Origin of the sequence: Haloarcula salina (assembly GCF_049603855.1) — an archaeon.
GTDB classification, from domain to species: domain Archaea; phylum Halobacteriota; class Halobacteria; order Halobacteriales; family Haloarculaceae; genus Haloarcula; species Haloarcula salina_A.
Genome location: NZ_CP187146.1, coordinates 1642731 through 1871731 on the forward strand (window position 1 = coordinate 1642731; position 229001 = coordinate 1871731).

The window sequence follows — 229001 nt, forward strand, 5'->3', positions numbered from 1 at the left end:
GCGCAGTTCGACGGGGAACGTGTTCATCGACGGACTGCCGACGAAGTCGGCGACGAACTGGTTCGCCGGTTCGCCGTAGATCTCCTCCGGCGTTCCGATCTGCTGGATCTCCCCCTCGTTCAGGACGATGATCCGGTCGCTCATCGTCATCGCCTCCTCCTGATCGTGTGTGACGTAGATCGCCGTCGTGCCGAGTTCGTCCTGTAGCTGCTGGAGTTCGGTCCGCATGTGGAGTCGGAGTTTGGCGTCGAGATTCGACAGCGGTTCGTCGAACAGGAACACCTCGGGATCGCGGACGATAGCGCGTCCCGTCGCCACGCGCTGTTGCTGGCCGCCAGAGAGGCTCCCGGGCTTCTTGTCCAGTTGCTTCTCGATCCCCATCATCTCCGCGGCCTCCTCGACCTTGGCGTCGATCTCGTCTTGCGGGAGGTCCGTCGTCAGTTTCAGCCCGTAGGACATGTTCTTTCGGGCGGTCATGTGCGGATACAGCGCGTAGTTCTGGAAGACCATCGCGACCCCGCGGTCCTGTGGCTGGACGCCGTTGACGGCCTCGCCGCCGATCTCGACCGTGCCGTCGGTGATGTCTTCCAGCCCGGCGATCATCCGGAGGAGCGTCGACTTCCCGGATCCCGACGGGCCGACGATCGTGACGAACTCCCCGTCGCGTATCTCTGCGCTCACCTCGTCGACCGCGACGATATCTCCGTCGTAGACTTTGCTGACGGCGTTAACGCTAACACGTCCCATGAGACGACGTACACATTTCATCATGAAAATACCTTCGGTTGAGGGGGTTCGACGAACGCCGTCCGCGGGGACCGGACGACGCCAGGCGATCACTCCGCGACGGTGGGCGCGAGCACGTCGAGGTGGAGCGAGAACGCGATGCCGGCGAACACGAGAACGAACGCGACCGTGAGCGCGCCGGCGAGGACGAACAGCATCAGGGTCGCCATCGCCATTGCGATCGCGCCGACCGCGTTGGCAGACGTCCAGCGGATCCCCGATCTGATCGACTGTTCGAGGGGCGCTCCGTTCGCCAGTTCGACGAAGGTCGGGATCAGGACCAGCGCGGCGTACGCCGCGGCGTAGAGGGTGACGACGGCGAGCACCAGCGCGACGGTCGATTCGGTGGCGAAGTATCGTCTGACGTACAGCGCGCCCGTAGCGGCGAGCAGGACCGGCAGGCCGGTGAGGAGCACCGACGAGAGCCCGTGCCGACCCAACAGCGTTCGAATCCGATCGTAGTCGAACGCCTGTTCTTCTCGGAGCGAGAGGATCGCACCGTAGGCACCGAGCGTCGACGGGCCGATGGTCACGACCGGAAGCGAGCAGAGGAACCAGACGACGCTCAGGCCGACCATTCGAGGCCCGTTCTCGTAGAAGAATCTGACCGCCGCGAACAGCGACCGGTACACTGTGAAGGAAGTAGCGTTCTGCATTGCTGTGAAGTGACGTGGTGCGGGGATAAGAAATTACGTGACGCCCTGCATCTCCACGGCCGAGATGAGCTGATCCTGTACGAGCAAGAACAGCACGAACAGCGGGCCAGAGGCGACGAGCGCGCCGGCCATCGTCAGTGCCGGTTGGAAGGAGAAGGTGTCCTGGATGATGACGACGCCGATCGGGAGCGTGTACTTGGCCTCCTCCTGGAGCACGATCAGCGGCCAGAGGAACTGGTTCCAGCTCCAGACGAAGATGAACAGGCCCAGCGCCGTCAGGATGGATCGCGAGAGCGGGAGGACGATGTGCGTGTAGATGCGGAACGCGGAGAAGCCGTCGAGGCGCGCGGCTTCCTGAATCTCGTCGGGGATGTTGTCGAAGAACTGGACGAGCATAAACACCCCGAGCGGTCCGGCGACGAACGGGAAGATGACCGCGAGGTAGTTGTTGAGGAGACCCAGATTACTGATGAACGTGTACAGCGGGATGATGTTCACGAATCCCGGGACCATGAAGCTCGCGATGACGACGCCGAGGATGAGCCGCTGTCCCGGCCAGTCCAGCCGCGTCAGCGAGAACGCGATCATCGAGTCGAACAGCAACACGAGGAACGTCGTGACCGTCGCGATGATGATCGTGTTTATCGTCCAGGCCACGACCTGCGATTCAGACAGCAGTCGCACGTACGCGTCGACCGTGACCGGCGACGGGAGCCAGTTCATCCCCGGCTGGATGGCCGCTTGTTTCGTCGACAGCGACGTCGACACCATGTAGACGTAGGGGAGCAGGAAGATCACGCCCGCCCCGTACATCGCCGCGTGCACGAGGACGCTTCGGATCGACACGGCCGTGAGCGCGGCCACCTCGAACCGGGACGACGCGGTGGCGTCACTCATTCGCACCACCGCCGATGAAGTAGTAGTTGCCGATGGACACGAGGACGAGAATCCCCGTCAGCACGTAGCCGACGGCGGATGCGTACCCGAAGCTCCGCTGATTGAACGCCGCCTGATAGAGGTACATCACGAGCGTCTCGGTGGCCTGTCCCGGGCCGCCGCTCGTCATCACGTAGGGCTGTCCGAACACCTGGAAGGTCCAGATGAGGTTCACGACGACGACGAAAAAGAGGGCGTATCGCATCTGGGGAATCGTCACGTCCCGGAACATGCGCCACGAGCTCGCGCCGTCTAGCTTCGCCGCCTCGTACAGGTACGCTGGAATGCCCTGGCGTGCCGCGAGCAGGACGACGAAACTGAAGCCCACGAGCCACCAGACGGTCGTGATCGAGATGGCCGGCATCGCAAAGAGCTGTGACTGGAGCCACTTCGGGGGGTTCGAGACGACCGCTCCGAGGTAGTGGTTGATGACGCCGTACTGCGTGGAGTAGAAGTCGACCCAGATGGTCGCCGCGACCGTCACCGTCAGAATGTACGGGCTGAAGAAGATCGCGCGCAGGACGCCCCGGCCCCGGATGTCCCGGTTCACGCCCAGCGCGAGGCCGAGCGAGACGAGGACGATCGCCGGGACGGTCAACACGGCGAAGTAGACCGTGTTCCACAGCGCGTTCCAGAAGTCGGGGTCGCCGAGCAGTCGCGCGTAGTTCCCGAGGCCGACGAACGTGGACTCGGCCGGGTTGAACACGTTCCACTCGAAGAGGCTCATGTACCCGCCCTTCAACAGCGGGTACAGGAGAAACGAGACGAACACCACCAGATAGGGGAGCGCGAACAGCAGTCCCTCGACTAACTGCCGCGACGTTCGCCGCTCGAGGTTCGTGAGGTTCGCGAACCGCCCTGACACGTGGTCTACGATTGACATCGTTCTCCACCTCTCACAGGTTCGAGTTCCACGTCTCGACGCCCTTGCTCACGGCCTCCTCCGGCCCGAGCTGGTGGCCGTACAGCTGGCGTATCCAGTTCCAGTTCGAGGCGTCGTAGAAGTCCGCGTTCGCGAGCTGGGGGAAGTAGGCCAGTTGCCCGTTCTGGGCCATGTCGGTGTAGTACTTGAGCGTCTGATCCCAGAGGTCCGAGCTCTGGAGCTGGTCGCCTTCGAGGATCGGATTCCACGCGGGGACGTGACCGGCTTTCGTCCCCCACTCGGGGTTCTTCTGCGTGATCCACTGGGCGGCCTCGACGGCCTTCTGATACCGCTCATCGGTGCCGTCGGGCTGGGTGGGGACGACGAGCGTGTGACTGTCCGTGGCCGCTCGGAGCCGGTCGGCGTTCGGGGTGATCCGCGGCGGCGCGAAGTTCCAGTTGAACTCCACGTCGGCCATGTCGGCCACGCCCCAGGTTCCGTTGACCATCATGGCGACCGAGCCGTTGAGGAAGCTCTGCAGGACGCGTTCTTCGGACGTGTCGGCGCGGTCCCAGTTTCGCTCGCCGGAGACGCTGTGGTAATACTTCGCGGCGTCGAGGCCCGCCCCCTGGTCGAAGACAGCCTCGGAGTTGTCTTCGGTGAACATACTGCCGCCCATCGAGGAGACCGAGGTGTACCACTCACGGACGCTGAGCCCGTCGACCGGGCTCGGTCCGAACGGCAGGGCGTCGGTCTCGTCTCGGATCGCGTTACACGTCGCTTCGAACTCCGCGAAGTCCTCGAAGGGCGGTTCGGCATCGACCTGATCGAGGATGTCCTGATTGATGTACAGCCCGACTGGGTGGGTGTCCATCGGGAGCGCGTAGAGCCCGCCGTCGAGCTGACACGCGCTGAAGATCTTCTCGACGTAGCCGTCGGTGGTCGTCGTGTAGTCCGAGATGTCCACCAGTGTGTCCTGGAACCGCGGAATGTACGTCGCGTGCGAGATCGCGAGGTCCGGCGCGTTTCCGCCGGCCATCGAGGTGAACAGCTGATTGTAGTACTCCTCCCACGGCGACCGCTGTCTGCTGATGGTCACGTCGCCGACCGGCTGTGTCTCGTTGAACTCCTCGACGATCGACTTCATCACCGATCCGTCACCGCCGACGAACAGCGTGTGATAGCTCAGTTCCATGCCGCTGCCGCCGCCCGCATCGCCGGCGGCCTCGCCGTCGCCGCCACTGCCGCTCGTCCCGCCGCAACCGGCCAGGCCGACCGCGCCGGCCACGCCGACTGCTTCGATGAATCTACGCCGTGTCGACTGGTGGGTACGCTTCCCGTGTGGCATATTGCCGCGTTGACGCCCATAGTATATAATAGTTGGTGATGGACCCAAAACGACTATATAGTGCAATGTGGCCGAACCGACGTTCCGAGACGGCCCGTTACACCGACAGCGACAGGCCGACGACGGAACTGGGCGGCGCCTCGACGAGCACCGAGCGGTCCCCGGACCGCTCGACGGGGATTTCAGACGGTTGGAAGGCCTCGGTGTTCCCGCCGTCCGAGTAGGTGTCCACGGACAGGCCGTCGAAGAGGACGGACGCCGACTCGACGCCGATGGCGTCGCTGTCGAGGGACACGACGATCTCCCGGGCGTCGTTCTTGTCGACGTTCGAGACCGTCACGTACACCTGTCCGTCACGCTCGGAGGCCGACGCGCTCACCAGCGGCACCTCGTGGACGTCCCCCTCGCCGAACTCGTCGCCCTTGCGTTCGACGGTCTCGGTATCGGCGTCGACGACGGTGTCGAGGGCGGTCGCGCCCATGTGCGGTTTGTAGAGGTCGTAGACGTGGTACGTGGGGGTGGGCCAAGCGTCCGTCTCGTCGGTCTGGACCAGACACTGCAACACGTTCACCGTCTGGGCGATGTTCGCCATCGACACCACGTCCGCCCGCGCGTTCAGGTCGTCCAGAACGACTGCTGCCGACAGTGCGTCTCGCACAGTGTGTTCCTGTTCCAGTCCGTTCCCGAAGACGGCCTCTGGATGCCAGACCCCCCACTCGTCGACGATGACGCCGATGTCCGTCCCCGGCGCGAGCAGTTCCAGCGCTTCGGCCGCGCGGTCGACGTCGGTGGCGATCTGAGCGGTCCGGGCGAACAGGCGATAGTACTGGTCCTCGGTGAAGTCGGTGTCACCGCCGGCGTAGTAGTACCGATGGACAGAGAGGTGATCCATGAGGTCGTAGACGGTGTTCTCGCCGAAGTCGACGCACTCGGCGAGGTAGTCGAGGAACCGTCGGTTCCAGTCGTCAGCGATGTGGCCGCAGGCGACCAGTTCCATCGAACCGTCGCCCATCACCCGGTCGAACGTGTTGAGGTAGTTCGCGTAGTGACGGAACTGTTCGGCGTAGGCCTCGGGACTGAACCGCCCGCCACAGCCCCAGTTCTCGTTGCCCACACCCCAGTAGGTCACGCCGTGGGGCTGTTCGCTCCCGCTCTCGGCACGGAGCCGCGTCATCTCGGTTTCGCCGTCGTAGTTGCAGTACTCCGCCCAGTCCACGGCCTCTCGGGGGTCACCGGACCCGACGTTCACCGCGAGATACGGCTCAGTGTCGATTTTCTCACAGAGGGCGAGGAACTCCTCCGTCCCGAAGGCGTTGGACTCTTCGGGGACGCGCCCGCGGCCCTGCGGCCACCACATATTTCGGCGACGCGGGCGCTCCTCGCGCGGACCGACGCCGTCTTTCCAGTGGTAGTCGTCGGCGAAACAGCCGCCGGGCCAGCGCAGGACCGGCGCGTCCAGGTCGGCGAGCAGCGCCGTGGTGTCCTCTCGGATACCCTCGTCGGTCGAGACCTGATCGTCCTCACCCACCCAGAGACCGCCGTAGACGCACCGCCCGAGGTGTTCCGCGAAGTGGCCGTAGATGTCCGGCGCGATGCGGTCGATCGGGTTGTGCTGGCAGACGAAGACTTCTGTGTCCATGTCCCGGAGTAGTCCCATGCCGCATAAAAAGGTACGCGTTCCCGCGACAACGGCGCTATACGACTCGAAATCGGCGTCAGAGCGATATCGACCGTGGGTGGATCAGCCGCGACTCGGTATGGCCTCTCATTCCGGCGGCGACGTCGCGGGCGGCGATGGGTCGACCCCGCCCTCACCGACGGCATCCGTGGGTCCGCGGACCCGACTCCGAAGTGGTGTTGAAGCCGCTCTTGAACGCCTCCTGGACGCGTTCGACGTCCTGCCCGTTCGAGTCGTGTTTCGTCCACGAGACGCTGGCCTCGTGCATGAGTTCGCGGACGTAGCTCACGGTGTACTCCACGTCGAACGTCTCCTCGATGTAGACCCGCGCCAGTTTCGGATGCCACTCTTCGGCGTCGAATCCCACCTCACGCGGTGACTCGGTGAGCACCTCGGTCAGTTGCCGTTGCTGACAGTCGTCCAGTTTCGGTGGCCGCCCCGGCCGCTTCTCGTCGTAGATGACCGCTTCCGGCGGTTCGTCTTCGAGTCGTTCGAGTCGGTTGAGCCAGTTGTGGATCGTCGTCCGCGAGACGTCGTACCAGTCCGCAAGCTCCGTCTGTGAGACCCCTTCCTTGTGGTTGATCCCGACCGTGATCCGCTGGGTCGCCGTCTTGCCCTCCACCTCGCGGAGATACGACCGGAGCTCCTCGACGGAGACGGTTTCGGGCCGTCTCGTCGTGGCCTCCTCCGCGTCCGACGCTCGGTCGGTCGCGGACTCCATCGGGGGTTCTGCTTGTGCCATACGTCACCGTGTGGTCGGGTATGTAATTATTTTTTTGGCATCACGCCGATAGCGGTCAACCGTCAGCAGTGTCCAGTGTCTGCGGTTTCCAAGCGACTCACCGTCGGAACCGCAATCTGAATCGTGTCACGCGGCAGAATTAACGGCTTGAGCGCTCTGTTTACTGCATCCGTGCCCGCGGCCGTGCGACGGAACCACCCCGACTCCGGTCGTGTTCAACCGCTTCTCTGCGCGTAGAGGTGGCCACTCGCCATTCGGGTCTGTCGTGGATTGAATGTCCGAGAGAGCGATCTCAGTGGGTGTTCAATTACTAATTTCTGCCAGACGTGGCTCCACGTGTACGACATGCCACGGCACGGGACCTACCATCATAACAGCAGTACAGACGTTATTGCATGGACTATGAGACTGGGGCCATCCACTCACAGACGGCAGACCGAAAACCATCGGCCCGGTTGCCACCAGTTCGTTTGAAGGGACAGAAAGCCGAATCTGGGTATCCTCGAGCCAGTTTCGGGTACGTACACGGCGATTCCCAGTCCCCGCTCTCTGCTGGTGGTTCGGACTGACGTACCGGGACGGCTGAAACCACCCCGTGCTTTCCCGGCCTCGGGAATAAGTAATTGAACACCGGTGTCCACCCTGTGTAGATGGGTACCGAACGGAGTGAGACGCTCTTTCGCACCGAAACACGGGCCTCCATAACAACCTGGCCGAAGACGAGAACGGGTAGTAGATCTTATCAGTGAGAACTCAGATCCAGAAGTATTGAATGGGATTGATCACTCAAATACAGTCTGTATGGATACCGTATGGTCAAATTTGCTGGTATGGTGGTCGTATAAACCTTCAAAATTCTGGAAGTGGGTATATATGGCGGCATATCCACAACGCTGGAAGCAAAAATGCGAATTGCGGCGACATATCGAATACCTGGTGGCGATTCGACAGTCGGCCACTCAGTACGATTTCTCGACGACGGTCTCGCCATCCTCGTCCAGCACGTAGACCGTGTCTCCGTTGTTATTCCAGATGGCCGCATCTGACCCCCAGTACAGTTCTGAGTCGGTGTCCGCGCCGCTGCCGGTGTACAGCGTCACTTTCGAGCCAGGATCGAGTTCGAAGCCAGCCGGGAAGCGGTAAGTGTGCTCGGCTTCGTCTTCAACGGTCCACCCAGACAGGTCCAGTGTCGTCTCACCCGTGTTCTCGAAGACGACGTATTCGTCATTCTCGTTCTCGTGGTCGTTCCCAGACGCGTCCTCGTGGATTTTCGCGACGATCAGTCCGTCCCCGGTCTGCTCGGGCGTCGACGTTGGCTCTGGCGTCGGTTCCGGTGTCCGGGATTCGTAATTCCAGACGCCGATCTCGCCGGCCTGTGCATTCGATTCAGTCGAGGCAAATTGGGCGCGCTTACTGAACGCTGTGTCGTACAGCCGTGCATAGCCCCGGTCGATCAGTTCGTGATTGAATAGGGTGCCGTCATCGTAGACATACACCAGTAGTCGTCCGTAGCTTCCCCGTCTGTCGGCCTCCTCGTCGACGACGATCCGTATCTCTTCTCCTCGTTCGAGTTCTGTCCTGGCGAACTCGCTCGCCTTGTGGCCCCAGTCTCGAAGGTGCTCACTTCCACGATCCGTGTTCGGTATCCCTTCCCACTCGTCTGGATCTGTCGACGTGTGTACCTCTGGCGTGTCGACACCCAGGAGCCGTACTCGCTCTTTGTCACCGTTCCCGTATCGGACATCGATGGTGTCACCGTCGACGATCTCGACCACAGTGACTCGGAACTCGGTCCGCTCTTCTCGGTCCAGCGTTGGGGCTGGCTCCGGAGTCGGCGTCGGTGTCGGCGATCGCTCGGGCGTGGGCGTCGGCGTGTTAGTGGCAACGGGGGTCAGTGTCGGATCTTGCGGCGGTGGCGTCGTGGACGCTGGCGTGACTGTCCCGGCAGCAGGACTACTGAAATTCTCAACGGTGCCATTCCAGCTCGCAATCTCGTCGTGAAAGACGATATCGAGATCGACGAGTTCGACACGCAGATTCAGTTGCCCTGACTCGAATTGTGAGAGGGTTGTGGTGTCGAGGTGGACCGTTGTCGTGTAGCTCGCAGTCCGGCTAACATTCTCGCTTCTGGCCACCGGCATATCGTTGACCCTGACGGTGAGAGTCGGTTCACCGGGATCGCCTTCTCCATCGGCATCGGGAAGACGCGTATCGGCACAGATCCGAAGCGAAAACGCGACTACGTCACCGCTGTCGTTTTCAGAGGTGTTGACGACCCAGACGTCGAGTTCTGTATTTGGATCAGCACTTACAGTCGTGTCAACTGTGGCCGTCTCCGTTTCGGTGAGTGTCGCTGTCTCTGTATTGGCTGTATCCGTAGTCCCTGCACAGCCAGCGAGGATCGACAGGAGCACGATCCACACCACCACGAAAGTGCGCCCCGATGCCATGCCAAATCAAGCATCCCCAGCACGGAAAGGATAGCAGATCGTTTTCCGTAGAAAGAGCGCGCTACCGCACGAGTAACTGTGGCTTTTCCCGTGAGTGCGGGGTGTTGCCCTCGTTTCCCATCACGTGGCCGTGACTGGGTGTGCCGGGGGCAAGTGATCCGTCTGCCAGTGAGGTGGACTACAAGCTACGTGCTACTGGGGTCCGTCACTCACCGATCGACAATTTCGCCGTCGCCGACTGCCAGTTCGGATTCCAGTTCTGCCAGCAGTTCCGTCCCCTCGTCGTGGAGTTCGTTCGCGCGTTCGAGCGAGACGTCTCCCGCTTCGAGTTGCTCGATGATCGTTTCGAGTCGGTCCGTCTTCTTGGCGATCGTGTCGTCTTTCATACGTTGATCAGGATGAAAAGCACCAGCGCGACGACGAACAGTGCCAGAACGAGCAACACCACGATGTATCGCCGCCGTTGCCGGCGGTACCGTTCGGCGTCCTGTTCGCGTCTGCGCTGCTGTGCGTACTGTGTCCGGGCGCGATCCAGTCGATTGTCGAGATCCGTCAGTTCGTCGCGGACGTGCGTTTCGTACGAGCGGTCCAGGTCAGTTTCGAACGTCCGCAACGTAGCGTCCACCGCTTGGGCGTACCCGCGGGTCAGCCGATCACGCGTTTCGCCGAGGGTCGTCCCCACGGTGTCGGCGTAGGCACTGTCAAGTCTGTCGCCGAGCGTGTCCAGTTCGTCTTCCAGCGTCGTTTTCTCCGGGACGATGAATCCGACCTCCGTCGGCGTCATCACTCGCCGGTCGGCGACCTCTCCGGCCAGCGTCTGGTCGTTCTCGTGGCCGACGCCGACCACGATTGGCGTCTCGGTCCTGTGGATGACGCGACAGAGCGGCGTCTCGTTGAACACGCGGAGGTGTTTGTCTGCCCCGCCGCCGCGGGTGAGGACGATGACGTCGACCAGCGGGTCGTCGTCGAGTTCGCTGATCGCACCCATGATCGAGAGCATCGCGTCGTCCCCCTGGACGGTGGCGTTCTGGACGACGACGTCCACGTCGGGATAGCGGTCGTGGATGCTCGTGATCGCGTCCGTTCTGGCGTCGCTCGTCGCACTCGTGGCGATGCCGATCCGTTCGGGCAGTTCCGGGAGCGACTGTTTGGCCTCAGGATCGAGCAATCCGTCGGTTTCGAGCAGATGGCGGTTCTGTTCGTAGATCCGCTGGTACGTTCCGTCACCGACCTCGACCACGTCGTCGACGATGATCGAGACGGTGCCACCGTCCTCGTAGTACGAGAGCGACCCCTTGACAGCGACTTGCGTTCCGTCCTCGATATCGAGGTCGAGCTGCTCGCGACGGTAGCTGAAGACCACACAGTGAATCGTCGACCCCTCGTGAACCAGGTCGAAGTGGACGTGCTCGTTCGAGGACACCCCGGCGTCAGAAACGTCACCGACGGCGTAATCGAATTCGAGTTCCGGTGCGTCCTCGAGGAGCGAGCCGATATCGGCGTTCAGCGCGTCGACGTAGGTGACCCGCTCGGCTTCGAGAGCCTCCTGTAACGTCTCGATCGGCACGTATTCGCTCCTCTCCGGCTCCGACTCCATTCGACCGTCTGTTACGCGGACGCGTACTTAATCTGTGGTGGTGCTGCCGAGATGTCCTCCACGCAAACCGCTACCGGCCCCGTCGACACTCTCGGTCCGCCACGTAAGCGTCTAAGCGTCCGTGGTGCTCGGGTGTCTTGGCAGTCGGAATCAACTCCCAGCGACGACTGACTTTCGCGACAGGGCGCTCACTTGACAAACGCGAGCGCCTCCAGAGCATGGCGTCTGTCATGCCATGCATTTGGTTCACAACTCTGCTGTGGTGACCCATCTATAATGCTTCACCTTCGCTCTCGTGGTCGTCGATCCATGGCCCACCAGCGGGTTCGAACCATCCGAATTCGAAGACAAACGACTGGTTCGGAGCCGCTCGTGAATCCGAACTGAGGCGGGGTCGAAGTGATTCGATAGTAATTCAGCGTCAGGCTCTGGGGACCTCGGCTGTCGAAACGATGGACACAGCTACCGACATCAAATTATGTCCAGAACAATATACTATCACTGAATGTATAGAAATAATATAAGTAACAGTCCCGGGAGAACAGTTGCCGCTGATCGTCGAAGCCTTTCCCATCAGCACTGGTTGAACGGATCGGTGACGTTCCACTTCAGGGCCGGTCCGGGCCACACGAAGTAGACTGTGAATTGGAAACTATGACGCAAGGAACGCATGTTATATCAGGTTCTATAGGTTATCTGACTGTCTCCACCTGAATCGTGAGCAGGGTTGATTGCCACACGGATCCGTCTGTTGTTCTGTGGGGCCAATCTGCGACTGCTTTTCACTTGAGCAAGAATAATGGCTTCTGAGGAGCTATTCCGTCGAAATCTCGTAGTGAGTACGACAACGGCGAAGCGGCAGTGTCCCTTCGATCACTGTGGTTGATCAGTCGGTCGTCCGCGAGAAGAATCTCACAGTTCAGGGTTTCGTCGCTCGATATTTCTCAGATTTGATTATTTCATCCGAACGTTTATTCCTGCCACCACCACACGCTCATCTATGCCAACGAACCGGTCCTCGGTGACTGTTGAGCAGCGAGCCCGCTGTGGACGCGAACGAACTTCGGTCGCCTCGGCTATCGCTGCCAACACTCGAACTACTATCAGAAAATAATAATTGATATAAATATGAAGATGCCGCACAATGGCTCCGACACAGAGCACCCTCCAGCAGTGGTCCTCCTGGCTCTGTTTATCGGTGCGTCGATGATACTGAACCCGCTCGCAGCGGTCGGCGTGGCCACCGCGGACCAGGGCGACCGTCCGCAACTGTCGACCGCGGAACCGGGCGATCAGGCGACACGACAGGGGACGCAGTCTGTCACCGCGTCACAGAACGCGACGCCGACAGGGACCGCGACGCCACCGACGCGCACACAGACCCCCTCGCCTACACAAACCGAGACACCTGCTTGGACCGAGACACCGACGCCCACGGTGACGCCCACTCCGTCTGAAACGCCGACACCGACGCCGACGGCCGCCCCCACACAGACGATGACGCCACAGTCCACTCGGACGGTTCGGAGCACTGACGGTGGGACCGAGTCTCGACTCGACGCGCCACCTGGAATAGCGGTCACGAACATTTCGGCTCCCGAACGCATCCGCCCGGGACAGACGTATACCGTGGACACGACGGTACGAAACCCCTCCAATGAAACCCGTTCGGAGCGACTCGAGTACCGATTCAACGGTTCGACGGTCAGCAATCGGACGGTGGTGTTATCGCCCGGCGAGTCCCGGCAACTCCGTTTCGTGTTGACCGCCAACGGTGGCTTGCGTGGAACGGAATCGCTCGCTACCGGGACGTACGTTCACGGTGTCCGCAACGAATCCGGTGAGGGGGTTCCGCGTTACCTGCGTGTGACGCCCGATATCGACCTCTCGATCGGGGAATTCCAGGCCCCAGCTACGGCCCCGAACGACCGGCAGTTCGTCGTACTGGCGACCGTCTCGAACCCCACCGAAACCACGGTCACGCGGGAGGTAACGTATCGCTTCGCGAGAACCGCTGTCGCAGAGAAGACAGTCACAGTCGGGGGCGGTGAGCGAACGCAGGTCGCATTCGCCGTCACCGCGGACCAGATCGAGGCGACAGCCACAGCCGTTCAGCGAGGGCGCACGTACGACCACAGCATCGTCACCTCCGGTGGGGCCAGCGTCGGGGACGCGGTCCAGTTGCGGAGCGGGTCCAGTGCGAGCGCGGACTCGCTGGCGGCACAGGAATCGACGTTCCCGACAGACTTCCGCGAAGGTGAGCGGTACACGGTCACCGTCCCCGTCAGGAACGTCGATACGGCCGCATTCGACGGTCAGTTCGTCTATCGAATCGGCGGGACCACCGTCGAGACCCGAAGTATCGAGATTCCCGCAGGACAGCGGCGGACCGTCGAATTCGAAGTGGGCTATGGCGACGTGGAACGAGCGGCCTTCCCGCTCACCTCGCAAATCGTGACGCAGTCTATCGCCGTGGGGAACACGTCGCTCGCCAGCGGCGATGTTACGGTCCACGGAAGCGCCACGGAGACGGCGACGGAGACACCACACGCGACGCCTGCGTTCGTCGACGGATCCGACGAGACCACGACCACCGTCGAGGAGGCGTGTGAACGGGGCTTCTTCGCCCGATGCGGGCAGACCACGTTCGATCAGATGACACTGACGATCATCGGGACGGCCAGCTCCGTTCTCGCAATCCTCTACGAACTGTTTACGGGGGCCTGACAGATGGGGCGAGGACTCCCCGCAGTCTGGGGCGCGATCTTCGGCGTCCCGCTGGTCGCCGCCGGTGTCTACCTCTACGGGTTCGCGGCCGCGTACCCGCTGGTCGTGTCACAGCCCGAAACGCCCCCCTCAGTCGGGCTACTTACCGCGGCGTTCGGGCTGTTCGTCACCGGAATGGGGGCGTACGTCCACTACGTCGCCGCGCCCGAGTCTCTGCAGTTACGCGACGGCGAACTGGTCGTCGAAGAGAGAACGCCCGCTCAGCGAAACGCGCTCGCGGAGGCTGTGGTCGCCGTCCCCCTTCTCGGCCTCGGCGGCTACCTGCTGTACTTCACGCAACGGCCGCTGTACCAGCCGACGCTCGTGCTCGCGGTCGGACTCGTTCTGTTCTCCAGGGGGCTCTATCGCTACTGGCAGAACACGCTCACGCGATACGTTCTCACGAACCAGCGGGTCGTCGAAGAGTACCGATTCATCTCGCTGCTTCGCAACGAGGTCCCGCTGCAGAAGGTCCGCGGCGTCGAGGAGCATCGATCGGTCTGGGACTCCCTGTTCGGACTGGGGAACGTCACCGTCCGATCCGGTGCCAGTGGCGGGCTGTCGGTCTCCGTCGATCAGGTGTACGAACCAGCCGAATTCGCCGATCTGGTTCGCCGTGAGCTAACTCCCGACCAGAACGACGATGCAGCGTCCCGCGCGAGCGCGACAGTCGAGACGACTGACGGTGATTCTGGCTCACCGGCCACTGATGCCGCCGCCGACCCGCCGATTGCCGACGAGACCACGGATACGGGGACGGACGTCTCTGGTCAGTCCGACAGCGGAGCGAGTCCACAATAGCCACTCATCTCCGTCAGATACTGACTCGTGCCGGGTCGAGGCCGAACCCGGTGGTGGCCTGGGCCAAACCATCCCAGACTGTTGAAGAGTATCTGATTTGCCATGACTGTCACGTGGTCACGACGGCGCTTACAGTGAACCGTGGATACGAAAATCCCTTGGTCGTGTATGCTATCTGATGTAGCTATCGAATATCTGGCCCGTGATATAAGACAGAACTCGAGATCGAGGAACAATAGTCTCTCAGTACCACATTCCGTCAAGATGAGTAAGAAATCCTCATAATCGGCCTCAACGGCCGCAAGAAACAGTCTACCCTTAGTCTCACTTTGAACTAGGACGGGCCCTGCCGAATCGCGTACTCCCGAGAAACCCATCGAAAGAAGCCCTGAAAGTCACGAATCATATCTTCCGAGAGGCAGGCGACCAGGCAAGATCGGCCGTTGTACGCCCCCATCGAGCGAGTCATAATCGGGTTCCGTCTGGCGATTATCGGGTGTGAGCGACACGTCGATACCCACCACACGCCGTGAACACGAATCGACAGGGAGACGTCCGCTCTAAGCAGATTGGGATTTCACCGGGAGACAGCAGACTGTCTTTCCCACGGGAAATTCGTCCTAGTTCACCCCCTCGCTCGTAGCTGGGAGTCTTCTTGCGGCCGTCAGCACCGAGTATGAGAATCACCCAACCGACGAGCGGGCGAGGAAGGAGACAAAAAACACTACGAGAAGGCCGTTGCGTACGGTTAAGGCGGGATTCAGTGAACAGGAATGCGGTGAGTGTGAGCGAATGAATAGCCGGCGGACCTAGCTGCGAGTAAGAGCGTCGAACGCGCCCGATCACGCGATAGGCGCCATTGAGACATTATTTATCAGGCAACTTTCCCTGCAGCCAGGAGACCGGATAGATAGCTGTACAACCGGGTGCGTCGAGGCGGAACTGCTGTGGTGGGGTTGTTTCGGCATAGGACTTTTCGACACGGGTCTCGCCGTCGGCGGGGGAACGAAGGACATCGAGAAGGTCGTGCCCGTCGGACTGCGACATGACGATCCAGATCGCCTCCTCGACGCCGCAAGCGGCCATCTTGTCGAAGTCGGCGGGGGCGGCGCGATGCACGTCGTTGTTGATCCGCTCGGCTTCGACGGCGACGACAATGGATCCGTCGGCGTCGAGACCGGCGACGTCCAGGCGGCGTTGCTCGGATTCGGTGACCGCATCGGCGATATCATCGGAATCACTCCCCATCGCGGCGGCTGCGGGGACAGTCGCGGTATCGGTGTCGGACGGCTCGTAGTACGGGACGACATCGACGACTGGCGACTCGTCGTTGTCGAGATACTCGGCCTCGAGATAGCGTCGGCCGACCTCGACGGCGAGGACGTGCTCGCTCGACTCTTCGAGGTCACCCTTGCCGTGGCCGTACTCCACGCCACGTCGGTAGTGCTCGCCGATCTCGGTCCGACCAGCTGGCGTGACGGTGTAGAGTCGGTGGGGATGATCCGTATCGTGGGATAGAACGCCGGCGTCAAGCAGATCCTGGATGGCCTCGCTCTCGATACCGACGTACTCCTGGAGGCGGAGCATCGAATCGGACAGCAAGTCGTATTCGAGCGGGTCGAACCGGAGCTGCTGGGCATTGTAGACCGCCTGCAAGAACAGGAGCTGGGTGTCAGACCACTCGGACGCCTCGCGTTCCTCCGGGGTGAGCTTGAGCTGGATCGAACAGATCGGGATGTCGTCGCGGTCGACGGCATCGAGCGACGAACAGCAAGAAATCGCGCGCTTCATCCCCTCGATACCCGTATCGTAGCGGTTGTCACAGCCCGTACAGCACAGCGCGTGGACCGAACCGACGTACCGAACCGTCGGCGGGAGTCGGTTGGTCATCGGCAAGACGCTGTCGAGTCGGTCGAGCGTCGGCGTCGACGCCGCATCATCCTCATCATCGGGCGTGCTGGGCGTCCCGAGCGTCAGTCCAGCGTGCTCGCGCGTCCGTTCCGCGACGGAGCGTTCCAGGTCGTCGACGGTTTCGCTCGTGACGACCTCGCCGGGGCCCTCGGGATGGCCCGGAGGGAGGGGCAAGGACTCCACTCGAAACGGACGTGGTTCGGCCTCACCGAAGGCGGCCGGAAGCCGGGCGAGCCACTCACCGCGACGGATGGCACGCAGGACCGCACCGATCTCGTCGGCTGACAGGTCCGCCGTCGCGAGGCGTTCGGCCAGCCGACGGTCGATGGGTACGTTCCCGATCAGGTACGTCGAGACGTTGTTCAACAACTCCCGGTAGGCGTTCTCGTCAGCGGCCCGGAGTTGCTCGGGAAACTGCATCGCGAGGGTGATCGAACAGCCGAAACTGCGAGACTGTGCGAGCAACTCTTGTAATATCTCTGACGTTGCGACGGTCGCCGCCTCTTCGAGGAACACATTGACAAGATTATACGACTCTGCGTCCGGGGCTCGCTTCGCCCGTCGCCGAAGCGCGGTCCAAAGATTCGACAAAATGACACGAGTCATCGCCTGGCGAGCCTCGCGTCGCAACCCGCTCGTATCGAAGATGATGACGACGTCCTCGTCGAGATAGTCGTCGAGGTCGAAGTGTGGCTCATCGCCCTGCGGAACGTGATTGAACACTCGAGCGAGGCGGCGATCCATTGGAATCTTCTCGATGCGGTTGGCGACGCCCTGCATGATTTCGTCGAACGAGCGGGCGCTGTTGGCGACGACGCCGGCGAGCATCCGTTCGAGATCGTCATCAGAGACAGCGGGGGCAGACTGGCGTTCGTGCATCTGCCGGACTGCCGTGTGGAGGTCGCGATGGGAGAACGCGTCGTCGCCGTTGACTGGGTCGAACAAGGCCTTCACCAGATAGCGGATGATGTCGGGCGAGCGAACCGCTTGTGCGAAGCGGTCGGGGCCCATGATCCCGGCGAGGATTTCCAGGTAGTGATCGGCTGTCTCCTCGACGGCCGTGGTTCGGGCGACGCCCGCGTCGAGTTCGTCGCGGATGTCGAAAAACGAGAAGGCCGGTACGACCTTCGAACAGTCGAAGTACAGAACGTTCTCGAGGGTCCCGTAGGTCGCGTAGTGGGCGCGCATGTACTCGCGGGCCATCCCGTCGCCTTTCGGCTCGACGATGATGCTTGCCCCGTCAGTCGCTGCGTGATTCCAACACATTCCGTTGACTGAACAGGTCGACTTCCCAGAGCCAGTCTTGCCGATCAATCCGATGTGGAGCGGCTGGAGCGACGGTGGAAGCGATATCGGCTCGGGATGGGCCGTCCCGTCCTGTGAGATCGGGTTGCCCAGCGGGAATCCATCACACCGATACGTCCGGAGTTGTGCTGGTGGCGGCAGCGGAAGCGCCCGTCGTTCCCCGGGGGTGGTCGCGAGTCGTCGCCGGGCTTCGGCCGGAAGCGCACTGCCGTCGAGCAGACAGAAACTCCCGAGTTCGCTCGCATCGGCGACGATGCCTGGGCTGGATGGGTTCGTGAGTGGGATGTAGCTATCGAGGGATTCGTACGCAGCGGGGTCGAAGCGTCTGGTGCAGACCTTGTCCTTGAGCGCTTGTGCGTCTGCGTCTCTGCAGACCGTGCCTTCGAGTTCGTAACAGGAGTGACTCACCTCGGCGAAGGCAGTCGCGAGATCGTCGGCGACGTATCTGTCGCGCTCGTCGAACAGAAGCGCGCGGATGTTGATCTCGAAGGAGCGTCTGGGGTTTCGCTCGTCGAGTTCCTCAAGACGGGAGCGGTCGGCGACTGGAATCTGTCTGTCCCCGTGGTCCAGATCGGACGGGCCAAGTAGTGCGCTGATTATTTGTCCGACCCAGGTCTCTTTGCCTTCTTCGAGGACCTGCTGGTGCATATCTCGCTCGACCGTCCAGTCGGCTTTGGGACGGACGAGTATCTGGAGGAGCGCCGTCCCGTCAGTGGCAGCCAGTGCCTCGACGACGCTCGCAAGCGGCGTACGGACGTGATCGCTGTCCTGGTGGAACGTTTCGAGTGGGGTGAGTCGTGTCTGCCAGTCTTTTCGCGTGTCCGGTCGACCTTCGAACCGGACGGCTGTCGGTGGATGGTCGGGAACGAGGGTCGGGGCCCACTGGACCGTACGGAACTCGTAGGTGTCCGGAAAGAGCGTGCGGAGGGTCCGTTCCAGTGGCTCGTGCAGGTCGGGGGTGTCGACGCCGAAATAGTACTGGATACTTTTGGTGTCCTCCTGTGGGGCGACGAGGTACACTTCGACCGTCGGCGGAGGTTCCTGGAGTAGTCCCCAGAGCCTGGTCTCGATTTCCTGGGATTCGAGTTGATGGAGGCGTTCGAACTGGGCTTCGACGGTGTGTGGATCGAGCGGCGAGTCTGTCGGCGTGATCCGGATGTACTGTCGGGTTTCGCCGACCGGGACCGGTAAATTGTCTTCTGTTGTCATTGAAATTTACGTTACTGTATTCTCGTATAAATCTATGGAAAGAAGAGGGAACAGCGGACACGGTGGTAGGGGCGGAGATATTCAACCAGAAAGCCCCGGCTGGCTGCACTCGGGGGACTCGCTGCGGTCCTCACTCCGCTGCGGTCCTTACGACGTCCGCCTTCGTGCAGCCAGCCGCCCCTTTCAGTCCCGCCCTGCGAGGGTTGTGGTGACTGCTGGTTCGGCGGCTGTTCAGATGATCTCTCTTGGCACGCCGCGCGCGCCGCGTGCCGCCCTCCGCGTGCTCACGGTTCGCTTCGCTCACCGTTCGCATCGCTCGCGACCGACCATTCCGGGCATGCGGCGAGCAAGCTCGCCGTTCCGGGCTGAAATGAATCTGGTCTCGACGCCAGCGGGTTAGCCGGTCGGTTGCGCCCCTGGCGGGCTGTCGCGTTCCAGTGCTTGGTGCCGACTGCGCCCTCGCGCGCCACGTTGCGGCGCGCGTGCTCGTCGACAGTCGCACTGCACGCGGTCCCGCAGTCCGGGCCGGACACGAACAGGCTAACTCCGCTGGCCGCTCGCTCCGGGCGGGTCAGCGCACGCGGCTGGTTCTGTGGTCGCACTGTGGCGCTCTCGCTCGCGCCCACAGGGGCGCTCGCGAAGGCGCGAGCGAGAGCGCAGGCGTGACTGGTCGGTCGGTGTCCGTGGAAAACCGCGATGCTGGAACATCGCGGTGTCGGGCGCGTGAGCGCCTTCGGAATCAGGAGAGATTCCAATGTCAGGTAAGAACGTAATTCGTAATAAGCGTACGGTAGAGCAGTGGCAAGAAGACAAACGGCGCGGCTGGGTGGTCGACGAGACGCCCGAGTTGCGGCGGTCAGTCGAACAGGAGATCCAGGGGAAGGTGGATACGAACCACCCGGACAGTTGCCGGGCGAGCATGACCCTGGCACAGGAAGAGAAAGCGATCGCGCGGGACATCGAGATCGCGCGAACCCGAGCGAGGGTCGGTGAGGAGATATCGGAGCGAGAGCGACAGACGCGACTGACGGTGGAAGCGTCGGGACGGCAGACTCGACGGCGGTTCCAGAAGCGCGCGGCGAGCGTGGACGGCTGGCAGGACCCAGACCGGGCGGACCCTCGGACGATGCTCTCACGGGAGGAGGTCGCGGCAGTCAACGAGCAGGCGGAACGCCTGGCCCGGAAACTTGAGGGCTGGACGCGAGCGGCAGTGAGTCGGCGGCTGGCCGAGCGGCTGGTGGACGGCCGTGGGATGACCGACGCGGTCGTCGACGTGTACGACGAACTCGAAACGGCGGCTGGGACGGTGGTTCCCATCGCGAAGGTCGGCGAGGTCAATCGCAGCGAGGTGTGTATTTCCGGGCGTGTCCAGACGTGGTGGACTCCCTCGCATCCGAGTATCTCTCAGGTGGGGCTCATCGGCGACGACAGCGGCCGGACGCGACTGACCGTCTGGGAGGCGTCGAATGCACCCTGGATCGAGGAAGGCGAACAGGTGCGTATCCACGGCGCGGCAGTGAGCTGGTACGAGGGACGCGCCTCGCTGGCTGTCACTGGGTGGTCGGCCGTTCACTTCCCCGAGCGCGGTCGGTGGTGGGAGTAGCGGGCTGACGCGGTCTTCTTTTTTCGTGTTTGCCAGACCGGCCCAGACCCCTCCTCCCCACCCACCGCTCCGTGCTCGCTGCCGCTGCGCGCGCAGCCACGACCTGAATAACTGGGAGATGCGCCACTCTGAACAGCCCGTTTGTTCTACTCCCTTCAAGTTTGGTAGATAGAGAACCAGATTGTCGGAGACGACTTCTTGGACCGCGATTCAGACAAATAAACTCCCCATCTTTCTGCTAACGCATAGAAAGCACTTCCTATTTACTCTCGTTTCCTCCCTGCTGCGCACTCTGTCGCATCGCTTCCTAAAGAAGGCGGCCTATGCCAAACTTGATAAAAACCGAAGTTCCACCCCGTTTCCGCCTAATCCCCGTCAAAATTGTCGGTCAGCGAGGCCTGCTCGGAGCCATGCAGGTAATCCTGTACAGTCTCCGAGAGCACCTGTTGCTCAACCGCTAATACGGCGTCCATGTGGTCACGGGTGAACCGATACGTGTGATTCTCGACTGCTCACAGGCTCCAAATTCGGCAAGAAATTCAAATATCAATTCCAACTCGGTGAGACCAACCTCACTCTGAGAGGTAATCTTCTCTAATCTGGTCAATTCGTGCCTGATCAGCTTCCCCGGCTTCCTCAAATTTTTCAAGCAGAATTTCCGCGTTTTCCAAGACGTTATTATGGTTTGACTTCTTCAAAACACTCTCTACGCGATTGAGTATTTGAGACTCCTTTCCGAAGTATTCGTCAAACTCCGAAATTTGTTCCAGTACTCTGCCTTTTTGACCATCGTTCATATTGTTCTGCGTGAGCTGTTTGCTGAAACGGTCCATGAAATCTCCCCCTTTTTCTTCCCCGAGAGAACCTGCGATCGAACTGAGTGTAGCTTCAGACTTAGACTCGCTAGCTTAAGCTCTCTAAGCACGTATCTATAGGAATGGGACGAAAGCAGCACGTTGTTGATCTCTCTGATGAGGAACGGAGAACCCTCGAATAGTTCATCTCGACTGGTGAGCACAAAGCCGAAGACATCACGCGGGCACGTATTCTCCTGAAGGCTGACGACGGGCTCACAGATGCGGCAATCTGTGAGCACGTCGGCTGTTCAATCGGAACACCGTACAACGCACGCAAAAACTACTGTGAGCGAGGGCTCGCGGCGATTCATCGCCGCAAGCCCGACCGCGAATATGAGCGCAAACTCGACGGCGATGCTGAAGCGCGACTGATCAAACTCGCTTGCAGCGATCCACCAGAAGGACACTCTCGCTGGACGCTCCATCTCCTCGCTGATGAACTCGTTATGCTTGACGAGATCGACTTCGAGTCGATCTCTCACGAGACCGTCCGACAGCGGCTAAAAAAACACCCTGAAACCACATCTCTCCAGCTACTGGGAAATACCGCCTGAACAGGACGCTGACTTTGTCTACTACATGGAAGATGTGCTCGCTCTCTACCACGAACCGTATGACGAAACCCGTCCAGTCATTTGTTTCGACGAGTCCAGCAAAGCACTTCGTGGGCATGAACGCGACCCGCTCCCGGGCGAACCGGGAGCGGTCGCTCGGGTCGATCACCGGTACAAACGCAACGGAAAACAGCGACTCCATATCACCACCGAACCGTTGACTGGCTGGGTAGCCGTCGAAGTAACAGAGCGACGGCGAACAACCGAATGGATTGACCGAATGATCGAACTGGCGGATGTTCACTACCCGGATGCGATCCGCATCCGGGTTGTGATGGATCAGCTCAATACGCACAAACCGGCTGCCTTCTACGATTTCTTCCCACCAGCGCAGGCGAAATCGTATCTTGATCGATTCGAGTTCCACTTCACGCCGAAGCGAGGAAGTTGGCTGAACATGGCCGAAATCAAGATTGGTGTGCTCAAACGGCAGTGTCTTGACCGGCGTATCTATGACGCAGCGACCCTCCGTTCGGAGGTCGCTGCGTGGGAAAGCCGACACAATGCGGTTGATCGGCCTATCGACTGGCAATTTACCACCGGTGACGCTCGTATCAAACTACGGCAGCTGTATCCGGTTGAGCCGAGGAACTAGTGAGACAACATTTGAAGCTACACTAAGCCCCAGATCTCTACGAGCCTGCCCTGGACAGATCGCCGACGAGTACGGCGTCGACATCGACGCCTCGTACCACGGAGCAGCGAGTGCGGACGGGTCGGTGCGATAGAATGAGCCTACCAGAGCACCAGTTCGAACTCGTCGAGACCCACCGCGCCGTACAGGACGACGGGTTACCGTACGTTCTGGTCGGTGGGTGGGCCGTCTCCGCGTTCCAGACACGGTTCACGACCGACATCGACACCGTGGTTCCGGACACGTCCCTCGCTGACTACGATTCGCGGGTATCACAAGCAGTTCGAAACGGATGTCTCGAATGAGTACGAGAGTCGGATGAGCCAGTACAGGAAACCGGTGAGAGATAACGCAGTCACGTTCGAGGCCCTCGTCGACGAATAGCACGCTCAACGAATCGAAGAAGACGTGATTTCGGAAGTAAACCCATCTTATCTCCCAGTAATTACTCGTCATGTTTCCCAGCAAGGGTTTCAATAAGGCCGTGAAGACAGGAACGGCGATGTGTTACTACTCACACATCAGACGTACTCTTCAGCGTGATATCTCGTGCTTCAAAGTCTTCTAAGAAGGCTCTGTAGCCGCCGACAGTAAACGTGTCTGTGGCTGTTTCAATAACGAACGACTCCTGTGTGGGGAAATCATTTGAAAAAGGGCGTACAAGGCTTTGCTTTACGTTAGTAATCGTTCCGGTTATCGTCTCGAATGTGTCCTCGCTTTGCGTCGGCCTGATCTCAATCTCAGTGGTGACCTGCTGTCCATCCATTAAGTACAGTGTCGCTTCGAACACCGCATGGCGAAAGCTGGTGAATGTTCTCGGCAACGGCCCTGCCTCTGCAACGTAGCTCTGTTCACCCATGGGCCAGTAATTTGCGATGAACGAGTCAAACAGTGAGGAGACAATGTGTTCCTCCGCATGATATATTGCGTATTCGTCTGAGTTAGAGTTTAATACGGCCTCGGCTGATGAGACGATACCATCTGAGCGGTCAATGGTGAGGGTAACTGGCGCAGGTGCATTCCACGTCTGTACAACGTTTGCTATCGAATCCGCAATCTGAACCTCACCCTCATACTCCGTTACTAATAGCATACAGAACACACCACGGTCCTGTGCTGCCTGGAGCGAATCTTCGACCCGATGGAGTGTTGAAGCCGGAAGCGCGAGAATAATCTCTTCGGTTGCAGCGTCAATCAAATCAACAAGTTGAGTGAGTATCGTGCGCCGTGATTTGATGATACTGAATTTCTGTTGTTCGTAGGTTTTCGAGTCGAACAGGTCATCTAGTTGTGTCTCTATAGTGTCTAACTGCGAGACAAGATTGTTGATCCCCTCTGAGGGAGGAATCGCCCGAAGCTGTGTCGGTTGAACGTGATCATCGATCTCGATAAGCTCACGCTCCTCTAGCTTTCCGACGATATCGTACGCATAACTCTTCGAGATGTCTGTTTCTTCAGAGACCACACGAATCGTTGTCGAGCCATTCTGGAGGACTGTTATATAGGCGAGCGCTTCCTTCTCCGAGAGACCGAAGCGAGTGAGATTCTCAACGATGTCGTCCTCCACCATGCTTAATTGTTGAGCAGATACCGAAGATAAAGCTTAGTATCAACACGGGTGCTGTTCATAGTGAATCGTCAGCGTTCACTCGACGTGTGCTCCAATACGGATTCTGCGCTCCGAGTATCCCGAGCCGCGTACGTTGCAAGTCGGATGGCATGTGACCAGCCAAGTGGAGTGGCACTGTCTGGCGTGCCGGAATCGAAGAACTGTTCTGGTAAATATCCAGAGGGAAGGCAGAGTGTACCTGAAAAATCGATTTCTGCGAACAGACGATCAGACCACATCACCGGGTCGAACTGGTTGGACGGTGCCGAAAATAGTCGAACCGCTTTCTCGGCCGCGTAGGCACCCCATCCCGTCGAGACAGTCCAGACCTTCTCTCTTGTTTGATCACGTTGGCGCCATGTGTCTTCCTCGAATCGTGCCAAGCCCCGGATGTTGTCTGTCTCTCTCCAAAGGGTTTCAAACGCTGTTCCGAGGTGAGTTGCCAGTCGATATCGACGATCTTCGCCGACACTGTTTACGTCGTCGTAGGCTAGATGTGCGTCGGTTAGCGCGAACGTAGTGCTATCGACACGCTCATCTAGTTTTCCATCAATTAAGCGAATCCCATAGATACCCTCGTCAGGCGACCACATCATCTCAAGTGCGTCGTAAATCTGTCGTGCCCGCATCGCTGCGTGGTCTCGGATATCCTCACTCAGTGGGGCAGTCGCAATGGCACTGTATGCGTGTAGGAATTTCGCAGCGGAGTGCGTGAAGCGGCCGTTCATGTTTTCCCACGCGTTCTCACACACAGTCGGTAATCCATCCGTTTCTAGTGAAATATCCATCCCTTCTACTCCCGACTTCAGAGCATTCTCGATATCTTGGACTATGCCTTCGGAGAGCGAATCACAGTACATAGAGAGGTATTCCGCGAGAAAGACGAGAACGCTCGCAGTCTGATCGGCTTGATACTGCGTTTCGGATCCCTCAATGTGCCCGTTTGCCCATCCGGGGGCAAGCCGGCCGTTCATCGGCCACACGCGATGGGGCCACCGACCGTCGTTCAGTTGTGTTTGTAAATAAAACTGAGCACTCTTACGGTGTCTCTCTTCTATGCCGAGATCAAGTCTCTCGTCAGCCTCCAAGAGGAACGTCGAGATCTCGCCGTCGTCCCGAAACCAGGTGTATCCGTAGCCGCCAGAGTACTGATAGTGAGGATCAAAATCGGGACCAGCTATCCGAGCACCCGTCGGAGCAGATAACAGATCAAGAACATGGAGGTCCGTCTCAACGATCTGGTCTGCGCCATCCGGGGTTGTCCCCGATTGTTGCGTGGCAGTGAGAATCTGTGATGGCTCGCGGTAGCGCTGTGTCAGGTCAGTAAGGCGATCAAGACTGGCAACTTGTGATTGGTTCTCGACATCTGACAGTGTAGTCACGATGGTTGTCCTTCCATTTTTGAGTTCGGTGCGGAAGCTCACTCCTCCGGTGAGGCGACTCCCCTCGTAAGTCTCTGACTCCCCTTTTCGCGGAAATGACCGAGGCTCCTCAGCGAGAATTTCGTCAAACTTCTCCATCACTTGCGGTGTAATTTCCAGTTCTGTCGACGCTCCCAGATAATCGTGCTCCTGGTTATGATATAGTTCGACGATTTCATCTTTGTGGATCAACTGTCCGATTCGTCCTTCCTGCCCTTCTGGATTGAATTCGACGAACCCTACAATTTCGAGACAGTCTGGTGCCTCTCCTCGCAGTTCGAACGCAGTCACATGTGAGAGTTCCTCAGTAAAATCACGCTGTACAATGTCGAACGTCTCAAAGCTGTGGATAGTCTCGACGAATGTATCTCCCTCATGCAATGTCTGTGACGAGCTATCACGAGTGTCAAACCACTTGTTTGTTCCGTCAACTCGAACTCCAAACCGGGAAGAGGTGATTCCGTAGAGGCCGGACAGTGGATACGAATAGTCTTGAATGGAACCGACTGAGTCAACGTGTATTAGTCGTTGCGTCGAACCGGTGAACTGACCCCGTTGAGTACGTCGTTCGCCCGGAAATACGTCTTTCGTCTCTTTGTTTCGCTTGTAATCGTCTAGTGACCGTCGGAGTCCCATGCCAGCATAGTAGCGAATTGCAGATAAAGTTCTTGTGATATCTCAACTCAATTCCCTAATCTATAAGTGGACGGATTTTCATTGACAAATTGAACGATGTCAGAGAACTCAGAGACGGACGGAAAACAGAGTACCATATCACGTCGACGATTCGTTGCAGGAGCAGGCGCGTCGGGTGTAGCAGCCGGCTTTTCAGGCTGTGCAAGCATGTTCAGCAGTGGCGAGGGCGATGGGAATGCCGGAGGCACACAGACTGGTAGTGCCGGGAGTGAAGAGATGACAACCGTGTCATGGGGATTCGATGCGACAGTAGTGCAAGATCATGCTGACCAAGTTCGAGATGCACTCCATGACGTAGGTGGGCTTTCAGATAATATCCAAATTGAGTTCGAGCAGGGGCAACCCGACAGTGGTAAGCGTCGAGCTACCTACAATCGACTCCTGAGTTCACGGGAAACCGAACCGGATATGTTCATGATGGACAACGGGTGGGTGAATATCTTTATCCAGCGAGGACAACTCGCCAATCTCTCGGAGATTCTCACGGACGACACGCTCTCAACTATCCAAGAGGAGTACTTTAGTGGCTTCACTGAGACAGCAATTGACCCATCAAGCGGCGATCTCTTCGGTGTCCCACTCTACCCAGACTATCCGACGATGCTGTACCGGAAGGACCTCGTGGAACAAGCCGGATATAATCCAGAGTCCGAGAACTGGGCCACCGAACCGATGACCTGGAAGAAATGGTCGAATGTGGCGGCCGATACGGTGGATGCGACTGACATCAAGTACGGCTTCACGACACAGTGGGACATCTACGAGGGGACCGCCTGCTGTACCTTCAACGAGGTCATGTCCTCGTGGGGCGGTGCGTACTTCGGCGGCCGCGAGAACCTCTTCGGGCCAGTCGGTGATCGGCCGGTCACTGTCGATTCCGAACCGGTCATCAACTCGCTGAACATGATGCGAAAGTTCGTCCATGACGAGAGCTTCGACAACCTTCAGGGATACGGTGGTGGCTTCACACCCACGAACATCCTCGGCTGGATAGAAGACGGGTCACTCGCACCGTTCCTCGATGGAAACGTCCTCTTCCACCGCAACTGGCCCTACGCTATTAATCAGGCCGCCTCGGAATTCGGCGACAACCTCGGGACCATGCCGATTCCTTACGCCGTTTCGGAAAACAACGCCGAGTTCCAAGGTACCGGTGGCACGACATCGGCACTGGGTGGCTGGCACATCACCGTCAATCCCAACAGCGAACGTCTCGACGCAGTCAGTGAAGTTATCCAGGCCACGATGGAACCGGAGTTCCAACTGTTCTTACTGGAGGTTGAGGGATGGCTTCCACCACGAGGTAGTCTGTTCAACTCCAGCAAAGCGTCGAACATCGACCCAATGGGCGACTATATGGACACGCTTCGTGTGGCTGGTGAGAACACGATGGCGCGTCCGGTGACAGCGGTCTGGAGCGAGCAGTCCAGCAAAATCGCCCAACAGGCAAACCGGGCGGTCAATCAAGATGTCTCTTCCGCGGAAGCGATGGCTACTCTTCAGTCTGGACTGGAGCAAACCGAGAGCAGTAACTGACATCGCGAACCGATTCTCTAACCAACGAGACACTATCCATGCAAACTACATCACGGGGGGGTCACGCTTGAGTCCAAAGACAGAGGTCCACCAATCGCGAGAGTCTCGACGGTCGGGCGCGCTCGTCGACGTCATGCGCTGGATGGAGAACTTGAGCGACACGCAGTACGCGTATTTCCTGTTGCTCCCGGTGTTCGTTCTCCTGGGCGTCGTGGCGCTGTATCCGCTGTTGCGGACGTTCGAGCTGTCGCTGTTCGCCACGTCCCTCGACTTCTCGAGTCGGAACTTCGTCGGCCTCGGCAACTACGTCGGACTGTTCACCGGCGAGAAGAACCAGTTCCTGCCCGGCGGGACCACGTTCCTGCCGAGCGATCTCAGCCTGCAGGCGCTGCTCAACAGCGCGCTGGTGGTGACGATCATCTTCGCTGTGGTGAGCGTGCTGTTCGAGACGCTCATCGGTCTGGGGCAGGCGCTCATCCTCGACCAGGACTTCTACGGGCGGCGCTGGGTCCGCGCGGCCATCATCATCCCGTGGGCGGTCCCCATCGTCATCCAGGGGATGATCTTCTTCCTGATGTTCAACTCGAACGTCGGGTTCCTGACGCCGCCGCTGGCCGACCTCGGACTGTTGGCCCCCACGAACACGCTCAACGACACGCCGAGCGCGACGTTCATCATCATCGTCGCCGACATCTGGAAGACCTCGGCGTTCATGGCGCTGTTGATTCTGGCCGGCCTCCAGAGCATCGACCGCGGCCTCTACGACGTGGCGAAGGTCGCGGGGGCAACCAAGTGGCAGCAGTTCAAGCTCATCACGTTCCCGCTCATCCTGCCGACCATCGGGGTCGCGGTCCTGTTCCGCTCCGTGCAGGCGATGCGGGTGTTCGGCATCATCGACACGGTCTCCAGTTGTACCGTCGTGCCGTCGCTGTCGTGCATGGTCGTCGCGACGTTCACCACCCGCGAGGGAACGTCGGCGGCCATCGCGTTCGTGACGGCCGCGATCATCGGCTCCGTCGTCATGGGACTCATCCTGTGGCAGGGGGAGGACGCGATCTGACATGGCAACCACGACCGAAGACCAATCGAGCGACGGCCCGCTGCAGCGCTGGACCCAGAGCGCGATCCGGAATCCGGAGAAGGTGTATCGGGCGCTGTTCTACGCGGCGATGATCTTCTTCCTCGTGACGACGCTGTTCCCGTTCTACTGGCTCGTCGTCCTGGCGGTGACGCCCGAGGGGAACCTGCTGGCTGGGAGTTTCCTCCCGACGGTGAATCTCTTCGGCGTCAGCGGGACGTTCCCGCTGCCGGTGCCGAAGGGGTTCAATCCGGCGGCGTTCATCACCGTCTTCGAGCAGGTGCCGTTCCACCTCTACATGCTGAACAGTTTCGCGCTGGCGATCACGACGACGGTCATCGTCCTGTTCGTCGCGAGCCTCGCGGGCTACGTGTTCGGCCGGCTCCGGTTCCCGGGCCGCGCGCTGTTGATGCTCGCGATCCTGGCGATCAGCTACTTCCCGCCGGCCGCGTTCGTCATCCCGCTGTTCCAGGCGTTCGCCGGCAACGCCCCGATCACGGTACCGTTCACGAACATCCCGCTGTTCACGCCGCCGCGGCTCCTGAACACGCCGGGGTCGATGGTGCTGCCGTTCAGCGCGCTGTTCATGCCGCTGTCGATATTCATCCTGACGACGTTCTACGGCCAGATTCCGGACGGCTTAGAGGACGCCGCCAGAGTGGAGGGGACGACGCGACTGGGCGCGCTGTTCCGGGTCATCATGCCGCTGTCGGCACCGGGGGTGGCGACCGCCTCCGTGCTGACGTTCATCGCGGTGTACAACGAGTACTTCTTCAGTTCGATCATGGCGACTTCGCCGGAGGCGACGAAGTGGTCGCCGATCGTCGGCGGGATCCTCAGCTACCAGACCCAGTACACGACCCAGTACAACCTCATGGCGGCCGCGAGCATCGTCGGGGTCCTCCCCGTCGTCATCCTCGTGGTCGTCGCACAGGAACGCATCGTCAGCGGACTGACCTCAGGAGCACTCAAGGAGTAACACAATGGCACGAGTACGACTCGAACACGTGACGAAACGCTACGACGACCAGGGTGACGTGGTCACCGCGGTCGACGACATGAACCTGGACATCGCCCACGGGGAGTTCATCTGCTTCGTCGGGCCGTCGGGCTGTGGGAAGTCGACGACGATGGAGACCATCGCGGGGCTGACGATTCCGACGGAGGGCGAGATCTACATCGGCGACCGCGAGGTGACGAACCTCCCGCCGAAAGATCGGGGCATCGCGATGGTGTTCCAGAACATCGCGCTGTTCCCGCACATGGACGTCTACGACAACATCAGTTTCGGGCTGCGTCTGCGGGACTACCCCCAGGACGAGATCGACCGCCGGGTCGAGCGGGCCGCGGACATCGTCCAGTTAGAGGGGATGCTCGAACGGATGCCCGAGGAGATGTCCGGCGGCCAGCGCCAGCGCGTCGCCATCGCCCGCGCCATCGTGCGCGAGCCGGACGTGTTCCTGATGGACGAGCCGCTGGCGAACTTGGACGCCAAGCTCAAGGTCCACATGCGGACCGAACTTCAGCGTCTCCACAAGGAACTGGACACGACGATCATCTACGTCACGCACGACCAGGAGGAGGCGATGACGCTCTCGGACCGCATCGCCGTCCTCGACAGCGGGGCACTCCAACAGATCGACCCACCGCTGACGTGCTACAACGAGCCGGACAACCTCTTCGTGGCCGGCTTCATCGGGTCGCCGTCGATGAACTTTATCGAAGGGTCGGTCACCGAGGACACCCTGGAGACGCCGAACTTCTCGTTGACGTTCGACCCGTCGTCGATCGAGGGCGTGAGCGTCGGCGACGACGTCACGCTCGGGATCCGACCCGAGGACATCTATCCCGCCGACCTCCGCGACGAGGTCGCGGACCCGTCGGGGATTATCCGAGCGCGGACGGACATCTTGGAACCGATGGGCGACGAGATATTCGCGTACCTGCTGCTCGGCGACGGCGAGACGTCGATGTCACAGGAGATGGCCACCAACGACCAGCTGCTCATGAGTATCGACCCGGACTCCGACATCGAGGAGGAAGACGAGGTCGGGGTCGTCATCGACCGACGGAACGTCCACCTGTTCGACTCGGCGAGCGGCGAGGCCATCGCCCACGATCTGCGCCCGGTGGAGACGGACAGTGCAACGTCCGGCGGCGAAGTGGAGACCGACGACTGACGATGAGTAGCCACCTGGCGACGCTGTACTGGAGCGGGATGCTCGTGCTGTTTTTCTTCTGGGCGTACGGGATCGGCTCGTTCGTCCTGGACCTGAAGAACAAGATCATCCCCGGGATCATTCAGTATCGGCGTGGCAAACGTGCCGAAAAGGCCGAGAAGCAACGCGAAGAGCGCGAGCAGCAACTGTACTAAAACAGTACGGTTCCCCTACTGCGTTCGTGTTTTGTTTGCCCCAGAGGGGTGCGGGGCCACGTCGGCCTCGCGCGATTCGAGATGGCTTCTGACACGAACTCGCGAGTGACCTTCGAGACGACGGACACTCGCAACGATGAGATGCACAGTACGATCGAACAGTGGGCCGAGGAGCTGGTGGAGAACGTCGAAGCGGCGAAAGCCAGCGATCAGTTCCAGCAATGGCTGGACGTCCAGAGCCGATTTCACGACTATTCGCATCAGAACACGCTCCTGATTGCGCGGCAGTGTCCCGATGCGACGAGGGTCGCGGGCTATCGGACGTGGCAAGAGGAGTTCGACAGGCAGGTCGACGAAGGCGAGCAGGCGATCTGGATCTGGGCTCCGATCATCGCCAGACAGTGTCCCGACTGTGGAAACTCGCCGAACTACCACGAGAACACCGATTGCGAATACGACGAGACGCCACCTGAGGAGTGGGCGAAGGGAGCAGTCTCGTTCCGGCCAGTACCTGTGTTCGATATCTCCCAGACGGAGGGCGAACCACTCCCAGAACTACAGACGGAAGCACACGGGGACGCCGCTGACCTGTTGCCAGCAGTCAGCGAAGCTGCGGACACACTGGGGGTGCGTGTGACTTTCGTCGACTCGGGAGAGTGGGAGCACGGGAGAGCAAACGGCATCTGCCAACCGACGGACGACGCGGATGAGTACGACGCTACCGTCGCGATCAAAGCCGGTGGGAGTCCTGCAGCGACGGCTGCAGTCCTCATCCACGAGTACGCTCACGCGTTGCTTCACAGCGGCGTCTCCGACAAGCCCGAACGCGAGAAGCGCGAAGTAGAGGCCGAGTCGGTCGCCTACGTCGTCGGTCGGCACTTCGGGCTGGATATGAGTGGGTCGGCGCTGTATCTCGCGGCCTGGCAGTCCGAGGAACCGGAGACGATTCTCGAGCGACTGGGCCGGATCAGTCGGACGACGACCGAGGTGATCGACGCGATAGAAGAGTGTGAAGCGGAGTAAATATCTCGAATACAATAGGATTTCAACAGAGTCAATGTACGACTAATTCAACGAACCGGAATGAAGTCCATTCTGACATGATATCACTCTAAGTTCATCACTTGAGTTCCCGATGATGTTTTATCACGAACTTAATAGAGGTACAGTGTGCACATTGCCTTGCTCCGATAATGCTACATCCATATTATAAAATATAATATAATCAGGGAAAAATAAATATTCAAACACATAAAACTACTGTTACCTTTGGGTGGCTACCGGTAACCAATGTGTCAAGTAATCTCTCTCCGGAAATCCTATCGCAATGTCCCTGAAATTTCCCCGCCGAAGCTTCCTCACCACTGTTGGTGCTACATTCCTAATAAGTGGAACTGCATCTGCGAGTAAAAGAACAGAAATCAACCCAGTGACACTGAAAGGAGATATAGAGGAGCCAGTTCAACCGAAACACGTCAAGGAAGAAAGGCGCCGGCTTGTTCAACAGTACAACCTAGATGATGGAACCAATTTCCCACTTTACTCGTTTGAAAACGACTCCACAAAAATAGTTGTAGGATATGGGTTCTCAATTGATAATGGAGTCCCTGTCGAGACTGTGTATAAAATTCCAAATATTGAGGGTAACAGCTCGACCGGTGCAAATAGGACTCAAAGCCGATTAGAAACGCAAAAGAGTCCTCCAGAAAACGATCAAGTTGATGAAACAATCGAAAATTTCCACTCTGAGATCGACCAATTTGAACAGGGTAGCCGGAATTCAATTATAAATGACGATCAAGTTTCAACGAACCAAGTCGGAAATCCAGAACCGGGTTGGGACAAGCAGGGAGAATTAAACGTAGCAACAGCAGTACATAGGACTTATTATGATGGTAGTAGTCGGCAAATAGGTCGTATTGATCTTGACTCGGAAGTTTGGAAATCAATGGATGAAAACCGCGACTCAGAGGATAAATATGCCTGTGCACTTCGCGGCGAAATGTGGCCATCGAAAACAATTGACCATATCGGAGAACCGTATTACAGAAATGATTACTCTCATCTTATTCAGGATTGGGATGCCACGATGATGGGAAGTCCGACAATAACGGAATCAGATCCAGATAATGACGAGAGCGAGTCTATTGATATGACATTATCTATCACAACTAGCAAAAGTGCAGGGCTTACTATAGACTGGCAAACTCCTTATATTTCCCGCTCCGAAACTTCACAACCGGATGAGACAGTCGGCTGGGAGTTCACTTATCCTTGGAGAGCAGGTTCTGATGCTAGGCACGACCATATCCAACTCTATTGCTTAGGAGAGTCTTGGCTTGATTCATCTCACCGAGAGTACGATATGATCTTGGATACGAAATTTGAAGGTAGATTTAAAAAGGATAATCCAGAGGCAGAAGGGGATGATACGCTTCACTCCCCAGTACGGTGGAATAAGCTGTAACCCCATACCGTACTTCACTCTTTCACTTTGGTATCAATAGTTTCATGAGTTAAGTAATTCAAATGATAGTATGTCCGTAGACAAACTTCGAAACGATATTCAGATCCAATTAGTGGGGATACAAATCACTCTTGTTGCAGGAATGATTCTATTGGGACTTCCATTTCCAGCACATATCCAGTTATTCATAGTTTGGCCGATTGTGGCAATAGGAACTATTATGACAATATTTGGATTGATTAGATGACCAGATTTGTTGAAATTTCTATTCCCAGACATAGCACACAGTGAAACAGCCGCTCGCAGAACGAACTGTGAAGAGATAGAATAGTTCCAGAATACGGGCCACATCAAGATAGCTAGTTGTTCTCACCGCAGCGGGTTTTGTCGCCCCCTGAGGGGTGCGGGGCCAGGCAGATTCGGCCTCGTACAGACAGATGGCTTCCAGAGAGATCTACGATACGGGATTCGACGAATCGAGCGGTCGAACGATTGCGGCGGACACCTGCCCAGAGTGCAGTGGTCGCCTCGAAACGGAGTGCGGTGAAATCGCCTGTCAAGACTGCGGCGTCGTCGTCGAGAGTTGCCGACTCGACCGGCGTAGGCCTCGGCTGTTCGCAGATGACGAAACGTCAAAAGCACGAACCGGAGCGCCGCTGACGGAAGCGAGACACGACAGAGGCCTCTCGACCGAGATCGGCTACAAGCGGGATGCAAACGGTAACACGCTCTCATCGAAGAAACAGCGACAACTCGGTCGCCTCCGTCGGGAACATGGACGGGCGCGCTGGCGGTCGAAAGCCGAACGGAACCTCGCGACCGGACTGGTCGAGATCGGACGGCTCAGCGGCGACCTGGAGCTGGCACAGTCACTGCGCGAGCAGGCGAGTTCGCTCTTCCGAACTGCACAGGACAATGACCTGCTCGTGGGTCGATCGATCGAGTCAATCGCGGCGGCGAGCGTGTACGCGACCTGCCGGCTGAACGGGACGACGCGAACGCTGGCGGAGGTTGCAGCCGTCGCATCGGTCAACGTGGACCGCGTGGAGAACGGGTACCGAACGCTCAACGCCGAACTCGAACTCCCCGTGCCTCCGCAGTCTCCTGTCGCATTCCTGCCATCGCTTGCGGCCGAGTTCGAGCTACCCGCCCGAGTGGAACAGCGAGCCCGCGAGTTCGCTGTTCGCGCCCACGACGAAGGCCTGAGCAGTGGGACCCATCCCGCAGGCTTCGCAGCTGCCTGTCTCGCGGTTGCCGCCTCGTCGATGGCGGACCCACCGTCGCAACTGGCGTTGGCTGATGCGGCAGACGTATCGACGGCGACGATTCGCAACCACCGCGATCGACTCACGGCATTCCTGGCGGCGGACGAATGATCAGCGACTGGCTTCGTCTGCTGTTCGAGCGTGAGGAGAGTGTGTACCGGGAGTGTCGCAGTTGCGGCACGACAATCGCGAAAGAGGCCGAGACTGACGCCTGTCCGCAGTGTGGGCACACTGGGATTGCCGTCTACAAACTTCCCTGAGCGATCGGGGCTCTTCTATCGTCAGTGTAGAGCAATCGGATAGAACACACGAGGGTACCTTTGCAGTTCGAGTGTTCTGCAGAGTTTTTGTGCGCCCTTCGGGGTGCGGGCGCACTGACGTGTGGCCCAGAATCGATCATGCACCCACTCGAAGCACTGACGTTTTCGACCCGAGTCGCAAAGCGCGCACAGTACGAACGGTTCGTAATCGAGCCCATCAAGTCGGGCTTTCGGGTTCGCAACGAGAGCCACGCCAACCCCGAAGAACACGAGTATCTGGTTCAAATGGACGGAGTCGTCCCGATAGCGTGTAGCTGTCCGGCCGACGAGCGATTCGACGGTGCGTGCAAACACCGGGTCGCGATTGCGATCCGCCGTCCGAGTTGGAGCCCCGAACAGGCCCCCTCCAGAGAGACGACTCGCATTCGTGGCGATGGCGGCCCTTCGGTCAATCCCAACACTGCTGACGTAACTCCATCAGACGAGCGACACTCTGCGGAGGAATCTGCTCCCGACGATTGTGAGGACTGTCTGCCAGCTCTTCCCTGCTGGGAGTGCTATCGACAGGAGCGACGAGGTCCTGTCGATCAGTAAAATATACTTTTCACACTAAACTTAGATAGTTAAATTTATATCTGAAACACAATTTTCTACAGATTTCTCACTGAGGAAATGGGGTTTCCGGGGGGAAACTCACCGACTTAGTGACGACTATGGAAGAATGACGGGGGTCACATCGAACGCCGAGAATTCGGCGACAACACAGAGTCGCATCGCACTGCTGAAACAGTACAGCCTACAGGCATCCGTTGGGGTGGTGGCACTGGCACTGCTGTGTGTCGAGCCGGCCGCTGCACAGGATATCGGCGACGAATTTTGCCAGACGGAGATGGCGATAACGATCAAGAACATCTTCACGCTGATCCAGTTCGGTGGGCCACTGGTCGGCGGCACGCTTGCACTCGGTGCAGCGGTCGCGACACCGATGGTCCGACAGTCCGACACGAAACTGGAGCTCAAGCAGATCCGAACACAGGGACTGGTATGGGGGGTCATCGTTGCGCCGCTAGCGACGACGATCATCCAGTTCCTGCTGACGTCGGTCGTCTCGGGTGGGACGAGCTGTAACTTCTGAGCAGATGGCTCGCACGCTCCTGCTCGGACTCGTCTGCCTCTGTGCCGTCTTCGGCACAGCCCTTCCAGTTGCGGGTCATCCACCGAAGGAACCCGACCACGGCGTGAACGAGTCGTCGTTCTGGGACCTCTGGAGCGGCGACGACGAGCGACAGATAGCGGCCAGCGACACCGTATCGGCCCAGGAGGCACTCAGGATCACGAGTGACGTCCCACTCGACGCGCCACCGAAAGCGGCCGAGACGTGGAATCGACGCGATATTGCCGAGATACCGACGACGAATCGTTCGACGGCGGTCTATCCAACTGGTGCAGCGCGTACCGACGGCACGTATCTCAAAGACGTGAGCGTCACAATCGCCGGTGTCACACCGTCGACGAGAGTGCTGCTGTCGGACCGACGCCAGCCACTGTACGTCGCCCCGAACGGAACAGTTCTCGGAACGGTCGACTATCGAGTGGCTGTCCCGAACGAAACGGACTCGCCGACCCGTCGAACAGAATGGAACGTCACTTCACACGACATTGAATCCGTGACGCTCCTGATGGACGGCGAGCCAGTCGCGAACACCACGACAGATACCGTCGTCCGTCTCGACTATCGGGATCAGTCGAAAAATGTCACGGGGAGCCAGCCGCTGACGCTTCGAGCAACGGCGACCGTCGAGGTGACAAAGACGATCCACAGGGAGAAAACGGTCTGTGCTCCGGTCGGTGAGAACAGATCCTGTCGGGACTACTGGACGCGACAGATAGAGACCCACAATGAGACAGTCACCGTCGAACAGACGCGGGAGGTGAGCGTCTACGAGCCAGCACTGTCGGGCTACCGGACGACGTATCCCAACGGCGACATGGGCGTCGTGGTGTTCCGAAGTCAGCCCTGGTATGGACTCCAACTACCAGCCGGAGAGATTCGAGGGATCTGGCGGTTCTACGTCGCGCGCGACCAGCAGTGGGACAGACTGGTCGAGACAGACGGAGAGACGACGACAGCGCGACACTCGCCAGTGCATCCGGTCCAGGTGTACGCCTATCCCATTCGGACTGGGACGACACAGGACGCCCACCGTGACATCACGGTCCTGGATTCGTACGGGCGGATACTCCCCGCACCCGACCTCGATTCCTCGGTCGCACTGGATGCAGTGAGTGGCACCTACGTCGGAAGCTTCGGAGTCGCTGCCCGAGCGCCAGCGGGAGATGGGAACCAGTCGGTTCGAGCCAGGGGGCTCGTTCGGGGGACAGAGACGCGGCTGTCACCAGACTCGACGACGAATCTCTCGGTGAACCGGAGCGAGATCGACCTCGTCGTACAGAATACGACACCGAACACCGTGACCGTCGAGGTGACGCTCACAGATGCAAACACGGGTGCGCCAATCGACACGGCGTCGCGAGGCGGCTACATCCTCGTAGACGGCCAGCGGGTCAACACGACGGCAAACGGGACTCTCCAGGCGGTGGTCCCTCGACAGGGTGACGCCATCACCGCGACGTACACTCCCGACGACTGGTGGCGGACCGTCCCCGGCTACGTGGGCGATTCGGCAACCGTCCACGTGGAGGGGACCGTTCTCCGGTACGTCGACCTGTTGTTCACGCTCGTGGTCCAGATTGGCGCGCTCCTGGTGGCTGGCTTTCTGATCGACCGAATCACCGGGTGGGGCTTCTGGCCGCCCTGGAGGGGACTGTGATGGAGCGAGTTGCGTCGTCAAAGCCAGTAGTCAGGGCCTTGGACGACACGAGTTCGGCGATCATCGCAATTCCGGAGAAATATTGATGCAGACGCTGGGAGACGTCTTCGTCGACTCGTTCGAGCGGTTTCTCGAAAAGTTGGCCGACTCTGTATTCGGGTTCGTCGGGGACAACGTCGAAGCGCTGGTGGACCTCATCGTAACGACGCCGCGCCCGGATGCGATATTCAGTGCGCCGACGAACGGTGGGTGGCCGTCGCTGTATACGTACCACTGGGAGACGATGGTGCCGCTGTCGCTCTTGCTGTGGACGCTGTCGCTGGGCGTGGTCATCTTCCTGGAATCGACGAGTCATCTGTTTAGCGGCTACCACCGAACGAAGCTGAAAAAGCGGGCGTTCGCGGGGCTGCTCGGCATCCTGTCGTGGTGGTGGCTGGCCGCGATTTCGTTGCGGTTCGTCGACGGCCTGGTCGAGTTTCTCGTCCCGAACCTGGATAGTATCGGGCTGTTCGAGACGGTGTCGTTCGGTGCGATGGGCGTTGCGGGGATGACACTCGCCGCGTCACTCGACGTGGCGGTCTTCCTGGTGCTCGCGCTCATCTATCTGGTTCGCCAGATGGTGCTGTACCTGTACGTGCTGTTGGTGCCGCTGGTGCTCGTCTTCTGGGTTCCGGGGGTCGGGCCGTTCGCCCCGGTGGCACGGTTGATGTCGCGACTCGCGGGGTTCTACGTCCCGTTCCTGTTCATGCCGGTGCCGGTCGCGGTGCTGTTCCGGCTGGGTGAGTTGCTGGGTGAGTCGGTGACGCTGTCGATCGGTGGATTCGGACAGTGGCTCCTGGCGATCGTCACGCCGCTGATCGCGATCATCGTCCCGTTCGTGCTGTTCTGGCAGGCCGGAGCGCTGTTTTTCATGGTCGACCGGGCGTCCCAGCACAGTTCACGCCGTCGCGTCCGCGACCGGAAAGAACGGGTCGAGACCACTGGCGAACAGGGCGTCCTTGGCGTGAAGAACCTCCGTCGTGGACTCGCCGGCCAGTCCGCAATCAAGGCGAGTGGGCAGAGCGTGCTTGGCTCTGGGTCCTCCAGGGCCCACGCTGTCGGCCAGAAAGCATCGCAGGCGAAGCGAAGGCTTGGATCCAGACGAGAGAGGTCGGCAACCGATAGCTCCCAAACGAACGAGCGGAATCGCCCGGGTTCTTCTGAGAACTCGAGCGACGACACGAGTCGAGGTGAGGACGAGAGGACAGCGAATCACGACGAGGGCGACTCGGAGCCGTCGGACGAGCGTGGTTCCGAGTCTGAATCGACTGACACAGATGAGTCGGAGACCGACTCAGACGACGATCCACCACGGTACATCTACTGACAATGGTTGAGAGAACTCCTGCGAAACGAATCCCGAAGTCGCTCGGCACGGAAACGAAACTGCTGGGTTCCTATACCCTCGGTGACGCTGGCGTGGCGCTGTTGCCGGCCGTCGCCGTCGTCTTGCTCGGACAGTTACTTGTCCCGGCGTCGACGCGGGTTGGCGGCTACGCAATCCAGACGCTACTGCTTCCGATTGCCGCAGTCGCGGTGGGTGTGGGGGCGGTGTTCGTGTACGTGACGCCAGCGTACACGTCGAGTCTCGATTGGCTACTGATGATGGTTCGATTCCACACGACTGCGACCGAAGAAACGCATGCGGAGACGGTAGCTCATCATCAACTCGAGCGTGTGTATCCGATGCAGGACGTGATCGAGCGCCGTGACGGCGCGGTCATCGGACTCGTTCGGGTGTCGCCGCCGTCGATGGCGCTGGCGACGACAGACGAGTGGGCATCGACGGCGGATGGCTTTCAGGACTTTCTGAACACGTCGGTGACGTTCCCGATACAGATTTACTCGACGACACAGCCCTTCCCCGTCGAGAGGTACCTCGATCACTATCGTGACCGCCTGGACGATTCCGACGTGAAGGCGAACCAACGGCTGCAGACGCTGATCGAGCGCTATATCGAGTGGTACGAGCGGGACCTTGCTGCTCGCCAGATGACGATCCGTGACCACTACGTCGTCGTTACCGTCTCACCGGAGGAGGTCCAGTTCGAACAGGAGAGCGTGCTGGCGGCGCTGGGAGACGTGCCCGTACTCGGCGTGTTCGTCCGCGCAGTGACGGCCCCACCACCCGAAGCACAGCGACAGGCGCTGTTCGAGACGCTTGACGAACGCCTCTCTCGTGTGCAGTCCGGGCTTCGTGACCTCGAAGGGTGTGAAGCGATGGTCGTGGACGCGAGCGAGGGAGCGAAAGTCATCAGCGAGTTCTGGGCCGGCCAGACGCTAGCCTACGGTGACTTCGAGCAGACGCTCCGGACGCGCCCGCTCGTGGGAGAGCGTCGATGACCTGGGACTGGCTTCCTTTTGGTGGTGAGCAGGAGAAAGACGAGACACTACCGGACGAGGAGCCATCGTTCGAGGTCATCGAACGGAAGAGTGACCGGGAGCTAGATACACCCGCAGAGATTCATCAATCTCTCGTCGCGCCGTCGGAACTCGAACGAACACCGACGACGGTCCGCACTGGTGAGCGGTGGACGCGAACACACTGGGTGGGGCAGTTTCCAGACGCACCGCGAGATGGCCTCTTCGAGAATCTATACTCGACGGCCGAAACACGGACGACGGATATCTCGCTGCACATCACACCCCGGGACACGGAGGCGACGCTGGATTCTCTGGAGAACCAGATCGAGGACCTAGAGGCCGAGATGGAGTACCTCGCGGAGAAACGCCGAGCCGGCGCCCGCGGTGTCAGCAAGGACCTGCAGGACTATCAGGAACTGTACGACGTGCTGCGGAACACATCGATGGAAGCGTTCGACGTCTCGATGTATCTCACCGAGCGGGGTGAGACGCGCAAGGACGTGACGGGCGATGCAGTGGCGAACGCAGCCAGACGAGCGCCGGCGAACCTCACCCCAGTAACACCGCGCTGGTCGCAACTGGACGCGTTGATCTCGGCGAGTCCAGCGGGTGTGGACAAACTGAATCTGGAACAGGAGACGCAGACGCCGATGCTGGGCGGTGCGCTGGGAGCGATGTTTCCGTTCGTGGCGGGGGCGCTGGCCGAACACGGCATCGAGTACGGGACGTACGCACTCAACGAGAGTCCGCTGTTGCTCGATCGGTTTGCCAGGCAAACGGGCTACTGCATGATGGTGATCGGGAAGCTCGGCGCGGGCAAGTCGTTCTCGACGAAACTGCAACTCCTCCGCCGGGCGATGCACGACCAGGACACGGTGTTGGTGATGCTGGATCCGCTCGAGGGGTTCGCGACGCTCAACGAGGCGCTGGGTGGTGAGCGTGTGACCGTCGGTGGGTCACGGGCATTCAACCCGCTGGAGATCCAGCCAACGCCTTCTTCGGTGGTCGATTCGGTTCCGGACCTGGATCCCTGGGCGGAGCAGGTCGCGTGGGTGCTCACGTTCTTCGAGACGTTCTTCGAACACGTGGCGGGGAATCCACTGGGTGATCGGAAACAGACGCTTCGGCGGTGCGTGCAGGAAGCGTACGAACAGCAGGGCATCACGCGAGACCCGACGACACACGACCAGCCGTCGCCGACCGTTCGCGGCGTGATAGACGTGCTCGAACAACTACTGGCTGAACCTGGTAGGTTCGGGTACGTCACTGACGGCGAGCAAGAGAACGTCCGATCTGATGCGGAGTCGTTGTTGATCGACCTGAGGCCGTCTTTCCGTGAGGGTGGCGACCTCTCGAACCTGGCCGAACCGACTGAGTTCGATATCTCGAACGACGTGGTGTATCTCAACCTTCACCAGGAGGAAGGAACGCGCGGGCGGTCAGAGACCAGTCTGATGATGCAGGTGCTGTTCAACGCAGTATACGAACGCGCCAAGCAGACTGACAAGCGAGTGGTATTCGCCATCGACGAGGCACACTATCTGATGAACGACGCCACGTCGCTGGACTTCCTCGAGACAGCGGTGCGTCACAGTCGCCACTACGACATCTCTCTGCAGTTCATCACCCAGACCGGGGGTGAGTTCGCGCTGACGCCCGAGGCCAGGACGATTGCGAACCTCTGTTCGATGACCGTCATTCATCGCGTCGACGAGGCAGCTGAACAGTTAGCTGACTGGTTCGGCCTCAGTGATCGGGAAGTGGATTGGGTTCGCTCGGCGAAGGCTGGAAACGGGAATGATGGCTATTCCGAAGCACTGCTTGGTGTCGACGAAGAGGGCTGGTTCCCGATCCGGGTGCGGGCGAGTGAGTACGAAATAGCTGTTATCGGAGAGTGACCGATAATGGTGCGCTTGTATACGTTTTCCAAATATTCCGCTAAGTTTCGAACTCCCCAGACAAATTGAGACCGTCTTAGAGAAAAAGAGAGTGGAATTGCGGTTGATTATATCAAATATAAATATTTAGTTTTGATAGGCCGAATTCCCTCGCTAGTATTGGTTAATTAGAAATGTCCATACTCCATAAGGACTGTTTTAGGAGTTTTGAAATCTTAAGTAATGGGTTGGCAAAAATATATGGATATTTCTTCCCTAAATTACAAGACCTATAGCTATATTCGGGTTTTAGTTATCATATGGCCATATTTTAACTCTATTTTCCCATATATTGCGTCAGATATGAATAGTTGAGATCACCACCTCTCCTAAGAACATATTGCAATATTATTTATTAAAATTACTGTGCCTTTCATATCATGTTTGATATAACAAGCGTACAGATGTCATTTGGAATTTTGGAAGATTCCACAGATTGGATCATAGGACGGCGCTGATCAAGCCTCGCGAGAGGCATCCTGCACTCTGCAAAGAGTTGGGGTTGAGAGTGTCCCCGACCAATCGACACTGTGGCGCACATGTTACAAACGGTTACTACAGAACGTCGGGACCGAGATCCAGCGGTGGTACGTAATCAAACAGACATGTTCGAGTCCAAATATCCTCAATGCCGAGATCATGCCGATATCTGTATACTGTTTAGTCTCCGAGCGTATATGGAGCGAATAATTCTTGCTTCGTGTATTGTGGAGCCGTGAGGCAATAAAGGATCTATTCAAGCAGTAGTTCCCAATTGACCAGTTGTTAGCCGTAGTTGGTGGTGGAAAGCTAATGGCGATCAATAAGCTACATCTTTGATCGCGGCCATCGCTCTTATTAGTTTTAGATGAACCGAAGCTGAATGGAGACGAGGAGTTTGGACCGTCACATCACACCCTCGCATCGGTGACTGCAATGTGCAGCATCGGTTGGTCCCCGGCCGAGACTGCGGCACTGGCTGACCGTTGTTGTCGTTCAGTAGAGTACGTCGTCGGAAACTGATTGATCGTCACCGGACTGGACAGACCAGAGATTCGCATAGAGGCCACCTTGCTCAATGAGATCATCGTGTTTCCCACGTTCGACGATCTTGCCATCGTTGAGGACTAGAATACAGTCAGCGTCTGTGACCGTCGAAAGCCGATGAGCAATGACGAATGTTGTCCTTTCGGTATTGATCCGATCCAACGACCGCTGTATCGCAAGTTCGGTTCTGGTATCGACACTTGCAGTCGCCTCGTCAAGTACTAGGATCGTTGGATCCCAGAGTACAACCCTTGCGAGCGCAATTCGTTGACGCTGTCCGCCGGAGATTTTCACACCGCGTTCACCGACTTGAGTGTCGTATCCGTCAGGGAACTCTTTGATAAACCCATGAGCTTCTGCAACGCGGGCCGCCTCTCGAACCGCTTGATCAGACGCATCGAATTGACCGTACCGAATGTTTTCGGCTACCGTTCCATCGAACATTACCGGATCTTGGCTGACGTAGCCAACCGACTTCCGGAGGCTCTCTAGCGATAGTTTGCGCACATCGTGTCCGTCGATACGGATCGCACCGTCTGAGGCATCGAATAGCCGGAGGAGAAGTTTCGCAGCGGTTGACTTTCCGGATCCCGTTGGTCCAACTAGAGCGACGGTTTCACCTGCGTTGACGGAGAAATCGATCCCGTTGAGGACGCAATTTCCATCGTCGTACGCGAAGATAACATCGTCGTACTCAACGTGACCCTCATAATCGGAAAGTTCCAACGGGTTCGGGTCGTCTTCGATCCGAACGGGAGCATCTAACAGCCCAACAATGCGCTTCCCCGAAGCTCGCGCATTTTGGTACCAGTCGACGATCTTCGCCAGTTGGGCCAGTGGTGGTGCCAACCGCTGTGTCAATAGGATGAAAACGACGAATTCACCGACAGTCAACGTCCCGGTAAGGAACAGCGGAGGACCGGTGAAAACCCAGAGTCCGCCAATGAGGAATGTCGCCAATACGGTGACTCCCGTAAGCAACTCCATTCCAGGTCGGTATAATACGCTCAGTCTTATCGCCGCCATCTCCGCGTCAAACAGGTCTGACGCAACATTGTCAATACGGTCGCCCTCGTAATCTTCTGCACTGGCACGTTTGACTAATCCGATCCCAGTCAGTGCGTTTTCAAGACGTGTGTTGAGATTCCCTACGGCTGACCGTTTCTTGGCATACCGGGGTTCGATAGTAATCATAAACCACCAGGTGAACCCAACAAGGACAGGTACGATTAGGAGCGTGACGAAGGCGAGTTGCCAGTTCATGTAGAGAAGTAAGGCTGTAATTCCTGTGACCGTGACACCGACTCTAACACTCTCTCGGATCGCGTTGTCGAGAAATCGTTCGAGATTCGTCGTGTCGTTATTAAGTACGGACATCAGCTCGCCCGTCTCTTGAGTATCGAAAAAAGACATATCCAATTGCTGAAGGTGTTTGTAGGCATCAACACGGATTTTCAGCATGACACTATGGGCGAAATGGTTCATAGCAACACCACGAACCCACGCCATGACCGTCGTCAACGCAAGCGCTATCCCCACCAAACTAACCGAAATCCAGAATTGGCCAGCGGGTTCCGGGGGTACCCATGTTGTCGGAACCAGTGGGAGAGTGTATTCACTTTCCCCCGTAAATACCGCATCGATGGTGGTCCCGAGTACGACGGGCGTCACGAGTGCGGCAGCGTACGAAAGGATACTTGCAATGAGACCAACCGCGAGTATTCGAGACTCTGCTCGTCCATACTGGTCGTACAATCTAACTAGGGGCCGTCTTGACTCGTCTCGATAGGCTTCGATCCCTTCCGACCATGTCTCGTCACCACTCATCTGCTCTTGCTGTCAATCCGTTGCTTGGTGAATATTCTCTCCTGTCGGTTCATCCACACTGTTGACAGCCCAGACCATAAGCTAGTTTCCATATTTTTAGGCTAGCCTAAAACAACTAAATACTTTTGGATAGCATAGTAGCTGATATTTGAGACCAGAATCCATGCGGGGTTCCGTCTGACAGGAGCGTCTTTGGCCGAAAGTTTTTAGGCCTGCCTAAAATATGTGTTGGTGAAATATGACGAATAGAAATACAGAGCGTACCAACAATACTAGCTTCGATTTGATCCGTCTGGTTTTTGTTACGCAGAGTGGGGCCGTTCGGACGCATGTGATCAACGCAGAGAAAGTCGACACAGTCGTTGAGAACGGGACACCCATCTCTGAGTTGATCCAGAGCTACAATGCATTTGGACGGCGCGAGAAGGACGGGCGACTCGGTGCTGCTGGCGAGGTTAAGCTTCAGCCAGATCCCGAGACAATGCGGTCGCTTCCATACGCTGAGAAAACCGGGTGTATGCTCTGTGATATTGAAACCTTGGCCGGTAATTCCTGGCCTATCGACCCACGGTCGTCACTACGGAAGTTCATCAACGAAATGGAATACCGACCGGCCGTAGCCTTCGAAAGTGAGTTTCACTTGTTCACAGGAGGATCAGACGGAGAGGCCCAGCCACTGGACACGAAAGGCGCGTATCTGACCGAAAGCACACGAGAGTCACACGAGACGATACACCAGATCGTAACCGCGCTCGAAAACCAAGGTGTGGTAGTTGAGAAATATTATCCGGAATATGCGGCCGGGAAACACGAGATCGTGACTGGACACCAGCCAGGTTTACGAGCGGCCGACGAACATATCCTACTTCGGGAGACCGTCAAGAGCGTCGCCCGGACGGACGACCTTCGGGCCACCTTTCTTCCGAGGCCTTTCGGTACCGCCACGAACGGCTGTCACATCCATTTATCGCTCTGGGACGATGTCAATCGGTTCTACGACTCAGCGAGGGGAGAACCGAGCGAACTGTGCGAACACTTCATTGCTGGGATTCTTACTCACGCGCCGGCACTGCTGGCACTCACAGCCCCAACTGCGAACTCCTACACCCGATTACGCCCCCAGTACGGTGCTGCCGGGTTTATGTGTTGGGGGACAGGTAACCGTGAAGCACTAATTCGGATCCCAGCTACCCAAGCTGGCACAGAAGAGCAGTCGACTCGCATTGAATTCCGCGGAGCCGATAATACTATAAACCCGTATTTAGCCTTAATCGGACTGTTAGCCGCCGGTTCGGACGGCATCCAGCGTGAACTAGAGCCACCAGAACCTGTAACTGTTGACCCAGCCACACTGTCACCGACCAAACGAGCTGAGTGCGGAATTGAGCGCCTGCCTCAAACACTTGGTGCTGCATTAGATGCCCTTGCTACCAATGAGACGATGCGGGATGTGCTTGGCGACGAGCTTCTCAAAACGTATTTGGAAGTCAAGCGGAGTCACTGGGATGCCTTCACCGACAGTGCGCGATCCTGGAATCGTGATCGTCTTCGGACGATCTATTGAACTATCCATTATCTAATTTATATCGGATAGGTGTGTTCTACCCCAACACTTTTATTTTTTTAGGCTGACCTAAAATTGAGTATGCTTAAAGCCACAATTTCAGCACGGACAGGACAAGTGGGGTGGAGACAATGAGATACGACGAATCCAACGAAGAGCTCCGGACAAGCCAGCAAGCCCGTGAATCTAGCGCGCGGACATATCCCCGGTCACTACCCTTTGCTGTTGATCGTGCACAGGGTCTCGAATTACGTGATGTTGATGGGAACACGTACCTCGACTGTTTAGCCGGTGCAGGCACACTCGTACTAGGCCACAATCATCCAAAGGTGACACGCGAGGTTGAAAGGCTCCTCTCTGAGGATCGTCCGCTCCACACGCTTGATATCACAACACCCGAAAAAGAGGCATTTGTTGATGTGATCTTCGAAAGTCTACCAGACGAGTTCACTGAGTCGGCCAAGATACAGTTTTGCTCGCCCGCAGGAACAGACGCCGTCGAAGCAGCAATCAAGATAGTCAAAACAGCGACGGGAAACAAGCCGGTTCTCGGATTTCAAGGTGGATATCACGGGATGACAACCGGTGCGTTGAGCCTCATGGGAGATACAGCGACGAAAGAGTCGGTACAAGGACTGATGCCGGGAACCCATCACCTGCCATTTCCAGATCCGTACCGGCACCCCTTCGGGTTAGATGGGCAGAATCACCAGCCAGTGACGGCGTTCATTGAGCGGGTATTGACCGACCCTAAGAGTGGCATCACAAGTCCTGCGGGAATGATTTTCGAGCCTGTCCAGGGAGAAGGCGGGGTCAATCCTGCACCAGAAGAGTGGATTAGGGACATACGCCGACTCACCCGGCAGGAGGGTGTACCCCTGATCGTCGACGAGATTCAGAGTGGGATGGGACGGACGGGAGAAATGTGGGCGTTCGAACATGCAGGCATTATTCCAGATGTAGTAACCTGTTCAAAGGGAATCGGAGGTGGACTACCGCTGGCGGTCGTCATCTATGATGCCTCTTTGGACGAATGGAAGCCAGGAGCCCATGCTGGTACATTCCGAGGTAACCAACTCGCGATGGCTGCCGGTCGGGCTACAATTCGAGAGATCTTAGAAAATGACCTTGACGATCACGCTGCGCAGATGGGCGAACGATTTCTTACGCGACTCCGGTCATTGGAATCCGAGTTTGAGCGTATCGGTGACGTCCGCGGTCAAGGACTGATGCTTGGCGTTGAATTCGTCGATGGCGATAGCGATGGCGACGGCAATTATCCCCCAGAGCCGAGCGGTGAGCTCGCTGCCGCTGTAAAATCGGAATGTTTCGAACGACGCCTTGTGATCGAAACCGGCGGTCGTGACTCTGCAGTCGCACGGTTTCTCCCTCCATTGACAGTGAGTTCCAACGAAGTTGACGAGGTCGTCACACGGTTCAGGGAGGCAGTAACTGCCGTTCTGGGATAGATCGGTTTCCTCTGAAAACTCGGGGATGATCATCTCTGGCCCGTAATTCAGATAAATTACTATCCGGCGACTCCAAGCGTTGTGATTTGACCCACGATGAGGTTTGGGGATGAACAAAAATAAACTCCGACAAATTCTAGTATCCTTTAGGAATAATATCAATAGCTATTTGAGCCTTTAGGCCGGCCTAAAAATTGGACGTTGCAATGAAGATACACAATAGAGCGACTAGAGCGTGTGACTGCCGAGGTGACTGATCGATGGAAAATTATGAACGACTCCAGAACGTAATGCAGGGAGACCATTGGAAAGCTGCCAACAGCGAGATGCTACGGCGTGTTCTCCGGGAGTTCATCCGGGAATCGATTCTGACACCGAGACAAATAGGGACAGTCAAAGCCACAGAAAGTGAACCAAGCGATAGCTGGGGACGCTACATTGTAGGTGTGGACGATGGAGTTGCCTATCGATTTGACGCTAATCCACGCCCATTTAGTTGTTACCGAATTCGAATGGGCTCAACTTACAGATGCGAGGACAACGAGGAATGGACAGAAGCGACAGATCCACTTCAGTTCATCCTCGATTCACGCCATCTTATTGGGATCAATTCGGTGACAACTGGTCATCTACTCCATGAGTTTTACAACACACTCGTCGCAGACACTCATATCCGTGCTCAGAAAGCCGACCGAGAGAGTGATTCGATTCTCGACCTTCCGTTTGCCGCAGTCGATGGTGAGATGGAGGGACACCCCAAGTATACCTATAATAAGGGTCGGATGGGATTCGGATACGACGACTACCTCGCGTACGCCCCCGAATCAAAACAGCACCAAACACTATCATGGCTCGCTGTACGGAATGACAGAGCAACCTTCCAGTCTATTGCTGGACTGACTGCAGAAGACCTCCTTACGTCGGAGCTCGGTGAGCAGTATCAGCGCTTCAAGACGACTGTCTCAGAACAGGGATACGATCCAGACAACTATCATTTGATGCCGGTCCACGATTGGCAGTGGAACGACAGCATTGCACAGTTGTTCGCCGGCGAGATTGCTTCTGGAGCACTCATTCCGCTTGGCGAGGGTCACAATGAATACCTCCCACAGCAATCGATTCGGACGTTTACGAACCTGACCGATCCGACAAAACATCAGGTGAAACTTCCCCTCAAGATTCGAAATACCAACGTCTATCGTGGCATCCTGGGTGAACAGGCCAAGGCTGCACCAGATGTCACGGAGGTCATCAAATCGATTCGTGACGATGATCCGTACTTACGGGATGAGCTCGACTTGGTGTTGCCGGGCGAGATCGCGAGTGTAAATTACCAGCATCCGAAATACTCACAGCTCGACGATGCACCCTATCAGTATCATGAACTACTGGCCTGTATCTGGAGAGAGAGTTCGATAGCGCCTGTGAGGGAGAGCGAATCGTCACTCTTGCTCGCTGCGGTGATCCACGAAGACTTCGATGGGACTCCGGTAGTTAGCAAGCTCGCTGAGCGAGCAGGTCTCGATATCGACACATGGCTTGACAGGTTTTTCGAGGTATTCTTATTCCCAATTCTACACTATCTCTACAAGTATGGTCTGGTGTTCATGCCTCATGGTACCAACGTGAGCCTTATCCATGAGCAGGGAGATCCGAAACGTATCTCGATCACCGATTTCGTCGATGAAGTTGCAATCGTCGACAGAGATTTCCCCGAGCTGATTGAAAAGCTACCAGAAAAGTTCCAAGATGGAGATCAGTTCAAACATTACATCCTCAAGAGGAAGCCCCCGGTGTTACTGACTCATCGGATCGTCGGAACAGTGTTTGATGGGGTCGGTCGATTTGTGTCGGATTTGCTGGCACGCCATCATGGATATCCGGAATCACGATTCTGGCAACAGTTTCACCATGCCATCCAAAAGTACCAAGACCGGTTTCCAGAATACGAAGATCGGTTTGAACTGTTCGATCTCTATCGACCTAGATTCCGCAACTACTGTCTGAATCGCAACCGCATGCTGGACAACGGCTACGAAGACAGCAGTACACGGCCGAAGGTACAGTATCACGGTACGCTGGAAAACCCTCTCCACCAGTTCAATTAATAAGGACCCATCGATGACACGATACGAACCAGTAGGGACGTGGGCTGGACCCGATCAGTTGGGATTCGACGACCTCACCGCTTGTGAGCGAGACGTACTCCCCGCTGCACGGATATACGCAGCTAACAACGACCTTGCCACTCCACCGGAAGATGCCTATTTGGCTGTTCTCCCATTAGCTCGCCGGTTGATTCTTTGCCGGTTGGTCGGTGGACTCGCACGGGACTGTCCACCAGGGGTCGAAACTCCGGGCTTAGTTGAGACAGATGGTTCCAGCTCGATAGCCGATGCGGACCTCCCGGACGGGCTCGACATTGCGACGGTCGTTTCGGAACACCCCGATCAAAGGATCCTCGTGGTACCGATCCCGGCGGCAGGTGTCGTGATCGTTGCGCCTATCGCCACCGTTCGAGCCTTTGAGCGGTATCGCTTCGATATGCCGGTAACAATTCACCACGTTGACGATGTGACCTCCATATGTACGCCAGTAACCATCGTTGACCACCTGGAAGACGCGGAAATATTTCAGTCTGCAGCCGACGCCGGTCGTTTCCGGAGCGAAGTCGACGAAAGTGTGGCGAACCTCGGTATGGCACGACTTGCAAAACAGGTTCAATGGCAATCAGTTGCTGACCCGCCAACACCAATGACAGTCGATATCGAGGGAACCGATCAGACAACTGCGATGGACCGGCTGGTCACCGACGGACACCCGTTTCACCCAGGCACAAAAATCAGACGAGGAATGGATCCGGCTGCTGGACTGTCATTCGCTCCGGAACTTACTGGATCTATCGGTATCCGCTTCGTCGCGATCCAGACCGGACAAACTCTGGAAGCAAGCGTCGACGGTTCATCACTCACTGACCTCCTCTTGGACTCTTACCCGGAGCTTCGATCAGCCATCAACCGGCAGATCCCCACGGGCGAATTAATGAAGGAATATACCGTGTTACCAGTCCATCCCTGGCAGTATCAGCGCATACTGAGTTCTCGGTATGACGAAGCCCGTCACAATAACACAATAATCCCGGTACGTGACATCGAGCGTACTGCGTCGCCGTTGCTGTCTGTCCGAACGTTGGTTCCGGACGACAGTGAGACGGCAATTGACTCACCGCCCCACCTGAAAGTACCACTTGGCGTCCAGTTAACGAACGTTGTCCGAACACTCTCACCTCATGCAATCTCGAACGGACCGGCAATCACGAGTCTACTCAGAGACGTGTTCTCGTCAGAGTCGATTACCCGCCTCGGTGTACTCGAGGAACTTGCTGGAGCCTGTTACCATCCCGCCGGTGGCCCTCATTCGGAGGGGGAGAAGTATGATGATGCACGGAACCTCTCGGCCTTAGCCAGGCAGCACCCACGGTCACACAGGTTAGTCGGCCCAGAGAGTACCGTGATGACGGCAGCCAGCCTCCTCGCCTGCACACCCTGTGGCCGCAAGTCGATTCTGTCTGGCGTCATCGACACGTTCGCGAGTCGATCTGAGACGGCTACTCGCGAGGAAATTGTACTCCAATTCCTTGAGGCGTACGTTGATACGGTTGTTCCTGGAACACTCAGGTTACTCGTTAAGTACGGCATCGCGCTCGAAGCCCATCTCCAGAACACCTATCTGGTGTTTTCGAACGGTGAGCCGATGGGAGTGCTCATCAGTGACTTCGGAGGCATCCGGATTCACAAACCTCGACTTGAGACGCAGGGCCGAGAACTGACAACGTATCCCGATTCGAACATCACGACGACCAATCCGGAGGCGACTAGAGAGAAACTGTGGTATACTCTCTTCCAGAACCAGCTTGGGGAACTAATCGGCCGGTTGGCGGATATCGAGCCCGTTAATGAAGAAAATTGTTGGATATCGGTCAGAGAGGTTTGTGAGCGGGTTTTCGATCAGCTCAAATCAGACTCGGATGTACCAGTATCTTGGGTTGATCGGCATCGTGAATCGCTGTTTGACGACAAAATGGTTCATAAGGCTCTCACAGCCATGCGACTTCATGATGAAGACCTTAATTACTGCCAGACTACTGTCTTGAATCCACTCGCTCTGAAGGAGGGATTAGCCAGCGACGAGTGAGAAGACTCTGACCTCCCTTGGGGAGGGGGTGCTGTCGTAGTTCACACGTCTACAATACGGTGGTCGTGGATCGGAATCCTTTCACAGAGCAACCTAACCGTGAACTGATTCTGTTCGATTATGTGGTTCCGTTGATGATGTCTGCAACGCGCTGGCGATCAAACAGCTTCCTGTCGGAGGAGATATCACCGAAAGTGTCCGGATACAGTTGTTGTGCGGCTTGTTCGGTTTGAAAGAGATTCTGGATCGGGCCTTGCCAGAGTAGCCCACCACGATACACTCGTCCGTTCTGTACGGCGGTCAATTCACTACCGACTGGATGATCCTGCAGGGAAGCAAGGACCGTATCTTGGAACTCACTGGCGGATTTCTCTTCGTGTCCCCGTATGAGTAACACATCGGGATCGATCGTCAGCAGGCTCTCGAAATCGAGGTTGGTCCGGTTTTCTGCACTAAGTTGTTCCACGCTCGTATTCGCGAGTGCATCGGTAACCCCAAGATCGTGCCATTGTTTCTTATTTGTCCCCCTATCATCAAGCCGATACGGTGAGAACGTCTCCGGTTCCGCTGACCCTTCGTAGGTGAGCAGGACACTCGGACGATCGCTTTCTGCTGGGAGTCTGGACTGGATATCAGCAATATACTCGTCATGAAATTGTTTGAACTTCTGGTATTGCCCCTCTTTCTGAAATACGTGTGCGACCTTCTCGAAGGCTTCGTACATCGTGTAGTAGCGGTGATCGTGCCATTCATCGGAACGGCGGTAGATCCGATTACCGATGAAGGGACCGACATTCTCCGTGATTTCAGCCAGATCCTTATCGGTCCAGTCGAATGACCGTTTCATATTCTCTGGACTGATAAGATGTACGTCGTTGTCCAGTTCGTAGAAAGTCTCCTTGTCGATCCCATCAGCCCACAACGCCGTCAACGAATCCGAATCGACTGAGACACCAGGAACAGCGTCATAGAACGCAGTGTAATACTCCGAAGGCTGGCCGACACCGGTCAGATCATCGCTCAGACCGAGCGCGACGCCCATATCCGCATAGCCAGGGTAGTAGGTCGCCCACTTGTCGGGAACGCTATCGAAGGTGACCTCTCCTGCGGGCGACATCGACACTGCATAGCTCTCGTCTTCGGATGTCGAGTTCGTAGTTGACCTGCTCCCCCCCGTTTCAGTCGGGGTTGACCCGCTATTTGACTGGCCCGCACAGCCGGAGAGCAGCCCCCCTCCTACAATTGCTCCGCCATACTTCATGTACTCTCGCCGCGTCGGCGCTTCATGGCTGCTGGAATTGTCTGCCATGTGTTTTAGGCCCACCTAAATAACCAAAAAGATTTCGAATTTTAGGATGGCCGAAAACTTAGTGAAGAGAGTGGACTGGGTTCACTCGGCGAAGGCCGGGAACGGACGTGATGGGTATTCTGAAGAACTGCTTGGTGTCGACGAAGAGGGCTGGTTTCCGATCCGGGTGCGAGCGAGTGAATACGAGGTAGAAGTTATCGAAGAGTGATCAACTCCGAGGAGGCACACACTAGATTTTCACCATCACATACGAACTTAGGACCAGCGACCTGTCAATGGTGCTTGGTGAGAAAGACAATCTCTCCACTCCCTCTTCGGACGCTGAAAGAAGTTGCTCTAATCGAAAATAGAACCCGAATACGGGTTCCAAAGAGGCACTCTCGTACTCCGAACCCGCAGAGATGGCATGTATCGTCTTGACCGAGGGTATTAGTGTCAAAAACTGGCGAGAGATGAAGCAGCCCTGGGAGACAAGTACAGTAAGTAGACTATACTCGCGGTTAGGAGTGTATGGTCAGAGTATTCTGATTTACATCTCCAAAGGGGCTAGTTAATAGACAATTCTGACTATTATGGATACAGATATGGGAGATAATACGAGAATTCGGAAGAGTGGAGATAAGATGCTACTATACTTCTCCATATGTGGGGTTTAGAAATATGGCAGGTGTAGGACTGAGAATACACAACGGGAATCTCGATGATCGAGACACGCTCTCGTCTCTAAACTGAAAATCGAAATCACAGTCGTACATGTGTTATTATGAGTTGCAGCAGTATTGTAGATGGATAGACATGATTGAGTGTCGAATCAGCAACTATACTCAGATATCTTCCCTGATTTCTGTAGTCCAATTATCACTAACCCAAGTCAACACTAACATAAATCAGGTGACACCTCAAAACCATATTTTGGGTAGTATAGTTGTTGAATCCAGACAGACATTTCTGAGTATATGTTTACATATACCTGTCTGGGTGCATCTATGCTGACGGCCCGAAACAGGATAATAGCGAATTTCTATGTGGCTCGTCAGGGATGTTGATGGGATTGACAAGTAGTTCGGGTCAGTGACCAGGATTGATTGAGTCTACGTGGTGAAAGACGGGAACAGGCGTTGCTGGATATTGTCGAAACGATCTGATACATTCGGTTCCTGTGAGGTGCGTCATTCAAGGGGGAATTTGCATCCTTGCAAGCCGTCGGGCGAGCAGTACGGTAGTCCACCGCTTGATTTCAGCTAGGGATGAGTGGCGGGTATACTACACACTCTCACGGGGGGCACAACAACTCCGTCCCACACCGAATTTCCGGAGTCTTCCTCAATCATTGCAATCACTTTGAGAGCAGCGATTCGTGTACTGGCCGTCAATCAATTACCGTGAGACTCACACTCCACGTAGCGAGGTTCTGAACATCTCTCTTGTATCCAGTCTCAAGGAGACACACCATATTTCCGGAGTCTTCTCTGCTCACCCTATTCGCGTGTTCGACGATAATGACTCATGCATACCGATGTCATCGATTGTTTCCTCGAGTGCGGTCACAATGGTTTCCAGGGCGTGATCAAGTTCGAATTCGTAATAGTGACCACCGGCTTCTCCTTGATTCCGTTCGGAGATTGTGAGCGCACCGAGCATATCTAATTCGCGCAAAAAGTCACGAACTCGTCGAGAGGTAAGAGACTCTACGCCTGCAATATCACAAATTTGGGTATAACGCTCGTGGATTTTCCGAGTCCGTGCGGGGGTCTGGCCTTTTGCGGAAAGCGTTACCAGTGCATACAGAACGTATCGGCTATGGTCGTGCAGTGAACGGACACCGGCAATAATTCCCTCGCGCTGGACACGACTCTGCCCCTCATTGACGTCTTCTTCTGTAACAATCTCTCGATTATCGTTTCGAGCGATATCTCCTGCTGCACGGAGTAAATCGAGCGCTTCCCTGGCGTCACCGCTTTGCTTACGCCCGTACGCAGCACAGAGTGGAATTACCCCCTGGTCGAGTGCGTCCTCTTTGAACGCGATTGTCGCACGTTGTGCCAGTACTTCTCTGAGCTCATCTGCTTCGTACGTTTCGAAGAAGATCTTTTTCTGACACAGAGACGATTTAACCTTCGGTGACAGTCGATCGGAGAACGTTAGGTCGTTGCTGATTCCGATTACACCTACTCGTGTTGAGTCGAGTGTATTCTGTTCAGCGGCCCGAGAGAGCTGATACAAGATAGAGTCTTCGCCGACTTCTGTATGATCGATTTCGTCGAGCACCAGTAAGACGATCACGTTCTTCGTCGCGTCGTGTTCAGAGCCGACTGACTCTAGTTCATCCCACATCATCTCGTACACTTCAGACGTACTGTATCCGCTTTCACCGATTTTATTTGCTGGATCTCGAAGTGAATTAATAATGGCGATTGCGACCCGATAAGACGTTGTGAGACCGTCGCAGTTGATGTATACGGACTCGATCTCGGTATCTGAATACTGTTTGACGTCTTGCTGGAGATGTGAAAGTAGGTATCGTGTAGCTGCTGTCTTCCCAACCCCGGTCTTCCCGTAGAGAAAGATATTGTTCGGATCCTCTCCCCATATCGCGGGTTCGAGGTAGTCAGTGTACTGCTGAAGTTCAGTATCTCGTCCAACCAATTCGTCCGGTGTGTATCGGTCTGAAAGAACATCTCGATCAGCAAAGGGTGTTTTCCCGCGGGTGAAGACTGGATCTGACATTGGAGGATAATATTCAGCGACCAGTGATAAAGATGTCCTTCTACAATAACTATAGTTACTGGTGCTACCTCTGTTTCAAGTGTCTCGATGTCGTTAGAAATCGCCAACAGAGCGGTTCTAATACCGGAAGACTCCGGAAAAATGGTGTGTAAATGTGGGCTAGCTGCTTAATCAGACTATGGGGCTAAAGACTCCGGAAATCTGGTGTCTGTCTCTCTCTTGTGACTGAATGAATCACTGTGTTCAGACCACTCAACATTCACTTGGAAACACCTTCTACGTTCCGTAGAACGAGGATTCTGTCCGAAGATCAGCTGTGAAATAAAAGCAAACAAGCGCACTTCGCTGAAATAACGAATCAGTAGTTTGGGCCGACCGGAACTATATTAACTGACACAATGCTGGTTGCATCCACATGGACATTGCGTTCGTCTCGAACGTCGTCTATCCGTTCGTGACGGGCGGTGCGCAAAAGCGCATCCACGAGGTCGGAACGCGACTTGTTGACCGTGGACATTCCGTCACAGTGTACGGCCGGCACTTCTGGGATGGTCCTGAGGAGACCATTCACGAAGGGATGACACTCCGAGCAGTGAGCCCGGCCCGGGAGATTTACAACGATGAACGGCGCTCGATTACAGAGGCTCTGGAGTTCGCTGTCGACGTACTCGTTCCTCTCTGGCGAAATATCGAGTCCCACGACGTGGTTGTCGCCTCCGTGTTTCCGTATTTTCCGGTGCTAGCCTGCCTGCCGTCGACAACGCTGCGTGGAACGCCGTTGGTGACGACCTGGCACGAGGTCTGGGGTGACTACTGGAAGGAGTATCTGGGAACACTAGGGCCACTCGGACAAACTGTCGAGTATCTCACGGCCAACTCCCCACAGCATCCAGTCGCTGTTTCTGAGGTGACTGCGGAGCGCTTGTCCGAGCTCGGTCCCGACCGCGACCGGATTCGATCGATTCCGAACGGAATCGACTACGAGCAAATCCGGGACATTGAGCCCGTATCAGATGGCTTCGACGTGCTCTTTGCCGGGCGGTTGATCGAAGAGAAACGTGTCGACGACTTGCTCATCGCCTTTGATCAGATCGCACCTCCGGACACAACGCTAGGAATTATCGGTGAGGGGCCGAAAAAGAAAGCGCTCGAACGCCAAGCTAGCACGCTTGATTCGAGTTCGCAGATCACGTTTCTTGGATTCCTCGACGAGTACGAAGACGTGTTAGCACACATGCAGGCCGCTGATATCTTTGCCTCGCCGTCGACCCGAGAAGGGTTTGGGATCACGTACGCCGAAGCGATGGCAGCCGACTGTACCGTCATCGGTGCGGACCATTCTGAGTCTGCAGCCGACGAGGTCATTCAGGACGGCGGATTCCTCGTCGAACCGAATACTGCTGAGCTAGCGACAGTGCTAGAAGATGCGATTGCTGGTCACTCTCCGGCTGGACAACCCAGGTTGGTCGCCCAGGATTTCGACTGGGATCAAGTGGCTTCGCTCGCAGAAGAGACGTACCAGGCGGCAGCTCGGGACGAGTGGTAACCGGTGAAGGTAACGGGGAGGAACCCTATCTTTCGAAGACTGGCGATATCTCCTCTAGCAGAGCTCCGATTGATGGAATACATTTTCCATACAATTCGGAGACGAGGAAAGTCAGCACCGCTACAAATTTACCATCGGGCCAATAGCTGTCTGGTAGATGAAAGCTGGTCCGGAGAATATTATTCTTCTCTCGTTCGATGCCCTCCGAGCCGACCACCTCGGCTGCTACGGGTACGGGAGGAATACGTCACCAGTACTGGACAGCCTGGCCGAAGAAAGTATTCGATTCGAGAACGCCTATAGCGCCAGTTCGCATACACGCGAGGCGGTTCCAGCGCTACTTACCGGCGAATACCCCGATGTGGCTATTGACGGAAGCTACCGGCTCGCGACTGAAACAATCGCCTCACGACTTTCAGAGGCTGGGTTCGCGACTGGAGGGTTCCACTCGAATCCGTTCGTTTCGAGAGCGTATGGATTCGATCAAGGATTCGACAAGTTCGACGATGATCTTCATTTCGGCCAGCACAAACTCGTTGCTCTGGCCCAGCGCGCGTTGGATAAACTGCGCAATCGCCATTACGCCCGGGCTGAAGAGATCAACGAGCGGTCGCTGTCGTGGATTGATTCGCTGGATTCAGAAGAGCCGTTCTTCCTCTGGAATCACTACATGGACACTCACGGACCGTACGAGCCCCCAGGTGAGTACGCGACGCTCTATGCGGACAGAACGTTGTCTGGCCGTGAGGCCCAGTCGCTCTACCAGCGTGCGATCGACGATCCAGAGTCGATTTCTGACGAAGAGCGCCAGTTGTTGATTGATCTGTACGATGCTGAAATCAAATATAATGACGAGCGCATCGGAGAGTTCCTCAACGACCTCGAAAGTCGGGGCATACTCGAGGACTCGCTACTCATAGTAACAGCCGACCACGGTGACGCCTTCGGCGAACATGGCTACTACGAGCACCCTCGATACTTGCACGATGAGATAACGCACGTGCCACTGTTCGTTCGGGAACCTGAGGGGACTGATAGAACCGTAGAGACGCCGGTAAGTACGTTAGATATTGTGAGTACATGCAAACGGATTGCAGGAGTGGATATTGATTCTGCACGTATGTCATTGCTAGACCAATTTGGAGATGACCGAACAGTGTTTCTCCAAGCTCGGGGCGAGGACGAACACAGCCACATTCGTCGATACGCCCTTCGGACCCGAGAGGGCATCTGCTTCTGCGAACGTGATCAGAATACTGGTTCGATCACTTACGGGGAATGTTCGGACCGCTCACTCCGTGAGGAACTGGAGGCGCACGTCAACGAACGAGTGCGCATTGGAAGTGACGGAGATTCAGCTACCGAAGATGAAGTAGATGAGGAAATTGAAAGGCGACTGAGTGCGCTGGGATATAAAGAGTGATTCGATGAAAATCGCGATGTTACAGGACGACTGGTGGCCACGAACAGGTGGGGGCCCTGTTCACGTGAAGGAGCTATCAGTCACACTCGCGGAGAACTTCGACCACGAAATCGATATCTACACACGCGCTCTCCAGCAAGACGGAGACCAATACAAACAAACAGAACAATTTGTGGATGGCGCAGTCACGCTACATCGACTTGGCCCCTGCACAGAGTATTGGAATCCCATCGGCCGTGTTGCCTCGATGGCGGCCCCACTTCCCAAACTCTTCACTGGCGATTACGATATCATCCACGGCCACACATTTCTGCCAGCGATGCCGACTCGTCTTGGGAAGGCAGTAACGGACGCATCGACCGTATTCACCGTGCATGGCACCGCAATCACGTCTGGTGTTGGTCGAGACACGTCGAAGCTCGCCGGTGCCAAACTACGTATCGAACGGCAGTTCGTCCTTGGGTTCGATTACGACCACGTGATTTCTGTCAACAACGAGCACGTCGGCATGCTTTCTGACCACCATACTGACGTAAGCTGTATTCCGAACGGTGTTGACCTAGACCGCTTCTCAGGTGATCTGGAGCGAGGGTCAGACATTCTATTTCTTGGTCGCCTCGCGCCCAAAAAGCGCGTTTCTGACCTGATTCGCGCATTCGCACAGCTCGAAGCAGAGTTCCTAGCCACGGACCTGATTATCGTCGGGACCGGTCCCCAGAAGGAGGAACTGGTTGGGCTTGCAAACGATCTGAACATAGATGATAGGGTGGTATTTGAGGGCCGTGTTTCCGATGAGGAGGTCACAAGACACTATGCGTCGGCAGGTGTGTTCGTGTTACCATCTGTTTGGGAGGGACATCCTCTTACGCTGTTGGAGGCCTGGGCTTCCGGTGCACCAGTAATTGCGACCTCAGTGGAAGGAATCGAAGAGTTTGTTGAACATGGGGAGACCGGCTATCTCGTCCCACCCAAATCTCCCGACGAATTGGCTGAGGGGCTACGATTGGCACTCGAAGATCCTGAGGAGGCCCGTAAGTGGGGGGAGAACGCACGGAAGTTAGTTGAAGCGGAGTATTCGTGGGAGGGGGTTGCGGAGCGTACGCACCAACTCTACACTGACATTGCCTGAGGTTCGCTTCTCGGTCTACTCCATGTAGCCGAGATCAGCCAGTCGATCCTCAACGTCGTCAGTCGGACCACTCTCTGAGTCCGACACTTCACGGTACTCTCTTGCAAGGTCATCCCAGTCTACTCGCTCGTCAGTTTCAAACGGACCTAGCACCTCGCCGTCGGTTTCACTGTCCACGGGCAATCCAAGCGCCGCCGCAACAGTGGGTGCAATATCATAGATTGAGGCTCCTGTTTCGGGATCAATATCTAGATCTCGATTCGAGATTAGGATTCCCTCTGGCTTGTGGTTCTTGTGGGGATTCCGACGAAAGGTGTCTACGATGGAACCGCTCACGTCGTACTGATAATCTCGCGGCACAAGCACAATATCTGGAGCGTCTTCGAGATGCTTGCCTTCATAGACTGCCTCACGGGGCAAGACGTCATCGAACACAAGGTTCCCGTCTGGGTCCCGGACTTGCGAGAGCTTTTCCATCAACTCCTTACGAACATCATCGTATTCCTTGGGAGCCACCTGTCCATTTGGTTCCCGCCCTTCGACGTTCAGATGGATACCGAGGCTGTTGAACAGGAGTTGGTAAGCAACCGAATTCTCGTGATCAACGACCTGGTTTTGGGCGGCGACTAGTGCATCCTCTGGTAACAGTCGCTCGACAGTTTTGTCAAGGCCAACCGCGCCGAGCCCCTGATGGATTCGGCGAGGTGAGAGGCCAACTGCTGACAGTGCAGAAGCAGCGGTCCCAACAGCTGAGACAATCCCGGAAGGCTCTTTCTCTCCGCTTTCGCCTTTCAGTTCGTCTTTAGCTTGTCTGAAGTACTGTTCCTCTCCAGTGGTGGTCTCACAATAGCCGTTCTCGGCGAGCCAGGAGTTGACGTAGAAAGTCCACTCGTAATCGCCCATACCGTGGTCGGAAGCGATCAGTACTAGCGGGTCCTCTCCACCAAGCTCGATGATGTCGCCGACGAATTCGTCGACGTTTTCGAGTACTTCCCTGATCTGCTCTCGATCATCAAGGTCGTGGAAAATCGAGTCAGTAACCTGGAACTGGACTGCCATCAAGTCCCAGTCATAGCGTTCGTTTAGGAACTGAGCCATGTCGCGGCGATGCTGGGCGACCTCAACGTAGCCCTTGACTGCGTCAGTCCCGTACTCTGGGTAGATGACGTACGTACCATACTCTGCTTCGTACTCGTCCTGTAGGTGTTCCGGGTAGAAGGCAACGTCCTCATGGGCGAGATAGCCCGGAATTATCGCGCCATTGTTGAGTTCAGGAGTCGGATGCGTGACGGGGTAGTTGATGATCACCGGCGTTTGTCCTATGGCGTCGGCCGTTTCGTACAGGTAGGATGCATCAATCTCAGGACGTTTGATTAGCCGCTTATTATACCCTTCTCGGGTGAAAAAATCGAAAACGCCGTGTTCACCCGGATTGCGGCCACTCAGGAATGACGGCCATGCACAGGGAGTCCATGGAGGATGAGTGCTGTTGAGGTTCGTAGCCATACCCTCTTGACAAATGTCTTGAATATTCGACAGTGTACCATCTTCTACCCAGGGTTCTATTTCGACCCAGTCGAGACCATCAAGGCCGAGGAGAACGACATTACTAGAGTTCATTTATTAAATTGTAGTATATTCTGATCCTGTCTGCTATCATAGTCCTTGGGATAATACGGATTGGGTCCAGTTATAGAGTGAGGTGTTAGATCCCGTTTTGGACGTGTCCAGATTCTACCACAACGATAGTTTTATAATTCTCAATTAACCGTTGGACCCCCAAGTTGACCTCATTGAGTACGGCAAGCCAATATCTGTCTAGTAACTCTCTCGCAGAAATCTATGGGTATTTTTGCATACGGAAACGATCCGATTTTACCTGTTCCGGATCTTGAGGCATTAATATCCCAGCATTTCATAAGTATCCCAAGTCAGCAAGACGATCCTCTACATCTCCAGACGAATTTTTCATATCCGAAAAATTCTTCTCCGGAGTATAGGTTTCCTTATCTACAGCTTCAGTTTCTACCCAGGGTACTTTTCTAAGCTTTGGGTGAGGGAATCCAGCGAAGTGGCCGACTAATCCGACTTCTCCGAAGAGTTCGCCGTGATCGGCTGTGATTACAACTTTTTCAGCCTCCATATTTTCCAACAGTAGTTCGACCGAGTCCAGTACATATCTGAGGTTATCAAGGTACCCTTCCCAAATTTTCGATTTTTTCTCACCGTTTCGTAGCGCCTCAGTGGGATTTTTGTTTATTTCTGAGAGATGTGTGTCATCACCCGAGTCGTGGAAAAACGGTTCGTGGGGTTGCATATAGTGGACTACTAGTCTTTCAGGGTTGGCTTCACGCCCGACATTGATTGCAGCATCTGTTACGTGTTCCGCTCGTGGGGCGGTATTCCCGTTTCTGCGACCCTCGTTCACCCAAACAGGGAGATAAGTGTGGAAATCATCTTCACGGATCAGTTCACGCTCAGCAATCGTTGAAATGGGATGTCCATCCCAAATACTTCCCTTTAGGCTGGTCCAAGAACCCCAATTTGGTTCCTCTTCAAATAGCACTTCCGCCCATGCATTGCCAGTCACTAGCCCAATTTCGTTGACATCTTGTGTGTATTCTCTTCGAAACGTGTTTATTAACCACTCTTTGGATGTTGATCCAACAGACCAACGCGATTCAACGTCACCAATGAAGTCGTACTCACTAGCGACATTCTGAAGCGCATCTACCCGACAGGCATCAAGAATGATTAACGCATCCCAGTCACTATCCAATACGTTATGCCCTATTTTAAAGTTCTTTGTAGCCCATAAAAAGGGGTACAAATAGGAACCATACAAAAACTGCTGAAATTTGCGGGATGCCATTGTGGCAACTTACTATTCGTCCCTATTCAGTATTTGTGAAACCGGTTGTCCGTTGGAATGCTCTTCAACTAGCCTTTTGTTAGCGACTCACCCCAGCCTTATGCTTTATTCAAAACTGACCAGTCTTACGAGTCGCTAAACATTGTATTGCTTGTCATCTACCCTAGCGTTTTGATTTATACCGGCAGATTTTGATGCCTGGAGATTGGAATATATAATGTAATCTCAGAGAAATGGTTCCACCTATACTGATATATCCGTTCATCACTGTCGTAATCGCTGCCATTGTCTTTCTAATGATTTTTCACTTTGGATCACAGCCAGATTCTGAAGTCTCGAAACCAAAGAATAAAATTAAATTTTTCACCTCTGCGTTCCTTATATTCTCATCATTACTGACTATTATTTATATATTTTTATCGTTATACTATGTCATTCTGGCGTTCATCGGTATCGCAGTGATCTTGTCCATCGCTGCGGCCCGTTACCGACCATCTGTAGTTATCATACCGATCTTCATCCTGACAGTCCTTACCCGTGGATTGGTATGGCGAGCTGCGCCCTTACTCGGACATGATCCACGACTACACTTGGGAATTACCAGATATGTGGTCCGGACAGGCGAGATCATCCCCGAATCGATCTGGTACTATACTTGGTATCCTGTATCGCACACACTCGCAACAGAACTGACCCTTCTTACAGGGTTAAACACAAAACAAGGTTACTTTCTTATGTATATCGCTGCCGTTCTCGTCAGTCTTCTGTTTGTCTATCTGTTCACCAACCGGATTACTGAGACCAACTCAAATCTCCCAGGCTTACTGGCCCTTCTCATGATTATCGTCTCGGCGTGGCATTACAAACGGACAGCACTCCCTTTCCCACAAGTGCTTGGATCAGTATACGTATTCATTATCGCCTATACTATGACACACTCCGATTCTAAGCGCTGGGTTGCTGCCGGTTTTGTAATATTAATGTCTGCCATACTTACACACAACACTGTTCCGATAGTACTATTTATATTGTTTGGGCTGTATTTATTCTTCACGAGCTCATTCAGATACATTGACTGTTTTGAATTCGTCAATGTGAAAATGAGACAGAAAAGTGACTTGAAAGGAGTAGCGGCGATCTTTCTACTTGTTGCTCTCGTTTCCTCAATACAGATCTGGCGTGAAACCCAAGCTGGATTATTTAAAATTCAGGTGTGGCGTGTGTTGGGCGTGTTATTACCAGGGTCTGGTGTATCAGCAGAAGTGAGCGGTTCGCAGTTCGCACAGCAGGCAATCTCGATATCAGGTATCCAGATTCCAGTACTTCTGTTATTTGCTATTCCCTTGCTCGTTAGTGGCTTTTGTGTAACAATCGCCTTATGTAACACAATTACTTGCTTATTCCGCGGTAACCCAGAGATCTCGCAGGTATGGACGATTACCATTTGTGTCTTCTTTGGAGTTATCGGCATGGCGTTTGCCGCCGGAGCCCAGTCAAATGTTTCGAGGTTTTTCGACATCACCATGTTATTGTTGGGCCCTGTTGTTGGTTTTGTAGGCTACAAGCTGTATTCGATTGGGCGGCCGGGAATCATAATTCTGGTAATCCTGATCGTGCTTAATCCAGCAGTGTCGGTAATTGGAATTCACTATGGACTCCCGATACCATTCGTTCCTCCAACCGAGAAGCAGCCTCCTGCCTATCCATCCTACCAGACCGATTCAGAAATAGCATCCATAACGCACGGCTTTAATTATTTCGACACCATCCATACTGATCATTATACAAGGGGTACTTCCGAAGGTCTCAGAATCGGGAGGGCACGAAGTCAAAATAATTTCAAAAGCTACGTAGATTCACAACATCTAACCACCGAAACATTATCCAACTTCTCTCGAAATACAGACGACTCTGCCTTTTTATTCCGGACGAGATATAGAAATTATTCTGGTGCGACTATTCCACCCTGCTACAGCACTGTCTATGATTCCGGAGGTGGTGAGATAATAAGAAGTTGTTAACGTTGTCTTGAGAATCGGCGATTGAAATTTTGTATTACGCCATACCGTTCTTCTTAATATGTGCTTGAATCTTCTGCGTTACAGCCTCCCATGAGTGGTTTTCCCTGATGAACACTCGACCCTCGGTGTTATCTGCCATCTCGTTAGCTATCCGTTCGACGTGGCTGGCGACCTCGCTGTCGGACAACGTCGAAGGAAGTACGGTAACGCCCGGGTATCTGTCGAGAGTTCCCAGTCCTTCGTCGTTAATAACGAGTACGGGCTTCCCACAAGAAAGGTATTCATATACTTTCATTGGTGATGCATATCGAGATGGGGAGAACGGGCCGAAACAGATATCTGACTTGTTGATATACTCTGGAACCATATCATGATCGACTCTACCGACAACATCAATCTCATCTTTCATTCTACGTTGGCTGGCAATCTCTTGAATCTCCTGTTGTCTTTGTGCGCTGCCACCAATGAGGGTAAACTCAACGTCTGAGCTGATGCGACTTACTACATCTATCATGCGGTCAATTCCCTGCCATTCCTGAAGTCCACCAACGTAACAGATTTTCAGAATTCCATCTTCTGAGCTTCCAAAGTCCATTGGTTCGAACAAATCGGTATCGACGCCGTTTTCAACGACATAGATGGGTGTTCCTGCATGGTCTTGCGCTAGCGTCTTTTTGACGCTGCCCGAAACGGTAATCAGCAGATCTGCCTTTGTTCGACTGAGTGTTCGGATTGCAGTATACAACCGCTTCACAATACCCTCTTTCTCTTCAGTTTGAGGAAGTCCGTTTACCTCGATAACAGAATATGTCCCTGGGAAGGCACTTATAATGAGTTTCGATAAATACGGCGAGTCCCTAGTGTACACGACAACAGAATCATCGCTCCGCAGCCAGATTGCGAGTAGTAAAACCAGTCCATAGATGTCTCGGGCGATTTTTGCGAGGAAGGAAGTTCCAAATCCAATACTCTCCACACCTTGACACTCCTCATTTAACCCTCGACCTACGATAAAGTGGTGCTCTGTATATTCCTCGATTGGGAAATTTTCGATGAATTGCTTTGTATGAATTCGACGTCCAAATTGATCAGGATCAGTAAAATCAATGCCAGGAAAATATCCAACCAATTTCATTATTGGATGCTGATAAGTACCGCCATTTTATTAACTCTATCCATCACGTCTTGTGCCCTTGGAGGTATTGACCTGTTGGGCGTCTTCTGGTATCTTGTAGAACTAACTAAATCATGTCGACACCCGTCCCAGCCGGTATCTTGTAAGATTTGGGGAGCCCATATGGGTCCGAGAACATCAAATACTTAACATTGGTCGCCCCAAGCGGCCACTTCCATTAGGTCTAATTTCCTGTCACCATATTCGTTAATTGTCGGCACCAAATTTGGTGAGGGAGAAGAATTGCATGAGAGTAACTCATTCAGCCCTCTAGTCCAAGCGGATGTCTCAGGAGGAATTACGTTCACGCCACTACCCTCACTAATAATCTCTTTTACATATGTGTCAGTAGAGATTGCTGTCTTTGTCTCGACAGAGATTGATTCTAATGGGGTTAGCCCGTATGACATCCACGCGGGTACCGCAAAGATCTCGGCATTTTTATAATATGATGGCAGATCATGGTCATGAATAAATCCTGGGAGGTGAACACGCTCCTCAATATCAAATTCACTTGCTAATTGTTTTAATTCCCCCATTTGTTCACCTTTACCACCAATGATTAGATGGATATTTTCCTGATCCATATCTGCAAAAGCTCGAAGCAACAACGTATTTCGCTTCCTTGGATCAAGCCGACTGACACTCAGTATGTAGGGTTTATCAGTTGGCAGATCCGGGACTTTCTGTGAATCCGCGCTCCAAGATTGATGAATGCCGGGGGGTGTTACCTCTGCTTTGACGTCGTAGAGACAATTCAACTCTTTTTTGAGCTGTCTTGTATTTGTAAATACAACATCACATGCTTGTAAAGCTAATTTCTCTAATTTTTCAATTACTGTCGCACCAACACGATGAACGCTTATTTCGTCATCCGGATTCCAGAATTCGGAGTGGCCCGGGACACTGGAGACAATTTCTTGAACACACCTTTTCTGTAAGTGGGGAAAGCGTCTGACCGAATCTTGGAACCACAAGCGAGATCCGTGAATATGAGTCGTGAAAGCCGGAGTTATTCGGAGTGTTTGAAGCGCCAACCACGTTCCTATTTCAACGTAATGTGCCTGAACAACATCAGGAGCGATTTTATTTAAATACGGCCGAATAGAAAGAGATCTATCTAGAATATCTAGTCCTTCTACATCCACTATGTCATATGTTATTAACTGAACCCGCTCGTCTAGGTTATAGTTGCTAAGAACTTTTTTGTCAATACTCTCTGCGATTAGATATACATCGTGGCCTTGTTTGGCAAAATAGCTCGCTTCATTGATGATTACGCGCTCAGCGCCGCCAAGTGTATCTAATGGTAGCGACGTAATACAAATTCGCATGACATTTTCCGTTACTTCTAAGCCTATACAATTGTTTCGGTGAATGTTATTTGTGATTGAGGCTGGCCGTGTTATAGAAGAAATAGCCATTGAAAAGAATCATCGGAAGAGATATATAATACCTAATTTGTAATAAAACCATTCAACAATGTTACAACGAACAATAATTTCGGCTAATTGTATCTATATTGGTACTTCTTGGAGGTACTGTTTCAATCTTCAATAATTCTGATAAAGTGGCACTATTCAATCAGTTCGCAACTGTACTGGGTACATGGGGACATATCCTGCTACGATATTGATCCCGAGGAATAACACTAAGCCCAGTGTTGAGAACAAGGCGAGCGAGATCCACGGTGGTAGATCTACCAAATGGACTATTCCGAGAAACAGGATAGCAAATATCACTTGGGTCAGCACAAGTTTACCAGTCCAACGTAGGGGAACCAAGTCGAATTGTGAATACTTCCAAAGGGCAACGTTACCAATAAATATTGCTACATAAGATAACCCTGTTCCGACTCCAGCTCCAATAATCCCATATCGAGGAATGAGGACGACATTCAATGCGAGATTTAAAAGTAGTCCGATGACCGTGATAAACTCGGTTGGTCGAATCCACCCCGTTGCTTGTAACACTGGGGTGACAACACGTGTTGTGCCAAAAAAGAACGTTCCGAAGATGAGTATCTGCAACGTCGTTTTTGCACCAACATAGTTCGGTCCGAAGTACACATTGAGAAACGATTCGGCGAGTCCGAATAACCCCACTCCAAATAGCGTTAATGACAGTATTGCGTATTTAACGCCTGTTTGCAGTCTTTGGTTAATTTCGTCAGTTTTTCTATCAGACCAGAGGCTTGCGGTGTGTTGTAGAAATGCAAGTTGAATCGCAGAGGGGACGAACCAAATCATCTCTGCAGGGACGATTGCGCTTTGATAGAGGGCCGTCTGTGTCGAACCCTGGAAGAATTTAACAAGAAGAATATCCGATTTATATAACATCATAGCACTGATACCGCCAATTAATTGATAACCTCCAAACGAGGCGATTTGTTTCCCGTATCTCCTAATCGGGGGATCCATAGACAGGTGATACGAGGTGTGCTTCATCAGTAGGAAGACTCCCATTAGCCCCACAAGAACGAAAGACAGGGCGTAGCCAACGAATACACCTATTACGTCGTATCCGAGGTAGGCAAGGAGAAGTGCGAGAGTAGTGTATAGGAGTCGACGACTCACTTGTAGAATTTCACCAACCGATTCTCGCTGAAGTCCATAGAAAGATCCCTTAATAATGTGGAGAATATTTCCAAACAAAATCGCAATAACTAGCGGGATTGTGTACGTACTGTATTCCGAAGGAACAACCCCGAGAACAACACAAAGGAAAATAATAAATGTGGTTGCTAGGCCATAAATTACGCTCATGGATAGAGAAACCGAAATCACCGACGAGACCTCACTCACGTCACCGGCGTATTCGGCGACCGTTTTCCTTGATGCGTCAAATAGTCCTCCTTTCGATAGGAGCGTTACAATACTGAACGCTGCCAATACGCTTGCGTAGACGCCATATTGATTTTGAGAAATGAGACGGACAAGAAGTGGTGTGAACACCAAACTAATCATAATCCCTACCACTTTTCCAGAGAAAATAGAAAGAACAGACCGAAGTAGTGATCCCATGGTGTCAGATAATCTTGAGGTTCTACCAATACTTAATTGGAGTGAATCTCTTGAAGATAGAGTTTAGTTAGAATAATGCACAATCGAGCGAACTCTAGAGCCAATTTCCATCCGTGCTCGGATTGACGATTCAGAAACAATTCGAAAATTAAGAAATAAAGAATATATATCTTAGAATATGAGATTGGTAATATTCTAATCTCCAAAGTGTATTTTGTCTGAGATTGGAATCTGGCTTGTTGAACTCCGCTTGGAGATGTTTCGCGCTATTCTAAGGGATACGGCAGTTTAGATATTATAGTTTTCTGAATTTTTGAGAAATATCTCGGTAAGAATAGTTATTGTACAACATTCCTCCATATATACCAACTTCAGGGTCGACTTATCGCATGTGGAAATTGAATAACCACTTGGATAAGGCGTGACTTATGTAAAAAAGTCGCATCATCCTGTCACGTTCACCCAAAGGTGCGTCTCACGATACGCGTTCGACTGGTTCACCGTCGACGGCGCCGCGCCGCGGTACAACAGATACTGCAGCCGTAATCTCTCACCAGTCATCTGTGGCGTAATTTGGTGCTGGCGATGCCAGGTCTCGTTGTGGCCAACAGTTGGCTGGAACCGCCGCAACTCTGACTGTTCTCGAACGCGCGTCTCGTTACCCACGCGCTCGACGCGCTGTAACTGGACGAAGACGGTATACTCCATCTGTTCGTGTTCCTGGTTCCCGATGCCTACCACCACCGTCTGGCTCTCGCCTTGCTGGAACTCCGTCGGATAGTCGTCGGCGACGAGTTCCCCGTCGTCGTTCTCAGTTAGCAAGTAAAACTCGCTGAATTGCTCGCCGTCCTTCGGGACAGCAACAGCATAACCGACGCTACCGGCGGCGAGCAGGATACTGAAAACCAAGAGCACGTTCAGCGCGGTGTCGGCCCGCGATGCCGGCGCGAACAGTTCCTCGCGGCCGGATCGAATCCACGCTCGGTACGGGACGCGAAAGCGCTCGTTCTCGGGCAGTGCCCACCGTCGAACGGTGGCCACGGCGGTCAGGGCGAGCGTCAGGCCGCTCAGGGAGATCAGGATGGGGACGAGGCGGATGCCCCACGGCGTGAAGTTCAACACGAGCGCGACTAGCGGGACGAGCGCGATACTGAGACCGAACGAGAGTGCGACGCGTTCGATGCCGTCGATGCCAGCGTTTCGCTGATCTAGCGCGTCACCGTCGGCTGGGGTCGCCGTGCCCTCGCCGTGTTCCGGGAACAGCGCGGCGACGAAGGCGTAGCCGGGGGCGAACAGCGGGAAGGCAAGTCCAAGGACAATCCGGAGCGGCGTCTCGGCGACCACTGGAGCCAGCGCCGCGACGTTCGTCACCACGACCAGGCCGATGATCGCAGCGAGATCGGCAGGCAACTGGCGGAGCTGTCGCGGAACGAGCAGCGCCCACGCCGTGTCGTCAGCCATTTGGATAGTGTCAGACAGCGACAGTAATAAAACAGCCGACTGGTGTCTTGCCCTGGGGTGTAATGCAACCTCCTCAGGGCAACCGAACGCATTTTATCAGACAGACTGAATGATTCGATGTGTCACTGAGACAGTCGTGGGCCGCGGTCGGAGCCCTGGCGGTGCTATGTCTCGCGGTTGGCGCGGGGGGTGCGGCTGCAGTGCAAAGCGACGCCGCCGCACAGACCCAGCCGACGGCGACGCCGACAGACGGGAACGACACGCAACAGGAGAACCCGGCCGAGGTGACCGACGAGGACTACGCGGGCCAGACGTCCACGTGGCTGGCGCGACGGCTCTCCGGGCGCCTGGAGAACGGGACGGTATCACTGTCGCAAGGGCAATACGAACGGGCACGGGATCTGCTGGGCGACGACTACGACCAGCGACTGGAACAGTACGTCGACGTGGCGGGCGAGACGGGAACTGAGAGCGACGACGCGGCCGCCGAAGAGTTCGAGGCTGCTGGCGAGAACCAGCGGGCCTTCGTCGACGGCGTGGAGCGATACCGGACACAGTACGACAGGTATCAGGCTGCCCGCGAGGCCGGGGACGAACGGCGAGCCCGCCGACTAGCCCGTGAGATGGATCGGACCGCCGCGAACGTCTCGAATCAGAGTCAACGATTGAACCGGAACTACGCCAACATCGAGAACGCGACGGCCGTCTCGTTAGACGAGAGCCAGACGCTCGTCAACGAGACGACGGCGAACGTCACGGAACTCCAGGCGACCGTTCGTGAGGAGACGCTGGTCGGGACGACGCTCACCGTTCGCGCCGCGTCTCCGACGGCATCGTTCACGGACCCCGCCACCATCACGGGGCAGATTCGCACGGAGAACGGGTCGGTCCTGGCGGACCGAACGGTCGAACTCCGGGTCGGTAACCGGACACGGAACGTCACGACGGACGCCGACGGCGCGTTCGAGACGGCGTATCGACCGCGGTCCGCGCGAGTCGGCGAGCAGTCGATAGCGGTCGCGTACCGTCCCGCTCCCGAGTCGGTGTACCTGACCGATAGCGATCAGTTCGGTGTCGAGGTACAGCAAGTGGCCCCAACTATCACGATCGAGCGGTCGCCCGCCAGTGTGAGCTACGGTGAGCCACTCTCAGTATCGGCTGCGGTGACGGTAGACGGGACCCCTGTCGACGGCGTTCCGATCGAGGTCGTCGTCGGTGAGGAGCCCCTCGTCCGGGCCGCCACGGATCCCAACGGCAGCATGGCGACGTCGGTGCGACTGCCGGCGACGGTCGACGACGGCGCGCGCTCGGTCACGGTTCGAATCCCGTATCGCGACCGGGCGATCGCGAATGTCAACGCCTCGGAGCGCCTCGTGGTCGCACGGACGGTGACGAGACTCTCGTTGAACGCGTCGACGACGGGCGAAGGCGTCGTCGCTCGCGGTCGGTTGCGGACCGCGGACGGTCGGCCCGTGACGAATCGACCGGTCCGCGTTCGTGTCACCGGCGGCGACGGCCGGGTCGTGGAGACTGACGAAAACGGAAGGTTCGAGACGCGTCTGTCGAATGTCTCAGGGGGCGCAGCCACCGCGACGGTGCGCGCCACGTACGACGAGCCGTCGTCGAATCTCGGAAACGCGAACGCGACGGCGACGGTCAGACTTCGGGCGGGCGGTGGCGGCGCCGCGGACGTGGGCGCACCGCGGAGCGTGCTGGAGGGCATTCTGTCGGTGCTGTTCGGGGCCGACGGATCCTCCATTCCGGTCGGTGTCGGTGGGGGCGGCTACCTCTGGGTGATTCTGGGTCTCGTCGGAGTCGTGATGCTCGCGGGCGTTTGGGTCGTCACGACTCGCTTCGACGTCCTTCCGGATCGAAACTCAGCGGAGTCGCCCTCGTTCGCGGCCTCGGCAACTGAGGCTGAAGGATTCGACGCGTCCGAGGGGCCTGCTGTGACGGTCCCCCGACCGAATTCCGACGAGCGAATCGACGCACATCTCGATCGAGGCGCCTACGACGCCGCGGTCATGACCGCCTATCGGTCGCTCAAGACCGACCTGGCGGCAAACGACGCGGAACTCGAGACAGCGACTCACTGGGAGCTACTGGACCACTACCGGCGAAACGGCACCGAAGACGATCGCGTCGAATCGATTCAGACCGTCGTCGAGGCCTTCGAACTCGCGGCGTTCTCGCCGACTTCGCTCGACGCCGAACGCGCCGAAGACGCGGTCGAGACGGCCAGAGCGCTCCGTCGACAGTAAACCCATGCGGCGAGCCGTTGGCTGTTTGACCTGACAACGCAACGGATATAACCGAGACAGACCGATATGTGGCCGTGTATAGACTGCAGTCGCTACTCACGGGAGCGGTCGTCCTGCAACTGCTCCTCGTCGCCGGGTTCGGCGTCGCGACGGCGGCGGTCGACGACGCCGGGAGCGCGGCCCAGACCGCGACTCCCTCTGGAGACGCTGCTGCGCCGACCGACACGTCGCTCGAAGTCAGCGGCCCCACTGGACAGGTGTCGTACACGGATCCGGGGACGGTTCGCGGGACGCTACGAACGGCAGACGGCACGCCCGTTGCGAACCGGCAGATCCGACTGCGCTTCGAGAACCGTTCGCGGCTCGTCACGACGGCGGCGAACGGGAGCTTCGCGTTCGAGTACCGCCCGCAGTCGGCCCGTCTCGGAAGCCAGCAGGTCGAGGTCACGTACGTTCCGGCCCAGTCTTCACCGTATCGCGGTGACACGGCGACGTTCGCCGCCGAGGTACGACAGACGACGCCGTCGCTCTCCGTCGAGCGCTCGCCCGCGACTGTCGGCTACGGCGACCAGTTGACGGTGCGGACCGCGGTCACGGCCGGCGGGACGGGCGTCGCGTCTGTCCCCGTCGAACTCCGCATCAACGGGACGCTGTTCAAGCGAGTGCTGACGGGGGCCGACGGAACGGTGACGACGACGATTCGCTTGCCGGCGGACGTTTCCGCCGGTGAGGGCTCGATTGTGGCCGTGATTCCCTACGAGGACCGCGCAATCGCCGGCGGCAACGCGACCGTTCCGGTGACTATCGAACGACGGCCTTCGACGCTCTCGGTCGACGCGACGGCCGAGAACGGGGCTGTCGTCGCGACCGGTCGGCTCGTCACCGAAGACGGGCGGGCCGTGCGTGACCAGCCGGTCCGGGTCGCACTCGATGGCGGCGGGGAAACCGTCGTCACGACCGGCCAGGACGGGACTTTCCGTGCGCGCCTCTCGACCGAGGGAGTCCCCGCCGACGCCGATTCGGCGACCGTCACCGCGCGGTACGCAGCGGCGGCCTCGAACCTCGCCACGTCGAACGCCACGGCGACGGTCCCGATCTCGGGCGGCGGCGCGGCGGCTCCGAGTTCCGCCGACGGACCGCTCGGGAGCGTGACGGCACTCGTCGCCCAGCTCCGAACCCGGCTGACGATTCCGGTCATCGCGGCGCTGCTCACCGGGCTGGGATTGTTGGTCCTCGACATCACCGTCCGTCGCCTGGGGCTGTTCTCGGACGGGGCCACGGAATCCGACGCGAGTACGAGCGCGGCGACCGAAACGGCGGTCGGTGAATCGAGCGGCGGGTCGCAGGACGTCGCGACCGGTGATCCCACCGCGAGCACAGCCGAGACGTCGGTCGACGAACCATCGCAGTCGGACGTCTCCGTCGTGACCGACATCTCGCAGGTGTCCACTGATGCGGTGACTGCCGGCGACACCGGTCACACCGTGCGAGAGAGCCCGGGCGGCGGTGACGCGAGCGAGGCGTCGGGCGTCCTCGACCGCTCCGCCCGATCGGTGACAGACAACTCGGAGGTGACGGTCGTGTCCGATCCCGCCGAGGTGTCGGACCCGTCGGCCGTGACCGACTCGAACGGATCCGATCTACACACTGTCGGCGATCGTATCGAGGCGGCGATGGCCGACGGGGAGTTCGAGACGGCGATTACGCTGGCCTACGAGACGATCCACGACGAACTCACCGAGAACTGGGGACTCCGGGAGAACGCCACCCACTGGGAACTCGTCGAGTGGTGTCGCGAGCGCGACTTCGACGCAGACGAGGTCGACGCCATCGAGGCCGTCGTCGAGGCCTTCGACCGCGCGGCCTTCTCCGTCGCGCCCACCGAGCGCGAACACGCGGAAATCGCCGTCGAGAACGCCCGTCGGGTGCACCTCGACGGCTCGTGACCTGGTACGGTGAAGAGGAATCGTATGAGTTCGGGAGTGAACGGTTGCATTGGTTCGCCAACCAATGGCTTTACTGTATTGGTCTGTGTACCAATGAATGAGGATGGCCTGACCGACGGACGACGACCTCGATGGCGTGAGTGTGGGAAGGAAGTACCCCGACGGGACCGTTATCCGCGTGTTCTGCATGCGGACCGACCGTGACGCGTACCCGTTTGGGTGGGCCTACAAGCTTCACACGGTGCGACGGAACCAGACCACCCCGCACGCTCGACGATGGAACGATCCGTCGGTACGACAACTCGCACGAGGACACTAAAGGGCACGAGCTGCACGTCGCACCGGATCCCGACCCAGACATCATTACATTCCCTGGCATGGTCGAACTCTGGGAACGGTTCTGGAGCGAGATTCCGAAATCCGAGTTCGAAATCGCGTGAGGCCATCAGATACGGTGATACCCATGAACGATACTACGCCGCCGTTGCATCCAATGGAGCGCGAACAGCTTCGGGACGAATCGACCCTCGCCATAACTGTGAAGTCGCCCAGTGAGTTTCACGACGACGTCACCGACGAAATCGAGGCGCTCGAACGGGGTGACGCGATGGATTCCACACCGACGCTCTCGTTCACCAGCTACGACGACCTCATGGAGACCCTGACGCCGCGTGTCCTCGATCTCATCGAAGCCATCCGTCGGGAAGAGCCATCCAGTATCAACGAGACCGCACGAGTTGTTGATCGGGACGTGAAGAACGTCCATGAAGAACTCAGTCGGCTCGCCCAGTTGGGCATCATCTTCTTCGAGGAAGACGGGCAGAGCAAGCGCCCGGTCGTCTGGTTCGACGAACTCCACATCAACCTCCCGTTCGATTCTGAGGCTGGTGATCCAACTGCTGCTACGCCGTGACATTCCTCGCGAAATCCACGCAATTCTACGGATACGACTACCGATGATGGCGGCAATGTGCGTTCGTACGCACGATTGAGGGATCTCGTGAGGCTGCTTTTCTCCGATCGACCGTGGCCGCCCCGCTCGAATCGTAGGCAAGCGTGTTGTCTGTCACCGTTCTACTGAGACTGTGTGATCCAGGATGAAAAATAAATCAGAGGCCGTAGCCTCCGGAAAAGAGTTCACGCTGAAAGTCGACGACAGTGGGAGAGTCATGCTTCCGAAAGAATTTCGAGACCACCTCGGGATCGATCCGAATGATGAGATTCGAGCAACACTCGTAGGCTCCGTACTCGAACTCAATCCAAAGCAAAGTTCGAAACTGAAGACGGCAACGGCTGGCCGGGAAACGTGGAACAATACGACCCCGATCGACGCTGGCGAAGGTCTCTTCGGGATGAGAGATGATTGATCGGGGTGTCGGTGTTCATGGAAATGGCAAAAAAGCCTCGCCGTTTATCGCGATGAGGGTGTCAATGATGTCGAAATTCTCCATATCGGGATAGGCGGAGTGCTCAATGCAGGCGATATCAGCGCAGACAAAAGCCACGACGTGTACGATTCGATGTAGAGTTGTCTTCTGACACACCGACAATGCTTATGGTAATACGAGGGTAATACAGAAGTATGTCTGACACTGGTACAGGGGCCAATGACGACCCCAACATGACCACAATCACGCTCAAAATTCCGCAGGCGTTTTTGGATGACCTCGATGCGACCTGGCGTGCCGAGGACTTCCCGTCTCGAAGCGAGTTTATCCGATGGGCGCTTCGGGACGCTGTCAAGCACCCCTCGTTCTCGCGCAAGGGGTGGAAGGACATCGCCGCCAGCGAACACCAACTGGCGACTGGGGAGGGGGAGACCTACAGTAGCGACGATATCCGGGAGCGGTTGAACGACGACACGGATGCCAGCGAGTGACGACGTGTGGGACTGGAAGTTCACTGACCCCGCAGAACGTGAGTACGAAAAGCTCCAGCCACACGAGCAGGAACGCATCGTCTCGAAGCTCGACGAAATCGTCACCGACCAGTGGCGCGATCCGAGCGATTATCTGGAACCACTGACCGGTGCGCCGCATTCGAAGCTCCGAATCGGTGCGTTTCGCCTCGGCTGTAAGGCAGTCACGGATGACCAGACTCTGTGGGTCTACACCATTGAAAAGCGACCTGGGGCCTACAAACCCGGCGACGACTAGCCAGTCACAGAGACCTGGCCGTCTGTGGAAGATGTCCGCGCTCACAAGTCTGGCGCTACGCCTCCGGCGGCTCGGCCCCGTCGTAGCGCATGACGAGCGTGTCCTCGTCGATCTCGTCGGCGAGCTTCTCGACCAGTCCGTCGCGTTCGAGGGCGCCGAACTGCCGTAGCTCGTACGGCTCGACCGTGACGGGCGAGCGTTCTCCGTGTGCGACCCGTTCCTGGAGTTTGGCGATGCCGTAGAGCAGCGCTTCCGGACGCGGCGGACAGCCCGGGACGTGGATGTCGACCGGGATGATCTGTTCTGCGCCCTTGATGACGTTGTAGCCTTCCTGAAACGGGCCCCCAGAGATGGTACACGAGCCCATACTGACGACGAACTTCGGTTCGGGCATCTGGTCGTAGACGCGCTTCATCCGCGGGGCGAACTTCGTCACGATGGTCCCCGGAACGACCAGGAGGTCCGCCTGTCGCGGCGAGGCTCGCGGGACCCCGGCCGCGAAGCGGTCGAGGTCGTGCTTCGGGCCGAGCGCGCTCATCATCTCGATGGTACAGCAGGCGATGCCGAACTGGAGGATGAACATGGACGACCCCCGCACCCAGTTCATGAACGCGTCGAACTTCGTGAGGATGAACGGCGAGGACCCGAACACCTCGCGGAGCCTGCCGTTGTGGCGGCTGTCCGCGCTCCCGTCTCCGGCCCTCCGTCCTCCGATACGTCCGTCGACCGCGTTCTGCCGGTCGCTGCTCATGAACACCTGTCGCTCGGGGGCACTGGCGAATAGTCGTGCTGTCGGCTGTACTAGTGTGTTTAAAAAGTGAGCGAACGGTGAACGAGGCATGAAGTACCTCCACCTGCGGATCCGCTACGAGCGGGCCTACCAGCATCCGATGCAGCGTCTCCTGACGGACTGTGACGACATCGAACGCAGCTGGCTCGTCACGTGGAACCTGCAGGACGAGGGCGACGTGCTCCGGACGCTGTTTTACATCATCGGCGACCGCGAGCGATACGAGCGGGAGATTGCCGCCGCAGAGCAGACCATCGACTACGACATCACGCCCGTCCACGAGGGGACGTTCTACGCCTACGTTCGCGAGCGCGAGATGGAGATCTTCAAGCGCTTCCGGGCGGCGTTCGCGCGGCCGTCACTGGTCGTCGTCCCGCCGCTCGCGTATCGGCCCCACGGCATCGTCGACTTCGACGTGGTCGGCGAACCCGCGGACCTGGAGCGGGTCCTCGACGAACTCCCCGATGAGATTTCGGCGCAGGTCTCGGAGGTCGGCGAGTACGACGTACAACCGGGCGCGCCGGCCGACAATCTCACGTCGCGACAGCGCGAGGCGGTTCGGGCGGCCCTCGACGTGGGCTACTACGAGGTTCCCCGTGTCGGGAGCGTCGCGGACGTGGCCGAGCGCCTCGGCTGTGCGACGAGTACCGCGTCGAACCACCTCCAGAAAGCGGAGGGGCGACTCGTCCGGCAGTTCGTCGGCGGCGGGGCTGTCGACGCGCTCGACGGTTGACGGCGTGGCGAGAGAGACGGAAGTCGAGACGGATGCATCGCTAGTGTTCGCTCACACTATCATTTATCAGGGATGGATTTCATAGACTTGTGTATGAGTAGTGAGCGCGTCGACTCCGAAAGCAAAGTGTCGGGGAATCAAGCGAATATCCCCGCTCGCATCCGTCGAGAGCTCGATATCGACGATGGCGACAAACTCCGCTGGTATATCGAGTCGGACGGGACACTCCGCGTCGAGATCGTCCAACAGCAGCGTGGCACGTTCAGTGAGTTCGATGGCTACGACGGTGACGAGAAGACAGATGCCGCGACCGAACACGACGCGTGGGGCGTCGACGTCGAGTAGATGCCGCGCGCACTTGTCGATACAACCGTCCTCTTCGCGGCAGCGTACCGCCGGGACAGCGAGCATGACAAGGCTGTCCCGATTCTTCGGGGCATAGATAGCGCTACTCTCCCCGAAGCGGTGATCCTTGATTACGTCCTGGCCGAGACGTTGAATGGATTGACGACCCACGCAGGTCACGACGCAGCCGCTGACTTTCTCGACCGACTCGAGGAAAACGCTCGATTCCACATCGACTCCCTGACGGGCGACGCGTTCGCTACTGGGAAAGCACTCTTCCGCCAGTATGAGCGGTTTTCGTTCGTTGACGCCTGTATCGTCGCCTATATGCAGACTGAAGGGTTCGGCTATCTCTACGCGTTCGACGACGATTTCGATGCTGTGGAAGATGTCTATCGCCTCGATACGGCAGCGAACCCGTATCAGCCAGGTTGACGAGCGAATGTTCCAACCGACACGACGAGAGTTGTCCTGCCATCGAACGACCGCAAGCATCCCCGCACCGGACCACCGACCGAACCGACAACGCTCTTACACCTCCCTGCTGTAGGGCCACCCAATGAGTGACGGACGGCGGGGGCGCGCGCTGCTGGTGGTCGCCGTGTTGGCCGTGGCCGTCGCCGCTCGGCTGACCTCGCTGCACTGGACGCCGCTGCCGTCGACGCTAGACGGGTTCGGGTACGTCGCACTCGCCCGCGACGCCATCGAGACGGGGTCGTTCCCGTTCGCGCGGTTCCGGGCGGACAACATGGTGTTCACCGGCGTGCTGACGGCTGTGGGCCTGGTCACCGGCGAGCGACCGCTGTACGTCGCCCAGCCGGTCGTCGCGCTGACCGGCGGGGCCTCTTGCCTGACGGCGATGGCGCTCGTCAGACGCCTGGCCCGGACCCAGCGCTGGCGCGGACGGCGCGTCACCGCGGCGATGGCGCTCTCGGGCTTCGGGCTGGCGGTCTCGGGCATCTACCTCCGACGGACCGGCCAGACCGACGAGGAGGCGCTCGCGCTGTTGCTGGTCCCGTTGTTCGCCATCGCGGTCCACCGCCTGTTCGCGACGGACGGGAGCAGGCTCCGGTGGGGCACTCTCACTGGACTCCTGTTCGTCGCGTTCCCGCTCTTGCACACGTTCAGTTCGCTCGTCGTCGGCCTGGTCCTCACCGGGGTGCTGGCCGCGTGGCTCGCCCGTATCCCGTCGCGGCGCGACGCCGTCACCGCCGCCGTCGTGGTCGGTGGGTTCTGGGTGTATATGTGGGGCTACTACCGGCTCGCGGAACGGTCGCTGCTCGAAGTTCCCTACGTCGACCGCGTGAGCGCCTATCCCGGGCTCTTTCTCGCCTGGGTGGTCGTCCTCGCGGTGACGCTGGTGTGGTTCCAGCGCACGAGCGCGCGCCTCCAGCGCGCGACGGTCGGCGGCGCGGTCGGGCTCTGGTTCGTGGCGCTGGGGGCGAACGTCCTGCGGACCGTCTTCCCCGGGACGCAGTCGACCCCGACCGGCCTCGTGGTGCTCGTCACCGCCTTCGCCGTGCCAGTCGCGTTCGCGCTCGTCGGTCTGCCGCTCGCGAGTCGCGACCGCCGACAGAGCGGTCCGGTGGTTCTCGCGCTGTTGCTCGCGCCTATCGTCGTCGTGTACTTCTCGCTGACCGCGGCGCTGACGCCGGAGTACTACGGGACGGCGCTGCGCGGGCAGACGTTCGTCCACTTCCCGGTGTTCGTCCTCGCCGGCCTCGGGGTGGCGAAGGTGGCCTACTCGGACGACCGGTCGCCGACGCCGAGGGGTGGGCTCGGCTCGATCCGACCGTCACGGAACCGGGTCGCGACCGTGCTTGCGACGCTGTTCATCGTCGCGGCGCTCGTCACCGCCCCCATCGCCTTCGTCAACCTCGACACGCTCGCGTTCCCGACGGGCGCGACGGAGTCGCAGTTCGCGGCGGCGACGTTCACCGCGGAGCACGTCGACGAGCAGTGGGCGTCCGACCACCCGTTCACCCGGATCGTCGCGCTGTACTACCCGACGGCGACGGCCAACGGCACGTACCAGCCGGTCGCGCGCTGGCTCGGGGGCGGAGCCGCGCCGACCTGTCCGACGCTGTCCAGACACTCGTGGTCGACGACGGGCGCGCACCTGTTCCCGGCCGGGAGCGAAACGACGACGCCCGCGGCGCTGTCCGAGTGGCGCTACCGGACGAACGTGGTCTACGACACGCGCGGCGTGGACCGCGTGTGGCTCTCGCGGCCGACCGAAGGCCAGGCCGGCTGTTGAGTCAACGGCCGGAACCGCCGGACTTGTCAGCGATTCGTGTAACCGTGGCATACAATACGGGGCCGCCTGAAAGACCGACAATGACTGACCCCGTCCTCGCCGGAACAGACCTGCGCGTGACGCGGCGGGGAACGACGATTCTCGACGGCGTCTCGATCACGGTCCCGCCGGACGCGGCGATGCTCGTCCAGGGACCGAGCGGGGCCGGGAAGTCGACCCTGTTCAACGTCCTCGGCCTGCTCGAACCGCCCTCTAGCGGCCGGCTGGAGGTCGACGGTCGGGACGCGAGCGACCTCTCAGAGCGCCAGCGGGCCGCCCTGCGCCGGACGACGCTGGGGTTCGTCTTCCAGGACTTCCAGCTCATCGGCGACCTCACCGCGCGCGAGAACGCCTCGCTCCCCCAGGAACACGCGGGCGACCGGGACCCCGAATGGCTCGACACGCTGTTCGAGCGCCTCGGCATCGACGGACTGGAGAACCAGTACCCCGCGACGCTGAGCGGCGGCGAGAAACAGCGCGTCGCCATCGCCCGGGCGCTCGCCAACCGACCCGAGATCATCCTCGCCGACGAGCCGACCGGACAGCTCGACCCCGACACTGCCGAGTCCGTGCTAGACCTGCTGTTCAGCATCAAGGCCTCCACCGAGACGGCGCTCGTGGTCATCAGCCACGACCCCCAGCTCGCAAAGCGGTTCGACGAGCGGCTGTTCATTCGCGACGGCACCCTCGTCGCGGACGCGCCCGACAGGCGAGCGGCCGAGCGGTCGCCGGAGACGCGCTAGGGATCGATGGGCTATCGCAACGCCATCCTGTTTCGCTGGTCGCGCCGCGACCGGCTGACGGTCGTCGTCGTCGCCGTGACGGCCGCGTTCCTCATCGGAACGATCCTGTTGCTGTTCACCGCGGTGACCTACTCCGAGACGTTCGCCGAGCCGCTGGCGAGTTCGGAGACGGTGACGTACCACGAGGCGGGTGACGGACCGCCGCCGGCCGAGGCGAACACGACCGTGTTGCGCGTGGCGCGCGCGTCGGTCAACGGGTCGACGGTCAGGGTGATCGGCATTCCACCGGACACCCCGCGGGTGTTGATCGAGGGGTCGGCCCAGTGGCAGGAGGGGCGACTGCCGACGATTCCCGAGGGCGTCGACGGCCGCGCGCCGGTCTCGCGACAGCGCAATCGGACCCTCCAGGGAACGAACGGGACCGTCGGGCTCACCGTGGTCCCACATGAGCAGGGCATCCAGTTCCTGCCCGAGCAGTGGTACGCGACGAACGTCTCGACCGCCGAGCGCCTCGGCGTGACGGGCTACTTCGTCATCGACCACACGCCAGGCGGGACGGGGCTGGGGAGCGTGCCCGCGAGCGGGTCGCCGCTGGTCAGCGCGCTCCTGTACGTCATCGGCGGCTTAGAGCAGGTGCTCTGGGCGCTCTCGGTCGCGGCGGCGGCGGGCGGCCTGCTCGTCCTCATCGTCGTCTACAGCGTGACGCGGATGAGCGTGCGCGACCGCCTCGACGCGATCCGCGTCATCCGCTCGACCGGCGCGCCGGGCTGGCGCGTGGGCCTCCTCTTTACCGTCCGGGCCGGCCTCCTCGTCACGGCGGGGGTGGCGCTGGGCTACGCCGTCGGCCTCATCACCATCAAGGCGCTCGTCAACGTCGCCATCTATGTCGGGCTCCCGATCGCACTCGACGTGTCCGTGACGGGCCAGAGCGCGACCGTCGTCGGGGCGGTCGCCGGTCTGTTCGTCCTGCTCGGTCTCGCCGCCGGCGCGCTCGCGGCCTACTCCGCGGCGACCCGGCCGCCGTCCTCGCTGGGCACGGGACGCACTCGGGGCGGTCAGTCCGCACAGACCGCCCTCGCGCGGCTCCGTCGGGTGCTGTCGCCGACGCTGCTGTCGTGGCGCTCGGTCGTGCCGACGGCGGCGACGCTGACGGTCTTCGGCGTCACCTTCCTGCTGGTCGTCTCGCTGGCCGGCCTCGCGTCTCCGCTTGCCGGCGGCGCGGGCGGGGCGGGGACCATCACCGAGGCCGGCGCGCCCCACCCGCTGAACAGCCGCCTCGATCCGGACTACGCGCGGGTCCTGCGCGCTAACGGGACGGAAGCGAGCGCGGAAATCATCTACGCGCAGGTCTCCGACGGCCAGCCATACATGGCGCGGGGCGCGGACTACGACGCGTTCTCGAACGTTACCGGGGCTACGCTCGTCGAGGGCGAGCGCCCGGACGCCTACGACGAGGCCGTCATCGGCAGCGACCTGGCGCGGACGCTCGACGTGTCCGTCGGAGACACGATGACGCTGTCCGGGAGCGTCAAGCCGGGCGTCCGACGGGTCACGGTCGTGGGCCGCTTCGACGCCGACCGGACGCTCGACGACCTGCTCGTCATCCCGCTGGAGACAGCGTCCGGTCTGGCAACGGGGCGGGGACAGGTCCACATGATCCGCGTCGACGGCCCCGTTCCGACGCCGGGCACGACGACGAACGAAACCGGCGCGGTGGTGACCGGGCTGTCGGGGCCGGCGCGGGTCACGCGCGGCGAGTCGTTCAACGTCACCGCGACCGTGCGAAACGTCGGGAGCGAGCGGGCGACGCGGGACGTGACCGTCAGGTATCGCGGCGAGCGAAAGACGACGAGCGTGTCCGTCCCGCCGGGCGGCCAGCGCCGGCCGAGCGTCGCCTTCACCGCGTCCGAACTCGGCCGGGCGAACGCCACCGCCGACGGGTATCGACACGCCGTCACCGTGGTCTCGCCCGACGCCATCACCATCCCGGAGCAGTTGCCGTCGAGAGCGCCGCCGGAGGCGGTCCTGTACGTCCCCGTCCTCTCCGAGACCGGCGAGCGCGTGCCGAACGCCACCGTCTCGGTGAACGGGCTCGAACTGGAGACCGGATCGAAGGGCGTCGCCATCGTCCCGCTTCCGCGCTCGCCCGGCAACTACACGATCACGGCCGCGGCCCGGGGGCAGACGGCGACCCACGACATCGCGGTCGTCCGCGGCGCGGAGAAACAGCTGTACGCGCAACTGTCGATCACACCCGAATCTGGGTCGGTTTTGACGACGCCCACGCTCGGCGTCGGCCTCGCGAACCCGTGGGACGAGCCGATGAGCCGCGAGATACGCGTCGTCGGCCCCGGCGTCTCGCGCAACCGGTCCGTGTACATGCCGCCGGGGAACGTTACCGAGACCCGGTTCAGCCCGGGGAGCGGCCGCGGACAGCCGGGAACCTACACGTACCGCGTGACCGCGAACGGGACGACGCTCGCGACGGCGGACTACCAGGTGACCGGCGACAGGCGACTCGTCTCGGCGGTCGCGAGCAACGGAGCGTACGCCTCCGGGACGCCCATCGAGCGCTCGATCGAGGGCGTGTTCGGCAACGTCCAGCTCATCCTCGGCGTCCTGATCGCGCTCTCGGCGCTTTCCACCGTCGGCAGCACGACGGCGACGTTCGCTCAGGCCGTTCACGCGCGGCGCCAGGCCATCGGCATCCACCGCTCGACCGGCGCGACCCAGTGGCGCGTGCTGCGGACGATCCTCGGCGACATCGCCCGCATCGCAGTCCCCGCCACGACGCTGGCGCTGGCGCTGTCGGTCGCCGTCCTCCAGTTCATGGAGAACGCCGGCTATCTCGTATTCTTCGGGTTCCGGCTCACCGCGCGGACGCCGCCGTCCGTCCTCGGGGGCATCTTCTTCGGTGGCATCGCGCTCGCGACGTTCGGCGCGCTCGTCGCAACGCTGCCGTACCTCGCCGCAGCCCCGGTGTCGCTGCTGGGGAGCGGCGACCGGACGCGGACGCCCGAGGACGACGGCGGAACGCCGTCCGACGATTGAGCGCGCGGTCGTCGGGCGGCTGGGCCGTCCGTTCGCTGGATGCTCGATTCTAGCGCCGTCGACTGTTCGAACCGCTAGCCGGTCGACGCTGTCGGCATCATCGGCCGCTCGACTGCGTTCGACGCACGACTCGAACGGCCCCGCGTCGAACGAGTCAACCGATTGTCACCGACGGACCTTTGGCGCTCCGCGGCCGACAACGCAACGTATGGCGACGCGACAGCGCCAGCGGTTCGTTTACGGGCACCTCGCGTGGGTGCTGGGGTCGCTGCTCGTCTTAGCGTTGCTGGACGCGCTGACCCTGGAACTGTTCTTCGTCGTGTCGCTCATCGGCTTTCTCGTCACGGTCGAACTGGTCGCACCGCGGGCGGTGTCGCCGCGCTGGCGACGGCGGCTCTGGGTGCTCGTCGCCGTCGGACTCGCTGGCTTCGCCTACGTGGTCGTCAAACGCATCCTCGAAATCCTGCCGCCGGGGCTCGTCTGATGGCGGGGCGAATCGAAGTCGACGACCCGCCGTGGCGACGGTTCGACGGGCCGAAAGCGCTGCTGGCCGTCTACGCCGCTGTCGCGGTGGTCGCGCTGCTGTACGCCGCGAGCACGTCGTCGGTGGCGTTCGGCGCGTACAACGCCCAGTGGGACGGTTCCGGCGACATGCGGGCTGTCGCGTCCGAGAACGGGTCGTCGGTGACCGTCGGGACCAACGTGAGCCAGTATCCGACGGCGGACGCGAACGACACCGTCGCCTTCGTCCTCTCGCCGGGGGAACCCTACACGCCGTCCGAAGTCGAGCGAGTCGAACGCTTCGTCCGCGCGGGCGGGACGCTCGTCGTCGCGGAGGACTACCGTCCGCACGCCAACGACCTGCTGTCCGGCATCGGGGCCAGCGCGCGCATCGACGGCCGGCCGCTGTACGACACGCGGAACCACGACCGGACGGCGGCGTTCCCGGAGGTGACGCCGACCGACTCCTCGCCAGTCACGGAGGGGGTCGAGACCGTCGTGTTCAACCACGGGACCGTCGTCGAACCCGGAGGCGCGTCGCCAATCTTGACCTCGTCGAGCTACGCCTATCTCGACGAGGACGGAGACGGCGAACTCGACGACGGCGAGTCGCTCGCCTCCCGACCCGTGGCCACGACCGAACCGGTCGGCTCTGGCCGCGTCGTCGTCGTAGGCGACCCGAGCGTGTTCGTCAACGCGATGCTGGACCGCGGCGACAACCGGCAGTTCGCGCGCAATCTCCTCGGCCCGACGGTGCTCCTCGATTACTCCCACGCCGGCGGCGTTCCACCGCTCGCCGCTGCCGTCCTGGCGCTCCGACGCTCGGGATGGCTGCTCGCGCTCTGCGGAGCGATCCTCGTCGCTACCTTCGTAGGTATCGACTGCCGCGTGGACGACCGACTCCGCGAGTACGTCCGGGATCGGCGGTCGGCCGGCGACCCGGGGGAACTGTCCGCGAGCGGCGTCGAGGCGTTCCTGCGGTCGCGACACCCCGACTGGGACGGCGCGCGAATCGCGAGAGTAACGGAAGCCGTTATGTCACAGCGGCGTAAACGACAATTCGATGACTGATCCGTCGGCGCTGTACGACCGCCTCGAAGCCGAAGCGGGCACCGTGCTCATCGGGAACGAGGAAGTCCTCCGTCACATCACGGTCGCGATGTTGACTCGCGGTCACGTCCTCCTAGAGGGCGTCCCTGGCGTGGCGAAGACCACTATCGCCACGCTCGTCGCGAACGCCACAGACCTGAACTACTCGCGAATCCAGATGACGCCCGACTTGCTCCCGGCCGATATCACCGGAACGACGGTCTATCATCAGCAAAGCGGCGAGTTCGAACTCCAGAAGGGACCCGTTTTCACGAACCTCGTCATCGCCGACGAGATCAACCGCGCGCCGCCGAAGACCCAGAGCGCGCTGCTCGAAGCGATGCAGGAGCGACAGGTATCGATCGAGGGCTCCACGCTGTCGCTGCCGACGCCGTTCACCGTCGTGGCGACGATGAACCCCCTCGAGATGGAGGGGACGTTCGAACTCCCCGAGGCCCAGCGCGACCGCTTCCAGATGAAACTCGTCTCCGAAATCCCGGACGAAGACGAAGAGCGCGCGATCCTCGACCGCTTCGACGCCGACCCGACGCTCGATTCGGGCGACATCTCGCAGGTCGTCACCCGGAACGAACTCCTGCAGGCCCGGAGCGTCGTCCCCGAGACGTACATCGACGACAGCATCAAGGAGTACATCCTGTCCATCGTTCGTGGGTCCCGCGACCACCGCAACGTCGCGCACGGGGCGTCGCCGCGCGCGACCCTGGCCCTGCAGAACACGGCGAAGGCGCTGGCGCGCATCGAGGGCCGCGACTACGTCATCCCGGACGACGTGAAGGGGGTGGCCGTGCCCGTGCTCCGCCACCGGCTGATCCTGAACAGCGACGCCGAACTCAGCAGGATCGACACCGCTGCGGTCATCGACGAGATTCTCAGTTCGATCACGCCCCCGGGGACCGGTTCTGACAGACGTCCCCCGGGTGCGGAGGCGGCGGTCGGCGACGGTGGCAGCGAACTGTAGCGAGATCGGCGGCGCAGTGTGTCAGTCCTCGTTCCGCGTCTCAGAGAGTGTCGCGACGCCGCTACTCTCTTCAGCCGGCGACCCCGCCGGCATCGGCTCTCGTTCCATCGCGGTCCCGGTCGCCCCGGGGCCTGATCGCTCCCAGGAGAGTGAGACAACCGCATTCGATCGCTCGTCCGTCCGCGCTTCGACGGTGATCGGGCGGTCGAGGCCCACGGCGAAACCGACCGCGAGGAGGGACACAGCGGGGTGGTCGGTCCGGGTGAGGTCGCCGAACGCCGGGCCGTCGAGAGCGACCGTCGCCCGTTCGTCCGCACCGAGCTCGACGTCCACGTCGTCGACGAGTTCGAACTGCTCCGTGAGCGCCGCGGCCAGATCGGCCCCGATCTGGCCCGGTGTCCCCGCGAACGTCCCGTCGACGGTCTCTTCGAACGAAGCGAACAGCCGACCGCCGGACGGCGGGAGGGCGACTCCCCGGCGCGTGTCGCCTTCGGTCGTGACGAACAGGTCCCCGAGCGCCTCGGCGTCCGGGAGCGCGTAGTCGACGTGCTGTGGGACGAACAGGCGGGCGTTAGCGTCGGGAAGTGCCGACGTCGGGACGTACACCGTCTCGTCCTGGAGTTCGAGTTCGCGGACGAGGCCCGATTCCACGTCCGCGAGCGCCCCGAACGTCGCACCGGTGACCGAACCCGAGACGAACCGCTCGGGCGTCAGGTAGTACGTCACGAGGCCGGCGAACGCACCCGTTCCGGCCAGCGCGACGAAGACCGTCCCCAGCGCGGGAAAGAGCGCTGCGCCGGCGAGCGAGGCGACTCCGATGGCGAGGAAACCGAGCGCGGTTCGGCGGTACGTCGACCGCTTGGCGCGTGCGTAAGATTCGCGCAGGCGGCGGTTCTCTTCGCGGGCGACTTCCAGTTCCGCGCGGAGCGTCGCTGGGTCCGGCCCGGCGTGCTGTTCGTCTCGGTCGGTCGACTCGTGGTCGTCGCGTTCACTCATGGGTCGGGGAGGACTGCGGTTGGTCTCGAGAGACGATACCGACGGTGACGAGGAGATAGCGGTGAAGGAGGTACGCGGCGGTCGCGAACCCGCAGCCGAGGACGAGCGCGACGGCCGTCGGATCGACCTGCCAGGCGGTGAGTGCCAGCCAGGTCAGGCCGCCGAACAGCGGGACGGCGACGGCGACGGTGGCCGCGGCCGCGCGCGGATTCGAGGACGTCAGCGCCGCCGCGAGCAGCGACAGGAACAGCCCCGCCTCGACGGCGGCTACGATTCCCGGCTGGGTCGGACCGACCGCGACGAGCGCGACCTGTCCGAAGGCGACCGCGAGAGGGGCGGTCCCCACGACGTAGATGCAGCCGAGCGCGAACGCCGCGAGAGTCGCCCACAGCGGTCCGCTCCAGACGATGGCGACCGCGGCCACGCCGATACCGAGCGCACCGGGTACCGACCTCGCCGAGGGTGGCCAGCGTTCCTCCACGCGGGTCACGCGACCTCACCTCGCGTCGAGTCGGTCGGCGACCGAGAGAGGAGTGACTCGATGCGGTCCGGCGGCGCGACCTCGTAGGCCGTCACCGAGTCCATCTCGCAGAGCTCTCGCCGGAACTGGTCGAAGTGGCGGTATCGCTCGTAGGCGTCGTCGGTCGCCGCGAGGAGTTCGTCGTCGAACGCCACCGACGGCGTCAGAAACACGACGACCTCCGTCGCGTTCTGCCGGGCGAGCCCCGCGGTTTCGCGGAGTTCGCCGGGGTCCGTGTCGTCCGAACAGATGACCACCAGGTCGGCATTCCGTATCTCGTGTTTCGCAGACCGAAACCCGTTGTACAGCTGTTCGTCCGGCAACAGCGTGCGCTGGTGATCCTGGTACGATAGCAGGACCCGCTCCATCCGGGTGAGCGTTGGGTCGCCGTCGGTGACGGTCACCGGACTGCCGCCGCGGGTGGTCCCGGACGACCGGATGTCCGACTCGGCGTCCGTCACGGCGAGGTCGGTCAAGTGGTGGTGGCACGACTCGTAGGCCTCCGGCCTGGCGGTGGGAGACATGGTCCCGGTCACTCCAGAGTCACCGACGGTCAGATAGCCGATCGGGTCGCGGTCAGCGTCTGCACGTTTGCGGATCGCCGAGGCCACCGCGCGCAGGTGGTCGAGTTTCGTTCGACCCGCCGGTCCGTCGCCCATCGTACTCCGGTGATCGACGACGAGGACTGTCTGGCGGTTGCTCTCTGCTTCGTACTCGCGCACGTGCGGTTCGTCCAGCCTTGCTGTCGCCTTCCAGTCGACGTACTTCATCGCGTCCCCGGGGACGTACTTGCGAATTTCCTCGGCCGAGAGGCCGCCCTGACTGCCGCGAGACTCGTGTTCGCCGACGCCACGCAGGAGTCGCTCGCCGCTCTGTCCGACGTGGACCGGCCCGACCGACGGGGATTCGACGGTGACTGACGGCGTCGAACCGGTGTCGAACTCCTGGACGAACAGTCCGGCGGCGTCGCGGACTGACACCGTCGCCTCGTCCACGGTGTGTTCGCCGACCGTCTCCCACCTGAACGGGACCGTAATCGACGATTCGGCCTGCGTCCGGGCGAGCGTGACGACCGGTTCCGTCGCGCTCGCTCGCTCGGCGGCGACCGGCACGTTCGCCCGGGCCGTTACCGTGCAGTGTGAACTAGCGCCGTCTATCGCCGCGGCGAGCCGAAACGTCGTTTCGGTCCCCGTCGGGACGCGAGATCGGTCGAGCGACTGATCGACGGAGAGGGTGCGTTCGATCCGCGTCACCGACCGAACGAAGACCGCTTGCATCGCCAGGACCCACCCCAGCAACCCGGCCGCGGCGACGAACAGCGGCGTCGAACCGAGGAGCCAGCCGCCGAGGACGAGACAGAGTGCCACCCCAGTGGTGAGCCAGAATCGGCGGGTAAGACGCATTACGCCAAGGTACTGCGTCGACCTCATTGAAGATTCCGACGAGATGACAGCTTGGCCGTAATCCGAACCTGAGTGTCGAATTCAATATCGATAATTTGTGGGCCAAGTATTTGTTCGGGAATTGGTGAACAGTAGGCAGTTCAAATGCCGGATAGGGCCACATTACCAGACGCGGTGGTTTCCATTACCAAATCTATTATCGGAATCGGTAGCAGTAATTGGAGGCTACCCGATCGAATTCGGTTCCATCACCGGCTGTCTGCGGACGGGCGACGACAGCGCTCGGTCAGGGTGAGCGTGCTCGTCGCACTGCTAGTCGTCGCGGGAACGGGACTGCCGGTGGCGGGCGTCGCGCCCCAGTCGGAGGCCGCGGATGGTGGCGGCGCGGGCTCACCAGACCACGTGATCACTTCCACCGCGGTAAACGACACCGAACGGGAAGCGGTCGACACCGACGGCGACGGTCTCGTCGATGGAGTCGAACGCGAGACGCTGGGAACTGCGCCGAACCGGACCGATACCGATGGTGACGGCTATCCCGACGGCATGGAAGTCCGCTGTACCGACATGCTTCCCGACGCGGACCCGCTTCGGACAGACATTTACGTCGAGGTGGACGCGGCCGGACCGGAGATGCTGAGCGAGGACGTGCGTCGATCTGTCCGAGAGACGTTCGCCCACGCGCCGGTGTCGAACCCGGACGGGTCGACGGGCATCGACATTCACCTCGTCACGAACGATACCGGACTCGCCGCCAACGGGACGGTGTATTCGAGATCCCGCGACGGTCCCGGAAACGACATCTACGACTTCCGCTCGGCCCACTTCGACCACCGGGATGCGGGCTACTACTACGTCCTGCTCGCCGACGACGTGGCCTACGCCGGTGACGATTACTACGTCGGTGCGGGCCGTCCCGGCATCGCCGCACTGGAACCGTTCGACGCCACGCGGATCACCGCGTCGCTGTTCATGCACGAGTTCGGTCACGCCGTCGGACTCGACGCCCATCAGGACGGGATCGACGAGCGCCGCTACTCCACTGACGAGTACGACAGCGTGATGAACTACAACGGTCTGTACACCCAGCTCACGTACTCCGACGGGACCGACAGCGTCGGGCGGGACGAATGGACCTACGTCGCAGAAGACCGATACCGACCCGCGGTCAGTTGCGCGGCGAACGGGACCTGCGCGAGCGTGTGCGCGTGAGGGATTACTCTTTTTGATCCGCGAGCATGCTCATGAAGAACGACCCGAAGACGGTCTGGACGCCAAGGATCACGACCGTCGATGCGAACAGTGTCACCGTCGCCCCGGGAAGTGCCGATTCGCCGGCGACGAGCCAGCCCCCGAACACGCTCGCGAGATACAGGAGCCCCCCGACGGCGACGGCGACGCCGATCGACGCGGCGTGTTCGAGCTGGAAGTGTCGCCTGATCGTGCCGACGAGCGCGCTCGACGGCTCCCGGATCGGGTCGGCGGCGATCGAACTGAACAGCGCTAGCGCCCAGACCTGATAGCCGACGATCGCGAGCAACGACCCGCCGACCATCGTCTGGAGGCCGAAGTTGACGCCGCCGAGCGTCGTCGTCGGAAGCGACAGCCCCATCAGGACCGCGCCCAGGGAGACCAGTAGTAGCGCCGGATAGGAGAACAGGTAATCCGGCGCGTTCACGAGCATGAACCGGACGTGTCGCCACCCGTCTCTGAAACTGTCGAGCGTCTCCTCGCCCTCGCGCTCGTGATAGACGATGGGAACTTCCTCGATGGTGAGATCGTTCGCGCCGGCTTCCATGATCATCTCGCTGGCGAACTCCATGCCCGTCGTCTCTAGCTCTAGCGTTTCGAGCGCGTCTTTGGTGAACACGCGGAAGCCGCTGTGGGCGTCGCTGACGCCCGCGCCGTAGAAAGTGTTCAGGAATCGCGTCAGAAGCGGATTTCCCACGTACTGGTGGAGCGGCGGCATCGAACCGTTCCTGATCTCGCCCTCCAGCCGACTGCCCATACAGATGTCGGCGTCGCCGTTCTGGACGGGTTCGAGGAGGCGCGGGAGCGCTTCGAAGTCGTACGTGGTGTCTGCGTCCCCCATCGCGATGTACTCGCCGCGGGCCCGCTCGAACGCGTAGCGGTAGGCGTAGCCGTACCCCTCTCCGTCGGGTGTGACGACGGTCGCCCCCCGCTCCCGAGCTAAATCCGGTGTGGCGTCGGTAGAACTGTCACTGACGACGATCTCGGTGGGCACGCGCAACTCGTCGACGGCGGTCTTGATCCGGTCGATGCACTCGACGATTCCCTCTTCCTCGTTGAGCGTCGGCATCACGACGCTCAACACCGGTGTGACGTCGCTCTCCGGCGTGACGATGAAGTCGGATTTCGATTCGACAGCGGGTTCCTGGTAGTTCGCTTGATTTGCGTTTATCGTCATTCCCGTTCCAGTGGGGTTCTCTCTTTGCTCCGTGGGACCCCTGGTCGGTCAGTCGTCAGTCTCTCATCCGTGCGGACAGTGTGGGTGTCAGTCATAGATGTTGTGGCAATCCAACGCGACCTCGATGAGTTGCCGATCTCACACGTTGGTCGTCATGTCAATCCAATTTCTCATAAAGCTGTCGGGTAAATATGTGTGTAATTAATCGTGTCATTAGGGCCGGGCTAATGTGTTCGCTAGGTGTCGAGATGGGGAAATGTGGAGACTGGATTATTGGTCCTCAATAGGGTCGAGAAGTGGAATATTGATTTTGACCCGGGTCGTATTGTAAGGCTGCTTTTTATATCAGGCAGAAGCTAGGTCGAACCACGCAACCACATATGGCAAATGTTTTATGCTTATCGGATGCTCGAGTCAATAGATAGCTCTCAGACATATTGCAGAGGACACCGTTGATCGGACTTATCGGTGCTCGCGATCGAACGCGTGGCCGCTGGGGTCGGGTGGAGAGACGGTCGGATTCAGATCGGACGGCGAAGCCAGTCTCTGAGATTGCCCCCTATCGCGTGAGCGCGCGGAAACTTTCGCTTGCTCAATTCGAACAGCGTCTTGACGGTCAACCCGAGGACGAATACGAGCCCAAGAACCACGATGATCGACAGATCTTTTCCCGACCGAAAGATTCCCCGGAGAGACATTATACACGTTCTCATACTGATTGTTGGTAAATTGTTGCGGCCCAATTCTCAGAACCCATAACGGTCTCCCGGACCCACCGACTCTCGGTCCGGGCGTAGATTTATCTCGCTCCGTGTGATATGTATTGACATGGCGACCGACCAGTCTGAGGCGGACCTGCGCGTGCCACCGCTCGAGAACACGGCGTTCTTCTCCATCGAGAACGACGACGGGTACGTCCGAATCGAGCAATCTCTGGGGAATCAGGTCCTGTACACGCCGAGCGAGGCGCGAGACATCGCCGAGGAGATTCTCGATGCCGTCGACGAGGCCGCCGAGACGGACTGACGCCCTCACCGCGCGGGCCGTTTTGCTGGAAGCCGAGGTGGTTTGAACGAGGGACGACCAGCGGCTGACATGACTGATGTGCACCACCGGGCGGCAGTCGCCGAGCGGGCGGCCCGCGCCGGCGGCGTCGTCGCTCGGGAGGGGTTTCGAGGCTCGTTCGCCGTCGAGTCGAAGGCCAACAAGAACGATCTGGTCACGGAACTGGACCGCGACGCCCAGCGACAGGTCGTCGCCACCGTCCGAGCAGAGTTTCCCACCGACGCGTTTCTCTGTGAGGAACCCGTCACGACGCTGGGAGCAGGCGAAAACGACGAGGGAGCGACCGAGGTGGACGACGTGCCCGAGCGTGGCCCGGCCTGGGTCGTCGACCCAATCGACGGGACCGCGAACTACGTCCGTGGGATGCGCCTCTGGGCGACGAGCGTGAGCGCCATCGTCGACGGCGAACCGGTAGCGTCGGCGACGTACGCGCCGTCACAGGGGGACCTCTACGCTGTCGGCCCCGAGAGCGCCACCCGTGACGGGACCGAACTCGCCGTGAGCGACCGGACCGACCCCGAGACGTTCGCGGTGGCACCCGTCGGCTGGTGGGACCGAGACGAGCGCAGCGAGTTCGGACAGCTGTGTTCAGCGATCGCAAAGCGTTTCGGTGACGTTCGCCGTCTCGGGTCGTTCCAGCTGACGCTCGCACACGTCGCCGACGGCGCGCTCGAAGGGCTGATCTGCACCCGACCGATGAACCCCTGGGATACGGTCGCCGGCGTGCAACTGGTCCGTCGGGCCGGCGGGACGGTCACGGACCTCGACGGCGAGCCCTGGAGCCACGACAGCGACGCCATGGTGGCCTCGAACGGCGAGGCGCACGACGCGCTCGTCGCCGCCGGCACCGAGGCCCTCGACGGCGACTGAGGGCGCCCGCGGTCCGTCGGTCGTAACTACCGTCTGTCGGCTTTTCGGGTCGGTTTCGTCCGACGTGCGCACGCGACCGGAACGCTAAAACCGCCAGCCACCGGTCACACGGCCATGGCAACGTACGAGCGAGTCGTCGGTGATTTCGACTCCGGGCAGCTCTGGCTCGGGTCTCTCGTCGCGGTCGTTCTCGTCGGTCTCGGGGCGGTGCTCGCGGCCCCACAACTGGTCTGGAACCGGTTCCTCTGGCACTACTTCTGGGGGCCGGTGTACGCGGACGCGATGGCCGCGAACTGCGCCGTCATGACCTCTGCGGGCCCGGAACCGCTCTACGAGGGCTGTAGTGCCGCGATTCAGGACGGGCGACTGGTCGCCGAACCCGGCTACACCATCGTCTCCGAAGTGGGCTACATGCTCATTCTCGTCTACATGCTCGTCGGCGTCTACCTCCTGCTTGAGCGACTGGAGATCGCCGAGGACCCGAAGCTCTACTTCGCGTTCGTCCCCTTCATGCTGCTCGGCGGCGCGCTGCGCGTCGTCGAGGACGCCACCGACCGCGCGGTCGAAGCCGGGGTCGACCCGCTCGTCGACTACCCGCTATCGTCGCTCATCATCAGCCCCGTCATCTACGGGACGGTGTTCCTGCTCACGCTGCTCGTGCTCGTCGTCTGCGTGAAACTCGACAACGACGGCGTCGTCGACAGCTACTACCGGACGACCGGGGCGGTCGGCACTGTTCTCGTCCTCGTCACCCTGCTGTACCTGACCTTCGTGGCGGTCACCACCGACTACTCGCGACTCTACCCGAGCGTGCTGCTCACGACGGTGGGAATCGCCTCGGCGCTGTCCTACGGCCTCTACCGGCTGTTCGACCAGTACTGGCCGGCGGTCAACGACGGGACCGGTACCATCGGTCTGCTCGTCATCTGGGGCCACGCCATCGACGGCGTCGCGAACGTCCTGCTCGCGGACTGGCTCGACGCGCTCAGCGTCCCGCTCACGTACTACCCGAAACACCCCGCGAACGCGTTCATCATCGCGACGACGGAATCCCTCCAGCCGGCCGCGCTCTCGGCCGCCATCGGCACGTCCTGGCCGTTCCTGGTCGTCAAGCTCGCCGTCGCCTCGCTCGTCGTCTCGCTGTTCAACGAGGAGTTCATCGAGGACAGCCCGCGCTACGCGCTCCTGTTGCTCATCGCCGTGACCGCGGTCGGTCTCGGACCTGGTACGCGCGACATGCTGCGCGCGACGTTCGCCATCTGAACGTCGGACCACCGCCCCGGTGCTACGGGAACGGGTGGTGGTCCCTGTCGAGGCGGGACTCGAAGCCCATATCGCTCGGCACGCGCTCGGCGCGCTCGCCGAAGAACGCTTCGCCGAAGAACAGCGGCTGTGCCGACGGACAGACCACGCGGACGGCCTCGAACCCGAGCTGTTCGAGGTCCCGCGTCGTGAGCCGGGCGCCGTAGGGTGTCAGCCCGGCGTCTGTCGCCCGCTCGCAGAGCGCGTCGAGTTCTGCATCGCCGGACAGCGGTGCGTCGGGACCGAGACTGTCGAGGGGCACCGCCGTCTCGGTGTCAGACAGCGAGGCCGCGACCCCGGGCGATTCCGCGTAGCGGCCGATCGCCCCCTCGGCCTCTTTCGCCCCGTCCGGGCCCATACCGTCGAGTTCCATCCAGTTCTGGAGAGCCTCTTCCAGCGCGCCGACTGCTGCCGCGCCCGGGTCGAGGTCGGCGTCGGTCCCCAGCGCGAACTGCGGCCACGACTCGCGCTCCAGCGCGACGGTGACGACCGGCACGTCAACGTCCTGCGTCAACAGCAGCGGAGTCACGTCCAGCCCCTCCGACTGCGCACGCCGTCGCAGGGTGTCGAAGCGGTCGTGGTCGTCGACGGCCACCCGGAGCGGGTCGAACGTGGAGTACCACGACAGCATCGCGGCGTCGCGCTCGATGACCTCGTACAGCCCGGTCAACAGCGCCTCGGTGACGGTGTTGCCGAGGCCGAGGCCGGTCGTCGTCGCCGTCCTGACCGCGTTCGACGGCGGCGGGTACAGCACCGTCTCCGCCGGCAGGGCCCGTTCCTCGCCGGTCACGAGGTTCTCGGCTCGAATCCACGGAATCTCCGTCTCGTCGTCCCACCCGGACTCGGCCCGCACGAACGCGCTCGGTTCTACGGCGTCAGACCGGGAGTCCACCGTCCCGCTCGGGAGGTCGTCGAGGCGGTAGACGCCGGCCGCGTACCGCTCGTAGCTCTCGCCGAGCGCCTTCATGAACGCGGTGTCCCAGTCCACCGCGACGCCGGCGGCCTGTCTCGGTGCGGTCACGTCGCTGAAGCCGGCGGTGTCGGAGAGCGTCGAGAGGTAGTACGGTGCCGGGAACGAGCGGGCCTCCCCCACTTGCTCGACGATTCCCACCCGGTCGTCGAGACCGATTTCGGCCCGGGAGAGCGCCTCGCTGTCGTGTGCCGTCTGGTGTCCAGCGTCCAGTCGGCGCTCCGGCGAGTCACCGCAGTCACACCCAGGGACGGGGAGGAACCGCCGCTCCGTGTGCGGGAGTTCGACGACGGTTCCAAACAGCGCCCGCTCGCCGTCGAAAAACTGCGTCAGGAGCCGTCCGGCGAGCGCGCCGGCGAAGCGCTGGGTGATGGCCGACGGTGCTTCCGTGGGCGACTCGGATCCATCGACCGTCGCTTCCACACGTTTCCGGAGACAGTCGAAACAGCCGGTCTCCGGGCCGAATGCGCTGATCGCTGCATCGGTTACAGGAACGCCGCCGACGCCGCCCAGTTCGACGGCGACCCACGGCGTCCCGCCGTCGCGCGCACGGTCGGACGCTGTCGAGAAGGTCGCCGCGCCGACGGTGTCGACGGCGACGGACAGGTCTGCAGGCGATTCAGTTGGTGTCGAACTCCGCGTCAGTGCAACGTCGGTTTCGGCGAGAAATTCGGTGAGTGAGTCGACTGCCGGCCCACTCCCGACGACCTCGACAGTTGGCATGCCGAAGGCCTCGGCGTGAACGGGGAAAAACCTATGCGGCGAGCATCGACTGGGCGACGGTCGCCAGCTCGTCCGGCTCGGCCTCCTTGAGGCGCTCGTCGCCGAGCATCAGGCGCAGGCGCGGTCGGCCCACGTCGATGGGGACCTTCTCGGTGTCGATGAGGTTCATGTCCTCGAGCTTCGTCTTCGTCCGCGAGAAGGTAGCTTTGCTGGCGAGTCCGACGTCCTCGCCCCACTTGCTGATGTCGTACAGCAGTTCGCCGTTGCGGGCCGCGACCAGCAGGCTGATGGTGACCTCGTCCAGCCCGTCGCCGTCGCCGCGGGCCGTCGACAGCGAACTCAGTACGTCGTCGAAGTCGTCGGCGGTCTCCTGGCCGATGTCGGCTTCGAGCGTGCTGCGGACGCGGTTGAGCGGGGGCGTCCGAAGCGAGTACTCGTCGGCGTCCGCCCAGGTCGATTCGTAGTAGTCGTAGGCGGTGTCGACGAAGTCACCGTCGTCGGTCCCGAGACCGCCGACCGCGTCGTTGATCGTGACGAGCGCGTACACTGCGTCCGGTGTCACCGCGACGGAGTGGTTCGGCACCGTATCGAGCAGTCGCATCTCGAGCCTGTCTTCGTCGATGAGGTCGGCCGCGGTGCTGGCGACGAGGAAGTCGTCCATGACGTCCTTCAGCGCACGCTCGTCGGCGAGCAGTCGAACCGCCGGGGCGTCGGCGTCCGCGTCGAGCGTCGAAACGAGTTCGGCGACGCTCTGACGGGACGGATTGACGACGTACACCGGCTCGGTCGTCGACTCGAACACTGCCCCGAGCATGGAGCCGACGTCGTCTTGCAGGAGATTTGAAGTCATTATCTTCTGCCAGTATATAGCGCATTAATATATTTAATTTTACCGGCCGATTTGTGTTGATTTCTCGTCCCACGGCGCAACACCCACGAAATATTCGCGATAAAAATATCGATATAGGCGATTGAGCAGAACTCGATGTCGCGGCTGGAACTGTGCCTCGCTGGCGGTCGCTGTGGCTCCTTGCTCTGTGTTGAAAGCGCCCTGGCCGTTTAGAACCCGCTCTGAAGCCGCGCCGCCAGGTCGTCGGACCAGTGGAACTCGCCGTCGTAGATGACCGGCAGCGACGTCCCGGACAGCGCGGCGGCCAGTTCGTCCCGCTCGAGCGTGTGGGTCGTCTGCTCACCGTTCAGCACCGCGCCGTCGCCGAACGGAAGTCGGTAGCTCTCGCCCGGGCGTTCGGGCGAGACGACCGTGCAGTCGAGGTCGAAGCCCGACTCTGACTCCGACAGCCAGACCACCGCGGGCTGGTCCGGGCACGGGATGATCGAGTACGTCCCGTCCCCGACGACGGCGTAGTCCTTGCACATCATGATCCTGCGGCGGGCGAGTTCGAGCGCGCGCTGGATGCTGAAACCGTTGCACAGCAGGCGTGCGAACGCGGTCCCGACCAGCGCGGCGTGTTTGTCGAGCACGTCGGTGAACGTCACCGCGCCGGCGACGGCGCCCTGCTCGACGAGGTCGAGCCCCTGTTGATAGGAGCCACAGGCGTTCAAAAAGAAGGTCTGGGTACCCGTCCCCTCCAGCGACGACAGCGGCAGGTTGCCGTCGGGGCAGCGCAGTCCCGCGTCGTCGCAGTGGCCGATGAAGTGAACGAAGTCGGTCTGTCGCTCGAACGTGTCGGCCAGTTCGGCGACCGATAGCCGCTCGCTCACGCGGACGTCCATCGGAAGGTCGGCGGCCCGGTAGATCTCCGTCACTTCGGTGTGTTCGTCGGCCATCTCCTCGTCGTTGAGCACGACCGCGACGGTCGGCTCGCTATCGCATCGGCACTCGAACCGGTAGCGGTTCAGGTAGGCCTCCGGCGTCGTTTTGCAGGCGTCGATGGGGTTTCCGGGCGCGAGCCAGGCGTGTAGCTGCCCCTCTCGAAGGGTCGGTTCGATCATGGACGGCCGCTCTGCCGACCCCCGACACAGGTACGAGTCCGCGAGCGTCTTATCGAGGAGGTCGCTCAGATCGAGTTCGGAGCCGTCGGGCAGGTAGACCAGACTGAGTCGCTCCAGCAGGAAGGGGAGACACCGTACTCGATCCGCCCGCGGCTCGACGTAGGTCGAGAGCGGCCACTCGGGCAGGATGCTGTTCACCGCGTCGTCCGAGACGGCGACGTACCGTTCGAGCCGCTCCGCGGGAGACAGCGAGCAGATCGCGTCAGCATCGAGGGAGAGGGCGGCTGTGATCCGGTCTCCGTTCTGGTCCGGGTCGATGCGCCTGACCTGGCAGTCCAGGTAGAACACCTTCCGGAGTAGTCGTGCTACGGCACACTGCAGCGAGGAACACTCGCCGAGCGAGACCGACACGTCGGTCCCCTCGGCAGTCAGCAGTGCCGAGTCACGCGGCTCGACGGTGACCGCCGCACCGAGGTAGTACGCGAGCGGGGCGGTGACGAGCACGTCGGCGACGCGCTCCGGGACGCGGAGACGGATCCCGGTTTCGGGCCGACACTCCCGCACGGCGTCGGGGATCTGTACGGGTTCCCCCGTCGTGACCAGCGGCGGATGCCCCCGGAACTCCGGGTGTGACCGCGACGGCGACATCGTGTGGAACGCACTGCTCATGTTCGTGACCGCGGTCGCGAGTCCCGCGGGCGTTTCGGGGACTTGTATCTGCGGACGGGACTCGCTGGAAACCGGCATGAACCCGAGCGTGACGGCCGTCCAGTCGTCGAAGGCGAGAACCGTGGTGGTACCCAGCGAACGAACGTAGGCGGGACCGTCGAAGCGGAGATGGATACGAATCTCGTCGGCGTCGGCGAACGGCGCCGCTCGATCGGTCACCGCTGTGGGTGCCTGCATCGTCAGGAGAAAGGTCCCTTCCGGTAGTTCTGACGGTGTGCCCCGGTACGGCTCTGCATCCAGCCGGGACACCGTCGGCTCCACCGCCGGCAGCGCGATCTCGGTGACCGTTCCCCGGTAACACTCGTCGACCGGACGCGGTAGCTGTTCGGTCCCGACGGACACGCTCTTGTGCAACTGTCGTACCAGCGCGGCCGGGTCGACTTCGCTTCCGTCCCACTCTGTCGTCGAATCGGCGTCCGCGTCGACCCCCACGCCTGACACCCCCCAGGCGACCATACACTGACATGTGTGTCCTTATTCAATAAATACATATGGGTACCATCAATTGACATGTGAATACGAATTACTAACGTTCAAACTTCTGACCCGTTCCGCCACGTGCCAGTCAACCGCACGCCCGCGGCAAGAGGGGTAGATTATTGTCCGCCGGGTTCCGAGGCGCACACATGACCTACGAGACTGTACGGGAGTCCGACCCGGCAGTAGCCGATGCGCTCGAAGACGAGCGGACACGACAGAACGAGACGCTGGCGATGATCGCCAGCGAGAACCACGTCAGCGAGGCCGTCATGGAGGCCCAGAGCTCCGAGCTGACGAACAAGTACGCCGAGGGCTACCCCGGCGAGCGCTACTACGGCGGCTGTGAGTACGCCGACGAGGTCGAGGAAATTGCCATCGACCGCGCGAAGGAACTGTGGGGCGCCGACCACGTCAACGTCCAGCCACACTCCGGTTCCCAGGCCAACATGGGCGTCTACCTCGCCATGCTCGAACCCGGAGACAAGATCCTCTCGCTGGACCTGACCCACGGCGGCCACCTCAGCCACGGTCACCCGGCGAACTTCGCCGGCCAGGTGTACGAGGTCGAGCAGTACGAGGTCGACGACGAGACTGGCTACATCGACTACGAGCAACTGCGCGAGACGGCCGCGGAGTTCGAGCCCGACATCATCGTCTCGGGCTACTCCGCGTACCCGCGCGAGATCGAGTGGGAGACCATTCAGGACGCTGCCGACGCCGTCGACGCCTACCACCTCGCCGACATCGCCCACATCACCGGCCTCGTCGCCGCCGGCGTCCACTCCTCGCCGGTCGGCATCGCCGACTTCGTCACCGGTTCGACACACAAGACTATCCGCGCCGGCCGCGGCGGCATCATCATGTGCGACGAGGAGTACGCCGACGACATCGACGCTGCCGTCTTCCCCGGTTCCCAGGGCGGCCCCCTGATGCACAACGTCGCCGGCAAGGCCGTCGGCTTCGGCGAGGCGCTCGCCCCTGAGTTCGAGCAGTACGCCCAGCAGACCGTCGACAACGCTCGTGCGCTCGGCGACCGCCTGCAGGAACACGGCCTCGACCTCGTCTCGGACGGTACGGACAACCACCTCGTCCTCATCGACCTCCGCCCCTCCCATCCCGACACCACGGGCAAGGACGTCGAGGCGGCGCTCGAAGAAGCCGGCATCGTCCTCAACGCGAACACCGTCCCCGGCGAGACGCGCTCGGCGTTCAATCCCTCGGGCATCCGAGCGGGCACGCCCGGGCTCACGACCCGCGGCTTCGACGAGGCGGCCTGCGAGGAGATCGCGGACCTCATCTACGAGATCGTCGACGCGCCCCACGACGACTCGGTCATCGCCGAGGTCAGCGACCGCGTGGACGAACTGACCGACGAGTACCCGCTGTACGACTAAGCGCCTGATCCCGCTCGCAGTTCCGTTCTCTGTTGGCGCATCACTTTCGGCCGTCGGTAGCGGTCAGCGGTAGTGTTTAGTTTGGAGCATTGTACCAGCGAGCGAAACTCTGCAACCAATTTTCGGCTGTTTCCGGTTCGACGTGGCTGAAGCAGTTCGAAAACGACGAGGTTCGACGCTTCAGCTCTCGAAAAATCCGTTCGACAGCGTTCCGATTTCCGTGGCGACACATCTGAAATCGGAGTCCAGCTCGTTGAAGTGCAGTTTGGAGGTGTTGAGCGCCATCAACGAGAAAAATGGCAGTTTCGATATCGTGTTTTTGCCGAAGTTCGCGCAAGAAAATTTCCGTGAGAGTAATCGTAGTCGTCGCAAACAACCGGACGTGAAGCAGTTCGTTCGTTTCTGGATCGGCAGCGGCGTACAGCCAGAATTGCTGGTCGTTGATGCGAATCACCGTTTCGTCGAGCGCAATCTGATTCGGAGATTTACCGGATTTGGGCTGTAGATCGGCTTTCTGCACCCAATCGTGGATGGCTTTTCGACTTCGATTGACACCCAAATCTTCGAGTAATTCGACGGTATTTGACAGCGAGAGTCCCGCAACATGCGATTGAATACCCAGCGCCATCGCCGACTCGGGTGTCCGCTCGCGCTCCACAAAATCCAAATCAATCCAGTCTCTATTCCCGCTGAGGCGGCTGATTTCTGGCATAGGCACCAAGAAATCCGTCCGCCTCACTTTTCACGCTTAACTAAACACCGCCGACTAGTCGATCCGTGCATTTAAGCCGCTGAACGTGCAAAGTCCGATACTCATGGGCGACCGAAATTCGCGTCGCGCAGTTCGCCCGTCCCGGACCGTTATCAGCCGCAGCTTCACTCGCCAGTGCTGTCGGTGTCGCTGTTGATGGCCAGTCTCCGGTGTTCCGGACCGACCGCTCGTATCACGCGCTGATTACCCGACTCCAGAATCCACACTCCGATGTTCGACAGACTGAACGACGACGTTCGCACAGCACTGGCGAAAGACCCCGCCGCGACGAGCGCCCTCGAAGTGGTGCTCACCTATCCCGGCCTGCACGCGATCTGGGCCTACCGGGTCGCCCACTGGCTCTGGGAGCGCGACGCGACGCTGCTCGCGCGCCTCCTCTCGCATCTCACTCGCTTTCTCACCGGCGTCGAGATCCACCCGGCCGCCGAGATCGGCGAGCGCTTCTTCATCGACCACGGCATGGGCGTCGTCATCGGCGAGACCGCCGAGATCGGCGACGACGTGCTGCTGTACCACGGCGTCACGCTCGGCGGCGCGTCGATGCGCCGGGAGAAGCGCCACCCGACGCTCGAAGACGGTGTCACCGTCGGTGCCGGCGCGTCGCTCGTGGGCCCGATCACGGTCGGGGAGAAGGCCGCCGTCGGGGCCGGTGCCGTCGTCGTCGACGACGTGGCCCCCGAGACGACCGTCGTCGGTAACCCGGCCGAACCGGCCGACGAGGCGGTCGGTTCCGAGCGCCCCGATCCGATCATCGCCGACGGCTAGGTTCTTCTGGCTCGCGGCCCTTCCCCCGACAGATGAGCGACTCGCCACACGACGCGCTCAGGACCGACCCCGACCTCGGCCCGCTCGTCGAGGCGCACGGCGAACTGACGCTCGACCCCGCCGAAGACCTCTTCGAGCGCCTCGTCGTCGCCATCCTCAGACAGCAGGTGTCGATGGCGTCGGCCGCCGCGACGCGCGAGCGACTGTTCGACGCCGTCACGGTCACGCCGGACGGCATCCGCGCGGCCGACGACGAGGTGCTTCGCGATGCCGGGCTCTCCCGGCAGAAGACGCGCTACGTCAACGCGGTCGCCGACGCCTTCCTCGAACACGGCTACTCGCTCGCACACTTCGCGGACCACACCGACGACGAGATCCGCGAGGCGCTGACCGACATCACGGGCGTCGGCGACTGGACGGCCGATATGCTGCTCATGTTCGCCTTCGGCCGCGAGGACGTGTTCCCGGTCGGCGACCTGGGCATCCGCAAGGGGTTCGAGACCGTGGTCGGCGAGGGCTACGACCGGGCGGAGATGACCGACTACGCCGAGCGCTGGTCGCCGTACCGGAGCTACGCGAGCCTGTACCTGTGGCGGGCGGACGAAGACATCGCCGACAGCGTCGACGAAGTCAGCGAGGACTGAGCGGAGCGGCGGTCCAACCGGCGGATTACTCCTCGGCCTGTTCCTCTTCCTCGGCGTCGAGTTCGTGTTCCTCGTCGGCGCGGCGGTTCACGTCGACCTGGTAGTGCTTGAGGATGTCCCGACCGAGCAAGAGCGGGTAGTCCATGTGCGAGCGGTCCTCGACGCTCGCGGTGACTGTGTGTTGAGTCCCGCCGACGCCGACCACGAGGTCGACGACCGGGCGCGATCGGCCGGACTTGACGCTGCCGGACTTGATGGTGACGATGTCCAGAATCGGCCCCGTGCCGATCTCGGCGGCGAGCTTGGCGTCGATGCTGGTCCGCGTCGCGCCGGTGTCGGACTTCGCAAGCACCGTCTTGGTCCCCTGCGTGCCGGTGACGAGGACCTCTTCGATGTAACCGACGGTGACGTTCTCCGGCGTTTCCGGGCTCTTTTGCTTCGGCGTACAGGCCGGCCGCGAGTCGTCGAGGCGGTCGGATAAGCGTTCGACCTCCTCGTCGTCGACGCTGCCGCCAGCGCGCTCGATGGCGAGTTGGGCGATGTGTGGGGCGGGGCTGACGCCGCTGGCCTTGAACAGGCCGCGGAATCCGGCGGTTGGGTTGACTTCGAGGACGTAGTAGCCGTCGTCGCTCTGGACGATATCGACGCCGGCGTAGTCGAGTCCGACGGCCTCGACCGAGTCGAGCGCGATTTCCCGAACACGCTTGGGGAGCCGGCCCGTCATATCTTCGACCTCGCCGCCGAGGGCCACGTTGGTCCGCCACTCGCCCTCGGGTGCGTAGCGGTTCATCGCCCCGACGATCTCGTCGCCGACGACGTACACGCGGAGGTCGTGGTGTCGCTTCGAGTCGTGTTCCATGAATTCCTGGAGGAACGCGTGGCGGCCGCCGACCTGTGCGTTGACGGAGTTCTCGGTGTCGACCATCCACGTGCCGCCGCCGTGGGTCCCGATGGCGGTCTTGTACACCGCGCGCTCGCCGAAGCGCTCGCGGCGCTCGTTGAGCTGGTCGTTCGAGAGCGCCAGGACGGCGTCGGGGACCGGTACATTGGCCTCGGCCAGGGCGGCGGCGCTCGCGAACTTGTGCAGCGCCGTCGTCGCGGCCATCGGCTCGTTCAGCATCGGTTCGAGCCGGTTCATCGTCATCGCCAGCCCGATTCCCTCGGCCGGGTGCTCGTCGCTGGACAGGAGGAGGCGGTTCGCGACCACGTCGACCTCGGGTTCGAGTCGCATGTCTCCGTCTTCGACGGTGATAGCCGTGTTCTCGGTTCTGAGCCACTCCGTGCCGTAGCCCATCTCGTCGACTGCGTTCAGGATGGCCTTCGACTCCTTGCTGGAGTGGAGGCTCAGGACGCCGACGGTGATGTCTTCGTTGCTCATGCAGTCGGGTTCAGGCGGCCGGCTAAAAGAGGTAGGGATGTGTCTCGCGTGTGCGAAGCAGTCGCGACCGTGCGTCGACACGCCGTGGTGGAGGTCCCGGTCCCGGAGGGGTTTTACCTCCCGACCGCACTTGTCGGGGCATGGAGGAGGCCGAGCCGTTCACGTTCGACGGCGGACGCGTCGATCCCGGGGAGACGCGGAACGTCCGCTACACCGTCAGCGAGACGTATCTGGGCGACGCCATCCGCATCCCGGTCACGATCGTCAACGGGGAGCGCCCGGGGCCGACCGTGTTCCTCACGGCGGCCGCACACGGCGACGAACTGAACGGCATCGAAGTGGTCCGCGAGGTCGCCCACGAGTGGGACCACGAGGGGCTGGCCGGGACGCTGGTCTGCCTGCCGGTGTTGAACATCCCGGCGTTCATGGCACAGGAACGGTACCTGCCGATCTACGACCGCGACCTGAACCGGTCGTTCCCGGGCGACCCGGACTCCACGAGCGCGAAGCGGATGGCCCACCAGATCTTCCGGAACTTCCTCGCGCCGTGTGACATCGGACTTGACTTCCACACGTCGACGCGCGGGCGAACGAACATGATCCACGCCCGGGCCGACATGGAGGACCCCGAGGTGGCCCGCGTCGCCAACGCCTTCGCGACGAACGTCATCATCTCCTCGGAGGGGCCGTCCGGGTCCCTCCGGCGGGAAGCGAGCCTCGCGGGCGTCCCGACGATCACCATCGAGATGGGCGAGGCACACCGGTTCCAGCGCCCGCTCATCGACTCGGCGCTCGACAGCGTCCGGTCGGTCCTCGCGGAGTTCGGCCTCCGGGACTCGGACACCGTCAAGTGGCCCGGGTGGCGGACCGTCATCTCTGACAACGACGAGAAGACCTGGATCCGCGCTGACTCCGGCGGACTGGTCGACATGCACTACGAGCGCGGCGACCTCGTCTACGAAGACGACGTGATCTGCACCATCACGAACCCGTTCAAGACCGACAACACGCTGATGCGAGCGCCCTTTACCGGCCTGCTCGTGGGCGTGCTCGAAAACCCGCTTGTGTACCCGGGCAACCCGCTCTGTCACCTCGTTCGACTCGACGACCGGACCCAGCGCGCGATCGAGTGGAACCGGCGCTCGGAGACGACGATTGGGGACGACGGAACAGTCAATTGACGAAGGTCTTCGGCCGCCTTGCCGGTGATTCCCGTCCGTTGTAGAAACTACTATCTGTTATCGCGCTAAGCCCCCAATGTATGAGTCAGTCTTACAACCGCGGCACCGTCGAGGATTTCGGACGGTGGCGAGACTTCTCGGCCGGGATGTGGGCCTGGATCTTCCACAAGTTCACCGGCTGGGTGCTCGTGGGGTATCTTTTCACCCACATCGCCGTGTTGAGCACGGCGCTCAGCGGCGACGACCTCTACACCAGCACGATTAGCGGGCTCGAAGCCCTGCTGATCGTCCGGTTCCTCGAGGTCGGCCTGCTGGCCGTCGCCGTCTTCCACATCCTCAACGGGATCAGACTCCTGATGGTGGACCTGGGGGTCGGACTCGAATCGCAGGACAAGAGCTTCTACGCGTCGCTGCTGCTCACGGGTGCGATCGTCGTCGCGAGCGTGCCGACGTTCCTCGGGGGGGCACTCGTCTAATGGCCGAGCACTACTCCTCGTTCGAGCGCGGCGGTCGCCGCTGGCTCTTCCAGCGGCTGACGGCGGTGTTCCTCATCGGCGTCCTCGCGTTCCACTTCATGCTGTTGCACTTCGTGAACCACGCCGCCGACATCACGTTCATGGGGACGCAGGCCCGGATGAGCCAGGTGGGCTACTTCGCGACGATGTGGCTCTTCCTCGTCACCGCGACGTTCCACGGCGTCAACGGCGTCTACAACGCACTGGTCAATCAGGGCCTCACCGGGTCCCGGAAGAACGCGGTCAAATACCTGCTCGTCGCCGCCGGCGTCCTGCTGGTCCTCCAGGGGACGCGGGTGTCGCTGGCCATGACGAACCTCGTCTGAACAATGAGCACGCAAATCGAACAACAGGAAACCGAGACGGAAGCCGACGAAGAGACGGAGCCCGAGGTCGAGTCACCGGGCGATCGTCGGCGCGCACAGAAACGCGAACGCCAGGCGATCGAGGAGGCCCAGCGCGAGACCGAAGAAGCGACCCTCGACGACGAGGACACGATCACGCTGAAGGTATTCCGCTACGACCCCGAGGTCGAGGGCAAGCAGGAACCGCGCTTCGACGACTTCCGCGTCCCCTTCCACAAGGGGATGACCGTCCTCGACGCGCTCATCTACGCGCGGGACCACTACGACTCGTCGCTGACCTTCCGGCACTCCTGCCGGCAGGCCGTCTGTGGCTCGGACGCCCTGTTCGTCAACGGCAGGCAGCGACTGGGCTGTAAGACCCAGATGTCGGATCTGGACGACCCGGTCCGCATCGAACCGCTCCCCCACCAGGAGGTCGTCAAGGACCTCGTCGTGGACATGGAGCACTTCTACGACCAGATGGAGGCCGTCGAGCCGTACTTCGACGCCGACGAGACCCCGGACGACAAGCTCGAAGAGCAGCGCCAGACCCGCGAGAACCGCGAGAAGGTCAAGATGTCAACGCGGTGTATCTGGTGTGGCGCGTGTATGTCCTCGTGTAACATCGCCGCCGGCGACAACGAGTACCTCGGCCCGGCCGCGATCAACAAGGCCTACCGCTTCGCCATGGACGAGCGCGAGGGCGACGAGCGCAAGCAGGAACGCCTGCGCATCATCGAACAGGAACACGGTGTCTGGCGTTGCCAGACCCAGTTCTCCTGTACCGAGGTCTGTCCGAAAGACATCCCGCTGACCGAGCACATCCAGGAGCTCAAGCGGGAAGCCGTGAAGAACAATCTGAAGTTCTGGTAGCGACCGACGCCGTTACTGTCCCTCGTCGCTGTGTTTCTCCAGCCGAACAGCGTCGCGTCAGCCGCGACGCCGCCGTGGATCAGCGCGACAGGAGGTCGTGGATGCGGTCGGCGAGCGAGGCGTCGTCTGTGCCGAGCCAGTGCATCTCGAACGTCTGGTCCTTGCCGGCGCTCATGAACGGCACGCTGGATTCCGTGTCCTCGTGATAGGCCCGGACGGCGTACACGAGATTCGTTCGAGCCGCCTTTTCGAAGTCGCCGACGCCGCGGCACTCTGTCTCGGGGTCGGTGGCGATCCACTTCGTCTCGTCCGAGCCGCGGGGGAGGAGGTCCCCGGGTCGGCGCGACACGGTGGCCCGCTCGAAGACGGTGTCGGGGTCCATGGGGGTACGTAGCACTCGAACGGTAATGGCTGTTCGCCAGGAGTCGGCAGAGCGTCAGTCGTTGCGACAGACGAACTCGAAGCGCGCGCCGCCGGACTCGCTGGCCGTGGCGATGACGTCCCAGTCGTGTGAGTCGACGATCTGCTCGACGATGCAGAGGCCGAATCCCGTGCCGTCGGTCGCCGTCGAGTAGCCCGGGTCGAACACCTCGTCGGTGCCGTCGGTGAAGCCGTCGCCGTCGTCCTCGACGTAGAACCCCCACGGCTCGGTTCCGACGGTCACCGTCACGTCGCTTCCGCCGTGCTCGACGGCGTTGCGAAAGAGGTTTTCGAGCAGTTCGAGCAGCGCGCCGCCGTCGGCCTCGATCGGGGCGTCCGCCGCGAGTTCGAGCGTCGCGTCCCGCGTCTCGACCATCGACCACGCCCGGCGGGCGACGTCTGCGAGGTCGACCGGCTCGACGTCGTCCGGGTCGACACCTCGCTTCGCGAGGACGAGCAAATCGTCGATGAGGGTGTACATCCGGTCGATGCTGCGCTCGGCGCGGTCGAAGTGCTCGTCCGCGCCGGTTTCGCGCGCGAGTTCGAGCGAGCCGTCCAGCACGTCGAGCGGGTTTCGGAGGTCGTGACTGATCGCATCGGAGAAGCGTTCGAGGCGCTGGTTCTGGCGTTTGAGTTCCTGTTCGTGGTGTTTCCGCTCGGAGACGTCGCGTGTGGTCACGAGTATCTGGCCGGCGAGCGGTCCGGTGGTGATCTGCTTGCCGCGGGACTCGGTCCAGATCCACTCGCCGTCGGCGGTCCGGTAGCGGTGCTCGATGGTGGCGTGGTGCGACGGATCCTCGATCATCCGGCCGAACTCCTCGATGGCCTCCGGCAGGTCGTCGGGGTGGACGTACTCGAAGAGGTCCGCGTCCTGCATGACGGACTGATCGTAGCCGAGAACGCGCTCGACGGACGGGCTGATGTACTGGACCGTCCCCTGACGGTCGAAGACGGTGAGCACGTCGGAGGTGTGGGTGACGAACTGGTTGAACTGGGCCTCGAAACGCGGACGTTCGCTCACGTCGCGCGAGGAGAACACGCGATAATCGAGTTCGCGTTCGGGACCGTCTCCCGTGAACGACTCGATCCACACCCAGTCGCCCTCGGCGTCGCGAAAGCGGTACTCAGTCCCGGTATCGGCGCTCGACGCGGTAGCGGCCAGCGCCGCCCGGACGCGCTCTCGGTCCTCGGGGTGGACGAAGTCGAGCCAGTCGCTGCCGACGATGGAGTCGGTGTCGTAGCCAAGGACGCGCTCGACGGCGGGGCTGGCGAACTTGACCTCGAGGTCGGCGTCGGTCACAGTCAGTACTGCCGGGGCGTCGGCGAGTAGCGAGCGGAAATCATCAGCAGTCTGGAAATGCGGGTCTGACATCGGAGAACGGCGATGGAGCGGTCGTATCGAGCCGCTGTGGGTCCGCCTGGAAGCCGCCGTGGTCGTTGCCGGAAATTCCAGTCCGAGTGATATAATTCCATCGGCCGTCGCCCCATTTGCATCGGATCGTACACCCTCGACGGCGAGCGTGACACGCCGCACGGGCCGCTCGTTGGGCGCAACAGGGAGGCTTAAGTTCGGGTACTCCTAAGCCGAATATACGCCAAGAGACATTCTACCAATGTACGAACACGACGTCATCGTGGTCGGCGCGGGTGGCGCTGGCCTCCGGGCTGCGATCGCAGCGGACGAAGAGGGCGCTGACGTTGCTCTCGTGACCAAACTTCATCCGGTTCGGAGCCACACGGGCGCGGCAGAGGGCGGCATCAACGCCGCCCTCCAGGAGGGCGACTCCTGGGATCTCCACGCGTACGACACGATGAAGGGGTCTGACTACCTCGGCGACGCCCCCGCAATCGACACGTTCGCCCAGGACGCCCCGGAGGAGGTCATCCAGCTCGAGCACTGGGGGATGCCCTTCTCCCGCGAGGAAGACGGGCGCGTCTCCCAGCGGCCGTTCGGTGGCCTCTCCTACCCACGGACGACGTACGCGGGCGCCGAGACCGGCCACCACCTGCTGCACACGATGTACGAGCAGGCGGTCAAGCGAGGCATCGAGGTGTACGACGAGTGGTACGTGACCCGGCTCGCGGTCACGGACCACGACGACCCCGAGGACCGCGTCTGTCACGGCTGTGTCGCCTACGACATCAAGTCCGGCGAGATCCACGGATTCCGTGCCAACAACGGCGTTATCCTCGCGACCGGCGGGCTGGGACAGGCGTTCGACCACACGACGAACGCCGTCGCCAACACCGGCGACGGCTGCGCGATGGCCTACCGCGCGGGCGTCCCGATGGAGGACATGGAGATGATCCAGTTCCACCCGACGACGCTCCCGTCGACGGGCGTGCTCATCTCCGAGGGGGTCCGCGGCGAGGGCGGCATCCTCTACAACGACAACGAGGAGCGCCTGATGTTCGAGTACGGCTACGCGAACAACGACGGCGAACTCGCCTCTCGGGACGTCGTCGCCCGCGCCGAACTGACCGAGGTCAACAACGGGCGCGGCATCGAGGACGAGTACGTCCACCTCGACATGCGCCACCTCGGCGAGGAGCGCATCATCGACCGGCTGGAGAACATCCTCCACCTCGCGGAGGACTTCGAGGGCGTCGACGGTCTCGACGAACCCATGCCGGTCAAACCCGGCCAGCACTACGCCATGGGCGGCGTCGAGTGCGACGAGAACGGCGAGACCTGCATCGAGGGGCTGTACGCCGCCGGCGAGACGGCCTGCGTCTCGCTCCACGGCGCGAACCGCCTGGGCGGGAACGCCCTGCCGGAACTGCTGGTCTTCGGGGCCCGCGCTGGCCACCACGCCGCCGGCAAGGACATGAAGACCGCCGAGATCCAGACCGGCCCGACGGCCAAGAGTGAGCCGGGCGACGTCGAACCGCCCGTCGAACCCGGCGCGATAGACGCCGGCAGCGACGACGTGGCCGCCGACGGCGCCGCCGTCGAGCCCCAGTCGGTGCTCGAAAACGCCGTCGAGCACGAGCGCCGGCGCGTCGAAGAACTGCTGGAATCCGACGGCATCAACCACGCGGAGGTCCGCGCCGACGTCCAGCAGACGATGACGGGCAACGTCAACGTGTTCCGCGAGGAAGACGGCCTGAAAGAGGCCCTCCGGGACATCCGCGAGGCCCGCAAGGAGTACGAGAACGTCGCCGTCGAGGACCCCTCGCGCACCTACAACACCGACCTCATCCACACCATCGAGACGCGCAACATCCTCGACGTGGCCGAGGCCATCACGCTGGGCGCGCTCGCCCGCGAGGAGTTCCGCGGCGCGCACTGGCGCGCGGAACACCAGGAGCGCAAGGACGACGAGTGGATCAAACACACGATGCTGGCCTGGAACGAGGGCACGCCCGAACTCTACTACAAGCCGGTCATCCTCGAGGGCGACGAGCAGACCTACGAGCCCAAAGAGCGCTCGTACTGAATCGTTCGTCGGGTGAGGGCCACTTACCTTACAGACCTGTTCGATTTCGGAGAGAAAGGCCCGTTATTCGTGTGAGAGCGCCGTCTGTGTGACCGCAATCTTCATGCGTCTGTGCATGATATATCAACCACATTCGCCGTCTGTCGCGGCTCGCGAAGTTCGCCCCGACTTTGTTCCGACTGGTCATCAAATTCCAACAGATTCGTGTCATATCCCGACGATTCGTCGCCGGTATGTCACTCCACCCCACTTATAATGGGAGGGCAGCGACGACCTACCGAACACCGCCCGCTCAGCCGCCGTTGGTGGTAATCTCGTGCAAATTGTTAGCCACCGCCAATATTCATATATGTGACATAGTTCTATGTGCGCGGCGCTCCACTGCAACGGTGGTCCAGGAGGAGACAACACGATGGCAGAATTCGAAAAAGACCAGATTTCACGCGCCTTTTTGGCGAAGTTGTACGAATCGCTGACAGCCCAACCCGAAATCGAAGCGACCGCGTTACCCGACGACCGATTTATCGCCTGGTGTCAACCCGGGTTACCGTTCCAACCTGAGGACTTTTTGTTCGCCACTCGCGGCATCGGTGGCGGTGACGGAGACGGGGAGTCAGTTCGACGGCGAGGGATGGCCGCAGCAGAGTGGTCACACCTGGTGAACTTCATCCCGAACCCGAGCGGAATCTACGACGCCGAGCAACAGAAGAAGATGTTCGACAACACGGCGTTCACACAGGACGGTGCGTCCATCGCATCGATCTACAAGAACGTCTTGCAGTTCAGCGAAGTGGCGTCGGCAGAACCGACCGAAGAGCAAAAAGCGCAGGTCAAACGAGCCCGGGAACTGCTGACTGAGGTCCGGACGGAACCGGACCTGCTCACCGGCGAACCACAGGAAATCACCGACGACAGCCGTCTCGTCAAGGCGTACGACACCTTCCGTAGCGAATACGAGAACGCGGTTATCGAGTACAACGGCAAGAAGCTCGCGTCGCTCAACGCACAGGACGCTCTCGCAGTCCAGGACTGGATGCTCAACGGCGAGATGTACCGGAACAAAGTCCGCAGGGCGCACGACAAGTGGGTGACGGCTGGACACAAACACGACGTCGAGAAGCTCTGGGCGCTCGTCGACCAGGTGACACAGCGGAGTCTGAAACTCCTCAAAGCCGACCTGGAAGACGACCTGGAGAAAGCGGAGATGAGCAATCCCGGCGCGGGCGGTGAAACGTTCTACTGGACGTCGTTGATCCCGTCCAGCCTGCCGTTCTCCGAGGGATGGAGTACCTACGACTTCAAACAATCGGACACGAAGATTCACGAAGACAAACAGACCAACGAGTGGGAAGGCGACGCGAAGATACCGGTGTTCGGCTGGGGGTTCTCGCCGAAGGCGTCCGGGAAGCAAGAGCGGTACGAACGCGAGGTCGACACGACGGACTTCACCATCTCCTTCGAGATAGCCCAGGGGATGATCTCTCGGCCATGGATGAGCACGAACTTCCTGCTGTCCAACGCCTGGCGGTTCGGGCCGAACATGCCGAACCTCACGAACCTCACCGAGACGCTTTCGAACGGCGAGAAACCGCCCGAATTCAGTGGGTCGATGGTCGCCTTCCCGACGACCGCGATATTCGTCAGGAACGTCCTCGTGGATTTCGCGGAACTCCACGAGGAGGAGAGCCAGTTCAAACGGGACATCGACGCCGGACTGGACTTGTCCATCGGACCGGTTCGTCTCGGCGGTGGCAAGTACAAACGCGGAGACGAGGAACGGACCATGGAAAAGCACACCACCGATCAGGGACTGAAGATTCCCGGGATGCAACTCATCGGCTTCAAGTGCAAACTGCTCCCGAAGTTGCCCAACCCGAGTCCGGAGGTCCCAGAGGAGCAGTGGACGTGATCCCACCGCGGCGTCGGGCCGCCCGCGGATGTGGTGAGCGACCATGAACGACGCCGCAGTCGCCATCATGTCCAAGATTCGGCTCCTGTACGGCGGCGACGAGGACTCCGACCAGTTCCTCTCGTTCCTGCCGCTGGGACGGCCCCTCACGGCCGCGGACCTCTCGTTCGCGGACGCCGAAGACGGCATCGCCACCTCGAAGGACACGCTGAACGCCGCCGCCAGTTTCGCCACACAGATGAACTTGATCCCGGTGGTCGAGACCATCTGGACCCACGACGGACGGCTCCTCTGGGACGAGTACGAGGCGATACTGACCCAGGCGGTCGTCGCGGATGCGACGCTCACGGAGGCGGAGGAAGCGGAACTGGCCCAGGCCCGGGACCTCCTCTTCGACGAGACCGAAGTCGTCGACGAGAACGGTGACACCAAGACGGTTACCGTCGAGTCGGCACTGCTCGAAACGTACCGCGAGCACGAGACGGCCGTCAGGGAGGCCAGAATCCAGCACAACACCGCTCGATTGACGACCGAGCACGCCGACGACCCCGAGGCGGAAGCGACGGCCCACGGTGAGGAGGCGGAACTCGAAGCGGCCCTGGAGCGCGCCGAGACGGCGTGGCGGGCCCAGGGGCACAAGGCGGCGGTCGAGGCAGCGTTCGCCGACATCGATCGGCTCACCGACGGCAGTCCGCAGGTCGCCTGGAGCGAGTGGAAGGCGCAGTTCCGCGAGGCCAAGGCCAGCGACCTCGAGATCCACCGGGAGTTTTTCCCCACGACCGTCTGGCCGCCGGGGTTCTACCACGCCGACAGCGAGTCCGGGTGGACGACGGTCACGATGGACGGCAGCGAGATCAATTCCTTGCGGGACCGGTGGCTCGCGGACCTCCCCGAAGGAGCCGATGGCGACGTGCTCGAGGCCGACGTTCAGGCGGATCTCTGGATCGACAGCCTCTCGGTCGACCTGGCCAGAGTCGACCTCGTCAGACACTGGTTCGTGCCGTCCGTCCTCCGGAGTCGGGTCTGGACGTGGCGCCACGACCGCGAAGCACTCTCCGACGGCGGCGACCCGCCGGTGGGGAGCCTCCCGGCGTACCCGGTGTCCCTGATCTTCGCCCGGAACCTCTCGGTCGACCTCGACGCGACGGACGCGCAGAACGAGGCGGTGGTGGCCTCCCTGCAACAGGGCGGCCTCCACACGCTCGGGCCGATGCTGCTCGATCAGGTGCCCTCGACGACGCAGATCACCTCGGTCACGAACCTCAAGCAAGCGACCTTCGACCCGAAGGAGACGGTTGCCATCCGAGACGTCGGCGATGCGACGGCCCGGGGAACCCAAAGCCGTGTGCTGGCGGCCCGCACGAACCCGCTCGTGGGCAACATCGCGGACGTCCTGGCGCGAACCGACGCGTCCAACGTCCACCCAGGCATCAGGACACCGCTCGCCAAGACGCCCTCGACCGCCTTCTTCACCGGCATCGTGAACCCGGCGGTCCTGACTGCAACGGGCGCGGTGACCCGCCCGCGGCCAGATGCTACCGGGGGGACCACAGTTCGGGACCACCGGACGGCCGACAGTCCCCGGGCGCGAATCCGCGACCACAGAACGGACGCGGGACGACCGACCCGGGTGAGACCCCACGGCGACGACCGACGCCCACGACCGCATCGACCAGCCACTGGGCGCCCACGCGTCCGCGACCACCGGCGTGCGCGTCACGTGGTGCGCGCGCGACGGGGGGACACCGGGCCAGTGACGGTCAACGGCCGTGTCCGGGATACCGACGCCGCGGGCGGGGACCCGTCGACCATCGAGTCCGTTCGAATCACGTTCCGCCAGGAGGGAACCGACCTCCAGAAGATGGTCACGACTGACGGCGACGGTCGATACGAAGTGACGCTCCCGACGGGACGATACGCGGTGACGGCGCACCGCTACGGTTACCACGACTTCCCCCAACAGGCGATGGGCGGCCTCCTCACCGTCCGGGGCGGTGACGAACAGACTTTCGACCTGGCGATGACCCGCGACCCCTCCGAGCCCACCGACATCGACACCTGGGAGTCGGTCCAGTTGATCGCCATCGTCTGCCAGACGGTTCCGCCCGCGCCGAACCCCGATCCATCGCTCACCTGGCCCGAGGGCGTGAACCTCGGAGGTGGCGCATGAGTCCGTTCGAACTCTCGGACAGCGTCGGCTCGGGCGGGGAGAACCGACCGGCCGACGTGCGCGCGCTGACGGAGCGACTCGTGGGGCTCGGCTACACCTGGGTCCCAGTGACCGAGGACGTGACGGACGAACTGGAGACAGCCATTAATCTCGTGCAGTCGATCAAGGCCGGCCGCGATCAGGTCCGCGGCGACGGGAGAGTCGACGTTCCTGGACCCACCTACGACTGGCTCCGGGCGACCAACGCCCCGCGCTGGCAAGTGATGCCGGCCGGATCGCCGGCCGCGGGGTTCCAGAACGTCGAACTGGCCGACGTGCTGGACCACCACGACTTCGGGACCAGCTGGATGGCGACGACGATTACGGAGGCGGGGATCTGGTACCGCGACCGGTACCTCCAGACCACACCGGAGGCCGCCCGCATCGGGATCAACGACGTGAGTCTTCCCACCGGTGGCCACACCGACGACCACAGCGGCCACCAGACGGGGATGGCCTGTGACGTCCGCCTCCCCCGCACAGACGGTACGACGCCGGGGAACACGACATTCGAGCACCAGGCGTACGACCGCGACGCGATGCGTGCGATGCTTCGCGCCATCCGACACCAGCCCCGGGTGACCACCATCCTCTTCAACGACCCCGACCTGATCGCCGAGGACCTGTGCCGGCGAGCGCCCAATCACGACAACCACGTGCACTTCGAAATCGACGCCCTGCTGCCCATCGTGGGATACGACCGCCCGATTGCCGACCGCCTCCGGAGGGCTATCGAGCGCTTCGACGGGCAGCCTCGCGAGCCCTCGCTGTACGACCTGTCACGGGAGGGGTTCCAGTCGTACCTCGACGACGTGGGCGTCGAGCACTTCAGCGCGGCGGAGTTCCTGGTCCCGCACCACGAGGACGTGGCGGCCGGCCAGGGATACGAGGTTTTCATCCCACCACACGCGTGGTGGCCCCGCGGCGGCGCGCTGGGATGTCTGGCCGACGACCTTCGCGAACGCGTCGATGCGCCGGTGACGCTTCGGAACTGGTGGCGACCGATCCCTTACAACGATGCGGTCGACGGGGCCCCGGAGAGCGACCACGTGGTCGCCCACGCGCTTGACCTCGACTATCGGTCCGCTGACGACCGACGAGTGGCCGAGGAACGGCTCCGGAACCTCGCTGAGACCGACGAGTGGCTCCAGCTATCGCTGGGGTTCGGGAACCGCTCGACCCACGTCGGACTCCTCTCGCCGGGTCGGGGCCGGGACTGGCTGTACGACAGCTACGTGCCCTGAGGGACCCAGTTTCCATCCCCTATTCACCCTCGTTCGGCTGGGTCATCCCCCATCGACCGAACTGCTGAGGTCACGACCGCTTGCAGGGGTTCCACAGCCAGTAGCAGGAGTGGTACCACCGCCGGCCGCACCAGTGAATTAATGCCCGTCAGGGCCGTAGTTCGCACCGCTCGGAAGGGTGGCTCAGTGGTAGAGCGCTACCGACCAATCGCCAGATCTCGGTCGGTAGTTACCCCGCAATGGGCTCCGCGTGGTTCGATTCCCGCCCCTTCCATCGCGACGAACAAGTACGTGAGTCGCGGCTGTCGGCACAAAGTTACAACTCGGGAGAGTTCCGTTCGAAAATCCGAGAGTCGGCCGGGGGGGGGAACAGCGACTCTCGGTCTGGAAAGGTAAGGAATGTGGGGGGTGGGGGGTGGGGGTGGGGGTGGTGCGGCACCAGTGCGGTGCCTACTATCAACAATGGGAGAAGATACCAAAAACCTTGTGCCTGAATTATCAGACATGATATTTTGATGGCGATCGCCGGATACACCGGCCGCTGGCGAACAACTGGGAGATGGCTGCTATCGGGCCGTGGTCAGCCAGTTCGTTGAGGAAAAGCGCAAGACGGAGAGCGGATCGACAGTCGATCCGTGCAACCTCGGTGTCGTTACTTGTGCGTGAACAGGACGACGTTGCCGTCGTTGATGGCCGTACAGAGGTCCATCTCAAAATCGAGATTCAGCGAGGTGAACTCCTGCTTGCAGACGACCATGTCATCGAAGGGGTCTTCGCAGGCGGGACAGGCGACCGCCGTGGTGTTCTGGTAGGAGGCGATGGCCTCGTTGTCCTCGCGGGGGGTCAGCGACGAGACGAGTTCGTCGAAATCGTCCATGTTCTGGCACGCGTGACCGGGTGGCATAAATCACACGCCGTCCCGACCACCGATGTCTTAAAGTTAGTTTGTAGTAATGCAAATACAATGGCCAGACTCGGAAGCGGAACGCGGTTCGTGCTCGTTGCGGGGACGACAGAGACGGCGGCGCGGGACGGGATCAGCGCCGCCGGGGCCGACCCGGAGCTGATGTCCGTCACGCCCGCGGCGGACGCCGAAATCCTGACCTACGGCGGCCCGGTCCGAACCGACGTGATACCGGTCAGTCCGAGCGGGTGTCCGACGCCGGCGCTGGTGACGCGGGCGGTGCGAGAGGTGCTCGGGATGGACGTGACGGTGGTCGACGGCGGCCTCGCCGAATCGACCGGCGCGCCGACGGTGACGGTCGGCGCGCGCCCGGGGAAGGACATCGCCGAGCAGGACCCCGTGCCGACGGCCCACGGCGCGTTCGCGGCGGCCCGGCAGTTCGGGCGCGCGCTCCCGGCGGACGAGCTGTGGCTCGGGGAGACGATTCCCGGCGGGACGACGACGGCGCTCGGAGTCCTGCGCGCGCTCGGTGAAGACGTGATGGTCTCCTCGTCGCTGCCGGAGAACCCGGTCGCGCGAAAGGCGGACGTGGTCGCCGAGGGGCTGGCGACGAGCTCGATGCATCCCGGCGACGCCGCCGGCGAACCAAAGCGGGCGCTCAGGCGGATGGGCGATCCCGTGCTGGCGACGATGGCTGGCCTGACCGCGGGAGCGGTCGAGACCGACACCGCCGTGACGCTGGCCGGCGGGAGCCAGTGCGTCGCCGTCGCCGCGCTGGTCCGCCACGGCGGCTACGAGGGGTCGCTCGGGCTGGCGTCGACGAGCTACGTGGCCGACGACGACAGCGCCGACCTCCGCGAGAGCGCCGAGCGACTCGACCTCGACCTGACCGTCACGGATCCGGGCTTCGACGAGAGCGACCACGTGGCGATGGAGCGGTTCGTCGCGGGCGAGGCCAAGGAGGGCGTCGGGATGGGCGGCGCGCTGGCGCTGGCCGACCGCGCCGGCGTCCCGATGGCCGAGGTCCGCGACCGCTTCGCCGAACTGTACGACGACCGCATCGGGGCTCCGGAATGAGCGGGGGGCCGCGATGAAGGGATTCGTCCTCGCGGGCACGCGTTCGGGGGTCGGCAAGACCGTCGCGACGCTGGCGACGCTGACGGCGCTCGACGAAGCCGGATACGACCCTCAGCCGGCGAAGGCCGGACCGGACTTCATCGACCCGAGCCACCACGAGGCGCTCACGGGCCGGCCCTCGCGGACGCTCGACCCGTGGCTGGAGGGCGAGGAGGGGATGCGCCGGACGTACTGGCGCGGCGACGGTGACGTCTGCGTCGTCGAGGGCGTCATGGGGCTGTACGACGGGTCGAAGGCCTCGACGGCCTCGGTCGCCGAGGGGCTCGACCTCCCGGTCGTCCTCGTCGTCGACGCGAAGGCCGGCATGGAGAGCGTCGCCGCCACGGCGCTCGGATTTTCCCAGTACGCCGAGCGAGTCGGCGCTGACGTCGAAGTCGCCGGCGTCCTCGCCCAGCGCGCTCACGGCGGCCGACACGCCGACGGCATCAGAGACGCGCTGCCCGAGGAACTGACCTACTTCGGGCGGATCCCGCCGATGCCGGACCTGGATATTCCGGACCGCCACCTCGGCCTGCACATGGGGTCGGAGGCGGAACTCGACCGGGACGCGCTCTCGACGGCCGCCGAGACGATTCGCGTCGAGCGACTGGTCGAGGTGGCGCGAGAACCGGCGGCCGCGCCGGCCACCGATTCGACCGACCGGATCGCACCGACCGCGTCGGGAGACCGTCGGGTCGCGGTCGCGCGTGACAGCGCCTTCTGTTTCGTCTACCCGTCGGTCCTCGACCGCCTGCGGGCGGGCGCGACCGTCGAGACGTTCTCTCCGGTCGCGGGCGATTCCGTGCCCGACGCCGACGCCGTCTACCTGCCCGGCGGCTACCCGGAACTCCACGCCGAGTCGCTGGCCCGCGGCGGGACCCTCGACGGCATCGCGCGACTGGCCGCCGACGGCGTCCCGGTGTACGGCGAGTGCGGCGGGCTGATGGCGCTGTCAGAATCGCTGACCACGACCGACGGCGAGACGTACGAGATGGCCGGCGTGCTGCCGGCCGAGATCGAGATGCGCGAGCGGTATCAGGCGCTCGACCACGTCGAACTCGACGCCCGCACGGACGCGGTGACGGCGGCCGCCGGCGACACGCTCAGAGGTCACGAGTTCCACTACTCGGCAGCGTCGGTGGCCGACGACGCGAAATTTGCCTTCGACGTAGTTCGAGGCGACGGCATCGACGGGTCCCACGACGGCCTGACCGAGTACCGGACCGTCGGGACCTACTGCCACTGCCACGCCGAGAGCGGTGCGTTCGACAGCCTCCTGACAGGACCGCCCGAGTGATTTTCGGCCGGGAGAGCGTCTGACACCTGTGTCACGCGCGGCTGACCGCCCATAAACTTTTTTCCCGTCTGGCGGCGTGATACACGCAATGAACGAGTTGCGCGACCTGCTCGGAGACCTGGTCGCAGACGTCGATTCCGTGTTCCTGTTCTCCCCGAACGCCTCGTTCTTCGAGGAGTTCGAGTCCCTCGAGGACGAGGTCGTCGTGGTGGGGCCGGAGAACGCCCTCGACACAGAGCCGTTCGTCGAACTCCCCCTCGACTTCACCGACCTCGAGGGCCGCCTCCGCTTTGGCATCGAGGGAGCGCTCGAACAGGGTATCGTCGACGAAGGCGAGGAGGTCCTCTGCGTGACCGAGGTGCTCGACGGGACCGAGAACACGCTCGTGCGCGTCCAGACCAACGACTTCTCGCCGTCGGGCGTCTACGACCTGTTCGTCAACTCCCGGGCGGAGGCCGGCGTCGTCCGCGACGTGTTCGAAGTGGCCATCGAACTGGGCAAGAAGGGGCAGAAAGGCAAGCCAGTCGGCGCACTCTTCGTCGTCGGCGACGCCGGCAAGGTGATGAACAAGTCCCGGCCGCTGTCGTACAACCCCTTCGAGAAGTCCCACGTCCACGTCGGCGACCCCATCGTCAACGTGATGCTCAAGGAGTTCTCGCGGCTCGACGGCGCGTTCGTCATCTCCGACGCCGGGAAGATCGTCTCCGCCTACCGCTACCTCGAACCCTCCGCCGAGGGCGTCGACATCCCGAAGGGACTCGGCGCGCGCCACATGGCCGCCGGCGCGATCACGCGCGACACGAACGCGACGGCGATCGTCCTCTCCGAGAGCGACGGCCTCGTCCGGGCGTTCAAAGGCGGTGAACTCGTCCTGGAAATCGACCCAGAGGAGTACTGAGCCATGCAGCCTGGCGAACAAATCTGGGAGTTCATCCGGTCAGTGTTCTCGCCGGAGGGGATATTCATCATCACCCTCGTCGTGCTGGCGCTCGGCCTCATCATCGGCTACCTCGTCTGGCGGTCCTCGCGGCGGTTCATGCGGGAACTCGGCGTCCCCGAGGCCGTCGAGGGCACGCCGTTCGAGCGCACGGCCCGCGGACTGGGCACGTCGACGGTCGGCATCATCTCGAACCTCGCCGCCCTGTTCATCTACATCACGACGGTCACGGCCGTCCTCAACATCGCCCAGTTGACCGACCCCGAACTGTACTGGGCGCGCTTTACCTCCTTTCTCCCCGACCTCTTCATCGCCCTGTTCGCGGTCATCATCGGCCTCATCGCCGGCGACAAGGCCAAGCTCGTCGTCTCCGAGCGACTGCGCAGCGTCAAGATGCCCGAGGCGACGGTGCTGCCAGAAGTCGTCAAGTACAGCATCTTCTACCTGGCCGTCCTCATCGCGCTCGGGCAACTCGGCGTCGCCACGCTGGCGCTGCTCATCCTGCTCGGCGCGTACGCCTTCGGACTGGTCTTCGTCAGCGGACTCGCGCTCAAGGACCTCCTGCAGGCCGCCGCGGCCGGCATCTACCTGCTGCTGACCGAGCCGTACAGCATCGGTGACGAGATCGTCATCGGCGACCAGCGCGGCATCGTCCAGGAGGTGGACGTCCTCGTCACGCGCATCGAAGACGACGGCGAGGAGTACATCATTCCGAACAAGCGGGTGTTCCAGACCGGTATCACTCGGATCAGGAACTGAGTTCGCCTCGCGGCGCTCGCGTCGTCACGACGCCTCGTCGGCCGCGTCCGCATCCTCGTCCGAAAGCGGTTCGGCCGGGACGCCCGCGACCGTCGTGTCCGCGGGCACGTCCTCCGTCACGAGCGAGTTCGCCGCGACCTGCGCGCCCGGGCCGATCTCGACGCCTGGCAGGACGATCGCGCCCGCGCCGATCATCGCGCGCTCCCCGACGACGACCTCGCCGGTGCGGTACTCGTCCTGTAGGAACTCGTGGCACAGCAGGGTCGCGTCGTAGCCGACGATGGCGTGGTCCTCGACGGTGATGAGTTCCGGCCAGAACACGTCCGGCGTCGACTCCAGCCCCCAGGCGACGCCGTCGCCGACGGTGACGCCCAGCCGACGCAGGAGCCAGTTCTTCAGCGGGAGGCTGGGCGAGATGCGACAGACGAGGATGACCGCGTAGTTGACCATCACCCGGAGCGGGTGCTTGGCGTCGGGCCACGGGAACAGCGAGTTGTACGGGCCGGTCGTCGGGTGGCGGCGCAGTCGGTCGTGTCGTGGACCACTCACGGCTCCCGGTTACGCGGCCGCGGTAATCAAACCCGTCGACTCTCACCGCCGCGAGAACACCGGTGGCACGGGCGCGCTCACCGCCGCCAGAACGTCGGCGTCACGAGCACGAGCACCGGGACGATCTCGATGCGCCCGATCCACATCAGCAGGATCAACAGGAGCTTGCTCGACCGGGCGAATCCCTCGTAGGTCCCGAACGGGCCGGCCCGTCCGAAGGCCGGGCCGATGTTGAAGAACATCGAGGCAGCCGCGCTGAGCGCCTCGAACTCGGTTATCGGGGCACCGGCCCGCTCCCCGTCGGCGACCAGCAGGACGGTCCCGAGGATGAAGAAGACGAGCGCGACCAGCGTGTAGGCGTACACGTCCCGCACCGTGTCCTCGCCGACCACCTCGTCGCCGAGGCGGACCGGCCGGACGCTGTTCGGGTGCGCGGAGACGTTCAGGTCCCGCCAGAACGACTTGGTGACGATGACCCACCGGAGCGTCTTGATGGAGCAGGTGGTGCTGCCGGCCATCCCGCCGACGAACATCAGCACGAAGAGGACGTTCTTCGCGCCGGCCGACCAGGTGTTGAAGTCGGTCGACGCGTACCCGGTCGTCGTGACGATGGAGGCCACCTGGAAGACGGCGTGGCGGGCCGTCTCCTCGCCGCCGGCGGTGAACCCGGGATCGACCACGAGGAGGCCGCCGACGAGGATGGCGGCGGTGATGAGGATGCCGAGGTAGAAGTGGAACTCCTCGCTGTCGCGCAGTCGGGTCACGTCGCCGCGAACGAGCGCGTACAGCAACACGAAGTTCGTCGCGCCGACGACCATGAACACGACGACGGCCCACTGGACGGCCGGCGAGAACGCGCCGATGCTCTCTGCACGCGGGGAGAAGCCGGCGGTCGCGATGGCGGTGAAGGCGTGGGCGACCGCGTCGAAGGCGGTCATGTTCGGTGCGAGACCGACCGCGCCGAGGAGAAACAAGATCACCGCGGCGGCGGCGGTCAGTGCGAGGTACAGCGCGCCGAGAATCCGCGCCGTGTCCTCGATGCCGGGCGTGAGCTTCGTCACGTCCTTCGTCCGGGACTCGGTCTCCATGAGCTGTGCGCCGGCGACCGACAGCCGCGAGAGGACCGCCGTCGCGAGCAACAGGACGCCGAGGCCGCCGAGCCACTGGAGGACCTGCCGCCACATCAACAGCGCCTGCGAGTGGGCGTCGAAGTCGCGGATGACGGTTGCGCCCGTGGTCGTGATGCCGCTCATCCCCTCGAACAGCGCGTTGACCGGGCTGGCGAACACGCCGGTCCCCTCGACGTACAGCGGAATCGCGCCGACGACGGCGATTGACAGCCACGCCAGCGAGACGGTCAGGAACGCCTCGCGGTTGTAGATTCGGTCCCGCTCGAAAGTCGCAAGGAGCGTTCCCACGCCGAGAGAGACGGCGATGGCGAGCAGGTACGGAGCCGGGGACTCGCCGTAGACGACCGCGACGAGGACGGGCACCGCGAGCGGGACGGTCAGCCACTGGAGGATCGCTCCGAGGACGGACAGCGACGAGCGGATATCGACCGATGTCAGCGCCACGTCAGATCACCGTCCCGCTGCTGTAAGTGAGCCACGGCCGGAGGGGTCCCGCACTCAGTCGCCGCCGCGGATGTCGGTCATGTGGTCGATGCGCTGCTGGACGAGGTCGGCTTTGCCGATGTCGTGGCGGACGCGGAGCCCCTCCGTGCCGGCGCGCTCCAGCGACTCCTCGGCGATGGCCTCCGCTTCTGCGATGGTGTCGGCGAGTCCGACGACGGCGTAGGACCGAGAGGTGGTGGTGTAGATGCCGTCGTCGCGGTCGTCGACGCTCGCGTAGAACAGTAGCGCCTCGGGGGCGGTGTCGTCGGCGTCGCCGGACTCGGCGTGCTCCGCGACGACGCTCGCGATGACGTCGTCGTCGATGGTGACCTTCGCGCCGGCGTCCGGGTCCGTCGGGTAGCCGTCCGGGACGGCGTACTTACAGACGGTGGCGAGCGGACGGAATGAGAGCTGTGGGAGGGGCTCGTCGTCTCTGGCGGCCGTCAGCACGTCGAGGAAGTCCGTGTTGAGGACCGGGAGCGTGTTCATCGCCTCGGGGTCGCCAAAGCGGGCGTTGAACTCGACCACCCGCGGCCCGGTTTCGGTGAGCATGAACTGGCCGTACAGCACGCCCTTGTAGCCGTCGAGGGCGTCGACCGTCGCGCGCAGCACGTCGACGGCGTCCATGTAGTCGTCCTCGTCCATGAACGGCAAGTGGAGGCTGGCGTCGGAGTAGCTCCCCATGCCGCCGGTGTTTGGCCCCTCGTCACCCTCGTAGGCGCGCTTGTGGTCCTGGACGGCGGGCGTGACCCGAAGCTGTCCGTTCGCGACGAACGCCTGGACGGTGAACTCCTCGCCGACGAGGCGCTCTTCGAGGACGACGCGGTCGTAGTCGGCGCTCCGGAGATACTCTTTCGCCTCCTCGGCGGTGCACTGGTCGCCGATGACGCGGACGCCCTTGCCGCCGGTGAGGCCGGCGGGCTTGACCGCGAGGTCGCCGTCGTACTCGTCGATGTACTCGCAGGCGGCGTCCATGTCCTCGAACGTCTCGAAGTCCGGGCAGCCGGGAATGTCGTGCTCCCGCATGAAGCGGCGCTGGAAGGCCTTGTCCGTCTCGATGCGGGCCTCCTGCTCCTGGGGCCCGAACGTGTAGACGTCGGCGTCGTCGAGCGCGTCGGCGACGCCGGCGGCGAGCGCGGCCTCCGGCCCGACGACGGCCAGCGTCGCGTCGACCGAGCGCGCGTAGGTCGTCACGGCCTGCGGGTTCGTCGTGTCGAGCGTCTCGAAGCCCTCGGCGAGGGCGACGATTCCCGGGTTCCGGTTGCCGGCGCAGGCGTAGAGATCCGCTGGCGAGTCCGCGAGCGCGCGAGCGATCGCGTGTTCGCGGCCGCCGCCACCCACGAGCAGCACTGTCTCTGACATACCCGAAGCCCGGATGGGCTTTCACGTAAGTATTGTCTTTTCCGCGGTTCACGCCCGCTGGCGCGGCGGTCTCAGCGCTCGTCGCGTCGTCGCGATGGAGAAACCGATTTGTGCCGCGCACGCGTACTCCCGGTAATGACTGGGTCGGACGGGGCAGTCGAGGCCGGAAGCACGCACGAGGAGATCATGGAGGCCACCTTCCGGGCGCTGAGCGAACACGGGTACAAGGACCTGCGCGTGCGTCACATCGGCGAGGAGATGGACCTGTCACGACAGGTGATCCACTACCACTTCGACGGAAAGTACGACCTGCTGTCGTCGTTTCTGGAGTACGTCATCGACCAGTACGAGGGAAGCGTCGAGGTGGACGCGGAGACGGATCCGCGCGTGGAACTCGACGCGCGCATCGACCGCTGTCTGTTCGGGCCGGAGTTCGACCAGTTCACGCACTGGGATCGCATGAAGGTGTACCACGAACTCTACGCCTACGCCCAGCACGACGAGGAGCACCGCGAGCGGTTCAACGAGCACTACGACCGCATCCGCGGGAGCATCGTGTCCGTCATCGAAGACGGCATCGAACAGGGCGTCTTCCGCGACGTGGACGCCCGGCGGCTGGGCCAACTCGTCACGGACGCGATTCACGCCGCCCGGGAGCGACGAATCGCGCTCGGCCACGAGGACGCCCCCGAGGAGACAAAGCGGGCGATCGACGAGTTCGTCCTCGACTCGCTGTCGCCGGAGAACTGACGGCCGCGGCGGGTCGCGCCCGCGGTCGATTACCGGGACGATTCGAGCGCCCAGGGTCGGTGCCGCGACCGGTACGGAAGGAGTGCCGAGAAAAACCGGTAGCCCGAACTACAGTTCCGGCACGTCCGACGGCATGTCGAAGTCGTGGTAGTACTCGCCCTTTTCCTTCGAGAGGATGTCGAGCACTGCGGCCGCACCGTCGCCGGCGGCGATGACGGCCTGCCACTTCTCGGCGCGCCCCATCGCCCCGGTGGCGTAGACGCCCTCGACGGAGGTTTCCATATCGAGGTTCACGTCGACGACTTCCTCGTCGGTGAACGCGCACCCGAGGTCCTCGGCCAGGTCGCGAGCGCCGCCCGTCGCGAGGACGACGTAGTCCGCGTCGTATTCGTCGTCGTCGGTCGAGACGACGAAGCCGTCGTCGGCCTGTTCGACGCTGGTCACTTCCGCGTCCTGAAGCGTCGCGCCGCGGTCGCGGGCCTGCCCACGTGCGACTTCGAGGTACTCGTCGCCGCTGATGCTCCGCACGGCGGGGTAGTTGAACAGGTGCGCCTTGTGCATCCACGATTCGTCCGTGTCGAAGACGACGGTTTCGAGGTCGTTTTTCGCCGCGTACAGTGCCGCGCTCAGGCCGGCGGGACCGCCGCCGACGACTGCTACGTCTGCCATACACGACCGGTCGGACCGGCCGGCCTAATATTTTACCATCTGGTAAAATCGTCTTTGGTTCAGCGGACCACCGGGCCGCGCTGGCGGATGGGTTCGCCGTGGGGTTGGCCGGCGACGGCGACGACGCGCAGGCCGTCTTCGCTTCGGAGGGCGAGCGAGCGCGAGTCGACGACTGGGAGTACGTCGCCGCCGCCGAACTCCGCTCCGTCGACGGTCCCGTCGCCCTCGACGCCGTAGAGAAATCCCGACCAGCCCTCCGGAATCTCCCACGTCCACGCCTCGGAGACGGACGCGTCGAGATAGCGCATCGGCGTGACGAGGTCGATTGGCGAGCCGTCGCCGATCACCGTCGTGACGGTCGCCCCGTCCCGGTCTTCGACGGGGAGGTCGGCCGCCGACGCGTCGACGTAATCAGGCTCGATGGCCTTCTGCGCTCGCGGGAGGTTCACCCAGAGCTGGAGGCCGGAGCAGGCCCGGCCGTCCGCCGGGAACTCGGAGTGTCTGATCCCGTCGCCGGCCGTGATGCGCATCGCGTCGCCCTCGGCGGCGGTGTTGACGACGCCAAGCGAGTCCTCGTGGTCCATCCCACCGTCGAGCATGTACGAGACGATCTCGAAGCCGCTGTGGCCGTGCATCGGGAAGCCCTCGTCAGGGTCGATGTAGAACCGCTCGAACAGCACGAACGGGTCAAGGTGGTGCGGATAGCCGTTCGTCGGGAACGCGCGGTTCGACGTGACGCCCGTTCCATGGCGGACGCGTTCGCCGGCGATCGGCTGGTCGACGGTCGCCCGCGGCTCGTCTCCGTTCATGCGCGACCCTAGTTTACCGCGCGGTAAAACCGCTCGGGAAGCGGCCAGGGCGGGCGGCCCCCTGACGCATCGGGTGGCGAAGCCGGGAGCGCCCCCGTCGCCGGCGTCGCGTCCCTTTTCCCCGCGGCGCACCGACTCCCGATCATGAGCGACACCGCGCCCACAGAGCGGAACCGACTGGACGAGGAGGAGAGCCCGTACCTCCGCCAGCACGCGGACAATCCGGTGCACTGGCAGCCCTGGGACGAGCAGGCGCTCGAAGCCGCCCGGGAGCGCGACGTGCCCATCTTCCTCTCCGTCGGCTACGCGGCGTGTCACTGGTGCCACGTGATGGAGGAGGAAAGCTTCGCGGACGAGGAGATCGCCGCGTTCCTCAACGAGCACTTCGTCCCGATCAAGGTCGACCGCGAGGAGCGCCCGGACCTCGACTCGGTGTACATGAGCATCTGCCAGCAGGTGACCGGCGGCGGCGGGTGGCCGCTGTCGGCATGGCTCACGCCCGAGGGCAAGCCGTTCTACGTCGGGACGTACTTCCCGCCCGAGGAGAAGCGCGGCCAGCCCGGCTTCGCGGACCTGCTTCAGCGGCTGGCGGACTCCTGGAACGACCCCGAGCAGCGCGCGGACATGGAGACCCGCGCCGAGCAGTGGACCGACGCCATCGAGAGCGACCTCGAAGCGACGCCGGCCGACCCCGAGGACCCCGCGGAGGACATCGTCCAGACGGCGGCCACCATCGCCCACCGCGGCGCGGACCGACAGCACGGCGGGTGGGGGTCCGGTGGTCCGAAGTTCCCGCAGAACGGCCGGCTCCACGCGCTCCTGCGCGCGGCTGCTGATGGCGAGTCGCCACGCGACTCGAAACAGGCTCGCGGGGCGGGCACCGACCCGCGAGACGGTGGTGACGACGACTACCTCGCCGTCGTCGAGGAGACGCTGGACGTGATGGCCGACCGGGGGCTGTACGACCACGTCGGCGGCGGCTTCCACCGCTACGCCACGGACTCGAAGTGGGCCGTCCCGCACTTCGAGAAGATGCTGTACGACAACGCCGAAATTCCGCGGGCCTTTCTCGCGGGCTATCAGGCCATCGGCTCTGAGCGCTACGCCGCGGTCGTCCGCGAGACCTTCGCGTTCGTCCAGCGCGAACTCCAGCACCCCGACGGGGGATTTTTCAGCACGCTGGACGCGGAGAGCGCGCCTGTCGACGACCCCGACGGCGAAACCGAAGAGGGGCTGTTCTACGTCTGGACGCCCGAGCAGGTCCGTGAGGCCGTCGACGACGAGACCGACGCGGACATCTTCTGTGACTACTACGGCGTCACGGAGCGCGGGAACTTCGAAGGCGCGACGGTGCTGGCCGTCCGAACGCCCGTGTCGGCGCTGGCCGAGGAGTACGACCGCGACGAGGACGAGATCACAGAGAGCCTGGAGCGCGCCCTGAACCAGACCTTCGAGGCCCGCGAGGACCGCCCGCGACCGGCCCGCGACGAGAAAGTGCTCGCCGGCTGGAACGGCCTCATGATCCGGGCGCTCGCAGAGGGCGCGATCGTCCTCGACGACGCCTACGCCGAGGTGGCCGCCGACGCGCTCGACTTCGTTCGCGAGCACCTCTGGGACGCCGAGGCGGGGCGACTCAGCCGCCGGTACAAGGACGGCGACGTGGCCATCGACGGCTACCTGGAGGACTACGCCTTCCTCGGCCGTGGCGCGCTGACGCTGTTCGAGGCGACCGGCGACGTCAAGCACCTCGCGTTCGCGATGGACCTCGGCCGGGCCATCACGGAGGCGTTCTGGGACGACGAGCGGGGCACCCTGTTCTTCACGCCGAGGGGCGGCGAGTCGCTCGTGGCCCGCCCGCAGGAACTGACCGACCAGTCGACGCCGTCGAGCACGGGCGTCGCCGTCGACCTCCTGCTGTCGCTGTCGCACTTCAGCGGCGGCGACCGCTTCGAAGACGTGGCCGAACGGGTCCTCAGGACCCACGCCGACCGCGTCTCCTCGAACCCCCTCCAACACGCCTCGCTCACGCTCGCCACGGACACGTACGAGCAGGGCGCGCTCGAACTCACGCTGGTCGGCGAGCAGGAGAGCTACCCGGCGGAGTGGACGGAGACGCTGGCCGACCAATACATCCCCCGCCGACTCGTCGCCCACCGGCCGGCCGACGGAGCGCACTTCGCGGACTGGCTCGATGCGCTCGAACTGGACGAGGCCCCGCCGATCTGGGCGGGGCGAGACCCGAAGGAGGACCGGCCGACGGCGTACGTCTGCCGGAACTTCGCGTGCTCGCCGCCGGCCCACGACCTCGGCGAGGCGCTGGCGTGGGGCACAGAATAGCGCGGCGTCGCGCGGACTGACCAGGGACCGCGGGTCGTCTCAGTCGAGCGCGGCTTCGATCTTCTGGGCGAGGTGGACCGAGATGGGGACCGGTTCCTCCTCGACGAAGCGAGCGATTTCCTCGCCGTCGTGTTCGACGACGACCGTCGGAATGTACTCGATGTCGTACTCCTCGACCTGTGGCCCGGTCTTCGACCCGTCGTCTTCCTTCTCCACCGGATAGTGGTGAATGTTCGCGGCCGGGACGCCGGCGGCGTCGAGCGCCGCGCCGAAGTCCGGGAGCTGCGCCCGGCAGTCCTTGCACCAGTCGCCGCCCCAGATCTTGAACACGAGGTCCTGTGAGTGGCGCGTGAGTACGTCGACCGTGTCCGAGTAGGCGTCTTCCACCCACACCGGGTTCGGTTCCATCGTCTCCAGTGTCTCGCTCATGGGCGGTCGTACGTAGTCAGGGGGCTTGAAATCCTCGGCCGGGGAATCCACCCGTCAGCCGGTCGACAGGCGTCGAATCGACGCGGCGAGCGTCCGGGCTATCGCTCCAGCGTCGCCGACGCCCGCACGTCCCGCGCCGAGCGGCCCACCTCGACCGCGTAGGTACCCGAGTCGACCGTCCAGCCGTCCTCGGTGTCGTATCGCGAGAGGGCCAGGTCGTCGAGCGAGAGCGTCACCGTCCGGCGCTCGCCCGCGTCGAGACGAACCGACTCGGCGGCCGCGAACTCCCGTTCGGGGCGCTCGACCCCGTCCACGTCAGGCGGGCTGACGTACGCCTGCACGACCTCGCGGCCGGGCCTGTCGGCGACGTTCTCGACGGTGACCGAGACGGTCTGGTCCTCGCCTGTCTCGGCCGCGCCGTACTCGAAGGTCGCGTAGGAGCGGCCGTGACCGAACGGGTACGTCGGCTCCGCGTCGGCGGCGTCGAAGTGCCGGTAGCCGACGAACAGGCCCTCGTCGTAGTGGACTGCGCCGTCGACGCCGGGGAAGCGGCGGTCGTCGTCCGCTGTCGGGTACGTTTCCTCTGACGCGAACGTGACCGGGAGGCGGCCGCCCGGGTCCCGGTCGCCGTAGAGCACGTCGGCGACGGCCTCGCCGTCGGCCTGGCCGGGGTACCACTGCTCGACGACCGCCGCCACGTCCTCGCGCCACGGGAGCGAGACGGGACCGCCCGAGCGGACCACGACCACGGTGTCGTCGTTCGCGTCGGCGACCGCCGCCACGAGGGCGTCCTGCTCGCCGGGGAGGGCGAGCGTGTCGCGGTCAAGCGCCTCCGTGGTCGCGTCGCGGACGAACACGACGGCCGCGTCTGCGGCCTCGGCGGCGGCGACGGCGTCGTCGAGCGACGGGTCGCGGTCGTCCGTCTCCTCCACCTCGGCGGCGTCACCCGTCTCGTCGTCCGCCTCCTCGCCGACGAACGGCAGCATGTCGAACAGCGAGACCGACTCGATCCGTGTGACGCCGAACGCCGACGCGACCGCCCCCTCGGCCCGCGCCTCGATTCCGTCGAGCGGCGAGACCGAGCGGAACGGCGTCGTCTCCGAGGACCCGCCGCCGCCCAGTTTCGCCTCGTCCACGTGAGGTCCGATGACGGCCACGTCGGCCCCGTCGTCCAGCGGGAGCACGCCGTCGTTGTCGAGGAGGACCGTCCCGCGGGCGGCGACCTCCCGGGCGACGTCGCGGTGGCGCTGGCTGTCGAGTTCGCCGGCGTCGTCCCGACTGCCATCGGCCACCTCGTGCGCTCCCGCACCCGCGCCGTCCGCGTCGAGCCGTCCGAAGCGGGCCATCTGTCCGAGGACGCGCCGGACCATGTCGTCCAGCCGCGCCGGCGGGACCTCGCCGGCCTCGATGGCCTCGGCGAGCGGCTCGCCGAACAGACCTGCGCGCGTCCCGTCCGGGATGCCGTCGGGCCACTCGAAGTCGTCCAGTTCCGCGTCCCCGTCGCCGGCGTCGGCGATGGAGATGCCGGGCATCTCCACGTCCAGTCCTGCGGTGGCCGCGCCGACGGTCGTCTCCAGGCCGTACCAGTCCGAGACGGCGTAGCCCTCGAAGCCCCACTCGCCCTTGAGCACGTCGCCGAGTAGGTACCCGTGGTCGCTCATGTGCGTGCCGTTGACGCGGTTGTAGGCCGTCATCACCGAGCCGACGCCGGCGTCGACGGCCGCGCGGAACGGCGGCAGGTACAGTTCCCGGAGCGTCCGTTCGTCCACCTCGGCGCTGACGGTGGTACGGTGGGTCTCCTGGTTGTTGGCGACGAAGTGCTTGACGGTGGCGACGACGCCCTCGGACTCGATACCCTCGACGAGGGCCGCACCGATGTCGCCCGCCGCGACCGGGTCCTCCGAGAGGTACTCGAAGTTCCGGCCGCAGTGCGGAACGCGGATAACGTTCACGCCCGGCGCGAGCAGCGCGTCCTGGTTTAGTGCCGTCGCCTCGCGGGCCATCGCCGCGCCCTGGCGGCGGGCCAGGTCGGCGTCGAACGTCGCCGCCGTCGCGATAGAGGCTGGGAAGGCGGTCGCCCGTTCGCCCTCGGCGCGGATGCCGAGCGGGCCGTCGACCAGTCGGAACGGCGGGACCCCGGCGGCGTCGACGCCGGGCAGGTAGCCCGTGGCCGTTCCCTCGGGATCGGGCGCACCGCGGACCAGCGAGAGCTTCTGCTGTCTGGAGAGCCGTTCCAGCGTCGCCTCGACGGCGTCGTCAGTCGTGGTCACACCGACCCTCGACGCCCCACGGTCTTATACTGCCGACCCGTCGACGGCCGGGTCCGGGGCTGTGTGGCCGCCGACGACGAGGCGCGCGCCGCCGCGGTCGCTCTCGGTCATCTCGACCGTCCAGCCGTGGGAGTCGGCGACGTGCTCGACGATGGCCAGTCCGAGGCCAGTCCCGGTGTCGGAGCGCGACACGCCGTGCTCGAAGACCGCCTCGCGGTCGGCCTCGGGGATTCCGGGACCGTCGTCGGCGATTTCGAACCCGTCGGCGGTCCCCGTGACGCGGATCGCGACGCCGTCACCGCCGTGCTCGACGCTGTTCCGGTAGACGTTCTCGAACAGCTGGAGGAGCTGGTCGCGGTCACCGACGAGCACGCGGTCCTCGTCGACTTCGAGCGTCGCGTCCGCGGTGTCGACGTGCGCCCACGCCGCCTCCGCGACGGCCGAGAGGTCGAGCGGTTCGGCGTTCGTCGTCTGCTCGTCGCGGGCGAACGCGAGCACGTCGTCGATGATCCGGCTCATCCGTTCGTGGGCCGCCTCGACGCGGTCAAACTCCGTGGGGTCGTTGCGCTCTCTGGCCAGCGCGAGGCGGCCGCTCGCGACGTTCAGCGGGTTCCGCAGGTCGTGGCTGACGACGGCGGCGAACTGATCGAGCTGTCGGTTTCGGTGTTCCAGCTCCCGCTCGCGCCGTTTCCGTTCGGTGATCTCGTGGACGAGCAGGACGTGGCCGACGAGCGCGTCCCGGGAGTCCCGCAGCGGCGATATGTGGGCGTCGAAGTACCGGTCGCCGTGCTCGACGACGGTCCCCCGATTCGCGCCGCTGTCGGCCCGCTCCCGGTAGGACTCGATCAGTCCGGGCCAGTCGCCCAGTGCGTCAGCGACGGGGCGTCCGGCGAGGTCCGCGTCACCGAAGAGCGTCTGTCCGGCGTCGTTCACTTCGAGGACGACGCCGGCGGTGTCGACGATGACCACGGCGCTGTTGATCGAGTCCACGATCTCGCGGTACGCGACGGGCGAGATGTCGAGCAACCGCGCCTTGAAGACGGCCCACGTGAGCGCGATACAGCTCGCGCCGAACAGGATCGGCGTAGGAGTGAGCGGGAGGTCGCCGAGCGTGTCGACGACGCTCCCGAACCACGGGAGAGCGATGGCGAGCAAGATCGCGTACAGCTGCCGGCGATACAGGTCGCCACCGACCAGCGCGAAGTGAACGATGACGGCGCTCGCAGCTGTGACCAGGAGGTACGAGTACATGAGGTGGGCCAGGTACACAGAGCCGTACCCGATCTCCCAGCCGTACATCGCCGACGCCGACTGGCCGCCGATCTGGTAGACGAGACCGTCCGGATCGGCGACCATGATCGCGAAGAACGCGAGCGGTTCGATCGAAAGCAACGCGTACAGCCGACGGTCGAGATAGCGGTCGTGCCCGGCGTAGGCCAGCGCGAACACGAACAGGGCGGCGATTGCCGGAACGGCACCGACGAACACCCCCCGTGCCCACAGCAGTGCCAGACCAGTCCCGCGGGTGAGGACGCCGGCCGCCGCACAGAGACACCAGACCGACACCCCGCCGAGTAACACGGACAGCGCCCGTCCACCGGCGTAGTCCCCCCGATTCCAGGCGTAGGCGGACAGCGAGACGAGGACCACCGTCACCAGGAGCAGCACCATCGCGTACCCGATGAACAGCGCCTCCATTGAGTGGAGTGTTTCCACGCCAGTGTAAATGGGTTCCGAAGGTTCGAGGGGTTTACCCACTCCCTCGGCATACCGGGGGGTATGCCAGTCGACAGAGACGAGTTCGAAGAGATTCGCCCGTTCGACCTCCACGAGCCCGAGGACGTACTCGACCCCGAGAAACTGTACACGATCCCGGAGCTCGCCCGCCTCCTGCAGGGCCTGCCCGCCGACGCCGAACTCAACGAGGCCAACGAGGCGGTGTTCATCGACTGGGCCATCCCGTGGATGATCTTCAACCAGGACGACCTCGTGTTCGCCGAACCGGAGGCGGACGACCTGGTCGGGCTGTACGGGCTCGCCGACGAATGAAACTCCTCGTCGCCGGCGGCGACCGCGTCGACGCGGGCAAGACCACCTTCAGCGTCGGCCTGCTGGAGCGGACGAACGCGGCGGGGTTCAAGCCGCGTGCCGGCAACAACTACTGGTTCGACCACGACGACTATCAGCGGTCGACCGCCGACGGGCGGTTGTACGGCAAGGACGCCAAGCGACTGGCCAACGCCGCACCGAACGACGTGGCCCCCGAGGAGATCAATCCGATCCACCGGCTCTGGCACCCGTCGCCGGGGGCCGAGACCGGGCTACTCGGCCGGGAGGACCAGCAGTTCGTGGTCGACCGGGTCGGTCGCCCGAGCGCGGACGAAGGCGTCGAGTACGTCGTCAACGGCACCGTCGACCTCCCCGAGTCGGTCCGCGAGCGCCTCCCCGTCGAGAACGCCCCGCGGGTCACCTCGATCGCCGACTTCAACGACCTGATGCGCGTGCTCCACGTCGAGGCGCTGGAGTCGATCGCCGCGGACATCGAGGCGGCGAACCGCGCCGTCGTCGAGTCCTACGGGGACGTGGCCCGCCCGCTGTCGGACTTCGAGCCCGACGCCGTCGCCGTCGTCGAGCCCGGTCGCGCCCGCGTCTACGACGGCGACCGCTACGCGAAGGCCTGCGAGATCGCGACCGGCGGTGCGGGCGTCGGCCAACTGGAAGAGCGGGTCCCGAACGTCGTCGACCTCGTTGAACAGGCCGGGGCGGTCAGGCTCCCGGCGCTCGACGCCGAGTCGCGACGCGACCCCGCGGCCGTCGCCGAGGCCTACGACCACGCCTACGACGCGCTGCTCGCCTGCGCGTTCGACTGAGCGCGCCGCCTCCCGCGCCGGTGGCGAGAGAACGGAAGATATAGCCCGGCCGACGACGGACGCGGGAGTCGAGATGTCATGGTACGTTCTGGTGCTCGCGGGCCTGTTCGAGATCGCGTGGGCGGTCGGCCTCGAATACTCCGACGGGCTCTCGAAGCCGATACCCACGTTGGGCACCGTCCTCGCCCTCGGTATCAGTATGGCGTTGTTAGCCCAAGCCGTCAAAGACCTCCCAGTGGGGACGGCCTACGCGGTCTGGACCGGGATCGGAGCCGTCGGGACCGCGTCGCTCGGAATCGTGCTCTTCGACGAGCCGGCGAGCCTCACCCGTATCGCGTTCATCGGCGTGGTAGTCGTCGGAATCGTCGGCCTCAACCTCACGTCCGCGGCTGGCTGATAGCCTCCGAGTGAATCGGCGGGCCCAGTCAGAACTTCGCGGCCTGTAACGCGAGTTCGATGTCCTGGTACGGCCGGTCGGTCACGCTCGGGCCGTGGCCGGTGTGCATCTCCGCGAGGTCCTCGTCGGCAACCGAGAGGACGCGCTCGATGCTCTCGACGAGCAGGGAGCGGTCCCCTTCTTCGAGGTCGGTCCGGCCGAAGCTCCCGTTGGCGAACACCAGGTCGCCGGCGAACAGGACGCCAGCGTCCGGCGAGTAGAAGCAGAGGTGGTCGTTCTTGTGGCCGGGCGTGTGCAGCGCCCGGTAGTCGTGGTCCCCCAGCCTGACCGTCTCGTCGTCGCCGATGACGCGCTCGATACCGTCCTGCTCGGTGTCGAACCCCCAGACGGGCACGTCGAAGGCGTCGGCGACGGCGTCGAGGTTCCCGACGTGGTCGTAGTGGGTGTGGGTGACGACGAGGGCGTCGATGTCGTCGACGTGGTCTTCGACGACCGAGACCACGTCGAACTCGTTGCCCGCGTCGACGAGGACGGTCCGGTCGCCGGTGACGAGGAAGGCGTTGCTCGTGAACACCTGCTGACCGCGAGCGAGATTGCGAATCATACCCCGCCGTTCGCCCCCGTCACCAATGTGGATGTCGCTCTGATTCGGAGGTGTCGGCAGGCCTGAAACACGCCGCAGGCACGCACCCACAGGGCTATGTACGTGGATATGCAAACGGGGATAGTAGAGACCATTATGTCAAATTCGGACCTACCTGTCGTACTTATCGTCGAAGACGAACCGGATGTCGCCGAGACGTACAAGCTGTGGCTTCAGGAGGAGTACGAGGTCCGTATGGCACAGAACGGGGACGAGGGGCTCGAACTGCTCGACGAATCGGTCGACGTGGTACTGCTCGACCGGATGATGCCGGGCCTCTCCGGGGACGAGGTGTTAGAGCGCATTCGAGAGCGAGAGCTCGGTTGTCGAGTGGCGATGGTCACGGCCGTCGAACCCGATTTCGACATTCTGGAGATGGGCTTCGACGCGTACCTCTCGAAGCCCATCCGTAGCGAACAGCTCCACGAGACGGTCGTCAATCTGCTCGACCGCTCGGAGTACGACTCGCTGTTGCAGGAGTACTACGCGCTCGTCGAGAAACAGGCGACGCTGGAGGCGACGAAGTCCAGCGCAGAGCTGGCCGAGAGCGACCAGTACGACGACCTGACAGAACGCGTCGCAGAGATGCGCGATCAGCTCTCGGACACGCTCGGCGGCATCGAGGACGACTCCGACTTCATCGCAACGCTTCGCGGACTGAGCGAAGACGACAACAACTGAGCGACCAACAATGTATGATCTCACCTCAGTACTGGAGTTCGACGCGCTCAGCCAGGTCAGACCAGGGTCCAGCATCCTGATCTCCGGCCCGGCGATGAGCGGGAAGCAACGGCTCGCGTACGACATCCTCGCGGACGGAATGGACGGCGGCGACGGCGCGGTCGTCGTGACGACCGGTGACGGGGCCGGCGACGTCGTCGAGGAGTTCCGCTCACTCGTGCCGGAGATGAACGACGCCCAACTGGGCGTCATCGACTGCCGTGGCGACGGCGGCGACCAGGACGCTGTCGGCAACGCTCACACCCACCACGTCTCCTCGCCGGGCGACCTGACCGGTATCGGGATCGGCATCACGAAGGCCCTCGAAGGCCTGCACAACGCCGGGAACGACCGCGGCCGCCTGGCGCTGATCTCCCTGTCGACGATGCTGACCTACACGGACAAGAAGACGGTGTTCAAGTTCTGCCACGTGCTGTCCTCGCGGCTGGACTCGGCAGGCTACATCGGCGTGTTCACCATCGACTCCGGGGCCCACGACGACCAGACGCTCCAGGTCATCAAGCAGGCCTTCGACGGGATGATCGACGTGCGCGACGCCGAGGGCGGCGGCCGCGAGGCCCGCGTCCTCGGCCTCTCCGGCGAGCCGACCGACTGGCAGCGAATCTGACGGCGACACCGAACGTCGCAGGTGGCTTGGAAGTACTTTTCACGCTCGGCGTCACCCACCCGATATGGAAGTCACGCTGCTCGAAGCCACTTCGGACCCCGAAGACCTCATCTGCAAAGCGGCGCGAAACGACTACAGCGACGAGTTCGTCGGCGGTCAGTCCCTCGAAGAGACGATGGAGACCGTCGAGGGCGACACCCTCGAAGAGAAAAAGGAGACCCTCATCGCCCACCTGCTCGAGCACGGCCACTTCGGCCCGTTCGAGCACGCGCAGGCGACGTTCGCCGTCGAGGGCGTCTCCCGGTCGTGCATGGCCCAGATCACGCGTCACCGCCACGTCTCCTTCGACGTGCAGTCGATGCGGTACGTCTCTTTCGACGACGTGGACCCCGAGGCCGTCCGCGAAGGCGAACTCGTCGTCACGCCGCCGTCGGCGACGGACCCGGACTGGGTCGGTCGCAACCAGAAGCGCGCGTCGGTCTCCGACGAGGAGTTCGAGCGCCGCACGGAGATTTACAAAGACACCATCGAGCAGGCCGTCGAGTCCTACCAGGAACTGCTCGATCTGGGGATGCCGCCCGAAGACGCCCGGTTCGTCCTGCCGATCGGTACGAAGGTCAACATCGTGATGTCGATGAACGCGCGGATGCTGATGCACGTCGCGGACATGCGAGCGGCCGCCGACGCTCAGTGGGAAATCCGCGAGATGACCGAGGAGATGCTCGACCTGGCCGCCGACTGGTGTCCGAAGACGTTCGAGTACTACGAACGTGAGATGAAGGGCCGGAAGAACCGGCTCGCGCCCTGACCGCGGTCGGTCGCCTCCGGCGACCACCACAGAACGGCCCCACGGACGTGGTCCCCGGCGTTATATCGACACGACAGTTCGATACCGTCTGGTTTTCACGAAGGAAAAAGAGGGACTGAGAGCGGATGCGAAGGCCCGTCATCGGCTCTCACAGTATCAAAAGAGGAAACCAGTCCGACACATTCATACCACCACAACCTGAATGAACAATTGTGTCCTACGAGGTGGAACATCCCGATCGGCGATCGGGAACGGCGTCCGAGGTGATGTGTTCGGTCGACGAAGTCGACGGCCAGCGTCGACTCATCATCGCAGATATCGCCCGGGACGACACCTGGCTCTCCACCAACACCGCAGCGGCCTGCGACCTCAAGGAGTGGCAGTAACCGGGTCGACGGCCGGTCGAGACGACTGCGCGACTCGGCGGTTCTACGACGGCGGTGTCACCAGCGGTGTGGTCGACGAATCGGCCCACTCGTGTTCGCACCGTGCCTGAAAGATTTTTGTTCGGCGCACCGCCAGACCCTAGTATGGAGTACGACGAGATGCTCGACCGGGCGATCGAGGAGACGCCCGAGATCGACGGGACCAGCGAGCGCTTCGAAGTGCCCGACCCGGAGGTGCGCCAGGAGGGGAACGCCACCGTCTACGAGAACTTCCAGGCGACGTGTTCGCGCCTCGGACGCGAAGACGACCACGTGATGAAGTTCCTGCAGAACGACCTCGGGACCAGCGGCCACATCGACGAGAGCGGGCGGGCGCGCCTGACCGGCGAGTTCGGCGCGGACCGGATCGCCGCGGCCGTCGACGAGTACGTCGACGAGTACGTCATCTGCTCGGAGTGTGGCCTCCCCGACACGAAACTCGAGCGCGAGCAGGGCGCGCTGTTGCTCCGCTGTGAGGCCTGCGGGGCCCGCTCTGCGACCAGCGAGTGAGCTACTGCAAGCCCTTCAGCGTCTGGAGGTCGCGGTCGGTTCTGGTGAACACCGCCAGCCGGTGGCTCGCGTGGCAGTTCGGGCAGTGATAGGTCGTATCGTGGCGCGGCAGCTCAGTCGGCGTCGACTCCCAGTCCTTCTTGCACTCTGGACAGAGCAACCGAACGTACGCTTCCTCCATGTATGGTATTGACACACATTAGCTACGGACAAAAAAGTTCGCGTCTCCCCACCGGTCTGCCTTCACCCGGCTCAGGCCGGGATGTCCTCGGCTTCGAGGAGTTCCTTGTACCGGTTGCGGATGGTGACCTCGGAGATGTCGGCCACGTCGCTAACCTGGCTCTGGGTCACCTTCTCGTTGGTCAGGAGCGCGGCGGCGTAGACGGCGGCCGCGGCGATGCCGACCGGTGACTTGCCCGAGAGCATCCCGGCCTGTCGGGCCCCCTCGATGAGGTCGCGGGCCTGGCGCTGGGTCTCCTCCGAGAGGCCCAGGTCGGAGACGAACCGCGGGAGGTAGTTCTCCGGGTCGGCCGGCTGGACTTCGAGGCTGAGTTCGCGGACGATGTAGCGGTAGGTCCGGGTCAACTCCATCTTCTCCACGCGGGAGACGCGCGACATCTCGTCGAGCGACCGGGGGTTGCCGGCCATGCGAGCGGCGGCGTACAGCGCCGAGGTCGCGACGCCCTCGATGGAGCGGCCGGGGAGCAGGTCGTCTTTCAGCGCGCGGCGGTAGATGACGCTGGCCGTCTCGCGGACGTTCTGGGGCAGCCCCAGCGCGCTGGCCATGCGGTCGATTTCGCCGAGCGCCTGCTTGAGGTTGCGCTCCTTGGAGTCGCGGGTGCGGAACCGCTCGTTCCACGTGCGGAGTCGCTGCATCTTCTGGCGCTGTTCGCTCGACAGCGAGCGCCCGTAGGCGTCCTTGTTCTGCCAGCCGATGTTGGTCGACAGGCCCTTGTCGTGCATCATGTTCGTCGTCGGCGCGCCGACGCGGGACTTGCGGTCCTTCTCGGCGGAGTCGAACGCGCGCCACTCGGGCCCGTGGTCGATCTCGTCTTCCTCGACGACGAGGCCGCAGTCCTCACAGACCGTCTCGCCGTGCTCCGCGTCCGTGACGACGTCGCCGCCACACTCCGGGCAGGCCTCCGTCGATTCGTGTTCGGCCTCTCCTTCGGTGACGTTCTCCGCTCGTTCTCGTGTGCTGGTTCGTGCTGATGATTCACTCATTGTGGATGTCCTCTTCTGCCGGGGGCAGAAATGTTAAGTCCAGTTGGGGAAACTGTCTTACCCTATAGTTAGTCCGTAAAGTATTTAAATCTTTCGTCGACAGTGGCATCGAATCGCACGACAGAGCAGTGATAGCGTGTAGCATAGAAATCGGTTCAATTATATACCGTGATCTGCCTTCGCGTCCACCGATCGTCGTCGTGTCCGGCGGACGCACCGACCAGGCGTATCGTCTGCCCAATCGGGACGGCTACTCGGTCACGACGGCAGTGAAGTCGGCGGCGCACATGCGGAAGGGCGTAGACGTTATAAAAAGCGATTTTCCCAGATAGAGACAGTATATCGTACGGTAGTACTGGATACGTACCAGTTACTATCAGTATAGCTAGCGAGACAGTCGACCCGGAGGCGAGGGGGACCTGAACCGCGCAGGTGTTCAGCCGCGTCCGTAGCGTGAACAGGAACGGCCGGCAGGGCGACTCACACGGTGAACAGGTGCCCCTCGGTCGGCACGTCGAACAGGCCAATGCGCGCCCCCGCGTCCAGCCACGCGTGCCCGTACGAGAACGACGCGAGCGCGTTGACGAGATCGTCGTCGTCCCTGAAGTGGCGGCCGTCTTCGAGGTACGACTCGGCCATCTCGGCGCATTCCAGGGCGGCGTCGTGCATCGGGGTCCCCGCTGGCGGTGCGACGGTGGCGGCGTCGAGCGCCTCCGCGAGCAGTCCCTCGTAGCGGTCGGTCTTCTCTTCGAGGTCGGCGGCCATGTCGCCAGGGAGCGCCGGGGAGGGCCTAAGCGTGTCGCTGTCGCGCGTTCGGCGTGCGACAACGCAAGCTAAATACGGACAGATAGACTAACTCGGACAATGACAGAACCGGTCGAACACCGACGACTCATCATCGCTGGCACGGGTGCAGCGGGACTGACTGCCGCCATCTATGCCGCCAGAAGCAACAACGAACCGCTCGTCCTCGAAGGGGACGAACCGGGCGGTCAGCTCACGCTCACGAGCGAAGTCGAGAACTTCCCCGGTTTCCCGGAGGGCCTCTCCGGCCCGGACCTGATCAACAACATGAAGGAACAGGCCAAGCGCTTCGGGGCCGAGGTCGAACACGGCATCGTCGAGTCCATCGACGACAGCGAGCGCCCGTTCCGCGTCGAACTCGCCAACGGCGACGTCTACACCGCCGACGCGTTCATCGCCGCCTCGGGAGCCAGCGCCCGTACGCTGGGCGTTCCCGGTGAAGACGATCTGATGGGTTACGGCGTCTCGACGTGTGCCACCTGCGACGGCGCGTTCTTCCGCGGCGAGGACATGCTCGTCGTCGGCGGGGGCGACGCCGCCTTCGAGGAGGCCCACTTCCTCACGAAGTTCGCCGACACGGTCTACCTGGCCCACCGCCGCGAGGAGTTCCGTGCCGAGGACTACTGGATCGACCGCGTCCAGAAGAAGGTCGACGAGGGCGAGATCGAACTCCTGCGCAACACCGAACTGCTGGAAATTCACGGCTCGGCCGAGGAGGGCGTCGACCACGTCACGCTGGCCACGAACGACGAGGGCTACCCCGCCGACAAGCTCGACGACCCGGACACCGAGACCTACGACTTCGACGTGGGGGCCGTCTTCGTCGCCATCGGCCACACGCCCAACACCGAGTACCTGGCGTCGACCGGCGTCGAACTCGACGAGACCGGCTACATCAAGACCCATGGCGGCGACGGCGGCAACCAGACCGCCACCGACGTCGACGGACTGTTCGGGGCCGGCGACGTGGTGGACTTCCACTACCAGCAGGCCGTCACCGCCGCCGGCATGGGGACCAAGGCCGCCATCGACGCGGACGAGTACCTCGAATCGCAGGCCGAGGCCGCGGCCGAGGCGGAGTCCGAACCCACCGCCGAAGCCGACGACTGACGGAGAGAGCGGTAGCACGAGGGAGTGACCGGGCACGCAGTTGTTCTTCCGTGGCGCGTATCCACAGACCCTTTAGGTCCGGCGACGGACTCCAGTGCATGGCAAGCGAGACTGTCACGCTGACGATCGAGACCGACGACGAGAGCGACGAACTCACGGTACCCACGGAGCTGCTCGAAATCCTCCGGGAATCGCCCGACGAGACCGATCCGCAGGTCGTGGGCGACATCGCGATGTTCGGCCTGGCCCAGCGGATCCACAGCGCCGTCCACCACGCCCAGGGCGAGCCGGACGAGGACCTCGTCGCGCTCGACGACCAGACGAGCGAACTGTTCGAGGAGCGCTTCGGGCAGACGTTCGGCGAACTGACCGGTCACGACCACTGAGCGTCGGCTAGCGCCGTCCGGCCTGTCACTCAGTTCTCTGCGGTCCAGTGGAGCACAACACCATCGTCGACCCGTTCGACGCCCGCCAGTTCCAGTTCGGGGAAGTCCTCGACGAAGCCGTCGCCGTCGGCCAGCGTCGGCGCGTCACGGCCCCCGATGATCTTCGGTCCGACGTAGACGAACAGCTCGTCGACCAGCGACTCCTCGAACAGGCCGAAGATGAGTTCGCCGCCGCCCTCGACCATGAGCCGGTCGATGCCCTCGCCTTCGAGCTTCGCGAGCGTCGTCGTCAGGTCGACGCGGTCCCGGCCGGCGGCGATGACGTACGCGCCGGCGTCCTCCATCTCCTCGATGAAGTCCGGCGGCGCGGCCTCGCTGACGAGGAGGTACGTCTGCGCGCGGCCGTCGAGCACGGTGGCGTCCGGCGGCGTCCGAACACGCGAGTCGGCGACGACGCGGGCGGGGTTCTCCGGCTCGCCGCGCTCGGTCCGCGCCGCGCGCCGGTCGGGGTCGTCGATGGTCAACGATGGGTCGTCGGCCAGGACCGTGCCGACGCCGACCATCACCGCGTCGCTGTCGGCCCGGAGCTGGTCGACGCGGTCGAAGTCCGTCGGGCCGGAGATCTCGATCTGTTCGCGGCGGCGAGAGGAGAGCTTCCCGTCGGCGCTCATCGCGGCGTTGACGACGACGTGCATACCCGTCCGTGTCGGCGGCCGCCAAACCGCTTTTCGGTTGCGGTCGGCCGCCTCAGGACGTGGGACGTTCGGGACGCTTCGAGAGCTTCCGCACGTCGAGTTTCTTGACGGTCCCGTCGGCGGTCCGCAGTTTCAGGACCGTCTTCTTCAAGACGAGTTCGTCGACGTCGAGCGTCGTCTCGGTGCTCCAGCCCCGCAGTCGGACCATCCCCTCCTCGTCGATTTCGATGAAGGTCCTGGGCTTTCGCTGTGTCCCCATCGTCCACTCTTCGTCGCCGACGGACAGTTCCTGCCCGCCGGTCTCCGACCAGCGGAACACGCAGGCGAACTGTTCGCGGGGCTCGTCACCGCGGTCGTGGTCGACGCGTGTCCACTGCTCGAAGTCGACGCCGAAGTGCGCGGCCCACAGTTCCAGATACTCGAAGTCGAACTTCTTCTTCCCGTCGTTGTTCCGGCCGCTCCGCCAGACGACGTGAGCATCCGAGGGTTTCGAGCCGAAGATCCCGGGCACGTCAGTCCACCACCTTCGTCGCGTCAATTTCGATTTTGATATTCAGATTGGGCCACGAGATCAGATGGGCAGATCGCGAGCTAGAGGTCCAGTAAACTGCGATAGTGCGTAGTAGGCCCATACGATAGAATCTCCTGGTATCATAAATAAGAATTCTGGCCATATTTCCGAGAGGTCTGACGCGATCGACGGCGGCAGCCGCAGAAAACGCTTTTGAGTGGGCCCGTCGAACCTCCTGTCGATGTCTCTCGAAGACCATGCCGAGGATCTCGCCTCCGACCTCGGTGTCGACAAAGAGGAGGTCAAACGCGACCTGGAGAACCTCGTCAACTACTCCGTCCCGATGGACGAGGCAAAGCAGAGCCTCAGACGGAAGTACGGCGGTGGCGGTTCGAGCGGCGGCGACGGCACGCCGTCGAGCAAGGCCATCAGCGAGGTTACGACCGGCGACTCGAACGTGACGGTCACCGCCGTGGTGCTCACGTCCGGCCGGCGGTCCATCCAGTACAACGGGGAACAGCACGTCATCCGGGAGGGCGAACTGGCCGACGAGACGGGGAAGATTTCCTACACCGCGTGGGACGGCTTCTCCGGTGACCTCGAACCCGGCCAGACCGTTCGGCTCGGCAACGCCGGCGTCCGCGAGTGGGACGGGCAGCCCGAACTGAACCTCGGCGACAGCACCCGCCCAGAGGTCGTCGACGAGACGCTCGCCATCGACTACGAGGTCGGCGGCCGGGCGTCGCTGGCCGACCTCGAACCCGGGGACCGCGGCATCACCGTCGAAGTGCAGGTCCTCGAGTGCGAGCAGAAGGTCATCGACGGGCGCGACGGCGAGACGACAATCCTCAGCGGCGTGCTCGGCGACGACACCGGGCGGCTTCCGTTCACCGACTGGGAGCCACACGACGAGATCGAGGTCGGCGCGTCGATCCGCATCGCGGAGTCGTTCGTCCGCGAGTTCCGCGGCGCGCCCTCGGTGAACGTCTCCGAGTTCTCGGCAGTGACCGCGCTCGACCGGACCGTCGACGTGGCCGAGGACGCCCCGCGACTCTCGGTCCGCGAGGCCGTCGACAGCGGCGGCCTGTTCGACGTGGAACTGGCCGGCAACGTCATCGAGGTGCGCGACGGCTCCGGCCTCATCGAGCGCTGTCCCGAGTGCGGCCGCGTCATCCAGAACGGGCAGTGTCGCTCTCACGGGACCGTCGAGGGCGAGGACGACCTGCGGACGAAGGCGATCCTCGACGACGGGACGGCGACCGTCACCGTCGTCCTGGACGACGAACTGACCGCAGCGGTCTACGGCGGTGACATCGACGACGCCCGCGAGCACGCCCGCGACGCGATGGACAAGGAAGTCGTCGCAGAGCGCATCGCCGATCGCATCGTCGGCCGGGAGTACGTCGTCCGCGGGTCGCTGTCGGTCGACGAGTACGGTGCGAACCTCACCGCCTCGACGTTCGCCGAGGCCGACGACGACCCGGCGACGCGCGCGACGACCTTCCTCAGGGAGGCAGAGGTATGAGCGAGTCCGAAGACAGCGGTGCGGGCCGGCGCGAGGTCGCATACCGGCTGTTCGCAGCCGAATTCGACGACGCCGACTTCTCGTACTCCGAATCCGACGAGGAGCGGGCCCCGAACTACGTCGTCACGCCGACCGGCGCGCGGGTCAACCGCCTGTTCCTCGTCGGCGTCCTCACCGAGATCGAGCAGGTCAACGACGACGTGCTGCGCGCCCGCGTGGTCGACCCGACCGGGCCGTTCGTCGTCTACGCCGGCCAGTACCAGCCCGACGAACTGGCCGTCCTCGAAGCGGCCGAGCCGCCGATGTTCGTCGCCGTCACGGGCAAGGCCCGGACGTTCCAGCCAGACGACAGCGACCGCGTGTTCACCTCGGTCCGCCCGGAGAGCATCAGCGAGGTCGACGCCGACACGCGCGACCGCTGGGTCGTCCAGGCGGCCGAGCAGACGGCGGCCCGCGTGGGCCAGATGGCCAGCGCCAAGCGGACCGGCCTGGGCGGTGAGGACCTCAGAAACGCCCTCCTCGAACAGGGCGTCGACGAGAGCGCCGCCGCCGGCATCACGCTCGCGCTCGACCACTACGGCACGACGGGCGACTACCTGGAAGCCCTGCGGGAGACGGCGCTCGACGCCGCCCGCGTCGTCGCCGGCCAGACGGACGAGGCGGAGCCGCTGTCGCTGTCGCCCGGCGACGGGACCGACGACCCGCTCCCGGTGCTGGCGACGACGGACATCGACGCGACCGTTACGGCCCCCGAGTCGACCGATACGGCCGACGCCGCGGATGCGACTGTCGACGAGTCGGCGTCTGAGGAAGTCTCCGACGACGCGACTGCCGACGAGCCGAGCGGGGCGACGGCGTCAGTCGAGAGCGAACCGACCACGGACGCCGGCGCGGCCGACGCGGCGGAGACGGGTGCGCCAGCCGACGCGGCCGACGCCGAGCCAGCCCCCGAATCGCCGGGCGCGCCGGCCGGCGACGAGTCCCCCGAACCGAGCGCCGATGCGGCCACGAGCGACGCCCCGACCGAGACTCCCGAGACCGCGACCGACGCCGGTGCCGACGAGACCACCGCCGGTGATTCTGCGGGCGAGGACGTTCCCTCGACGCCCGCACCGAGCGAGCCCGGGGACGAATCGCCGGTGTCGAGCGAGCCGGCGACCGACGCCGACGCGACCACTGAGGACGTGCCCAAACCGTCGTCCGAATCCGACGACGACGACATCGGCGACTTCGACACCGAGTTCGAACTGGACGAGGACGAGCGCGAGGAGATCGAACAGGAGTACGGCACCGACTTCCAGAGCGGGACCGAAGTCGACGACCCCGGCGAGGCCGACATCGAGACGCCGGATCCCGACGACCTCGCCGACGCCGCCGAGGAGGGCGCGCCCGCTGACGCCGCCGATGCCGAGCCCGCACCGGACTCGCCGGGCGCGCCGGCCGGCGACGAATCGCCCGAACCAGGCACCGACGCGGCGACCAGCGACGCGCCCGCCGAGACCCCCGAAACCGCGACCGACGCCGGTGCCGACGAGACCACCGCCGGCGACTCCGCGGCCGACGACGCAGCCGCCGAAGACGTGGACCTCGAAGACGCGGTCATGGAGGTCATGCAGGAACTCGACGACGGCAGCGGGGCCGACCGCGAGGAACTCCGCTCGACGGTCGCGAGCCGCTACGGCGCGGACGCCGACGCCGTCGAGGACGCCATCCAGGACGCGCTGATGGGCGGACGCTGCTACGAGCCCGAAGACGGTAAGCTCACCCCCATCTGAGACGACTGACGTCTGACGGTGCGGACGTTTCGCCGGTCGAGGCGCGTTCCTTTTCTCTCCCGCGCCCCAACCGAGCGCAGATGCGCGTCGAACCGCTGCCCGGCGTTCCCGCCGCGACGGTCGATACCGACGGCGAGCGCCTGCTGGCGATCGCGGACTACCACGCCGGCATCGAGGCCGGCCTGCGCTACGAGGGCGTCGAACTCCAGTCGGCCGCAGAGGACCGCCGCGAACGAGTGCTCGCTGCGCTCGACCGCGCCCGCGCGGACCGTCTGGTGGTCGTCGGCGACCTCGGCCACGCCATCGGCGACCCCTTCCGGGCGGAGCGCGAGGAACTGGCGGCCCTCTTCGACGCCCTCGACGTGCCCGTGACGGTCGTGAAGGGGAACCACGACGGCGGCCTGGCGGACGTGGTGGCCGACCTCGCTACCGACGTGACGGTGACGCCGGGCCACGGGACCCGCATCGGGGAGGTCGGGTTCGCCCACGGCCACACCTGGCCCGCGCCGGACGTGCTCGCCGCCGAGGTCGTCTGCGTGGGCCACGAACATCCGGTCGTCAGACTGGAGGACAGCGTCGGCGGTGCGCGCAAAGAGCGGGCGTGGCTCCGGGGCTCGCTCGTCGCCGAGCCGTTCGCCGAGCGGTTCGACGGGGACGGCGAAATCGAGTCCGCTCTCGCAATCGACGCCGACCTCGTCGTTTTCCCGGCGTTCAACGAGCGCTCCGGGGGGACGTGGGTCAACGTCGAGGGACAGGACTTTCTCGCGCCGTTTCTCCCCGACGGAGTGACCGACGCGGAGGCGTTTCTGCTCGACGGGACGCGGCTGGGCGCGTACCGGCGAGTCTGAGCGTGCCAGCGCCGCAGTCCGTCACTCGGAAAGCGCCGCTTCGAGGTCCTCGACCAGTTCCTCGTTCCCGAGGAACGTCGGCGTCCGGTCGTGGATTCCCTCGGGGTCCACGTCGAGCAGCGACTGCGCGCCGTCGCTCGACGCCCCGCCGGCGGCCTCGACGAGGTAGGCCAGCGGCGCGGCCTCGAAGTGGATCCTGAGTTTGCCGTCCGGATACGTGGTCGTCGCCGGGTAGCCGAACAGGCCGCCGTATTCGAGCACCTGGGCGAGGTCGGCGACCGTCGCGCCGCCGTAGCGGAGCTTCAGGTCCCGCTCGAAGCGCTCGGCGACGGCGTTGACCGCGTCGCTTCGCTCGCCGGTCTTGCCAGCGAGGCCGACGACCGTCGGCTCCTCGGGGAGGCGGAACTGGCCCCAGCGCTCGCTGTGGCCGTCACGAAGCAGGTACTCCTGGACCACGTCGCGGTCGGAGCGCGCGACCGTCAGCGTCGTGTACGGCCCGTACAGCACCATTATCGAGGCGACCATCGATCGGCCGCTCGCCGGGAGCGGGGCGTCGTAGACGCCGATGATCGTCCCGACCGAGTTGTTCGACGCGAGGTTCGCGGAGCCGTCGAGCGGGTCGATGGCGACGCTGTACCCCTCGCCGCAGTCGGTCACGTCCGCCCGCTCCTCGCTCGCGTACGCGCCGACGCCGTCGATGTGGGCGAGCGCGTCGAAGAACAGGTCGTCCGCCCACACGTCGCCGCCGACCTGTTCCTCCCCGCTGGGGTTTTCGCCGGCGGAGCGGTCGGCGTGGTTCGCGAGATTGCCGCTGACGTAGTGTGCCGTGTCTTTGACGGCCCGCTCAATCTCGTCGAGCGTGTTCACCGGCGATCACCTGCCGGGGAACGAGCATCGATAGTCATGCACAACACTCGTATTGGGAGGGGCATAAGGCTGTACCCGCGCCGACCGCGGACAACGTGTTTAACCAGACGTAGCCGCTAGGGAGTGCCGATGACTGACGGGGTCGCTCGCGGCGAGGACGCCTTCACGGCACTCGGGCCGCAGGTCAGGAGCGCGCTCTCCGAACGGGGGTTCTCGACGCCGACCGAGCCACAGCGAGCGGCCATCCCGACGCTCGCGGCCGGCCGAGATGCCCTCGTGGTCGCGCCGACCGGAACGGGCAAGACCGAGACGGCGATGTTACCCGTCTTCGACGCGCTCGCCGAGGCCGACGACCGGTTCGGTATCGGCGCGCTGTACATCACGCCGCTGCGGGCGCTGAACCGCGACATGCGCCAGCGCCTCGACTGGTGGGGCGAGACGCTGGGCCTCGACGTGGACGTTCGCCACGGCGACACCACCGACTACCAGCGCCAGAAGCAGGCCGACGACCCGCCGGACGTGCTCGTGACGACGCCGGAGACACTGCAGGCGATGCTCACCGGATCGAAGCTCCGCCGGGCGCTCGAAGACGTGGCCCACATCGTCGTCGACGAGGTCCACGAACTCGCCGCCGCGAAGCGCGGCGCACAGCTGACGATCGGCCTCGAACGGCTCCGTGAACTGTCGGGATCCTTCCAGCGCATCGGCCTCTCGGCGACCGTCGGCGATCCCGACGAAGTCGGCCGCTTTCTCACCGCCGGCCGCGGCTGCGAAATCGTCGAGGTCGACATCGGCAGCCGCCTCGACATCGAGGTCGTCCGGCCCCAGATCACCGACCGCGACGAGGAACTGTCGAGCGCACTCGTCACCGACGCCGGCACCGCGAGCCACGTCAGGTACATCGCCGATCTCATCGACGACCACGAGTCGGTCCTGCTGTTCGTCAACACGCGCCAGACCGCCGAGGCGCTCGGCTCCCGGTTCAAAGAGCTCGGGACTGACCTGGGCGTCCACCACGGCTCGCTCTCGAAGGAGGCCCGCATCGACGTGGAGGACCGCTTCAAGGCCGGCGACCTCGACGCGCTGCTGTGTACGTCCTCGATGGAACTGGGCATCGACGTTGGCCACGTGGACCACGTCGTCCAGTACGGCAGCCCGCGGCAGGTCTCGCGGCTCGTCCAGCGGGTCGGCCGCGCCGGCCACCGCCGCGACCAGGTCTCCTCGGGCACGGTGGTCACCACCGACGCCGACGACACGCTGGAAGCGCTGGCCATCGCCAGGCAGGCGCGAAACGGCGACGTGGAGCCTGCGGAAATCCACGACGGGAGCCTCGACACCGTCGCAAACCAGATCGCCGGGCTGGTGATGGACACCGGCGAGATACGCGCGATGCGAGCCTACGAGATCCTCACGCGGGCCTACCCGTTCCGCGACATCGGCGAGGAGCAGTTCAAGGGAGTCGTCGAGGAACTGGCGGCCAACAACGTCGTCTGGCTGGACGAAGAGAAGGACACCCTGGAGAAGCGTCGCGGGACCTGGCAGTACTTCTATCAGAACCTCTCGATGATCCCCGACGAGGCCACCTACGACGTGGAGGACGTGGCCTCCGGCCAGCAGGTCGGGACCTTAGACGAGAAGTTCGTCGTCAACTTCGCGACCCCCGGCGAGGTGTTCGTCCAGCGCGGCGAGATGTGGCGCATCACCAACATCGACGAGGAGGAGGAGGTCGTGACCGTCTCGCCGATCGAGGACCCCGCCGGCGAGGTCCCGTCGTGGGTCGGTCAGGAGATTCCCGTCCCGCGGGCCGTCGCGGCCGAGGTCGGCGAACTCCGCCGCGTCGCCGGACGGCAGTTACGGGCCGGCGCAGACGTGGACGCGGTCGCTGGCGACGTGTCGACCCGCTACGACGCGGGCCCGGACACCGTCGCCGACGGCCTCTCGCAGGTCGAGAAGCACGAGGGACCGATCCCCGACGATGCGACCGTCGTCGTGGAGTTTCACGGGCGCGAGGTCATCGTCAACGCCTGTTTCGGCCACAAGATCAACGAGACGCTCGGCCGGGTGCTGTCGGCGCTGCTCGGCCAGCGCGCCGGCTCGTCCGTGGCGATGGACGTCGACCCCTACCGGATCACGCTCGAAGTCCCGCGGCGGATCACCGCCGGCGACGTCATCGAGGTCATCGAGGAGACCGACCCCGACCACCTGCCCGCGCTGGTCGAACTGAGCCTCAAGAACGCCGACGCGCTGAAGTTCAAGCTCGCGCAGGTCGCCACGAAGTTCGGGTCGCTCAAGCGCTGGCGCGGCCGGGGCTCGACCGACTTCGGCCGCGACCGCCTGCTGGCCGCGCTGGAGGACACGCCGATGTACGACGAGGCGCTCCGGGAGGTCCGCCACGAGGACCTCGCCATCGAGGCGACGGCCGACCTGCTACGGGACGTACAGACCGGCGAGGTGGCCCTCGAAACCGTCGGCGAGCACACGGCCATCGGGACCGGCGGCAGTTCGTCTGGCCGAGAACTGCTCTCGCCGGAGAACGCCGACGCCAGCGTCATCCAGACCGTGCGCGAGCGCATCCAGAGCGACCGCGTCATCCTCCTGTGCCTGCACTGCAAGGACTGGGACCGGAAACAGCAGGTCAAACGCGTCCGCGACCAGCCGACCTGTCCGCGGTGCGGGTCGACGCGCGTCGCTGCGCTCAATCCCTGGGCGGAGGAGGTCGTCTCGGCGGTCCGGGCAGACGAGAAAGACGCGGAGCAAGAGAAGATGACCGAGCGGGCCTACCGGGCCGGCTCGCTCGTCCAGAGCCACGGGAAGCGGGCGGTGGTCGCCCTCGCCGCCCGCGGCGTCGGCCCGCACAACGCCGCCCGGATAATCAATCGCCTGCGGGAGGACGAAGACGAGTTCTACCGGGACATCCTCCGGCAGGAGCGGGAGTACGCGCGGACGCAGTCGTTCTGGGGCTGAGCGACGGCGCTCGGCGGACGGCCGGCGCGGCCCCGACCGACCGGCTCAGCTCAGGTCGCGGATGGCGCTCGCGAGTCGCGGCTGGACCGCCTCTGCGTCTGCCGCCTCGACCGTGAGCTTCGTGTGGCGCTCGTCCGTGTCGGTCATCTCCGAGAGCAGGCCGCCGCGACGGTCGACCTCGACGTAGACTGTCAGCCGGTCGTCTTCGAAGACCGGGACGACCTCGACCTCGTCCACGTCGCCTGCGAACTCGCCGCCCTGCGGGCGAAACTCGAACTCCTGGACGAAGCTCGCAGAGGTGCCGAAGAGACTTCCCCGCGTCGCCTGACAGGACGACGAGTGAAGGGAAAAGCCGAGGTCTGACAGCGCGTCGAAGACGGCCTGGGTCCGGGGCGTCGGTTCGACCTCGACGTGGTCCTCGTCCTCGGGGTCGACGGCCATCGAGATGTCCAGCCCGGTCTCGATTTCGACGGCCGTCGAGCGCGTCGTCACCGGCGTCCGCCGGGGAACGTCGATGGTCGTCTCGAAGCGGCGCTGTTCGCCGGCCTCGATGGTGAACGGCTCGGTCAGCTGCCACTGCTCGACGATGGCGTCTTTGAACCCCTCGTCGGTCTTGTACTCCGTCTCGATGGCGAAGTAGATGGCGTCGATCTCCTGGTCTGTCGAGCCGCCCTCGACGCGGACCTCGGCGTCGACCGATTCGCCGGCGCGAACTGTGCTGGAGGGCAGGACGGTATCGACCGTCGCGGAGCCGATACCGATGCGGGAGAGGACGTCCTTCATGTCCACCGGATGATGGGACCGCCTTCGCGTAAAAACTTCGTGGTGGGCCGGGAACGGGTGACGGACTCCGCGGCCGACGGCGGGCAACTCAAGCCGCTGGGCGTCGAACGGGGGGCAATGGCAGACTGGCGAGAGGGATCGGACCCTGACTGTCCGGCGTGCGGGGCGGCGCTTTCGGCGACGGCGCTGCGCTGTCCCCACTGCGAGGAGTCACTGCTCACCGAGGAGCAGGTCGCACTGCTGGACGAGCGGGCCGGGGGGGCGCTCCCGAACGTGGATCGCGGTGCACCGAGATGGGCCGTCGCGCTCGCGGGCCTGTCGCTCGGGATCGCCGTCGCGCCGCTGGTGCTGTACGCCGTCGTCATCCTCGTCGGTGGCCTCTCGCTGCCCGTCGCTACGGGAGTCCTGCTCGCCGGCTGGCTCGGACCGGCGGCGTACCTCTCGCGGCTCCGCAACCCCAGCGAGGCGCTCGCACGCGGGCTCTACCTCGTCGTCGCCGGCGTCGGTCTCGTCGTCTTCGCGGTCGGGTACGAGGTCTTGCTCGCCGACGGCCCGTCGGTCGTCTCCGAGCAGACGGCGCTCGTGTCGCTCCTGCTCGCCGTCCCGGCCGCGCTCGGGGCGCTCGTCGCGCGCCGCGCCACCCGGCGGGCGGACCGCCAGGCCCGCGGCGACCCGGGCCCGATACACGAGCGATTCGGGCTCGACGACGAGGAGCGCGACTGAAAACGCCTAAGCGGGGCCCCGTCGTCCACACGCCCATGCGACTGGAGGAGTACTGGGGAATCGGCCCGAAGACGTCCGAACTGCTCACCGAGGAACTGGGCGTCGAGCGGGCCATCGAGGCCATCGAGTCGGCGGACACGCGAGCGCTGACCGAGGCGGGACTCTCTCGGGGCCGGGCGACGCGCATCCTCCGGCGGGCGACGGGGGCCGAGTCGATGGACCTGCTCGCCACCCGCGACACCCGCGACGTGTACAAGGAACTGCTGGACCTCGCCGAGGAGTACGCCGTCACGGCTGACGCGGCCGACAAGGTCCGCGTGCTGACGCCGCTTCCCACCCGCGAGGCGATGGCGGAGCGACTCGACGACGTGCTCGCGGCCCGCGACACGTGGGCCGACCTGTCGGATTCGGACCAGCGTGCCGTCCTCGACGCCTTCGACGGCTACGACGCGAGCGGCGGCGAACTGGCCGCGGTGAAAGCGGCGCTGGCGCTCCAGCGGACGGGCGTCGAGCGCGGTGTCTTCGAGCCCGTCGCTGCACTCGACGAGGACGCGCTTTCGGCAGCCAGGGCCGCCCTCGCCGGATTGGCCGGCGACGGCGACTCGGTCGGCGAGGGAGCCGACGAGGAACTCGACCGCCTCCGCGACCAGCTGGGGCAGGTCGAGGACCTCGCCGCCGCCTCGATGGCGGTCGTCGAGGCCGTCCAGGAGGGCGCGCGGCGACCCGCTGAGTTCCAGGACGCGCTCGTGCGTCACGTCACCGACGAGACGGGTATCGACGCCGCGCGGGTCCGCGACGCCATGCCGCGCGAGGCGACGGACGCGCGGGACTTCGTCGACGCAGCGCTGCGGGATCTCAGAAGCTCGCTTCGAACGGACGCACAGGAACGCGAGCAGGCCGTCGCGGACCGGCTCGAAGACGACCTCGCTGACGCGCGCGACGACATCGACGCCGCCGTCGCGGCGGTCGACGACCTCGCGCTCTCGGTGTCGCTGGCGCGCTTCGCCATCGCCTTCGACCTGACGCGGCCGACGTTCGTCGAGGGCCGCAAGACCATCGCGGTCAAGCGGGCGCGGAACCTCGCGCTCTCGGACGTGGACAGCGTCCAGCCGGTCACCTACGCCGTCGGCGACCACTCGCTCGACCTCGACCGGGCGAACCGACCGCCCAGCGGCGACCGGGTGGCCGTGCTCACCGGCGCGAACTCCGGCGGGAAGACGACCCTGCTTGAGACGCTGTGTCAGGTCCAGTTGCTCGCGCAGATGGGGCTGCCCGTACCGGCCGAGGCCGCGGAGGTCGGACTCGTCGACACCGTCGTGTTCCACCGCCGCCACGCCTCGTTCAACGCCGGCGTCCTCGAATCGACGCTCCGGTCGGTCGTCCCACCGCTGACCGGGAGCGACCGGACGCTGATGCTCGTCGACGAGTTCGAGGCCATCACCGAACCCGGTTCCGCCGCCGACCTGCTGCACGGCCTCGTGACGCTGACCGTCGACCGCGACGCGCTGGGCGTGTTCGTCACCCACCTCGCGGACGACCTCGAACCGCTGCCCGAGGAAGCTCGGACCGACGGCATCTTCGCCGAGGGGCTGAGCCAGGACCTCGACCTGCAGGTGGACTACCAGCCGCGGTTCGGGACGGTCGGGAAGTCGACGCCGGAGTTCATCGTCTCTCGCCTCGTCGCCAACGCCGGCGATCCCGTCGAGCGCAGCGGGTTCGAAACGCTCGCGACGGCCGTCGGCGAGCAGGCGGTCCAGCGGACGCTCTCGGACGCGCTCTGGACGGACGAATAGAATTGCGTTTCTTCGACCGCCCAAAGCGGTGTTACAGCCGCCGTCTGCGGCGAGACTGTGCTCGGCTGTTCGAGTCGCGTCGCCGTCGGTCGAGGACGGCGGCGAGGTAGACGTGTTCCATCATGATCGTCGTCCCGTCGGGAGTCGAACCCGTCCCGGGCGGAGCCCGAAGCCACCTGCGGCTATCGGGACGCCGAAGCGGAACGTGGGCTGGGGAACGCGGTCGAGTCGGTCACGCCTCGCGGTCGAGTTCGACGCGGTTGACCGCCATGACGCCGAACCCCTGCTGGAGGAGCGCGGTGCTCGCGTCGACCCGGTCGGAGTCCTCGGCGACGCGGAGCGACAGGGACACGTCGGCGTCGACGCGGATGTCGGTCCACGTCGGGCGGACGCTCGTCACCCGGTCGACGGTCACCGCGTCGACGCCGTCGACGGCTGCGAGCACCTCGGCGACGCCCGCTTCGAGGGTCTCGGACCCGCCACGCGGGACGCGCAGTGATACGTCGGCCGATACCTCGGTCGGGGGAGTCGCCTGGAGCGACATAACGCCGACGGCCGGAGTCGAACCGGGCCCGGTGGACGGACCGGCGTCCGTCGGTCGGGCACTCGCCGAAGGAGTCGCGTCGGTGGGCGGAGACTGCGCGGCGGTGGATGGGAACCACACGGCAGCGGAGGGGGACCGCGCGTCGGTGACGGGAGAGGCGTGCTTCCGGCCCGGGGACGGGCCGGCACCGGATTCCGCGGAGGAACCCTTCACTGGGCGACGATGCGACTGGGGGAACGGATGCTCGGAGCGACAGCGTCACGCGTGGCGGTCGAGAGGCGTGACGGCGAGTGCGGCCGCCGATGGTCGCTGTCGGAGCAGAGAGACGACGCGCCGCCGCAGTGCGGCGTCCGTGAGTGGGACGCCGGTCCCACGGCGGCGAACGGGCCTACCGTGCAGCGAACGGCGGCATCGTCCGACGTGCGTCCACGGCCGCGTCCCGCCCCGTGAGAAGGGCCACAGCACCCAGCGCACCGGCGGTGGCGCGCTCGATGGCCGACCGCCCGCTGTAGAGCCAGCGGGCGAACGAGGTCGGCGCGGGTACGGGAATCGTATCGGTCATGGAGTCATCACGTCGGGGATTCGACGTGTATAATCCCTGTACCGGTGATATCTTAAATCTGTTTCAGACGTGGTATCACACAACAATCTTCGTTCGGGGGCCAGCGGCTCTCAGTCGGCCGCTGCGGGCTGATTTCGGGGTGCGGTCGGGTCGGCGTCGCTCCCGTCCCCACGTGCCAGCGCCGAATCGCCGGCGAGCGTCCGCGTGGAGTTGCCGACGACGAGCAGGCTGCTCGCGGTCATCGCGAGCGCCGCGAACAGCGGATTCAGCAGACCGAGCAGTGCGAGGGGGAGCGCCACGGCGTTGTAGCAGAACGCCCACGCGAGATTCTGGCGCACCCGCGAGCGCGTCGCGGCGGTCACCGCGAACACGTCCGGGACGGCCCGGAGGTCGTCGCTGGTCACGACGGCGTCGGCCGCGTCGGCGGCCAGCGACGTGCCGGAGGCCATCGCGATGCCGAGGTCAGCGGTCGCCAGCGCCGGCGCGTCGTTGCTCCCGTCGCCGACCATCGCGACGGTCCCGCGAGAACGGAGGCGCTCGACGACCTCCGCCTTCGCCTCGGGCGGAACGCCGGCGAACACCTCGTCGACGCCCTCGTGGCGCTCGAACGGGGTCGCCGCCTCGGGGCGGTCGCCGGTGATGACGACGACAGCTCGGTCGCGGGCGAGCGTCGAGACGACGCCCTCCCAGCCCTCGCGGTGGCGGTCGCCGGCGACGAACGCGTCGCGCGCCGCGCCGTCCCAGCCGACGAGCGCCGGGACCCGAGCGTTGTCCGCGGCCCGCTCGCAGCGCTCCCGCAGTGGGTCGGGGACCGCGAGCCCGAGGGAATCGAACAGGTCGGGCGTGCCGACGACGACGCGCACGCCGTCGACGGTCGCGCTGACGCCCCGACCCGGGTGCTGCTCGAAGTCGGCCACGTCGGCGTCGGGGACGGCCGTCGCCTCGGTCACCGCCGCTGCGACGGGGTGGTCGGCGAACTGCTCGACGGCGGCCGCGCGGGCCATCGCGTCCTCGTCGGCGCGCTCCAGCAGTTCCATCTCGCCGGTCGTCAGCGTCCCCGTCTTGTCGAAGGCCACCACGTCGACGTCGGTCGCGGTCTCGAACACCGAGTCGCCGGTGACGACGGTGCCGGCGTCGAGCGCCCGGCGGATGCCCGCGGCGGTCGCAAGCGGCGTCGCCAGCCCCAGCGCGCACGGACAGGAGACGACGAGGACGGCCAGCCCGGTCAGCATCGCGTCCGTCGGGGTCGCGCCGGCGACCAGGTGCGCGCCGGTGGCGAGGACGGCCAGGAGAACCACCAGCGGGACGAAGACGGCGGCGATGCGGTCGACGAGGCGCTGGACGCCGCCGCGACTGCTCTGGACCTCCCACAGCAGGTTCGTCAGGCGGTCGACCGTGCTCTCGGCGTCGGGGCCGACGCGGACGACGACTCCGCCCTGCGTGGCCAGCGACCCGCCGACGACCTCGTCGCCCGCGGTCTTGCGGACGGCCAGGGACTCGCCGGTGACGAGGGATTCGTCGACGGCAGCGGTTCCTTCGACGACGGTACCGTCGACCGGGATTCGGTCGCCGGAGCGGACGATGACTTCGTCGCCCGGGTCGAGGTCACCGACCGCGACTTCCTCGTGGCCGTCTGCGGTGCGCCGCCGTGCGCCGTCGGCCCGCTGGGTCGTGAACTCGGTGAGGCGGTCCAGCGCGGCCCGGCGGACACGGTCCTGGTAGTAGTCGCCGACGGAGACGGCCATCACGATGACCGTCGCCACGTCGAAGTACACCTCGGTGTGGCCGAGGACGACGGCGACGACGCTGTAGAGGAAGGCTGTCGAGGCGGCCATCGCCACGAGGAGGTCCATGTTCGGCCGGCCGGCCCGCAGGCTGACGTAGGCCCCGCGCAGCAGCGGCCACCCGGTGTAGCCGACGACGACGCCGGTCATCACCGCCATGTTCCACAGCAGGTACGCGCCGGCGGTCCCGCTCGGGTCGAGCAAGAGCAGCGACGGGTCGACGCCGAGGTAGGCGGGATACAGGAACAGGACGTACCACAGCATCGTCATCATGCCGAAGAAGCCGCCGACGATGAGTCGCCCCTCCAGTTCGTACTCGTCGTCGCGCTCCGCGGACTGCAGGCTGGCGTCGTAGCCGGTGCCGGCCACCACGTCGGGGAGGGCCGCTTCATCGAGCACCGCGTCGTCGTAGGTGAGCCGCATCGTCCCGGTCGGGTAGCTGGCGGCGGCCGCCGCGACGCCCTCGTGGTCCGTGGCGCGGGCTTCGAGGAACGTCTCACAGGTCGCACAGTGCATGCCCTCGACGGAGACGAAGGCCGTCTCGCCGTCGACCTCGTCGGGGTCCGCGCCGGTGTCGGCGTCCTCGCGGGTCTGTCTCGCGGGGTCGTCGAGCGTTCGCGCGACTTCCAGACAGCCCCGACAGCAGAACGTCCCGTCGACGGCGTCGTCGGTGACGGGCGCGTCGGCCGGCAGGTCACAGAGCGTGCAGTGAGTCACAGCCATGGCATCGGGAGCGGTGGTTTCGGGACGGCGATACCGAACGCTGCGAGGCCGTTCGAGAGCGGGACGAGCGCGAGGACGACGAAGACGGCCCCGAGGACGCGGTGCAGCGCCGCGCGCCGGGACGGCGACAGCGACCCGAAGGCCGTCCCGTAGGCGAACACCAGCGGGAACGTCCCGAGGCCGAGCGCGGCAAGCGAGAGCCCGCCGGTCAGGGCCGAGCCGGTGGCGAACGCGTACAGGAACGCCGGGTACAACAGCGGACAGGGGAGCAGGCCGTGCATCGCGCCCAGCGCGATCATTCCCGGGCCTTCGACCCAGCGGTCGACGCGGGCCACGAGGGCCGCGGAGATGCGCCGGAACAGGCCGCCGACCAGCGGGAGCGACGCGGCCACGTCGACCGCGCTCCCGCGCGAGAGGTAGCCCAGGCCCACGGCGATGATGAACAGGCCGACGGCGACGCCGACGACCCCCCGGACGGCGGTGCCGAGGCGAGCGACGCCGGCCGCGTCGTAGAGGACGCCGCCGACCGCACCCAGCACAGCGCCGACGAGGGCGTAACTGAGCGTCCGGCCGGCGTTGAACAGCGCGTGCTGGCGGATCTCACGGCCGGACACCGGGCCGTCGTCCCCGAGTCGGTCGGCGTACGTGGTGACCAGCGGGCCGCACATGCCGAGACAGTGGACGCTCCCGACGAGGCCGAGGCCGAAGAACGCGGCCACTCCAGCCGCGTCGCCAGTGCTCAGTCCCGCCGTCCCCGGGCCCATCTCAGGCCGCCGTCGACTCCGACGAGCTGGTCATCAGGAACAGGCTCGCGGCGATGATGACGACGCTGACGAGCGACAGCGCGACGATGGTCCGTCCGGTGCCCTGCATGTAGTACGCGACCGGGGCCAGCCCGAGCAGCGCGAGCAGTGTGACGATTCGAGGGTTCGAAGCTGCCATGCGTGGCCGTAAGTTGGAGGGCGTATAAAAAGAGTGGGGGCGTTCCTGCCCCCTGAAAAACCAGCGGTGCCTTTTTTGAATATAGCAGTGTGCCATCGAATATGGCTCGACGAATAGCTGGACCGAACGGTGGGCTGTCGCCCGTTTCAGCAAGGGAGCGAACATGGCACTGAATCGTCGACAGTTCGTCGGCGCGGCGGCCGGCGCGGCGGCGCTGGGCGCGACCGGCACGGCATCGGCACAGGAGGAACCGGACTACGGCGGCTGGTTCGACAACGTCTCGAACTACGACGGGACCGTCGACAAACGGGGCCAGGACACGGTCGAGATCACCGTCGGTGCGCAGGGCAACAACGGCAACTTCGCGTTCGACCCCGCGGCCGTGATGGTCAGCCCCGGCACGGAGGTCGTCTGGCGGTGGAACGGGGAGGGCGGCGGGCACAACGTCGTCTCCGACGGCGACGGCCCGCTCAACTCCGGGTCGGCCGTCGCCGAGTCCGGCACGACCTACAGCCACACCTTCGAGTCAGAGGGCATCTACAAGTACGTCTGCGTGCCCCACGAGACCCTCGGCATGAAGGGCGCCGTCGTCGTCCGCCCCGGTGGCGGCGGCAGTGGTGGCAGTGGCGGGAACGGCGGGACGCCCGAAGGACCGCCGGCGAACCCCGATTACGGCGGCTGGTTCGAGGGCGTCTCGAACTTCGACGGGACGACCGTCGACAGGACCGACCAGGACACGGTCGAGATTACCGTCGGTGCCCAGGGCAACAACGGTTACTTCGCGTTCGACCCACCGGCGGTCCGCGTCACGCCCGGCACGGAGGTCGTCTGGCGCTGGAACGGCGAGGGTGGCGGACACAACGTCGTCTCCGACGGCGACGGCCCGCTCGACTCCGGCTCGGCCGTCGCCGAGGCCGGCACGACCTACAGCTACACCTTCGAGGAGATGGGCATCTACAACTACGTCTGCGTGCCCCACGAGTCCCTCGGCATGAAGGGCGCCGTCGTCGTCGGCGGACCGCTCGGCGGCAGCGGCGGAAGCGGTGGCGGCCGCGGCGAGGGCATCGAACTGTCCGGACCTCAGTGGCTGCTCTCCGGCTCGGTCCTGCTCGCGTTCTTCTCGCCGCTCCTGTTCGCGGCGGCGATGCGACGGCGCTACAGCGAACAACCGCCCGCGACGAGCGACGACCTCACGCTCGCGTCCGGGCCGGCACCGGTCGAGGAAGCGGCGGAGACGGAACCGGCGGTCGAGATCGGCCACGACGACTACGACCCGAAGGGGACGGCGGCACTGGTCGCCTTCTACTTCGTGCTGATCGCCCTGCTGTGGGTGTTCATGTACTTCGTGGAGTTCCTCGGCCGCGTCACGGTGATCGGGTGATACCATGCAGGTCCATAGATTCGAGAAAGTCTGGCTCGGCGCAGCGCTCCTGCTCATCGTCGGCTTCATCGCGACAGTCGCCTACGGCAGCGTGGGCGTCGGCGTCGCGATGGTCGACGACTCGGGCGGAGAGATCAACGCACAGGAGGTACAGAGCGGCGACACCGGGACGGAGTTCGACGACCCCGGTGTATATCAGGACGGCGAGGACAACTACTCCGTGTACGTCGTCGCTCGGCAGTTCCAGTTCGTCCCCGGATCCGGTGACAATCCGATTCGCGTGCCCGCGGACGCGAGGGTGACGTTCTACGTGACCAGCGCGGACGTGGTCCACGGGTTCTCCGTGGTCGAGACCAACATCAACACGATGGTCATCCCCGGACAGGTCGCGGAGGTCTCGGTGCGGTTCGACGAGCCCGGCACGTACGGGCTAGTCTGTCACGAGTACTGCGGGGCGGCCCACCACACGATGGGCGGTTCCGTCGAAGTCGTCCCACAGGACGAGTACGAATCCCAGCAATCACAGCGTATGAACGAGACACAGCTGCAATCCCCGGAGGTGGCTCACTGATGGTGTTCGTCGATTCCTATCCGAAAACGTCCAAGCTCATCAGAAGCGAGTTCATCGTCGCCTTCGCCGCGCTCGGTATCGGCGCGCTGTTCGGCGTGGTGCAGGCGCTCCACCGGACCGGCGTGTTCCGCGGGTTCGTCAGCTCGGCCGACTACTACACCATCCTGACGGCCCACGGCGTCCTGCTCGCGCTGGTGTTCACGACGTTCTTCATCGCGGGGCTGTTCGCGTGGGCCGTCGCCAGTAGCCTCGAACGCGAACTGCCCCAGCGCATCGCCTGGCCGGCCTTCTGGATCATGCTCACGGGGACCGTGCTGGCCGCCGTGGCCATCCTCGGCGGCCTGTTCGGCGCGCCGTCGATCCTCGGTCACTCGCTGAGTGCCGACGTGCTCTTTACCTTCTACGCGCCGATGAAGGCACACCCCGCGTTCTACATCGGGGCCGCGCTCATCATCGTCGGCTCCTGGATCGCCGGGGCCGCCTACTTCAAGGCGCTGTGGGAGTGGCGCGCGGACAATCCCGACGAGCGCATCCCGCTGCAGACGTTCATGGTGCTGACGACGATGCTGATGTGGTACATCTCCACCATCGGCGTCGCCGTCGAGGTCGTCGTCTTCCTCATCCCGTGGTCGCTCGGGCTCATCCAGAACGTCGACCCGCTGCTGACCCGGACGCTGTTCTGGTACTTCGGCCACCCGGTCGTGTACTTCTGGCTCATGCCGGCGTACCTCGTCTGGTACACGATCCTGCCGAAGCTCGCGGGCGGTCGCCTGTTCAGCGACCCGCTCGCCCGCGTGGTCTTCGTCGCCTTCCTGCTCCTGTCGACCCCGGTCGGCTTCCACCACCAGTACGTCGACCCCGGCATCCCCGAGGGCTACAAGTTCATCGCCATGACGAACACGATGTTCCTGCTGTTGCCCTCGCTGCTGACGGCGTTCACCGTCGTCGCCTCGCTCGAACACGGGGCGCGCCAGAACGGGGGTTCGGGCTACCTCTCGTGGCTCCGTGACCTCCCATGGGACGAGCCGGCCTTCTCCGGCTGTGCGCTCGCCGGCCTGATGTTCGCCGCCGGTGGCTTCTCCGGCATGATCAACGCCGGGATGAACATCAACTACCTCATACACAACACCATCTGGGTGCCCGGCCACTTCCACCTCACCGTCGGCACCGCGTTCGCGCTGACGGCGATGGCGATCAGCTACTGGCTGCTCCCCCAGATCACCGGCAAGCCGCTTCGCCAGCGCAGTCTGGCCGTCATCCAGCCGTACGTCTGGTTCGTCGGCATGGCGCTGATGTCGAACGCGATGCACCGCGCCGGCCTGGCCGGCATCCCCCGACGGACCGCCGAACCGACCTACGACGAGTTCGCCTTCCAGGGCGTCGCCGGCACGGTCGCCGAGATGCGACTCCAGATCGCTATCGGCGGCTTCCTGCTGTTCGTCGGCGCGGCGCTGTTCCTCGTGGTGATGGCCGACACGCTGCTCGCCCGCCGCGGCGGGACGCTGTCGGTCAACGGCACCATCCCGGCCCCGCTGTCCGGCCCGGAGCACAGCCCGCGCATCCTCGACAACTACAAGCTCTGGACGGCCATCGCCCTGCTGCTCATCGTCATCGCGTACGGTCCGCCGCTGGCCAGCATGGTCGCGGACGGACTATTCGCTCCCGGGAGTCCGCCCATCCCCGTCTAAATCGACTTCCCCTTTCACATCATGTTCGAAGACGTCGACGGACCGGAACAGAAGACGCTCATCCGTCTCCTCATCGTCATCGGAATCGGCCTGCCGATCCTCATCGAGGTGGCCACGTTCGGTAGTATGCTTGGCCATCACGTCGTGGGCGACGGGGGTGGCGGCGACGCGGCTCCCGAAACGCCGACGGCCGCCGAGACGGGAGTCGTCACCGGCGACGAGATACTCGACGAGACGAACCTGAGTGCGCGCATCGAGTCGGCCTCGGTCGTCACGGAGAACGACGGCTGGCGAGTCACCGTCACGGTGAACGCCACGAACACCGGGCAGACACCTGCCGCCGTGCGCCTCGGCGCGGTCACCAGTCGGAGCGGGACGACCGTCGACGGGGCCGCGACGACCGACCGAATCCGGCCGGGCGAGTCGGCGACGGTGACCGAGTCGTGGCTCCTGCCGCCCGGCGAGCGCCCCGGCCGCCTCGCGGTGACCACACTACGGTATCCGCCGGACGGCACGCCGACGACGGAGTCACACACGGTGACGCTCGGTGATATCCCGGTTTCCAATCGCTGAGAGCCGTAGGAATCGTTTTTGCCCTCGGGTGTGAACAATCCTGAAGGATGACAGAACATCACCCACGGAAGGGCATCGAGCTGTACCGAGAAGACGACACCTACGTCGTGCTGTTCGACCTTCCCGACCACGACCCGGAAGACATCGAGGTCCGCTGGCGTAACGGGCGACTCCACGTCGAGGCCGTCGAGGGGAAGTCGGGAGAGCGCCACCGGGTGTTCCACCGGAGCATCGGCCTCTCCAGTCCAATCGAGGGCCACGACATCTCGGCGTCGTACGAGGACGGCGTCCTCACGGTCACCGCACCGATCAGCGACGAGACGCCGGAAGACCACCGCATCGACGTGGAGTACTGACAGTCGTCCGTCTCAGTGGCCTCACGAATCGCAGTTCGGACAGCGACTCGCGTCGGGCGAGACGACTTCGCCGCAATCAGGACAGTGCCGTTCCGACGAGCCCTCGCGGCGCTCCGGCGTGAACACCGAGGTGTCGTCGATCCACTCGTCCGAGCCCGAATCGGCGGTCTCCGTCGAGCTCTCTCCGCGTTCGGCCCGACTAGTGTCCGTCTCGGTCGTGGCGGCTTCGTCCGCCCGGACACCGTCGACCGCTGGCGCGTCGGTCGCGGAGTCGTCGTCGGCAGAACTCGGAGCCGACTGCTCGGCGGCGGCCGTCTCGCCCGGCGAATACACCCGCGTTCCGGTGTGTCGTGCCGCGTCCGAACCGCCGGTATCGGTTGTCGACTCTGCTGACTCAGCCGCCGGGCTCGAACGGGCAGATTCATCTGTCTCAGTCGGGTCCGTCTCAGGTTCGGCGTCGCGCGTCGCCACCGGCGGCATGATGGGGAATCGCTGGTCCGGCCGCCGTTGCGGGTCGGCGAGGGGGGCGCGCGACCGCACCACGGCCCCGGCGGCGGACTGCACGGCGAGATAGGCCGCCACCAGCGTCCCAGGGACGGCGACGGCGGCGGTGCCAGCCAGCGTCGGCGTGACGCCGACCGCGTCGAGAACGGGACCGACCGTCCGGTCGACACCGGCCCGGGCCAGCCAGTCGACCAGCGTCGGAACGCCGAGGACGGGTGTTCGAGCAAGCCACCCGACGGCGAACGTGAGCGCCGTCAGGAACACGAGCACCGATAGCGACGCAGGTGACGACAGCGTGTACACGCGGTGGCCGTAGGCCACGGTTCGCACGACGAGGTGTGCCGTGGCGGCCACCGCCACGGCTGTCAGCACGACGCTCCGACCGAGCGCCACGCTGAGACCGAGACAGCACGCGAGGGCGACGCCGGGGACGACCAGTAACAGGGCGGGGTGGTCGAACCGGTACGCGTCCGCGAGATTGCCGTAGTCGTTTCGGAGCCGTCGGTTGACGAGCCAGACGGCGGCCAGCGCCGGGACGACGAGCCACGCGACGGCCGCGACGACGGCGGTCGCGGTGACCTCGACGCCACCGACCGCGGCGACGGCCGTGCTATCGAGTTCGACCGGGGCTCGACGCAGTGCGAGTCCGGTGGCGACGACCCAGGCGCCGTACGCGATCCATGCCAGAACCAGTCCGAGGAACAGCCAGCGTTCAGCCCGCAGTACCGAGACGGATTCGCGGAGTTCCGCGACCAATCGCCCTCGGGACGAGGACCCGTCCGTTCCCGACCGACCGCCCAACACGCGTCGTCACCGAGCCCGAATGGCGATGGTGACCACGCCGGACAGTTCGAGTTCGTCCCCGGGTTCGACGCGCTCGCGGTCACCTTTCTGGAGGGTCGTTCCGTTGAGTTGCGTCGGGTTGTCGCCCAGGTCGACCAGGTAGTACCCGTCCGCTTCCCGATCGAACCGGACGTGCTCCCGGTGGATCCGAACCGCTTCGTCCTCCGGCTTGCCGGCGTCGATCAGCGCCGCACGGATCTCCCGGCCGACCCGGTCACCGTCCGTCACGTCGATGTCGCGGCCCGCGACCGAGAGCACGAGTGCGTCGGGAACGCTCGCCTCGCTGGACGACTGCGACGACAGGGCCTCGACTGCGTCGCCGGTCGGCGAGCCGGCCGAGTCGGGAGTACCGGAATCGTCGTCCGAATCCGTTTCGCCCGCGCCATCGCGGTGGGAATCGAGGTTCTCGCCGCAGTTGATACAGAAGCTCGCCTCGTCGTCGACGTCCGTGCCACACTCGGGGCACGAGTCGAGCGGTTCGGGACCGGCGGCCGGGAGCTCTCGGACGTCCGCACCGCAGTCGAGACAGAAGTTCGCGTCGGCGTCGAGTTCCCGTCCACAGTCGGGGCAGTCGATCGTGGCCGGCTCGGTCACCGGTTCAGCATCCTCAGTCTGCTCGTCCGTGGGTTCGGCGTCGCCAGTCTGTTCGGCCTCGCCGATCCGCTCGTCCGCCGGTTCAGCAGCGTCGGCCTCATCGTCCACTGGTGCAACAGCGTCGGCCTGCTCGTCTGCCGGTTCGGCAGCGTCGGCCTCATCGTCCGCCGGTTCGGCAGCGTCGGCCTGCTCGTCTGCCGGTTCGGCGTCGTTCTGGGCCGAGTCGCCGCCGGTCGGTTCGTCGCCATCGGCCGACACCGGTGTCGTCGACTCGGCCTCGTGATCGGGAGGCGGTGTCGCGTCGTCACCGTGGTCCGCTGGTGTCTGTGCGTCCACCGCCTCGTCGGCGGTCACTGCCGGAGCGTCGCGGCGCTGGTCGTCGACGACCTCGGCCGGCACCGCCTCGACCGTGTCGGTCTCGGTCTCTGATTCGGCGTGGTGGCCGTTCGTCGCCGGACCGGGTGTCGAGGGCAGTCGGTCGGGCGACGCGGTGTCTTCGAGCAGTTCGACGTCGGCCGCCGGTCCCTCGCCGGTCCCGCCGGCGTCTCCCTCCTCGATATCGCCGTCGTACTGCCACTCGCCGCAATCTGGATTCGTACACCACCCGCCCGCGACGGCCGGGTCGAAGTCGGCGTCGCAGATGGGGCACTGTACGGTTCGGTCGGGTTCGGGCATGAGATTCGTTTGGGATTAAATGGGGAGGAAATAAAATACTTACTCCCGCTAAACTTTCTCGCTATTCGTCTGTCATAATCACCGTGTCACGTTCAGAAATGTCGATATCAGGATCGATATCTCGAACGGGGATTCCGCCCTCGTCCGGCGTTTCCGGGAGCGCGTCGTCGGCAAGTAAGACCACCGAGACGTTGTCCTTCCCGCCGCGTTCGTTCGCCAGCGTGACAAGATCTCGGCTGGCGGCGTCGAGCGAGGTGGATTCGAGCACGACATCGCGGATGTCGTCGTCGGTGACGACCCGCTCGCGAATCCGGTCGGCGACCGCCTCGGAGCTGTCGGACTCGACGTACTCCTCGTACAGTCGAGGGGCGTCGGTCTGGGCGTCGATGAGACCGTCGCTCGTTGCCACGACGGTGTCCTCGGCGTACAGTCGGACCGTCCGCGTGTCTACCTCGACGGACGCGCGCTCGGGGTCCTCGTAGCCGGAGCCGCCGAGCGCGCGCGTGATCTCGTTGCCGTTGGGGTGGACGTGAGCCTCGACGGAGTCGATCTCACCGCTGTCTTCCCACTCCTGGACGACGGCGTGGTCTCGGGTGAGCGCCGAGATCGTCTCGCGAGCGCCGTTGACGACGTACGCCCGGCTGTCGCCGACCCAGCCGTAGTGGAGTTTGCCGTCGACGTAGATGCCCGCGACGACGGTCGTGTAGGACTGCGTGCCGGTCTCGTCGGCGTAGCGGATGATCTCGCGGTGGGCTGCCGTGATCGCCTCCGCCACGGCGTCCTGAATCTCGCCCTCGCCAGGGGGGTCGGGCAGGACGCCGCGGGCCACGTCGACGTCGAACCCGTTCGGGTAGCTCCGGGCCGTCCGAATCGCCATCGGTGCCAGCTCCTCGGCCACCACCGTCGTGGCGATGTACGACGCCACGTCGCCCGCGTCGTGGCCGCCAGCACCGTCTGCGACGACGAACACGGCGGCTGAACGGTTCATCGGTCGACCGTCGGACTCGGCACCCTCGCCCGCGTCGTCCGTGTCGGAGTGGTCGCTCACGTCGGGGCCCGGCTGTGCCGCGGCCACCGCGTCGTCGCCGTGCTCGTCATCGGCGTCGGAGGCACCATCGTCGCTCTCCGCGGCCGTCTCGGGATCACCGTCCTCCTCGTCCGCTCCGGGTTCGCCGTGATCGGTGGCTTCTCCGCTGTCGTCGGCCTCGTCGGTTGTCTCGGCCTCGGGGTCCGCGGCCGCGGCATCAGCCTCGTCGTCGACCTGCCGGTCCTGCCCGCGGTAGCCGTCGCGGTGACCCTCCTCGAACACCGTCACGGAGACGCTGTCCTCGTTGATTCCCTGTCCTCGCTTCCGCTCGCCGATGTCGTAGTTGGTGCTGTATCTCATGACTCCTCCGGGTGGAACTCGAACGTGACGCCGTAGGTCGGGTGGACGAGCGATACCAGGTCGCCGTCCCTGAGCCGGATCGACTCCGGCGGGACGTTTCCATGCCTATCAGTCGGATCCTCGCCCTCCGTCCGCAGCCGCTCGCGACCCGGCGAGGAGAGGACGCGCTGCCAGCCGGCCCCCTTCTGGACGAAGGTGCCGTTGAGGCTGCGGTCGTGGAGGTACCAGTCGCCGTCCTCGGTGTCGAACTGGACCTGGACCGAGGAGATGTACTCGCCCTGTGGATCCTCGATGGTGATCGACGCGGACGGGCCGTTCGCGCCCTCGCGGCCGATCGTGTCGCCGGGTTCGACCGTGAACCGCGTCCCCGCCTGGATGTACGTGATCGACGCGGTCGCCGGCGGTCTGGGGTCCTTGCGTTCGAGGACCTCCTTCAGGACGGTCGCGTTGCGGTACCGGTCGCGGTAATCGGTCTGGGTCGCGCGCTCGACGATTTCCGCGAGGTAGTCCTCGCAGTCCGCACCGAAATCCTGGGGGTTCACGCCGTCCTTCTTCGGGACGCTTCCCTTGAGCAGGAAGAGCAGGATCTTCCCGATCGAGTACACGTCGGACCACGGCCCCTGTCGAACGTCGGTGCGACTCGCTTCGGCCACCTCGCGGGGCTTGAACGGCCCGAGGATGGTCGTCCCGTTGTTCCCGGTCGACGGGTCGCCCGAGGCGTCGAAGCCGGTCGCCGTGTTGAAGTCGATGAGCGTCGGCGTGATGTCCGGTGTGAGCATGACGTTCTCGGGCTTCAGGTCGCGGTAGACGATTTCGTTCTCGTGGAGAAAGCCCATCGCGTCACAGAGGTCGATTCCGATCTGGCGCACCTGCTCGGTGTCCGCGATGGGGCCGTGCTGGTCGATGACCTCGTCGAGTTCGATCCCGTCCGTGACGAGTTCGACGACCAGAAAGGGCACGTCGCGCTCCGTGACGGTGTCGTAGTAGTCCATCACGTTCTCGTGCCCGCCGGCGAGCCGGATGCGTTCGAGCGACTCCGCCTCTTTCCCGAAGTACTCCTCGATGATGGCCGGGTCGTTCTGTGACTCGGTGTAGTTCGGGTGCTTGAGGACGACGATGTCGCCGGTCTCCGTGTCGCGAGCGCGATAGGCCTTCGCGAAGCCGCCCTTGCCGAGGAACGCTTCAAGTTCGTACCGGCCGGCGATGACGTCGCCCGTCTCTGGTTCCCAGGTCATAGCACGTTAGCTCGGGCGGACGGCGACGGCTGTGCGGTCTCGACGGCGCAGGGCGGTCACTTCTGGATGCCCTCGTCCGTGACGATCTTCGTCGCCCGATTCTGCTCCTTGCGGCCGCCTTCCATGACGATCCGCGTCTCGCGCTCGGCGGACTGGACAGCCTCGGTGTCCTCGCCGTGGATGCGCGTCATCCGCTCCAGTTGCGTCTGGGCCTCCGCGACGTTGCCCCGACCGAGTTCGGTCTTGATGACCGTCTGGCGGTGGTCTACGTCCACCTGTTCGTTGTGGGTCGCGAGTTTCGACTCGTCGTCGGTGTAGTCGACCGTGATCGCGCCGTGTACTGTCTCGCCCCCGGCCGATAGCGTGACGTCAGCCAGCGACACCGCACGTCCGGGTTCGTGGGCGGGCGCGTGCACCTTCAGGACCACGCGCTGGGTCTCCCGTTCGAGCAGGTCCGGGAGCGGGACGACGGTCGCGTTGTCCGCCCAGTCGAGGTCAACGGACTGGGTCTGGGGGAGCGCGCGGTACACCTCGCTGACCTCGACGCCGTCGGCCACGTCCAGTTCGAGTCGGGCGTCCGGTGCGACGACGGTCCCGGCCTCCTCGACGGCGTCGCCGAAGAACGACTCGATGTCGCCGGCGGCGTCGAGGTGGGTCCACTCGCCGCGGGCGACGGTCCCGAGGGTCCGAATCGTCTCCTCGCGGTAGTCGCTCCCGATGCCGGCGGCCTTGATTCGGATGCCCTCGCTGTCGATCTCGCGTGCCAGTTCGGCGAACGCCTCGGGATCGTGAGAGTTGTCCTTGCCGTCCGAGAGCAAGAGCACCCGACGCGCCGTCGTGTCGTCGCTCGGCAGGTCCCGAAGCGATTCCTTCGCTTCGAGGAGGCCGCGGTACATGTCTGTCCCGCCGCCCGCGGAGATGTCCGTGATAGCGTCGAGCGCCGCATCGCGCGTGATGTCGCCCCAGCGCGTAGGCGCGAGTACGGTCGTGACATCGTTGTCGAACGCGACGATGGAGACGTAGTCGTCCTCGTCGAGGAGGCCGAACACCCACTCGGCCCCCGCCCGCGCCTGTTCGATGTCGTCACCGGCCATCGAGCCGCTCGCGTCGATGCAGAGCGCGATCTGTCGCGTGGGCCGCTCTTCCATCGCCCCCGGTTCGACTTCGATCTCGGCCGTCAGTTTCGCCCCCTCCGTCGGCACGTACGGTCTATTGACCTCGGTCACGACAGTTGCAGCCATACCGTAAGATGGGACATACGTCCTAATTATATGTTTTCCCCGAATCGAGTGAAAAAAGAGTCCGTTCTTAGAGAGTACATAACCCCAAGTTCGGGTGAAGTAATCAGTTTCTACCCACCGCGCGACCTACGTCTCGGCGAGGAGGTCGTCGACCAGTGACGAAACGTACCCGATCTCGTCCTGATTGACGCCGTGGCCCATCCCCTCGTAGATTCGCTCCTCCACGTCGCCGTTCAGCTGCTCGAACACCCGCGTGGTCTCGTGAACGCGTTCGATGGGTATGTGCGGGTCGACGTCACTGCACCCGACGAACACCGGCGTGGCTTCGAGGTCGCCCTCGTACGCGTCCTCGTCGATCGTCTCCCCGATGAGTCCGCCGCTGAGCGCCACCAGCCCGCCGTACCGCCGCGGATTTCGCGCGACGAACTCGCTCGCAAGGCACGCCCCCTGTGAGAACCCGAGGACGAGCACCCGGTCGGTCGGTATCCCGGCCTCGGCCGCCTCGGTGACCGCGTCTTCGACCGCCTGGAGCCCGGAGGTGCGGCCGGGTTCGTTCTGCTCGACCGGGGCCAGAAACGAGTTCGGATACCACGTGTTCCGGGCCGCCTGGGGCGCGAGCAGCGCCAGGCCGTCGCGCTGGAATTCGGACGCCATCTGGACGATGCTCCGTGCGGTCGCACCCCGCCCGTGGACGAGCACCGCCGCGGCGTTCGCCTCCGCGAGCGGCGTGCCCGCGGTCAACCGCTGCTGGTCCTGGTGCGGGCCGCTCATCGTGGACCCTCCGCGAACCGGACCGCGCCGGTTCGAACGCGAGGGCCGGCCCGTTGCGTGTCATCATGGAACTCAACCCGTCTGTTGGGCGTAACGACCATATCACACGTACCACGCGGAGCCACTTGACTGGGAACATCAGTCAATCTGTGGACGGGTTCGACGCTCGGCCACTCGTCTACTGTTTACCGATCGGCCCGAACGACGCCATGAATCGAGTGGGTGAAACTGTCTATTAGCCACCTGATAGTCGAGTATCACCGTGCTAGAGGGCTCGCCTGACGACGTCCCGTCCGGTCGACGCCCACAGCCGATCAAAGGGAGTGACGTATTCGGGACCCATCACGTAACCGGTCCCATAAATTCAGGAGTTTAGATATAAAATAAAGGGGGCGAATCTATGCCGTTGCTAACTACGATACGATATGGAAAAGTAGTGTGTTAACCTTCATCAGAGTAGTACTATAACCTTCGAGTTGTTAGCTTGGGTTGACCATGAAAAAGCAGGAGCTCATCCACCTTCACGGCCTGCTTGCACAGGTACAGAACCACTTCGAAGCAGAAACCGGGACAGAGGTCGACCACGACGAATACGAGGAACTGGGCGTCAAGCCGACATCGATTCACAAGTCGAAGACTGACCACAAAGCTGCCGTTTTTGCGATCGCCGACGGGATCGCATCCGAGATGAGTGACGAGACGAAAGAGCCCGTTTCTGCGGCTGCGGACTGAAAACCTTCCCGCTGTTTCCCCAGTCACCACTCCACCACAGCGACGCCGCTTTTCCGCGCAGATATATCAAAATGCGAGAGTGTCTCGCCGCCGGGACCTCTTAGCGATCGTACGTGTTTGCAACGGCCGCGAATCAGTCCTGCTGCCTCGGCCCCTCACTCGTCGATCAGTTCCTCGAACTCGGGAAGCACGTCGCCAGATTCGTCCGTGTCGTCTGTCGTCGCCGCGTCGGACTGATCGGTGTCGTCTGTCGACTCCGACGTCTCGGCGTCGTCGTCGGATTCCTCCGGGATCTCCTCGATTTCGAGTACGTCTAGCGGGATGTTCTCGAGGCGCTGCCCGATCTCTTTACGCGCGATCCGTGCGGCGTGTTCGTCGCGTTCGACGTTGAACACAGTCATTTCGAGTTCGAGGGCCACGAGGCTCTCGTCGGCGGCGAGGAACGCGGGGTCGAGCGTCTCCCCGCAGTGGGGACAGTGCCGGTCGCCCATGTTGATCTCGACGTAGTTGAGGTCCGGGTTCAGCATCTCACCCGTCTTCGAGATCGCGATCCGAACCGCCTCGTCCGCGGATTCGACGTCGTAGACTGGCACGGCGGCCTCGACGACAACTCGGCAATTCATGTTGGTATGTACATTTTCCAATATAATGAAGGTTAGGTCGGTGTCGAGAGACGCTACGACATCGCGTTTTTCACCGAGAGACGGAGGGAGAGCGGGATCGAGCAAAACTGAATACCGCCGATCAAATCATCACACCCTCGAAAGACAGACGGTACCGTGTAACTGACAGTGCCGACGGCTGGCTCGTCGCAATTCACTCGTTCGATAGCCCGACGTGACTCGAAACTCGGATAGCCGTGGGGCGATTTCTGGGATACAATGGAACAGGGTGTCATCGACACCGATACGCTCGCCGGCGGCATCGAGTTGCAGTCGACCGTCGAGAGCGGACAATCTTACCTCTGGAACCGGGAAGACGGTCGGATGTACGAGACAGAAGGGGCGACCGGCGACGACGGCTGGTACTGGACGACCGTCAGGCGCGAGGGGACACCTCACGTCATCCGGGTCCGCCAGCGCGAGGCCCGCCTGGAGTGGGAGTCGACCGTAGAGGCAGAGCGCGACGTTCGCCGACTGCTGCGCCTCGGCGACGACCTCGACGAGATTCGCGCCGCCGCCCCCGACGACGAAGTGGTTCAGGACGCGTACGACGCGTACTGGGGGATGCGGCTGGTTCGGGACCCGCCCTTCGGCTCGCTGATCTCGTTCATCTGTTCGGCGCAGATGCGCGTCTCGCGCATCCACGGGATGCAACGGGCGCTCCGGGAGGCCTACGGGGAGACGGTCGAGTTCGACGGAGCGACCTACCGGGCCTATCCGACGCCGAGCGCGCTCGCCGAGACGAGCGAGGACGCGCTCCGCGACCTCGGACTCGGCTACCGCGCCCCCTACGTCCAGCGGACGGCGGAGATGGTGGCCACCGGTGAAGCCCACCCCGACGAGGCGACCGGGCTGGACTACGAGGCGGCGCGCGAGTCGCTGACCCGCTTCGTCGGCGTCGGACAGAAGGTCGCCGACTGCGTCCTCCTGTTCTCGCTCGATTTCCTCGAAGCGGTCCCGCTCGACACGTGGATCCGGTCGACCATCGAGGAGTACTATCCCGAGTGTGACCGCGGGAACTACGCCGACACCTCGCGGGCGATCCGGTCGGCGCTCGGCGGCGAGTACGCCGGATACGCCCAGACCTACCTCTTTCACTACCTCCGTACCGGCGGCGACGCCGAGTGACGGACGGCGCCCAGCCGACAGTATAACGAGGGTCGCCGGGCAAGCCTCCGAACATGTCTCGAACGCGAGCGCACGTCTTCGTCTCCGGCCGCGTCCAGGGCGTCTACTACCGAGCGACGACGCGAGAGCGGGCCCAGAAGCGGGGGGTCGATGGCTGGGTCCGGAACCTCGACGACGGCCGCGTCGAAGCGGTGTTCGAGGGGCCCGAAGACGACGTCGACGCGATGGTCGAGTTCTGTCACGAGGGTAGCGATCGCGCGAACGTGACAGACGTGGCGGTCGAGTACGGGGAGCCGGAGGGCATCGACGGCTTCGAGGTTCGCTGGTAGGCCGCCGTCCCGTAGAGTTACTTCGGTGGCGGCGCAAGCCCCGCGCATGCTCACCGGCTCAGAGATGGGCGTCGTCGACGAGAACGCCGAGGCCCTCGGTGTCCCGCGCAAGCAGTTGATGGAGTCGTCAGGCCACGCGGTCGCGCGGGCGGTGCGAGGGCTGTCAGACGCCGGCGACAGCGTGACTATCGTCGCCGGCCGCGGGAACAACGGCGGCGACGCGCTCGTCACCGCCCGCTTCCTCGACGACTTCGACCTCCGCGTCCTCCTGCTCGGACGCGCCGAGACAATCACGACGGACATCTCCCGGGAGAACTGGGAGGCCCTCCAGCGAGCCGAGTATCCGACGGAGACCGTGACAGACTCGGCGACGCTCGACCTCGGGGACCCGGACCTCTTCGTCGACGCGATGCTGGGAACCGGCATCGCCGGCGACCTCCGCGAGCCCGAGGCGACGGCCGCCGCCGCGATGAACGAAGGCGACGCGACGGTCCTCTCAGTGGACGTTCCCTCCGGCCTCGACGCCGAGACCGGGCGGCTGGCCGAAAACGCCGTCCGCGCGGACCACGTCGTCACGTTCCACGACACCAAGCCAGGACTCCCAGACCTCGACGTACCTGTCACCGTCGCCGACATCGGCATCCCCGACGCGGCGGAACTGTTCGTCGAGCGCGGCGACCTCTCGCGCCTGGAACGCGACCCCGCGAGCCACAAGGGCGACAACGGCGAGGTGCTCGTCGTCGGCGGCGGCCCTTACACCGGCGCGCCGGCCCTCAGCGCGCAGGCCGCCTTGCGCGGCGGCGCCGACCTCGTCCGCGTCGCCTGCCCGGCCGCGGTCGCCCGCGAGATACAGGGCTACAGCGAGAACCTCATCCTCAGGCCCTACGACGGCGAGTGCCTCGCGCCGGCCCACGTAGACCGGCTCGCGGACCTGGCGGCGGCCCACGATACACTCGTCCTCGGACCGGGCCTCGGCGACGCCGACGCGACGCTCGACGCTGTGAGGGAACTGCTCTCGGCCTTCGATGGGACGGCCGTCGTCGACGCCGACGCCCTCTCGGTCGTCCCGGAAGTCGAAACGGAAGCCGACCTCATCTGTACCCCGCATCAGGGCGAACTCGTCGGGATGGGCGGGGAGACGGCCGATGACTGGCGCGATCGGATTGACCTCGTCGAATCGTTCGCCGCAGAAATCGGCCAGACGTTGCTGGTGAAAGGGCCCTACGACGTGGTCTCCGACGGCGAGCGAACCCGAGTCGGTCGGACCGGGAACCCCGGGATGACCGTCGGGGGGACCGGCGACGTGCTCGCGGGCGTGACAGGCGCGCTCGCCTGCGTCCAGGATCCCTTCGACGCGGCCGCCATCGCGGCCTACGCGGTCGGGCGCGTCGGCGACCGGGTGGTCGACGACAACGGTTACGGGCTGGTGGCGACAGATCTGCTCGACGAGATTCCTCGAGTGCTGTGGCAGCGCGATGCCGAAGAATAGCGCGACCGTCGCTCAGGCCGACGCGCCGACGAGGTCGCCGGCCTTCGCCCGTGTCTGCTCGATGATCGCCGGCCGCGCCTCGAACTCGATGACGACCTGGTCGCCGTAGTCGACCGCCTCGACGTTCGCGTGGTCGTGAATCCAGGAGACGAGGCTCATCGTGTCCTCGGTCATCGGGAGCACCAGTCGCTCCTGCTCGTAGTCGGGCAGTTCCCTGTCGATCCGTTCGGCCAGTCCCTCGATGTTCAGCCCCTCCCGGGCGCTGACAGCGACGGGGTTCGGCGCCAGCGACGAGAGTGCCGCCTTCTTGCGGCGGACCTCCTCGTCGTCGACCGCGTCCGTCTTGTTCAGCACCGTGACGATGGGCGCTTCGTTGCGCTCGTACAGCGTGTCGTGGCTCGTCACCAGCTTCTCGCGGATCTCCTCGACCGACTCGGTGACGTCGACGACGAGCAAGACGAGGTCGGCGTGGTACACGGAGCCGAGCGTGGACTTGAACGACTCGACGAGCCAGTGAGGGAGGTCCTGGATGAACCCGACGGTGTCGGTCACCAGCACCTCGCGTTTGCCGACTTCCGCCCGCCGCGTCGTCGTTCCGAGCGTCGTGAACAGTCGGTCCTCGCTCTCGGCGGTCGTGTCGAGGTCCGGGTGCAGGTCCTCGTTCTCGTCGACGTCCAGTTCGGTCGCGAGCCGGCGCAGTAGCGTCGATTTCCCCGCGTTGGTGTAGCCGGCCAGCGCGACGAGGTCGAAGCCGGACTCGCGGCGCTGGTCCCGACGGTGACGCTCGGTCTCCTCGATGGATTCGAGCTCGTCGCGGATGTTGGAGATCTGCTTTTTGATGTCCTCTTCGCGGGTCTCGTCGTACTCGCCGAGCCCCATGAACCCCGGTCGTTCGTCGCGTTTGGCGAGGCTGGCCTTCGCCTCGGCCCGCGGGAGTTCGTAGCGCAGTTCCGCGAGTTCGACCTGGAGCTGTGCCTTCCGGGTCTGGGCCCGCTGGCCGAAGATTTCGAGGATGAGCCGGAAGCGGTCGATGACCCGCACGCGCTCGGGGAGTTCGTTCCCGATGTTGTAGGTCTGGTACGGGCCCAGTTGGTTGTCGAAGACGACCACGGTCGCGTCCTCGCGGGCGACCGCGTTGCTCAGCCGGGTCACCTTCCCCTCGCCGAGGTGGTAGGCGGGGTCCTCGGTCCGGGTCTGGGTGATCTCGCCGACGATCTCGTAGCCGGCGGCCCGAGCGAGGTCCCGGATCTCTTCCGTGTCGGCGGTGCCGCTGTCGACGCGCTTCGCGACGACCGCCCGTTCCGTGGTGTGTGTCGCCGTCACTCGTCGCGAAAGTACGGCGTCCGATTATTTAATCTGCAGGGTGGGTGGCACCGTCGTCCGGCGGGTGACGGCGGCCCATCCCACGATGGGGCAGGTCACGAATCACCGAGGCAATAAAAAGGGGGACAGACACGAGCACAAAGGATTTAAAAACGGACAGTCAGGTACGCGGTATGGACGTGTTCGCACTACAACTGGACGGATTCGGCCTCCAGCAGATGGGGCTGGAGTTCGGTGGCGGCGGCCTCATCGGCGGCATCATCGGCTTCGCCGCCAAGAAGGTCGCGAAGCTCATCGCCGTCATCGTCGGCATCGAGCTTGCGCTGTTCAAGTTCCTCGAGACGCGCGGCATCCTCGAGGTCAACTGGGAAGCCATCGGCGGAGCCGCGCGAAACGCGACCGGAACCGCCGGCGACGCCGCGGCGGCCCAGCCGCCCTCGTGGATCGTCTCGCTGCTCTCGGCGCTGCCGGTCAGCGCTGGATTCACCGCCGGCTTCCTGATCGGCTTCAAGAAGGGATAACGGAGACCGACTGCCGACGGTCTCAGCCGCGCGTGCTGATGTCGTCTTCGTCTTTGATGATTCGCGTCTCCGCCTCGCCGCTCGTGTGCTCGTTCACGAGGTCGTAGAAGTCGTTCTGGAGCCCGGCGGGGAACGTCAACACGCCCACCCACGAGCCGTCGGATTGCCACTCCTCGCGCTCGAGATCGCCGAACTGTCTGATCTGCGCCTGGGCGCTGCCGGCGTAGTCCGCGGGCACCTGCACCGCGACCGTGACCTCGTCGAAGCGGATCGGAATCACCGGCCTGAGCGCGTCGAGTGCGTCGTCGACCTGACTCTCGACCGGCTCCATCGGGTCGACCCTGAAGTCCGTCTCCTCCAGCGCGGACTCGATCCGCTCGGGCGGATGCGGCGCGTCGTCCATCTGCGGATTGACCGCGTTGCGGGTGATCCGCTGGACCAGTTGCTTGTGCTTTTGCTCTTGCATCTCGCGGCGCTGGTCCGCCGTGATCTGGATCTCCCCCCGTTTGATGACCTCCGGGATGATCTCCATCGGGTCGGTGGTGTCGAACACCTCCGTCAGCATGTTCTCCGGCGGTCGGTCCCCCCGAGAGGCGTCCTCGAACACGTCCTCGGCCGCGATGACGTCCTCTAAGTCCCCCTCGAAGTCGTCGCGCTTTATCGCCAGCGCCGCATCCGGATCGACCAGTACCTCGAATCGCTGCCCGTGAGATTCGAGGCGCGCCGTCACCGCCTCGTCAAGCGATATCATACCCGACGGTAGCGGTGGGCAGGTTAAAGGCCTTACTGCGCGGCGCTCGGCCCGAATAGAGCGGGCCGGCCACGGGAGGCAGCAGGCGCGAAAACACCCGGCGAGCGCGTTACTCTTCGGTTTCGTCGTCCGCGTCTTCGCCCTCGTCGTCGGCCTCGCTGTCGGCTTCGAGCAGGTCGGCCGCGGCGAGGTGCGACTCCTTCTCCTCGTCGGAGAGGACGCCGAAGGTCTCCGTCTCGGCGTCGATGGTCGCGACGCCGATGCCCTCCGGGGCGAGTTCGTCGTCGTTGACCGACGCGAGGGAGGCGAGCGCCAGATCGATGCCGGCGTCTAAGTCCATCTCCTCGTCGTAGTTCGCTTCGAGGTAGTCGCGGATGTCGCCGCGGTCGGCCCCGACGGCCAGCGCCTTCCACTCGTAGGGGGTCCCCGAGGGGTCGGTCTCGTACAGGCGGGGCTCGCCGTCGACGATGCCACCGATGATGAGCGCGACGCCGAACGGGCGCGCGCCGCCGACCTGGGTGTACTGCTGGATGTAGTCGGTGATCTCCTTGGTCAGCGTCTCGACGCCGACCGGTTCGCCGTAACGCAACTGGTTCACCTGCGCCTGGCGGCGGGCGAAGTCGATGAGCTGCCGGGCGTCAGCGACGTGGCCGGCGGAGGCGATGCCGATGTGGTCGTCGGCCTTGTGAATCTTCTCGACCGAGGAGCGCTCCATCAGCGGCGACCGGATGCGCTTGTCCACGGCGAGGACGACGCCGTCGCTCGTCCTGACGCCGATGCTCGCTGTGCCGCGCTTGACCGCCTCGCGGGCGTACTCGACCTGGTAGAGGCGTCCGTCCGGGGAGAAGATGGTGATCCCGCGGTCGTAGGCCTGCTGTTGATTTTGTCCCTGCATAGTTATCGGAAATCGAGTGCTGTCGCGCCCACGAACGCGCCGTCGGAGGCCGTCTCGACGTCGTATCGCGGATCCCGTACGGTGGCGCTCCGGTCTGCGTTCTCGAACACGACGTGTCTCTGTTTCGGTGCTTCCGGCGGCCCGCCTATATACTTTTCTTCACAGGCACGCACCGTGCCGCTAATCCCGCGTATCCGAATCCGAACCGCGTCGCCGTCGACGCTGTCGAGGCAGGCCAGCGCGGCGCGGGCCGCGTCTGTCTCGCCCCGACGCACCCGGACGATGGCGTGGCCCGCGCCGTCGCGGCGCTCGAAGCGCAGGACGGTCATGTCGGTCTCCGCGCTGCCGGTGTCGCCCAGCAGGTTCTGGGCGGCGTACCACACCTCGCGCTGGAACGCCCGCCGGTCGAATGAAGCGTCCGGCCACGCCTCTATCTCGACGGCGAGGTAGCGCCACCGTGGCCGAAGGTGCTTCGGGAGGTGTTTCACGACTGGTCCTCCCCGTCGGTCTCGACGGTGACGCCCGGTTCGACGAACGACTCGCGCCGCCGCTCGCGGTTGCGCTCCACGAGTCGTCCCCACTCGGCCAGCCCCTCGCGAATCGTCTCGGCGTCGAAGCCGACAGCCTCGCCGACGGCGACGAGTTCGCGCGGGGCCCGCTGCTGGAGATGGCTCTCCGGTGCCGCGGTGACGACGAACGGCGCGCCAGCGTCTTCGAGGAGTTCCCTGAGCTTTCGCAACTGTCTGATGGCCCGGACGCGACTGCCGCCAGACTCGCGCAGGACCGGCCCGAGCGAGTATGCCACCCGGACGCCGTTCGCCGCGGCTTCGTTGGCGAGGACGTGGTTGAAGTCGCCGTCGCCGCGCATCGGGTGGGCGAGTACGTCGACCGCGGGCTGTTCGACCGCGAATCGGTTCAATTTCGGGTCGCCGCCGTGGACGACGACGACCGTCGTCTCGCTGCGGTGATTGCCGACGAAGCCGCTTGCTCGCGAGGGGTTCTCCGCGCGGATCTCGACGCCCTCGGCCACGTCGACGCCGTACTCCTCGGCGATCGCGTCGGCGTCGTACTCGGCCGGTTCGTCGCCGTGGTTCCTGACGACGATTCCGTCGAAACCGGACTCGGCGGCCGTCAGCGCGTGCCGGGCAACGGTGCTGTCACCGTCGGGGTGGGCGTAGACGGCCTCGTACATCACAGTTCCTCTAAGACCTCGCGGGCGTTCGCGACGGCCTTCTCACGCTTCGCGGGGTAGGCCTCGACTTTGGCCCGGAGCGTGATGCCGTCGCCGCGCTCCACGTCGCCGCGGAACGCCGCCTGCTTGTCGAAGGTCAGGAAAAAGGAGCAGTTGTCGTCGACCCGGTCGTCCAGTTCCGCCCGCACAGCCTCGATGTCGGGAGCGCTCGCGACCTGCGAGAGGACGTGGCGAACGTCGTCGGCGTTCTCGACGCGCGCCGAGAGGACGACGATGCGGTCGCCGTAGTGACCCTCGCTCTTCGCTCGCTCGATCGGGTAGTCCTCGGGGAGAAACGTCCGCAGCGCCTGCTCGACGCGCTTGTCGTCCTCGGTCGCGTAACAGAAGGTTCGGAGGTCGACGTAGTGGAACGGGACCGACGACATCGAGCGCCTACTCGTCCTCGGCGGCTTCGAGGTTGTCCTCGGGCACGCCCTGCTCTTGCCCGTCCTCGAAGGAGACCGTGTAGTTGGCGTCGCCGAACATCGTCTCGACGACCTGCGTGACCGTGCCCGTCTCGCCGTCGTAGTCGCTGTGCTCGTCGTGGAGAATGACGCTGTCGTCCTCTTCGAATGCCATACCCGGCGGTACTCGGTGGCTCGTCAAAAAGGGACTGATTCGGTCCCGCGCGGTGTCGAAGGGTTATAGGCGGCTCGGAACGACCTGCCGTCATGAGCAGCACGGCAGGGAGTCGCAGACGACCGTCGCCGCTTCGGCGGTCCGCCCGGTAGACACATGACGCGAGTCGACGAGCTGTGGTACCTCGCCGACGGGGCGCGCCAGACCGCCGAGCAGACGTATCACAGGCTCCGAGACCGCCACGACGACTTCGTCGAGTTCACGCGCCACCGGCGGGTACCCCGCCAGCACTTCCGGTCGGTCGCCAGTAAGGCCCGCGACCACGGCGCGCCCTACGGCGCGCACACGCTCGCCTACCGGCCCACCGGGGAGCTGTTGCTGGTCCGCCACGAGGGCGTCGACATGTGGGTCCTGCCGGGCGGCGAACTCGACGGGGACGAGTCGTTCCGAGAGGCCGCGCTCCGCGAACTCGGAGAAGAAGGCGGTATCGAGGCGTCCATCGAGGGGCTCGGACTGCTGGGCCGCGTGGAGTTCTACTGCGACGGCAACATGGCCTGGGGCGTCCTGCCGGTGTACGAGGCGCGCGCCGAGACCACCGAGGTCAGCGTCGACGACCCGGACTTCGAGATCAGCGAGGCGCGGTGGTTCGACGACCTGCCCGAGGACACGCGCGACCGCGAGGAGATCGAGGAGTGGCGCGACCGGCGCTTCGAAGACGGGGCGTAGCACTTCGAACGACCAGCAACGATCGGGCGGTGCCGCTGCCCAGCCGCCGAGCCACCCTCACTCCGGCCCGAACGACTTCCCCTCTCTGGCGTCGGCTTCCAGCCGGCGCACCGTGGCCCGGGCGTTGCTGGCGTCGTAGCCGAACAGCACTGAATCACCGTACTCGTCGGCCACTTCCACGGCCTTCGAGAGGTCGTCCACGTCCACGTCGACGGCGTACAGTTCGATGCTGAACGGCGTCGAGAGGCGGTCCTGCCACCCCTTGGCCAGTATCTCCAGCCAGTACGTCGTGGAGTAGGCCATGTCGTAGATGGGGACGACGAACTCGTCGACGTACTCGGCGATGTCGTCGACGGCGACGCCCGAGCGGGCTTCGAGGTGGCCGGGATAGGGGTCGGGATACAGCGTGAGGTACAGGTCGCCGGGGACGCGCTCGCGGGCCTCGGCGACGAACTCGGTGATGACGTTCGTCCGCCAGTCAGACCAGTCCTCGAAGTCGCTCTCGGCGAAGCGCCGCTCGCAGCGGTCGCAGTGGCAGTACTCGTCGCGCGGGAAGCCCACGTCGTCGAGGCGGACGTCCTCGTTGACTGCGGCCGCGTCCTCGACGATGTCGAGCAGGCCCTCGCGGTAGCGGTCGTGGGTCGGACAGACGTACGTCCAGTCGAAGTACGGCTGATTGCGCGTCGCCGGCGTCCCCGCCTCGTCGAAGGCGAGCAGGTCCTCCTCGCTCTCGACCGCGTTGTCGCCGAAACAGGACACCATGTTGACCGCGTCCGAAACCGGTTCCGCGGCCCGGCCGGTCACGTCCTTGACCTCGTAGAACGCCCGGTCGAACTCGGACCACCGCGTCTCCTCCTCGTTGCGGGTGACGACGCCGTACATACCGCCGGGTACGGCGCAACGGCGGGTAAGGGTTCGGAAAGCGACGGAGCGGGCGCTGGGAGCGAAGTCCGCGAGAAGACTGCCGGCCAGGACCGGGTGACGGTTCGTCGAGCCGAGACCGTCGGGGACCAGCGGGGCGGCCGACAGTGGTGTTCGAGTGGCGATGCGCCGGTGTAACGTGACCCTACCGCTTGGCGACGTACGCGAGCGCGATGGCCGCGACGGCGACGAGGGCGATGAGCTTCTTCTGCATCGTTTCAAATGACGGACACCAATTATAAAGAACTATCGCCGTGTCAGTCGTCCGCACGCCCCTCCGTCTCGGTAGTCGAGGAGCGGTCTGTCTCGGGAACCGTCGCGCCGTCGTGCGTGCCGACCGGTGGGCGGTTCACCTCGGCCGCCGCCGAGTTTGCGAGGTCTGTCCGGTCGTCGGCGTCAGCCTCGATCTCGTCCATCTCCCCGTCCGCTCGCGCGTCCTGATCGATGCGCATCGAGCAGAAGTCGACGCCGCACATCGAGCAGAAGCGGGCCTCCTTGTAGTTGTCGCCGGGGAGCGTCTGGTCGTGGTACTCCTGGGCCCGCTCCGGGTCCAGCGCGAGGTCGAACTGCTCGCGCCAGTCGAAGGCGTAGCGGGCCTCAGAGAGCGCGTCGTCCCAGTCTCTCGCGCCCTCGCGGCCGGTCGCCACGTCGGCGGCGTGGGCTGCGATTCGGTACGCGGCCAGTCCGTCGCGGACGTCCGCTTTCTCGGGCAGGCCCAGGTGCTCTTTCGGCGTCACGTAACACAGCATCGCCGCGCCGGCCCGACCGGCCTCCGTCGCGCCGATGGCGCTCGTGATGTGGTCGTAGCCCGGGGCCACGTCGGTCACGAGCGGGCCGAGGACGTAGAACGGCGCGCCGTCGCAGACGTCCTGCTGGCGTTCGACCTGCTCGGCGACCTGGTCCATCGGGACGTGGCCCGGTCCCTCGACCATTACCTGCACGTCGTGGTCCCAGGCGGTCCGCGTGAGTTCGCCGAGCGTGTCGAGTTCGGCGAACTGGGCGTCGTCGCCGGCGTCGGCCAGACACCCCGGCCGCAGGCCGTCGCCGAGGCTGAACGTCACGTCGTGCTCGCGGAATATCTCACAGATCTCCTCGAACTTCGTGTACAGCGGGTTCTCCATTCCGTTCTCCTCGATCCACTGCGCGAGGATGGACCCGCCGCGGGAGACGATCCCGGTCGTCCGGCCGTCGGTCAGGGGCAGGTGCTCCATCCGGACGCCCGCGTGGATGGTCATGTAGTCGACGCCCTGTCGGGCCTGCTTCTCGATGACGTCGAGCAGGAGCTCGTGGGTGATGTCCGCGGCGTCGCCGGCCCGCTTGACGGCCTCGTAGATGGGAACGGTCCCGACGGGGACCGGCGAGTGCGTGACGTTCGCCGTCCGAATCTCGTCGAGGTCGCTACCGGTCGAGAGGTCCATCACCGTGTCCGCACCGTAGTGGACGGCGGTGTGGAGCTTCTCCAGTTCGCCCTCGATGTCGCTCGTCTCCTCGCTGTTGCCGATGTTCGCGTTGACCTTCGTCGCGAACTCGCGACCGATGATCATCGGGTCCAGCGAGTCGTGGTTCTCGTTCGTCGGAATCACTGCCTGCCCGTCGGCGACCTGCGACCGGACGAACGCCGGGTCGACATTCTCGCGCTCGGCGACGCGTTCCATCGCCGCGGTGACTGTCCCGTCTCGGGCCGCCTCGATCTGCGTCATAATCACTAGGTTATACTACTTGATTATAAATCTGCGGCCGGCCGCGCCGTCGCCGGGCGGGAGACGCCAAGGCCCCGACAATTGTGGGGGCGACCCGAACAGGGATGTGTCCCAACGCGAAACAGGGAGACGATGGACGCTTCGAGTCGCCGCGCGGTGCTCGCGACGTTGGGGAGCGCCGCGACCGCACTGGCCGGCTGTGGGGCGTTCGGCAAGCGCCGTGTGCGCGTCCTCGTCGCGGGCAGCCTCCAGAAGGCGGCCAGCGAGACGCTCCAGTCCCGGACCGACGCCGAACTGGCCGTCGAGGCCCGCGGGTCGGTCCAGGCCGCGCGGCTGGTCGCGGAGGAAAAGCGCGACCCCGCCATCGTCGCGCTGGCCGACCCCGCGCTGTTCGAGCGGCTCATGTCGACGCCGTGGCACGCGGTCGTCGCCAGCAACGAGATGGTGCTGGCGTACAATCCGGACACCGACGGGGGTGAGCGAGTCGAGGCAGCACGGCGATGGTTCGCTCCGCTTCGCGACGGCAGCGTCTCGCTCGGCCGGACCGACCCGACGCTCGACCCGCTCGGCTACCGGACGCTGTTCGTCCTCGACCTCGCCGCCGACTACTACGACGAACCGGGGCTTGCCGACGCCGTCCTCTCGCCGGAGCAGACCTATCCGGAGACGCAACTGCTCGCCCAGTTCGAGACGGGCGCGGTCGACGCCGCCTTCGTCTACCGGAGCATGGCCGTCGAGCGCGACTACCCGTTCCGCGAGTTCCCGCCGGAACTCAGCCTCGGCGACCCCGCGCACGCCGACCGGTACCGAACTGTTTCGTACGAACTGCCCGACGGGACGGTCGCACGCGGCGGGCCAATCGAGTACGGAGCCGTCCGCCGTGACGACAGCCCGCGGACGCGAACCGCCTTCGAAGCCGTCCTCGCGAGCGACTGGCTCACACCCCACGGATTTACCGTCCGCGAGGAGTACCCACGACTAGTCGGAGATGTCCCGGACGCTCTCACGCGGTGAGGCCCCGTCCGCCCACGCGGGCGCGGGGGTGCGCGAACTCGTTCCGGTCCTCGGAGCGGTGCTGCTGCTGTACTTCGTCGTGCCCGTCGCGGTGCTGGTCGTCACGTACTCGCCGACCGCGCTGGCGACGAGCCTGGCCGACGCCTACGTCGTCGACGCGGCGGTGACGTCGCTCGTGGCCGCGCTGTGTAGCACCGCCATCGCCGTCGTGTTCGGGTTACCACTGGCCTACTGGCTCTCGCAGAACAGCGGGCCGCTGGCGACGGCGGCGCTCGGGGCCGTCGTCCTGCCGCTCGTCCTGCCGCCGGTCGTCAGCGGGATGTTGCTCCTGACGGTCGTCGGCCCGGGCGGCCTCGGCGGGCTGACAGACCTGGCGCTCACGCGCTCGCTGTTCGGCGTCGTCGCCGCGCAGACGTTCGTCGCCTCGCCGTTCTTCGTCGTCACCGCGAAGGCCGCCTTCGACGGCATCGACGCCCATCTCGAAGAGGCCTCGCGCTCGCTCGGCCGGAACTGGACGGAGACGATGCGCTCGGTGACTATCCCGCTCGCGAAGCCCGGCATCCTCGCCGGCCTCGTCCTGACGTTCGCCCGCGCGATGGGCGAGTTCGGCGCGACGATGATGCTCGCGTACTACCCGCGGACCCTCCCGGTCCAGATCTGGGCCTCGTTCATCTCTGACGGCCTGGACGCGGCGCTGCCCGTCGCGGTCGTCCTGCTCAGCGTCGCGCTCGGGACCCTGCTGATCGTTCGCGGCCTGCGGGCGACGCCGTGGCGGTAGGACGGCGCTACCGCTCGTGGGCCCAGAACGCCTCGTCGACCGTCACTTCCTTCTTGAACAGCGGGACCTCTTCTTTGAGTCGGTTGATGCCGTCCTCGACGGCGCGGAAGGCCTCCGTCCGGTGGCCGGCGAGGACGACGACGAAGACGATGTCCTCGCCCGCCTCGACGACGCCGGTCTTGTGGTGCAAGCGGACCGCGTAGACGCCGTCTCGTGCCTCAAGGTCTTCCCGGAGCGCGGCGAGTTTCCGGGCGGCCACCTCGTCGTAGCGCTCGAACTCCAGGTACTCGGTCGGCGGGTCCTCGGGCCCGTCACGAGCGCGGACGCGACCGGTAAAGGTCGCGATGGCTCCCGAGAACGTCTCGTCGGGATGGGCTTTCACCTCGTCGACGAGCGTCTCCAGCGTGACGTAGGGGTCGCGTTCGCGGAGCGCCTCGATGATGGTATCGAGGTCGGCGTCCGCGCCCCGGGACGCGCGGTGGATGACCGGGTCAGCGGCTTCGCGCTCCCCCAGGACCACCTTCGGAATCGACGCGCCAGTGTATCCCTCGACGAGGGCGTAGTCGTAGTCCGGTGCGAGGTCGTCGAGCGTCTCGGCCAGCGTCCGTTCGGTCCCCGTGGCGTACCACTCGCCGTCGTCGGTGAGCGCGACGGTCTCGGCGGCCCCCGCCGCGCGGTGTCGAGCGGTGTCTTTCCCCTCGGTGTCAACGTCCGGCGGGTGCGTACAGTGTTTCACCGTCGCGACGCGCCCCGACGCCGAGAGTCGCTCTGCGAGCCGCTCGACGAGCGTCGTCTTCCCCGTCTCGGAGTGCCCGACGATTCCCAGCACGTGCATGAGCGTGCGTAACACAGGAACGTAGATAGGCCTTTTCGATGGCACACCACAGTCGAGCGCAGGCGACGGCCGGTGTCGTGTGTGGACATCCGGGCCGAACGCGACGGTCCCAGTCTAGTGTGTATTCATTACCGTTGCGAAACTACTTGTCCTGTGACTGTCATCGCGGAGTTTACCATCGATTCGGACGAGTTCATCCTCGGGAAGGTGCTCGCCCGGGGCGAGAATACGCACGTCGAGATGGAACGGGTAGTGCCGGCCTCCGGACGGGTAATGCCGTACATCTGGGTCCACGGCGGGGGATTCGACGAGTTCGAGCGAGCCGTCGAGTCGAGCCCGTACGTCGAACGCCTCCACGCGCTCGACATTATCGAGGACAGCGCGCTCTACCGCGTCGAGTGGGCCGACGACGTCGAGAGCCTCATCTACGGGATGGCCGAGACGCAGGCCACGATCCTGGAGGCCCGCGGGAACGAACAGTGGTTCTTCCGCATCCGATTCGACGATCACAGCGGGCTGACGGACTTTCACAACTTCTGTATGGACCACGGAATCGTGTTCCAGCTCGAACGCGTGTACACGCTGGCCGAGGAGTTCGACAGCGTCCACAAGTTCGACCTGACGCAGGCCCAGCGACGGACGCTCCAGATGGCCGTAGAGAGAGGCTACTTCGAAGTCCCGCGCGGGACGACGCTGGGCGAACTCGGTGCGGAACTCGGCATCTCCGAACAGTCCGTCTCCGAAAACATCCGACGTGCGGCCAACAAGGTACTGTCCTCGGTGATGTTCGACGGGTCGTAACGAGGCGGATGGCCGGAAAGCACTTAAGCGGGTGAAATATCAGGTAGTACTGCCTTACTCTGAGAGGGCGATGAGTGTAGTAGATGGTTACAGCTGAAACGGTAGATTGGAGCGTCGTCTTCGAGACGCTGGCGAACGAAGAACGACGGGCGGTACTCAGAATACTCACGGCCGATCAGGGGACGATCTCGGTCGACGACGTCGCCAGGCGACTCGCCGTGGATCCAGACGACGAGAAGGCGGTACACCGCGCCCGGGTGCAACTCCACCACATACACCTCCCGAAACTCAACGAAGCGGGCCTCATCGTCTGGAGTCGGGATCAGGGAACGGTTCGAGAGACGGCCCTCATGTATCGGCTCCCGGTTGGCGTGATCTCCTCGGAACCGGTCACAGCCGATCTGGCATCCCAGCAGCGACAGGTAAGCGACTGACGACAACGATAATGGAGGATCAGTACGACAGCGACACCGTTCGGGCGTCCGTGAGCGAGTCTGGAGACGCCATCACCGACATGATCGTCCGGACGGTCGCTACGGCAAAGGACTGCGACGCGCTGGACCTCCCGCCACTCGCAGAGACCGTCGACGGGGACGCGCTCGTAGCGCTCTTTTCCGCCTCGACGGATGTGACGGTGACCTTCGCGTACGCCGGGGCCGACGTCGTGGTCCAGAACCCTGGCAGAATCTACGTCACTCCGTCCGACGATTGACGGAACCCGATCCGCGCGTCACCGCTCGACCGTCTTCTCGACCACGCGAACGTCCTCGATAGCCGTGGCCGGGTACGCACCGTCGGCGTCCTTCTCGCTTGCTTTCACCATGTCCCAGACCACGTTCAGTCCGGTCGTCACGCCTTCCAGCGCCTCCATCTCGCAACCGGTCTTACCGACCGTCTCGACGGCGACGGTTGCCTCGACGGCCGCCTCGCCCACCTCGAAGGCCACGTCGACGTTCGTGATGGGGATCTGGTGGCACATCGGAATCGTCTCCCAGGTGTGTTTCACCGCCTGAATCGCGCCGATGCGGGCCGTCGTCAACACGTCTCCCTTCTCGACCTCGTCTGCCTCGATGGCTGCGAGCGTCTCGGCCGTGAGCGCGATTCGCCCGCGGGCGACCGCCCGGCGCTGGCTCTCGGCCTTGTCGCCCACGTCCACCATCTGCGCGTCGCCCTCGTCGTCGACGTGTGAGAACTCCTCGGTCATGGCTGCTCGTAGCCCACCCCGCCCCAAAACCGTGCGGGTCTGCCTACCGACGGACGAGGCCGAGCAGGTGGCCGAGGGCCGGCGCGATCAGTTCCTCCGCGCCGGTCCTCGCGGCGTTCTCGCTCCCGGGCAGGCAGAACACCAGTCGGTCGTCGACGACGCCTGCGGTCGCCCGCGAGGCCATCGCCATCGGTCCGACCTCCTCGTAGGAGAGCCAGCGGAACAGTTCGCCAAAGCCCGGAATCGGCCGGTCGAACAGCGACCTGAGGGCGTCGACGGTCACGTCGTCGGGCGTGAGTCCCGTCCCGCCCGTCGTCACTACCGCGTCGGCCCCGTCCTCGACGAGCGCCACGGTGGCGTCCGCGATGGCGGCCGGGTCGTCGTCGACCAGTTTGCGCGCGACGACCTCGTGGCCCGCGTCCGCGATGACCGCCGCGATCACGTCCCCCGCGGGGTCGTCGTCCAGCGTGCGCGAGGTCGAGACGGTGAGGATCCCGACGGAGACGGCGTTGGCGTCGTGCGCGTGGTGGTCGTGGTCGTGCCCCGCGTGCGAGTGGTCGTCCGAACCGTGTTCGTCGCTCCCGTCGTCGTGGTGTCCCATACCGGACGTGTCCGCGGACGGCGCAAGAGACTGTCGGCTGGCGAGAGTGCGGATCGCAGCGACGACCGACGGGACTCGGCTCAGCAGGCGTCCAGCAGGTCGTCGAGGAGCTTCCGCTGGGCGGCCGCGAGGTGCTCGGTGAACGTCGAGGTCGAGATATCGAGTGCGTCGGCGACCTCGCCGGCCGACGCCTCGCGCGGGTGCTCGAAGTAGCCCAGGTCGTGCGCGCTGACCAGTACCTCGCGCTGGCGCTCGGTCAGTTTCGAGCGGTCGAGCACGACCGGCCGTTTGTGTTCCTCGGGCGTGTCTTCGAGCAGTCGGCGGAGCTTGACGGCGTCGCCCTCCGACTGGAGGGTTGCGACGATGTCGCGCAGCGACGGCACGTCCTCGACGAGGAACGTGACGACGAGCGACTGTCCGTCGGCCGAGACCTCCTGTACCACGCAGCCGGCGGCCTCGACGACTTCACAGACACAGCCCTGGTCAGCGACGCGAGACAGGCGGAACACGTGGCGCTCGTCGTAGGAGAACACCTTCTCGACGGTCGGGCGGTCGCGGTGTGGGTCCGGTGGCGACGACGCGTCCCCGCGGAGGGTGAACTCCTCGACGACGCGGCCCTCGTCGCTCCCCGTGCTACGGGCGACCTTCGAGACCGACCACTCCTCGCCAGCGTGCGGTGCGACCTGACACGATCGTGGACCGAACACCTCCACTTCCGCGAGCATTCGGCCCGGCATAACCGGACGAAGACGCCGACGACACATGAAACCCAAGTCGAACATATTCGGGTCAAACTCCGCAATATAAAGGGCCCAAGATGTTGGGATAGCAGTTCATTCGGGTGCTGGGTCAAACGCGAGACAGCGGAGTGACGCGACCCTTCGGATCGCGCGCGAACCGACGCCCACGGACGAAGTCGAGAACATGAGACGTAACACGATACTCATCGGCCTACTGATCACGGCGGTACTGTTGCCGATGTGGTTCGTCGCCCTGCACGGCGAACCGCCTTCGGAAGAGATCGCGATCGACGAGAGCGTCACCGATATCCGGCCGCTTGCGGGGCCCCTGGAGACGCCGAACAAGCTGTCACCGAGCCAGGTCGGCGTCATCGTCTGGGTCGGGCTGTTCGCCCTCGTCGGCGTGTTGACGGCCGCACACCAGTTCATGAACCGGGCGGTCAGACCACCCGACGACGCCGCGGCGGTCCCCGACGGCGGGACCGTCTCGCTCCCGTGGTTCGACACCGAGAGCCGCTGGGTCGTCGAGTACCACGACGCCTCGGACGCCATCGAGGGGCTCGTGGCGATGAGCGGCCTGACGGTGCTCTCCATCGTCTTCGCCGCGCTGTTCACCGGCGAGTATCTCACGCTCGCCCGGACCCAGTACTTCGGGCTGTACGCGACCGGGATGTTCCTCTCGCTCGCGCTCTCGACGGTCGCGTACTACGCCTGGTTCATGCCGCACGTGGAAGTCGCCGAACTGAGGGGGCACGAATGATCGACTACCCGAAACCCGACGACGACGAGGAACAGGCCGACGACTGCTCGTGTCAGGGGGACGTGACCGAGTCGCCGACGCTGTACAGCGACGCGCGGGCCGAACTGCGCCGGCGGGACTTCGCGAAGTTCCTCGCGACCGTCGGCGGCCTCACCGCCGTCGCGAGCCTCGCCGCGCCGCTCGCGAGCACGACGCAGGTGTTCGAGCGGGGATACGAAGGCCCGATCTACTCCGACGGGGTCCACCTCGTGGACAGCGAGGGCGAGCGAGTCACCGAGGAGCGCCTGTCCGAGGGCGACCTCCTGACCGTGTTCCCGGAACCACGCCCCGGCATCGAGAAGGCACCGACGCTACTCGTCCGGTATCCCGAGTCCGAGTACAGTTCGAACATCAAGCAGGGGTTCACCGTGAGCGGGTACGCCGCGTTCTCGAAGGTGTGTACCCACGCCGGCTGTATGGTCTCGGACCGCGAGGAGAACGTCCTCGTCTGTCCGTGTCACTTCGGCCGGTTCGACGCTCTCGACGGCGCGGCCGTGACCGGCGGGCCGCCCGGTCGGGCGCTTCCACAGCTCCCGATCACGGTGACCAGCGACGGCTTCCTCGTCGCCACGGGCGACTTTGAAGGGCCTGTCGGCCCGGGGGGTGGCTGATGTCCCGCGCCGACCAGCTGTACGACTGGTTCGACACCCGCCTGGACTTAGAGAACGGCCAGAAGTTCCTCGGCAAGGCGTTCCCGGCAGAGGACTCGTTCCTGCTCGGAGAGGTGGCGCTGTTTTGCTTCCTCCTCCTGGTGCTGTCGGGCATCTTCCTCGGCTTCTTCTTCGAGCCCTCGACCTCCGACGTGGAGTACGAGGGCAGCGTCCAGAAGTTCCAGGGCGAGGAGATGCCTGAAGCGTTCGTCTCGGTGCTGCACATCACCTACGACGTGCCCTTCGGGATGTTCATCCGCCGGCTCCACCACTGGGCGGCCCACCTGTTCGTCGCCTCCATCGGGTTGCACATGTTACGGGTGTTCTTCACGGGCTCCTACCGCAATCCGCGGGAGCCGAACTGGATCGTCGGAACGGGACTCGCGGCGCTCGCGATGGGCGCGGCCTACACCGGCTACGCCCTGCCGTTCGACGAGTTCGCCGCCACGGCCACCAGCATCGGGTACAACCTCACCATATCGATCCCGTTACTGGGGGACTTCCTCGGCAAGGTGGTCTTCGGGGGTGAGTTCCCCTCCAGCGCGACAATCCCGCGGCTGTACTTCCTGCACGTCCTCGTGATACCCTCCGCCATCGCCGTGGGCCTGGCGGTCCACATGGCCATCCTCATCCGGCAGAAGCACACCGAAGCCCCGCGCGATGACGACGTGACCACCGGCCGGCGGACGGTCGACGAGGACGACGACAGCGTCATCATCGGCCTCCCCGCCTTCCCGAATCAGGCCGCCGTCTCCGCCGTCGTGTTCTTCGCCACGGCGGCGACGCTGTCGGCGCTATCCGGCCTGCTCCCGGTCCACAACGTCGCGGAGTACGGCCCGAACGATCCCGCGTCGACGCCGGAACTCATCATGCCGGACTGGTTCCTGATGTGGGTGTACGGCTTCCTGAAGCTCCTGCCGCAGTGGGCCAGTTTCAGCGTCGGCTCGGTCCACGTCAGCGGCGAGTTCATCGGCGGCATCGTCCTGCCGGGACTGGTGTTCGCCGCCGTCGCCGCGTGGCCGTTCATCGACCGGACCGACTCGCCGACGCACTTCACCGCCGACCCGCTCTCGCGGCCCTGGCAGACCGCCGTCGGCGTCGCCGCGGTGGCGTTCATCATGATCGCCTCCATCGCGGGGATGAACAACATCCTCGCTGGCCAGGTGCTCGATACGTCGACCAGCGCCGTCAATCCGATACTGACGGCGGCGCTGCTGCTCGTCCCGCCGCTGTTCGGCGCGATCACCTACCTGCTGTTGCGCGACGGCGAGCCGACGCCGTCGGAAGGCGGTGACGTCGCCGCCGACGGCGGCCCGGACGCGACGCCGGACGACGGCGGACAGGAGTCGCCCCCGGACACCGGCGAGGACCCGACCACCGAGTCGGAGGTGCGCGACGATGACTGAAACCGTGGAACTGACGGAGCGACAGTATCGCCTGCTGGATACGACGAGCAAGCTGGTCGGCCTCGGCCTGGTAGCCGCCGGCCTGGAGGTCGGCGGCGGGACGCCGACCGGCATCGCGCTGGCGCTCGCCGGCGCCGCCTGTGCGACCGCGACTGTGTTCATCACCAATGAGTAGACACGACCCGACCGACGACGAGACGGACAGCGCTGGAATCAGTCGACGCGACTTCGTCCGCGGCCTCGGAGCCGCGTCGCTGCTCGGCGCGACGGGGCTCTCGTTCGCCGACGACGGCATGACCGGCCTGCAGGCGGTGGACGACCCCATCGGAAACTATCCGTACCGGGACTGGGAGGACCTCTACCGCGACGAGTGGGACTGGGACTCCGTCGCCCGCTCGACCCACAGCGTCAACTGCACCGGCTCCTGTTCCTGGAACGTCTTCGTCAAGGACGGCCAGGTCTGGCGCGAGGAGCAGGCCGGCGACTACCCGACCTTCGACGACAGCCTCCCGGACCCCAATCCGCGGGGCTGTCAGAAGGGGGCCTGCTACACCGACTACGTCAACGCCGACCAGCGGATCCTCCACCCGCTCCGGCGCACCGGCGAGCGCGGCGAGGGCCAGTGGGAGCGCATCTCCTGGGACGAGGCGCTGACCGAGATCGCCGACCACGTCATCGACGAGGTGCAGGCGGGTCGCTACGACGCCATCTCCGGGTTCACGCCTATTCCGGCGATGTCGCCGGTCTCGTTCGCCAGCGGGAGTCGGCTGATCAATCTGCTCGGCGGCGTCTCCCACAGCTTCTACGACTGGTACTCGGACCTGCCGCCGGGCCAGCCCATCACGTGGGGCACCCAGACCGACAACGCGGAGTCGGCCGACTGGCACAACTCGGACTACCTCGTCGCCTGGGGGTCGAACATCAACGTCACGCGCATCCCCGACGCGAAGTACTTCCTCGACGCGGGCTACGAGGGGGCAAAGCGCGTCGGCATCTTCACGGACTACTCCCAGACGGCCATCCACACCGACGAGTGGCTCTCTCCCGAGGGCGGGACGGACACCGCCCTCGCGCTCGGCATGGCCCAAACCATCGTCGACGAGGAGCTGTACGACGAGGAACACCTCAAAGAGCAGACGGACATGCCGCTGCTCGTCCGCGAGGACACCGGGAAGTTCCTCCGGGCGAACGAGGTCGGGCTGGCATCCGACGCCGACGACCCCGAGAAGGTGTTCGTCATGGTCGACGCGAACGGCGACCTCCGGGCCGCCCCCGGCTCGCTCGGCGAGCGCGACGGCCAGCACGACCACTCGGTGAGCATCGAACTCGACTTCGATCCGCGGCTGAGCGTCGACCGGAGCGTCCAGACCGACGACGGGAGCGTCTCGGTCCGGTCGGTCTGGGAGAACCTCCGGGACGAACTCTCTCAGTACACGCCGGAGTTCGTCCACGAGGAGACGAGCGTCGGCGAGGACACCTACCAGCGGATCGCTCGCGAGTTCGCCGAGGCCGACGCCGCCAAGATCATCCACGGCAAGGGCGTCAACGACTGGTACCACAACGACCTGGGCAATCGGGCCATCCAGTTGCTCGTGACGCTGACCGGGAACCTCGGCGACCCCGGCACCGGCGTCGACCACTACGTCGGCCAGGAGAAGATCTGGTCGTTCCACGGCTGGCAGGTCCTCTCGTTCCCGACCGGGAGCGTCCGGGGCGTCCCGACGACGCTGTGGACGTACTTCCACGCCGGCATCCTCGACAACACCGACCCGGACACGGCCGAGAAGATCCGCGAGTCCATCGACGAGGGGTGGATGCCGGTGTACCCCGAAGAGCGCGAAGACGGCATCAGGCCCGACCCGACGACGATGTTCGTCTGGCGGGGTAACTACTTCAACCAGGCCAAGGGCAACGTCGCCGTCGAGGAGCAGCTATGGCCCAAACTGGACCTCGTGGTCGACATCAACTTCCGGATGGACTCGACGGCGCTGTACTCGGACATCGTCCTCCCGGCGGCGAGCCACTACGAGAAGTACGACCTCTCGGAGACGGACATGCACACCTACGTGCACCCGTTCACGCCCGCCGTCGAACCGCTGGGCGAGGCCAAGACCGACTGGGAGATCTTCCGCCTGCTCGCCGAGAAGATTCAGGAGCGCGCCACCGAGCGCGGCGTCGAGCCGATCGAGGACCGGAAGTTCGACCGGACCATCGACCTGACGACCATCCACGACGACTACGTCCGCGACTGGGAGACCGGCGAGGAGGGGGCCCTGGAAGAAGACAAGGCCGCCGCGGAGTTCATCCTCGAACACTCCGAGGAGACGAACCCCAGCGACACGGACGAACAGATCACGTTCGCCGACATCGACGACCAGCCCCAGCGGTTCCTCGCGGCCGGCGACCACTGGACCTCGGACATCAAAGACGGGGAGGCCTACGTCCCGTGGCAGGACTACGTCCACGACAAGAACCCCTGGCCGACGTTCACCGGCCGCCAGCAGTACTACATCGACCACGACTGGTACCTCGAACTCGGCGAGGAACTGCCGACCCACAAGGAGGGGCCGGAGAACACCGGCGGAGACTACCCGCTGTCGTACAACACGCCCCACGGCCGGTGGGCCATCCACTCGACGTGGCGGGACGACCCCAAGATGCTCCGCCTCCAGCGCGGCGAACCCGTGGTGTACATCAACCCCGAGGACGCCGAGGAGCGCGGCATCGAGGACGGCGACACCGTGGAGGTGTACAACGACCTCGGGGCCGTCGAGGTGCAGGCAAAGATCTACCCGTCCAGCGAACCGGGGACGCTCCGGCACTTCTTCTCCTGGGAGAAGTTCCAGTACCCCGATCGGGACAACTTCAACACGCTCGTCCCGATGTACATGAAGCCGACCCAGCTGGTGCAGTACCCCGAGGACACCGGCGAGCACCTGCACTTCTTCCCGAACTACTGGGGACCGACGGGGGTCAACAGCGACGTGCGCGTAGACGTCCGGCCGACCGGAGGTGACACCGAATGAGTACCGACCAACAGGACGACCAAGGGAGCGAGGACTCGCTCGTCGACGTGGCAGATGGCATCGATCACCAGGTCGCGATGGTGATGGACCTGAACAAGTGCATCGGCTGCCAGACGTGTACCATCGCCTGCAAGAGCCTCTGGACCGAGGACGGCGGGTCGGAGTACATGTACTGGAACAACGTCGAGACCAAGCCCGGCGAGGGCTACCCGCGTGGCTGGGAAGACTCCGGCGGCGGCTGGCAGTCCGGCGAGCACTCCGAGCGCAAGACCGGCGAAATCCCCGACCAGGAGGACTACGGTCGGGCGTGGGAGTTCAACCACAACGAGATCATGTACGAGGGTAGCGACGAGCCGCTCCGGCCCCGCGAGGGCGCGGAGTGGGGCCCCAACTGGGACGAGGACCAGGGGGCCGGCGAGTACCCCAACAGCTACTACTTCTACCTCCCGCGCATCTGCAACCACTGCACCCACCCCTCGTGTGTGGAGGCCTGCCCGCGCTCGGCGCTGTACAAGCGCGAGGAGGACGGCATCGTCCTCGTCGACCAGGAGCGCTGTCGGGGCTACCGCTACTGCGTCGAGGGCTGTCCGTACAAGAAGGTGTACTACAACACCGTCTCGAAGAAATCAGAGAAGTGCATCTTCTGTTACCCCCGCCTCGAAGGGGAGGGGCCGGACGGCGAGACGTACGCGCCGGCCTGCGCGGAGGAGTGCCCGCCACAGCTCCGGATGGTCGGCTTCCTCGACGACGAGGACGGCCCCATCTACAAGCTCGTCGAGGAGTACGAGGTGGCGCTGCCGCTCCACCCGGAGTTCCAGACCCAGCCCAACGTCTACTACATCCCGCCGTTCGCGCCGGGCCAGCACACCGAGGACGGCGAGACGGTCGACATCGACCGCATCCCACGCCAGTACCTCCGGGAACTGTTCGGCGACGGCGTCGACGAAGCGCTGGACACCATCGAGCGCGAGCGCCAGCGGACCCGACAGGGCGAGGACAGCGAACTGATGGATCTGCTCCAGGACAAGAACCCGGCGAAGCAGTACCGGCTGGGGGTGTTCGATGACGAGTGACACCGTCCGGACGGTCGGCCTCGCCGCGGTGCTGGCGACGCTCGTCCTCGTCTCGTCGGTCGCCGCACCGCTGGCGAGCGCCCGCCCGGCCCACGAGATTCCGGTCACGGAAGCGGCGAGCGCGGACCTCTCCCAGCCGACCGCCGCCGGCTGGGAGGAGGTCCCGGCCTCTGACGTGGCGCTCGCCAGCGCGCCCAGCGGCGTCCCGAACGCGGACGACACGACCGTCGAGACGGTCCACGTGCAGGCTGCCCGGACCGACCAGCGGTTGTTCGTCCGCCTGGAGTGGGACGACGCGACCCGCGACGTGGCGGCGGACGACCCGAAGACGTTCGCTGACGCGGCGGCCGTCCAGTTCCCGGCGAACACGAGCGCGCGCCCGCCCATCGCGATGGGCGGCCCCGGGAACAAAGTGAACGTCTGGTTCTGGAGCGGAGCCACCGGCTCGCAGGAACTCCTCGCGGGCGGCGCGGGCTCGACGACGGCCTTCCAGAACCCCACCATCGAGGCGAACGCGACCCACAGCGGGTCCGGCGGAAACGCCACCTGGGCGCTCGTCTACTCGCGGCCGCTGAACGCGACCGGCGAGAACCGGACGGCGCTGCGGACCGACGGCGACCTCGACGTGGCTTTCGCCGTCTGGAACGGCTCGAACGGCGAGCGCGCCGGCCAGAAGGCCGTCAGCGAGTGGCACTACTTCCCGTTCGGCCCCGGACCGCAGGGCCCGCCCTACGAGACGCTGCTGTGGACCGTCGCCGGCATCGCCATCGTCGCCGTCGTCGGCGTGACCACGTTCGGCATCTACCGGACGCGGGAGGGCAACTGATGGCCACGACGCCGACCGACTCGCTCGACGACGTGGACGAGGACGCGGCCGCCCGCGGGGCGGTGTACGCGACGCTCTCGAAGGGGTTCGAGTACCCCACCGAGTCGTTCCACGAGGCCGCCGCGAACGGGTCGCTCGAAGCCGACCTCCGGGCCTGCTTCGACCGCACCGCGCTCGACGTGTCCGTGCCGTCGCTGACGACCGACGACGACTACCGGACGCTCGCGGCGCGCTACAACGACATCTTCGAACTCGGCTACAGCGAGTACACCGACCGCACCGACGGCTCGCTCGACGCCGAGGGACCGCCGGTCCCGCTGTACGAGTCGAAGTACCGGCCGGACCACTCCTGGAACGACGTGAACCTCGACCTCTCGCGGGCCTACAGCCACTACGGCCTCGAAATCGATCAGGAGACCCGTGACAACCACGACGCGCTGACCTACGAACTGGAGTTCGCGGGCTACCTGGCCCGCCGCGAGGCCGCCGTCGGGAGCGACGCCGCGAGGGCTCGCCTCGACTTCCACGACCGCCACCTCGGCCACGCCGCCGCGGGCGTCGCCGAGCGACTGAGAGACGAACCCGGAACAGACATCTACGGCGGCCTCGGCGACCTGCTCGAAGCCGTCGTCCGGGCCGACCGAAACGACCTCGCGGACCGCCTGGAGGGCCGTCGATGACGGCGACCGCGCTCCGCCGTCGGGTGGGACCGCTGCTCGCCGACGGCGGCCAGTCGGTCACGCTCGCCGCGACCGGCGTCGCCGCGCTCGCGGTGGCCGCCCAGTACGTCGCGACCCTGCTCGTCAACGCGCCGGGGCGGACCGCGCTCCCGGTGGAGAGCGACGCGCTCGCTGTCGGTGCGACGGCCGTCGTCGCGCTCGCCGCGGTCGCGCTGGCCGTCACCGAGACCGACGCGACCGCCGGAATCGGGCTGCTGTTCGTCGGCGTGTTCGGCCTGCTATCGCTGCTCGACGGCGCGGCCGCGCTCCCGGCCGCGGTCGCCGCAGTTGCGGGCACGGCCACAGTCGCCGTGGCGTCGGGACGCGACCTCGATGCCCTCTCGGCGCCCGCGACGGCGCTGCTGCTCGCGGGGTTGAGCGTCGGTCTCGCAAGCGGCGTCGGCGGGTGGACCGGCCTCCGACCGATCGCCTCGACGGTCGCGCTGGTCGGAATCGCCGCGCTCCCGGCCTTCGCGGCGTCGGACTGGCGCTCGCGCTCGACGCCCGACTGGACGGCGCTGCTCGGCGGCCTGCTCGCGTTCGCCGCCGTCGTCGCCGTCGGCCGCGCCGTGCCGTTCCTCACCGGCGCGGTCACGCTCACCGGCAGCGGCGTCGTCGGCACGAGCCTCCCCGTCGTCGCGCTGGCCGTCGCGGGCGCGGTGACCGCCGCCAGTGCCGCCGCGCGGACCGGGCGCTGGACGCTGCTGGCCGGCGTCGCGCTGGTGGCGCTCGCGGGCGTGCCGGCGTCGCTCCCGCGCGCGCTGCCGTTCGCGCTCGGGGTCGCCGCGCTCACGCGCGAGGAGGGCCGCCGATGACGGGCTGTCACGATGACGACGAGTTCGAGAAGCACCTCGAAGAGGACCCGGACCCGCAACTGGACCCCGAGCGCAGTCCGGGCCTCCACGTCGACATCGAGGCGCTCGAAGACATCGAAGTGAGCCGCGAGGACGTGACCATCGGCGAGGCGACGCCGGAGGAACTGGCCGCCAGCGACACCGAACCCGTCGACGACGAGGCGGTGGCGTCGCTGCTTGCCGACGCGGAACACGGGTCGACGGTCGACCGCCGGCGCGCCGTCCTCGCGCTGAAGGACCGGGACACCACCGACGCCGTCGTGACCGGTCTCGCGCGGGCCGCGACGACCGACGAGGACAGCGACGTGCGCCAGTTCGCCGTCGAGGCGCTGACCGCCCACGGCGGCGAGCGGGCGGCCGCCGTCGCCGTCGAACTCCTCGACGACCCGGACCCGTGGGTCCGGGCGGAGGCCGTCGTCACGCTCGACAACGTCGACCGCGAGGCCCACGAGGACGACATCGACGACGCGCTGGACGACGACCACCACGCCGTGCGGCGCAACGCCGCCATCTCGCTGTTCAAGCTCCGCGGCGAGGACATGGCCGACGCGCTGCTGGAACAGAGCCGCGACGACAGCGAGCGGGTCCGCGAGTGGGCCGCGCACATGCTCGGCGGCGTCGACGAGGACCGCGCCCGCGAGCGACTGCGTGAACTCACTGACGACCCCGCGTCCGTCGTCAGACAGACCGCCGAGCGCTCGCTGGAGGTCGATCCGGGGACCTTCCGGCGGCAGTTCGGCGGCGCGCTTGAGAACGACGCCCGACTGTTGCCCGGCGAAGACCGACTCAACCGGATGCCGGACCTCTGAGACGCCACGATGACAGACACCACTCCCACGAGCCTGACCGACCGCATCGAGGCCGCACTGCGAGACGTGCGCGACCCGAACGCCGACCTCTCCGTGTTCGACGCCGGCTTCGTCGACGACATCGCCGTCGACGGCGGCGACGTGACCATCGAGACGGACCTGACGGCGCTGGACGGCCAGACGAGCACGCAGGTCGTCCAGGCGATGCTCCACGCCGTCGACGACGTGGACGGCGTCGAGAGCGTCCACGTCGAGCGAACCACGCCGTCGAGCGAGGGCCAGGGCGGCGTCGAGTCGTTCGACCGCGTTATCGCCGTCGCCAGCGCGAAGGGCGGCGTCGGCAAGTCGACGGTCGCGACCCACCTCGCCTGCGCGCTGGCCGCCGACGGCGACGTGGCGCTGTTCGACGCCGACATCCACGGCCCGAACGTGCCGGAACTGCTGGACGTGAGCGGCCCGGTCCACTCCAGCGAGGAGGGCGACCCGCTCCCGGTGCGGGCCGGCCCGATGGACGTGATGAGCGTCGGCCTGATGGAGTCCGGCGCGCCGCTGGCCTGGCGCGGGGCGATGGCCCACGACGCGCTCTCGGACCTCTTCGAGAACACCGCGTGGCGCGCCGACGGGACGCTGGTGATCGACCTCCCGCCGGGGACCGGCGACGTGGTGCTGACGACGCTGCAGGAGGTCCCGGTCGACGGCGTGGTCGTCGTGACGACGCCGTTCCACGCGAGCGTCAGCGACACCAGCCGGACCGTCGAACTGTTCCGAGACAACGACGTGCCGGTGCTCGGGACCGTCGTCAACATGGCCGAGTACGTCTGTGACTGCTGTGGCGAGCCGAACGACCTGTTCGCCGGCGACGCGCTGGCCGACCTCGACGCCGACGTGCTCGCCGAACTCCCGTTCAGCCACGATCTCCAGGGAACGCCCGCGCCCGGCGACGTGCCGGACGCGGTCGCAGCCCTCGGCGCGGCGGTCGAGGACGCGCTGGAGACGGCCGGCGAGGTGGCGGTCGCCGACGACCGCGACGCGGTCGACATCCGTGACCTGCCGCCACAGGAACGCAAGGAACGGGTCCGCGAGCGATTCACTGCCCTCGACAGCGGCGAGCGGTTCGTCCTCGTCAGCGACCGCGACCCGACACCGGTCGGGAGTTTCCTCGGCCGACTCGCCGAGGCCCCGCGAGAGGCGTTCGACCCGTTCGAGGTCAGGCGAGCGACGCCGAGCGACTGGGTGCTGGAGACCGAGAAACCCTGACCGGGGCTGGTGGCCGCCAACCCTCGTTTTTCCGTGCTGAACGCTACCACACCGCCCCGCCGCGGTCGTTGGAAAGGGATAATTACCGCCGCCCGTAGCGATACGCTAATGGCAGTTACGGGCGGCAGAGACGTGCCGAACCGGGGACGAGCGTGCGGGCCGTGCGGACGGCAGGGACGGACCGGCGGTGACCGGCGTGCCTGACGCGTTCGCGCTGATGAACGCGGTCGGGCTCGTCGGCTTCGCGTTCGTCGGCGCGGCCAAGGCCATCGAGGAGCGCTACGACGTGTTCGGTGTCACGGTTGTCGGCGTGATGACGGCGCTGGGCGGCGGGACGACCCGGGACCTGCTGTTGAACAGGGTCCCGAACTCGCTGCAGTCCCCCGACGAGGTCGCCCTCTCGCTGCTGGGCGTCGCCGCGGCTGTCGTGTTCGTCCACTACCTCGACGACGGCCACCAGCACCCGGTCGTCCTGACGGCCGATGCCATCGGGCTGGCGGCTTTCTCGACGACTGGCGCGCTGCTGGCCCACCAGGCCGGTCTCCCGGTGTTCGCCGTCGTCGCGCTGGCCACGGTCAACGCGGCCGGCGGCGGCGCGATATCGGACCTCCTGCTCGGCCGAACGCCGTTCATCCTCCGCGAGGACTTCTACGCGTCCTGTGCCGTCATCGGCGGTCTCACTTTCTGGGCGCTCGCACAGATGGACGTGACCGTCGGCCTCGCGTCGACCGGGTGCGCGCTGGGGGTGCTGACGGCGCGCGGGCTTGGAGTCGGGCGCGAGTGGTCGCTTCCGACCGTCCAGATGCGGGAGCGAACCGACACGCAGCAGCGCTAGTCGTCCTCCGGCCACCACCGGAGCGTGATGGCGACCGACCGGTCCAGCCCGAACACGTCCGACGAGCGGTCGACGGTCGCGGTCTCCGGGCAGTCGATATCCGTCCGCTCGCCGCCGACCTCGACGGTTATCGTCCCGTTCTCGCGCTGGAGTCGCTCGGCGAGCGCGTCCAGGTCCGCGAGCAAGTCGTCGCGGGCCATCGTCGTCTCCCGCTCGGTGTTCTGCTGTGGCACGCCGCCGACGACCGGCGCGATGTCCACGTCCGTCGAGCGGTTCGAGAGGACCGCGTTGACGGCCGCGCCGAGCAGGATCACCAGCCCGACGACGTAGAGCCACGAGAGGAGCAGGAGGATGCTCGCGACGAGGTTGCCGCCGGTCGAGCCGGCCTTGAACGTCGTGAAGATCGCCTGCGCGACGGTGAGGCCGACGGCGGCGAACGCCACGCCGGGGACGACTTCCATCGGCGTCACGTCGGTGTCGGGAAAGACGTAGTACATCGGGTAGAAGACCAGAAAGAGCCCGACGGCGCGGACCGCACCGCCGACGAGCGCCGACAGCGGTCCCGTTCCGGTCTCGGGGAGCAGCGAGCCGAGCGCGCTGGCGCTGACGATTGCCAGCGCGACCGTCACGAGCAGGAGCAGCCCGTCGCCGAGCTGGTCGAGGAAGGTGTTCGCCGCGCCCGTCTCGTAGATGTCCGAGAAGGCTGTGTCCAGCCCGCGGAAGATGCGCAACGACCCCCACAGCAGGAAGCCGAGACCGAGCAGTGACACCGACGCGTCGGCCTCGCTGAGCCCCTGCTGGATGACCTCGCTGGCCTGCGCCGTCAGGACAGACTCCATGATGCCGACGACCGAGGTCCTGAGCGCGACGTTCTCGGTCCGCTGGACGAACGCGAGCACCAGCAACAGCAACGGCAGAATCGAGAGGAAGGCGTGATAGGCGATCGAACCCGCCATGAACGTGAGCCGCTCGGCTCTGACCTCGTGGACGAGTGCCCGGGCGACTTCCTCGGTCCGGGCGCGACTGGGACGCATACGGGTCGTTCGACAGCGGAGCGCAAATAGGCAGCGTCCGGACCGACCCGCCGACACCAGGTGTCAATCGATACACAAAATAAATGCCGTCCCCGGGAGATACCCCGGTAATGGTCCTCTCGGACGTGTTGCTCTCCCCCCTCGGACTCGTCGCCCTCCTCGCGGCCGTGCCGATCGTCCTCCTGTACCTGATCCGGCCGGACCCCCAGGAGCTCTCACTGCCGACGTTCCAGTTCCTCGTCGCAGAGGAGCGCCAGCAGTCGTCGACGCCGTTCTTCGAACGGCTCTCCCGGAGCCTCCTCCTGCTGTTGCAGGTGCTCGTCGTGCTCGTGCTGGCCGTCGGACTCGCCTCGCCCTACGTCACCGTCTCCGAGCGGACTACGGTCGAGGAGACGGTGCTGGTGGTCGACACCAGCGCGAGCATGCAGACCAGCGCCGACGGATCGACGCGCTTCCAGCGGGCCGTCGCGGCCGCGGAGTCCGAGGTGACCGGGACCACGTCGGTCGTGACCACCGGGAGCGGCGGGGCGGTCGTGCTCCAGCGCGGGACGCCGAGCGCTGCCCGGGAGGCCATCGCGGGACTCGGCCCGACCGACGCGGCGGGCGACCTGAGCGGTGCTATCTCGCAGGCCGCCTCGCTGGCCGGCGAGAACGCACGGGTCGTCGTCCTGAGCGACTTCGCCGGCGACGAGTGGACCACCGCCGTGAGCACGGCCCGCGCCCGCGGGCTCTCGGTCGATCTCCGGCAGTTCGCCGGCGGCGGCGACGACAACGTCGGCTTCATCGACCGCCGGTTCTCCCAGTCGTCGGTGACGCTCTCGGTGAAGAACTACGGCGACTCGGCCGTCACCCGCACGGTCCGGCTGGGGAACGCGGCGCGGGAAATTCGGCTCGGGGCCGGCGACGTGGGGTCGGTGACGCTGCCGGTCCCCGCCGGCACCAGTCAGGCGCGACTCGCGCCTGGCGACAGTTTCGCGGCCGACGACACCGTCTACCTCGCCGCGCCCGAAGACCCCGCCGTCGACGTGCTGGTCCTGACCAACGACCGGAACCGCTACCTGACCACCGCGCTCTCCGTGATCGACCGGGTGAACGTCACGGTCGAGCAGCCGCCGACGACCATCGAGGAGGGCTACGACGTCATCCTCTACAGCAACGTCGAGGACAGTTCGCTGCTGCCCGGCAACGTCGAGAGCGGTCGCGAACTGGTGGCGGACGGTGGCGGCGTCGCCGTACTGGCCCAGCGCGAGCTGCCGACGAAGTACGGCGACCTGCTGTTGCTGGAACCGGGCGGCGTCGCGTCGGGGGCGACCGTCCGTCAGAGCGCACAGACGGGGCTCACGACCGGTATCGACTTCCAGCCGCCCGAAGAGTACGTCTCCGGGTCACTGCGGACCGGGACAGCCCACGTCAGGCTCGGCGACGGCTCGCCGCTCCTCGCGACGGCCGAGCGCGGCGGCGGCCGCGTCATGTACTACGGTTACATCGAGGACAGTTCGAGCTTCAAGTTCAACTACCAGTACCCGGTGTTCTGGAAGCGGGCGGTGTACTACCTCGCGGACCGCGAGCCGCTGCCGGCGCTGAACCACGCGACCGGCGAGCGCGTCCAGTTCGGGAACGCGACGGTCGAGAGCCCGTCGGGGACGACGACCGGGTCGGTCCAGCTCCGGGAGGCCGGCTTCTACCGGACCGAGAGCCGGCAGGTGAGCGCGTCGCTGCTCGACGAGAGCGAGTCCGCCACGGCCGTCGAACCGCTCGAAGAACGCTCAGGGGCCGCGGGCAATCTGACCCGCGTCGAACAGCGGACGGTCCCGCGGCCGCTGACCGAGTACCTCGCCCTCGCGGGCGTGCTGCTCGCGCTGGTCGAGGTTGGCTACCTCCGGCGACGAGGTGACCTGTAATGGCGGTCTCCTACACCGTCGCGGAGGGGCTGACCGTCGGCATCGAGCACCTCTGGCCGCTGGCCGCGCTGCCCGTCGCCGTGGGCCTGCTCGCGTACCTGGTCCGCCGGGGCGAGGCCGGACCGCGGTCGGCGTCGAACCGGAGCCGCCGGCTCCTGCTCGCCAGCCGCGTCCTCATCGTCTGTCTGCTCGTCCTCGCGGCGATGGAGCCGTACACGGTCCAGACGCGCGAGACGCCGGGCGAGCCGAGCGTGACGATACTGAGCGACGAGTCCGCGAGCATGGACGTCTACGGGAACACGACCGAGTCGCTGGTGACGCAGATCGAGGGCGAGGGCGTCCCGGTGACCAGGGCGACCGTCGGGAGCGGGTCGACCTCCAGAATCGGCGACGGCGTCGTCGCGAACCTCAGGCAGAACGGCACGGTCGTCGTCGTCTCGGACGGTCGCGTCACCGACGGGCGGAGCCTCTCGGTCGCCGCCGAGGAGGCGGCCTCGCTGAACGCGACCGTCCACCGGGTCAGGCTGCGGTCCCCGCGGACCGAGCGCGCGGTGTCGATATCGGGGCCGGCGACCGTCAGCCGCGGCGTGCCCTCGCAGTACGTCGTCTCGCTCCAGGGCGTGAACGTCGACGGCCCGGTCCCGGTCACGGTGACTATCGACGGCGAGACGGCCACCGAGGGCGAACTGCGGCCGAACGGGACGCTGACGGTCGAACACACCTTCGAGGAGATCGGGTCTCACCGCGTGACGGCGACCCTCGACGGCGAGGACGTGTACGCGCGTAACGACGTGTTCTACCGCAGCGTCCGCGTCGTCGAACAGCCAGACGTGCTCTACGTCTCGCCCGGCGAGTACCCGCTGCGGAACTACCTCGACTCGCTGTACAACGTCTCGACCGCCTCGACCGTCCCGGGCGACCTCGACGGCTACTCCGCGGTCGTCGTCCAGGACACGCCGTCTGCCAATCTCGGCAACGTCACCGCCCTCCAGGAGTTCGTCATCAACGGCGGCGGCCTCGTCGTCGCCGGGGGCGACAACGCCTACGAGAACGGCGGCTACCAGCAGTCGTCGGTCGCGCCGATGCTGCCGGTCAGCGTGGGCAACGCGACCGGCGGCGAATCGAACATCGTGCTCCTCGTCGACGTCTCGGGGAGCGCTGAGGGCGGCCTCTCGGTACAGAAGGCCGTCGCGCTGGACGTACTCGATCAGCTCGGCGACGGAAATCAGGTCGGCGTCGTCGCGTTCAACCACAACGCCTACCGCGTCGCCGAGATGCAACAGCTCGGCCCGAACCGCGAGGGAGTCGCCGACAAGATCCGGCGGCTCAACAGCGGCGGTGCGACCGACATCGCCGTCGGGCTCCAGGGGGCCGACGAACTGCTCGGCGACAGCGAGGGGACGATCATCCTGCTCAGCGACGGCCAGGACGACCTCGGGCCGCCGGCCGCCGTCGCCAATCAGCTCGGCCGCGAGGGGACGCGGGTCGTCTCGGTCGGCGTCGGCAAGCGAGTCGGCGTCGCGACCATGCGCCAGATCGCGAGCGAATCCGGCGGGTCGTACTTCGCCGCCGACGAGACAGAACGCCTGCGCCTCCTCTTTGGCGGCACCTCGCGGCGCTACCAGGGCGAGAACCTCACCATCGTCACCGAGGGCACGTTCATCACCTCCGGCGTCGAACTGACGGCCAACCCCGGGCAGGCGAACAAGGTGCAGGTCAAGCCCGGCGCGGACTACCAGGTCGCCACCGCCGACGGGACGCCGGCGATCACCTCCTGGCGGTTCGGACTCGGCCGCGTGGTCTCGATCACCGCCTACGGCTCCGACGGGACGCTCGACGGCCTGCTCGAACGGCCGGACTCGCTGGTCCTGACCAAGTCCGTGAACTACGCGGTCGGCGACCCCACGCGGACCCAGACCGGCGTCACGAGCGTCGGCGACGCCCGCGTCGGGAGCCCGACGACGCTGACCTTCCAGGGCGACTCGCGGCCCGAGGCCGCGAAAGTCTCCTTCCGCCAGATCGGCGAGGGCCGGTACCGCGGCGAGTTCACGCCGCGGGAGGCGGGCTACCGGACGGTGCTCGACACCGAGTACGCCGCGAACTACCCGGTCGAGTATGCCGCGTTCGGCCAGAGCGAAGCCCTCTCGACCCTCGTCGGGACGACGGGCGGGCAGGTGTTCGGCCCGAACCAGGGCGAAGCGATCGCCCGGGAGGCGCGTCAGAAATCCACGCGCGTTCGGACGGTCCGGGACACCTGGGACTGGCTGGCGCTACTCGGCGCGCTCGCGCTGTTCACCGGCGAGGTGGTCGCCCGCCGCGTTCAAGTGTACCGCGGTCGCACTACTCTGGAGAGTGGTCTCCCGTGAGCACAATCGGTCGCCGCATCAACCTCGGGCTCGTCCTGTTCGTCGTCCTCTCGATGGTCGGGACAGGCGGCACGACGGTTCTCTATCAGGACTCCGCGAGCGAGCTCCGAACCCAGAACGAGAACCTCCGCGAGCAGAACGCCGAACTCCGCCAGAACCTCGACGAGACGCGCGGCGAACTCCAGTCCACGCAGTCGCGCGTCGACGAACTCGAAGCGACGCTCGACACGCGCTCTGAAGACGTCGACCAGGTCGCCACCGAGCTGAACCGGACGGAGCAACAGCTCAACGCCACCGAGGTCCAGCTCTCCGAGACCCGACAGTCGCTGCGAGAGAGCGAGGACCGCGTCGAGGAGCTGCAGGGGACGGTGTCGGACCTCCGCAGCGAGCGAAACGACCTCCAGGACCGCGTCGACTCGCTCAACAACGAGATCGACGACCTGGAAGGCGAGAACGAGGACCTGGAGGAGCAGGTCTCTGACCTCAACGACGAGATCGACAGTCTCGAATCGCGGATCGACAACCTGGAAGGCGACATCGAGGACCTCAACGACGAGATCGACGACCTGGAGCAAGATCTTAAACAGGCCTGTAACGCGCTGGACAACACGAACGAGACCTCCAGTGCCTGCCAGGGGGTCTAATCGTGAGCGACGCAACGCCATCCAACGCGTCTGAATCGGCCGGGAGCGAGAGTGCCGCGTCGGCCCAGCCGAAAGCCAGCGGGCCGGACCCTCGCCGGCGGATGGCGAGCGCGCTCGACGAGGTCAGGAGCGAGGGCAAGAAGGCGGCGCTCATCTACGCCGTGGTCGACGCGGTGTTGCTCTTCCTGGCGGTGAACGTCCTGTTGGCCGTCCTCCAGCCGGCGGAACTGCCCACGCAGGTGGCCGTCCCGGCGTCGGTGACTGATCCCATCGCGCAGGCCGTCGGCCGGTCGGTCCCCCGGGTGACGCTGCCGGGGAGCGCCGTCGTCGCGGCGGTCGTCGGGTTGCTGGCGTTCGTCGGCGAGTACGGCTACCGCGTCCGTCGCCCCCTCGTCGAGCAGTTCGAGGCGGCGAATCCCGGCGTGGCGGAGGCGCTCCGGACTGCCCGCGACGCCGTCGACGACGGGGCCGACACGCGCATGGCGGCCCGACTCTACGAGGACGTGCTCGACCGCCTCCGGCAGAGCTCCGGGGTCGCGCTGGTCGACACCCGACGGCTGCTCGTGACGCTCGTCGTCGTGGTCGCGTTGAGCCTGGCGACGGTCCAGGTGGCCGTTGTCGATCTCGACCTGCTCGGCGGAGCGGGTCCGACCGACGACGGTTCGCCGTCCGACCGACCCAGCGAGTACGAGGGGCTCGAAGACGGCGACGCGGTGCTGGGAGAGTCCGAAGACGTGCAGGCCGGCGACGAGAACCTCACCGCCGAGATCGAGTCGACGGGCGGCGACGAGGAGATCGACAGCAGCGAGCAGTTCCCGTCGACCGGCGACGGCGGTCCGGGCAGCGGGAGCGGGGCCGTCGACAGCCAGCAGGCCGGGTACGCCGCTCCCGAGGAAGTGGAGGACGCGGAACTCATCCGCGAGTACAATCTCAGGATACGAGACCAAGACGACTCAGACACCGATCCATGACGCCACAGCAAGACATCGACGCCCTACAGCGAAAGATCGAGGCCGCCCGCGAACAGATTGCCACGCGAATCGTCGGCCAGGAGGAGGTCCTAGAACAGTTGCTCGTCTGCATCCTCGCGGACGGCAACGCCCTCCTTGAATCGAACCCCGGACTGGGGAAGACGACGATGGTCCGCACCGTCGCGGAGGTGACGGATCTCCAGTTCTCGCGCATCCAGAACACGCCGGACCTGATGCCCTCCGACATCACCGGGACCGAGATCATCCGCGAGACTGACACCGGCCGGGAGTTCGTCTTCGAGAAGGGACCGGTGTTCGCGAACGTCGTGCTGGCCGACGAGATCAACCGCGCGACGCCGAAGACCCAGGCCGCCCTGCTGGAAGCGATGCAGGAGAAGCAGGTGACGGCCGCCGGCGAGACCTACGAACTGCCCCGCCCCTTCTTCATCCTGGCGACGCAGAACCCCATCGACCAGTCGGGGACCTACGCGCTGCCGGAGGCCCAGACCGACCGCTTCATGCTGAAGATTCTCGTCGACTACCCGGACTACGAGGAGGAGCGCTCCATCGTCGAGATGTTCACCTCGGGGAAAGAGCAGGTCCCCGTCGAGCGCTCGCTCACGCGGACGGAAATTCAGGAGATTCAGCAACTGGTCCGCGAGATGCCCATCGCCGACGACCTGCGGGACCGGGCCGTCCAACTGGTCCGGCGGACCCGCGAGGCCGACGACATCGAGTTCGGGGCCAGTCCGCGCGCGAGCATGGCGCTCGTGCTGACTGCGAAGGCGCGGGCGTTCCTGCGGGGCCGCTCGCACGTCACGGGCGAGGACATCGAGGCGCTGGCCGCGCCCGTCCTCCGCCACCGGATCATCGTCGACTTCCGGGCCGAGCGCGAGGGACTGACGCCCGACGACCTCGTCGCCTCGCTGCTGGAATGACCATCGAACCAGACTTCCTCGACGAACTCGGCCGATTCGACGCGGCGCTGAACCGCCAGACCACGTCGCTCCGGCAGGGCGACCAGCAGTCGCCCCGCGTCGGCGAAGGGCTGACGTTCAGCGACTACCGGCGGTACTCGCCGGGCGACGACACGCGGCTCATCGACTGGAAGCTGTTCGCCCGGACGGAGGAGTACTTCATCAAGCAGTACGAGGAAGAACGGAGCCTGACCGTCCACCTGCTCGTCGACACGAGCGCGTCGATGGACTACGGCGAGGACGAGACCCACAAGTTCGAGTACGCGGCCAAGCTCGCACTCGGCTTCGCCTACCTCACCGCCGAGGAGAACAACGACTTCCGCTATGGAACCTTCCTCGACCGCGTGAACCGCATCGATACCGGCCGGTCGAACCGCGGCGAACTCCTCGCGCTCATCGACCAGCTGAACGAGGTCGCGCCGGAGGGGTCGGCGGACTTCGAGTCGGCCCTCGAAGGGTACGCCCAGCGGATCCGCTCGCGGTCGCTCGTCGTCGTCTTCAGCGACTATCTGGCAGACCCGGAAGTCATCGAGTCGGGCGTCGCCGCCCTCGCGAGGAACGACGTCGACGTGTTGCTCGTCCGCGTCGTCGCGCCGACGGAGCGGGACCCCGGCGTCGTCGGTGACGTGCTGTTCGCAGACCCGGAGAGCGACCGGACGCGGCGGTCGTACTTCAGCGGGTCGCTCGCCGAGACCTACCAGTCACGTCTCGACGCGCACATCGACTCGGTGTCGAACCGCGTCACGGCGCTCGGCGCGGACCACGTCCTCGTCGACACCGGCGCGGACTACTTCGACTCCTTTGCGAGCGTCTGGCTCAAGTGAGACTGGCGGCGGTCCAGTGACTGGGGCGGCCGAGCGCAGAGCCGCTCACAGCGAGCGGCACCCAGCATCGGCCTAGGTGTGACGTTTAAGTCTACCACTACCATGGTATGTGTCATGCCCCCGTCTCCACTGGGCGATGTGGCTCCGTTCGGGATGCACGACCAGCGGTTGTCGGTCCTGCTGATCGACGACGACGCGGACCTGGTCGATCTCTCCGCCACCTTCCTGGAACAGGAGCTTACGGACGCGGAGACGACGACGGTGACTGAGCCGACGACCGGACTCACCGAGGCCATCGACGGCGCGTACGACTGCGTCGTCTGTGATTACGATATGCCGTCAAGCGATGGCCTGGCGGTGCTGGACGAGATGCGAGACGCGGGCGTCACGGTTCCGTTCATCCTCTTCACCGGCAAGGGGAGCGAGGAGATCGCGAGCCGGGCGATCTCGGCGGGCGTCGACGAGTACCTCCAGAAAGGGGGCTCGGAGAAGTACACCATTCTCGCGAACAAGATCGAGAACCTCGTCGAGAAACATCGGGCGGAACAGCAGGTCCAGCGGGGGTTTCGAGCCATCGAATCGGCACAGGAAGGGATCGGGATTATCGACGAGAACGGCATCTATCAGTACCTGAACGACGCCTACGCGGCGATCTACGACCGAGACCGATCTGAGATAATCGGCGAACACTGGAAGATGCTGTATCCCGCCCGGGAGATCGACCGGTTCACGGACGAGGTCCTCCCCGAACTCGACGAGCGTGGATCGTGGAGCGGCGTCGCCACGGGGCTGACGAAGGCCGGAGACCCCGTCCACGAACGGCTCGTCCTGACGCCGACGAGCGACGGTGGCCACGTCTGTCTCGTCCAGCGCGTCACCGAGGACCCCGAGCCGTCTGGCGAGGCGGCGCTCAAGACGCGGGCTCTGGACGCCGCCTCTGTCGGGGTGACGATTACGGACCCACACCGAGACGATAACCCTATCATCTACGTAAACGACGGGTTCGAGTCGCTCACCGGCTACGACCGGGACGCGATCCTCGGTCGGAACTGTCGGTTCCTGCAGGGCGAGGGAACCGACCCCGAGACGGTCGCCTCGATTCGAGACGCCATCGCCGACGAGGAGACGATATCGACGACAGTGCTGAACTACACCGCCGACGGCACCCCGTTCTGGAATTTCCTCGAAATCGCTCCGATCGAGGACGACAGCGGAACCGTGACGCACTTCGTCGGATTCCAGCGCGACGTGACCGAACTCATCGCACACCGCAACGAGATGGAGGACCAGATCGAGTGGCTCAGCGAGTTCGCGGAGGTCGTTTCACACGATCTCAAGAACCCGCTGTCGGCCATTCGCGGCAACATCGAACTGGCGTTGCAGACCGGTGAGATGGATCGGTTATCGGAGGCGAAGCAATCTGCGACGCGGCTCGACGAGTTGATAGACGACCTCTCGAACGTCATGCGTCAACAGGAACTGGTGACCGAACCGAAGTCGGTCGATTTCGCGGCCCCCTTTCGGTCGCTTGACCAGTTCGACACCGTGTCGCGGTCGATAGACGTCGTCGATTCACGCAAGGTGGTCGCCGACGAGCAAGCGCTGGCCCGACTGGCCGAGAACCTCGTCAGGAACACGCTCGAACACGGCGGACCGGACGCAGAGATACGTATCGGGACGCTGTCGGACGGGTTCTACTACGAGGACACCGGCGAGGGGTTCCCCGACGGGGCCACCGACGAGGTGTTCAAGCCCGGCTTCTCGACGAAAGAAGACGGGACCGGCTTCGGGATGGTCAGCATCCGACAGATCGTTCGCGCACACGGCTGGACCGTCACCCTCGGCGAAAGCGACGCCGGCGGTGCGCGGTTCGAGTTCACCGGCGTCGAGACCGTCGCGTAATCAGCGCAGTCGCGGTCGGCGCTCACTCGGCGAGAATGTGTGCCGGCAGGTCGTCGCGGATGATGGTGTCGCAGTACTCACAGCGGACGCCGTCGTCGCCGACGGCGAACCGCGAGTCGACGGGCTCGTCCTCCGTGGTGATGCAGTTGCGGTTCGGACACTCGAGGACGCCGACGACGACCGAGGGGCGTTCGACGCGGCGCTTCTCGACGACCTCGTAGTCGCGGATGATGTTGATGGTCGCCGCGGGGGCGATGAGCGAGAGCACGTCCACCTCGTCCTGTGAGAGTTCGCGACCCTCGACCTTCACCACGTCCTTGTGGCCCAGGCGGTCCGAGGGCATGTTCATGGCGACCGAGACGGAGTCCCCGCTGGTGCCGTCGATGCCGAGGATGGCGAGGACGTTCAGCGCCTGTCCGCCGGCGATGTGGTCGATGACGGTGCCGTTTCGGATCTTCGAGACGCGGAGTTGCTGGTCGTTGTCGCTCATTGGTTACCTCCGAGCATCAGGTCGAGCAGGGCCATCCGCACCGGGACGCCGTTGTGAGCCTGCTGGAAGTACTGGGCGTGCGTGGTCTCGTCGACGTCGTGGGCGATCTCGTCGACGCGGGGCAGGGGATGCATCACGGTCAGGTCGTCTTTGGCCGCTTCGAGCATCCCGGCGTCGATCTGGTACTGGCCCGCGACCTCGCGGTACTCGCTCTCGTCAGGGAAGCGCTCGGCCTGGATACGCGTCACGTAGAGCACGTCCAGTTCCGGGAGGATCTCGTCTAAGTCGGTGTGTTCGCGGACGCCCGCGCCGGCCTCGTGGAGGTCGTAGCGGACCGAGCGCGGGAGTTGCAGCGACTCCGGGCTGATGAAGTGCTGTCTGGCGTCGACGGTCGTGAGCGCGTGGGCGAGCGAATGGACCGTCCGGCCGTACTTCAGGTCGCCCATGATACCGATCGTCAGGTCGTCGAAGCCAGCGTTCTCCCGGATGGTGTAGAGGTCGAGCAGCGTCTGCGTCGGGTGCTGGCCGGCCCCGTCGCCGGCGTTGACGAGCGGGACGTCCACGAACTCGCTGGCCATCTTCGCCGAGCCCTCCATCGGGTGCCGGAGGACGAGCGCGTCGGTGTAGCCCTCGACGACGCGGACGGTGTCGGCCAGCGACTCGCCCTTCTTGACACTCGAGGACTCGACCGAGCCCATGTCGACGATGTCCCCGCCCAGGCGCTTCATCGCCGTCGTGAAGCTCATCTTCGTCCGGGTGCTCGGCTCGAAAAAGAGCATGCCGAGCAGCGTGTCGGTGTGTCGGTCCGCGAACGCCCCCGGGTCAGCGGCGATGTCGGCCGCGTGGTCGAGCACCGTCTCGATGTCGCCCCGCGAGAGCTGTTTCGCGCTGATGATGTGGTCGTGCCGCATCTCACTCGGTACCGCGCTCCCGACGCTCTTGAATCCCCCGACACGCGGAGGCGACGGCGAGCCAACGAGTCGCGGCGGCGAGAGACGTTCGTTCGCCCCGTCTCAGCTGTGTTGCCACACGTCGACGTGCGGTTCGGTGTAGGCCTTGCCGACGATGTCCGGGTCGCCGTCGCCGTCCAGGTCGACGACCTTCGCTTCGTGGGTCGCGATTCCCGTTCCGAGTAGTTCCTGCTCGAAGTTCCCCGCACCGTCGTTGCGGAACGCGAACTGCCGCGGGGTGTGGCCCTCTTCGAGACCCATTTCGGCGACGAAGATGTCAGGCGTCCCGTCGCCGTCCAGGTCGGCCACCTGCAGGCTGTGGGGGTTCGAGAGGTCGTCGTGCAGCAGCGTCAGCGACCACTCCGGCGGGTCGAACACGCCGAGTCGGGCTGGGCGGTCGTCGAGATAGGGCTCGTCACCTTCGACGAGGACGATCTCTGGCTCGCCGTCGCCGTCGAGGTCGTCGATGGCGATGCGGGTGCATTCCCATCCCTCAGCGATCTGCTCGCGCTCCCAGCCGTCGTCGGTGCGGTGGAAGACGTTCGGTCCGGCGACGATTTCAGCCTCGCCGTCGCCGTCGACGTCCTCGACGGCCACGCCCTCGACGTTGAGTCCGTCGGCGACGACGTGGCGGTTGGCCACCGGCCACGGCTCCCGGCGGGGGTTGTCCGGGATATCGTAGTAGAACACGGTCTGGGACTCCTGTGACAGCCCGACGACCTCGTTCTCTCCGTCGCCGTCCACGTCGGCCACGGCGGTGTCGTGATACTTCTCGAAATCGTCCGTGATGAGTCGCCGTGTCCACGTCTCGCGCGGATCGAGCGGGATCTCGAACCACCAGAGCTTGTGCCGGTGGATGTTCTGCCCGGCGACGAGGTCGGGTCCGCCGTTGCCGGTCACGTCACCCAGCGAACCGCCGACCGACAGTTCCGGGGCGCGGGCCACGTCGTGGCGCTCCCACCCCGGGTTCTCGTACCAGAAGACGTTCGTCTGCAACCGTCGCGCCAGCGGCCCCATCCCGTACACGGAGAACAGGTCGACCGACGTGCCGATGAGCGGGAGGTCGACGACGTACTCGGTACCCAGCGCGCCGACGATGACGTCCGGGACACCGCTCCCGGTGAGGTCGGTCGTGAGACAGAAGCTCATCTGACTCGCCGGCGGCGACTCGTCGATTACCTGATGCCGGAACTCCATGCTCCGGGGGTCCCGACCGAACGGTATTGTTATAGCCGCATTAATTGACGGTAACCAGTTCGCCGCACCGGGACGAGGCGCTCACGACCCGCTCGTTCGCGTGCCGATTCGTTCGCGGGGCGCGTCGGACCGACTGACCAGTCGATCGAGGAGCGCCGCGCCGCCGTCGATTTTCGACTCCGGGGCGGCATCGAGTTCGTTCTCGTAGACGATCCAGTCGACGCCAGCGTCGGCAGCGGCCTCCGCTACGCGTTCCATACCGACCGCACCCTCACCGTGCGGGACGTTCTCGGCCCCACCGACGAGGTCCGGTCGGGTGACGTCCCGCAGGTGTACCATCTCGGCGCGGTCGCCGACCAGCGAGAGCGCAGCGGTCGGGTCGAATCCCGCGGCACGGACCTCCGCGACTTCGATCTCGAAACTGAGTTCCTCGGGTTCGGTGCGAGCGACGAGGTTCCACAGCGGCGTCTCGCTCGGGACCACGGACGGGTTCTGCGACGCGAGCCGTCGGGCCGCCCGCTGTGCGTGATCGGCAGCCCGGTCGGGAATCGGGGTCGACGAGAGGAGTGCCCGGCTTCCGTCCGGTAACAGCGGCCACAGCGTTCTCCTGTCGTTGTGGAATCCGAGGTTGAGTCCGTGGTCGGCCAGGTCCGCGGCTGCCGCCCGAAGGCGCTCTGCGAGCGAACGCACCGACCCACGGCTCCGGTAGTGAGACGACGATACGTGGGGGATGACGATCGAATCACAGCCGACCGTCCGGCAGCGCTCAATGAGGTCCGTCTGGCCGTCGACAGCGTCCTCGACAGCCGAGAGGTCGGCGTGGACGGCCACCGGTTCGATCCCGGTCTCCGCCAGCGCGTCGGCGACGGGCTCCGTCGGTTCCTCGCGAAACCGGTGTGCGAACTCGACGCCGTCGTAGCCGGCCTCGTCGACGCGTCGGAGGATGTCCGGGAGCGGGGCGGAGTGAGAGCGGACACTGTACAACTGGATAGCCCGCTGAGGTATGCTATCCATGGACAATGCCGCCATGGGTAGAGAGTGGTATCGTTATGTGGAGGCTAGGCGGCGAACCCGGACACCGGCATGAGATTGAAGGGAAGCGAACCTGAGAGCGCACCGACTAGCGACCGCATAACGGCACGACAGTGAATCGTTCCACGGATGCTACCCAGATATGTAATGGTCCGTCCGCCTCAAGTCGTGACGAACGTTCAAGACCGGAGACGCGGCCAGTCGCGGTATGCTCGCAATCGCTGGTGGCAAGGGCGGCTGTGGCAAGACCACGACAGCGCTCGCGCTCGGACGAGCGGTCGCGACGGCGACGGGAGTCCGGCCGCTGGTCGTCGACACCGACCGCGACATGCCGAACCTCCACCTCCGTGCCGGCGTCGACCCGAGACCCGGACTCGCCGAGTGCGGGTCCGACACCGACCCGGCGGCACTGGCCCAGCCATCCCCGCGGTTCCGCGGCGTCGACGTGCTTCCCTGTCAGGGGGTGTCGACTCCCGGGATCTCTTCCGCCCTCGACGCGCTGGCGCGACGCGACCGCACCGTGTTGCTCGACTGCCCGGCGGGTGCCGGCCCCGACGCCGCCGTCCCACTCCGTGCCGCCGACCAGACGGTCCTCGTCAGCACGCCGACGGAGCAGAGCCTCACCGACACCGCGAAGACGGCGGCTGTCGCCCGCGAACTGGACGCCCCGCCGGCGCTCGCAGTGCTCGTCGGCAGCGACGGGAGAGTCGATCCGACCCCCCTGTTGGCGTGCGAGCCGACCGTTCACGTTCCATCGGTATCGGCTCCGCTGGCGTCTGATGCGGTCGAACGCACGTATCTCGCGGCGGCGGAAATTCTCAACAAGCGGAATACTTAATCTGATGGGTCCGTAACGCCTCACTGGTATGGTGAACCGGCTACGGACGGGGATCGACGTCCTCGACAGGAAACTCGACGGGGGGATCCCCGCGGGGAGCATCGTCGTGCTCTCCGCGCAGCCGGCCAGCCAGGCGGAGTTGTTTCTCTACGAACTCACCGCCACGCGCGGGACCCTGTGGCTCTCGCTCGACCGGACCGCCGAGTCCGTCGTCGCCAGCATCGAGCAGACGCCGGCCAACACCGGCGACCCGACGGTCCGGCACATCTCCGGCGAAGCGCCGCTCGACAACGCCGGCAAACTCGTCTCGGCCCTGCCGGAGACGTCGAACCTCATCGTCGACCCGCTCGACGTACTGGAGGCCCAGGAGCCCCACTCGCGTTTTCGCGCGTTCATGAACGACCTCCAGAACCACATCGTCAACACCGGCAGCCTGGCCATCGTTCACTGCCTCGACGGCCGCGACGTCCCGCCGCTCCGGGACACCACCGAACACTTCGCCGACGTGGTGTTCCAGCTCGACACGACGACGAACGGCGACGAAGTCGAGAACCGCCTCGCGATTCCGAAGTTCCGCGGCGGACGCGCGCCGACCGACGTCATCAAGCTCAATCTGGTCGAAGAGGTCAGCATCGACACCAGCCGCGACATCGCGTAATTCCGTCGCGGCCTGTCCGGGCGTTCCCGCGGAGCTATGGCTCTCTGTTTGTCGATCCGAGTTCCGTCCCGACGAGCACCAGCGCGAATATTCCGACCCCGACCGCGAGTCCCAGTCCCAGCCCGAACAGCACGCTCGCCGTCAGGACGTACGTCCCGACGCCGATCGCGATAGCGGGCGGGACCGAGAGCAGAGCCGGGTACAGCAGCGACGCGCGCATGGGTTGTGATGTCGGGCCGGTCGGATAACGGTTGCTCACGCGGGTGTCAGTCACGGACGGGGACGCTGCTGGAAAAAGACGTATCTCGCTGTCGCTCGGTCCGGGGAAACCGCTCGCGCCGCTCGCGGTAGCTCTACTCTTCTGCGCCTTCGATCTCTTCGACGATCTCTTCGGCGTCCACGTCGGCGTCTTCCAGCGCTTCCTCGATGTCAGCGCCGCCGGCTCCGCCCATGCCGCCCATCATCCCGGGCATACCCATGCCGCCGCCACCGATCTCTTCCTGGACGATGATGCGGTCGATGTCGAGCAGCTGGGTGAGCTGCTGGGCGATCTGCTGTTTGCCCATCATCCACTGCTGGTTCATCGTCAGCTGGGGCGTCGCCTCGATGTACAGCGTCTCCTTCTCGACCTCGACGGTCTCGTACTCGGGCTCCGCGTCCTCCTCGTCTTCGTCGTCCTCGCTCTCGACGAGCTGTTCCTCCTCGACGGAATCGGTCTGGAACCACACGTCGAGCTCCATGTCGAGCATCATCTGGATGATGCCCTGGGCCTTCTCCTCGCGGTCCGTGACCTCTTCGAGGACCTCGTACTCGTACTCGACGTCCTCGCCGGCGAGCGGGTGGTTGAAGTCGACGCGCGCGCGGCCGCCGATGATCGTCTCGACGTGGCCGTGCTGGCCCTCGATGTCGACGTGCGCGCCGGGGTAGCGGTCGTCCTCGGGGATCTTGTCCTTCGAGACGGTGCGGACCTCCTCTTCGTCGTACTCGCCGAAGGCGTCTTCGGCGGCGACGGTGACGGTCCCCTCGTCACCGACTTCCTTCCCGTAGATGTCCTGCTCGACGTCCGGGAAGATGTGGTTCTCGCCCAGAACGATGGTTCGCGGGCCGAACTCCTGCTGGTCGGTGTCGATGCCGTCGTCGGCCGCGACCTCTTCGTCGGTCGTGTCGACGAGCTGGCCCTCCTCGACGGTGCGGGCGGTGTAGGCGAGCTTTACGACGTCGCCGTTCTGCAGTCCCTCTTCTGTCTCTGCTTCCGCCTCTTCCTCGGCTTCGGTCTCGGACTCGTTGCTCATACCCTGTTCGTCAGTCGTGGCACTCTTAAGGACAACGTTTCCGGGCCAGCGGCGGAGACGAATGGCAGGTCAGTAGTCACTCTTGTCGAGCAGGCGCTCGAACTTCTTGCGGTCGACGTTGCGACCGGAGATGGGGATGACAACGGTCTCGCCCCGGATGTCGGCCCCAGCCTGGAGCGCTCCGGCGACAGCCGTCGCGCAGGCCCCCTCCGTGACGATGCGGTCGGTCGCGAACAGGCGGGCGACGGCGTCTTCGATTGCCTCCTCGGAGACCAGCCGGAAGTCGGCCAATCCGTCGCGCAGGATTTCGGTGGTGAGCGCGAACGGGACGCGCGTCGCGATTCCCTCGGCGATGGTGTCGACGCTGTCGAGGGCCGCCAGCGTCCCCTCGTCCCAGGCGCGGTACATCGCCGGCGCGCCCTCGGCCTGCACGCCGACGACGGCGGTGTCGGTCAGTTGGCCCAGCGAGAGGCAGTACCCCGCTGCCGAAGAACCGCCGCCGACGGGACAGAAGATGCGGTCCACGTCCGGTCGCTCGTCGACGATTTCGAGGCCGGCGGTGCCGACGCCGGCGATGAGCGCCGGTTCGTTCCCGGAGTGGACGTAGCGAGCCTCGCGCTCGACGGCCAACTCTTCGACTCGTTCGCGAGCCTCGTCGTAGTCCGCGCCGTACTGGATGACCTCCGCGCCGAGCTGTTCCAGCGACGCGACCTTGCCGGCGTTCGCCCCCTCGGGAACGCCGATTGTCACGGGCACGCCGAACTCCCGGCCGGCCCAGGCGATGGACTGGCCGTGGTTGCCCGTGCTCGCAGCCAGCAGTCCGGCTTCGCGGAACTCCTCGTCGAGCGACGCGACGAGGTTCACCCCGCCGCGGACCTTGAACGCGCCGGTCGGGAGGGTGTCCTCGCGCTTGAGCAGGACATCGGCGTCGAGGGCATCCGAGAGGGGCTCGCTGCGGACGAGCGGCGTCTGGGGGAGGTGCTGTCTGACTCGGCGGCGGGCGCGCGCGACCGTCGCGACCGTCGGCGGCGTCAGGTCGTGGTACGGGAAGACGGTCGTCTCGTCGGGGGACTCGATCGGTTCGTAGCGACCGGCCATACCCCTACTCGGGAGAGCGGGGACAGTAAAGGGCGCGGTCGAAGCGAGCGCTTTTCACCGCCCCGGCCGACGAGCGCGGTATGTACGAGATCGAGGTCAAAGTGCCGGCCGACATCGAGGCGGTCGCCGAGCGACTCGACGAGATGGGCGCAGAGCACGTCGACACGGTGATTCAGGAGGACACGTACTACGACGCGCCCCACCGTGACTTCGCCGAGACCGACGAGGCGTTTCGGATCCGCCGCGAGACCAGGAAGGGCGAGACGAGGGCGAAGATCACCTACAAGGGGCCGCTCCTCGAGGCCGAGTCGAAGAGCCGCGAGGAGTTCGAGACCGGCGTCGCCGACGGGGACAGCGTCGACGCCATCGTCACCCATCTCGGGTTCGACCCAGCCGCGACGGTCCGCAAGAACCGGCGGGTCTTTGAGGTTCGGGACTACGACGTCACACTCGACGCCGTCGACGACGTGGGGACCTTCGTCGAGGTCGAGACGGAGACGGACGGCGATATCGAGCCCGCACGCGAGGGGGCCTACGAGGTGCTCCGCGACCTCGGCCTCGACCCGGCCGACCAGCAGCGGACCTCGTATCTCGGAATGCTGCTCGATGATGCGAGCGAGTAATCATTCTCTGCCGAACTGTTCCCGTAAGTTATAGAAGCCGGCCCAGCGAAGGCCGTGGTAATGACCGATCGGAACATCCACGTCCAGCCCGCGAGCGGCCTCGCAGTCGAAGATCAGGACATCGAAGTCGTCGAGCGAAAGGGGATCGGCCACCCCGACTCCATCTGTGACGGCGTCGCCGAGACCGTCTCGCGCGCGCTGGCTCAGACGTACATCGACCGGTTCGGGAAGGTCCTCCACTACAACACCGACGAGACCCAGCTCGTCGCCGGCACGGCCGCGCCCGCCTACGGCGGCGGCGAAGTGCTCGAACCGATCTACCTGCTCGTCGTCGGGCGCGCCACGAAAGAGTACGACGGCCAGCGAGTCCCCGCCGAGAGCATCGCCCTGCAGGCCGCGCGGGACTACCTCGCCGAGCAGTTTCCCCACCTCGACCTCGGCTCGGACATCGTCGTCGACGTACAACTCGGCGAGGGGTCGGGCGACCTTCAGACCGTCTTCGGCGAGGAGGGGACCGTCCCGATGGCCAACGACACCAGCTACGGCGTCGGCCACGCCCCCCTGTCGGAGACCGAGCAGATCGTCCTCCAGACCGAGCGCCAGCTGACCGGCCAGTACGCCGACGACAACCCGGTCGTCGGCCAGGACGTGAAAGTGATGGGCAAGCGCGAGGGTGACCACATCGACGTGACCGTCGCCGTCGCGATGGTCGACGAGCACGTCCCAGACCTCGCCGCCTACACGGACGCCGTCGACCGTGTCCGCGACTTCGTCTCGGACCTCGCCGTCGAGCACACTGACCGCGACGTGACCGTCCACGTCAACACGGCCGACGACTACGACTCCGAGTCGATCTACCTCACGACCACCGGGACCAGCGCCGAGCAGGGCGACGACGGCTCCGTCGGCCGCGGGAACCGTGCCAACGGCCTCATCACGCCGAACCGACCGATGAGCATGGAAGCCACGTCTGGGAAGAACCCCGTCAACCACATCGGGAAGATCTACAACCTCCTCTCGACGGAGATCGCCAGGTCCGTCGCGGGCGAGGTCGACGGCATCCGGCAGGTCCAGATGCGCCTGCTCTCGCAGATCGGCTCGCCCATCGACGAACCGCACGTCGCGGACGCGACTATCGTCACCGAGGACGGCGTCGCGGTCGGCGACGTAGAGGACGACGTCCGGGCGGCCATCGACGACGAATTGGCGGGCGTGACCGACATCACGCGGCAGGTCATTGACGGCGACCTCACGACGTTCTGACGTCCCGCGAGACGACATCCCTTTACTCGCCGCCGGCGAACTCGGTGCCATGCACCCGCCAGACGCCGATACCGTCCTCGTTCGTCACGGCGAACTCGGCGTCAAGAGCGAGCAGGTCCGCCGAAAGATGGAGGCGCGGCTCGCGGACAACCTCGCCGCGATGCTCGACGCACGCGGCCTGTCCGGCACCATCGAACAGCGACGGAACCGCCTGTTCGTCCACACGGACCGACCCGACGACGTGACGGCGGCCGCGGCAGACACGTTCGGCGTCGCCTCGGCCTCGCCGGTCGTCACCGTCGACCCGACGCTCGACGCTATCGAGGCGGCGCTTGCGGCCACGGCCCGCGAGCGCTACGAGGGCGGCGCCTTCGCCGTGGACGCCCGCCGGGCCGGCCCGGCCGACCAGCATCCGTTTTCTAGCACCGACATCGAGTCCGAGGGCGGTGCCGCCGTCTGGGACGCCATCGAATCGCTCGGCGAGACCCCAACTGTCGACCTCGACGACCCCGACCTCGAACTGTTCGTCGAGTGCCGCGCCGACCAGGCGTACGTCTTCTGCGAGAAGCGCGGCGGCCCCGGCGGCCTCCCGCTCGGGACCCAGCGTCCCGTCGTCGCGCTCGTCAGCGGCGGCATCGACTCGCCCGTCGCCGCCTGGAAGCTGATGAAACGCGGCGCGCCCGTCATTCCGGTCTACGTCGACCTCGGCGACTACGGCGGCCCCGACCATCGCGCCCGGGCACTCTCGACGGTCGAGGCGCTCGCTGCCTACGCGCCCGGCTACGACCTCTCTGTTCACGTCGTCGACGCGGGCGACGTGGTCGCGGACCTCGCCGAGTCGCTCGACTCACTCCGGATGCTCGCGCTCCGACGGTTCATGCTCGCCGTCGCCGAGACGGTGGCCGACGAACACGAAGCGGTCGGTATCGTCACCGGAGAAGCGATCGGCCAGAAGTCGAGCCAGACCAGCGCGAACGTCGCGGTGACCGACGCGGCGACCACGCTGCCCGTCCACCGGCCGAACCTCACCGCGGACAAGGCCGAGATCACCGATCTCGCCCGCGACATCGGGACCTTCGAGGACTCGACGATCGACGCGGGCTGTAACCGCGTCGCCCCCTCCTATCCCGAGACGAACGCCTCGCTCGACCGGCTCCGGGCCGCCGAACCCGACGACCTCTTCGACCGGGCGGCCGCCTGCGCCGAAACGCGCGACGTCGTCCCCATCGAAAGCTAAATCTCCGGGGCGGGCGAGGGTCGAGCCATGACGCAGGTCTGTCTCGTCGGGAGCGAGGACGTGAACCTCCGCTACGAACTGCTCTCTCGCGAGACCGCCCGGAACGCCCTTGCGACCTACGATCTGCAGGAACCCTTCGAGAACACCGTCACCGTCGAGACGGTCAGCCTCGGCGCGGCAGTGGCGCTGTTGAACGACCTGAACTGGTATCTCGTCCGGTTCGCCGACGCCGCGTTCGTTCGCGACCCCTCCATCAGCGAGACGGAGTGGCTCTCGCGCGACCTCGCGCGCGCCATCCGCGACGACGAGATCGCTCCCGAGGACACCGGCCGCTTTCTCAAAGTGTACGGCGTCGTCGACGCAGCCGAGAGAGAGGGGGACGACGAGAACGACACGCTGGACCGACCGCCCAGCCTGGTCGAGCCGATGCTCCTGACACGGACCGGTGAGACGATTCCAGAGTACGACCTCAGGGACGTGGACGACACCCTCGTCGTCAGAGTGACCGAGTCCGAGTTCGGCGCGTGACAAAAAGTGCCCGAATGTCAGAGGCACAGCCGCGGCCGGGCACTCCGCGTGGGCGGCTGCCGTTGACCGACTCGCCCACATCTCTCGACACTCGTCCGAACGGCATATACCGATGGTCCGGGAACATTCCCGGATCCTGAGTATCACCATCTGTCATCGGATATGGGCCACTGAACGGCAAGAACAATATCAGCTACCGACAACATATGATACGGACATGGGACAGGTTCCTTCGGTGGTCGACGTCGTCACGAAGCGGTACGAGTTTCTCACCTCGCTATCAACACCGAAAACGAAACCCGAACTCGTAGCCTCGCTCGACCGGTCACGGTCAACCGTCGACCGGGCGGTCGGCGCGCTCCGCGACGCCGATCTCGTCGAACGGTCGGGTAGCGAATACGTCGTCACCTATGCGGGCCGACAGGCGACGGCGGCGTACGAGGGGTTTCGTGACCGACTCGATGCACTCCAATGCGCTCACCCTGTTCTCTCCACGCTCCCTCCAGACGTCGACATCGACCCGTCGGTGCTCCACGGTGCAGACGTGGAGACCACGTCACCGTCGGCACCGACCGCACCGACCGAGCGAAACGTCGATATCCTCGAGGGAACCACGTCGTTCCGCGGGATCGGCCCGGCGGTCCTCCCGCGCTACGTCGACGTCATCGAATCTCTGTGGAGCGACACAGCCGTCGACGTCGAACTGGTGGTGACCGAAGCCGTCGCCGAGTCCCTCGACAGCGCGCTCCCCGACAGACGCGACACGCTCGAAGACCTATCGAACGTCTCGCTGTACGTGACCGAGAAGCCGATGCCGTACGCAGTCTGGACCGCCGAGAAGACTGACGGGGCCGCCAGCGGCATCGTCGTCTACACCGAGACGGGCATCAAGGGAACCATCAACAACGACACCGAACCGATGAACGAGTGGGCCCGCGAGAAGTACGCGACCTACAGGCGAGACGCGCGACCGCTCGACTAGTCGCGGTCGAACATTCCGGTCGACATGTACCGCTCGCCGCTGTCCCAGAACACCGTGACGACCAGCGGGTCGTCGACGCCGTCGTCGACGAGGCGCTCGGCGACCTCGTAGGCCGCGAGGTTGGACGCGCCCGAGGACTGCCCGACCAAGATTCCCTCCTCGCGCGCGAGGCGGCGACACTCGTCCTCCGCCGCGTCCAGGTCGATCGTCAGCACGTCGTCAAGCAGGTCCGTGTCGAGGTTGTCGCTCACGAACCCCGGGCCCATCCCCTGAAAACTGTCTTCACCGGTCCCCGGTTCCATCCCCGAGAGGACGGCGTTGCCCGCTGGCTCGACCGCGACGATTTCCACGTCGGGGAACGCTTCACGGAGCCGTCGCCCGGTTCCGGTGATGGTGCCGCCCGTGCCGACGCCAGCGACCAGCGCGTCGACGGTTCGATCGCCCACCTGCTCGAGGACTTCGGCTCCCGTCGTCTCGTAGTGGGCCCGCGGGTTCGCCGGGTTCTCGAACTGCCGCAACTGAACGTAGCCGTCCCGTTCGGACAGTTCGTCCGCGCGTTCTTTGGCGTCCGAAATGTCACCCTCGACCAGTTCGATCTCCGCGCCGTACCCCTTCATGATCTGCCGGCGCTCCGGCGATTTCGAGGACGGCATCACCAGCACCACGTCGTATCCCTTCGTGGCACCGACCATCGCCATCCCGATGCCGGTGTTGCCACTCGTCGGTTCGACGATCGTGTCGCCGGCCGCGAGTTCACCGTCCTGCTCGGCCGCCTCGATCATGTACTTCGCCGGTCTGTCCTTGGCCGACCCACCGGGATTGAACGACTCGACTTTCGCCGCGACTGTCGCCCCCTCCGGCGCGCGAACCGACACCAGCGGGGACCCGATCGTATCGAGGATGGTGTCTCTCATCGCCGCCGGCTACGCGACCCCGACTTAAACGCCTACTGAAGGTCCCAAAGGCTGTGCACGCTCTCGCG

The 229001-nt window shown here is 63.9% G+C and carries 210 protein-coding genes, 1 tRNA gene and 2 pseudogenes (1 of these 213 only partly in view); 126 read left to right on the forward strand and 87 right to left on the reverse strand.

From position 1 onward, the window contains the following. From ACOZ4I_RS08500 to xseA, 10 genes are all read right to left on the reverse strand, one after another. Nucleotides 1–747 carry the 5' portion of an ABC transporter ATP-binding protein gene (locus ACOZ4I_RS08500; protein WP_424004737.1) on the reverse strand. 408 nt of this gene lie to the left of the window's left edge, so 747 of the gene's 1155 nt are visible here — the first part of the coding sequence; it begins with the start codon at nucleotides 745–747; its stop codon lies off the left edge, out of view. An 89-nt stretch (nucleotides 748–836) separates the two neighbouring features. Beyond that, nucleotides 837–1442 (reverse strand): hypothetical protein, encoded by a 606-nt coding sequence (locus ACOZ4I_RS08505; RefSeq protein ID WP_424004738.1) that lies wholly within the window; start codon nucleotides 1440–1442, stop codon nucleotides 837–839. A gap of 33 nt (nucleotides 1443–1475) precedes the next feature. Next, a complete protein-coding gene (locus ACOZ4I_RS08510) occupies nucleotides 1476–2339 on the reverse strand; it encodes a carbohydrate ABC transporter permease (protein WP_424004739.1) in 864 nt (287 codons plus the stop codon). Further along, nucleotides 2332–3261 carry a carbohydrate ABC transporter permease gene (locus ACOZ4I_RS08515; protein ID WP_424004740.1) on the reverse strand — a complete coding sequence of 310 codons (930 nt, stop codon included), beginning with the start codon at nucleotides 3259–3261 and terminating at the stop codon, nucleotides 2332–2334. The genes ACOZ4I_RS08510 and ACOZ4I_RS08515 overlap by 8 nt, the downstream gene beginning before the upstream one ends. 13 nt (nucleotides 3262–3274) lie before the next feature. Next, complete coding sequence (locus tag ACOZ4I_RS08520; protein WP_424004741.1) at nucleotides 3275–4588, reverse strand: extracellular solute-binding protein; 1314 nt, start codon at nucleotides 4586–4588, stop codon at nucleotides 3275–3277. A 97-nt stretch (nucleotides 4589–4685) separates the two neighbouring features. Beyond that, nucleotides 4686–6227, reverse strand: coding sequence for an alpha-N-arabinofuranosidase (locus ACOZ4I_RS08525; RefSeq protein WP_424004742.1), 1542 nt, complete (start codon nucleotides 6225–6227; stop codon nucleotides 4686–4688). Nucleotides 6228–6399: 172 nt separating this feature from the next. Then, nucleotides 6400–7008, reverse strand: a complete 609-nt coding sequence (locus ACOZ4I_RS08530) for a helix-turn-helix domain-containing protein (protein ID WP_424004743.1) — start codon at nucleotides 7006–7008, stop codon at nucleotides 6400–6402. A gap of 959 nt (nucleotides 7009–7967) precedes the next feature. Further along, nucleotides 7968–9422, reverse strand: a complete 1455-nt coding sequence (locus ACOZ4I_RS08535) for a lamin tail domain-containing protein (protein ID WP_424004744.1) — start codon at nucleotides 9420–9422, stop codon at nucleotides 7968–7970. Between the two features lie 245 nt (nucleotides 9423–9667). Next, entirely contained in the window at nucleotides 9668–9844 is a 177-nt protein-coding gene (xseB, locus tag ACOZ4I_RS08540; RefSeq protein ID WP_424004745.1) for an exodeoxyribonuclease VII small subunit, read from the reverse strand. Continuing rightward, nucleotides 9841–11025 carry an exodeoxyribonuclease VII large subunit gene (gene xseA, locus ACOZ4I_RS08545; protein ID WP_424004746.1) on the reverse strand — a complete coding sequence of 395 codons (1185 nt, stop codon included), beginning with the start codon at nucleotides 11023–11025 and terminating at the stop codon, nucleotides 9841–9843. The genes xseB and xseA overlap by 4 nt, the downstream gene beginning before the upstream one ends. A 1896-nt stretch (nucleotides 11026–12921) precedes the next feature. Between xseA and ACOZ4I_RS08550 the strand changes: the two genes are divergently transcribed. Together ACOZ4I_RS08550 and ACOZ4I_RS08555 are read left to right on the forward strand one after the other, a co-directional pair. Continuing rightward, nucleotides 12922–13782: a PH domain-containing protein gene (locus tag ACOZ4I_RS08550; RefSeq protein WP_424004747.1), complete on the forward strand. Its 861-nt coding sequence runs from the start codon at nucleotides 12922–12924 to the stop codon at nucleotides 13780–13782. A gap of 3 nt (nucleotides 13783–13785) precedes the next feature. Continuing rightward, a complete protein-coding gene (locus ACOZ4I_RS08555; protein WP_424004748.1) occupies nucleotides 13786–14622 on the forward strand; it encodes a PH domain-containing protein in 837 nt (278 codons plus the stop codon). Nucleotides 14623–15489: 867 nt separating this feature from the next. Here the strand turns inward: ACOZ4I_RS08555 and ACOZ4I_RS08560 are convergent. Further along, nucleotides 15490–19047: a type IV secretory system conjugative DNA transfer family protein gene (locus ACOZ4I_RS08560; protein ID WP_424004749.1), complete on the reverse strand. Its 3558-nt coding sequence runs from the start codon at nucleotides 19045–19047 to the stop codon at nucleotides 15490–15492. A gap of 754 nt (nucleotides 19048–19801) precedes the next feature. Here ACOZ4I_RS08560 and ACOZ4I_RS08565 point away from each other — a divergent pair. After that, complete coding sequence (locus ACOZ4I_RS08565; protein ID WP_424004750.1) at nucleotides 19802–20650, forward strand: DNA-binding protein; 849 nt, start codon at nucleotides 19802–19804, stop codon at nucleotides 20648–20650. A gap of 572 nt (nucleotides 20651–21222) precedes the next feature. On the opposite strand, the gene ACOZ4I_RS08570 is transcribed toward ACOZ4I_RS08565, so the two are convergent. Continuing rightward, on the reverse strand, nucleotides 21223–21483 hold the full coding sequence (locus ACOZ4I_RS08570) for a hypothetical protein (protein ID WP_424004751.1): 261 nt from the start codon (nucleotides 21481–21483) through the stop codon (nucleotides 21223–21225). Nucleotides 21484–21734: 251 nt separating this feature from the next. Here ACOZ4I_RS08570 and ACOZ4I_RS08575 point away from each other — a divergent pair, with 251 nt between their 5' ends. The 3 genes and pseudogenes from ACOZ4I_RS08575 to ACOZ4I_RS08585 all read left to right on the forward strand — a co-directional run. Further along, entirely contained in the window at nucleotides 21735–22061 is a 327-nt protein-coding gene (locus ACOZ4I_RS08575) for a helix-turn-helix domain-containing protein (protein WP_424004795.1), read from the forward strand. Next, on the forward strand, nucleotides 22051–22716 hold the full coding sequence (locus ACOZ4I_RS08580) for an IS630 family transposase (protein WP_424004796.1): 666 nt from the start codon (nucleotides 22051–22053) through the stop codon (nucleotides 22714–22716). Before ACOZ4I_RS08575 ends, ACOZ4I_RS08580 begins: the two co-directional genes overlap by 11 nt. A gap of 134 nt (nucleotides 22717–22850) precedes the next feature. After that, nucleotides 22851–23133, forward strand: a pseudogene (locus ACOZ4I_RS08585) (hypothetical protein); the annotation flags it as partial. A gap of 136 nt (nucleotides 23134–23269) precedes the next feature. On the opposite strand, the gene ACOZ4I_RS08590 reads toward ACOZ4I_RS08585, so the two are convergent. Together ACOZ4I_RS08590 and ACOZ4I_RS08595 are read right to left on the reverse strand one after the other, a co-directional pair. Then, nucleotides 23270–24325 (reverse strand): TrmB family transcriptional regulator, encoded by a 1056-nt coding sequence (locus ACOZ4I_RS08590; protein WP_424004752.1) that lies wholly within the window; start codon nucleotides 24323–24325, stop codon nucleotides 23270–23272. Between the two features lie 68 nt (nucleotides 24326–24393). Continuing rightward, the gene (locus ACOZ4I_RS08595; protein WP_424004753.1) at nucleotides 24394–26421 is read right to left on the reverse strand and encodes a glucan 1,4-alpha-glucosidase; all 2028 of its coding nucleotides are present in this window, start codon (nucleotides 26419–26421) and stop codon (nucleotides 24394–24396) included. A gap of 96 nt (nucleotides 26422–26517) precedes the next feature. On the opposite strand from ACOZ4I_RS08595, the gene ACOZ4I_RS08600 reads away from it, so the two are divergent. From ACOZ4I_RS08600 to ACOZ4I_RS08670, 15 genes are all read left to right on the forward strand, one after another. Next, complete coding sequence (locus ACOZ4I_RS08600) at nucleotides 26518–28017, forward strand: extracellular solute-binding protein (protein WP_424004754.1); 1500 nt, start codon at nucleotides 26518–26520, stop codon at nucleotides 28015–28017. Nucleotides 28018–28150: 133 nt separating this feature from the next. After that, a complete protein-coding gene (locus ACOZ4I_RS08605) occupies nucleotides 28151–29077 on the forward strand; it encodes a carbohydrate ABC transporter permease (protein ID WP_424004797.1) in 927 nt (308 codons plus the stop codon). Nucleotide 29078: 1 nt separating this feature from the next. Next, nucleotides 29079–30074, forward strand: a complete 996-nt coding sequence (locus tag ACOZ4I_RS08610) for a carbohydrate ABC transporter permease (protein ID WP_424004755.1) — start codon at nucleotides 29079–29081, stop codon at nucleotides 30072–30074. Nucleotides 30075–30078: 4 nt separating this feature from the next. Further along, complete coding sequence (locus ACOZ4I_RS08615) at nucleotides 30079–31275, forward strand: ABC transporter ATP-binding protein (RefSeq protein ID WP_424004756.1); 1197 nt, start codon at nucleotides 30079–30081, stop codon at nucleotides 31273–31275. A gap of 2 nt (nucleotides 31276–31277) precedes the next feature. After that, nucleotides 31278–31469, forward strand: coding sequence for a hypothetical protein (locus ACOZ4I_RS08620; RefSeq protein WP_424004757.1), 192 nt, complete (start codon nucleotides 31278–31280; stop codon nucleotides 31467–31469). Nucleotides 31470–31550: 81 nt separating this feature from the next. Continuing rightward, nucleotides 31551–32492, forward strand: a complete 942-nt coding sequence (locus ACOZ4I_RS08625; RefSeq protein ID WP_424004758.1) for an ArdC-like ssDNA-binding domain-containing protein — start codon at nucleotides 31551–31553, stop codon at nucleotides 32490–32492. A gap of 304 nt (nucleotides 32493–32796) precedes the next feature. Next, on the forward strand, nucleotides 32797–33936 hold the full coding sequence (locus tag ACOZ4I_RS08630) for a hypothetical protein (protein WP_424004759.1): 1140 nt from the start codon (nucleotides 32797–32799) through the stop codon (nucleotides 33934–33936). Between the two features lie 70 nt (nucleotides 33937–34006). Next, nucleotides 34007–34183 carry a hypothetical protein gene (locus ACOZ4I_RS08635; RefSeq protein ID WP_424004760.1) on the forward strand — a complete coding sequence of 59 codons (177 nt, stop codon included), beginning with the start codon at nucleotides 34007–34009 and terminating at the stop codon, nucleotides 34181–34183. A gap of 190 nt (nucleotides 34184–34373) precedes the next feature. Continuing rightward, nucleotides 34374–35312, forward strand: a complete 939-nt coding sequence (locus tag ACOZ4I_RS08640) for a transcription initiation factor IIB (RefSeq protein WP_424004761.1) — start codon at nucleotides 34374–34376, stop codon at nucleotides 35310–35312. A 434-nt stretch (nucleotides 35313–35746) separates the two neighbouring features. Further along, a complete protein-coding gene (locus ACOZ4I_RS08645; protein ID WP_424004762.1) occupies nucleotides 35747–36055 on the forward strand; it encodes an SWIM zinc finger family protein in 309 nt (102 codons plus the stop codon). 223 nt (nucleotides 36056–36278) lie between these two features. After that, complete coding sequence (locus ACOZ4I_RS08650; protein WP_424004763.1) at nucleotides 36279–36596, forward strand: hypothetical protein; 318 nt, start codon at nucleotides 36279–36281, stop codon at nucleotides 36594–36596. 4 nt (nucleotides 36597–36600) lie between these two features. After that, a complete protein-coding gene (locus ACOZ4I_RS08655; RefSeq protein WP_424004764.1) occupies nucleotides 36601–38292 on the forward strand; it encodes a hypothetical protein in 1692 nt (563 codons plus the stop codon). Nucleotides 38293–38377: 85 nt separating this feature from the next. Further along, nucleotides 38378–39658 carry a hypothetical protein gene (locus ACOZ4I_RS08660; protein WP_424004765.1) on the forward strand — a complete coding sequence of 427 codons (1281 nt, stop codon included), beginning with the start codon at nucleotides 38378–38380 and terminating at the stop codon, nucleotides 39656–39658. Nucleotides 39659–39660: 2 nt separating this feature from the next. Further along, complete coding sequence (locus tag ACOZ4I_RS08665; protein WP_424004766.1) at nucleotides 39661–40674, forward strand: hypothetical protein; 1014 nt, start codon at nucleotides 39661–39663, stop codon at nucleotides 40672–40674. After that, nucleotides 40671–42593 carry a VirB4 family type IV secretion system protein gene (locus ACOZ4I_RS08670; RefSeq protein WP_424004767.1) on the forward strand — a complete coding sequence of 641 codons (1923 nt, stop codon included), beginning with the start codon at nucleotides 40671–40673 and terminating at the stop codon, nucleotides 42591–42593. The genes ACOZ4I_RS08665 and ACOZ4I_RS08670 overlap by 4 nt, the downstream gene beginning before the upstream one ends. A 1014-nt stretch (nucleotides 42594–43607) precedes the next feature. Here ACOZ4I_RS08670 and ACOZ4I_RS08675 read toward each other — a convergent pair. Then, nucleotides 43608–45485, reverse strand: coding sequence for an ABC transporter ATP-binding protein (locus tag ACOZ4I_RS08675; protein WP_424004768.1), 1878 nt, complete (start codon nucleotides 45483–45485; stop codon nucleotides 43608–43610). 238 nt (nucleotides 45486–45723) lie between these two features. Here ACOZ4I_RS08675 and glnA2 point away from each other — a divergent pair, with 238 nt between their 5' ends. The 4 genes from glnA2 (at nucleotide 45724) to ACOZ4I_RS08695 (ending at nucleotide 52712) form a co-directional block, all read left to right on the forward strand. Continuing rightward, entirely contained in the window at nucleotides 45724–47049 is a 1326-nt protein-coding gene (gene glnA2, locus ACOZ4I_RS08680; protein ID WP_423998573.1) for a gamma-glutamylputrescine synthetase, read from the forward strand. Nucleotides 47050–47180: 131 nt separating this feature from the next. Then, the gene (locus ACOZ4I_RS08685) at nucleotides 47181–48518 is read left to right on the forward strand and encodes a diaminobutyrate--2-oxoglutarate transaminase family protein (RefSeq protein WP_423998575.1); all 1338 of its coding nucleotides are present in this window, start codon (nucleotides 47181–47183) and stop codon (nucleotides 48516–48518) included. A gap of 260 nt (nucleotides 48519–48778) precedes the next feature. Further along, nucleotides 48779–50626, forward strand: coding sequence for an IucA/IucC family protein (locus ACOZ4I_RS08690; protein ID WP_423998577.1), 1848 nt, complete (start codon nucleotides 48779–48781; stop codon nucleotides 50624–50626). A gap of 58 nt (nucleotides 50627–50684) precedes the next feature. Next, on the forward strand, nucleotides 50685–52712 hold the full coding sequence (locus tag ACOZ4I_RS08695; protein ID WP_423998579.1) for an IucA/IucC family protein: 2028 nt from the start codon (nucleotides 50685–50687) through the stop codon (nucleotides 52710–52712). Nucleotides 52713–52830: 118 nt separating this feature from the next. On the opposite strand, the gene ACOZ4I_RS08700 is transcribed toward ACOZ4I_RS08695, so the two are convergent. Continuing rightward, nucleotides 52831–54021, reverse strand: coding sequence for an ABC transporter substrate-binding protein (locus ACOZ4I_RS08700; RefSeq protein WP_423998581.1), 1191 nt, complete (start codon nucleotides 54019–54021; stop codon nucleotides 52831–52833). 46 nt (nucleotides 54022–54067) lie between these two features. On the opposite strand from ACOZ4I_RS08700, the gene ACOZ4I_RS08705 reads away from it, so the two are divergent. Beyond that, nucleotides 54068–54229 carry a hypothetical protein gene (locus ACOZ4I_RS08705; protein WP_423998583.1) on the forward strand — a complete coding sequence of 54 codons (162 nt, stop codon included), beginning with the start codon at nucleotides 54068–54070 and terminating at the stop codon, nucleotides 54227–54229. 1265 nt (nucleotides 54230–55494) lie between these two features. On the opposite strand, the gene ACOZ4I_RS08710 is transcribed toward ACOZ4I_RS08705, so the two are convergent. Next, nucleotides 55495–56748, reverse strand: coding sequence for a Cdc6/Cdc18 family protein (locus tag ACOZ4I_RS08710; RefSeq protein WP_423998585.1), 1254 nt, complete (start codon nucleotides 56746–56748; stop codon nucleotides 55495–55497). Nucleotides 56749–57163: 415 nt separating this feature from the next. Between ACOZ4I_RS08710 and ACOZ4I_RS08715 the strand changes: the two genes are divergently transcribed. The 3 genes from ACOZ4I_RS08715 to ACOZ4I_RS08725 all read left to right on the forward strand — a co-directional run bounded on the left by ACOZ4I_RS08715 (nucleotide 57164) and on the right by ACOZ4I_RS08725 (nucleotide 60846). Next, on the forward strand, nucleotides 57164–58294 hold the full coding sequence (locus ACOZ4I_RS08715; protein WP_423998587.1) for a glycosyltransferase family 4 protein: 1131 nt from the start codon (nucleotides 57164–57166) through the stop codon (nucleotides 58292–58294). A gap of 157 nt (nucleotides 58295–58451) precedes the next feature. Beyond that, complete coding sequence (locus tag ACOZ4I_RS08720) at nucleotides 58452–59717, forward strand: sulfatase (RefSeq protein WP_423998589.1); 1266 nt, start codon at nucleotides 58452–58454, stop codon at nucleotides 59715–59717. Between the two features lie 16 nt (nucleotides 59718–59733). Further along, a complete protein-coding gene (locus ACOZ4I_RS08725) occupies nucleotides 59734–60846 on the forward strand; it encodes a glycosyltransferase family 4 protein (RefSeq protein ID WP_423998590.1) in 1113 nt (370 codons plus the stop codon). A 15-nt stretch (nucleotides 60847–60861) separates the two neighbouring features. Here the strand turns inward: ACOZ4I_RS08725 and ACOZ4I_RS08730 are convergent, their stop codons facing one another. Next, entirely contained in the window at nucleotides 60862–62466 is a 1605-nt protein-coding gene (locus ACOZ4I_RS08730; protein WP_423998592.1) for an alkaline phosphatase family protein, read from the reverse strand. A 295-nt stretch (nucleotides 62467–62761) separates the two neighbouring features. Continuing rightward, nucleotides 62762–63718 (reverse strand): PglZ domain-containing protein, encoded by a 957-nt coding sequence (locus tag ACOZ4I_RS08735; protein WP_423998594.1) that lies wholly within the window; start codon nucleotides 63716–63718, stop codon nucleotides 62762–62764. A gap of 608 nt (nucleotides 63719–64326) precedes the next feature. Between ACOZ4I_RS08735 and ACOZ4I_RS08740 the strand changes: the two genes are divergently transcribed. Further along, entirely contained in the window at nucleotides 64327–65739 is a 1413-nt protein-coding gene (locus ACOZ4I_RS08740) for a hypothetical protein (protein WP_423998596.1), read from the forward strand. Between the two features lie 34 nt (nucleotides 65740–65773). On the opposite strand, the gene ACOZ4I_RS08745 is transcribed toward ACOZ4I_RS08740, so the two are convergent. From ACOZ4I_RS08745 to ACOZ4I_RS08760, 4 genes are all read right to left on the reverse strand, one after another. Beyond that, nucleotides 65774–66874 (reverse strand): glycosyltransferase, encoded by a 1101-nt coding sequence (locus ACOZ4I_RS08745; protein WP_423998598.1) that lies wholly within the window; start codon nucleotides 66872–66874, stop codon nucleotides 65774–65776. A gap of 185 nt (nucleotides 66875–67059) precedes the next feature. Continuing rightward, complete coding sequence (locus tag ACOZ4I_RS08750) at nucleotides 67060–68337, reverse strand: glycosyltransferase family 4 protein (RefSeq protein WP_423998600.1); 1278 nt, start codon at nucleotides 68335–68337, stop codon at nucleotides 67060–67062. 156 nt (nucleotides 68338–68493) lie between these two features. Beyond that, nucleotides 68494–69936, reverse strand: coding sequence for an oligosaccharide flippase family protein (locus tag ACOZ4I_RS08755; RefSeq protein ID WP_423998602.1), 1443 nt, complete (start codon nucleotides 69934–69936; stop codon nucleotides 68494–68496). A gap of 444 nt (nucleotides 69937–70380) precedes the next feature. Next, the gene (locus ACOZ4I_RS08760) at nucleotides 70381–71397 is read right to left on the reverse strand and encodes a DUF1616 domain-containing protein (RefSeq protein WP_423998604.1); all 1017 of its coding nucleotides are present in this window, start codon (nucleotides 71395–71397) and stop codon (nucleotides 70381–70383) included. A gap of 119 nt (nucleotides 71398–71516) precedes the next feature. On the opposite strand from ACOZ4I_RS08760, the gene ACOZ4I_RS08765 reads away from it, so the two are divergent. From ACOZ4I_RS08765 to ACOZ4I_RS08795, 7 genes and pseudogenes are all read left to right on the forward strand, one after another. Beyond that, complete coding sequence (locus ACOZ4I_RS08765) at nucleotides 71517–73658, forward strand: hypothetical protein (RefSeq protein WP_423998606.1); 2142 nt, start codon at nucleotides 71517–71519, stop codon at nucleotides 73656–73658. A gap of 74 nt (nucleotides 73659–73732) precedes the next feature. Next, the gene (locus ACOZ4I_RS08770; RefSeq protein ID WP_423998608.1) at nucleotides 73733–75604 is read left to right on the forward strand and encodes a hypothetical protein; all 1872 of its coding nucleotides are present in this window, start codon (nucleotides 73733–73735) and stop codon (nucleotides 75602–75604) included. Between the two features lie 136 nt (nucleotides 75605–75740). Next, nucleotides 75741–76044: pseudogene (locus ACOZ4I_RS08775) on the forward strand (toxin-antitoxin system TumE family protein). A 23-nt stretch (nucleotides 76045–76067) separates the two neighbouring features. Then, nucleotides 76068–76517: a hypothetical protein gene (locus tag ACOZ4I_RS08780; RefSeq protein WP_423998610.1), complete on the forward strand. Its 450-nt coding sequence runs from the start codon at nucleotides 76068–76070 to the stop codon at nucleotides 76515–76517. A gap of 184 nt (nucleotides 76518–76701) precedes the next feature. Next, entirely contained in the window at nucleotides 76702–76971 is a 270-nt protein-coding gene (locus ACOZ4I_RS08785) for an AbrB/MazE/SpoVT family DNA-binding domain-containing protein (protein ID WP_423998612.1), read from the forward strand. A 215-nt stretch (nucleotides 76972–77186) separates the two neighbouring features. Next, entirely contained in the window at nucleotides 77187–77483 is a 297-nt protein-coding gene (locus ACOZ4I_RS08790; protein ID WP_423998614.1) for a ribbon-helix-helix domain-containing protein, read from the forward strand. After that, nucleotides 77470–77760, forward strand: a complete 291-nt coding sequence (locus ACOZ4I_RS08795) for a type II toxin-antitoxin system RelE family toxin (RefSeq protein WP_423998616.1) — start codon at nucleotides 77470–77472, stop codon at nucleotides 77758–77760. The genes ACOZ4I_RS08790 and ACOZ4I_RS08795 overlap by 14 nt, the downstream gene beginning before the upstream one ends. 55 nt (nucleotides 77761–77815) lie before the next feature. Here the strand turns inward: ACOZ4I_RS08795 and ACOZ4I_RS08800 are convergent, their stop codons facing one another. After that, nucleotides 77816–78511 (reverse strand): NADH-quinone oxidoreductase subunit B, encoded by a 696-nt coding sequence (locus tag ACOZ4I_RS08800; protein WP_423998618.1) that lies wholly within the window; start codon nucleotides 78509–78511, stop codon nucleotides 77816–77818. Between the two features lie 88 nt (nucleotides 78512–78599). On the opposite strand from ACOZ4I_RS08800, the gene ACOZ4I_RS08805 reads away from it, so the two are divergent. The 9 genes from ACOZ4I_RS08805 (at nucleotide 78600) to ACOZ4I_RS08845 (ending at nucleotide 88287) form a co-directional block, all read left to right on the forward strand. Continuing rightward, the gene (locus tag ACOZ4I_RS08805) at nucleotides 78600–79283 is read left to right on the forward strand and encodes a helix-turn-helix domain-containing protein (protein WP_423998620.1); all 684 of its coding nucleotides are present in this window, start codon (nucleotides 78600–78602) and stop codon (nucleotides 79281–79283) included. 93 nt (nucleotides 79284–79376) lie between these two features. Then, entirely contained in the window at nucleotides 79377–79628 is a 252-nt protein-coding gene (locus ACOZ4I_RS08810) for an AbrB/MazE/SpoVT family DNA-binding domain-containing protein (protein ID WP_423998622.1), read from the forward strand. Continuing rightward, complete coding sequence (locus ACOZ4I_RS08815) at nucleotides 79629–80063, forward strand: PIN domain-containing protein (RefSeq protein ID WP_423998624.1); 435 nt, start codon at nucleotides 79629–79631, stop codon at nucleotides 80061–80063. It abuts the gene before it with no gap. 124 nt (nucleotides 80064–80187) lie between these two features. Further along, nucleotides 80188–81885, forward strand: a complete 1698-nt coding sequence (locus ACOZ4I_RS08820; RefSeq protein ID WP_423998626.1) for a sodium:phosphate symporter — start codon at nucleotides 80188–80190, stop codon at nucleotides 81883–81885. A gap of 80 nt (nucleotides 81886–81965) precedes the next feature. Further along, a complete protein-coding gene (locus ACOZ4I_RS08825) occupies nucleotides 81966–82667 on the forward strand; it encodes an ABC transporter ATP-binding protein (RefSeq protein WP_423998628.1) in 702 nt (233 codons plus the stop codon). Between the two features lie 6 nt (nucleotides 82668–82673). After that, complete coding sequence (locus tag ACOZ4I_RS08830; protein ID WP_423998630.1) at nucleotides 82674–85718, forward strand: FtsX-like permease family protein; 3045 nt, start codon at nucleotides 82674–82676, stop codon at nucleotides 85716–85718. A gap of 208 nt (nucleotides 85719–85926) precedes the next feature. Further along, nucleotides 85927–86202 carry a hypothetical protein gene (locus ACOZ4I_RS08835; RefSeq protein ID WP_423998632.1) on the forward strand — a complete coding sequence of 92 codons (276 nt, stop codon included), beginning with the start codon at nucleotides 85927–85929 and terminating at the stop codon, nucleotides 86200–86202. Then, nucleotides 86202–87290: a DUF4350 domain-containing protein gene (locus ACOZ4I_RS08840; protein ID WP_423998634.1), complete on the forward strand. Its 1089-nt coding sequence runs from the start codon at nucleotides 86202–86204 to the stop codon at nucleotides 87288–87290. Before ACOZ4I_RS08835 ends, ACOZ4I_RS08840 begins: the two co-directional genes overlap by 1 nt. Next, nucleotides 87283–88287, forward strand: a complete 1005-nt coding sequence (locus tag ACOZ4I_RS08845) for an AAA family ATPase (protein WP_423998636.1) — start codon at nucleotides 87283–87285, stop codon at nucleotides 88285–88287. The genes ACOZ4I_RS08840 and ACOZ4I_RS08845 overlap by 8 nt, the downstream gene beginning before the upstream one ends. Nucleotides 88288–88308: 21 nt before the next feature. Here ACOZ4I_RS08845 and ACOZ4I_RS08850 read toward each other — a convergent pair whose 3' ends face one another. The 3 genes from ACOZ4I_RS08850 to ACOZ4I_RS08860 are packed head-to-tail and all read right to left on the reverse strand — an operon-like array spanning nucleotide 88309 to nucleotide 91206. Beyond that, nucleotides 88309–89283, reverse strand: a complete 975-nt coding sequence (locus ACOZ4I_RS08850; RefSeq protein WP_423998638.1) for a hypothetical protein — start codon at nucleotides 89281–89283, stop codon at nucleotides 88309–88311. Continuing rightward, a complete protein-coding gene (locus tag ACOZ4I_RS08855; RefSeq protein ID WP_423998640.1) occupies nucleotides 89276–89773 on the reverse strand; it encodes a hypothetical protein in 498 nt (165 codons plus the stop codon). The genes ACOZ4I_RS08850 and ACOZ4I_RS08855 overlap by 8 nt, the downstream gene beginning before the upstream one ends. Then, nucleotides 89770–91206: a DUF58 domain-containing protein gene (locus ACOZ4I_RS08860; RefSeq protein WP_423998642.1), complete on the reverse strand. Its 1437-nt coding sequence runs from the start codon at nucleotides 91204–91206 to the stop codon at nucleotides 89770–89772. Before ACOZ4I_RS08860 ends, ACOZ4I_RS08855 begins: the two co-directional genes overlap by 4 nt. Before the next feature lie 291 nt (nucleotides 91207–91497). On the opposite strand from ACOZ4I_RS08860, the gene ACOZ4I_RS08865 reads away from it, so the two are divergent. After that, a complete protein-coding gene (locus ACOZ4I_RS08865; RefSeq protein WP_423998644.1) occupies nucleotides 91498–92418 on the forward strand; it encodes a hypothetical protein in 921 nt (306 codons plus the stop codon). Nucleotides 92419–92422: 4 nt separating this feature from the next. Here ACOZ4I_RS08865 and ACOZ4I_RS08870 read toward each other — a convergent pair whose 3' ends face one another. Then, nucleotides 92423–93634 (reverse strand): glycosyltransferase family 2 protein, encoded by a 1212-nt coding sequence (locus tag ACOZ4I_RS08870; protein ID WP_423998646.1) that lies wholly within the window; start codon nucleotides 93632–93634, stop codon nucleotides 92423–92425. 828 nt (nucleotides 93635–94462) lie between these two features. Between ACOZ4I_RS08870 and ACOZ4I_RS08875 the strand changes: the two genes are divergently transcribed. The 3 genes from ACOZ4I_RS08875 to ACOZ4I_RS08885 all read left to right on the forward strand — a co-directional run bounded on the left by ACOZ4I_RS08875 (nucleotide 94463) and on the right by ACOZ4I_RS08885 (nucleotide 96832). Further along, nucleotides 94463–94660, forward strand: coding sequence for a hypothetical protein (locus tag ACOZ4I_RS08875; RefSeq protein ID WP_423998648.1), 198 nt, complete (start codon nucleotides 94463–94465; stop codon nucleotides 94658–94660). Between the two features lie 69 nt (nucleotides 94661–94729). After that, nucleotides 94730–95569, forward strand: a complete 840-nt coding sequence (locus ACOZ4I_RS08880; RefSeq protein WP_423998650.1) for an inositol monophosphatase family protein — start codon at nucleotides 94730–94732, stop codon at nucleotides 95567–95569. A gap of 114 nt (nucleotides 95570–95683) precedes the next feature. Beyond that, nucleotides 95684–96832 carry a DUF63 family protein gene (locus tag ACOZ4I_RS08885; protein WP_423998652.1) on the forward strand — a complete coding sequence of 383 codons (1149 nt, stop codon included), beginning with the start codon at nucleotides 95684–95686 and terminating at the stop codon, nucleotides 96830–96832. A gap of 22 nt (nucleotides 96833–96854) precedes the next feature. Here the strand turns inward: ACOZ4I_RS08885 and ACOZ4I_RS08890 are convergent, their stop codons facing one another. The 3 genes from ACOZ4I_RS08890 to ACOZ4I_RS08900 form a co-directional block, all read right to left on the reverse strand. Further along, nucleotides 96855–98564 (reverse strand): YcaO-like family protein, encoded by a 1710-nt coding sequence (locus ACOZ4I_RS08890; RefSeq protein ID WP_423998654.1) that lies wholly within the window; start codon nucleotides 98562–98564, stop codon nucleotides 96855–96857. A 31-nt stretch (nucleotides 98565–98595) separates the two neighbouring features. Next, a complete protein-coding gene (gene tbsP / locus ACOZ4I_RS08895) occupies nucleotides 98596–99414 on the reverse strand; it encodes a transcriptional regulator TbsP (RefSeq protein WP_423998656.1) in 819 nt (272 codons plus the stop codon). A 209-nt stretch (nucleotides 99415–99623) separates the two neighbouring features. Continuing rightward, the gene (locus ACOZ4I_RS08900) at nucleotides 99624–101702 is read right to left on the reverse strand and encodes a hypothetical protein (RefSeq protein WP_423998658.1); all 2079 of its coding nucleotides are present in this window, start codon (nucleotides 101700–101702) and stop codon (nucleotides 99624–99626) included. 170 nt (nucleotides 101703–101872) lie between these two features. On the opposite strand from ACOZ4I_RS08900, the gene glyA reads away from it, so the two are divergent. Further along, the gene (gene glyA, locus ACOZ4I_RS08905; RefSeq protein WP_423998660.1) at nucleotides 101873–103120 is read left to right on the forward strand and encodes a serine hydroxymethyltransferase; all 1248 of its coding nucleotides are present in this window, start codon (nucleotides 101873–101875) and stop codon (nucleotides 103118–103120) included. A 76-nt stretch (nucleotides 103121–103196) separates the two neighbouring features. On the opposite strand, the gene ACOZ4I_RS08910 is transcribed toward glyA, so the two are convergent. Beyond that, a complete protein-coding gene (locus ACOZ4I_RS08910) occupies nucleotides 103197–103832 on the reverse strand; it encodes an IS6 family transposase (protein WP_423998662.1) in 636 nt (211 codons plus the stop codon). Nucleotides 103833–104102: 270 nt separating this feature from the next. On the opposite strand from ACOZ4I_RS08910, the gene cysE reads away from it, so the two are divergent. Both cysE and ACOZ4I_RS08920 read left to right on the forward strand, forming a co-directional pair. Continuing rightward, nucleotides 104103–104657, forward strand: coding sequence for a serine O-acetyltransferase (gene cysE / locus ACOZ4I_RS08915; protein ID WP_423998664.1), 555 nt, complete (start codon nucleotides 104103–104105; stop codon nucleotides 104655–104657). Nucleotides 104658–104689: 32 nt separating this feature from the next. Next, the gene (locus ACOZ4I_RS08920) at nucleotides 104690–105301 is read left to right on the forward strand and encodes a DNA-3-methyladenine glycosylase family protein (RefSeq protein WP_423998666.1); all 612 of its coding nucleotides are present in this window, start codon (nucleotides 104690–104692) and stop codon (nucleotides 105299–105301) included. 25 nt (nucleotides 105302–105326) lie between these two features. Here ACOZ4I_RS08920 and ACOZ4I_RS08925 read toward each other — a convergent pair whose 3' ends face one another. Further along, entirely contained in the window at nucleotides 105327–106679 is a 1353-nt protein-coding gene (locus tag ACOZ4I_RS08925) for a RimK family alpha-L-glutamate ligase (RefSeq protein WP_423998668.1), read from the reverse strand. A gap of 140 nt (nucleotides 106680–106819) precedes the next feature. On the opposite strand from ACOZ4I_RS08925, the gene ACOZ4I_RS08930 reads away from it, so the two are divergent. The 4 genes from ACOZ4I_RS08930 to ACOZ4I_RS08945 all read left to right on the forward strand — a co-directional run bounded on the left by ACOZ4I_RS08930 (nucleotide 106820) and on the right by ACOZ4I_RS08945 (nucleotide 109592). Beyond that, entirely contained in the window at nucleotides 106820–107860 is a 1041-nt protein-coding gene (locus ACOZ4I_RS08930; RefSeq protein ID WP_423998670.1) for a succinylglutamate desuccinylase/aspartoacylase family protein, read from the forward strand. Nucleotides 107861–107940: 80 nt separating this feature from the next. Next, nucleotides 107941–108336, forward strand: a complete 396-nt coding sequence (gene sdhC / locus ACOZ4I_RS08935; RefSeq protein ID WP_423998672.1) for a succinate dehydrogenase, cytochrome b556 subunit — start codon at nucleotides 107941–107943, stop codon at nucleotides 108334–108336. Continuing rightward, on the forward strand, nucleotides 108336–108701 hold the full coding sequence (locus ACOZ4I_RS08940) for a succinate dehydrogenase hydrophobic membrane anchor subunit (RefSeq protein WP_423998674.1): 366 nt from the start codon (nucleotides 108336–108338) through the stop codon (nucleotides 108699–108701). Before sdhC ends, ACOZ4I_RS08940 begins: the two co-directional genes overlap by 1 nt. Before the next feature lie 3 nt (nucleotides 108702–108704). Then, nucleotides 108705–109592, forward strand: coding sequence for a succinate dehydrogenase/fumarate reductase iron-sulfur subunit (locus ACOZ4I_RS08945; RefSeq protein WP_423998676.1), 888 nt, complete (start codon nucleotides 108705–108707; stop codon nucleotides 109590–109592). 79 nt (nucleotides 109593–109671) lie between these two features. On the opposite strand, the gene ACOZ4I_RS08950 is transcribed toward ACOZ4I_RS08945, so the two are convergent. Next, nucleotides 109672–109974, reverse strand: a complete 303-nt coding sequence (locus ACOZ4I_RS08950; protein WP_423998678.1) for a hypothetical protein — start codon at nucleotides 109972–109974, stop codon at nucleotides 109672–109674. A gap of 54 nt (nucleotides 109975–110028) precedes the next feature. Continuing rightward, a complete protein-coding gene (locus ACOZ4I_RS08955) occupies nucleotides 110029–111384 on the reverse strand; it encodes a PAS domain-containing protein (protein WP_423998680.1) in 1356 nt (451 codons plus the stop codon). A gap of 241 nt (nucleotides 111385–111625) precedes the next feature. Between ACOZ4I_RS08955 and ACOZ4I_RS08960 the strand changes: the two genes are divergently transcribed. From ACOZ4I_RS08960 to ACOZ4I_RS08980, 5 genes are all read left to right on the forward strand, one after another. Further along, nucleotides 111626–113452 carry an FAD-binding protein gene (locus ACOZ4I_RS08960; protein ID WP_423998682.1) on the forward strand — a complete coding sequence of 609 codons (1827 nt, stop codon included), beginning with the start codon at nucleotides 111626–111628 and terminating at the stop codon, nucleotides 113450–113452. A gap of 631 nt (nucleotides 113453–114083) precedes the next feature. Then, nucleotides 114084–115361 carry a hypothetical protein gene (locus ACOZ4I_RS08965; RefSeq protein ID WP_423998684.1) on the forward strand — a complete coding sequence of 426 codons (1278 nt, stop codon included), beginning with the start codon at nucleotides 114084–114086 and terminating at the stop codon, nucleotides 115359–115361. Between the two features lie 43 nt (nucleotides 115362–115404). After that, a complete protein-coding gene (locus ACOZ4I_RS08970) occupies nucleotides 115405–117531 on the forward strand; it encodes a carboxypeptidase-like regulatory domain-containing protein (protein WP_423998686.1) in 2127 nt (708 codons plus the stop codon). Beyond that, nucleotides 117528–118814, forward strand: coding sequence for a D-Ala-D-Ala carboxypeptidase family metallohydrolase (locus tag ACOZ4I_RS08975; protein WP_423998688.1), 1287 nt, complete (start codon nucleotides 117528–117530; stop codon nucleotides 118812–118814). Before ACOZ4I_RS08970 ends, ACOZ4I_RS08975 begins: the two co-directional genes overlap by 4 nt. A 172-nt stretch (nucleotides 118815–118986) precedes the next feature. Continuing rightward, nucleotides 118987–119088: transfer RNA gene (locus tag ACOZ4I_RS08980), tRNA-OTHER, on the forward strand. Nucleotides 119089–119466: 378 nt separating this feature from the next. Here the strand turns inward: ACOZ4I_RS08980 and ACOZ4I_RS08985 are convergent. Continuing rightward, a complete protein-coding gene (locus ACOZ4I_RS08985; protein WP_423998690.1) occupies nucleotides 119467–119691 on the reverse strand; it encodes a DUF7385 family protein in 225 nt (74 codons plus the stop codon). Between the two features lie 87 nt (nucleotides 119692–119778). Here ACOZ4I_RS08985 and ACOZ4I_RS08990 point away from each other — a divergent pair, with 87 nt between their 5' ends. From ACOZ4I_RS08990 to ACOZ4I_RS09005, 4 genes are all read left to right on the forward strand, one after another. Beyond that, nucleotides 119779–120795, forward strand: coding sequence for a nicotinate-nucleotide--dimethylbenzimidazole phosphoribosyltransferase (locus ACOZ4I_RS08990; protein ID WP_423998692.1), 1017 nt, complete (start codon nucleotides 119779–119781; stop codon nucleotides 120793–120795). Between the two features lie 13 nt (nucleotides 120796–120808). Then, on the forward strand, nucleotides 120809–122131 hold the full coding sequence (locus ACOZ4I_RS08995; protein ID WP_423998694.1) for a cobyrinic acid a,c-diamide synthase: 1323 nt from the start codon (nucleotides 120809–120811) through the stop codon (nucleotides 122129–122131). Nucleotides 122132–122219: 88 nt separating this feature from the next. Then, nucleotides 122220–123029: a diadenylate cyclase DacZ gene (dacZ, locus tag ACOZ4I_RS09000; RefSeq protein ID WP_423998696.1), complete on the forward strand. Its 810-nt coding sequence runs from the start codon at nucleotides 122220–122222 to the stop codon at nucleotides 123027–123029. 3 nt (nucleotides 123030–123032) lie between these two features. Next, nucleotides 123033–123827, forward strand: a complete 795-nt coding sequence (locus ACOZ4I_RS09005; protein ID WP_423998698.1) for a mechanosensitive ion channel domain-containing protein — start codon at nucleotides 123033–123035, stop codon at nucleotides 123825–123827. Nucleotides 123828–123851: 24 nt separating this feature from the next. Here the strand turns inward: ACOZ4I_RS09005 and ACOZ4I_RS09010 are convergent, their stop codons facing one another. The 3 genes from ACOZ4I_RS09010 to purD form a co-directional block, all read right to left on the reverse strand. Continuing rightward, complete coding sequence (locus ACOZ4I_RS09010) at nucleotides 123852–124376, reverse strand: acyltransferase (protein ID WP_423998700.1); 525 nt, start codon at nucleotides 124374–124376, stop codon at nucleotides 123852–123854. A gap of 77 nt (nucleotides 124377–124453) precedes the next feature. Continuing rightward, nucleotides 124454–125950, reverse strand: a complete 1497-nt coding sequence (locus tag ACOZ4I_RS09015; RefSeq protein WP_423998702.1) for a TrkH family potassium uptake protein — start codon at nucleotides 125948–125950, stop codon at nucleotides 124454–124456. A 54-nt stretch (nucleotides 125951–126004) separates the two neighbouring features. Continuing rightward, nucleotides 126005–127351 (reverse strand): phosphoribosylamine--glycine ligase, encoded by a 1347-nt coding sequence (gene purD, locus ACOZ4I_RS09020; protein WP_423998704.1) that lies wholly within the window; start codon nucleotides 127349–127351, stop codon nucleotides 126005–126007. A gap of 135 nt (nucleotides 127352–127486) precedes the next feature. Between purD and ACOZ4I_RS09025 the strand changes: the two genes are divergently transcribed. Next, nucleotides 127487–128101 (forward strand): TetR/AcrR family transcriptional regulator, encoded by a 615-nt coding sequence (locus tag ACOZ4I_RS09025; protein WP_423998706.1) that lies wholly within the window; start codon nucleotides 127487–127489, stop codon nucleotides 128099–128101. Between the two features lie 108 nt (nucleotides 128102–128209). Here ACOZ4I_RS09025 and ACOZ4I_RS09030 read toward each other — a convergent pair whose 3' ends face one another. Beyond that, nucleotides 128210–128770 carry an FAD-dependent oxidoreductase gene (locus ACOZ4I_RS09030; protein ID WP_423998708.1) on the reverse strand — a complete coding sequence of 187 codons (561 nt, stop codon included), beginning with the start codon at nucleotides 128768–128770 and terminating at the stop codon, nucleotides 128210–128212. A 59-nt stretch (nucleotides 128771–128829) separates the two neighbouring features. Beyond that, on the reverse strand, nucleotides 128830–129579 hold the full coding sequence (locus ACOZ4I_RS09035) for a pirin family protein (protein ID WP_423998710.1): 750 nt from the start codon (nucleotides 129577–129579) through the stop codon (nucleotides 128830–128832). 144 nt (nucleotides 129580–129723) lie between these two features. Here ACOZ4I_RS09035 and ACOZ4I_RS09040 point away from each other — a divergent pair, with 144 nt between their 5' ends. Then, entirely contained in the window at nucleotides 129724–131916 is a 2193-nt protein-coding gene (locus ACOZ4I_RS09040; RefSeq protein ID WP_423998712.1) for a thioredoxin domain-containing protein, read from the forward strand. Between the two features lie 39 nt (nucleotides 131917–131955). Here the strand turns inward: ACOZ4I_RS09040 and ACOZ4I_RS09045 are convergent, their stop codons facing one another. The 3 genes from ACOZ4I_RS09045 to ACOZ4I_RS09055 all read right to left on the reverse strand — a co-directional run bounded on the left by ACOZ4I_RS09045 (nucleotide 131956) and on the right by ACOZ4I_RS09055 (nucleotide 136313). After that, nucleotides 131956–132345, reverse strand: coding sequence for a thioredoxin family protein (locus tag ACOZ4I_RS09045; RefSeq protein WP_423998714.1), 390 nt, complete (start codon nucleotides 132343–132345; stop codon nucleotides 131956–131958). A 98-nt stretch (nucleotides 132346–132443) separates the two neighbouring features. Then, a complete protein-coding gene (locus ACOZ4I_RS09050; protein ID WP_423998716.1) occupies nucleotides 132444–134615 on the reverse strand; it encodes a beta-glucosidase family protein in 2172 nt (723 codons plus the stop codon). 24 nt (nucleotides 134616–134639) lie between these two features. After that, nucleotides 134640–136313, reverse strand: coding sequence for a histidine kinase N-terminal 7TM domain-containing protein (locus ACOZ4I_RS09055; protein WP_423998718.1), 1674 nt, complete (start codon nucleotides 136311–136313; stop codon nucleotides 134640–134642). 81 nt (nucleotides 136314–136394) lie between these two features. On the opposite strand from ACOZ4I_RS09055, the gene ACOZ4I_RS09060 reads away from it, so the two are divergent. From ACOZ4I_RS09060 to sugE, 3 genes are all read left to right on the forward strand, one after another. Then, nucleotides 136395–136664 carry a DUF5827 family protein gene (locus ACOZ4I_RS09060; RefSeq protein WP_423998720.1) on the forward strand — a complete coding sequence of 90 codons (270 nt, stop codon included), beginning with the start codon at nucleotides 136395–136397 and terminating at the stop codon, nucleotides 136662–136664. Next, complete coding sequence (locus tag ACOZ4I_RS09065; RefSeq protein ID WP_423998722.1) at nucleotides 136661–137485, forward strand: ATPase; 825 nt, start codon at nucleotides 136661–136663, stop codon at nucleotides 137483–137485. The genes ACOZ4I_RS09060 and ACOZ4I_RS09065 overlap by 4 nt, the downstream gene beginning before the upstream one ends. 73 nt (nucleotides 137486–137558) lie before the next feature. Then, nucleotides 137559–137882, forward strand: coding sequence for a quaternary ammonium compound efflux SMR transporter SugE (sugE, locus tag ACOZ4I_RS09070; RefSeq protein WP_423998724.1), 324 nt, complete (start codon nucleotides 137559–137561; stop codon nucleotides 137880–137882). 28 nt (nucleotides 137883–137910) lie between these two features. Here sugE and ACOZ4I_RS09075 read toward each other — a convergent pair whose 3' ends face one another. Next, entirely contained in the window at nucleotides 137911–138486 is a 576-nt protein-coding gene (locus ACOZ4I_RS09075; RefSeq protein WP_423998726.1) for an MBL fold metallo-hydrolase, read from the reverse strand. 135 nt (nucleotides 138487–138621) lie between these two features. Here ACOZ4I_RS09075 and ACOZ4I_RS09080 point away from each other — a divergent pair, with 135 nt between their 5' ends. The 5 genes from ACOZ4I_RS09080 to ACOZ4I_RS09100 all read left to right on the forward strand — a co-directional run bounded on the left by ACOZ4I_RS09080 (nucleotide 138622) and on the right by ACOZ4I_RS09100 (nucleotide 141616). After that, entirely contained in the window at nucleotides 138622–139206 is a 585-nt protein-coding gene (locus ACOZ4I_RS09080) for a HalX domain-containing protein (protein WP_423998728.1), read from the forward strand. 10 nt (nucleotides 139207–139216) lie between these two features. After that, nucleotides 139217–139873: an RAD55 family ATPase gene (locus ACOZ4I_RS09085; RefSeq protein ID WP_423998730.1), complete on the forward strand. Its 657-nt coding sequence runs from the start codon at nucleotides 139217–139219 to the stop codon at nucleotides 139871–139873. Between the two features lie 64 nt (nucleotides 139874–139937). After that, nucleotides 139938–140681 (forward strand): FAD-dependent thymidylate synthase, encoded by a 744-nt coding sequence (gene thyX / locus ACOZ4I_RS09090; protein ID WP_423998732.1) that lies wholly within the window; start codon nucleotides 139938–139940, stop codon nucleotides 140679–140681. Between the two features lie 212 nt (nucleotides 140682–140893). Then, nucleotides 140894–141067, forward strand: coding sequence for a DUF7556 family protein (locus ACOZ4I_RS09095; RefSeq protein WP_423998734.1), 174 nt, complete (start codon nucleotides 140894–140896; stop codon nucleotides 141065–141067). 144 nt (nucleotides 141068–141211) lie between these two features. Next, nucleotides 141212–141616, forward strand: a complete 405-nt coding sequence (locus ACOZ4I_RS09100) for a translation initiation factor IF-2 subunit beta (protein WP_423998736.1) — start codon at nucleotides 141212–141214, stop codon at nucleotides 141614–141616. A gap of 1 nt (nucleotide 141617) precedes the next feature. Here ACOZ4I_RS09100 and ACOZ4I_RS09105 read toward each other — a convergent pair whose 3' ends face one another. From ACOZ4I_RS09105 to ACOZ4I_RS09115, 3 genes are all read right to left on the reverse strand, one after another. Continuing rightward, nucleotides 141618–141797, reverse strand: a complete 180-nt coding sequence (locus ACOZ4I_RS09105; RefSeq protein ID WP_162414114.1) for a hypothetical protein — start codon at nucleotides 141795–141797, stop codon at nucleotides 141618–141620. A gap of 71 nt (nucleotides 141798–141868) precedes the next feature. Next, nucleotides 141869–142840 (reverse strand): transcription initiation factor IIB, encoded by a 972-nt coding sequence (locus ACOZ4I_RS09110; protein ID WP_423998737.1) that lies wholly within the window; start codon nucleotides 142838–142840, stop codon nucleotides 141869–141871. A gap of 480 nt (nucleotides 142841–143320) precedes the next feature. After that, entirely contained in the window at nucleotides 143321–143605 is a 285-nt protein-coding gene (locus tag ACOZ4I_RS09115; RefSeq protein ID WP_423998739.1) for a DUF357 domain-containing protein, read from the reverse strand. A gap of 99 nt (nucleotides 143606–143704) precedes the next feature. Between ACOZ4I_RS09115 and ACOZ4I_RS09120 the strand changes: the two genes are divergently transcribed. Together ACOZ4I_RS09120 and ACOZ4I_RS09125 are read left to right on the forward strand one after the other, a co-directional pair. Then, nucleotides 143705–144754: an NAD(P)/FAD-dependent oxidoreductase gene (locus ACOZ4I_RS09120; protein ID WP_423998741.1), complete on the forward strand. Its 1050-nt coding sequence runs from the start codon at nucleotides 143705–143707 to the stop codon at nucleotides 144752–144754. 98 nt (nucleotides 144755–144852) lie between these two features. Beyond that, nucleotides 144853–145140, forward strand: coding sequence for a DUF7545 family protein (locus ACOZ4I_RS09125; RefSeq protein ID WP_423998743.1), 288 nt, complete (start codon nucleotides 144853–144855; stop codon nucleotides 145138–145140). Nucleotides 145141–145169: 29 nt separating this feature from the next. On the opposite strand, the gene ACOZ4I_RS09130 is transcribed toward ACOZ4I_RS09125, so the two are convergent. Then, nucleotides 145170–145835: a 2,5-diamino-6-(ribosylamino)-4(3H)-pyrimidinone 5'-phosphate reductase gene (locus ACOZ4I_RS09130; protein ID WP_423998745.1), complete on the reverse strand. Its 666-nt coding sequence runs from the start codon at nucleotides 145833–145835 to the stop codon at nucleotides 145170–145172. Between the two features lie 52 nt (nucleotides 145836–145887). Further along, nucleotides 145888–146346, reverse strand: a complete 459-nt coding sequence (locus ACOZ4I_RS09135) for a hypothetical protein (protein ID WP_423998747.1) — start codon at nucleotides 146344–146346, stop codon at nucleotides 145888–145890. 241 nt (nucleotides 146347–146587) lie between these two features. Here ACOZ4I_RS09135 and ACOZ4I_RS09140 point away from each other — a divergent pair, with 241 nt between their 5' ends. The 3 genes from ACOZ4I_RS09140 (at nucleotide 146588) to ACOZ4I_RS09150 (ending at nucleotide 150494) form a co-directional block, all read left to right on the forward strand. Next, on the forward strand, nucleotides 146588–147871 hold the full coding sequence (locus ACOZ4I_RS09140) for a Single-stranded DNA binding protein (protein WP_423998749.1): 1284 nt from the start codon (nucleotides 146588–146590) through the stop codon (nucleotides 147869–147871). Then, nucleotides 147868–149646 (forward strand): hypothetical protein, encoded by a 1779-nt coding sequence (locus ACOZ4I_RS09145; RefSeq protein ID WP_423998751.1) that lies wholly within the window; start codon nucleotides 147868–147870, stop codon nucleotides 149644–149646. The genes ACOZ4I_RS09140 and ACOZ4I_RS09145 overlap by 4 nt, the downstream gene beginning before the upstream one ends. A gap of 80 nt (nucleotides 149647–149726) precedes the next feature. Further along, nucleotides 149727–150494 (forward strand): metallophosphoesterase, encoded by a 768-nt coding sequence (locus tag ACOZ4I_RS09150; protein WP_423998753.1) that lies wholly within the window; start codon nucleotides 149727–149729, stop codon nucleotides 150492–150494. 21 nt (nucleotides 150495–150515) lie between these two features. On the opposite strand, the gene ACOZ4I_RS09155 is transcribed toward ACOZ4I_RS09150, so the two are convergent. Continuing rightward, nucleotides 150516–151361, reverse strand: coding sequence for a class 1 fructose-bisphosphatase (locus ACOZ4I_RS09155; RefSeq protein WP_423998755.1), 846 nt, complete (start codon nucleotides 151359–151361; stop codon nucleotides 150516–150518). A 129-nt stretch (nucleotides 151362–151490) separates the two neighbouring features. Between ACOZ4I_RS09155 and ACOZ4I_RS09160 the strand changes: the two genes are divergently transcribed. Beyond that, nucleotides 151491–154325, forward strand: coding sequence for a DEAD/DEAH box helicase (locus ACOZ4I_RS09160; RefSeq protein ID WP_423998757.1), 2835 nt, complete (start codon nucleotides 151491–151493; stop codon nucleotides 154323–154325). A gap of 45 nt (nucleotides 154326–154370) precedes the next feature. Here ACOZ4I_RS09160 and ACOZ4I_RS09165 read toward each other — a convergent pair whose 3' ends face one another. Next, nucleotides 154371–155108 carry a sporulation protein gene (locus ACOZ4I_RS09165; protein WP_424004798.1) on the reverse strand — a complete coding sequence of 246 codons (738 nt, stop codon included), beginning with the start codon at nucleotides 155106–155108 and terminating at the stop codon, nucleotides 154371–154373. Between the two features lie 57 nt (nucleotides 155109–155165). On the opposite strand from ACOZ4I_RS09165, the gene ACOZ4I_RS09170 reads away from it, so the two are divergent. Both ACOZ4I_RS09170 and ACOZ4I_RS09175 read left to right on the forward strand, forming a co-directional pair. Continuing rightward, nucleotides 155166–155831, forward strand: a complete 666-nt coding sequence (locus ACOZ4I_RS09170) for a zinc ribbon domain-containing protein (protein ID WP_423998759.1) — start codon at nucleotides 155166–155168, stop codon at nucleotides 155829–155831. 35 nt (nucleotides 155832–155866) lie between these two features. Continuing rightward, complete coding sequence (locus ACOZ4I_RS09175) at nucleotides 155867–157624, forward strand: MutS-related protein (protein WP_423998761.1); 1758 nt, start codon at nucleotides 155867–155869, stop codon at nucleotides 157622–157624. A 232-nt stretch (nucleotides 157625–157856) separates the two neighbouring features. Here the strand turns inward: ACOZ4I_RS09175 and ACOZ4I_RS09180 are convergent, their stop codons facing one another. The 5 genes from ACOZ4I_RS09180 to ACOZ4I_RS09200 form a co-directional block, all read right to left on the reverse strand. Further along, nucleotides 157857–158168, reverse strand: a complete 312-nt coding sequence (locus tag ACOZ4I_RS09180; protein ID WP_423998763.1) for a hypothetical protein — start codon at nucleotides 158166–158168, stop codon at nucleotides 157857–157859. 388 nt (nucleotides 158169–158556) lie between these two features. Next, nucleotides 158557–158730 carry a hypothetical protein gene (locus tag ACOZ4I_RS09185; RefSeq protein ID WP_423998765.1) on the reverse strand — a complete coding sequence of 58 codons (174 nt, stop codon included), beginning with the start codon at nucleotides 158728–158730 and terminating at the stop codon, nucleotides 158557–158559. Nucleotides 158731–158840: 110 nt separating this feature from the next. Continuing rightward, the gene (locus tag ACOZ4I_RS09190; RefSeq protein WP_424004799.1) at nucleotides 158841–161231 is read right to left on the reverse strand and encodes a heavy metal translocating P-type ATPase; all 2391 of its coding nucleotides are present in this window, start codon (nucleotides 161229–161231) and stop codon (nucleotides 158841–158843) included. Then, nucleotides 161228–162001 (reverse strand): sulfite exporter TauE/SafE family protein, encoded by a 774-nt coding sequence (locus ACOZ4I_RS09195; RefSeq protein ID WP_423998767.1) that lies wholly within the window; start codon nucleotides 161999–162001, stop codon nucleotides 161228–161230. The genes ACOZ4I_RS09190 and ACOZ4I_RS09195 overlap by 4 nt, the downstream gene beginning before the upstream one ends. A 1-nt stretch (nucleotide 162002) precedes the next feature. Next, nucleotides 162003–162179, reverse strand: a complete 177-nt coding sequence (locus tag ACOZ4I_RS09200; RefSeq protein ID WP_423998769.1) for a hypothetical protein — start codon at nucleotides 162177–162179, stop codon at nucleotides 162003–162005. A gap of 163 nt (nucleotides 162180–162342) precedes the next feature. Here ACOZ4I_RS09200 and ACOZ4I_RS09205 point away from each other — a divergent pair, with 163 nt between their 5' ends. From ACOZ4I_RS09205 to ACOZ4I_RS09225, 5 genes are read left to right on the forward strand one after another with little or no spacing between them, the layout of a single operon-like run. Continuing rightward, nucleotides 162343–163560: a halocyanin domain-containing protein gene (locus ACOZ4I_RS09205; RefSeq protein ID WP_423998771.1), complete on the forward strand. Its 1218-nt coding sequence runs from the start codon at nucleotides 162343–162345 to the stop codon at nucleotides 163558–163560. 4 nt (nucleotides 163561–163564) lie between these two features. After that, on the forward strand, nucleotides 163565–164131 hold the full coding sequence (locus ACOZ4I_RS09210) for a cytochrome c oxidase subunit II (RefSeq protein WP_423998773.1): 567 nt from the start codon (nucleotides 163565–163567) through the stop codon (nucleotides 164129–164131). Continuing rightward, a complete protein-coding gene (locus ACOZ4I_RS09215; RefSeq protein ID WP_423998775.1) occupies nucleotides 164131–165819 on the forward strand; it encodes a b(o/a)3-type cytochrome-c oxidase subunit 1 in 1689 nt (562 codons plus the stop codon). Before ACOZ4I_RS09210 ends, ACOZ4I_RS09215 begins: the two co-directional genes overlap by 1 nt. A 21-nt stretch (nucleotides 165820–165840) precedes the next feature. Further along, the gene (locus tag ACOZ4I_RS09220; protein WP_423998777.1) at nucleotides 165841–166392 is read left to right on the forward strand and encodes a hypothetical protein; all 552 of its coding nucleotides are present in this window, start codon (nucleotides 165841–165843) and stop codon (nucleotides 166390–166392) included. A gap of 47 nt (nucleotides 166393–166439) precedes the next feature. Beyond that, nucleotides 166440–166748, forward strand: coding sequence for an Hsp20/alpha crystallin family protein (locus ACOZ4I_RS09225; protein ID WP_423998779.1), 309 nt, complete (start codon nucleotides 166440–166442; stop codon nucleotides 166746–166748). A 21-nt stretch (nucleotides 166749–166769) separates the two neighbouring features. Here the strand turns inward: ACOZ4I_RS09225 and ACOZ4I_RS09230 are convergent, their stop codons facing one another. The 6 genes from ACOZ4I_RS09230 to ACOZ4I_RS09255 form a co-directional block, all read right to left on the reverse strand. Then, nucleotides 166770–168008 carry a zinc ribbon domain-containing protein gene (locus ACOZ4I_RS09230; RefSeq protein WP_423998781.1) on the reverse strand — a complete coding sequence of 413 codons (1239 nt, stop codon included), beginning with the start codon at nucleotides 168006–168008 and terminating at the stop codon, nucleotides 166770–166772. Nucleotides 168009–168062: 54 nt separating this feature from the next. Beyond that, a complete protein-coding gene (locus ACOZ4I_RS09235; protein WP_423998783.1) occupies nucleotides 168063–169364 on the reverse strand; it encodes a double zinc ribbon domain-containing protein in 1302 nt (433 codons plus the stop codon). Between the two features lie 61 nt (nucleotides 169365–169425). Continuing rightward, the gene (locus ACOZ4I_RS09240) at nucleotides 169426–170751 is read right to left on the reverse strand and encodes a PP2C family protein-serine/threonine phosphatase (protein WP_423998785.1); all 1326 of its coding nucleotides are present in this window, start codon (nucleotides 170749–170751) and stop codon (nucleotides 169426–169428) included. After that, a complete protein-coding gene (locus ACOZ4I_RS09245; RefSeq protein ID WP_423998787.1) occupies nucleotides 170748–171986 on the reverse strand; it encodes a protein kinase domain-containing protein in 1239 nt (412 codons plus the stop codon). The genes ACOZ4I_RS09240 and ACOZ4I_RS09245 overlap by 4 nt, the downstream gene beginning before the upstream one ends. Before the next feature lie 56 nt (nucleotides 171987–172042). Continuing rightward, nucleotides 172043–173227: a vWA domain-containing protein gene (locus tag ACOZ4I_RS09250; RefSeq protein ID WP_423998789.1), complete on the reverse strand. Its 1185-nt coding sequence runs from the start codon at nucleotides 173225–173227 to the stop codon at nucleotides 172043–172045. A gap of 126 nt (nucleotides 173228–173353) precedes the next feature. Next, a complete protein-coding gene (locus ACOZ4I_RS09255) occupies nucleotides 173354–173998 on the reverse strand; it encodes an alpha/beta hydrolase (RefSeq protein ID WP_423998791.1) in 645 nt (214 codons plus the stop codon). 495 nt (nucleotides 173999–174493) lie between these two features. On the opposite strand from ACOZ4I_RS09255, the gene ACOZ4I_RS09260 reads away from it, so the two are divergent. After that, complete coding sequence (locus ACOZ4I_RS09260) at nucleotides 174494–174730, forward strand: UPF0058 family protein (protein ID WP_423998793.1); 237 nt, start codon at nucleotides 174494–174496, stop codon at nucleotides 174728–174730. 155 nt (nucleotides 174731–174885) lie between these two features. On the opposite strand, the gene ACOZ4I_RS09265 is transcribed toward ACOZ4I_RS09260, so the two are convergent. Next, nucleotides 174886–175353, reverse strand: coding sequence for a DUF555 domain-containing protein (locus ACOZ4I_RS09265; RefSeq protein ID WP_423998795.1), 468 nt, complete (start codon nucleotides 175351–175353; stop codon nucleotides 174886–174888). Between the two features lie 258 nt (nucleotides 175354–175611). Between ACOZ4I_RS09265 and ACOZ4I_RS09270 the strand changes: the two genes are divergently transcribed. From ACOZ4I_RS09270 to ACOZ4I_RS09280, 3 genes are read left to right on the forward strand one after another with little or no spacing between them, the layout of a single operon-like run. Then, a complete protein-coding gene (locus ACOZ4I_RS09270) occupies nucleotides 175612–176520 on the forward strand; it encodes a DNA-3-methyladenine glycosylase family protein (RefSeq protein WP_423998797.1) in 909 nt (302 codons plus the stop codon). 53 nt (nucleotides 176521–176573) lie between these two features. Then, the gene (locus ACOZ4I_RS09275; protein WP_423998799.1) at nucleotides 176574–176849 is read left to right on the forward strand and encodes an acylphosphatase; all 276 of its coding nucleotides are present in this window, start codon (nucleotides 176574–176576) and stop codon (nucleotides 176847–176849) included. A 46-nt stretch (nucleotides 176850–176895) separates the two neighbouring features. Next, complete coding sequence (locus tag ACOZ4I_RS09280; protein ID WP_423998801.1) at nucleotides 176896–178338, forward strand: NAD(P)H-hydrate dehydratase; 1443 nt, start codon at nucleotides 176896–176898, stop codon at nucleotides 178336–178338. 12 nt (nucleotides 178339–178350) lie between these two features. Here the strand turns inward: ACOZ4I_RS09280 and hflX are convergent, their stop codons facing one another. Next, nucleotides 178351–179661, reverse strand: coding sequence for a GTPase HflX (hflX, locus tag ACOZ4I_RS09285; protein ID WP_423998803.1), 1311 nt, complete (start codon nucleotides 179659–179661; stop codon nucleotides 178351–178353). 173 nt (nucleotides 179662–179834) lie between these two features. Here hflX and ACOZ4I_RS09290 point away from each other — a divergent pair, with 173 nt between their 5' ends. Then, entirely contained in the window at nucleotides 179835–180182 is a 348-nt protein-coding gene (locus ACOZ4I_RS09290) for an FUN14 domain-containing protein (RefSeq protein WP_423998805.1), read from the forward strand. 22 nt (nucleotides 180183–180204) lie between these two features. Here the strand turns inward: ACOZ4I_RS09290 and ACOZ4I_RS09295 are convergent, their stop codons facing one another. The 6 genes from ACOZ4I_RS09295 to ACOZ4I_RS09320 all read right to left on the reverse strand — a co-directional run bounded on the left by ACOZ4I_RS09295 (nucleotide 180205) and on the right by ACOZ4I_RS09320 (nucleotide 183638). Then, nucleotides 180205–180933 carry a ribosome assembly factor SBDS gene (locus tag ACOZ4I_RS09295; RefSeq protein ID WP_423998807.1) on the reverse strand — a complete coding sequence of 243 codons (729 nt, stop codon included), beginning with the start codon at nucleotides 180931–180933 and terminating at the stop codon, nucleotides 180205–180207. 109 nt (nucleotides 180934–181042) lie between these two features. Next, entirely contained in the window at nucleotides 181043–181828 is a 786-nt protein-coding gene (gene psmA / locus ACOZ4I_RS09300) for an archaeal proteasome endopeptidase complex subunit alpha (protein WP_423998809.1), read from the reverse strand. Between the two features lie 2 nt (nucleotides 181829–181830). Beyond that, the gene (locus tag ACOZ4I_RS09305; protein ID WP_423998811.1) at nucleotides 181831–182316 is read right to left on the reverse strand and encodes an Rpp14/Pop5 family protein; all 486 of its coding nucleotides are present in this window, start codon (nucleotides 182314–182316) and stop codon (nucleotides 181831–181833) included. Continuing rightward, the gene (locus ACOZ4I_RS09310; protein WP_423998813.1) at nucleotides 182313–183020 is read right to left on the reverse strand and encodes an RNase P subunit p30 family protein; all 708 of its coding nucleotides are present in this window, start codon (nucleotides 183018–183020) and stop codon (nucleotides 182313–182315) included. Before ACOZ4I_RS09310 ends, ACOZ4I_RS09305 begins: the two co-directional genes overlap by 4 nt. Then, on the reverse strand, nucleotides 183020–183445 hold the full coding sequence (locus ACOZ4I_RS09315) for an RNA-binding protein (protein ID WP_423998815.1): 426 nt from the start codon (nucleotides 183443–183445) through the stop codon (nucleotides 183020–183022). The genes ACOZ4I_RS09310 and ACOZ4I_RS09315 overlap by 1 nt, the downstream gene beginning before the upstream one ends. Nucleotides 183446–183452: 7 nt before the next feature. Continuing rightward, on the reverse strand, nucleotides 183453–183638 hold the full coding sequence (locus ACOZ4I_RS09320; protein WP_162414153.1) for a DUF1918 domain-containing protein: 186 nt from the start codon (nucleotides 183636–183638) through the stop codon (nucleotides 183453–183455). 156 nt (nucleotides 183639–183794) lie between these two features. Between ACOZ4I_RS09320 and ACOZ4I_RS09325 the strand changes: the two genes are divergently transcribed. Then, nucleotides 183795–184364 (forward strand): NUDIX hydrolase, encoded by a 570-nt coding sequence (locus ACOZ4I_RS09325; RefSeq protein ID WP_423998817.1) that lies wholly within the window; start codon nucleotides 183795–183797, stop codon nucleotides 184362–184364. A gap of 57 nt (nucleotides 184365–184421) precedes the next feature. On the opposite strand, the gene ACOZ4I_RS09330 is transcribed toward ACOZ4I_RS09325, so the two are convergent. From ACOZ4I_RS09330 to thiC, 3 genes are all read right to left on the reverse strand, one after another. Then, entirely contained in the window at nucleotides 184422–185246 is an 825-nt protein-coding gene (locus tag ACOZ4I_RS09330) for a hypothetical protein (RefSeq protein WP_423998819.1), read from the reverse strand. Nucleotides 185247–185430: 184 nt separating this feature from the next. After that, nucleotides 185431–185556 carry a hypothetical protein gene (locus ACOZ4I_RS09335; RefSeq protein WP_423998821.1) on the reverse strand — a complete coding sequence of 42 codons (126 nt, stop codon included), beginning with the start codon at nucleotides 185554–185556 and terminating at the stop codon, nucleotides 185431–185433. Further along, nucleotides 185543–186985, reverse strand: a complete 1443-nt coding sequence (gene thiC / locus ACOZ4I_RS09340; RefSeq protein ID WP_423998823.1) for a phosphomethylpyrimidine synthase ThiC — start codon at nucleotides 186983–186985, stop codon at nucleotides 185543–185545. The genes ACOZ4I_RS09335 and thiC overlap by 14 nt, the downstream gene beginning before the upstream one ends. Before the next feature lie 132 nt (nucleotides 186986–187117). On the opposite strand from thiC, the gene ACOZ4I_RS09345 reads away from it, so the two are divergent. Together ACOZ4I_RS09345 and ACOZ4I_RS09350 are read left to right on the forward strand one after the other, a co-directional pair. Further along, complete coding sequence (locus tag ACOZ4I_RS09345; protein ID WP_423998825.1) at nucleotides 187118–187999, forward strand: extracellular solute-binding protein; 882 nt, start codon at nucleotides 187118–187120, stop codon at nucleotides 187997–187999. After that, nucleotides 187974–188777: an ABC transporter permease subunit gene (locus ACOZ4I_RS09350; protein ID WP_423998827.1), complete on the forward strand. Its 804-nt coding sequence runs from the start codon at nucleotides 187974–187976 to the stop codon at nucleotides 188775–188777. The genes ACOZ4I_RS09345 and ACOZ4I_RS09350 overlap by 26 nt, the downstream gene beginning before the upstream one ends. Nucleotides 188778–188784: 7 nt before the next feature. On the opposite strand, the gene ACOZ4I_RS09355 is transcribed toward ACOZ4I_RS09350, so the two are convergent. Then, complete coding sequence (locus ACOZ4I_RS09355) at nucleotides 188785–189612, reverse strand: molybdopterin synthase (RefSeq protein WP_423998829.1); 828 nt, start codon at nucleotides 189610–189612, stop codon at nucleotides 188785–188787. A gap of 153 nt (nucleotides 189613–189765) precedes the next feature. Between ACOZ4I_RS09355 and ACOZ4I_RS09360 the strand changes: the two genes are divergently transcribed. The 3 genes from ACOZ4I_RS09360 to ACOZ4I_RS09370 all read left to right on the forward strand — a co-directional run bounded on the left by ACOZ4I_RS09360 (nucleotide 189766) and on the right by ACOZ4I_RS09370 (nucleotide 191125). Continuing rightward, complete coding sequence (locus ACOZ4I_RS09360; protein ID WP_423998831.1) at nucleotides 189766–190413, forward strand: helix-turn-helix domain-containing protein; 648 nt, start codon at nucleotides 189766–189768, stop codon at nucleotides 190411–190413. Between the two features lie 83 nt (nucleotides 190414–190496). Next, entirely contained in the window at nucleotides 190497–190847 is a 351-nt protein-coding gene (locus ACOZ4I_RS09365; RefSeq protein WP_423998833.1) for a DUF7344 domain-containing protein, read from the forward strand. A gap of 11 nt (nucleotides 190848–190858) precedes the next feature. Continuing rightward, nucleotides 190859–191125, forward strand: coding sequence for a HalOD1 output domain-containing protein (locus ACOZ4I_RS09370; protein WP_423998835.1), 267 nt, complete (start codon nucleotides 190859–190861; stop codon nucleotides 191123–191125). A gap of 18 nt (nucleotides 191126–191143) precedes the next feature. On the opposite strand, the gene moaC is transcribed toward ACOZ4I_RS09370, so the two are convergent. The 3 genes from moaC to ACOZ4I_RS09385 form a co-directional block, all read right to left on the reverse strand. Then, nucleotides 191144–191617, reverse strand: coding sequence for a cyclic pyranopterin monophosphate synthase MoaC (moaC, locus tag ACOZ4I_RS09375; protein ID WP_423998837.1), 474 nt, complete (start codon nucleotides 191615–191617; stop codon nucleotides 191144–191146). Nucleotides 191618–191660: 43 nt separating this feature from the next. Further along, a complete protein-coding gene (locus ACOZ4I_RS09380) occupies nucleotides 191661–192218 on the reverse strand; it encodes a MogA/MoaB family molybdenum cofactor biosynthesis protein (protein WP_423998839.1) in 558 nt (185 codons plus the stop codon). Nucleotides 192219–192298: 80 nt separating this feature from the next. Further along, nucleotides 192299–192955, reverse strand: a complete 657-nt coding sequence (locus tag ACOZ4I_RS09385) for a helix-turn-helix domain-containing protein (RefSeq protein ID WP_423998841.1) — start codon at nucleotides 192953–192955, stop codon at nucleotides 192299–192301. A gap of 187 nt (nucleotides 192956–193142) precedes the next feature. Here ACOZ4I_RS09385 and ACOZ4I_RS09390 point away from each other — a divergent pair, with 187 nt between their 5' ends. The 12 genes from ACOZ4I_RS09390 to ACOZ4I_RS09445 all read left to right on the forward strand — a co-directional run bounded on the left by ACOZ4I_RS09390 (nucleotide 193143) and on the right by ACOZ4I_RS09445 (nucleotide 205212). Next, nucleotides 193143–193718: a hypothetical protein gene (locus ACOZ4I_RS09390; RefSeq protein WP_423998843.1), complete on the forward strand. Its 576-nt coding sequence runs from the start codon at nucleotides 193143–193145 to the stop codon at nucleotides 193716–193718. Next, nucleotides 193715–194368 carry a ubiquinol-cytochrome c reductase iron-sulfur subunit gene (locus ACOZ4I_RS09395; RefSeq protein ID WP_423998845.1) on the forward strand — a complete coding sequence of 218 codons (654 nt, stop codon included), beginning with the start codon at nucleotides 193715–193717 and terminating at the stop codon, nucleotides 194366–194368. The genes ACOZ4I_RS09390 and ACOZ4I_RS09395 overlap by 4 nt, the downstream gene beginning before the upstream one ends. Further along, nucleotides 194368–195813, forward strand: a complete 1446-nt coding sequence (locus ACOZ4I_RS09400) for a cytochrome b (protein ID WP_423998847.1) — start codon at nucleotides 194368–194370, stop codon at nucleotides 195811–195813. The genes ACOZ4I_RS09395 and ACOZ4I_RS09400 overlap by 1 nt, the downstream gene beginning before the upstream one ends. Next, entirely contained in the window at nucleotides 195806–195988 is a 183-nt protein-coding gene (locus ACOZ4I_RS09405; RefSeq protein ID WP_423998849.1) for a hypothetical protein, read from the forward strand. The genes ACOZ4I_RS09400 and ACOZ4I_RS09405 overlap by 8 nt, the downstream gene beginning before the upstream one ends. Beyond that, the gene (locus tag ACOZ4I_RS09410) at nucleotides 195981–198839 is read left to right on the forward strand and encodes a molybdopterin-dependent oxidoreductase (RefSeq protein WP_423998851.1); all 2859 of its coding nucleotides are present in this window, start codon (nucleotides 195981–195983) and stop codon (nucleotides 198837–198839) included. Before ACOZ4I_RS09405 ends, ACOZ4I_RS09410 begins: the two co-directional genes overlap by 8 nt. Continuing rightward, the gene (locus ACOZ4I_RS09415) at nucleotides 198836–199912 is read left to right on the forward strand and encodes a 4Fe-4S dicluster domain-containing protein (RefSeq protein ID WP_423998853.1); all 1077 of its coding nucleotides are present in this window, start codon (nucleotides 198836–198838) and stop codon (nucleotides 199910–199912) included. The genes ACOZ4I_RS09410 and ACOZ4I_RS09415 overlap by 4 nt, the downstream gene beginning before the upstream one ends. Then, entirely contained in the window at nucleotides 199902–200738 is an 837-nt protein-coding gene (locus ACOZ4I_RS09420) for an ethylbenzene dehydrogenase-related protein (protein WP_423998855.1), read from the forward strand. The genes ACOZ4I_RS09415 and ACOZ4I_RS09420 overlap by 11 nt, the downstream gene beginning before the upstream one ends. Continuing rightward, the gene (locus ACOZ4I_RS09425; protein WP_423998857.1) at nucleotides 200738–201418 is read left to right on the forward strand and encodes a molecular chaperone TorD family protein; all 681 of its coding nucleotides are present in this window, start codon (nucleotides 200738–200740) and stop codon (nucleotides 201416–201418) included. The genes ACOZ4I_RS09420 and ACOZ4I_RS09425 overlap by 1 nt, the downstream gene beginning before the upstream one ends. After that, nucleotides 201415–202272, forward strand: a complete 858-nt coding sequence (locus tag ACOZ4I_RS09430; RefSeq protein WP_423998859.1) for a phosphate ABC transporter permease — start codon at nucleotides 201415–201417, stop codon at nucleotides 202270–202272. The genes ACOZ4I_RS09425 and ACOZ4I_RS09430 overlap by 4 nt, the downstream gene beginning before the upstream one ends. After that, nucleotides 202269–203120: a HEAT repeat domain-containing protein gene (locus ACOZ4I_RS09435; protein ID WP_423998861.1), complete on the forward strand. Its 852-nt coding sequence runs from the start codon at nucleotides 202269–202271 to the stop codon at nucleotides 203118–203120. Before ACOZ4I_RS09430 ends, ACOZ4I_RS09435 begins: the two co-directional genes overlap by 4 nt. Nucleotides 203121–203129: 9 nt before the next feature. Further along, on the forward strand, nucleotides 203130–204377 hold the full coding sequence (locus ACOZ4I_RS09440) for a P-loop NTPase (RefSeq protein ID WP_423998863.1): 1248 nt from the start codon (nucleotides 203130–203132) through the stop codon (nucleotides 204375–204377). Nucleotides 204378–204594: 217 nt separating this feature from the next. Beyond that, complete coding sequence (locus ACOZ4I_RS09445) at nucleotides 204595–205212, forward strand: trimeric intracellular cation channel family protein (protein ID WP_424004800.1); 618 nt, start codon at nucleotides 204595–204597, stop codon at nucleotides 205210–205212. Here the strand turns inward: ACOZ4I_RS09445 and ACOZ4I_RS09450 are convergent. Next, nucleotides 205209–206246: a YihY/virulence factor BrkB family protein gene (locus ACOZ4I_RS09450; protein ID WP_423998865.1), complete on the reverse strand. Its 1038-nt coding sequence runs from the start codon at nucleotides 206244–206246 to the stop codon at nucleotides 205209–205211. The genes ACOZ4I_RS09445 and ACOZ4I_RS09450 overlap by 4 nt on opposite strands. A 110-nt stretch (nucleotides 206247–206356) precedes the next feature. Between ACOZ4I_RS09450 and ACOZ4I_RS09455 the strand changes: the two genes are divergently transcribed. The 7 genes from ACOZ4I_RS09455 (at nucleotide 206357) to ACOZ4I_RS09485 (ending at nucleotide 215831) form a co-directional block, all read left to right on the forward strand. Then, on the forward strand, nucleotides 206357–208147 hold the full coding sequence (locus tag ACOZ4I_RS09455; protein ID WP_423998867.1) for a vWA domain-containing protein: 1791 nt from the start codon (nucleotides 206357–206359) through the stop codon (nucleotides 208145–208147). Beyond that, nucleotides 208147–210513, forward strand: a complete 2367-nt coding sequence (locus tag ACOZ4I_RS09460; RefSeq protein ID WP_423998869.1) for a VWA domain-containing protein — start codon at nucleotides 208147–208149, stop codon at nucleotides 210511–210513. The genes ACOZ4I_RS09455 and ACOZ4I_RS09460 overlap by 1 nt, the downstream gene beginning before the upstream one ends. Continuing rightward, on the forward strand, nucleotides 210510–211157 hold the full coding sequence (locus ACOZ4I_RS09465; RefSeq protein ID WP_423998871.1) for a chromosome partitioning protein: 648 nt from the start codon (nucleotides 210510–210512) through the stop codon (nucleotides 211155–211157). The genes ACOZ4I_RS09460 and ACOZ4I_RS09465 overlap by 4 nt, the downstream gene beginning before the upstream one ends. Nucleotides 211158–211258: 101 nt before the next feature. Continuing rightward, complete coding sequence (locus ACOZ4I_RS09470; RefSeq protein WP_424004801.1) at nucleotides 211259–212128, forward strand: DUF7502 family protein; 870 nt, start codon at nucleotides 211259–211261, stop codon at nucleotides 212126–212128. Next, a complete protein-coding gene (locus tag ACOZ4I_RS09475; RefSeq protein WP_423998873.1) occupies nucleotides 212125–213066 on the forward strand; it encodes an AAA family ATPase in 942 nt (313 codons plus the stop codon). The genes ACOZ4I_RS09470 and ACOZ4I_RS09475 overlap by 4 nt, the downstream gene beginning before the upstream one ends. Further along, on the forward strand, nucleotides 213063–213929 hold the full coding sequence (locus tag ACOZ4I_RS09480; protein ID WP_423998875.1) for a DUF58 domain-containing protein: 867 nt from the start codon (nucleotides 213063–213065) through the stop codon (nucleotides 213927–213929). Before ACOZ4I_RS09475 ends, ACOZ4I_RS09480 begins: the two co-directional genes overlap by 4 nt. Before the next feature lie 114 nt (nucleotides 213930–214043). Beyond that, nucleotides 214044–215831, forward strand: coding sequence for a PAS domain-containing protein (locus ACOZ4I_RS09485; RefSeq protein WP_423998877.1), 1788 nt, complete (start codon nucleotides 214044–214046; stop codon nucleotides 215829–215831). A 22-nt stretch (nucleotides 215832–215853) separates the two neighbouring features. Here ACOZ4I_RS09485 and pyrI read toward each other — a convergent pair whose 3' ends face one another. The 4 genes from pyrI to ACOZ4I_RS09505 form a co-directional block, all read right to left on the reverse strand. Beyond that, the gene (gene pyrI / locus ACOZ4I_RS09490; RefSeq protein WP_162414182.1) at nucleotides 215854–216321 is read right to left on the reverse strand and encodes an aspartate carbamoyltransferase regulatory subunit; all 468 of its coding nucleotides are present in this window, start codon (nucleotides 216319–216321) and stop codon (nucleotides 215854–215856) included. Continuing rightward, on the reverse strand, nucleotides 216318–217232 hold the full coding sequence (gene pyrB / locus ACOZ4I_RS09495; protein ID WP_423998880.1) for an aspartate carbamoyltransferase: 915 nt from the start codon (nucleotides 217230–217232) through the stop codon (nucleotides 216318–216320). The genes pyrI and pyrB overlap by 4 nt, the downstream gene beginning before the upstream one ends. A 102-nt stretch (nucleotides 217233–217334) precedes the next feature. Then, on the reverse strand, nucleotides 217335–218468 hold the full coding sequence (locus tag ACOZ4I_RS09500; protein WP_423998882.1) for an FG-GAP repeat domain-containing protein: 1134 nt from the start codon (nucleotides 218466–218468) through the stop codon (nucleotides 217335–217337). Between the two features lie 81 nt (nucleotides 218469–218549). Then, nucleotides 218550–219482, reverse strand: a complete 933-nt coding sequence (locus ACOZ4I_RS09505; RefSeq protein WP_423998884.1) for a sugar phosphate isomerase/epimerase family protein — start codon at nucleotides 219480–219482, stop codon at nucleotides 218550–218552. Nucleotides 219483–219708: 226 nt separating this feature from the next. Between ACOZ4I_RS09505 and ACOZ4I_RS09510 the strand changes: the two genes are divergently transcribed. Both ACOZ4I_RS09510 and ACOZ4I_RS09515 read left to right on the forward strand, forming a co-directional pair. Next, entirely contained in the window at nucleotides 219709–220338 is a 630-nt protein-coding gene (locus tag ACOZ4I_RS09510) for a MinD/ParA family ATP-binding protein (protein ID WP_423998886.1), read from the forward strand. Between the two features lie 28 nt (nucleotides 220339–220366). Beyond that, the gene (locus tag ACOZ4I_RS09515) at nucleotides 220367–220996 is read left to right on the forward strand and encodes an RAD55 family ATPase (RefSeq protein ID WP_162414187.1); all 630 of its coding nucleotides are present in this window, start codon (nucleotides 220367–220369) and stop codon (nucleotides 220994–220996) included. Between the two features lie 34 nt (nucleotides 220997–221030). On the opposite strand, the gene ACOZ4I_RS09520 is transcribed toward ACOZ4I_RS09515, so the two are convergent. The 3 genes from ACOZ4I_RS09520 to ACOZ4I_RS09530 all read right to left on the reverse strand — a co-directional run bounded on the left by ACOZ4I_RS09520 (nucleotide 221031) and on the right by ACOZ4I_RS09530 (nucleotide 223386). Then, nucleotides 221031–221216 carry a hypothetical protein gene (locus ACOZ4I_RS09520; RefSeq protein WP_423998888.1) on the reverse strand — a complete coding sequence of 62 codons (186 nt, stop codon included), beginning with the start codon at nucleotides 221214–221216 and terminating at the stop codon, nucleotides 221031–221033. A 133-nt stretch (nucleotides 221217–221349) separates the two neighbouring features. Beyond that, nucleotides 221350–222288 (reverse strand): FKBP-type peptidyl-prolyl cis-trans isomerase, encoded by a 939-nt coding sequence (locus ACOZ4I_RS09525; protein WP_423998890.1) that lies wholly within the window; start codon nucleotides 222286–222288, stop codon nucleotides 221350–221352. Between the two features lie 69 nt (nucleotides 222289–222357). Further along, the gene (locus ACOZ4I_RS09530; protein WP_423998892.1) at nucleotides 222358–223386 is read right to left on the reverse strand and encodes a threonine ammonia-lyase; all 1029 of its coding nucleotides are present in this window, start codon (nucleotides 223384–223386) and stop codon (nucleotides 222358–222360) included. Nucleotides 223387–223466: 80 nt separating this feature from the next. Here ACOZ4I_RS09530 and cyaB point away from each other — a divergent pair, with 80 nt between their 5' ends. From cyaB to ACOZ4I_RS09555, 5 genes are all read left to right on the forward strand, one after another. Then, entirely contained in the window at nucleotides 223467–224009 is a 543-nt protein-coding gene (gene cyaB / locus ACOZ4I_RS09535; RefSeq protein WP_423998894.1) for a class IV adenylate cyclase, read from the forward strand. A 60-nt stretch (nucleotides 224010–224069) separates the two neighbouring features. Then, complete coding sequence (locus ACOZ4I_RS09540) at nucleotides 224070–225272, forward strand: methionine adenosyltransferase (RefSeq protein ID WP_423998896.1); 1203 nt, start codon at nucleotides 224070–224072, stop codon at nucleotides 225270–225272. Between the two features lie 49 nt (nucleotides 225273–225321). After that, on the forward strand, nucleotides 225322–226509 hold the full coding sequence (locus tag ACOZ4I_RS09545; RefSeq protein ID WP_423998898.1) for a tRNA sulfurtransferase: 1188 nt from the start codon (nucleotides 225322–225324) through the stop codon (nucleotides 226507–226509). Nucleotides 226510–226536: 27 nt separating this feature from the next. Continuing rightward, the gene (locus tag ACOZ4I_RS09550; RefSeq protein WP_423998900.1) at nucleotides 226537–227037 is read left to right on the forward strand and encodes a DUF5804 family protein; all 501 of its coding nucleotides are present in this window, start codon (nucleotides 226537–226539) and stop codon (nucleotides 227035–227037) included. 217 nt (nucleotides 227038–227254) lie between these two features. Further along, nucleotides 227255–228019 carry a helix-turn-helix transcriptional regulator gene (locus ACOZ4I_RS09555; RefSeq protein WP_423998902.1) on the forward strand — a complete coding sequence of 255 codons (765 nt, stop codon included), beginning with the start codon at nucleotides 227255–227257 and terminating at the stop codon, nucleotides 228017–228019. On the opposite strand, the gene ACOZ4I_RS09560 is transcribed toward ACOZ4I_RS09555, so the two are convergent. Then, nucleotides 228016–228933 (reverse strand): PLP-dependent cysteine synthase family protein, encoded by a 918-nt coding sequence (locus ACOZ4I_RS09560; RefSeq protein WP_423998904.1) that lies wholly within the window; start codon nucleotides 228931–228933, stop codon nucleotides 228016–228018. The genes ACOZ4I_RS09555 and ACOZ4I_RS09560 overlap by 4 nt on opposite strands. Nucleotides 228934–229001: the final 68 nt, after the last annotated feature.

Coding starts and splice junctions, on each gene's coding strand:
- ACOZ4I_RS08505 (WP_424004738.1), bottom strand. CDS start 1,442: ATGCAGAACGCTACTTCCTTCACAGTGTACCGGTCGCTGTTCGCGGCG.
- ACOZ4I_RS08510 (WP_424004739.1), bottom strand. CDS start 2,339: ATGAGTGACGCCACCGCGTCGTCCCGGTTCGAGGTGGCCGCGCTCACG.
- ACOZ4I_RS08515 (WP_424004740.1), bottom strand. CDS start 3,261: ATGTCAATCGTAGACCACGTGTCAGGGCGGTTCGCGAACCTCACGAAC.
- ACOZ4I_RS08520 (WP_424004741.1), bottom strand. CDS start 4,588: ATGCCACACGGGAAGCGTACCCACCAGTCGACACGGCGTAGATTCATC.
- ACOZ4I_RS08525 (WP_424004742.1), bottom strand. CDS start 6,227: ATGGACACAGAAGTCTTCGTCTGCCAGCACAACCCGATCGACCGCATC.
- ACOZ4I_RS08530 (WP_424004743.1), bottom strand. CDS start 7,008: ATGGCACAAGCAGAACCCCCGATGGAGTCCGCGACCGACCGAGCGTCG.
- xseB (WP_424004745.1), bottom strand. CDS start 9,844: ATGAAAGACGACACGATCGCCAAGAAGACGGACCGACTCGAAACGATC.
- ACOZ4I_RS08555 (WP_424004748.1), top strand. CDS start 13,786: ATGGGGCGAGGACTCCCCGCAGTCTGGGGCGCGATCTTCGGCGTCCCG.
- ACOZ4I_RS08560 (WP_424004749.1), bottom strand. CDS start 19,047: ATGACAACAGAAGACAATTTACCGGTCCCGGTCGGCGAAACCCGACAG.
- ACOZ4I_RS08565 (WP_424004750.1), top strand. CDS start 19,802: ATGTCAGGTAAGAACGTAATTCGTAATAAGCGTACGGTAGAGCAGTGG.
- ACOZ4I_RS08570 (WP_424004751.1), bottom strand. CDS start 21,483: ATGGACCGTTTCAGCAAACAGCTCACGCAGAACAATATGAACGATGGT.
- ACOZ4I_RS08590 (WP_424004752.1), bottom strand. CDS start 24,325: ATGGTGGAGGACGACATCGTTGAGAATCTCACTCGCTTCGGTCTCTCG.
- ACOZ4I_RS08595 (WP_424004753.1), bottom strand. CDS start 26,421: ATGGGACTCCGACGGTCACTAGACGATTACAAGCGAAACAAAGAGACG.
- ACOZ4I_RS08600 (WP_424004754.1), top strand. CDS start 26,518: ATGTCAGAGAACTCAGAGACGGACGGAAAACAGAGTACCATATCACGT.
- ACOZ4I_RS08605 (WP_424004797.1), top strand. CDS start 28,151: ATGCGCTGGATGGAGAACTTGAGCGACACGCAGTACGCGTATTTCCTG.
- ACOZ4I_RS08610 (WP_424004755.1), top strand. CDS start 29,079: ATGGCAACCACGACCGAAGACCAATCGAGCGACGGCCCGCTGCAGCGC.
- ACOZ4I_RS08615 (WP_424004756.1), top strand. CDS start 30,079: ATGGCACGAGTACGACTCGAACACGTGACGAAACGCTACGACGACCAG.
- ACOZ4I_RS08620 (WP_424004757.1), top strand. CDS start 31,278: ATGAGTAGCCACCTGGCGACGCTGTACTGGAGCGGGATGCTCGTGCTG.
- ACOZ4I_RS08625 (WP_424004758.1), top strand. CDS start 31,551: ATGGCTTCTGACACGAACTCGCGAGTGACCTTCGAGACGACGGACACT.
- ACOZ4I_RS08630 (WP_424004759.1), top strand. CDS start 32,797: ATGTCCCTGAAATTTCCCCGCCGAAGCTTCCTCACCACTGTTGGTGCT.
- ACOZ4I_RS08635 (WP_424004760.1), top strand. CDS start 34,007: ATGTCCGTAGACAAACTTCGAAACGATATTCAGATCCAATTAGTGGGG.
- ACOZ4I_RS08640 (WP_424004761.1), top strand. CDS start 34,374: ATGGCTTCCAGAGAGATCTACGATACGGGATTCGACGAATCGAGCGGT.
- ACOZ4I_RS08645 (WP_424004762.1), top strand. CDS start 35,747: ATGGACGGAGTCGTCCCGATAGCGTGTAGCTGTCCGGCCGACGAGCGA.
- ACOZ4I_RS08655 (WP_424004764.1), top strand. CDS start 36,601: ATGGCTCGCACGCTCCTGCTCGGACTCGTCTGCCTCTGTGCCGTCTTC.
- ACOZ4I_RS08660 (WP_424004765.1), top strand. CDS start 38,378: ATGCAGACGCTGGGAGACGTCTTCGTCGACTCGTTCGAGCGGTTTCTC.
- ACOZ4I_RS08665 (WP_424004766.1), top strand. CDS start 39,661: ATGGTTGAGAGAACTCCTGCGAAACGAATCCCGAAGTCGCTCGGCACG.
- ACOZ4I_RS08670 (WP_424004767.1), top strand. CDS start 40,671: ATGACCTGGGACTGGCTTCCTTTTGGTGGTGAGCAGGAGAAAGACGAG.
- ACOZ4I_RS08675 (WP_424004768.1), bottom strand. CDS start 45,485: ATGAGTGGTGACGAGACATGGTCGGAAGGGATCGAAGCCTATCGAGAC.
- glnA2 (WP_423998573.1), top strand. CDS start 45,724: ATGACGAATAGAAATACAGAGCGTACCAACAATACTAGCTTCGATTTG.
- ACOZ4I_RS08685 (WP_423998575.1), top strand. CDS start 47,181: ATGAGATACGACGAATCCAACGAAGAGCTCCGGACAAGCCAGCAAGCC.
- ACOZ4I_RS08690 (WP_423998577.1), top strand. CDS start 48,779: ATGGAAAATTATGAACGACTCCAGAACGTAATGCAGGGAGACCATTGG.
- ACOZ4I_RS08700 (WP_423998581.1), bottom strand. CDS start 54,021: ATGGCAGACAATTCCAGCAGCCATGAAGCGCCGACGCGGCGAGAGTAC.
- ACOZ4I_RS08705 (WP_423998583.1), top strand. CDS start 54,068: ATGGCCGAAAACTTAGTGAAGAGAGTGGACTGGGTTCACTCGGCGAAG.
- ACOZ4I_RS08710 (WP_423998585.1), bottom strand. CDS start 56,748: ATGTCAGATCCAGTCTTCACCCGCGGGAAAACACCCTTTGCTGATCGA.
- ACOZ4I_RS08715 (WP_423998587.1), top strand. CDS start 57,164: ATGGACATTGCGTTCGTCTCGAACGTCGTCTATCCGTTCGTGACGGGC.
- ACOZ4I_RS08720 (WP_423998589.1), top strand. CDS start 58,452: ATGAAAGCTGGTCCGGAGAATATTATTCTTCTCTCGTTCGATGCCCTC.
- ACOZ4I_RS08725 (WP_423998590.1), top strand. CDS start 59,734: ATGTTACAGGACGACTGGTGGCCACGAACAGGTGGGGGCCCTGTTCAC.
- ACOZ4I_RS08730 (WP_423998592.1), bottom strand. CDS start 62,466: ATGAACTCTAGTAATGTCGTTCTCCTCGGCCTTGATGGTCTCGACTGG.
- ACOZ4I_RS08735 (WP_423998594.1), bottom strand. CDS start 63,718: ATGGCATCCCGCAAATTTCAGCAGTTTTTGTATGGTTCCTATTTGTAC.
- ACOZ4I_RS08745 (WP_423998598.1), bottom strand. CDS start 66,874: ATGAAATTGGTTGGATATTTTCCTGGCATTGATTTTACTGATCCTGAT.
- ACOZ4I_RS08750 (WP_423998600.1), bottom strand. CDS start 68,337: ATGGCTATTTCTTCTATAACACGGCCAGCCTCAATCACAAATAACATT.
- ACOZ4I_RS08755 (WP_423998602.1), bottom strand. CDS start 69,936: ATGGGATCACTACTTCGGTCTGTTCTTTCTATTTTCTCTGGAAAAGTG.
- ACOZ4I_RS08760 (WP_423998604.1), bottom strand. CDS start 71,397: ATGGCTGACGACACGGCGTGGGCGCTGCTCGTTCCGCGACAGCTCCGC.
- ACOZ4I_RS08780 (WP_423998610.1), top strand. CDS start 76,068: ATGAACGATACTACGCCGCCGTTGCATCCAATGGAGCGCGAACAGCTT.
- ACOZ4I_RS08785 (WP_423998612.1), top strand. CDS start 76,702: ATGAAAAATAAATCAGAGGCCGTAGCCTCCGGAAAAGAGTTCACGCTG.
- ACOZ4I_RS08790 (WP_423998614.1), top strand. CDS start 77,187: ATGTCTGACACTGGTACAGGGGCCAATGACGACCCCAACATGACCACA.
- ACOZ4I_RS08795 (WP_423998616.1), top strand. CDS start 77,470: ATGCCAGCGAGTGACGACGTGTGGGACTGGAAGTTCACTGACCCCGCA.
- ACOZ4I_RS08800 (WP_423998618.1), bottom strand. CDS start 78,511: ATGAGCAGCGACCGGCAGAACGCGGTCGACGGACGTATCGGAGGACGG.
- ACOZ4I_RS08805 (WP_423998620.1), top strand. CDS start 78,600: ATGAAGTACCTCCACCTGCGGATCCGCTACGAGCGGGCCTACCAGCAT.
- ACOZ4I_RS08810 (WP_423998622.1), top strand. CDS start 79,377: ATGAGTAGTGAGCGCGTCGACTCCGAAAGCAAAGTGTCGGGGAATCAA.
- ACOZ4I_RS08815 (WP_423998624.1), top strand. CDS start 79,629: ATGCCGCGCGCACTTGTCGATACAACCGTCCTCTTCGCGGCAGCGTAC.
- ACOZ4I_RS08820 (WP_423998626.1), top strand. CDS start 80,188: ATGAGTGACGGACGGCGGGGGCGCGCGCTGCTGGTGGTCGCCGTGTTG.
- ACOZ4I_RS08825 (WP_423998628.1), top strand. CDS start 81,966: ATGACTGACCCCGTCCTCGCCGGAACAGACCTGCGCGTGACGCGGCGG.
- ACOZ4I_RS08830 (WP_423998630.1), top strand. CDS start 82,674: ATGGGCTATCGCAACGCCATCCTGTTTCGCTGGTCGCGCCGCGACCGG.
- ACOZ4I_RS08835 (WP_423998632.1), top strand. CDS start 85,927: ATGGCGACGCGACAGCGCCAGCGGTTCGTTTACGGGCACCTCGCGTGG.
- ACOZ4I_RS08840 (WP_423998634.1), top strand. CDS start 86,202: ATGGCGGGGCGAATCGAAGTCGACGACCCGCCGTGGCGACGGTTCGAC.
- ACOZ4I_RS08845 (WP_423998636.1), top strand. CDS start 87,283: ATGACTGATCCGTCGGCGCTGTACGACCGCCTCGAAGCCGAAGCGGGC.
- ACOZ4I_RS08850 (WP_423998638.1), bottom strand. CDS start 89,283: ATGAGTGAACGCGACGACCACGAGTCGACCGACCGAGACGAACAGCAC.
- ACOZ4I_RS08860 (WP_423998642.1), bottom strand. CDS start 91,206: ATGCGTCTTACCCGCCGATTCTGGCTCACCACTGGGGTGGCACTCTGT.
- ACOZ4I_RS08870 (WP_423998646.1), bottom strand. CDS start 93,634: ATGACGATAAACGCAAATCAAGCGAACTACCAGGAACCCGCTGTCGAA.
- ACOZ4I_RS08875 (WP_423998648.1), top strand. CDS start 94,463: ATGGCGACCGACCAGTCTGAGGCGGACCTGCGCGTGCCACCGCTCGAG.
- ACOZ4I_RS08880 (WP_423998650.1), top strand. CDS start 94,730: ATGACTGATGTGCACCACCGGGCGGCAGTCGCCGAGCGGGCGGCCCGC.
- ACOZ4I_RS08885 (WP_423998652.1), top strand. CDS start 95,684: ATGGCAACGTACGAGCGAGTCGTCGGTGATTTCGACTCCGGGCAGCTC.
- ACOZ4I_RS08890 (WP_423998654.1), bottom strand. CDS start 98,564: ATGCCAACTGTCGAGGTCGTCGGGAGTGGGCCGGCAGTCGACTCACTC.
- tbsP (WP_423998656.1), bottom strand. CDS start 99,414: ATGACTTCAAATCTCCTGCAAGACGACGTCGGCTCCATGCTCGGGGCA.
- ACOZ4I_RS08900 (WP_423998658.1), bottom strand. CDS start 101,702: ATGGTCGCCTGGGGGGTGTCAGGCGTGGGGGTCGACGCGGACGCCGAT.
- glyA (WP_423998660.1), top strand. CDS start 101,873: ATGACCTACGAGACTGTACGGGAGTCCGACCCGGCAGTAGCCGATGCG.
- ACOZ4I_RS08910 (WP_423998662.1), bottom strand. CDS start 103,832: ATGCCAGAAATCAGCCGCCTCAGCGGGAATAGAGACTGGATTGATTTG.
- cysE (WP_423998664.1), top strand. CDS start 104,103: ATGTTCGACAGACTGAACGACGACGTTCGCACAGCACTGGCGAAAGAC.
- ACOZ4I_RS08920 (WP_423998666.1), top strand. CDS start 104,690: ATGAGCGACTCGCCACACGACGCGCTCAGGACCGACCCCGACCTCGGC.
- ACOZ4I_RS08925 (WP_423998668.1), bottom strand. CDS start 106,679: ATGAGCAACGAAGACATCACCGTCGGCGTCCTGAGCCTCCACTCCAGC.
- ACOZ4I_RS08930 (WP_423998670.1), top strand. CDS start 106,820: ATGGAGGAGGCCGAGCCGTTCACGTTCGACGGCGGACGCGTCGATCCC.
- sdhC (WP_423998672.1), top strand. CDS start 107,941: ATGAGTCAGTCTTACAACCGCGGCACCGTCGAGGATTTCGGACGGTGG.
- ACOZ4I_RS08940 (WP_423998674.1), top strand. CDS start 108,336: ATGGCCGAGCACTACTCCTCGTTCGAGCGCGGCGGTCGCCGCTGGCTC.
- ACOZ4I_RS08945 (WP_423998676.1), top strand. CDS start 108,705: ATGAGCACGCAAATCGAACAACAGGAAACCGAGACGGAAGCCGACGAA.
- ACOZ4I_RS08950 (WP_423998678.1), bottom strand. CDS start 109,974: ATGGACCCCGACACCGTCTTCGAGCGGGCCACCGTGTCGCGCCGACCC.
- ACOZ4I_RS08955 (WP_423998680.1), bottom strand. CDS start 111,384: ATGTCAGACCCGCATTTCCAGACTGCTGATGATTTCCGCTCGCTACTC.
- ACOZ4I_RS08960 (WP_423998682.1), top strand. CDS start 111,626: ATGTACGAACACGACGTCATCGTGGTCGGCGCGGGTGGCGCTGGCCTC.
- ACOZ4I_RS08965 (WP_423998684.1), top strand. CDS start 114,084: ATGGCCGCAGCAGAGTGGTCACACCTGGTGAACTTCATCCCGAACCCG.
- ACOZ4I_RS08970 (WP_423998686.1), top strand. CDS start 115,405: ATGAACGACGCCGCAGTCGCCATCATGTCCAAGATTCGGCTCCTGTAC.
- ACOZ4I_RS08975 (WP_423998688.1), top strand. CDS start 117,528: ATGAGTCCGTTCGAACTCTCGGACAGCGTCGGCTCGGGCGGGGAGAAC.
- ACOZ4I_RS08985 (WP_423998690.1), bottom strand. CDS start 119,691: ATGGACGATTTCGACGAACTCGTCTCGTCGCTGACCCCCCGCGAGGAC.
- ACOZ4I_RS08990 (WP_423998692.1), top strand. CDS start 119,779: ATGGCCAGACTCGGAAGCGGAACGCGGTTCGTGCTCGTTGCGGGGACG.
- ACOZ4I_RS08995 (WP_423998694.1), top strand. CDS start 120,809: ATGAAGGGATTCGTCCTCGCGGGCACGCGTTCGGGGGTCGGCAAGACC.
- dacZ (WP_423998696.1), top strand. CDS start 122,220: ATGAACGAGTTGCGCGACCTGCTCGGAGACCTGGTCGCAGACGTCGAT.
- ACOZ4I_RS09005 (WP_423998698.1), top strand. CDS start 123,033: ATGCAGCCTGGCGAACAAATCTGGGAGTTCATCCGGTCAGTGTTCTCG.
- purD (WP_423998704.1), bottom strand. CDS start 127,351: ATGTCAGAGACAGTGCTGCTCGTGGGTGGCGGCGGCCGCGAACACGCG.
- ACOZ4I_RS09025 (WP_423998706.1), top strand. CDS start 127,487: ATGACTGGGTCGGACGGGGCAGTCGAGGCCGGAAGCACGCACGAGGAG.
- ACOZ4I_RS09030 (WP_423998708.1), bottom strand. CDS start 128,770: ATGGCAGACGTAGCAGTCGTCGGCGGCGGTCCCGCCGGCCTGAGCGCG.
- ACOZ4I_RS09035 (WP_423998710.1), bottom strand. CDS start 129,579: ATGAACGGAGACGAGCCGCGGGCGACCGTCGACCAGCCGATCGCCGGC.
- ACOZ4I_RS09040 (WP_423998712.1), top strand. CDS start 129,724: ATGAGCGACACCGCGCCCACAGAGCGGAACCGACTGGACGAGGAGGAG.
- ACOZ4I_RS09045 (WP_423998714.1), bottom strand. CDS start 132,345: ATGAGCGAGACACTGGAGACGATGGAACCGAACCCGGTGTGGGTGGAA.
- ACOZ4I_RS09055 (WP_423998718.1), bottom strand. CDS start 136,313: ATGGAGGCGCTGTTCATCGGGTACGCGATGGTGCTGCTCCTGGTGACG.
- ACOZ4I_RS09060 (WP_423998720.1), top strand. CDS start 136,395: ATGCCAGTCGACAGAGACGAGTTCGAAGAGATTCGCCCGTTCGACCTC.
- ACOZ4I_RS09065 (WP_423998722.1), top strand. CDS start 136,661: ATGAAACTCCTCGTCGCCGGCGGCGACCGCGTCGACGCGGGCAAGACC.
- sugE (WP_423998724.1), top strand. CDS start 137,559: ATGTCATGGTACGTTCTGGTGCTCGCGGGCCTGTTCGAGATCGCGTGG.
- ACOZ4I_RS09075 (WP_423998726.1), bottom strand. CDS start 138,486: ATGATTCGCAATCTCGCTCGCGGTCAGCAGGTGTTCACGAGCAACGCC.
- ACOZ4I_RS09080 (WP_423998728.1), top strand. CDS start 138,622: ATGTCAAATTCGGACCTACCTGTCGTACTTATCGTCGAAGACGAACCG.
- ACOZ4I_RS09085 (WP_423998730.1), top strand. CDS start 139,217: ATGTATGATCTCACCTCAGTACTGGAGTTCGACGCGCTCAGCCAGGTC.
- thyX (WP_423998732.1), top strand. CDS start 139,938: ATGGAAGTCACGCTGCTCGAAGCCACTTCGGACCCCGAAGACCTCATC.
- ACOZ4I_RS09100 (WP_423998736.1), top strand. CDS start 141,212: ATGGAGTACGACGAGATGCTCGACCGGGCGATCGAGGAGACGCCCGAG.
- ACOZ4I_RS09105 (WP_162414114.1), bottom strand. CDS start 141,797: ATGGAGGAAGCGTACGTTCGGTTGCTCTGTCCAGAGTGCAAGAAGGAC.
- ACOZ4I_RS09110 (WP_423998737.1), bottom strand. CDS start 142,840: ATGAGTGAATCATCAGCACGAACCAGCACACGAGAACGAGCGGAGAAC.
- ACOZ4I_RS09115 (WP_423998739.1), bottom strand. CDS start 143,605: ATGGCCGCCGACCTCGAAGAGAAGACCGACCGCTACGAGGGACTGCTC.
- ACOZ4I_RS09120 (WP_423998741.1), top strand. CDS start 143,705: ATGACAGAACCGGTCGAACACCGACGACTCATCATCGCTGGCACGGGT.
- ACOZ4I_RS09125 (WP_423998743.1), top strand. CDS start 144,853: ATGGCAAGCGAGACTGTCACGCTGACGATCGAGACCGACGACGAGAGC.
- ACOZ4I_RS09130 (WP_423998745.1), bottom strand. CDS start 145,835: ATGCACGTCGTCGTCAACGCCGCGATGAGCGCCGACGGGAAGCTCTCC.
- ACOZ4I_RS09140 (WP_423998749.1), top strand. CDS start 146,588: ATGTCTCTCGAAGACCATGCCGAGGATCTCGCCTCCGACCTCGGTGTC.
- ACOZ4I_RS09145 (WP_423998751.1), top strand. CDS start 147,868: ATGAGCGAGTCCGAAGACAGCGGTGCGGGCCGGCGCGAGGTCGCATAC.
- ACOZ4I_RS09150 (WP_423998753.1), top strand. CDS start 149,727: ATGCGCGTCGAACCGCTGCCCGGCGTTCCCGCCGCGACGGTCGATACC.
- ACOZ4I_RS09160 (WP_423998757.1), top strand. CDS start 151,491: ATGACTGACGGGGTCGCTCGCGGCGAGGACGCCTTCACGGCACTCGGG.
- ACOZ4I_RS09165 (WP_424004798.1), bottom strand. CDS start 155,108: ATGAAGGACGTCCTCTCCCGCATCGGTATCGGCTCCGCGACGGTCGAT.
- ACOZ4I_RS09175 (WP_423998761.1), top strand. CDS start 155,867: ATGCGACTGGAGGAGTACTGGGGAATCGGCCCGAAGACGTCCGAACTG.
- ACOZ4I_RS09180 (WP_423998763.1), bottom strand. CDS start 158,168: ATGTCGCTCCAGGCGACTCCCCCGACCGAGGTATCGGCCGACGTATCA.
- ACOZ4I_RS09185 (WP_423998765.1), bottom strand. CDS start 158,730: ATGACCGATACGATTCCCGTACCCGCGCCGACCTCGTTCGCCCGCTGG.
- ACOZ4I_RS09195 (WP_423998767.1), bottom strand. CDS start 162,001: ATGGGCCCGGGGACGGCGGGACTGAGCACTGGCGACGCGGCTGGAGTG.
- ACOZ4I_RS09200 (WP_423998769.1), bottom strand. CDS start 162,179: ATGGCAGCTTCGAACCCTCGAATCGTCACACTGCTCGCGCTGCTCGGG.
- ACOZ4I_RS09205 (WP_423998771.1), top strand. CDS start 162,343: ATGGCACTGAATCGTCGACAGTTCGTCGGCGCGGCGGCCGGCGCGGCG.
- ACOZ4I_RS09210 (WP_423998773.1), top strand. CDS start 163,565: ATGCAGGTCCATAGATTCGAGAAAGTCTGGCTCGGCGCAGCGCTCCTG.
- ACOZ4I_RS09215 (WP_423998775.1), top strand. CDS start 164,131: ATGGTGTTCGTCGATTCCTATCCGAAAACGTCCAAGCTCATCAGAAGC.
- ACOZ4I_RS09220 (WP_423998777.1), top strand. CDS start 165,841: ATGTTCGAAGACGTCGACGGACCGGAACAGAAGACGCTCATCCGTCTC.
- ACOZ4I_RS09225 (WP_423998779.1), top strand. CDS start 166,440: ATGACAGAACATCACCCACGGAAGGGCATCGAGCTGTACCGAGAAGAC.
- ACOZ4I_RS09235 (WP_423998783.1), bottom strand. CDS start 169,364: ATGCCCGAACCCGACCGAACCGTACAGTGCCCCATCTGCGACGCCGAC.
- ACOZ4I_RS09240 (WP_423998785.1), bottom strand. CDS start 170,751: ATGAGATACAGCACCAACTACGACATCGGCGAGCGGAAGCGAGGACAG.
- ACOZ4I_RS09245 (WP_423998787.1), bottom strand. CDS start 171,986: ATGACCTGGGAACCAGAGACGGGCGACGTCATCGCCGGCCGGTACGAA.
- ACOZ4I_RS09250 (WP_423998789.1), bottom strand. CDS start 173,227: ATGGCTGCAACTGTCGTGACCGAGGTCAATAGACCGTACGTGCCGACG.
- ACOZ4I_RS09255 (WP_423998791.1), bottom strand. CDS start 173,998: ATGAGCGGCCCGCACCAGGACCAGCAGCGGTTGACCGCGGGCACGCCG.
- ACOZ4I_RS09260 (WP_423998793.1), top strand. CDS start 174,494: ATGAAAAAGCAGGAGCTCATCCACCTTCACGGCCTGCTTGCACAGGTA.
- ACOZ4I_RS09265 (WP_423998795.1), bottom strand. CDS start 175,353: ATGAATTGCCGAGTTGTCGTCGAGGCCGCCGTGCCAGTCTACGACGTC.
- ACOZ4I_RS09270 (WP_423998797.1), top strand. CDS start 175,612: ATGGAACAGGGTGTCATCGACACCGATACGCTCGCCGGCGGCATCGAG.
- ACOZ4I_RS09275 (WP_423998799.1), top strand. CDS start 176,574: ATGTCTCGAACGCGAGCGCACGTCTTCGTCTCCGGCCGCGTCCAGGGC.
- ACOZ4I_RS09280 (WP_423998801.1), top strand. CDS start 176,896: ATGCTCACCGGCTCAGAGATGGGCGTCGTCGACGAGAACGCCGAGGCC.
- ACOZ4I_RS09290 (WP_423998805.1), top strand. CDS start 179,835: ATGGACGTGTTCGCACTACAACTGGACGGATTCGGCCTCCAGCAGATG.
- ACOZ4I_RS09295 (WP_423998807.1), bottom strand. CDS start 180,933: ATGATATCGCTTGACGAGGCGGTGACGGCGCGCCTCGAATCTCACGGG.
- psmA (WP_423998809.1), bottom strand. CDS start 181,828: ATGCAGGGACAAAATCAACAGCAGGCCTACGACCGCGGGATCACCATC.
- ACOZ4I_RS09310 (WP_423998813.1), bottom strand. CDS start 183,020: ATGTACGAGGCCGTCTACGCCCACCCCGACGGTGACAGCACCGTTGCC.
- ACOZ4I_RS09315 (WP_423998815.1), bottom strand. CDS start 183,445: ATGTCGTCGGTCCCGTTCCACTACGTCGACCTCCGAACCTTCTGTTAC.
- ACOZ4I_RS09320 (WP_162414153.1), bottom strand. CDS start 183,638: ATGGCATTCGAAGAGGACGACAGCGTCATTCTCCACGACGAGCACAGC.
- ACOZ4I_RS09325 (WP_423998817.1), top strand. CDS start 183,795: ATGACGCGAGTCGACGAGCTGTGGTACCTCGCCGACGGGGCGCGCCAG.
- ACOZ4I_RS09330 (WP_423998819.1), bottom strand. CDS start 185,246: ATGTACGGCGTCGTCACCCGCAACGAGGAGGAGACGCGGTGGTCCGAG.
- thiC (WP_423998823.1), bottom strand. CDS start 186,985: ATGACGCAGATCGAGGCGGCCCGAGACGGGACAGTCACCGCGGCGATG.
- ACOZ4I_RS09345 (WP_423998825.1), top strand. CDS start 187,118: ATGGACGCTTCGAGTCGCCGCGCGGTGCTCGCGACGTTGGGGAGCGCC.
- ACOZ4I_RS09350 (WP_423998827.1), top strand. CDS start 187,974: ATGTCCCGGACGCTCTCACGCGGTGAGGCCCCGTCCGCCCACGCGGGC.
- ACOZ4I_RS09355 (WP_423998829.1), bottom strand. CDS start 189,612: ATGCACGTGCTGGGAATCGTCGGGCACTCCGAGACGGGGAAGACGACG.
- ACOZ4I_RS09365 (WP_423998833.1), top strand. CDS start 190,497: ATGGTTACAGCTGAAACGGTAGATTGGAGCGTCGTCTTCGAGACGCTG.
- ACOZ4I_RS09370 (WP_423998835.1), top strand. CDS start 190,859: ATGGAGGATCAGTACGACAGCGACACCGTTCGGGCGTCCGTGAGCGAG.
- moaC (WP_423998837.1), bottom strand. CDS start 191,617: ATGACCGAGGAGTTCTCACACGTCGACGACGAGGGCGACGCGCAGATG.
- ACOZ4I_RS09380 (WP_423998839.1), bottom strand. CDS start 192,218: ATGGGACACCACGACGACGGGAGCGACGAACACGGTTCGGACGACCAC.
- ACOZ4I_RS09385 (WP_423998841.1), bottom strand. CDS start 192,955: ATGCCGGGCCGAATGCTCGCGGAAGTGGAGGTGTTCGGTCCACGATCG.
- ACOZ4I_RS09390 (WP_423998843.1), top strand. CDS start 193,143: ATGAGACGTAACACGATACTCATCGGCCTACTGATCACGGCGGTACTG.
- ACOZ4I_RS09395 (WP_423998845.1), top strand. CDS start 193,715: ATGATCGACTACCCGAAACCCGACGACGACGAGGAACAGGCCGACGAC.
- ACOZ4I_RS09400 (WP_423998847.1), top strand. CDS start 194,368: ATGTCCCGCGCCGACCAGCTGTACGACTGGTTCGACACCCGCCTGGAC.
- ACOZ4I_RS09405 (WP_423998849.1), top strand. CDS start 195,806: ATGACTGAAACCGTGGAACTGACGGAGCGACAGTATCGCCTGCTGGAT.
- ACOZ4I_RS09410 (WP_423998851.1), top strand. CDS start 195,981: ATGAGTAGACACGACCCGACCGACGACGAGACGGACAGCGCTGGAATC.
- ACOZ4I_RS09415 (WP_423998853.1), top strand. CDS start 198,836: ATGAGTACCGACCAACAGGACGACCAAGGGAGCGAGGACTCGCTCGTC.
- ACOZ4I_RS09420 (WP_423998855.1), top strand. CDS start 199,902: ATGACGAGTGACACCGTCCGGACGGTCGGCCTCGCCGCGGTGCTGGCG.
- ACOZ4I_RS09425 (WP_423998857.1), top strand. CDS start 200,738: ATGGCCACGACGCCGACCGACTCGCTCGACGACGTGGACGAGGACGCG.
- ACOZ4I_RS09430 (WP_423998859.1), top strand. CDS start 201,415: ATGACGGCGACCGCGCTCCGCCGTCGGGTGGGACCGCTGCTCGCCGAC.
- ACOZ4I_RS09435 (WP_423998861.1), top strand. CDS start 202,269: ATGACGGGCTGTCACGATGACGACGAGTTCGAGAAGCACCTCGAAGAG.
- ACOZ4I_RS09440 (WP_423998863.1), top strand. CDS start 203,130: ATGACAGACACCACTCCCACGAGCCTGACCGACCGCATCGAGGCCGCA.
- ACOZ4I_RS09445 (WP_424004800.1), top strand. CDS start 204,595: ATGAACGCGGTCGGGCTCGTCGGCTTCGCGTTCGTCGGCGCGGCCAAG.
- ACOZ4I_RS09450 (WP_423998865.1), bottom strand. CDS start 206,246: ATGCGTCCCAGTCGCGCCCGGACCGAGGAAGTCGCCCGGGCACTCGTC.
- ACOZ4I_RS09455 (WP_423998867.1), top strand. CDS start 206,357: ATGGTCCTCTCGGACGTGTTGCTCTCCCCCCTCGGACTCGTCGCCCTC.
- ACOZ4I_RS09460 (WP_423998869.1), top strand. CDS start 208,147: ATGGCGGTCTCCTACACCGTCGCGGAGGGGCTGACCGTCGGCATCGAG.
- ACOZ4I_RS09470 (WP_424004801.1), top strand. CDS start 211,259: ATGGCGAGCGCGCTCGACGAGGTCAGGAGCGAGGGCAAGAAGGCGGCG.
- ACOZ4I_RS09475 (WP_423998873.1), top strand. CDS start 212,125: ATGACGCCACAGCAAGACATCGACGCCCTACAGCGAAAGATCGAGGCC.
- ACOZ4I_RS09480 (WP_423998875.1), top strand. CDS start 213,063: ATGACCATCGAACCAGACTTCCTCGACGAACTCGGCCGATTCGACGCG.
- ACOZ4I_RS09485 (WP_423998877.1), top strand. CDS start 214,044: ATGCCCCCGTCTCCACTGGGCGATGTGGCTCCGTTCGGGATGCACGAC.
- pyrI (WP_162414182.1), bottom strand. CDS start 216,321: ATGAGCGACAACGACCAGCAACTCCGCGTCTCGAAGATCCGAAACGGC.
- pyrB (WP_423998880.1), bottom strand. CDS start 217,232: ATGCGGCACGACCACATCATCAGCGCGAAACAGCTCTCGCGGGGCGAC.
- ACOZ4I_RS09500 (WP_423998882.1), bottom strand. CDS start 218,468: ATGGAGTTCCGGCATCAGGTAATCGACGAGTCGCCGCCGGCGAGTCAG.
- ACOZ4I_RS09505 (WP_423998884.1), bottom strand. CDS start 219,482: ATGGATAGCATACCTCAGCGGGCTATCCAGTTGTACAGTGTCCGCTCT.
- ACOZ4I_RS09510 (WP_423998886.1), top strand. CDS start 219,709: ATGCTCGCAATCGCTGGTGGCAAGGGCGGCTGTGGCAAGACCACGACA.
- ACOZ4I_RS09515 (WP_162414187.1), top strand. CDS start 220,367: ATGGTGAACCGGCTACGGACGGGGATCGACGTCCTCGACAGGAAACTC.
- ACOZ4I_RS09520 (WP_423998888.1), bottom strand. CDS start 221,216: ATGCGCGCGTCGCTGCTGTACCCGGCTCTGCTCTCGGTCCCGCCCGCT.
- ACOZ4I_RS09525 (WP_423998890.1), bottom strand. CDS start 222,288: ATGAGCAACGAGTCCGAGACCGAAGCCGAGGAAGAGGCGGAAGCAGAG.
- ACOZ4I_RS09530 (WP_423998892.1), bottom strand. CDS start 223,386: ATGGCCGGTCGCTACGAACCGATCGAGTCCCCCGACGAGACGACCGTC.
- cyaB (WP_423998894.1), top strand. CDS start 223,467: ATGTACGAGATCGAGGTCAAAGTGCCGGCCGACATCGAGGCGGTCGCC.
- ACOZ4I_RS09540 (WP_423998896.1), top strand. CDS start 224,070: ATGACCGATCGGAACATCCACGTCCAGCCCGCGAGCGGCCTCGCAGTC.
- ACOZ4I_RS09545 (WP_423998898.1), top strand. CDS start 225,322: ATGCACCCGCCAGACGCCGATACCGTCCTCGTTCGTCACGGCGAACTC.
- ACOZ4I_RS09550 (WP_423998900.1), top strand. CDS start 226,537: ATGACGCAGGTCTGTCTCGTCGGGAGCGAGGACGTGAACCTCCGCTAC.
- ACOZ4I_RS09555 (WP_423998902.1), top strand. CDS start 227,255: ATGGGACAGGTTCCTTCGGTGGTCGACGTCGTCACGAAGCGGTACGAG.
- ACOZ4I_RS09560 (WP_423998904.1), bottom strand. CDS start 228,933: ATGAGAGACACCATCCTCGATACGATCGGGTCCCCGCTGGTGTCGGTT.